The organism is Paraburkholderia sp. BCC1876 (assembly GCF_902833695.1).
Taxonomy (GTDB): Bacteria; Pseudomonadota; Gammaproteobacteria; order Burkholderiales; family Burkholderiaceae; genus Paraburkholderia.
In genome coordinates this window covers 1-175,345 of the sequence record NZ_CADFGI010000015.1, presented here as the reverse complement: position 1 = coordinate 175,345, position 175,345 = coordinate 1, and the positions used below count along the sequence as shown (strand labels likewise).

The window sequence follows — 175,345 nt, the reverse complement described above, 5'->3', positions numbered from 1 at the left end:
TGATGACCATAGCGAGTCGGTACCACCCCTTCCCATCCCGAACAGGACCGTGAAACGACTCCACGCCGATGATAGTGCGGATTGCCCGTGTGAAAGTAGGTAATCGTCAGGCTCCCTAGCAGAAAGCAGAAACCCCACCCTAAAAGGTGGGGTTTCTGTCGTTTACGGCAGGGCTGAATTCACTATAAGTGAGAGCTATGAGTTTGGAACGGTCAAGCAAGCCTTGACAGCGAGCGGTTGTTCCCTCATAATCATCAGTTCTCTGCGGAGGGGTGCCCGAGTGGCTAAAGGGGGCAGACTGTAAATCTGTTGGCTTACGCCTACGTTGGTTCGAATCCAACCTCCTCCACCAGAATGCAAGTTGTAGCGGTTGTTGGGATCCATGAGTTCTTGCGGGTGTAGCTCAATGGTAGAGCAGAAGCCTTCCAAGCTTACGACGAGGGTTCGATTCCCTTCACCCGCTCCAGCAACACAAAAGTAGCGCCCATGTGGCTCAGTGGTAGAGCACTCCCTTGGTAAGGGAGAGGTCGGCAGTTCGATCCTGCCCATGGGCACCAGAAGTCTCGGTGATTGTTTGCGCGCGGCGCAACGTACGGATAAATCCTCTTAGGAGTCGAAAATGGCCAAGGGTAAGTTTGAGCGGACCAAGCCGCACGTGAACGTCGGCACGATCGGTCACGTTGACCACGGCAAGACCACGCTGACGGCAGCGATCACGACGGTTCTGACCAAGAAGTTTGGCGGCGAAGCGAAGGCGTATGACCAGATCGACGCGGCGCCGGAAGAAAAGGCGCGTGGTATCACGATCAACACGGCACACGTCGAGTACGAAACGGCTAATCGCCACTACGCACACGTCGACTGCCCGGGTCACGCTGACTATGTGAAGAACATGATCACGGGCGCCGCGCAGATGGACGGCGCGATCCTGGTGTGCTCGGCTGCAGACGGCCCGATGCCGCAAACGCGTGAGCACATCCTGCTGGCGCGTCAGGTTGGCGTTCCGTACATCATCGTGTTCCTGAACAAGTGCGACATGGTGGACGACGCTGAGTTGCTGGAACTGGTCGAGATGGAAGTTCGCGAACTCCTGTCGAAGTACGACTTCCCGGGCGACGACACGCCGATCATCAAGGGTTCGGCCAAACTGGCGCTGGAAGGCGACACGGGCGAGCTGGGTGAAGTGGCGATCATGAGTCTGGCCGACGCGCTGGACACGTACATCCCGACGCCGGAGCGTGCAATTGACGGCGCGTTCCTGATGCCGGTGGAAGACGTGTTCTCGATCTCGGGTCGCGGCACGGTGGTGACGGGTCGTATCGAGCGTGGTGTCGTGAAGGTCGGCGAAGAAATCGAAATCATCGGTATCAAGCCGACGGTGAAGACGACCTGCACGGGCGTGGAAATGTTCCGCAAGCTGCTCGACCAGGGTCAGGCAGGCGACAACGTTGGTATCCTGCTGCGCGGCACGAAGCGTGAAGACGTGGAGCGTGGCCAGGTTCTGGCGAAGCCGGGTTCGATCAACCCGCACACGCACTTCACGGCTGAAGTGTACGTGCTGAGCAAGGACGAAGGTGGCCGTCACACGCCGTTCTTCAACAACTATCGTCCGCAGTTCTACTTCCGTACGACGGACGTGACGGGCTCGATCGAGTTGCCGAAGGACAAGGAAATGGTCATGCCGGGCGACAACGTGTCGATCACGGTGAAGCTGATCAACCCGATCGCGATGGAAGAAGGTCTGCGCTTTGCAATTCGCGAAGGCGGCCGTACGGTCGGCGCTGGTGTGGTTGCCAAGATCCTCGAGTAACGCCAGATAGTTCTCGTTGATCGGTAGTTTCGGGGTTGGCGAAGTCGTCAGCCCTAAATGGTTTAGGGGTATAGCTCAACTGGCAGAGCGTCGGTCTCCAAAACCGAAGGTTGGGGGTTCGATTCCCTCTGCCCCTGCCAAATCTCGCGTCATATGTGGCGCTTCGTTAAGGTGTTATGGCGAATCCTTCCGTCGAAACTGTAAATACATCCAGCGACAAGCTGATGCTCGTCGCGGGCGTATTGTTGGTCTTGGCCGGGTTCGTGGGGTTCTTCTGGCTCAACGGCCAGGAATGGTACATCCGCGGAGCTGCCTTGGCTGTTGGAGCGATCGCGGGTGTTGTTGTCGGTCTTCTATCCGCGCCTGGCAAGGGTTTCATCGCTTTCGCCAAAGATTCATACAAGGAAGTCCGGAAAGTTGTCTGGCCAACTCGCAAAGAGGCGACCCAAACAACGCTCGTCGTATTCGGCTTCGTGTTCGTCATGGCTATTTTTCTTTGGGTGAGTGATAAATCCATTGAATGGGCGATTTTCTCGGTGATTCTGGGTTGGAAATGATATGAGTGATACTCCGGCATCCCCGAGCGGCAAGCGTTGGTATGTGGTGCACGCCTACTCCGGAATGGAGAAGAGCGTGCAACGTGCGCTTCAAGAGCGTATCGAGCGCGCTGGCATGCAGGACCAGTTCGGTCAGATCCTCGTGCCGACTGAAGAAGTAGTTGAGGTGAAGGGCGGTCACAAGTCTGTGACCGAACGTCGTTTCTTCCCGGGCTATGTGCTTGTGGAAATGGAAATGACTGACGAAACGTGGCACCTTGTGAAAAATACGGCAAAGGTTACGGGTTTCGTTGGTGGTGCGCGCAATCGACCAAGTCCGATTTCTCCTCGAGAAGTCGAAAAGATCATGTCGCAAATGCAGGAAGGTGTGGAAAAGCCGCGCCCGAAGACCCTGTTCGAAGTAGGCGAGATGGTGCGAGTGAAGGACGGTCCGTTCACGGATTTCAACGGCAGTGTCGAAGAAGTGAACTACGAAAAGTCGCGCGTTCGTGTTTCCGTTACAATTTTCGGCCGCGCAACGCCGGTCGAGTTGGAATTCGGCCAAGTCGAAAAGTTGTGATCCAGAATTTTGCGGGGCGAGCCGATCGGTACGCCCCGTATTTCGTGCTTACGGTCCGCGTAATGACCGTTGAGGAGCGCAAGTAGTCAATCTTTTGACGAACGCGCGCTACTACTCACTGAACGTTCGCATGCATAAAAGCAGCGTTCCAACGAGGTTTTCAACATGGCAAAGAAAATCATTGGCTTTATCAAGCTGCAGATTCCTGCAGGTAAAGCCAACCCCTCGCCGCCGGTCGGCCCGGCACTGGGCCAGCGTGGCCTGAACATCATGGAGTTCTGCAAGGCGTTTAACGCGCAGACTCAAGCTATGGAACCGGGTCTGCCGATTCCAGTTGTGATTACCGCGTTCGCGGACAAGAGCTTCACGTTCGTTCTGAAGACGCCGCCGGCTACCGTTCTGATCAAGAAGGCAGCGAAGATCGACAAGGGTTCGAGCAAGCCGCATACCGACAAGGTCGGCACGATCACCCGCGCTCAAGCTGAAGACATCGCCAAGACAAAGATGCCTGATCTGACGGCAGCTGATCTGGACGCAGCGGTCCGCACGATCGCTGGTAGCGCCCGCTCGATGGGCATCACCGTGGAGGGCGTGTAAATGGCTAAGCTTTCGAAGCGTCTGCAAGCATTTGCAGCCAAGGTTGACCGTCAAAAGCTGTACGCAATCGACGAAGCTCTGTCGCTCGTGAAGGAATGCGCAAGCGCGAAGTTCGACGAGTCGATCGACGTCGCAGTGCAACTCGGCATTGACGCGAAAAAGTCGGACCAAGTGGTTCGTGGTTCGGTCGTGCTGCCGGCAGGTACCGGTAAGTCGGTCCGCGTTGCTGTGTTTGCGCAAGGCGAAAAGGCCGAACAAGCACGCGCAGCTGGCGCAGAAATCGTCGGCATGGAAGATCTGGCTGAACAAGTCAAAGCTGGCAAGCTGGACTTCGACATCGTGATCGCTTCGCCGGACACGATGCGCGTTGTCGGTACGCTCGGTCAGATCTTGGGCCCGCGCGGCCTAATGCCGAATCCGAAGGTTGGCACGGTTACGCCGGACGTAGCAACCGCAGTGAAGAACGCCAAGGCTGGTCAGGTGCAATTCCGTGTCGACAAGGCCGGTATCATCCACGCAACGATCGGCCGGGCTTCGTTCGAGCCGACGGCTCTGCGTAGCAACCTGAACGCTCTCGTCGACGCGCTGCAAAAGGCGAAGCCGGCAACGAGCAAGGGTGTATACCTGCGTAAGGTTGCGCTGTCGAGCACGATGGGTGTTGGCGTTCGCGTCGACCAGGCATCGATCGCAGCGCAGTAAGAAATTTCATCGCCTCGATGGAAATCGAGGCGGTTTTATGGGCTTTGGGCGGTTGCGAAATGGCAGTCTGCATTAAGCAACCGGTTGTCAAAGACCGTTGGCGGGCGCGCATCAGGTAGGCGGGTCCTTAATGCAAGCCAACGCAGATGGCGAACCCGAAAAGGTTTTGTAGTGATGAAGCTGGTTGATGCCTGCAGAGATGCAGGCGTCAGGCGGTCGAAATACTCCTGACTGGTCGGACGCCGTTATTGAACGCGGTACACAAGGCGCACGCTGCGTGTATCGAATCTGGAGGTTAACCGTGCCACTTAACAAAGAAAGCAAGCAGGCCGTCGTCGCTGAGGTTGCCGCGCAAGTCGCGAAAGCCCAGACCGTGGTTCTGGCTGAGTATCGTGGAATCGCGGTTGGCGATCTGACCAAGCTGCGCGCGAAAGCGCGTGAGCAACAGGTTTACCTTCGCGTGTTGAAGAACACGCTGGCGCGTCGCGCTGTCGAAGGTACCCCGTTTGCTTCGCTGGCAGAGCAGATGACTGGTCCCCTGATCTACGGCATCTCGGAAGATGCAATTGCAGCTGCTAAGGTCGTCAACGACTTCGGCAAAACCAATGACAAGTTGATCATCAAGGCTGGTTCCTACGAAGGCAAGGTGATGGACAAGGCTGGCGTGCAAGCGCTGGCGAACATCCCGAGCCGCGAAGAACTGCTCTCCAAGCTGTTGTACGTTATGCAAGCACCTGTTTCCGGCTTTGCGCGCGCTTTGGCCGCGCTGGCAGAAAAGAAACAAGGCGAAGAAACCGCTGCGTAACGCACTTCAGTCGAGCGTGATTGATCGCTGGCTGTATCCGAATTCAATTTAGGAGTATTTCAAATGGCAATCGCAAAAGAAGACATCCTCGAGGCAGTAAGCTCGATGTCGGTTCTGGAACTGAACGAACTGGTTAAGGCGTTCGAAGAAAAGTTTGGCGTGTCGGCAGCTGCTGTTGCAGTGGCAGGCCCGGCAGGCGCAGCTGCGGCTGTTGCTGAAGAGCAAACCGAATTCACGGTCAACCTGACGGAAGTCGGCGCGAACAAGGTTTCGGTCATTAAGGCTGTTCGCGAACTGACGGGTCTCGGCCTGAAGGAAGCGAAGGACCTGGTCGACGGTGCACCGAAGCCTGTTAAGGAAGCGGTACCGAAGGCTGCTGCTGAAGAAGCCAAGAAGAAGCTGGAAGAAGCCGGCGCGAAGGCTGAAATCAAGTAAGTTTCAGCGCGTTGTGCGAAGGCTGGCGGTTTTCCACCGCCGGCCTTTTTGTGCTTTGTGGGGGGCGCGTTTTTGCATGGCATTTTCGGCAAGAACGTGACTCCCAGAAGCCAAAGAAAACCGCCTATCGGCAACATTGACCGGCGTTTCTCTTTGTCTTCTGAAGCGACTGCAGAAGGCAAGTTTGGTCGGGTAGCGGGCAACACAGGCATCCGCTGCCGTCAGCCAGCGGTTGGTAGCGGCCAACCACCAAGCTTCTAGGCTCGTTCAAGCCATCGGACGGCCATCGGGTCTCAGTCGGTGAACACTCGGGTTGTCTCATCAAGGTATCCTGCCTCGACAACAATGCCCGCCGTGATTCGGAGATCGTATGCAATATTCCTTCACCGAGAAGAAGCGCATTCGCAAGAGTTTTGCGAAGCGCCCCATCGTTCACCAAGTACCTTTCCTGCTGGCTACCCAGCTTGAATCATTCAGCACGTTTCTGCAAGCAGACACGTCGTCTACGCAACGCAAGCCGGAAGGCCTGCAGGCTGCGTTTACTTCCGTTTTTCCGATTGTTTCGCACAACGGGTTTGCTCGTCTAGAGTTCGTCAGCTACATGCTGTCGCCGCCGGCATTCAACATCAAAGAATGTCAGCAGCGAGGTTTGACTTACTGTTCGGCACTGCGCGCGAAAGTGCGCCTGGTGCTGCTCGACAAGGAATCGCCGAGCAAGCCAGTCGTCAAGGAAGTGAAGGAACAAGAAGTCTACATGGGCGAAATTCCGCTCATGACGCCGACCGGTTCGTTCGTTATCAACGGTACGGAGCGTGTGATTGTTTCGCAGCTCCACCGTTCGCCAGGCGTGTTCTTTGAACACGACAAGGGCAAGACGCACAGCTCGGGCAAGCTCCTGTTCTCGGCACGTATCATTCCTTACCGCGGTTCGTGGCTCGATTTCGAGTTCGACCCGAAGGACGTGCTGTACTTCCGCGTCGACCGTCGTCGCAAGATGCCGGTCACGATTCTGCTGAAGGCAATCGGCCTCACGCCGGAACAGATCCTCGCAAACTTCTTCGTGTTCGACAATTTCACGCTGATGCCGGAAGGCGCGCAGATGGAATTCGTGCCCGAGCGTCTGCGTGGTGAAGTCGCGCGTTTCGACATCACGGACCGTGACGGCAACGTGATCGTCCAGAAGGACAAGCGGATCAACGCGAAGCACATTCGCGATCTGGACAGCGCCAAGACCAAGTTCATCTCGGTGCCGGAAGATTATCTGCTCGGCCGCGTGCTTGCGAAGAACGTTGTCGACGGCGACACCGGTGAAGTCATCGCGAACGCGAACGACGAAATCACCGAAACCGTCCTCGAAAAGCTCCGCGAATCGAAGATCAAAGATATCCAGACGCTCTACACGAACGATCTGGACCAAGGTCCGTACATCTCGTCGACGCTGCGTATCGACGAAACCGCGGACAAGATGGCCGCACGTATCGCGATCTACCGCATGATGCGTCCGGGCGAACCGCCGACCGAAGAAGCGGTCGAGGCGTTGTTCAACCGTCTGTTCTACAGCGAAGACGCTTACGACCTGTCCAAGGTGGGTCGTATGAAGTTCAATCGTCGCGTGGGTCGCGACGAGATCATCGGGCCGATGACGCTGCAAGACGACGACATCCTCGCCACGATCAAGATCCTGGTCGAACTGCGTAACGGCAAGGGCGAAGTGGACGATATCGACCACTTGGGCAATCGTCGTGTCCGTTGCGTCGGCGAACTGGCGGAAAACCAGTTCCGCGCAGGTCTCGTGCGTGTCGAACGTGCTGTGAAGGAACGCCTCGGCCAGGCCGAAAGCGAAAACCTGATGCCGCACGACCTGATCAACTCGAAGCCGATTTCGTCGGCGATTCGCGAGTTCTTCGGTTCGTCGCAGCTGTCGCAGTTCATGGACCAAACGAACCCGCTGTCGGAAATCACCCACAAGCGCCGTGTTTCGGCACTTGGCCCGGGCGGTTTGACGCGTGAACGCGCTGGCTTTGAAGTCCGCGACGTGCACCCGACTCACTACGGTCGCGTGTGCCCGATTGAAACGCCGGAAGGTCCGAACATCGGCCTGATCAACTCGCTCGCTCTGTACGCGCACCTGAACGAATACGGCTTCCTCGAAACGCCGTATCGCAAGGTCGTGGATAGCAAGGTGACGGATCAGATCGACTATCTGTCGGCGATCGAAGAAGGCCGTTACGTGATCGCTCAGGCGAACGCGGCGGTGGCTGCCGACGGCTCCCTGACCGACGAACTGGTGTCGTCGCGTGAAGCGGGCGAAACGCTGATGGTCACGCCGGACCGCATCCAGTACATGGACGTGGCGCCGTCGCAGATCGTGTCGGTGGCAGCATCGCTGATTCCGTTCCTCGAGCACGATGACGCGAACCGCGCATTGATGGGTTCGAACATGCAGCGTCAGGCTGTGCCGTGTCTGCGTCCTGAAAAGGCCGTGGTCGGTACGGGTATCGAACGCACGGTGGCAGTCGACTCGGGTACGACGGTTCAGGCATTCCGCGGCGGTGTGGTCGATTACGTCGACGCAGGCCGTATGGTGATCCGCGTGAACGACGACGAAGCCGTTGCTGGCGATGTCGGCGTGGACATCTACAACCTGATCAAGTACACGCGTTCGAACCAGAACACGAACATCAACCAGCGCCCGATCGTGAAGGTCGGCGATATCGTGTCGCGTGGCGACGTGCTGGCTGACGGCGCATCGACCGATCTCGGCGAACTGGCTCTCGGCCAGAACATGCTGGTCGCGTTCATGCCGTGGAACGGCTACAACTTCGAAGATTCGATCTTGATCTCGGAAAAGGTGGTTGCTGACGACCGCTATACCTCGATCCACATCGAAGAACTGAACGTCGTGGCTCGCGACACGAAGCTCGGACCGGAAGAAATCACGCGCGACATCTCGAACCTGGCTGAAGTGCAACTCGGCCGTCTCGATGAGTCGGGCATCGTCTACATCGGCGCTGAAGTCGAAGCAGGCGACGTGCTGGTCGGTAAGGTCACGCCGAAGGGCGAAACCCAACTGACGCCGGAAGAAAAGCTGCTGCGTGCGATCTTCGGTGAGAAGGCTTCGGACGTGAAGGATACGTCGCTGCGCGTACCGTCGGGCATGAGCGGCACGGTCATCGACGTGCAAGTGTTCACGCGTGAAGGCATTCAGCGCGACAAGCGTGCGCAACAGATCATCGACGATGAACTGAAGCGTTATCGCCTCGACCTGAACGACCAGCTGCGCATCGTGGAAGGCGATGCGTTCCAGCGTCTCGCACGTATGCTCGACGGCAAGGTCGCGAACGGTGGTCCGAAGAAGCTGGCGAAGGGCACGAAGATCGACCAGGCTTACCTGCAAGATCTGGATCACTACCATTGGTTCGACATCCGCCTCGCGGACGAAGAATCGGCGGCACAGCTCGAAGCCATCAAGGACTCGATCGAACAGAAGCGTCACCAGTTCGATCTGGCGTTCGAAGAAAAGCGCAAGAAGCTCACGCAAGGCGACGAACTGCCGCCGGGCGTGCTGAAGATGGTCAAGGTGTATCTGGCAGTCAAGCGCCGTCTGCAACCTGGCGACAAGATGGCCGGCCGTCACGGTAACAAGGGTGTCGTGTCGAAGATCGTGCCGATCGAAGACATGCCGTACATGGCCGACGGCCGTCCGGCTGACGTCGTTCTGAACCCGCTCGGCGTGCCGTCGCGGATGAACGTGGGTCAGGTTCTCGAAGTGCATCTGGGTTGGGCCGCGAAGGGTCTCGGCTGGCGTATCGCCGAAATGCTGCAACGTCAGGCGAAGATCGCTGAACTGCGCGAATTCCTGATCAAGATCTACAACGAGTCGGGCCGCGCTGAAGAGCTGGACAGCTTCACCGACGACGAAATTGTCGAACTGGCAAAGAACCTGCGCGAAGGCGTGCCGTTTGCAACGCCGGTGTTCGACGGTGCGACGGAAGAAGAAATGTCGCGCGCGCTGGATCTGGCATTCCCGGACGACATCGCGAAGAACCTCGGCATGACGCCTTCGAAGAATCAGGTTCGTCTGTACGACGGCCGCACGGGCGAAATGTTCGAACGTACGGTGACGGTCGGCTACATGCACTACCTGAAACTGCACCACTTGGTCGACGACAAGATGCACGCGCGTTCCACGGGCCCGTACTCGCTCGTGACGCAGCAGCCGTTGGGCGGTAAGGCGCAGTTCGGTGGCCAGCGTTTCGGCGAAATGGAAGTGTGGGCGCTCGAAGCGTACGGCGCATCGTACGTGCTGCAAGAAATGCTGACGGTGAAGTCGGATGACGTGACAGGCCGGACCAAGGTGTATGAGAACCTGGTCAAGGGCGATCACGTGATCGATGCAGGCATGCCGGAATCCTTCAATGTGTTGGTGAAGGAAATCCGCTCGCTGGGTATCGACATCGACCTCGACCGCAACTAATCGGACTACGGAGAGAAGGCAATGAAAGCTCTGCTCGATCTATTCAAGCAAGTCCAACAACCCGAAGTTTTTGACGCGATCAAGATCGGTCTGGCGTCGCCAGACAAGATCCGTTCGTGGTCGTTCGGCGAAGTGAAGAAGCCGGAAACCATCAACTACCGGACGTTCAAGCCGGAACGCGATGGTCTGTTCTGCGCGAAGATCTTCGGGCCGATCAAAGACTACGAATGCCTTTGCGGCAAGTACAAGCGCCTGAAGCACCGTGGCGTGATCTGCGAGAAGTGCGGCGTCGAAGTGACGCTGGCGAAGGTGCGTCGTGAACGGATGGGCCACATCGAGTTGGCCTCGCCGGTCGCTCACATCTGGTTCCTGAAGTCGCTGCCGTCGCGTCTGGGCATGGTGCTCGACATGACGCTGCGCGACATCGAACGCGTGCTGTACTTCGAAGCCTATGTGGTGATCGATCCGGGCATGACGCCGCTGAAAGCGCGGCAGATCATGACCGAAGAGGATTACTACAACAAGGTCGAAGAATACGGTGACGAATTCCGTGCCGAGATGGGCGCGGAAGGCGTTCGCGAGCTGCTGCGTGCGATCAACATCGACGAACAGGTCGAGATGCTGCGCACTGAACTCAAGAACACGGGTTCGGAAGCGAAGATCAAGAAGTACGCGAAGCGCCTGAAGGTGCTCGAGGCTTTCCAGCGTTCGGGCATCAAGCCTGACTGGATGGTGCTCGAAGTGCTGCCGGTGCTGCCGCCGGAACTGCGCCCGCTGGTGCCGCTGGACGGCGGCCGTTTCGCGACGTCGGACCTGAACGACCTGTATCGCCGTGTGATTAACCGTAACAACCGGCTGAAGCGTCTGCTCGAACTGAAGGCGCCTGAAATCATCGTCCGCAACGAAAAGCGGATGCTGCAGGAAGCCGTCGATTCGCTGCTCGACAACGGTCGTCGCGGTAAGGCCATGACCGGCGCGAACAAGCGTCCGCTGAAGTCGCTCGCTGACATGATCAAGGGTAAGGGCGGTCGTTTCCGTCAGAACTTGCTCGGTAAGCGCGTTGACTATTCGGGCCGTTCGGTGATCGTGGTCGGCCCGACGCTCAAGCTGCATCAGTGCGGTCTGCCGAAGCTGATGGCGCTCGAACTGTTCAAGCCGTTCATCTTCAACAAGCTCGAAGTGATGGGTGTCGCTACCACCATCAAGGCTGCGAAGAAGGAAGTCGAGAACCAGACGCCGGTGGTGTGGGACATCCTCGAAGAGGTGATCCGCGAACATCCGGTCATGCTGAACCGTGCGCCGACGCTGCACCGTCTTGGCATTCAGGCTTTCGAGCCGGTGCTGATCGAAGGCAAGGCAATCCAGCTGCACCCGCTCGTTTGCGCGGCGTTCAACGCCGACTTCGACGGTGACCAGATGGCTGTTCACGTGCCGCTGTCGCTGGAAGCGCAGATGGAAGCGCGCACGCTGATGCTGGCGTCGAACAACATTCTGTTCCCGGCCAACGGCGATCCGTCGATCGTGCCGTCGCAGGATATCGTGTTGGGCCTGTATTACGCGACCCGCGAGGCAGTGAACGCCAAGGGCGAAGGCCTGACGTTCACCGGCGTCTCGGAAGCGCTGCGTGCGTACGAGAACAAGGAAGTCGAGCTGGCCTCGCGCGTCAACGTGCGGATCACGGAAATGGTCCACAACGAAGACAAGTCGGAAGGTGCGCCGGCGTTCGTGCCGAAGATCTCGCTGTACGCGACGACCGTCGGCCGTTCGATCCTGTCGGAAATTTTGCCGCCGGGCCTGCCGTTCACGGTGCTGAACAAGCCGCTGAAGAAGAAGGAAATCTCGCGTCTCATCAACACCGCATTCCGCAAGTGCGGTCTGCGCGAAACGGTGATTTTCGCCGACCAGTTGATGCAGATGGGTTTCCGTCTGGCAACACGCGCTGGTATCTCGATCTGCGTCGACGACATGCTCGTGCCGCCGCAGAAGGAAACCATCGTCGGCGACGCCGCGAAGAAGGTGAAGGAATACGACCGTCAGTACATGTCGGGTCTCGTCACGTCGCAAGAGCGCTACAACAACGTGGTCGACATCTGGTCGGCAACGTCGGAAGCGGTCGGCAAGGCGATGATGGAACAGCTGTCGACGGAACCGGTGGTCGATCGCGACGGCAACGAAACGCGTCAGGAATCGTTCAACTCCATCTACATGATGGCGGACTCGGGTGCTCGTGGTTCCGCAGTTCAGATTCGTCAGCTGGCCGGTATGCGTGGCCTGATGGCGAAGCCGGACGGCTCGATCATCGAAACGCCGATTACGGCGAACTTCCGTGAAGGCCTGAACGTGTTGCAGTACTTCATCTCGACCCACGGTGCACGTAAGGGTCTGGCTGATACGGCACTGAAGACGGCAAACTCGGGTTACCTGACGCGTCGTCTCGTCGACGTGACGCAGGATCTGGTGGTGGTCGAGGACGATTGCGGTACGTCCAACGGCGTCGCCATGAAGGCGTTGGTCGAAGGTGGTGAAGTCGTCGAAGCGCTGCGTGACCGTATCCTGGGTCGCGTGACGGTGGCTGACGTCGTCAATCCGGAAACGCAGGAAACGCTGTACGAAACGGGCACCTTGCTCGACGAAGATGCGGTCGAAGAAATCGAACGCCTCGGCATCGACGAAGTGCGCGTGCGTACGCCGCTGACTTGCGAAACGCGTTACGGTCTGTGCGCAGCCTGCTACGGCCGCGACCTGGGCCGCGGCTCGTCGGTCAACGTCGGTGAAGCAGTTGGCGTGATCGCTGCTCAGTCGATCGGTGAACCGGGCACGCAGCTCACGATGCGTACGTTCCACATCGGTGGTGCGGCGTCGCGTGCGGCAGTGGCTTCGTCGGTTGAAGCGAAGTCGAACGGTACGGTGCGTTTCACGGCAACGATGCGTTACGTCACCAACGCGAAGGGCGAGCAGATCGTCATCTCGCGTTCGGGCGAAGCGATGATTACCGACGACCACGGTCGCGAGCGCGAACGTCACAAGGTGCCGTACGGCGCGACGCTGTTGCAACTCGACGGCGCGCAGATCAAGGCTGGCACGCAACTGGCGCAGTGGGATCCGCTGACGCGTCCGATCATCACCGAGTGGGGCGGTACGGTGAAGTTCGAAAACGTCGAAGAAGGCGTGACCGTTGCGAAGCAGATCGACGATGTGACGGGTCTGTCCACGCTGGTCGTGATCGACGTGAAGCGTCGTGGCTCGCAAGCTGCGAAGACGGTGCGTCCGCAGGTCAAGCTGCTCGACGCGAACGGCGACGAAGTCAAGATCCCGAACACCGAGCACTCGGTGCAGATCGGCTTCCAGGTCGGCGCTCTGATCACCGTGAAGGACGGTCAGCAAGTGCAGGTCGGTGAAGTGCTCGCACGGATCCCGGTTGAATCGCAGAAAACGCGTGACATTACCGGTGGTCTGCCGCGTGTGGCCGAACTGTTCGAAGCGCGCTCGCCGAAGGACGCCGGCATTCTGGCGGAAGTCACGGGCACGACATCGTTCGGTAAGGACACGAAGGGCAAGCAGCGTCTCGTTATCACGGACCTCGAGGGCAACCAGCACGAGTTCCTGATCGCGAAGGAAAAGCAGGTTCTGGTGCACGATGGTCAAGTCGTCAACAAGGGCGAAATGATTGTCGACGGGCCGGCTGATCCGCACGACATTCTGCGTCTGCAGGGCGTCGAAGCGCTGGCGCGCTACATCGTGGACGAAGTGCAGGACGTGTATCGTTTGCAGGGCGTGAAGATCAATGACAAGCACATTGAAGTGATCGTCCGTCAGATGCTGCGCCGCGTGCAGATCGTCGACAACGGTGACACGCGTTTCATCATGGGCGAACAAGTCGAGCGTTCGGATATGCTCGACGAGAACGACCGGATGGCTGCGGAAGATAAGATCCCGGCAACGTACGAAAACGTCTTGCTCGGTATTACGAAGGCGTCGCTGTCCACCGACTCGTTCATCTCGGCGGCATCGTTCCAGGAAACGACCCGCGTGCTGACCGAAGCGGCGATCATGGGCAAGCGCGACGACCTGCGTGGTCTGAAGGAAAACGTGATCGTCGGCCGTCTGATTCCGGCCGGTACGGGTCTCGCGTTCCACAAGGCGCGCAAGAGCAAGGAACTGTCCGACCGCGAGCGTTTCGATCAGATCGCAGCGGAAGAGTCGTTCGAATTCGGTACGCCGGAAACCCCGGCCGCCGAACAGCAACACTCCGGCGAATAAGTGCGAGCGGCGAAAGCCGCTTTCACTGAACGCTGACAAAGCCGCCCGGTTTCGACCGGGCGGCTTTTTTTTGCGCTTTAATCGGGCACGTCGATCGTGAACGGTCGATTTGACGTGACGCTGTGGATCTTTGGATCAGTCATCACCTGTAAAAGCGTATCGCTTTCCACGTTCATTCCTCGACTGGTTTTCTTACCGGTCTCCGTGCCGCGGCTCGGCATTTCAGACTCCTCCTATGTTGGCTAACGACCACCTTCCCTAGCATGCGGGGCCGTCGTCGCGATGTGGCCGTAAGCAGTCGAATATCGCGTCGACATCACGCTAACCCGCGCGATGCGGACGCTCAGCAGGCGTCGCATCGGCATTGCCTGGTGGTCGAATGAACGTTGTCGAAGTGCGTAGGTTGCCGTTGTCCGATACGGCGTTGTGGGTGGGACTTTATGTTGCCGCGGGTGTCGTGTCGGGGCAGTTCAATGTCCCGACGGCCGCTCTTGCGCCCTATGTCTGGTTGCCGGCCGGCGTAAGTCTCGCGGCCATGCTTTTATCGCGCACGAGCGCAAGCGGTCGTCTTGCCGTTGCATTCGCATTGGTGCAAGCCGTGTTATCGCATTTTGGCGGCCGGGACGTGCCGTCGTCGCTCGTTCTTGGCGCGTTGGCCGGGATCGCTCCGTTGATCGCGTCGGCCGTCGTGCGATGGATGCACGTGCCGCTCCAGGGTCTCGATTTATTGCGTGCCGTGACTGTCGCTGCGGTCGTGAGCGCTGTCCTTCTGGGGGGCGGCGGTGCGTTCTACTTCGCGTTGACGAAGGGCATGCCGTTCATGCTGCCGTTTCGCGAATGGAGCGCAGCGATCTTTGTCGGCGTATGTATCACGATGCCGTTACTCGCGGTATGGGCGCAGTTCCGGCCAAAGCGATCGGCACCGTCCAACTGGCAACGTGAGATGGTCGGCGCCATCGCATTTGCCACGATGGTCGCGTTGACATGGTGGCTCTTCGACGGAGCCGCAACGCCGCGCTTCGAAGCGGCGGCCATCACCTACCCAATTTATTTGCCGATGTTCTGCGTCGTGATCGTCTCGATCGTTGGCGGCGCACGGGGCGGAACGCTCGCCGTATTTGTGCTGACGCTGATCTGCCTCGGCCACACCGCAGGCGGTGAAGGACCGTTCGCGTTGCCGTCCGCGTCGGCTTCTTCGTCTTTGTTGCAGGCGCAACTTTACGTCGGCGTATCGGCGATGCTCGTGTTGATCGTGCACGCGCTGCGCGACGCTGAAACACACGCCTATCTCCAGGCCGAGCGGTGGCGCACCGAACTCGAACTCGCCCTTGCAGGCAGCGTATTGATCGCCTATTCGATCGATCCGCGTACGCAGATTGTTCAATGGCGTGGCGACGTGGAACGGCTGCTTGGTTACCCCACGGAATCACTCTCCAACGTCGAACGCGTTCTTGCTTGCGTCCATCCGCTCGACCGTGATCGCCTGCGTGATCGATGGAGTCCCCATGCATTGGTGACGACGGACGCGCCCGCCCCCATTTCGTTTCGTCTTGCCACACGCATTGCCAACGTCGGCTGGATCGAGTTGGTAGACCTCGGTTCATCGCTTTCCGACGGCAACGGTCGAGTCGCGTTTGTTGCCGGCGTCTGGCAGCGTCATTCGATCGTGGCGAGTTGAGCTATGTCGATTCGCACCGGCGCACTCTTAATCCATGGACTGGGCGGCACACAGTTCGACCTCGGGTCGATGCACAAGCATCTGAAACGCTGCGGCATCGAGACACATTCGCTGACACTGCCGGGCCACGGCACCACGCCCGAGGCATTGATGTCGGTGCGCGCGGAGGAGTGGGTCGATGCGGTCACGAAAAAATACCGTGAACTGGTCGACCGGTACGATAGGTTCCACGTGATGGGCATGTGTATGGGCGCGCTCCTTGCCGCAGCGTTGTGCGCCCGGGAGCGGCACAGTAAAGGCCGGTTGGTCACACTGGCGCCGCCCATCTACATCGACGGCTGGAGCACCCCGTGGTGGCGTGCCGCGCGCTACGTCGCCTACCGTCTGCCGCTGCTGCCCGCACGAATGAAGATTGAAGAGGGCGAGCCGTACGGCATCAAGAACATGCTCGTACGCAATATCGTCAAGGCGAAGTTTGAGCGCGGCGACAACTTCCACTACAAATGGGTGCCCCTCGCATGCATTCGCGAAGTGGACCGTTTGCGTCGCCAGGTCATCCGTGAGGCCGGACAGATTAGCTGTCCGACGCTGGTCGTTCACGCCAGGCAAGACGAGTTGACGAGTCTGAAGTCAGCGGAATTCATTGAGCGCACCGCTCGGGATGCACGCGTTGTCGTGCTCGAAAATAGTTATCACATGATTTGTGTCGATAACGATCGCGAGCAGGTCGCAACCAGCGTGCTCGATTTTCTCGGTGCTCAGGCGCAGACGGCGGCGGGCCCTACGGTGACGGAGCCGTGCTCGCCAGCTGAGATTCAATCGCTTGTTGCGCGTTTCATGAGCGGGATGCGGGAGCAACGGTATGAGGAGGTGTTTCCGCTCTTCACGGCCGACATCCGTTGGGATCAGCGCGGATCGAACCCGTTGGCTCGCCTCTACGCAGACCGTAACGCGCTCATCGATCTCTTTTCGCAATTCGTGACGTTGTCTGGCGACACGTTCTCCGTGACGGGATTCGGCGAGCCGGAGTACGACAACGACGCGGTCCGACTGCGCATCTTCAGCGAAGCCTCTGCCGCTGAAAAGACGCTTGTGACGAGCGGTGTTCTCGAGTTGGGCTTTGGCAATCGCCGGATCCGCATGGTGACTTATGTATCGGATCGTCCCGTTGACGAAGACGCGTTCTGGAGCGCGGCCGCCGTAGCCGACGGTGTAACTGTCGGCACGGTGCGGCACGATGACGACCAGACCGACGCGCGTCTTACTGGGCCGGCTTTGGAGGCAGCATTCGATACGGCCGTCGCAGGTGTGGGCGGCATTAGGCGCCCACTTGCGCCAGCCATCATGTTGCGTTTGCGCGCGCTCTATAAGCAGGCGCGCGTCGGCGATATCAGCGGCGATCGCCCGGCTATGACCGATGTGGTCGGCCGTGCAAAATACGACACATGGGCCGCGTTGCGCGGCACTGCTCGCGAAGTGGCAATGAGCGACTACGTGTCGATCGCGCGAAAACTGGCGGGCGAGTAGTCCTGTGCGGTCACGTGTTTTTTGCGCGGCGTTGCTCGTCGCGGCGAGTGTGACGCAGAGCGTGGTTTTCGCTGACGAAAAGGCGAACCCCATCCCATTTACGACGAATCGAGTCGAGAGCCACCCGCTCGGCGCGCGGCCGCGAATCTGTCTCGCGCTGTCCGGCGGCGGCGCGCGCGGTTATGCGCATATCGGCGTGTTGAAGAAGCTCGAGGCGTTGCATGTGCCGATCGACTGCATCGCGGGGACGAGCATGGGCGCGTTGATCGGCGGTCTTTACGCAAGCGGGATGTCGGCTGCGGCAATCGAAAAGGCGTTGGCCGGCATGGACCTGACCGACGTTGCGTTCGATCGCGAAGCACGCGGGGACCAGCCGCAAGCGGTCCGCAAAGACAACCTCGACTATCCGGTGAGCTTGCCGCTTGGTTTTGGCCGTGACGGGGTTCGGTCGGCAAGTGGGCTGATTCAAGGCAATCGTCTGCTCGCGCTTTTGCAACAGCACACGAGCCGCCTCCCCGGCGACGTCAGTTTCGACGATCTTCCCGTGCCGTTCAGAGCGGTCGCAGCTGACATCGAAACGGGCGACAAAATCGTCCTCCGGAAGGGCTCACTGCCGCAGGCGATCCGGGCCAGCATGGCCGTGCCCGGACTGTTCGCGCCTGTCGTGCTGGAGGCGCGCACGCTTGTGGACGGCGGTATTGCCGATAACTTACCCATCGACGTCGCGAAGCTGATGGGCGCGGATATCGTGATTGCCGTCGATATCGGCACGCCGCTCAAGCGCGCGAACCAGCTGACGTCGATGGCGAGCGTCACGCAGCAGGTTATCGGTGCGTTGATCAGTCAGAACGTGCGGAGCCAAAGGGCCAATCTCGACGCAGCGGACATCCTGCTGCGCCCCGATCTCTCTGGTCTCGCGTTCACGGATTTTGCGGATGCCGGTCGCGGCATTGCCGCCGGCGCTGTTGCGGTCGACTCCTCGCAAGTACGAATCAGCGCGCTTTCGCTGACGCCGCAAGCATGGACCGCCTATCTGGCCGATCGCAACGAGCACGCGTCTCTGCGGGAAGGAACAAAGGTCGACCGCGTGGAAGTCGTGGTGAATGGCCGTGTCCCGGCGAGCCGGGTGCGGCAGGCACTGCGCACGAAACCGGGCGACGTCTACGATCCGCGCACGATCGAACAGGACCTCGCCGCGCTGAACAGCACGAGCGATTTCGAAAGCGTCTCCGATAGTTTGACCGGCACCGATGGTGACCGCGTGCTGCGTGTCACGGCGAACTCGAAAAGCTGGGGGCCTAATTTCCTGCTGTTCGGCCTTGGTTTGCAGAGCAATTTCAGCGGCGACGGTGCATTCGCGCTGCGCGTAGGGCATCGCATGCCGTGGATCACGCAAAGCGGGCTCGAATGGCGCAATGACGCAGTGCTCGGTAGCCGCGATTTGATGCTGAAAACCGAACTGCGGCAGCCGCTTTTTTCCCACGATGGCGTCTATCTGGCACCCTTCGCGTCGATCAAGCGAAATCTGTTGGACGTCTACGATGATGACCAACCCGACGGTGCACCTCCCATGATGAAACTTCGTCAGCAGGAGTTCCGGGTCGGGCTCAATGCTGGCTTGCCGTTGGGAAAACTTGGCGAAATACGAGCGGGTATCGCCCAGGTGCATACGTCCTCCACGTTAATGACTGCCGCACCGACAGTGATGGTCTCGCTCGACGGCGACGATTCGGTGTCTGTGCCGGTGGCGCCGGATTCGTCTTCCGAGACGATCGGCCGTGTCGAATTCGAGATCGATCAGCTCGACGACGTGCTGTTTCCACGTCACGGCTACTACGTCGACGGATACGCGGAAATGGCGCTCGATCAATCGGAAGGTCGCTACAACACGGCCCACCTTCGCGCGCTCTGGGCAGAAAGCTTCGGCCGGCACAGCCTGAACGCCGCGTTCGAGGCCGGCGGCCAATTCGGTAACAAGGACGTGGGCGCGTATACGTTCGACCTCGGTGGCTTCCAGCATCTGGCCGCGTATGCGCAGAATCAGTTCAGCGGCAATTACGTCATGTACGGTCGCCTTACCTATTTTGCGCAATTGAAGCACTTCAACTCGGGTCCAATCCGGGGCACATTTGCCGGCGCCAGTCTGGAAGCGGGCAACGTCTGGAACAGCAGCAGCGCGTTTGCGCGTGGTCCATGGCGAGGCAGCGCCAGTGCGTTTCTCGGCGCGACGACTTCGTTCGGGCCGGTCTATCTGGGCGTTGCAATGGCGCCCGGCGGCGCGCGTAACGTGTATTTCCAGTTGGGTAACCAGTTCTAGGTGGGCAGGTCGCGCGTGCTGACTTTTCGGTCGCACGCGGACAGAAGTGTCGTAACCCGCGCAAGAGAAATACAGGGCGAGGAACGGGCGATTCTTGCGCTGGTGTCTTGTGATTTCCTAAGCCGAACGGCGAACGTGTGCAAACGTTTCGGGCGGCGCGCCAAGGGGTTGGTAAAATCCGCCCACCGGCATCGCGCTGTTCAACCTCTATCTCATGTCCCGTTCGCTCCAGATCCTCAACGAAGTCTTCGGCTATCCCGCGTTCAGGGGGCAGCAGGGCGAAATTGTCGAGCATGTCTCGACCGGCGGTGACTGTCTGGTGCTGATGCCCACTGGCGGCGGCAAGTCGTTGTGTTATCAGATTCCCTCTCTGGTGCGACGTGAAGGCGGATTCGGCGCGGGCATTGTCGTTTCTCCGCTGATCGCGCTGATGCAGGACCAGGTCGCCGCACTTACCGAAGTAGGCGTGCGCGCGGCTTATCTGAATTCGACGCTTTCGAGCGCCGAGGCCATGGCGACCGAGCGCGCGTTGCGCGAAGGCGAGATCGACCTGCTCTACGTGGCGCCCGAGCGGTTGATGACGCCGCGTTTCCAGGAATTGCTCGAGCGCACGCGCATCGGCCTGTTCGCGATCGACGAAGCGCATTGCGTATCGCAGTGGGGGCACGATTTCCGGCCGGAATATATTCAACTGTCGGTACTGCACGAGCGCTTCCCGAATGTGCCGCGCATCGCGCTCACGGCGACCGCGGACGACATTACTCGCGACGAGATCATCCATCGTCTGGCTCTGGACGACGCGCGCATTTTTGTGTCGAGCTTCGATCGGCCGAACATCCGCTACCGCATTGTCGAAAAGGACAACGCGCGCACGCAGTTGCTCGACTTTATCCGCGCCGAGCACTCGAAGCCCGACGGCACCACCGACGCAGGCGTCGTCTATTGCCTGTCGCGTCGCAAGGTGGAAGAAACGGCGGAATGGCTCAAAGAGAAGGGCATGCGCGCGCTGCCGTATCACGCCGGCATGGAGTTCGAAATCCGCCAGAAACATCAGGAGATGTTTCAGCGCGAAGAAGGCATCGTGATGTGCGCGACGATTGCGTTCGGCATGGGCATCGACAAGCCGGACGTGCGCTTCGTCGCGCATCTCGACTTGCCGAAGAGCGTCGAAGGCTATTACCAGGAAACCGGGCGCGCGGGCCGCGACGGCATGCCGGCGAACGCGTGGATGGCTTACGGCCTCGGCGACGTCGTGCAGCAGCGCAAAATGATTGACGAATCCGACGCGGACGACGCCCACAAGCGCGTGCAAACCGGCAAGCTGGACGCGCTGCTCGGCCTGTGTGAGGCCGCGACTTGCCGCCGGGTGCGTTTGCTCGCTTATTTCGGCGAGACGAGCAAGCCGTGCGGCAACTGCGACAACTGCATCGAGCCGCCTGACACGTGGGACGCCACGCGTGAGGCGCGAATGGCGCTGTCCTGCGTATTTCGTGCGCAACGGGCGAGCGGCTTCCATTTCGGCGCCGGGCATCTGATCGACATCCTGCGCGGTAACAGTAGTGAAAAGATCATGCAGCGTGGCCACGAGAAGCTAACCACGTTTGGAATCGGCGCGGCGCTGGGCGAGCCGGAGTGGCGCGCGGTGTTCCGCCAATTGGTCGCGTTCGGCTATCTGACCGTGGACCATGAGGGTTTCGGCTCACTGGTCCTGACTGAAGCCAGCAAGCCGGTGCTCAAAGGCGAGCAGAACGTCACCATGCGCCGCTATGTGAAACCGACGCGTAGCCGCCAGTCGTCCACCCGTACCAGCGAGCGCGCCGACCCGACGATCGGCATGGGGCCGCGCGAACGCGCCCGCTGGGAGCGTCTGCGCGCGTGGCGTACCGAAACGGCGAAGAGCGACGGCGTGCCCGCCTATGTGATTTTTCACGACGCGACGCTCGCAGAGATCGCGCGTAACGGCCCCGATTCCATTGAGGATCTGCGTGGCATTCCGGGCATGGGCGTGCGTAAACTCGACCGTTTCGGCGACGAATTGCTCGAAGTGGTCGCTGCGGACTAAGGTTCGGCCGCCGTCCTCGCCGACCGACAGCGGCGCGGAACATCGCAACCTATTGACTCCCTTAGTATTTTCGGAATATTATGCTAGGTTCCGGTTCTTGGGATGCCTGCGCGCGAAGTCAATTCATGCGCTGACAAGAGGGTCCGGAAGTTCGATGCGCAATCGTTTCTGCTTTGCCCGGAAACAGATGCGTCGATTTTGTTCAATTTCAGGAATAAACAATGCCAACCATCAATCAACTGGTTCGCAAAGGCCGCGCGTCGGAAACGACGAAGAGCAAGAGCCCGGCTTTGCAGGACTGCCCCCAGCGTCGCGGCGTGTGCACCCGTGTGTACACCACGACGCCTAAGAAGCCTAACTCGGCGCTGCGTAAGGTTGCCAAGGTTCGTCTGACGAACGGCTTCGAAGTTATTTCGTACATCGGTGGTGAAGGCCACAACCTGCAGGAACACTCGGTCGTGCTGATTCGCGGCGGCCGTGTCAAGGACTTGCCGGGTGTGCGTTACCACATGGTTCGCGGCTCGCTGGATACCCAGGGCGTCAAGGATCGTAAGCAGGCTCGCTCGAAGTACGGTGCGAAGCGTGCCAAGGCTGGCAAGTAATTAGCCGGTCTGTCGTTTCAGGTCGCCTGCAAAGGCGGTATTAGCGGTGGTGCCGGAATCGCCGGTGCTGTCGAGTAAGTGGTCACCCGACCGGGCTGGTAAGTCGTAAGAGATGAATCGGGTTAGTTGGTGGCCGCGGGGCTCAAGAGCTCCAACTGAAAAGTTAAAGGAAGAAACATGCCGCGTCGTCGCGAAGTCCCCAAGCGGGAAGTGTTGCCGGATCCGAAATTCGGTAACGTTGATGTAGCTAAGTTCATGAACGTGCTGATGCTCTCCGGCAAGAAGTCGGTTGCTGAGCGCATTGTGTACGGCGCTTTCGAACAGATCCAGACCAAGGGTGGCAAGGACCCGCTGGAAGTGTTCACGGTAGCGCTCAACAACGTCAAGCCGGTGGTCGAAGTGAAGAGCCGCCGCGTTGGTGGTGCGAACTATCAGGTTCCGGTCGAAGTGCGCCCGTCGCGTCGTATGGCATTGGCGATGCGTTGGCTGCGTGAAGCCGCGAAGAAGCGCAGCGAGAAGTCGATGGCCCTGCGTCTGGCAGGTGAACTCTCCGAAGCGGCCGAAGGCCGTGGCGGCGCGATGAAGAAGCGCGACGAAGTTCACCGGATGGCAGAAGCCAACAAGGCGTTCTCGCACTTCCGTTTCTAAGCTTCCCGAGTTCGGGTTAGCAGAAAAAGCGGAAAGAAATTCCGGGCGGGTGCGCTTACAAAGCGCCTCGCCCGTTTGTGTTACAGCGCGATGGGTATTTTCTCGCATCGCGTCATCCCAATAGAGGATCAAAGTGGCTCGCAAGACACCTATCGAGCGCTACCGTAACATCGGTATTAGCGCTCACATCGACGCCGGCAAAACGACGACGACCGAGCGCATCCTGTTCTATACCGGCGTGAACCACAAGATTGGTGAAGTTCACGACGGCGCTGCCACCATGGACTGGATGGAGCAGGAGCAGGAACGCGGCATCACGATCACGTCCGCTGCTACCACGGCGTTCTGGAAAGGCATGGCCGGCGACCGCGCTGAGCACCGTATCAACATCATCGACACCCCGGGCCACGTCGACTTCACGATTGAAGTTGAGCGCTCGATGCGCGTGCTCGATGGCGCGTGCATGGTGTACTGCGCTGTGGGTGGTGTGCAGCCCCAGTCTGAAACCGTGTGGCGTCAGGCTAACAAGTACAAGGTTCCCCGTCTCGCGTTCATCAACAAGATGGACCGTACCGGCGCGAACTTCTTCAAGGTTTACGACCAGCTCAAGCTGCGTTTGAAGGCCAACCCGGTTCCGGTCGTAGTGCCTATCGGCGCTGAAGAAACGTTCACCGGCGTGGTTGATCTGCTGAAGATGAAAGCGATCATTTGGGACGAAGCGTCCCAAGGCACGAAGTTCTCGTACGAAGACATCCCGGCAGAACTCGTCGACACGTGCAACGAATGGCGCGAGAAGATGGTCGAGGCTGCCGCTGAGTCGAGCGAAGAGCTGATGAACAAGTACCTCGAAGAAGGCGAATTGACGGAAGCTGAAATCGTCAAGGGCCTGCGTGACCGTACGATCGCTTGCGAAATCCAGCCGATGCTGTGCGGCACCGCGTTCAAGAACAAGGGCGTGCAACGGATGCTGGACGCCGTGCTCGACTTCCTGCCGTCGCCGATCGACATTCCGCCGGTTACGGGTGAGCTCGAAAACGGTGAAAAGGCTGAGCGTCGCGCAGCTGACGACGAGAAGTTCTCGTCGCTCGCATTCAAGATCATGACCGACCCGTTTGTCGGCCAGTTGATCTTCTTCCGTGTCTACTCCGGCACGACGAAGTCGGGCGACACGCTGCTGAACGCGACCAAGGACAAGAAGGAACGTCTCGGTCGTATTCTGCTGATGCACGCAAACCAGCGTGAAGAAATCAAGGAAGTGCACGCAGGCGACATCGCTGCTGCAGTCGGTCTGAAAGATGCAACGACGGGCGACACGCTGTGCGATCCGCTGCATCCGATCGTGCTCGAGCGCATGATTTTCCCGGAGCCGGTGATTTCGCAGGCTGTTGAGCCGAAGACGAAGCCCGACCAGGAAAAGATGGGTCTGGCGTTGAATCGTCTGGCTCAGGAAGATCCGTCGTTCCGCGTTCAAACGGACGAAGAATCGGGTCAAACCATTATTTCGGGCATGGGCGAGCTCCACCTGGAAATTCTGGTCGACCGGATGAAGCGCGAGTTTGGCGTCGAAGCAACGGTTGGCAAGCCGCAAGTGGCTTACCGCGAAACGATCCGCGGTAAGGCGGAAGATGTCGACGGCAAGTTCGTCAAGCAGTCGGGTGGTCGCGGCCAGTACGGTCACGCGGTCATCACGCTCGAGCCGAATGAGCAAGGCAAGGGCTACGAGTTCCTGGACGAGATCAAGGGCGGTGTGATTCCGCGTGAATACATCCCGGCAGTCGACAAGGGTATCCAGGAAACGCTGAAGGCTGGCGTGCTGGCAGGTTTCCCGGTCGTTGACGTGAAGGTTCACTTGACGTTCGGTTCGTACCACGACGTTGACTCGAACGAAAATGCGTTCCGCATGGCCGGTTCGATGGCGTTCAAGGAAGCGATGCGCAAGGCTCAACCGGTCATCCTCGAACCGATGATGGCTGTGGAAGTCGAAACGCCGGAAGATTACATGGGCAACGTGATGGGCGACTTGTCGGGCCGTCGCGGTATTGTTCAGGGCATGGAAGACATGATTGGCGGCGGCAAGATCGTTCGTGCCGAAGTCCCGTTGTCGGAAATGTTCGGCTACTCGACGTCGCTGCGTTCGCTGAGCCAGGGTCGTGCAACGTACACGATGGAATTCAAGCACTACGCTGAAGCACCGCGCAACGTGTCGGAAGCGATCATCAACGCCAAGTCGAAGTAATCGCGCGGCAAAGTCATTCAACGATTAACTTTTTGAAAGAAGAGAAACATGGCTAAAGGTAAATTCGAACGGACCAAGCCGCACGTGAACGTCGGCACGATCGGTCACGTTGACCACGGCAAGACCACGCTGACGGCAGCGATCACGACGGTTCTGACCAAGAAGTTTGGCGGCGAAGCGAAGGCGTATGACCAGATCGACGCGGCGCCGGAAGAAAAGGCGCGTGGTATCACGATCAACACGGCACACGTCGAGTACGAAACGGCTAATCGCCACTACGCACACGTCGACTGCCCGGGTCACGCTGACTATGTGAAGAACATGATCACGGGCGCCGCGCAGATGGACGGCGCGATCCTGGTGTGCTCGGCTGCAGACGGCCCGATGCCGCAAACGCGTGAGCACATCCTGCTGGCGCGTCAGGTTGGCGTTCCGTACATCATCGTGTTCCTGAACAAGTGCGACATGGTGGACGACGCTGAGTTGCTGGAACTGGTCGAGATGGAAGTTCGCGAACTCCTGTCGAAGTACGACTTCCCGGGCGACGACACGCCGATCATCAAGGGTTCGGCCAAACTGGCGCTGGAAGGCGACACGGGCGAGCTGGGTGAAGTGGCGATCATGAGTCTGGCCGACGCGCTGGACACGTACATCCCGACGCCGGAGCGTGCAATTGACGGCGCGTTCCTGATGCCGGTGGAAGACGTGTTCTCGATCTCGGGTCGCGGCACGGTGGTGACGGGTCGTATCGAGCGTGGTGTCGTGAAGGTCGGCGAAGAAATCGAAATCATCGGTATCAAGCCGACGGTGAAGACGACCTGCACGGGCGTGGAAATGTTCCGCAAGCTGCTCGACCAGGGTCAGGCAGGCGACAACGTTGGTATCCTGCTGCGCGGCACGAAGCGTGAAGACGTGGAGCGTGGCCAGGTTCTGGCGAAGCCGGGTTCGATCAACCCGCACACGCACTTCACGGCTGAAGTGTACGTGCTGAGCAAGGACGAAGGTGGCCGTCACACGCCGTTCTTCAACAACTATCGTCCGCAGTTCTACTTCCGTACGACGGACGTGACGGGCTCGATCGAGTTGCCGAAGGACAAGGAAATGGTCATGCCGGGCGACAACGTGTCGATCACGGTGAAGCTGATCAACCCGATCGCGATGGAAGAAGGTCTGCGCTTTGCAATTCGCGAAGGCGGCCGTACGGTCGGCGCTGGTGTGGTTGCCAAGATCCTCGAGTAAAATCGCGGATTGAAGTTGCAGTAAGTGGTGCCCGGAGCCGGGCGCCGGCCCACAGCGGGCGCCCGGCTCTACGTTCTTTTACTATCTGGCGGCGCAATACCGCCTCGCTCTTTCCAAGGAATTGTCATGCAGAACCAGAAAATCCGTATTCGCCTGAAGGCTTTCGACTATCGCCTGATCGATCAATCGGCAGCTGAGATTGTGGACACGGCAAAGCGGACCGGCGCAATCGTTCGCGGTCCGGTGCCCCTGCCGACCCGCATCCAGCGCTTCGACATCCTGCGTTCGCCGCACGTCAACAAGACGTCGCGCGATCAGCTCGAAATCCGTACGCACCAACGCCTGATGGACATCGTTGACCCGACGGACAAGACGGTCGACGCACTGATGAAGCTGGATCTGCCGGCCGGCGTAGACGTCGAAATCAAGCTGCAATAAGGCTTCCAGCGGTTGCCCAGTCCGCAGGGCAACGCTAAGTCATTGATTGCTTGCGGAAAACGAAAGGCCTCGCTATAATAGTGGGCTTTTCGCGCATTTGCGCAAAAAAGTCGGTGTGCTGCAGTATGAATTCATGCCCGAAACGGCGCCGGCATTTTGTAAATTAGCCCCGACCAATCGCAGTCGGGAATGGAGAAAACGATGAGCCTTGGACTCGTAGGTCGCAAGGTTGGCATGACCCGTATCTTCACGGCAGAAGGGGATTCGATTCCCGTTACCGTGCTGGACGTGTCCGACAACCGAGTGACGCAGATCAAGACTGTTGAAACCGACGGCTACACGGCCGTGCAGGTTGCATTCGGTACGCGCCGTGCATCGCGCGTGACGAAGCCGTTGGCCGGTCATCTCGCCAAAGCCGGTGTTCAAGCCGGTGAAATCCTCAAAGAATTCCAGATCGATGCCGCTAAGGCTGCCGAGTTGTCGAACGGCACCGTGGTTGGTCCCGAGCTGTTCGAAGTAGGCCAGAAGGTCGACGTGCAAGGCGTGTCGATCGGTAAGGGCTATGCCGGTACCATCAAGCGTTACAACTTCGCATCCGGCCGTGCATCGCACGGTAACTCGCGCTCGCACAACGTGCCGGGTTCGATCGGTATGGCGCAGGATCCGGGTCGTGTTTTCCCGGGTAAGCGCATGACCGGTCACATGGGTGACGACACGGTAACGGTGCAAAACCTCGAAATCGCTCGTATCGACGCTGACCGCAAGCTGTTGCTGGTCAAGGGCGCCGTTCCGGGTGCGAAGGGTGGCAAGGTATTCGTTACGCCGGCCGTGAAGACGCGTGCCGTGAAAGGAGCGAAATAATGGAACTTAAGCTCCTGAATGCCAATGGTCAGGAAGGTGCAGGCGTTAGCGCGTCGGACGTCGTGTTCGGTCGCGATTACAACGAAGCCCTGATTCACCAGGTCGTGGTTGCGTACCAGGCGAATGCCCGTAGCGGCAACCGCGCGCAGAAAGATCGTGAGCAAGTCAAGCACACGACCAAGAAGCCGTGGCGCCAGAAGGGTACGGGCCGCGCTCGTGCCGGTATGTCGTCGAGCCCGTTGTGGCGCGGCGGTGGCCGTATCTTCCCGAATTCGCCGGAAGAAAACTTTTCGCACAAGGTTAACAAGAAGATGCATCGCGCAGGCCTCTGCTCGATCTTCTCGCAGTTGGCCCGCGAAGGCCGCATCTCGGTGGTCGACGAGCTGACGCTCGAAGCGCCGAAGACGAAGCTGCTGGCCGAAAAATTCAAGGCGATGGGTCTCGATTCCGTGCTGGTGATTACCGACACGGTTGATGAAAACCTGTACCTCGCGTCGCGCAACCTTGCCCACGTGGCGGTTGTCGAGCCGCGTTACGCCGACCCGCTGTCGCTGATCTACTTCAAGAAGATCCTGATCACGAAGGCTGCGGTCGCCCAGATCGAGGAGTTGCTGTCATGAGCGAGATTCGCAAAAACGATCATCGTTTGATGCAGGTCCTGCTCGCGCCGGTGATCTCCGAAAAGGCGACGCTGGTGGCCGACAAGAACGAGCAGGTTGTGTTCGAAGTCGCGCCCGATGCTACGAAGCAGGAAGTGAAAGCTGCCGTCGAGCTGCTGTTCAAGGTGGAAGTCAATTCCGTCAACGTGCTGGTTTCGAAGGGCAAAGCCAAACGCTTTGGTCGCTTCATGGGCAAGCGCAAAGACGTGAAGAAGGCGTACGTCTGCCTGAAGCCCGGCCAGGAAATCAACTTTGAAGCGGAGGCCAAGTAATCATGGCAATCGTTAAAGTTAAGCCGACTTCGCCGGGTCGCCGCGCGATGGTCAAGGTGGTCAACAAGGATCTGCATAAGGGCAAGCCGTTCGCACCGCTGCTCGACGCGCAATCCTCGACCGCCGGCCGTAACAACAACGGCCACATCACCACGCGTCATAAGGGTGGTGGTCACAAGCATCACTATCGTGTCGTCGATTTCCGTCGCAATAAGGACGGTATCGCAGCGAAGGTCGAGCGTCTTGAGTACGATCCGAACCGTAGCGCGAACATCGCGCTGGTTCTGTACGCAGACGGCGAACGGCGCTACATCATTGCTCCGAAGGGTCTCACCGTCGGTCAGCAACTGATGTCCGGTTCCGAAGCGCCGATCCGTGCTGGTAACACGCTGCCGATCCGCAACATTCCGGTCGGTACGACGATCCACTGCATCGAAATGCTGCCGGGCAAGGGCGCGCAAATGGCGCGTTCGGCTGGTACGTCGGCGATGTTGCTGGCTCGTGAAGGCATCTACGCACAGGTCCGCCTGCGCTCCGGTGAAATCCGCCGCGTTCACGTTGAATGCCGCGCGACGATTGGTGAAGTTGGCAACGAAGAGCATAGTCTCCGTCAAATCGGTAAGGCTGGCGCGAACCGCTGGCGCGGTATCCGTCCGACGGTGCGTGGCGTTGCAATGAACCCGGTCGATCACCCGCACGGCGGTGGTGAAGGCAAGACGGCTGCAGGTCGCGATCCGGTGAGCCCGTGGGGCACGCCTGCTAAGGGTTATCGCACCCGCAGCAACAAGCGCACGACGAGCATGATCGTCCAGCGCCGTCACAAGCGTTAAGGAGTAGGCAATGGCACGTTCTGTAAAAAAAGGTCCGTTCTGCGACGCCCATTTGCTGAAGAAAGTTGAGGCGGCAGCAGCTTCGCGGGATAAGAAGCCGATCAAAACCTGGTCGCGTCGCTCGACGATCCTCCCGGATTTCATCGGTCTGACGATCGCCGTCCACAACGGCCGTCAACACGTTCCGGTGTATGTCTCGGAAAACATGGTCGGCCACAAGCTTGGCGAGTTCGCACTGACCCGTACGTTCAAGGGTCATGCAGCCGACAAGAAGGCTAAGAAATAAGGGGCTCATGATGGAAGTGAAAGCAATTCATCGCGGTGCCCGCATCTCGGCGCAGAAAACGCGCCTTGTGGCTGACCAGATCCGCGGTTTGCCGGTCGACAAGGCGCTGAACGTTCTGACGTTCTCGCCGAAGAAGGCTGCGGGAATCGTGAAAAAGGTTGTGCTGTCGGCGATCGCGAATGCGGAGCATAACGAAGGCGCTGATATCGACGAGCTCAAAGTAACGAGCATCATGGTCGACAAGGCTGCATCGCTGAAGCGTTTTACTGCGCGCGCTAAAGGCCGCGGTAACCGCATCGAGAAGCAATCCTGTCACATCACTGTGACGGTCGGGAATTAAGGGGTCATACGATGGGACAGAAAATTCATCCGACTGGCTTCCGTTTGGCCGTCAGCCGCAATTGGGCGTCGCGTTGGTACGCGAACAACAACAATTTCGCGGCGATGTTGCAGGAAGACATCGGTGTTCGTGAATACCTGAAGAAGAAGCTGAAGAACGCTTCTGTTGGTCGCGTCGTTATCGAGCGTCCGGCAAAAAACGCGCGCATCACGATTTATAGCTCGCGTCCGGGTGTCGTCATCGGTAAGAAGGGCGAGGATATCGAACTGCTGAAGTCGGAACTGCAACGCCGTATGGGCGTTCCGGTTCACGTCAACATCGAAGAAATCCGTAAGCCGGAAACCGATGCGCAACTGATCGCCGATTCGATCACGCAACAGCTTGAGCGTCGGATTATGTTCCGCCGCGCAATGAAGCGTGCGATGCAAAACGCAATGCGTCTGGGTGCTCAAGGCATCAAGATCATGAGCGCAGGCCGCCTGAACGGTATCGAAATCGCTCGTACGGAATGGTATCGCGAAGGTCGCGTGCCGCTTCATACGCTGCGCGCTGATATCGACTACGCAACTTCGGAAGCGAAGACGACGTACGGCATCATCGGTGTGAAGGTGTGGGTCTATAAGGGCGATACGCTCGGCCGCAACGATGCACCGGTGGTTGAAGAAGTCGCCGAAGAAAAGCGTCCGCGCCGCAATGCACGTCCGGGTGGCGATCGCCGTCCGCGTCGCGATGGTGAAGGTGGCGGTCCGGCAGGTGCACGCCGTGGCGCTCCTCGTCGTGCTGGCGGTGACGGTAAGACTGGAGAATAACGATGCTGCAACCGAAACGCAGAAAGTATCGCAAAGAACAGAAGGGTCGTAACACCGGTGTCGCCACCCGCGGTAACGCAGTGTCGTTCGGTGAGTTCGGCCTGAAGGCTATCGGTCGCGGTCGCTTGACTGCACGCCAGATTGAAGCGGCACGTCGTGCAATGACGCGTCACATCAAGCGTGGTGGCCGTATCTGGATCCGCATTTTCCCGGACAAGCCGATCTCGCATAAGCCGGCTGAAGTACGGATGGGTAACGGTAAAGGTAACCCTGAGTACTACGTCGCAGAGATTCAACCGGGCAAGATGCTGTACGAAATGGACGGCGTAACCGAAGAGCTGGCACGCGAAGCGTTCCGTCTGGCTGCAGCTAAGCTGCCGCTTAAGACGACGTTTATCGTGCGTCAGCTCGGCGCCTAAGGAGCAAATGATGAAGGCTTCCGAACTTCACCAGAAAGATCAGGCCGCGCTCAACAAGGAGCTGTCGGACCTGTTGAAGGCGCAATTCGGCCTGCGCATGCAACTCGCGACCCAGCAGCTCACGAACACGAGCCAGCTGAAGAAGGTTCGTCGCGACATCGCACGCGTGCGGACCGTCCTGACTGAGAAGGCGAACCAGAAATGAACGATAGCGTAAAAACCTCGCTCAAGCGGACGCTGGTCGGCAAGGTCGTCAGCAACAAGATGGACAAGACGGTCACCGTGCTGGTTGAGCACCGCGTGAAGCACCCGATCTACGGCAAATACGTTGTGCGTTCGAAGAAGTACCACGCGCACGACGATGCGAACACGTACAACGAGGGTGACCTCGTTGAAATCCAGGAAACACGTCCGATTTCGAAGACGAAGGCTTGGGTTGTGGCTCGCTTGGTCGAGGCTGCTCGCGTCATCTGACGCCGCAAAGTTGTAGAAGTAATTGAAATCGCAGTAAGTTTCGCTTGCAAGACCGGGGTTATGTGATATGATCTCGGTCTTCCCTCTTTTATGGGAGCCCCGTCGCGGGCGAAGTTGGTGGGGGAAGCGGTTCGGGCGCCAGTCTGTTCCGTAGGATTCACCGGATTGCGATGGCGGGTTTCGTTTGCCGTCGCTGCTGTTCATACCCAAGCAGCCGATTGGCTGACGGGACCAAGACTGACCGGGTACGCCATGGTGGTGTGGCCGGATTAAGTTGGGAAAGATAAACCATGATCCAGACCGAAACTCGGCTTGAAGTGGCCGACAACACGGGTGCACGTGAAGTCATGTGCATCAAGGTGCTCGGCGGCTCGAAGCGTCGTTATGCCAGCATTGGCGACATCATCAAGGTGACCGTCAAAGAAGCAACGCCGCGCGGGCGCGTGAAGAAAGGCGAGATTTATAACGCCGTGGTGGTTCGCACCGCCAAGGGCGTGCGCCGTCAGGACGGCTCGCTGATCAAGTTTGATGGCAACGCCGCCGTGTTGTTGAATGCCAAGCTCGAACCTATTGGCACCCGTATTTTCGGGCCTGTCACGCGCGAGTTGCGTAGCGAACGATTCATGAAGATCGTTTCGCTGGCACCTGAAGTGCTGTAAGGAGTCGCGATGAACAAGATTCGCAAGGGTGACGAAGTTATCGTCATCACCGGCAAAGATAAAGGCAAGCGCGGCGTCGTGCTGTCCGTTGGCGAAAGCAAAGTTATTGTCGAGGGCATCAATCTCGTCAAGAAACACGTCAAGCCGAACCCGATGAAGGGTACGACGGGCGGTGTGGAAGCCAAGACGATGCCGCTGCAAATTTCGAACGTCGCATTGGTCGACGCGAATGGCAAGGCGTCGCGTGTAGGCATCAAGGTCGAAGGAGACAAGAAAGTCCGTTTCCTTAAAACGACCGGTGCCGAGCTGAGCGCTTGACGCTGCGGAGTAAAAAAATGGCTCGTTTGCAAGAGTTTTACAAAGAAAAGGTTGTGCCCGGCCTCATCGAGAAGTTCGGTTACAAGTCCGTGATGGAAGTGCCGCGTATCACCAAGATCACCCTGAACATGGGCCTTGGCGAAGCGGTTGCTGACAAGAAGATCATCGAAAACGCCGTTGGCGACCTGACGAAGATCGCAGGCCAGAAGCCGGTGATCACGAAGGCACGCAAGGCAATCGCTGGCTTCAAGATCCGTCAAGGCTATCCGATCGGTGCAATGGTGACGTTGCGCGGTCAGGCAATGTACGAATTTCTGGATCGTTTCGTGACGGTTGCGCTCCCCCGCGTGCGCGACTTCCGTGGCGTCTCGGGTCGTGCGTTCGATGGTCGCGGCAATTACAACATCGGTGTGAAAGAGCAGATCATTTTCCCCGAAATCGACTACGACAAGATCGACGCACTGCGTGGGCTGAACATCAGCATCACGACGACTGCGAAGACCGACGACGAAGCAAAGGCTCTGCTCGCCAGCTTCAAGTTCCCGTTCAGAAACTGAGGTTACCGTGGCTAAACTGGCACTGATCGAACGTGAAAAGAAGCGTGCTCGCCTCGCTGCTAAGTACGCTCCCAAGCGTGCGGAGTTGAAGGCGATCATTGGCGATATGAGCAAGTCGGACGAAGAGCATTACGCAGCACGTCTGGAACTGCAACAACTGCCGCGCAACTCTAACCCGACCCGTAAGCGCAATCGTTGCGCAATTACTGGTCGTCCGCGCGGTACGTTCCGTAAATTCGGGCTGGCGCGTAACAAGATTCGCGAAATCGCGTTCCGCGGCGAGATCCCTGGCCTGACCAAGGCGAGCTGGTAATAGGAGAAACGTAAATGAGCATGAGTGATCCTATCGCCGATATGCTGACTCGCATCCGCAATGCGCAGATGGTTGAGAAAGTCTCGGTGACTATGCCCTCGTCGAAAGTCAAGGTTGCGATTGCGCAAGTCCTTAAGGACGAAGGCTATATCGATGATTTCGCAGTGAAGTCCGAAGGTGCGAAATCTGAATTGAACATCGTGTTGAAGTACTACGCTGGCCGTCCGGTGATCGAACGCATTGAGCGCGTCTCGAAGCCTGGTCTGCGTGTGTACCGCGGCCGTAACGACATCCCTGTGGTCATGAATGGCCTCGGCGTGGCAATCGTGTCGACGCCGAAGGGCGTGATGACGGACCGCAAGGCGCGTGCAACGGGCGTTGGCGGCGAAGTCATCTGCTACGTCGCTTAAGGCCGAAAGGAGAGAAACATGTCTCGAGTAGGTAAAAGCCCGATCGCGCTGGAAGGCGCAGAAGTGGCCCTGAGCGACGAACGTATTACCGTCAAGGGCCCGCTGGGTACGATTTCGCAGGCTGCTAACAGCCTCGTGAAGGTGGTGAACGACAACGGCACGCTGAAATTCGAGCCGGCTGACGAAAGCCGCGAAGCGAATGCGATGTCGGGCACGATGCGCGCACTGGTTGCGAACATGGTGAACGGCGTGACGAAGGGTTTCGAGCGCAAGCTGACGCTGGTTGGCGTCGGTTACCGCGCGCAGGCGCAAGGCGACAAGCTGAACCTGTCGCTGGGTTTCTCGCACCCCGTGGTGCACCAGATGCCGGAAGGCGTCAAGGCTGAAACCCCGACGCAAACCGAAATCGTGATCAAGGGGATCAATAAGCAACAAGTTGGCCAAGTCGCTGCAGAAGTGCGCGGCTATCGCCCGCCGGAGCCCTATAAGGGCAAGGGTGTGCGTTACGCCAACGAGGTTGTGATCCTCAAAGAAACGAAGAAGAAGTAAGGGTGCGCAATCATGGATAAGACTCAATCTCGCCTGCGCCGCGCTCGTCAGACGCGTATCAAGATCGCTGAGCTGCAGGTCGCGCGTCTCGCCGTGCATCGCACGAACACGCACATCTATGCGCAAGTGTTCTCGCCGTGTGGCACCAAGGTGCTCGCTAGCGCGTCGACGCTCGAAGCCGAAGTGCGTGCGCAACTCGCTGATCAGACGGGCAAGGGCGGCAACGTCGCTGCTGCCACTCTGATTGGTAAGCGCATCGCAGAAAAGGCTAAGGCTGCCGGCATCGAATCCGTCGCCTTCGACCGTTCGGGTTTCCGTTACCACGGCCGCGTGAAAGCGCTGGCTGATGCGGCGCGCGAAGCCGGACTCAAGTTCTAAGGGAAGAATTCGTCATGGCAAAGATGCAAGCGAAAGTTCAGGCTGACGAACGCGACGACGGCCTTCGTGAAAAAATGATTTCGGTCAACCGCGTGACCAAGGTCGTGAAGGGTGGCCGGATTCTCGGCTTCGCCGCTCTGACCGTGGTTGGCGATGGTGATGGCCGCGTCGGTATGGGCAAGGGCAAGGCGAAGGAAGTGCCGGTCGCTGTTCAGAAGGCGATGGAACAGGCTCGCCGCAACATGTTCAAGGTGCCGTTGAAGAACGGGACCCTGCAACACGAAGTGCACGGTAAGCACGGCGCATCGATGGTCCTCCTGGCTCCGGCCAAGGATGGTACTGGTGTGATCGCCGGCGGTCCGATGCGCGCAGTGTTCGACGTGATGGGCGTGCAGAACGTTGTGGCCAAGAGCCACGGTTCGACGAACCCGTATAACCTCGTTCGTGCAACGCTCGACGGTCTGCGCAAGCAGTCGACGCCGGGTGATATCGCGGCGAAGCGCGGCAAGTCCGTCGAAGATATTCTGGGCTAAGGTGGACACCATGTCTGATAAAACTGTCAAGGTCCAGCTCGTCAAGAGCCTGATCGGCACCCGTGAAACGCATCGTGCAACGGTGCGTGGCTTGGGCCTGCGCCGACTCAACTCGGTTAGCGAGTTGCAGGACACGCCGGCTGTGCGCGGCATGATCAACAAGGTTTCGTACCTCGTTAAGGTCATCAGCTAAGCGGCTGACCAGGACTCAAGGAGTTGATAATGGAATTGAATAACCTGAAGCCGGCTGAAGGCGCGAAGCACGCAAAGCGTCGCGTTGGTCGCGGCATCGGCTCCGGCCTCGGCAAGACCGCTGGCCGTGGTCACAAAGGTCAGAAGTCGCGTTCGGGCGGCTTTCACAAGGTTGGCTTCGAAGGCGGTCAAATGCCGCTGCAACGTCGCCTGCCGAAGCGTGGCTTTACTTCGCTGACGAAGGAATTCGTTGGTGAAGTGCGCCTCTCTGATCTGGAGAAGCTGCCGGTCGACGAAATCGATCTGTTGGCTCTGAAACAAGCCGGCCTGATTGGCGAGATGATCACGAGCGCCAAGATCATCAAAACCGGCGAGTTGAAGCGCAAGGTCGTTGTGAAGGGTCTGGGTGCGACGAAGGGTGCGCGCGCCGCTATCGAAGCAGCCGGCGGCTCGTTCGCCGAGTAACGCGCAAGTCGATTTTGCCGTCACTAGCATTAGCATCGGAGAAGGTACTTGGCTAACAGCCCGAGTCTCGCAAAACCCGGTCGCGGCGCGGCGAAGTTTGGCGATCTGCGTCGGCGAGCAGTGTTTTTGCTGCTGGCGTTGATCGTCTATCGTATCGGCGCGCATATTCCGGTGCCGGGTATTGACCCGGACCAACTGGCAAAGTTGTTCCAAAGCCAGTCGGGCGGCATCCTTGGCATGTTCAACATGTTTTCGGGTGGTGCGCTTTCGCGGTTCACGATTTTTGCGCTGGGGATCATGCCGTACATTTCGGCGTCGATCATCATGCAGCTGCTGGCGATTGTGTCGCCGCAGTTGGAAGCGCTAAAAAAGGAAGGGCAGGCGGGACAGCGGAAGATTACGCAGTACACGCGTATCTTCACAGTTCTGCTGGCGACGTTCCAGGCATTTGGCATTGCCGTCGCACTGGAAAATCAGCCGGGCTTGGTGATCGATCCGGGGATGGTGTTTCGTTTGACGACGGTCGTGACGCTGGTGACTGGCACGATGTTCCTGATGTGGCTGGGTGAGCAGATCACGGAGCGCGGGCTTGGCAACGGTATCTCGATCATCATTTTCGGCGGTATTGCGGCGGGCTTCCCGAACGCGATCGGTGGTCTTTTCGAACTGGTGCGAACCGGCTCGATGAGCATCATCTCGGCGATTATCGTGGTCGCGCTGATTGCTGCAGTGACGTATCTGGTGGTGTTCATTGAACGCGGCCAGCGCAAGATTCTTGTGAACTACGCGAAGCGGCAAGTCGGCAACAAGATTTACGGCGGACAGTCTTCACATCTGCCGCTGAAGTTGAACATGTCGGGCGTGATTCCGCCGATCTTTGCATCGTCGATCATTCTCTTCCCGGCAACCATCCTGAACTGGTTTAGTTCGGGGTCGCGTACCAGCTGGTTCGCAGACACGTTGCATAACGTGGCCGAAGCTCTTAAGCCAGGCCAACCCGTGTACGTGTTGTTGTACGCGTTGGCGATCGTCTTCTTCTGTTTCTTCTACACCGCATTGGTGTTTAACAGCAGAGAAACGGCCGACAACCTGAAGAAGAGTGGCGCTTTCGTCCCTGGCATCCGCCCGGGCGATCAAACGGCGCGATACATCGACCGCATCTTGACGCGTCTGACGCTGGCCGGTGCGATCTATATCGTTTTTGTTTGTCTGCTGCCCGAGTTTCTGGTACTGCGCTGGAACGTGCCGTTTTATTTTGGTGGAACGTCGCTGCTGATCATTGTCGTCGTCACAATGGATTTCATGGCGCAGGTGCAGTCGTACGTTATGTCGCAACAGTATGAATCGCTGCTGAAGAAAGCTAATTTCAAAGGCGGCGGCGTCCCGATGCGTTGAAAGGACTTATGGCCAAAGACGATGTTATCCAGATGCAGGGTGAAGTCATCGAAAACCTGCCTAACGCTACCTTCAGGGTGAAGCTGGAAAACGGCCATGTCGTATTGGGACACATATCCGGCAAGATGCGGATGCACTACATCCGAATCTTGCCGGGCGACAAGGTGACGGTTGAATTGACGCCTTACGATCTGTCGCGTGCGCGGATCGTGTTCCGGGCGAAGTGATTTGAAAAAAGGGTAATATCATGAAAGTGATGGCATCGGTTAAGCGCATTTGCCGCAATTGCAAGATCATCAAGCGCAAAGGCGTTGTGCGCGTGATTTGCAGCTCTGATCCGCGCCACAAACAGCGTCAAGGCTGAACGCCGCGCTTTTTGCTAGCGCTTTTTGTTTGAGGAAAAACAATGGCTCGTATCGCAGGGGTTAACATCCCGAATCACCAGCATACCGAAATCGGCCTGACGGCTATTTACGGTGTCGGCCGCACGCGCTCGCGCGACATTTGCGTCGCTGCTGGTGTGGCATTTTCGAAGAAGGTCAAAGACCTGAACGACGCAGACCTCGAAAAGCTGCGTGAAGAAGTCGGCAAGTTCATCGTTGAAGGCGATCTGCGCCGTGAAACGACGATGAACATCAAGCGCCTGATGGATCTCGGCTGCTACCGTGGCGTGCGGCATCGTAAGGGCTTGCCCCTGCGCGGCCAACGTACGCGTACGAATGCCCGTACGCGCAAGGGTCCGCGTCGTGCAGCGCAATCGCTGAAGAAGTAAGCGGAACTGACAGTTACAGGAAAACGTAATGGCTAAGGCTTCGAACAACTCCGCGGCGCAACGCGTTCGCAAGAAGGTCAAGAAGAACGTCGCCGAGGGCGTGGTTCACGTTCACGCGTCGTTCAACAACACCATCATCACGATCACCGATCGTCAAGGCAATGCACTTGCTTGGGCAACGTCGGGTGGTCAGGGCTTCAAGGGTTCGCGTAAATCGACCCCGTTTGCAGCTCAGGTGGCAGCCGAATCGGCAGGCCGCGTGGCGATGGAATACGGCGTGAAGAACCTCGAAGTGCGGATCAAGGGCCCCGGTCCTGGCCGTGAGTCGGCGGTGCGCGCGTTGCATGGTCTTGGCATCAAGATCACCGCGATCTCCGACGTGACTCCGGTCCCGCACAACGGCTGCCGTCCGCCGAAGCGTCGTCGTATCTAAGACGCCGATTTTACAAGCGCCTGTTGCCGCCCTGCGCGGCGGCAGGCCGCTTGTGCTATTGAATTGACTAAGCCCACCGTTCGACCCAAAGGGTTCGAACTAGCGCAAGTGCGAGCACCTGCGTGATTAATCATAGAAGGAATCAACGTGGCACGTTATATCGGCCCTAAGGCCAAGCTGTCCCGCCGTGAAGGCACTGACCTCTTCCTGAAGAGCGCCCGTCGTTCGCTCGCTGACAAGTGCAAGCTCGACAGCAAGCCCGGCCAGCACGGCCGCACCTCGGGTGCACGCACGTCCGACTACGGTACGCAGTTGCGCGAAAAGCAAAAAGTGAAGCGCATCTACGGCGTTCTTGAGCGTCAATTCCGTCGTTACTTCGCTGAAGCGGACCGCCTGAAGGGCAACACGGGTGAAAACCTGCTGCAGTTGCTCGAATCGCGTCTGGACAACGTCGTGTATCGCATGGGCTTCGGCTCGACGCGTGCTGAAGCGCGTCAGCTGGTCGGCCACAAGGCGATCACGGTGAACGGCGTCGTGTCGAACATCCCGTCGATGCAAGTGAAGGCAGGCGACGTCGTTGCCGTGCGCGAACAGAAGAAGAAGCAAGCGCGTATTCTCGAAGCGCTGTCGCTGGCTGAGCAAGGCGGTCTGCCGAGCTGGGTCGCTGTGGATTCGAAGAAGTTCGAAGGCACGTTCAAGTCGAAGCCGGAACGCAGCGACATCGCTGGCGATATCAACGAAAGCCTGATCGTCGAATTGTATTCGCGGTAATCGGATTAATGGCCGGGGCACCCCGATTGCGTTGCGCAAGGGGGCGTCTCGGCTGTTTATTTTCAGGTTGTTACCGGTCAGCCTTATCGGTGTAACGAGCCGAGGGTATTGAAAAGGAAAACCTATGCAAACCAGTTTGTTGAAGCCCAAGATCATCGCAGTTGAATCGCTTGGCGAGAGCCATGCGAAAGTGGTCATGGAACCGTTTGAACGCGGTTACGGCCACACCTTGGGTAACGCGCTTCGGCGCGTGCTGTTGTCGTCGATGATCGGCTACGCGCCGACCGAAGTGACGATCGCAGGCGTCGTACATGAGTATTCGACGCTCGACGGTGTGCAAGAGGATGTGGTCAACCTGTTGTTGAACCTGAAGGGCGTGGTCTTCAAGCTGCATAACCGTGACGAAGTGACGGTTACGCTGCGCAAGGAAGGCGAAGGCGTTGTCACCGCTGGCGACATCGAACTCGCACACGATTGCGAAGTGATCAACCCGGATCACGTGATTGCGCATCTGTCGAAGGGCGGTAAGCTCGACGTTCAGATCAAAGTCGAAAAGGGCCGCGGCTATGTGCCGGGCAATGTGCGTCGTTATGGCGAAGAGTCGGCCAAGATCATCGGCCGTATCGTGCTGGACGCGTCGTTCTCGCCGGTCCGCCGTGTGAGCTACGCCGTTGAAAGCGCTCGCGTCGAACAGCGTACCGACCTCGACAAGCTCGTGATGAACATCGAGACGAACGGTGTGATCTCGCCGGAAGAAGCGATCCGTCAATCGGCTCGCATTCTGGTTGATCAACTGTCGGTGTTTGCTGCTCTGGAAGGCACCGAAGCAACGGCGGAAGCGCCGTCGCGTGCGCCGCAGATCGATCCGATCCTGCTGCGTCCGGTCGATGATCTCGAACTGACGGTTCGTTCCGCGAACTGCCTGAAGGCTGAGAACATTTACTACATCGGCGATCTGATCCAGCGCACGGAAAACGAACTGCTCAAGACCCCGAATCTGGGTCGCAAGTCGTTGAACGAAATCAAGGAAGTACTGGCGTCGCGTGGTTTGACGCTTGGCATGAAGCTCGAAAACTGGCCGCCGGCAGGTCTGGACAAGTAAGTCGAGAGTCATACCGGGACAGAACCCGCTGCTGCACTGGCAAAGACGCGGATTTTCCTTTAAAATCCGCGTCTTGTCTTTTTTTACTACCGGCCCGTGCACTCACACCTCCTGGTGAATCGAGTGCGATAGAAGAGCTGGACCAAAACTCTGAATCGAAGGAATTAACATGCGTCACCGTCATGGTTTGCGGAAACTGAACCGCACGAGCAGCCACCGTCTGGCAATGCTCCGTAATATGTCCAACTCGCTGATCGCGCACGAAGTCATCAAGACTACGCTGCCGAAGGCAAAAGAACTCCGTAAAGTTGTCGAGCCGCTGATCACGCTCGGCAAGAAGCCGTCGCTGGCAAATCGTCGTCTGGCGTTCAACCGCCTGCGCGATCGTGACTCGGTCACGAAGCTGTTCGAAGTTCTGGGCCCGCGTTACGCTACCCGTCCGGGCGGCTACCTGCGCGTGCTGAAGTTCGGCTTCCGCAATGGCGACAATGCGCCGATGGCACTGGTCGAACTGCTCGACCGTCCGGAAGTTGAAGAAGTCGAAGTGCAAGAAGCTGAGTAAGCTTTTAGCACCAAAGAAAAGCCAGGCATCTAGCCTGGCTTTTTTGTTTTTGGGAGCCGAAAGCGAGCTCGATAAATATCCGCCGCGACAAAACGCCCGAGGTCGTCTGTTTGCCGTGGTCTCGTCTGCGGGAGCATGGGGCTAGGTGATACGATAACGGCACCTGAATCGTGCGTCGCCGGAGTCTGTTGTGAGCCTGAGTGTGACCTTGATTCTGACCACGGTTCCGGATGCGGCCGTCGCTCAGAAACTTGCTACGGATGCGCTGGCCGCGCGGTTATGCGCGTGCGTCACGCAGCTAGGCGCCGTGCAGTCCAGCTATCACTGGCAGGGCACGATCGAGACTGCGCAAGAGATCCAGTTGCTGTTCAAGACCAGCTCCGCACGTGCGTTGGAGCTTGAGCAATACATTCACACGCATCATCCCTACGACACGCCGGAAATCCTCTCGTGGCAAGCGACGGCATCCGCCGCGTACGGCCAGTGGATCACCGCTGAAACCCAACGTCCCCTCCATGTTTAACGGTCTTGACCGACGTGCGCGCGCAGCGCTGCGCACCGTATTTCTGCTGCTCGCCAGCCTCTTACTCGCGCAGTTCGGCACGCTCGCCCGTGCCGCGGACGACTTTCTCGACCCCGCGGTTGCCTTCAAATTCAGCGCGACGGAGAAACCGGGCGAAGTCGACGTGACCTACAAGATCGCGGACGGCTACTACATGTACCGCGAGCGCTTCGCCTTCGCGACCCGCAACGGCACGACCACGATCGGCGAGCCGCAACTGCCCGCTGGTCACGTGAAGTTCGATCAGACCTTCAACAAGAATGTCGAGACGTATCGTAACGAACTGACGATCCGCATCCCGATCAAGCAGGCCAGCGGGCCTTTTGATCTGGCCGTGACGTCGCAAGGCTGCGCCGATGCCGGCATTTGCTATCCGCCGATGGAGCGCGTCTACCACGTCAGCGGCGATGCTTTGCAGGCAGCCGTGAGCACACCGGCTCCTGCCGCCGCGCAGCAATCGCCGGCTGCCGGCGCGCCTTGGTATGAGCGCGCCACGAGCGCCGACTATGCGCAGTCGCTGCTGCAAGGCGGTGGGTTCTTCGCGATCATCGGGCTCTATTTCGTCGCCGGCGCGGTGCTCAGCTTGCTGCCGTGTTCGTATCCGATGATTCCGATCCTGTCTGCGATCATCATCGGAGAAGGCGCGCGGGTGACGCGTGCCCGCGGTTTTGCTTTGTCGCTGGCGTATGTGATCGGTATGGCGCTTGTGTACACCGCGCTGGGCGTCGCCGCCGCGATGGTCGGCCAGAGTCTCGGCGCGTGGTTGCAGAATCCGTGGGTGCTCGGCGCGTTCGGCGTTCTGCTGACGATTTTCGCGCTGACGCTGATCGCGGGCTTCGATATCGCGTTGCCGCAGCGTTGGCAGGACGGTGTGTCGCGCGCATCGACGGGACGTTCCGGCGGCAAGTTCGTCGCGGTCGCTGTGATGGGGGCGTTGTCGGCACTGGTCGTTGGGGCCTGTATGACAGCGCCGCTGTTTGCCGTGCTCGCGTTTATCGCACATACCGGCGACGCCGTGCTTGGCGGCGCTGCACTGTTCTCTATGGGCCTCGGACTCGGCGTGCCGTTGCTGATCCTTGGGCTGGGCGCCGGCACGCTGTTACCGCGTGCGGGCGCGTGGATGGACGGCGTCAAGGTCTTCTTTGGCGTGGTGCTGCTCGCGGCTGCGCTGTGGATCGTCTGGCCGGTGCTCGGCGCGACCGCGACCATGCTGTTGAGCGCGCTCTGGCTGCTGATTGCCGCTGCGTCACTCGGGTTGTTCTCGGCGCCGGGCGTTGAGGTGTCGGTCTGGCGTCGCTTGGGCCGGGGTTTCGGTGCGGCGCTTGCCATCTGGGCCGCGGTGCTGCTGGTCGGTCTGGCGGCCGGATCGTCCGATCCGCTGCGGCCGCTTGCGGTGTTGGCCGCACGCGGCCAGGGGGCGTCTGTCGCTAATGCCGCCAATAAGCCCGGTACGGCGGCGCAGGACGATCTGACGTTTGCGACAGTCCGTTCATCAACGGAGCTTGACCAGGCCGTCAAAACGGCCGCTCAACCCGCCATGCTCGATTTCTATGCGGACTGGTGTGTCAGCTGCAAGGAGATGGAGAAGTTCACCTTCAGCGACCCGCGTGTGCAGGCGAAATTGAAACAGATGAATCTGCTGCGCGCCGACGTTACCGCGAACAATGCGGACGATCAAATGCTGCTCAAGCGTTTCAGCCTGTTCGGACCGCCCGGCATCATTTTCTTCGATCAGGGCGGGAAGGAAGTGCTGCGGGTGGTTGGGTACGAGTCCGCGGATAAGTTCTTGCGTAGTTTGGACCGGGCGAGCGCGCCGGGAGCGTGAGCGGGATTGGTTGAGCTTTATGCGTGCCCGAGCCGTGGCGTAGCCGGCGTGGCGGCGACACGCCCGGGTGCTGAGTTGCCCGCCGCGTAGCCCAATTCGACTCGCGTGTCGTTTCCGTGAATTCTGTCCAGGCGCAGCCGCATCACGCAGAATCTGAGCACGTCAGCACGTCAGCAAAAGAAAGCAACTGCGTCACCCTAAAAAAGGACGAACCGGTGCGACCGACGAAGACGAACAACGCCAAGCGTGACAACCGCTTCGAGAACTCATCCAAAGCCGCCGGGACTCTGATCGTCACCCTTCTGCTGACGCAGGCGCTGTTCACGTCTCACGTTTTCGCCGCAAGCGAATCAACCGAGCCGCAAAGTGCAACTCCATCCGCAACCACTTCCACGTCCGAAGTGATCCAGCGCGACGGCAAGTACTACCTCTACCAGAACGGTAGGTCCCTCAATGCCACCGGCTACGACGATCTGGAAATCGAACAACACGATAATTTCCCCGATCTCGCCGAGGCCCGGCTCGGCTCGCAATACGGATTGCTGGACGCGAAAACGGGCACAGTCGTGCTGCCGTTCGCGTATCAAAGCGTTAAAACCGGCACGCTCGGCACCATCGGCCTGATTCAGGTGGGTAAAGACGATCGAATCAGTTTCGTCCAGAGCGATGGCCGTCCGGCAAAGTCTCCGAGCTACGACGCGATCGGCGATTTCGACGAATCAGGGCAAGCCCTCGCCGAACGTGACGGCAAGTTGTTCATGCTCACGTTTAGCAATGGCCAGTTGCGAGGCGAGGACGCCGCGCCGCGATACCTGCCGAGCATCGTCCTGCCGCCCGGATTACGCGAACACGCCACGAATCCGAATGGCCCGTTGAACGGCACCTACGTGGCGTCGCTCTATCCGGATCTGAAAACGGCGTGGGACGCCTGGCGCAAAGGGCAACTGCTCGAACCCGCGCAGCCGGCGGTGGTGGTGAAGGGCGATATTGCCTACGTGTCATTCGGCATTCTGGTCGGTCCGCAGTTGCCCGCCATGCCCAATACGTTGCGTGCCTGCCAGAGCGAGCATGGCCTGGTGCTGCGTGATACGTCGCAGGCACGGGGATGCGCGTCGACTGCGAAGCCGCTGTTTCGCTTCCAGCGTGAGGCGGACGGCTCGCTGCGGTGTACCAACTGCGACAGCGGTATGCCCGACAAATGGCTGCGTCTGCCGGCGGCGACGCAATCGCTGGTTGGCATCGGGATTGGCATTGCCAAGCCGGTGAGCGACACGGGCGCGCTGGTGCGCGCAGTGATTCCCGGCGCGCCGGCACAACTCGCCGGCGTGAAGGCTGGCGATCGCATCACGAGCATCGACGGCCAGTCCACGGCGGCGATGTCGCTCGAGCAGATCACCGCGTTGATTCGAGGTCAGCCGGCTACCACTGTGAAGCTGGGAATCGAGCGGGAGACCAAACAACTGGAATTGAGTGTCGAGCGCAAAGCGATCGTGGTGGAGGCTGACTAAAACGGGCATCGGGGTTGGGCGAAGAAGCCCGCGCACGACCAACGGCAAGCGCCTCGCTGCAGCGGCACCGTAGCACCCACGGCACCCACGGCGGTCGCCTCTCTCGCCACCCGCAAGAACCCCATAAAAAAAACGGAGACACGACCTTAAAGTCGCGCCTCCGTTCTTTTCACCGCCTTACCTCACGCCCCAAAGCGCAGCGCATCAACTCACTTCTGCGAGCGCAAAATCTTGGCGGCATCCAGCGCGAAATACGTCAGCACGCCGTCGGCGCCAGCGCGCTTGAACGCCAGCAGCGATTCCATCATCGCCTTGTCGTGATCGAGCCAGCCGTTCTGCGCGGCCGCCTTCAGCATCGCGTACTCGCCGCTCACCTGATACACGTACGTCGGAAACTGGAACTCGTCCTTCACGCGACGCACGATATCCAGATACGGCATACCCGGCTTGACCATCACCATGTCCGCGCCTTCGTTGATGTCCGCTTGCACTTCGCGCAGCGCTTCATTCGAATTGGCCGGGTCCATCTGGTAAGTCATCTTGTTGCTCTTGCCCAGGTTCGTGGCGGAACCGACGGCGTCGCGGAACGGGCCGTAAAACGCCGAGGCGAACTTGGCCGCGTAAGCCATGATCCGCGTATGGACATGGTCTTCGCTCTCGAGCATTTCGCGGATGGCGCCGATACGCCCGTCCATCATGTCCGACGGTGCGACGATATCGACGCCCGCTTCAGCCTGCACACGCGCCTGTTCGACGAGGATCTCGACGGTTTCGTCGTTGATCACGTAGCCGTTTTCGTCGAGCACGCCGTCCTGGCCGTGGCTCGTGTACGGATCGAGCGCCACGTCGGTCAACACGCCCAGCTCGGGGAAGCGCTTCTTCAGTTCGCGAACCGCGCGCGGAATCAAACCGGCAGCATTGGTCGCTTCGCGGCCGTCCGGCGTTTTCAGCGTAGGTTCGATCGCCGGAAACAGCGACAGCACGGGCACGCCCAGCTCAACGCATTCTGCGGCGACGGCCATCAGCAGATCGACGGACACGCGCTCGACGCCCGGCATCGACGGTACGGCTTGCCGCACGTTGGTGCCTTCGACGACAAACACGGGGTAGATCAGGTCGTTGGTGGTGAGGATGTTTTCCCGCATCAGGCGACGCGAGAAATCGTCACGGCGCATGCGGCGCGGACGGTAGTGCGGATAAAAGCTCATATCGACTCGAAGATCGTGGATGTGTGGAGTGGGCAAGTAACGCCTGCCTCCGCTCCCGGAAACTTTTCGAGACAATGGTATATCATACCGATCGAGCAAGGCGCCATGCGCTGACCTCCCCGCTTCTCCTCCCTGAGCGGGTGCCTGTCGTTTTTTCGATTAGGCTGTTTGACCCGCCGTTAAAGCGGCGGGTTTTTTTATGGGCGGCCGGAAAAGCCGTCTGGCCTTGCTCCCGGCACCCGTAGAGCTTATTGCGCGGCGTCCGCTTCGCCCGCCGCATTGGGGATAAGCCAGCTTTCAACCAGCTCGTGCGCTTCGTCGATCCCAACGCGTTTGAGCGCCGAGAACAACTGGGCGGTCAACTCGCCCTGATAGCCGGCGGTGCGATATTCAGCCAGGCCTTTCTGCGTCGCGCGCAACGCGTTCACGCTTTCCTGGCGCGTCAATTTGTCGCATTTCGTGAGCAGTGTGTGGATCGGCTTGCCGGTCGGCGCGAACCACTCGATCATGCGGCGGTCCAGATCCGTCAGCGGGCGGCGCGAGTCCATCATCAGGATCATGCCGCGCAATTGCGAGCGCGATTGCAGATAGGTGGACAGCAGCGCTTCCCAGTGCGCCTTGGCCGCGCCCGGCACTTCCGCGTAGCCGTAACCCGGCAGGTCGACCAGATACGCGGTCGGCTCGTCTTCCTTGCCCACTGAGAAATAATTGATGTGCTGCGTGCGGCCCGGCGTCTTACTGGCGAACGCGAGGCGCTTCTGATTGCACAGAATATTGATGGCCGTGGACTTGCCCGCGTTCGAGCGCCCGGCAAAGCAGATCTCGGGTTGCGCGGTGGCCGGCAGATCACGTAAATGATTGACGGTCGTGAAAAAGCGGGATTGGTGGAGCAGGAAGGACATGATCAGGCCGGTATTCGAGACGCCGGGGAACCCGGAGTGGGGACGGGTCAAGCCCGACTGGCGTCTTAGCGATTAGCGAGTTATTGTACAATACGATGGTTTACTGAAAACCTGAGGGGGCCAGCCCGCGTGCCTTGGCGGCTCTTCACGGGTCTGTCGGTCGCTGTCGTAGTTTGCAAAATCTTCAAGAAAACGCTGGGCTGTCCCAGGTTTTCCGCCCCGAAGAAAGTCCCCATGGGGACTCTCTAAAAATCCCACAAGACGAGACAGGGTGTGCGAATGAATCGACTGAGCAAGACTCTGATGGTGCTTCATGTAGCGGCAGGTCTTTCAGGTTTGGCAATTCAGGCACGAGCAGCAGATCCGGCAAAACCGGACATCAATCGGGGGCAGGCAATCGCGGTGCAGGTGTGCGCGTCATGCCATGGGGCAGACGGCAACAGCGCCGGCGGTGCGTATCCAAAGCTGGCGGGCCAGCATCCCGAATATCTCGTCAAGCAGCTCAAAGACTTCAAGACCCAGGCAGGCGCGAAGCAGCCCGCACGCAACAATGCGATCATGGCGGGCATGGCGGCCGCGCTGTCCGATCAGGACATGGTCAACGTCGCCGCCTATTTTTCGACGCAGACGCCTAAGCCCGGCTACGCGCACAACAAAGACACCGTGCCGCTCGGTCAGAAGATTTATCGCGGCGGTATCGCGGACAAGGGTGTGCCGGCGTGCGCGAGTTGCCACGGCCCGACCGGTCAGGGGATTCCGTCGCAGTATCCGCGTCTGTCGGGGCAATGGGCCGAGTACACGGTAACGGAGTTGCTGGCGTTCACGCAGGGTCCGGGCGCACGCAACAACAATGAGGCAATGCATGCCATTGCCACACGGTTGTCGGATAGTGAGATCAAGGCAGTCGCCGATTACATCGCGGGCCTGCATTAAAGGGTTCGCACGCAAATGCAACCGGCCCGCCGAGGCCGGTACAAAACAAGAAAAGGGTGGGGGCGTCGTGCCTACGACAGCCCTTCACCCTTTTTTGCTGTTCAGTCGGAGTATGAATGAGCGTCACCACGTCGGGTTTGCAGTCGAAGTCGGGCAATCGTATTGCGCGCAACGTCATCGAAGTAATGAGTTCGATGCGTTTCGCTATTTCGTTGCTCGTGGTTCTGTCGATCGCCAGCATCATCGGCACCGTTCTCACGCAGGACGATCCGTATCCCAACTACGTCAATCAGTTCGGCCCGTTCTGGGCGGACATCTTCCGCTCGTTGAGCTTGTACACGGTGTACAGCTCGTGGTGGTTCATGCTGATTCTCGGTTTCCTGATGGTGTCGGTGTCGCTGTGCGTGATCCGCAATGCGCCGAAGATGGTCGCCGACGCCAAGAGCTGGAAGGACAAGGTTCGCGAAGGCAGCCTGCGCGCGTTCCATCACAAGGGCGAATTCGCGGTGAACGGCACGCGTGCGCAGACCTCGATGGTGCTCGCCACGCTCTCGGCCAAGCTCGGCTACAAATTCGTCACGCGTGAGTCGGAAGGCGCCACGCTGATCGCCGCGAAGCGCGGGGCGTTGACCAAGTTCGGTTATATCTCGGCTCACGTCGCGATCGTCGTGATCTGCCTCGGCGGTCTGCTCGACAGCAATCTGCCGATCAAGCTGCAAATGTGGATGTTCGACAAGTCGCCGATTCGCGCCAACACGGTGATCAACGACATTCCGCCGGAACACCGCATGTCGCAGTCCAACCCGACGTTTCGCGGCTATGCGTGGGTGCCGGAAGGGCAGCACGTATCCACGGCAATCCTGAATCAGCCGGACGGCTCGCTGATCCAGGACCTGCCGTTCTCGATCGAGCTGAACAAGTTCATCGTCGACTATTACTCGACGGGCATGCCGAAGCTGTTCGCGAGCGACATCGTCGTCGTCGATCACAAGACCGGCGCCCGGGTGCCGGCGCGCGTCGAAGTGAACAAACCATTCACTTACGACGGCGTATCGATCTATCAGTCGAGCTTCCAGGACGGCGGCTCGCAGATGCAGATGACCGCGTACCCAATGAGCGGCGCGAGCGCGAAGACCGCGCCGTTCGGCGGCACGATCGGCGGCAATGCGCCGTTGAGCACGGCTACGCCGCTGGCCGACGGCAAGACGGTGGAGTTCACCGATTTCCGCGCGATCAACGTCGAAAACGTGTCGAACGGCAGCGGCCAGAACGATGCGCGCGGCGTTGCCGCCCATCGCACGTTGAAAGAGGCGTTCGACGAACGGCTCGGCTCCGGCGCCAAGTCGTCCAAGCCGCTCGACCTGCACAATGTCGGCCCGTCGGTGCAGTACAAGGTGCGCGACACAGACGGTCAGGCGCGCGAGTACAACAACTACATGCTGCCGGTGGACGTCTCCGGCGAGCGTATGTTCCTCGCCGGCATGCGCGTGAATCCGGACGATCCGTTCCGCTACCTGCGCATTCCCGCCGACAGCGGCGGCACGGTCAAGGAATGGATGAACCTGCGCGCCACGCTGGAAGATCCGGCCATGCGCGCCGCGGCCGCGCACAGCTTCGCGCTGCGCTCGGTGCCGGGTTCGAACACGGAACTGCAGCAGCACCTCGAAGAAAGCGCGCTGCGCGTGCTGACCCTCTTTGCCGGCGCGGACAACAGCATCAAGCTGCCCAACGGCCAACTGGTCGGCGGCTTCCAGGCGATCGCCGGGTTTATCGACCATTCGGTGCCGAAGGGCGAGCAGGAAAAAGCCGCTGGTCTGCTGCTGCGCATGCTGGAAGGCTCCACCTGGGATCTGTGGCAACTGTCCCGCCATCAGCTCGGCGAGCCCGCAGCGACGGCTAATGCGGACGCGAGCCGTTTCATCCAGAGCTCGATCAACGCGATTTCCGACAGCTTTCTGTATGGTTCGCCGGTCTATTTACAGCTCGACTCATTCAAGCAGGTGCAAGCTTCGGTATTTCAGTTGACGCGCGCGCCGGGCAAAAAAGTCGTGTATCTTGGCAGCCTGCTTCTCGTGTTGGGCATCTTTTCGATGTTCTACGTCCGCGAACGGCGCCTCTGGTTCTGGCTCAAAGACACCGATCGCGGCACGAATGTCGTGATGGCCATGTCGAGCGCACGTAAAACGCTCGACTTCGAGAAAGAGTTCGTCCAGACGCGCGACGCTGTCGGCGCCGCACTGGGCGCCAAACTCACTGAAGCATCCGGCGGCTCCGACAAGCCCGGCCATCCCGGCGCGCCGTCCGCAAGCTCACAAGATTCGACCCGGTAAGATCATGGACTTGACTCAGGTTTCCTCCTCCTCCTCACCCGCACGCCCGAAAAAGGTCAGCGCGGAAGAGTCGTTCAACGCGCTGAATGTCGCGCAATACGACGAGCGGCCGTTCCTGAAACGGCTCGGCGTCGTCGACTGGCTGTTTGCCGTCGCGATGGTCGCGGGCGCCGGGTTTGCGCTGTCGCGCTATCACCCGTTCATGAATTACTACGACAAGCTGGTGCTGGTGTGCGCGGTGCCGGTGTTCATGGTGCTTGGCTGGCGCTGGAAACCGGTGCGTCCGCTGATGGTGGGTATTGCGGCGCTGTCGCTGCTGGCCATTCAGATTTACCACGGCGACCTGAGTCGCGCGGATAGCGCGTTCTTCCTCAAGTACTTCCTGTCGAGCCAGTCCGCGATTCTGTGGATGAGCGCGCTGTTCGTGTTCGCCACCGTGTTCTACTGGATCGGGCTGCTGTCGCGCTCGCCGACCGGCGCCGCGATCGGCTCGAAGATGACGTGGGCCGCGGTGCTGATGGGCTTCGTCGGTCTGATGGTGCGCTGGTACGAGTCGTACCTGATCGGCGCGGACGTCGGCCATATTCCTATCTCGAACCTGTACGAAGTGTTCGTGCTGTTCAGCCTGATCACCGCGCTGTTCTATCTGTACTACGAGCAGCACTACAGCACCCGCGCACTCGGCGCGTTCGTACTGCTGGTGATCGGCGCGGCCGTCGGTTTCCTGATGTGGTACTCGGTCGCGCGCGACGCGCAGCAGATCCAGCCGCTGGTGCCGGCGCTGCAAAGCTGGTGGATGAAGATCCACGTGCCGGCGAACTTCATCGGTTACGGCAGCTTTGCGCTGTCGGCCATGGTCGGCGTCGCGTATCTGTCGAAAGAGCGTGGCGTGCTGGCGGACCGTCTGCCGCCGCTCGAAGTGCTCGATGACCTGATGTACAAGTCGATCGCCGTCGGTTTCGCGTTCTTCACGATCGCGACGATTCTCGGCGCGCTGTGGGCCGCGGAAGCCTGGGGCGGCTACTGGAGCTGGGACCCGAAGGAAACGTGGGCGCTGATCGTCTGGCTGAACTACGCGGCATGGCTGCATATGCGCCTGATGAAGGGCCTGCGCGGCGCGGTTGCCGCATGGTGGGCGCTGACCGGCCTGCTGGTGACGACCTTCGCGTTCCTCGGCGTCAACATGTTCCTGTCGGGCTTGCATAGTTACGGCAAGCTGTAAGATCTGCCGCTCCGAGCCGACTAAAAACCGCCGCGTGCTTCGCACCGGCGGTTTTTTTATGGCTGGCGGAATATTTGCTGCATCCAGGGTGTTCGCTCTGAGAGTACCTACGGAGTGGCAGGACAGATACCCGAACAACCCGGTGGCGGACCGGCAAGGAGTTGCACGATGTGGATCAAGCGAAGCGACAGAATTCAACTTAGCGGCGACGATATCGCGCGTAGCGAAATCACGCCACGGCGCGTATTCGAGAATCGGCGGCGCGTGTTGCAGGCGGCCGGCGCGATGGCGCTCGGCAGTCTGATCGGCGTGAATGGCGAGGCGTTGGCGGCGTACTCATCGCCGGATCCGAAGGCGCAGAAGCTGGCGGCGAAGACCAACGCCAAATTCGTCGCGCTCGACAAGATCACGCCGTTCAAGGACATCACCACGTACAACAACTTCTACGAGTTCGGCACCGATAAAGCCGATCCCGCGCAAAACGCGGGAACGCTGCGGCCGCATCCGTGGAAGGTGAGCGTCGAGGGCGAGATCAAGAATCCGAAGGTGTACGACATCGACGAACTGCTGAAGCTCGCGCCGCTCGAAGAGCGCGTTTACCGGCTGCGCTGCGTCGAAGGCTGGTCGATGGTGATTCCGTGGATCGGCGTGCCGCTTGCCGAGTTGATCAAGCGCGTGCAGCCGACCGGCAATGCGAAGTATGTCCAGTTCATTACGCTGGCCGATCCGTCGCAAATGCCGGGACTGTCGACGCCGGTGCTCGACTGGCCTTACTCCGAAGGTCTGCGCATGGACGAGGCGATGAATCCGCTCACGCTGCTGACCATGGGGCTTTACGGCCAGGTGCTGCCCAATCAGAACGGCGCGCCCGTGCGCATCGTCGTGCCGTGGAAATACGGCTTCAAGAGCGCGAAGTCGCTGGTGAAGATCCGCTTCCTCGACAAGCAGCCGAAGACCAGTTGGAACACGTACGCGACGAACGAATACGGCTTCTATTCGAATGTGAATCCGAATGTCGATCATCCGCGCTGGAGTCAGGCGACGGAGCGGCGCATCGGTGAAGACGGGTTCTTTACGCCCAAGCGCAAGACGCTGATGTTCAACGGCTACGGCGATCAGGTCGCGTCGCTGTACCAGGGCATGGACCTGAAGAAGAATTTTTGAGCGAACGGCTTCGACGATATGGCTTCCGATACGCAACCTGTCACTCAGACCGAACCACGCAAGGCGGCGCGTTCAGCTTCAACGGCGTCAAGGCGTCCCGCGAGCGGCGCGCGCTGGATCGTGCCCGCCAAGATCGCGGTGTTCATCGCCGCGTGGTATCCGCTCGCGCGCATCGTGCTGTTCGGCGTGACCGATCGGCTCGGCGCCAATCCGATCGAGTTCATCACGCGCTCCACGGGTTTATGGACGCTCGTGTTCCTCTGCATCACGCTGGCGGTGACGCCGTTGCGCAAGTTGACCGGTGTGGCCGCGTTCGTGCGTTTTCGCCGCATGCTCGGGCTCTACGCGTTCTTCTACGCGACGCTGCATTTCACCACTTACCTCTGGTTCGACAAGTGGTTCGACGTCGCCGCGATTCTGAAGGACATCGGCAAGCGGCCGTTCATCACCGTAGGCTTCGCGGCGTTCGTGTTGCTGATTGTGCTGGCCGTGACGTCGCCGCGCGCGATGGTGCGCAAGCTCGGGCGACGCTGGCAGATGCTGCATCGTTCGATCTACGCGATCGGCGCGCTCGCGATCCTGCATTTCTGGTGGATGAAGGCGGGCAAACACGATCTGGTTTTGCCGAAGATCTACGGCGCGATCATGGTGGCGCTGCTGGGCTGGCGGTTGATCGTATGGTTGCGCGAGCGGAGAGTGAAGGCGCGATAACCGGCGAGCCTCACGTTCATCAGCAAAGCGCGCCGAAAGAAAAAGGGCGATGCCGTTTCGCGGCATCGCCCTTTTTCATTGCTTGTGACTTATATCGTAACGACGCCGACGTTTACGCCGGCAAGATCGTTTCACCCGCAAACAACTGCTTGACCTCTTCGCGTGCACGGACCAGATGCACCTGTGTACCATCCACCATCACCTCGGCCGCACGCGGACGGGTGTTGTAGTTGGAGCTCATCACGAAGCCGTACGCGCCGGCCGAGCGAATCGCCAGCAGGTCGCCGGGTTCGACCGCGAGCAGGCGCTCACGACCCAGCCAGTCGCCGCTTTCGCACACCGGACCCACCACGTCGTACACATGAGCCGGCACGTCGCGCTTCAGTACCGGGTCGATGGCGTGATAGGCCTCGTACATGGCGGGACGCGCGAGATCGGTCATCGCCGCGTCGACGATGGCGAAGTTCTTTTCCGCGCCCGGCTTCAGAAACTCGACGCGCGTCAGCAGCACGCCCGCATTGCCGACCAGCGAACGGCCCGGCTCGAAATACACTTCGCGATGGCCGTGACCACGCGCTTCGATACGATCCAGCACCGTGCGCACGAACTCGCCGATTTCCGGCGGCGTTTCGTCGTCATACGTAATGCCGAGACCGCCGCCCACGTCGATGTGGCGAATCTTCACGCCGTCCTGCTCGATCTGCTCGACCAGTTCCAGCACCTTATCGACCGCGTCCAGATAAGGCGCGACTTCGGTGATCTGCGAACCGATATGGCAGTCGATACCGACCACCTCGAGATTCGCCATGGCCGCAGCCGCTTGATACGTGGCGCGCGCGTCTTCGAACGCGACACCGAACTTGTTCGACTTCAGCCCGGTGGAAATGTACGGATGCGTTTTCGCGTCGACGTCGGGATTCACGCGCAGCGAAACCGGCGCCTTCTTGCCCATTGCCGCAGCCACCGCATTCAGACGATCAAGCTCGGGAATCGATTCGACGTTGAAGCATTTGACGCCGGCCGCGAGTGCGTCGCGCATTTCGTCCGCATGCTTGCCGACGCCGGAAAACACGGTGTTTTCCGCTTTGCCGCCGGCGGCCAGCACGCGCGCGAGTTCGCCGCCCGACACGATGTCGAAGCCCGCGCCGAGTCGTGCGAACACATTCAGCACCGCAAGATTGCTATTGGCTTTGACGGCCACGTGCACGGTCGCGCGACGGCCGGCGCAAGCGCCCGCATACGCGTTCCATGCAGCGGTGAGTGCGGCGCGCGAATAGACGTACAGCGGCGTGCCGAACTGCTCGGCGAGGGAGACGGCGGATACGCCTTCTGCGTGCAGCACGCCGTCGACGTAGTCAAATGCGGATCGAGTCATGCGAAAGTCTTATTGAACGGGTGTGGCGGCAGAGGCAGGCAGCGGTGCCGCCGTAGCGGAGGCAGCGGAAGCGGGCGGCGTGGCGAGTTCGGTTTCCGGCGCCAGCGAGAGCGGCGAGCCCGACGTGTCCGGCACTTCGCCCATGGCGCTTGGCGTGCCCGGTGTCACTGTGGGGTTGGTAGCGGCCGGCGGTGCTTGCGTGCGATCGGTCGGCTTGGCCGGGAGCGCTGGTACGGTCGGCAAATAGAGCGAACCGCGTTGTCCGCAGCCGGCCAGTGCACAACCTGCGAGAATGGCTAAACCCGCTACAATCGCGCGGCCGGGCGCCCCCGCGCGCATCCGAGATACGACTCGCATGACTGTCCCTGAATAAATAATCGATGGAGTTTAGCATGTCCGATAGTGATTACCTGACCCGCGCGGAAGCCGCGCTAGCCGCCATCGAACGCGCGGTTGACGACATCGCCGCCGACATCGAACTCGAGCGCAGCGGCAACGTGCTGACCCTCGAATTCGAGAATCGCACGAAGATTATCGTCAACCTGCAACCGCCCATGAGCGAGATCTGGATCGCCGCGAAAGCGGGCGGCTTTCACTTCCGTTTTATCGACGGCGAATGGCGCGATACCCGCAACGGCACGGAGTTTTTCTCCGCGTTGTCGGAGTACGCGACGCAACAGGCTGGCGAACCGGTTCACTTCGAAGCGTAAGCGCGCAATCGAGCTGACTGCGTAAACGAAAACCGCCGCGTATCGAACGCGGCGGTTTTTGCATTTCTGGCGGCCTAAAAACCAGCAAGCCGGGAAGAAACGGCCTCAGTGCCCGCGGAACAGATTCATGATGTCCTGCTTTTCCTGTTCTCCGACCTGCTCGGGCGCGGCCGATGCGGCGCTCGCGTCGGCGTCGAGCGCGGCCTGACTGATACCGACCGTCGAGACGAAACCGTTGCCCGGCGTGAAGTCGTCGAAATACAGTTCCGAGCCGATTTCGGTGATGCCTGCCGGCATCGGCATCTTGTACTCCGGCACGCCCTTGAGCGCGCGGCTCATGTACTCGATCCACACCGGCAGCGCCAGGCCGCCGCCGGTTTCCCGGTCGCCGAGACTACGCGGATTGTCGTAGCCGATCCACGCGATCGCCGTGAGCGTGTGCTGATAACCGGCGAACCACGCGTCGCGCGAATCGTTGGTCGTGCCCGTCTTGCCGCCGATATCGGTGCGCTTCAACACATTGGTCTTCGCGCCCGTGCCGCGTTGCGCGACGCTCAGCAGCAGGCTGTTCATCACGTACGCATTGCGCGGTTCGATTGCGTGCGGCGCGCTTTGCGCGGCCACCAGCGGCTGCGCGTGCGCGACCACGATGCCGCGCTGATCGGTGACTTCGGCGATCAGATACGGATTGACGCGATAACCGCCGTTGGCGAATACCGAGAACGCGCCCGCCATTTGCAGCGGCGTGACGAGACCGGCGCCGAGCGCCATCGGCAGATAGGCGGGGTGACGATCCGCGTCGAAGCCGAAACGCGTGATGTACTGCTGCGCGTACTTCGTGCCGATCTGGTTCAGGATCCGGATCGACACCAGGTTCTTCGACTTCTGCAGCGCGGTGCGCATGGTCATCGGGCCGTCGAAACCGCCGCCGTAGTTCTTCGGCTCCCACGCCTGGCCGCCGGTCTCAGCGGCGCTGAAAAAGAGCGGCGCGTCATTGATGATGGTGGCCGGTCCAAGTCCCTTTTCGAGCGACGCCGAATAGATGAACGGCTTGAAGCTCGAACCCGGCTGACGCCATGCCTGGGTCACGTGGTTGAACTTGTTCTTGTTGAAGTCGAAGCCGCCGACCAGCGCGCGAATCGCACCATCTTGCGGGATCACCGAAACGAACGCGCCTTCCACCTGCGGCAATTGCGTGATCGACCAGTTGCCGTCGTCGTTCTTGATCAGACGGATGATCGCGCCGGGCCGCACCCGCTGATTCGGCTGCGCGCGCGGACCGAGCGCGGCTTGCGCGAAGCGCAGGCCGTCGCCCTGAATGGTCGCGATATTGCCGTCGATGAACGCGGCCTGCACCTGTTTCGGATTCGCCGAGGTCACGACCGCGGCAATGATCTCGCCGTTGTCCGGATGTTCGAGCAGCGCGTCGTCGATAGCCTGTTCGCGGTCGTCGGCGTCGGACGGCAGATCGATGAACGCCTCCGGACCGCGATAACCGTGACGCCGTTCGTAGTCCATCAGCCCTTTGCGCAGCGCGCGGTAGGCGACGTCCTGATCGGCCGAATCGATCGTCGTCACCACGTTCAGGCCGCGCGTGTAGGCCTCTTCGCGATACTGCGCATACATCATCTGCCGCACCATTTCCGCGACGTACTCCGCGTGCACGCTGAATTCCTTGCCCGCGCCCTTGACCACGAGCGGCTGTTTGCTCGCTTCGTCGTACTGTTCCTGGGTGATGTAGTGCAGCTCGACCATGCGTTGCAGGATGTACTGCTGACGTATCTTCGCGCGCTTCGGATTGACCACCGGGTTATACGCGGACGGCGCCTTCGGCAGACCCGCGAGCATGGCCGACTCGGCCAGCGTCAGATCCTTCAGATCCTTGCCGAAGTACACCCGCGCCGCGCTCGCGAAACCGTACGCGCGCTGCCCGAGATAGATCTGATTCATGTACACCTCGAGAATCTGATCTTTGGTCAGCTTCGACTCGATCTTGTACGCGAGCAGCATCTCGTAGATCTTGCGCGTGTAGGTTTTCTCGCTCGACAGGAAGAAGTTGCGCGCCACCTGCATGGTGATCGTGCTGGCGCCCTGCGTGGCATGGCCGTTGGTCAGCGCGACGATACCGGCGCGCGCGATACCGGTGAGATCGACGCCGCCGTGATCGTAGAAGCGTGCGTCTTCAATGGCGAGCACCGCTTTTTTCAGGCTATCGGGCACGTCCTGAATATGGACGATGTCGCGCCGTTCTTCGCCGAATTCGCCGATCAGCACGTGGTCCGCCGTGTAGATGCGCAGCGGCACCTTGGGCCGGTAGTCGGTCAGTGCATCGAGTGACGGCAGGTTAGGCGTGGCCACGACCAGCGCATAGCCGAGCACCAGCAGTCCGCACAGAATGCCTGCGACGATCAGACCGACAAAGCCGATGACGAGCTTGAGCCACAACGGGCGTTTGCGCTTCTGGGGCGCGGGCGGCGGGGACGTAGGAGACGTGGATTGCATAGTGGCACCAAAAAACAGTCCCGCGATTATAGCCGCCTCGGTTTTCAGCTTTCGGCCGGCTTACGGGTGTTGCCCGATAAGCCTGCGCGCCACGCGGGATTGACTTCACTGTAGACGCTTTGATGCCGCGTGGGGCGTGCGTCACGCAACGTTAGCCATTCGGCTGAGTGTCGCTCGACGCTGCGCTTGCGCACAATTCTTCCTCGTTACTCGCGTTCGAATGGTTCGCAGCGCGAGTCTGAGGGAGGGCATATGACGGTAAAAAAATCGTGGTTTGAGGTCTTGCAGGCAGGCTCGCTTCGTTTCGCCGCAGGGATCGATGTGGGTTCGCAAAGCGTGCGTCTGGTCGTGATCAGTCATCGCGCGTTGCCGGCTTCGGCACTGAATATCGAGTACGTGTCGACCGTGCCGCTCGCGCCGGGCGCAATGGCGGGCACCGAGATCGCCGACCGGCATGCGGTGGCGCGCGCGTTGCGCGAAGCGTTCGCCGGTCTGCCGCGCGCGTGTGCCGTGCAAGCGTTGCGTTGCGCGATGGCGGTGCCCGCGTCGGCCACGGTCATGACCACGGTGTCGCTCGCGCGGCTTGCCGCGCAAAGCGGCTGCGCGGAAGACGGCGGCCATGAACTGGCCGAACTGGAGCCGGCGGTGATGAACGAGGTCGAGCGGATCGCGGGGCTCGAACGGCATGCGCTGGCGGTCGACTGGTACGTCGACGAACGGCCCGGCGCGAGCCGCTCGGTGACGATTGCCGCGACCGCGCGACAGCATCTCGAGGCGCGTATGGAATGCGCGGCGGCGGCGGGCATTTCGCTGACCGCCATCGACGGCGAGCCGCAAGCGGCCCTGCGCGCCATGCGCTATGCGGCGAGTCACGAACTCGATCCGCACGAGTCGTACATCGCGCTGTGGATCGGTACGGACGGCGTGTACGGATGGCGTTTCGTCGAAGACTGTCTGGTTCGCGAGATGCGTTATCCGGCGCCCGAACACACGGATCTCGCCGATGCGTTACGCGACCTGGGTCATGACGCCGCAGTTCGCTGCGCGTTCCTGAGTGGCGAAGTCGATCTGCTCGACGGGGTGGGCTTTTCGATGGTGGATATCGCCGATGTGTTGAGCTGCCCTGTACTGCCCTTCGACCTGGCGCTGCTCGGCGACCTCGAGCGGCCGCAGACCGACGCGTTGTTGCACGAACCGGAGGGCGCGGTGGCGTTCGGGCTGGCGTTGCGCGGGGTGTTCGAATGATGGGCGGTCTGTTGCTGGGAGCGGGCTCGCATCCGCCGGTGTTTTCGTCTTCTTCTTCTTCTTCTTCTTCGCCTTCGCCTTCTTCTTCGCGCGGTGTGCGCTTCGTGCGGTCGTGGCTCGGTGGTTTCAATCTGCTGCCGTACCGGCAGCGCAATGCCCGGCTTGCGCGTCGGCGTCGGCTGCTTGAATGGACTGCCGCCGCATTCGCCGGCTGCGCCGCCGTGCTGCCGTTGATCGGGTGGCAGGCGTTCGAGCGCATGCAGCTCGATGCGCGGCGGGCGTCGATCGATCAATCGTTCACGCGTCTGAGTGCGCCGCTCGCGGAGAACGCGGCGTTGCTGCGCACGCGGGACGAGCAACGCAAAAACACCGCTCATGCCAGGCGTTTGTCCAACCCGCTCACGCATTTGCGCGATCTGATCGATGCGCTGAGTTCCGAGCCGGGCGAGGGCGTGGTGTTGCAGCAGATGCGTCAGCGTGAACACGAGACGCAAATGCTGGCGACATCGGCTGGACATGCGGCTTCGGCGGCGTGGCTCAAACGCCTGAGCGGCATTCGTGGCGTGAAAGGCGCGGAGGTGAGCGACCTGCATAGCTCGGCGACGCGGGCCACGGGGCGCGCGGGTGCTGGCGCTGACCTTGGTGTTGGCGCTGGCGCTGGCGTGTCTGGCCCGGTCGAGTTCGGTGCGCATTTGCGTTGGGACGATGCGGTGTTGAAGACAGCCGGCAAGACGGCCTTCGCGTCATCCCTTCCTGTTAAGTCCGACCTATCGAGAGGTGTGAAATGAGCACGACATTCGTTGAGTTTGGCGGCGCGGCCAGCGTGCGGCCGTTCCTCACGCATTGGATAAAGCGTGCGCGCTTGCCGTTCTATGCGTGGAGCAGACGTCGCCGCTGGGTGGTTGCTTTGCTGATTGCCGCGATGGTTTTCGCTCTCGGCACGCACGGCTGGATCGTGGCTGATTTCTCTGGAGTCGATGCGAGCCGGTCGGCGCTGGCGGCGAGCGTGCGACGCCTGGCTGACGCGCGGCATTCCCTCGCGCAGTTGCCCGCGCTGCGGCGCGAGGTTGCGGCGCTGGGCGCGGTGCGTTCAAGCGCGTCATGGACCTCGGCGGACGACGTGCGCATCGTCTCCGAACTGGCCGCGCAGAACGACGTCACGTTATTGAGCCTGGAACCTGGCGCCGCCAGTGGTGCGGGCGCCGAAAGCATGCGCCCGCTGCAGTTCACCGCACGCACCGATTTCATCCACCTGATGGCGTTTCTGCGTGGGCTGTCGGATCTGCCGGTGCTGACCGTTCCAGTCGACGTGACGGTGAAACGCGATGCCGCGTCGCTCGTGGTGAACGCGACGCTGAATATGTTCAGCGCGCTGCGGCCGGCGCCGTTGAATACGTCCGCGGACGCGTTCGTCGACGCAAGCCTCGATTCGGACGATGACGAGGACCTCGTGTTCTTCGATCCCTTCTCGCCGCCGCAGATGTTCGCCGCAGGTGGTGTGTCCGATGCTTCGCCGTTACGACTCGTCGGACTGCTGCGCGATCGCACGCGTGGTTTGGCGTTGCTCGATACGGCGGATGGCGCGACTACGGTCGTGGCCGGGCAATTGATCGGCGCCGAGCGCGTCACGAGGCTCGACGCGCTCGGGATCACGCTCGCCAGAGGTGATGAGACGCGCACGCTGTCGCTGACGGAGGCTTCATGATGAGCGCGGAAAAATTGGCGCGAATTGCGCGGTCGTGTTGGGGTATGGGCGTGGCGACGGGAGCGTGCGTTTTGCGCGGGGCTCGCCTGCCTCGTGTATTTCGCGTGTCTCGCGTATCTCACGTATCTCACGTATCTCACGTATCTCACGTATCTCACGTATCTCGCGGCGGTCGAGTGTCCTGCGCACCATCCACTGGCGGGTGGGAAGCAGGCGCGTCTCGCTCACTGCTCGCGTGCAGGCTGCGGCGCGGGCGTCGCGCGTATCTCGGGCTGGTTGTCAGTTCGGCGTTGAGCGTCGGTGCCGCGCGGGCTTCGACGCCGCCGTTGCCGCCGCTGCCCGACTACATGTTGCCGGACGACGCGGTCGCGTTGCCGGACACGTCGCACAACGCACCGCCGTTGCCGCGCGAGGTTGCCGTCGAAGTGCCGAACCCGTTTCGCGATGATTCGGCGGAGACGACGGATGCGTCGAAGGCGGCTGCGTCCGCTGCGACTGGCGGCGTCGACGGCATGGGTGCCACGGACGCAGCCGGCGCTTCCCCACTGCCCACACAACCCTCAATTACAACCCGAGACGCCGCTTCGGCCTCCGCACTTGAAGGCCCACCCACACCGCTACCGCCGCTCCCACGCCTCAGCGACGCCCCGAAAACCGCCGCCGACGCCAATCTTGCGGCCGACGACAAAGCGATCTCGCTGAACTTCCAGCGTGCCGAACTGGGCGCCGTGCTCAACGCGTTCGCGCAGTTCACCGGCCTGAACATCGTCGCGAGCGAAAGAGTGCGTGGCGCCGTCTCGTTGCGGCTCGACAAGGTGCCGTGGCGCACGGCGTTCGACACCTTGCTCGACGTCAACGGCCTCGCGATGGAACGCCACGGCAACGTGATCTGGGTCGCGCCGCAGGCCGATCTGGCCGCGCGTGAGCGGCAACGCTTCGAAGCGCATGCCCGCAGCGCCGATCTCGAACCGCTCGCCAGCCGCACGTTCCAGTTGCACTACGCGCGCGCCGAGGACGTGCGCCGCCTGCTGACCGGCTCCGGTAATCAGCGCGTGCTGTCCAAACGCGGCGCGGCCACCGCCGATCCGCGCACCAACCTGCTGTTCGTGACCGACCTCGAGGCGCGCCTCGCGCAGATCGCGGCGCTGCTCGGCTCCGTCGACCGGCCGACCCGCCAGGTGTTGATCGAAGCGCGGATCGTCGAGGGTGAACATGGGTTCTCGCGCAATCTCGGCGTGCGGCTTTCGATGGCCGCCACGAGCGAAGACGGCTCGGCGCGTGGCCTGACCGGCGGCAAAGACGGCGCGGTTTATGATCTGTCGGCGCGGCCCATCGCCGGTTTCGACGCCGCGACCGCCGGTCTGACGCTGTTCGCGGCCGCCGCGACGCGGCTTCTGAACATCGAACTGAGCGCGCTGGAAGCCGACGGCCGCGGGGAAATCGTCTCCAGCCCGCGGGTCGTCACGGCCGACCGGATGAAGGCGGTGGTCGAGCAGGGCACCGAGCTGCCGTACCAGGCGAAGGTGGGGCAGGGCGTGTCGGGCGTGCAGTTCCGTCGCGCGACGCTCAAACTCGAGGTCGAGCCGCAAATCATGCCCGACGGCCGGGTCGTGCTGGACCTCGACGTCGCCAAAGACAGCGTCGGCGAACAGACCGACGCCGGACCCGCGATCAACACCAAACACGTGCAAACGCGGGTCGAAGTCGAGGATGGTGGTACGGTGTCGATCGGCGGAATTTACGCAACCGACGACCGGGACGATGTGACGCGGGTGCCGCTCCTGGGCAAAATACCGCTTTTGGGGGCGCTTTTCCGCCATCGGGCACATCGCGACCAGCGCAGCGAACTGGCGGTTTTCATCACGCCGCGCGTCGTTCAGATAAATTAGGGGCATGGCGCCGCCGCTCTCCAGCGGCGGCGCGCAGGCTCGACAAGGCAGCCGCTTTGCCAGTAAGCTGCGGCACGACCTATACCGGATTAGCCAGAGGACACCGTTGCAAGCGCGGGACGCACACGCCAATGTATTTTTTGTAGGGCTCATGGGGGCAGGAAAAACCACCGTGGGCCGGGCCATTGCGCGCCGTCTCGATCGCCCGTTCTTCGATTCCGACCACGAAATCGAAGCGCGCACGGGCGCGCGCATTCCGGTGATCTTCGAGCTGGAGGGCGAAGCGGGCTTTCGCGAGCGCGAGGCGAGCGTGATCTCCGAGCTCACCGGGCGCGAAAATATCGTGCTGGCCACCGGTGGCGGCGCGGTGCTGCGGCCGGAAAACCGTGAATCATTGCAAAATCGCGGCGTGGTGATCTACCTGCGAGCCAATCCGCATGACCTCTGGTTGCGCACCCGGCGCGACAAGAATCGCCCGCTTCTGCAAACCGAAGACCCCAAAGCGCGTCTCGAAGCGCTCTACGAAGTGCGCGATCCGTTATATCGGGAATGCGCGCATTTCGTCATCGAAACCGGCCGGCCTTCGGTCAACGGCCTCGTCAACATGGTTCTGATGCAGCTCGAGATGGTCGGCGTCGCCAAACACCCTGCGTCATAATGGACCGTATGATTACCGTCAATGTCGAACTGGGCGAGCGCGCCTACCCCATCCATATCGGTGCCGATCTGATCGGCCAGACCGCATTGTTCGCACCGCATATTGCCGGTAGTTCGGTCACGATCGTCACGAATACCACCGTCGAGCCGCTTTACGGCGACAAGCTGCGCGCCGCACTCGCGCCGCTCGGCAAGCAGGTCTCCACGGTCGTTTTGCCGGATGGCGAAGCGTACAAAAACCTTGACACCCTGAACCTGATTTTCGACGCGCTGCTCGGCTCGCGCGCCGATCGCAAGACCACGCTGATCGCTTTGGGCGGCGGCGTGATCGGCGACATGACGGGTTTTGCCGCGGCCTGCTACATGCGCGGCGTGCCGTTCATTCAGGTGCCGACAACGTTGCTGTCGCAGGTGGATTCGTCGGTGGGCGGCAAGACCGGCATCAATCATCCGCTCGGCAAGAACATGATCGGCGCGTTCTACCAGCCGCAAGCCGTGATCGCCGACATCGGCGCGTTGCGCACGCTGCCGGCGCGCGAACTGGCGGCGGGCGTCGCCGAAGTGATCAAGACCGGCGCGATTGCCGACGCCGGTTTCTTCAGCTGGATCGAAGCGAACGTCGCGGCGCTGAACGCCTGCGAGCCCGCGGCGCTGATCGAGGCGGTCAAACGCTCGTGCGAGATCAAGGCGTCGGTGGTGGCGCAGGACGAGCGTGAAGGCGGACTGCGCGCGATTCTCAATTTCGGTCACACCTTCGGCCACGCGATCGAAGCCGGGCTCGGCTACGGCGAATGGCTGCACGGCGAGGCAGTCGGCTGCGGGATGGTGATGGCGGCGGATCTGTCCGTCCGCATGGGCTATCTCGACGAGACCGCGCGCAAACGCCTGGTCGACGTGATCGTCGCCGCGCATTTGCCGACCCGGGCGCCTGCGCTCGGCGAGTCGCGCTATGTCGAACTCATGCAGGTCGACAAGAAGGCGGAAGCCGGCATGATCAAATTCATTCTGCTGAAGCGTTTCGGTGAGACGCTGATCACCCAGGCGCCCGACGACGAGGTGCAGGCCACGCTGGCTGCCGCGATCTAACGACGGCGGCTAGCCGGGCAAAGTATCACGCACCCGCGTCACGTGGCGCCGTTTATGTTTCGGAGAACCCGGTGACAGACAGGCGCAGCGACGATGTAAAGCACGACCCTGCGGAGCTGGCCGGCACGGCGGCGCTCGGCGTGCTCACCCAGGAATCACTCGAAGCGCACCTCGCGCCGTACGCGGCGCATTCGGCGCAGTCGCGCGGCCGCCGTTATCCGGAAGCCGCGCCCAGCGCCCGCACCGAATTCCAGCGCGACCGCGACCGCATCGTGCACTCCACGGCGTTCCGCCGGCTCGAATACAAGACGCAGGTCTTCGTGAATCACGAGGGCGACCTGTTTCGCACGCGTCTCACGCATAGCCTCGAAGTGGCGCAGATTGCGCGCTCGGTGGCGCGCAATCTGCGAGTCAACGAAGACCTCGTCGAAGCGATTTCGCTGGCTCACGATCTGGGCCACACGCCGTTCGGCCATGCCGGTCAGGACGCGTTGAATGAATGCATGCGCGAGCACGGTGGCTTCGAACACAATCTGCAAAGTCTCGCGGTGGTCGACGATCTGGAGGAGCACTACGGCGCGTTCGACGGCCTGAACCTGTGCTTCGAAACGCGCGAGGGGATTCTCAAACACTGTTCGCGGGAAAACGCGCGACGGCTCGGCGCGCTGGGCGAGCGCTTTCTCGAAGGCCGCCAGCCCTCTATCGAAGCGCAAATCGCCAATGTCGCCGACGAGATTGCGTACAACAACCACGACGTCGACGACGGCCTGCGTTCGGGCCTGATCACGGTCGAGCAACTCGCCGAAGTGGTGTTATGGCAGACGCACTACGAGGCGGCGCGCAGCGATTTTCCGCAGATCGAGGGGCGCCGGCTGATTCACGAGACGGTGCGGCGCATCATCAACACGCTGATCGTCGATCTGATCGATACGACCAGGCTGAATCTGGTCCGCTACGCGCCGACTTCGCTCGACGCGGTGCGTGCCGCGCCCGTGCTGGTCGCGCATAGCGAAGCGATCGCCGCGCAGGCCGCGGTGCTCAAGCGTTTTCTGTTCAAGAACCTGTACCGCCATTACCGCGTGATGCGGATGGCCAACAAGGCGCGGCGCGTCGTGATTGGTCTGTTCAACGCATTCACGGAAGATCCGCGGCTGCTGCCGCCGGGTTACCTCTCCGCTGACGGAGCGCAACAAGCCCGTCTGATCGCGCATTACATCGCGGGGATGACGGATCGGTATGCGCTCAAGGAGTATCAGCGGCTGTTCGTGATCGAAGACAACTGATTGCGACACGGCGCCGGCGTTGACCGGCGCCGCAACCTGCCTGCCGCAAACTACCGTAGGCTAGCGCGTGCTACCGCAAGCGGGACGCGAACAACGCCCCGGCAATCAGCGCAACACCGCCGACGATCGCAATCGTCTGCCACGGGTTTTCATGCACGTAATCGTCGGCGTCGGCGATCGCGACTTCAGCGCGCTCGCGTACGGCTTCGCGCGTGTCGTTCAAACGTGCGCGCGCGGCTTCCAGCTGTTTGCGCAGTTTGCCGCGCAGTGCCACGGCGTCGGCCTGGGTGCCATCGGCCAAAGTGGATTCAAGTTCGGACATCAGCGTGCGCAGTTCGCCCGCGATATCTTCGGCCGCGTGGCGGCCGTGGCGTGCAATACGTTTCGCACGGCGGCTCGTGCTGGTCCAGGATTCGCCGAGGGCGTCTCGCGTATTCGGAAGTGCTGTCATGGTCGCTCCGTCGATGAGGTGAAAGGTCCCACGCCTCGTCACACAGACGCACATCACGTCCACGACGCGGGAAACACCCTGCGGACGCAACTTTGGTGCCAAACCCGTGAGCGCGGCCCGATTGCCGCGCAGCCTCGTTCGCGTCGCCGGACGGCGGCCTCGTCGACGGCTATTCGTCAGCAGATATTGCACGAGCCGGCGCGATTGCGGGTCAAATTTACAAACACTCGCACCGGCCCGGAAATAGGGCGCACGCGGCCAGCGTGCGGCCCCGGAGCACACATGAAACGAAAAACGCCGTCATTGGATCGATGACGGCGTTGTCCAAGCCACGAAAATTCGACTACCCTAACTAAACGCGTCCCTATTTTCGCGAAGCGTTAGAAACGGTAACCGATGTTGACGTAGGAAACGATCGGGTTCAGCTTGATCTTGGTTTGCGACGTGGCCGTCAGCGTGCCGACCGGCGTGTTGGCGGCGGTGGTCAGCTTGGCGGTCGTGCTGAGCGGCAGATACGAGATCGAGACGCCCGCGAACCAGTGCTGGTTGAACGCGTAAGTGAAACCGGCATTAAACACCGGCTCCCACGAACTATCCGTACTGACGCTGGTCGGACCATGCAGAACATTAGCTTCAAACGCGCCGTTGGTGATCTTCTGGTCGGTGAACCAGATGCGACTCACGCCAACGCCGAGATATGGGCGGAACGTAGCGGTCGGTGCGTTGAAGTAGTACTTGAACAGCAGAGTCGGGCTCCACTGTTTTGCCTGGCCCAGCTTGCCGAATTGTTCGAGGCTGCCCGTGCCGTTCAGGTCGAAAGAAGGCGGGATGCCGATCACGAATTCGGTTGCGATGTGATCAGTGACGAAGTAGCCGGCGGTGAAGCCGAGCGTGTCGGCGGAACCCAGCGATGCACCGGTGTTGGGTTCGTTAATGTTGGTGGGGCTGCCGCCAAGACTTGTGATTCTCAACGGGTCGCTGCTCGATTGAGGCGCAAGATGGAACCAGCCTGTTGTGACGAAAAAGCTGCCGGCCGATTGCGCGTGCGCTGCCGTTGACATACAGGCTAGCGCCGCGAGCCCCGTTACGGCCTGTTTTAATTTCATATGTGCTCCTCCAGAAAAGGCCCGCTCATTATGACTACAACGTTTGAAACAAACCATACGCGGCGGTTAGAGCTTTCTCCCTAAGCACCGCGCGGTTTCTGGCTCAGCCGCGCCGCGCCGAACGTAGGGCGCATGCGGCTTTTCGGACCTTCGGGTATGTACCAACGCGACTATCGGATACTCCAGCATGGCACGGCTTGCACGTCTCTATGTCCCTGACCAGCCGCAGCACGTCATCCTCCGCGGACTCGATCAGCAGCCCGCGTTCGTCGACGACCAGGACTACGAGCTTTTCATCGACTGTTTGAAAGCGGCTTCGCGCGACCATCACTTATCGATTCACGCTTATGCGTTGATGCCGGGTGCGGTGCAACTGCTCGTCACACCGACCGAGGAGTCGAGTCTGCCGAAGGCGATGCAGGCGGTAGGGCGCCGCTACGTGGCGCACTTCAACCGGCGCTACGCGCGTCGCGGCACGTTGTGGGAAGGGCGTTACCGCGCCACGGTGATCGAAGGCGAACGTTACTTTCTGCTGGCGAGCCGCGTCGTCGAAATGTGTCCGGTGCGTGCGCAACTGGTGAGCGCGCCGGAAGACTACCGCTGGTCGAGCTACCGTCATCACATCGGCCTGACGCTCGACAGCCTGATTACCGACCACCCGTTGTACTGGTCGCTCGGCAATACGCCGTTCGAACGGCAGCGCGCGTATCGCGATCTGTGCGAGCAGCCGCTCGACGAACGCGAAGCCAGTCAACTTCAGCAGGCCACGCTAAAAGGCTGGGTGTTGGGCAGCGATACCTACCGCGAATGGGCGGCGCGGGCCGCCAATCGGCGCGTGTCGCCGCTGCCGCGCGGCCGGCCGCGCAAGGTGCGCGAGACGCCTCAGCAGCAATAAAAGCGTTTCGCAGCAAAGGGTTGGATCCGAACGGCATCTTCGTATGCCGTTTTCTTTTGCACGGTTTTGATGTGGCACCAATAAAAACACACCGCAATGCACCAACTTGATAATTGGGGATCGATCATCATGTTTTATTTGCTATTCCGTTGATTCGTCGCGTATATTCCGAATTCCGGCGCTTTTTGATACGCGTAGCATTTCAGCGTGTCCCGCTCAAAGCGCCGTCGCGGTTGCGGTTGCGAGCCGCGGCAATAGAAAAATGGTTTAACGGCCTGTCCGGCCCCCTACAGACGGTGTCCCCATGAACGACCACCAGCAACCGACTCATCCGGTTCCCGCCGCGCAAGGTCTGTACGACCCGCAAAACGAGCACGACGCCTGCGGCGTCGGCTTCGTCGCTCATATCAAGGGCAAGAAAAGCCACGAGATCATCGAGCAAGGCCTGAAGATTCTCGAAAACCTCGACCACCGGGGCGCCGTCGGCGCCGATCCGCTGATGGGCGACGGTGCGGGCATCCTGATCCAGATCCCGGACGGCTTCTATCGCGAGGAAATGGCCAAGCAGGGCGTGGTGCTGCCGCCGAACGGCGAGTACGGCGTCGGCATGGTCTTTCTGCCGAAAGAACACGCGTCGCGTCTGGCCTGCGAGCAGGAGCTGGAACGGACGGTGAAGGCCGAAGGCCAGGTCGTGCTGGGCTGGCGCGACGTGCCGGTCGACCACACCATGCCGATTTCGCCGACCGTCAAGGCGAGCGAGCCGCTGATCCGCCAGATCTTCATCGGCCGCGGCAAGGACATCATGGTGACCGACGCGCTGGAGCGGAAGCTGTACGTGATCCGCAAGACCGCGAGCCACCGCATCCAGGCGCTCAAGCTGAAGCACGGCAAGGAATACTTCGTGCCGTCGTGCTCGGCGCGCACGATCGTCTACAAGGGCCTGCTGCTGGCCGGTCAGGTCGGCGTGTACTACCGCGACCTGCAGGACGAGCGCACCGTCTCGGCGCTGGCGCTGGTGCACCAACGCTTCTCGACCAACACGTTCCCGGCGTGGGAACTGGCTCACCCGTACCGGATGATTGCGCACAACGGCGAAATCAACACGGTGAAGGGCAACGTCAACTGGCTGAACGCCCGCACCGGCGCGATCGCGTCGCACGTGCTCGGCGACGACCTGCCGAAGCTATGGCCGCTGATCTATCCGGGCCAATCGGACACCGCCTCGTTCGACAACTGTCTCGAACTGCTGGTGATGGCCGGCTACCCGCTCGTCCACGCGATGATGATGATGATCCCGGAAGCCTGGGAACAGCACACGCTGATGGACGACAACCGCCGCGCGTTCTACGAATACCACGCCGCGATGATGGAGCCGTGGGACGGCCCCGCCGCGATCGCCTTCACCGACGGCCGTCAGATCGGCGCGACGCTCGACCGTAACGGTCTGCGTCCGGCGCGCTACATCGTCACGGACGACGACCTCGTCATCATGGCGTCGGAAGCGGGCACGCTGCTGATCCCCGAGTCGAAGATCGTCAAGAAGTGGCGTCTGCAGCCGGGCAAGATGTTCCTGATCGACATGGAACACGGCCGCATCATCGACGACAAGGAACTGAAGGACAACCTCGCGAACGCCAAGCCGTATAAGAGCTGGATCGACGCCGTGCGGATCAAGCTCGACGAAATCGAGCCGAAGGCCGAAGACGTCGCGACGGAACGCCGCGAAGCCGCTGCGTTGCTGGATCGTCAGCAGGCGTTCGGCTACACGCAGGAAGACCTCAAGTTCCTGATGGCGCCGATGGCGCAAGCCGGCGAAGAAGCGGTCGGTTCGATGGGCAACGACTCGCCGCTGGCGGTCATGTCCAACAAGAACAAGACGCTGTATCACTACTTCAAGCAGCTGTTCGCGCAAGTCACCAACCCGCCGATCGACCCGATCCGCGAAAACATGGTGATGTCGCTGGTGTCGTTCGTCGGTCCGAAGCCGAACCTGCTGGACACGAACAACATCAACCCGCCGATGCGTCTCGAGGTGTCGCAGCCGGTGCTCGACTTCAAAGACATCGCGAAGATCCGCGAGATCGATCAGTACACGGGCGGCAAGTTCAGCTCTTACGAACTGAACATCTGCTATCCGGTGGCGTGGGGCAAGGAAGGCATCGAAGCGCGCCTCGCTTCGCTGTGCGCGGAAGCCGTCGACGCGGTCAAGTCCGGCTACAACATGCTGATCGTGTCGGACCGCAAAACCGACCGCGACAACGTGGCGATTCCGGCGCTGCTGGCCACCGCCGCGATCCACACGCACCTCGTGCAGCACGGTCTGCGCACGAGCGCCGGTCTGGTGGTCGAAACCGGCTCGGCGCGTGAAACGCACCACTTCGCGCTGCTCGCGGGCTACGGCGCGGAAGCCGTTCACCCGTACCTCGCGATGGAAACGCTCGGCCAGCTCGCGGCCGGCCTGAAGGGCGACCTGTCGCCGGAGAAGGCGGTCTACAACTTCACCAAGGCGGTCGGCAAGGGCCTGATGAAGGTCATGTCCAAGATGGGCATTTCGACCTACATGTCGTACACCGGCGCGCAGATTTTCGAAGCGGTCGGCCTGGCGGAAGATCTGGTGCAAAAATACTTCGCGGGCACCTCGTCGAAGGTGGGCGGGATCGGTCTGTTCGACGTCGCGGAAGAAGCGATCCGTCTGCACCGCGACGCATTCGGCGACAACCCGGTTCTCGCGAACATGCTCGACGCGGGCGGCGAGTACGCGTACCGCGTGCGCGGCGAAGAACACATGTGGACGCCGGATGCGATCGCCAAGCTGCAACACTCGGCGCGCAGCAACTCGTATCAGACGTACAAGGAATACGCGCATCTGATCAACGATCAGACCAAGCGTCACATGACGTTCCGCGGCCTGTTCGAATTCAAGTTCGATCCGACCAAGGCCATCCCGCTCGACGAAGTCGAATCGGCGAAGGACATCGTCAAGCGTTTCGCGACCGGCGCCATGTCGCTGGGCTCGATCAGCACAGAAGCACACGCCACGCTGGCGGTCGCGATGAACCGCATCGGCGGCAAGTCGAACACCGGCGAAGGCGGCGAAGATTCGGCGCGCTATCGCAACGAACTGCGCGGCATTCCGATCAAGAACGGCGACACGATGAAGTCCGTGATCGGCGAAGAAGTGATCGTCGACATTCCGCTGAAGGACGGCGATTCGCTGCGCTCGAAGATCAAGCAGGTGGCGTCGGGCCGTTTCGGCGTGACGGCGGAGTACCTGTCGTCGGCCGATCAGATCCAGATCAAGATGGCGCAAGGCGCGAAGCCGGGCGAAGGCGGCCAGTTGCCGGGTCACAAGGTGTCGGAATACATCGGCAAGCTGCGTTACTCGGTGCCGGGCGTCGGCCTGATTTCGCCGCCGCCGCACCATGACATCTACTCGATCGAAGATCTGGCGCAACTGATCCACGATCTGAAGAACGCGAATCCGGTGGCCAGCATCTCGGTGAAGCTGGTGTCGGAGTCGGGCGTCGGTACGGTCGCTGCGGGTGTCGCGAAGGCTAAGGCGGATCACGTCGTGATCGCCGGTACGGACGGCGGCACGGGCGCGTCGCCGCTGTCGTCGCTCAAGCATGCGGGCACGCCGTGGGAACTGGGTCTCGCCGAAACGCAGCAGACTCTGGTGCTGAACCAGTTGCGCGGCCGGATCCGCGTGCAGGCCGACGGTCAGATGAAGACCGGCCGCGACGTCGTGATCGGTGCGCTGCTCGGCGCGGATGAATTCGGCTTCGCGACGGCGCCGCTCGTCGTCGAAGGCTGCATCATGATGCGCAAGTGCCATCTGAACACCTGCCCGGTCGGCGTCGCGACGCAAGATCCGGTGCTGCGTGCGAAGTTCCAGGGCCAGCCGGAACACGTCGTCAACTTCTTCTTCTTCGTTGCGGAAGAAGCGCGCGAAATCATGGCGCAACTGGGCATCCGCAAGTTCGACGACCTGATCGGTCACGCCGAACTGCTCGATACGAAGAAGGGCATCGAGCACTGGAAGGCGAAGGGTCTCGATTTCTCACGCGTGTTCTATCAGCCGCAAGTGTCGGCGGACGTGGCGCGTAAGCATGTCGGCATGCAGGACCACGGTCTGGAGAAGGCGCTCGACCACGTGCTGATCGAGAAGGCGAAAGCCGCGATCGAAAAGGGCGAGCACGTCTCGTTCATCCAGCCGGTGCGCAACGTGAACCGTACGGTCGGCGCGATGCTGTCCGGCACGATCGCGAAGAAGTACGGCCACGACGGCTTGCCCGACGACGCGATTCATATCCAGTTGAAGGGCACGGCAGGTCAGAGCTTCGGCGCGTTCCTCGCGAAGGGCATCACGCTGGATCTGGTCGGCGACGGTAACGACTACGTGGGCAAGGGCCTGTCGGGCGGGCGCATCATCATTCGTCCGACCAACGATTTCCGCGGCAAGTCCGAAGAAAACATCATCTGCGGCAACACGGTGATGTACGGCGCGATCGAAGGCGAAGCCTTCTTCCGCGGCGTGGCCGGCGAGCGTTTCTGCGTGCGTAACTCGGGCGCAACGGCGGTGGTCGAAGGCACGGGCGACCACGGTTGCGAATACATGACGGGCGGCACGGTCGTCGTGCTCGGCGAAACGGGCCGTAACTTTGCGGCCGGCATGTCGGGCGGCATCTCGTATGTGTTGGATCCGGACAACTCGTTCGCGGGCAAGTGCAACAAGTCGATGGTCGCGCTTGAACCGGTCCTGCAAACGGCCGAACAGGAGCGCACGGTCGACAAGGGCCTGTGGCACACCGGCGTGACCGACGAAGCGCTGCTGAAGGGATTGATCGAGCGTCACTTCCAGTTCACGGGCTCGCCGCGTGCGAAAGCGCTGCTCGAAAACTGGGACGCGTCGCGCCGTCAATTCGTGAAGGTGTTCCCGACCGAATACAAGCGCGCGCTGGGCGAAATGGCCGCGAAGAAGGCGAACAAGGAAGTGCTCGCCGCTTAACCCTGCCACATCGCCGCACCGCCGCTTCGCTGGCAAGTTGCCAGCGGGACGTCACCCTTAAGCCGTACCCGCCGCGCGCGGTCACCGTTCAACGGTGCGCCGCGGCGGGTGTAGATCACCCCACCTGATACAGATAGAGAAGAGAACCACATGGGCAAGGCAACCGGTTTTCTCGAGTTCGAACGTCGCCACGAGACGTACGAAGCTCCGCTCACGCGTGTGAAGCACTACAAGGAATTCGTCGCCGCACTGAGCGACGACGAAGCGAAGATTCAAGGCGCGCGTTGCATGGACTGCGGCATTCCGTTCTGCAACAACGGCTGCCCGGTGAACAACATCATCCCGGACTTCAACGACCTGGTGTTTCATCAGGACTGGAAGAACGCGATCGAAGTGCTGCACTCGACGAACAACTTCCCCGAGTTCACGGGCCGCATCTGCCCGGCGCCGTGCGAAGCGGCGTGCACGCTCGGCATCAACGACGACCCGGTCGGCATCAAGTCGATCGAACACGCGATCATCGACAAGGCCTGGGCCGAAGGCTGGGTTGCGCCGCTGCCGCCGAAGCACAAGACCGGAAAGAAGGTCGCCGTGGTCGGTTCCGGCCCCGCCGGTCTCGCCGTCGCGCAGCAACTGGCGCGCGCGGGGCACGATGTGACGGTGTTCGAAAAGAACGACCGGATCGGCGGTCTGCTGCGTTACGGCATTCCCGATTTCAAGCTGGAGAAGTGGCTGATCGATCGCCGCATGCGGCAGATGGAAGCGGAAGGCGTGACGTTCCGTGCCAACGTGTTCATCGGCCGCGCGGATTCGCTGCCGGAGCACATCGGCAACACGGCGAAGGAAACCGTTACGCCGGCGGAACTGAAGGAACAGTTCGACGCGGTGGTGATTGCCGGCGGTTCGGAAACGCCGCGCGATCTGCCGGTGCCCGGCCGCGAGCTGGAAGGCATTCACTACGCGATGGAATTTCTGCCGCAACAGAACAAGGTCAATGCCGGCGACAAGGTCGCGAACCAGTTGCTCGCGAAGGCCAGGCATGTGGTCGTGATCGGCGGCGGCGATACGGGCTCGGACTGCGTGGGTACGTCGAATCGTCACGGCGCGAAGAGCGTTACGCAATTCGAACTGCTGCCGCAGCCGCCGGAAGAAGAGAACAAGCCGCTGGTGTGGCCGTACTGGCCGATCAAGCTGCGCACGTCGTCGTCGCATGACGAAGGCTGCGAGCGCGATTGGGCGGTTGCGACCAAGCGCCTCGAAGGCAAGAACGGCAAGGTCGAGAAGCTGATCGCGGCGCGCGTCGAATGGAAGGACGGCAAGATGCAGGAAGTGCCGAACTCCGAATTCGAAATGAAGGCCGATCTGGTGCTGCTCGCCATGGGCTTCACGCAACCGCTGTCGCCGGTGCTCGAAGCGTTCGGCGTCGACAAGGACGCGCGCGGCAACGTGCGCGCCGCGACCGAAGGCGACAAGGCGTATTACACGTCGGTGGACAAGGTGTTCACGGCGGGCGACATGCGTCGCGGCCAGTCGCTGGTGGTGTGGGCGATCCGCGAAGGCCGTCAGTGCGCGCGTTCGGTGGACGCGTTCCTGATGGGGCATTCGGAACTGCCGCGTTAAACGTCTCCGGCCGGTTTCCGCTGCCGCGCTGCGGTGGAAACCGGCTACTGCTTGCAGGAAGAGGTGGAGACGACAAGGCTGGATTATCGAGCCGTGAAAAAACAAAGCCGGGCACCTGAGAGGGTGACCCGGCTTTTTAGTTGTATGCCGACCGCGCGTTGTTATCCGCGATACCGTGCCAACGTCAGCCCCTCCAGATCGATCTCCGGCTCACGCTGCGTAATCAGATCCGCGACCACACGCCCCGACCCCATCGACATCGCCCAACCCGTCGAGCCGTGCCCGAGATTCAGCCACAGATTGTCCACGCCGCACGCGCCGAGTAGCGGTGCGCCGTCGGGGGTCATCGGCCGGCGGCCTACCCAGAAGTGCGCGGAGGTCGGATTCGCCGCGTGCGGGAACCAGTCCTTGAGCACTTTCATCAGCGTCTGCAGCGCCTGTTCGCGCAACGTGGTCCGGCCGTTGCCGAGTTCCGCCGTGCCGGCCACGCGCAGGTTATTGCCGAAGCGCGTGATCGCCGTTTTCAGCGATTCGTCCATCAGCGCGGCGCGCGGAGCTTTTTCTTCGTCGGTGATGGGCAAGGTCGCCGAATAGCCTTTCACCGGATAGAGCGGCACCTTTACGCCGAGCGGCGCAAGCAACGCCGCGCTGTCGACACCCAGCGCCACCACGACCGCATCGGCCGGCACCGCCTCAATGCCGCGCTCGCTTTCCACACGCACGCCGCGCACCGCACCGCCTTGCACATCGAGCGACTTGATCGTCGTGTCGAAGCGAAACTGCACGCCATTGCGCTCGCACACCGCGCGCAATTCGCGGGTGAAACGGGCGCAGTCGCCGGCCTCGTCGTCGGGCAGATAGAGACCCGAAAGCGGCGCCTCGCGCGCCCAGCGCAAACCCGGTTCGATCTCGACGCATTGCGCCGCGCTCACTTCCCGATGTGCAATGCCCGCATCGCGCAATACCGTCAGCGCCGGCTGCGCAAGCTCCACGTCGTACTCGCTGCGAAACAACTGCAGATAGCCCTGGCTGCGCCCGTATTCGAACGGATGGGCCCGGCGGAATTCGTGCAGACAGTCGCGGCTGTAATAAGCGATTCGCTGCATTCGCTGCTTGTTGACGCGAAAGCGTTCGAGATCGCACTCCCGCAGCCAGCGCGCGATCCAGCGCCACTGCGCCGGGTCGAAGGTCGGCCGGAAGATCAGCGGCGAGGTCGGCTTGAACAGATATTTGAGGATCTTGGTCGGCATGCCGGGCGCGGCCCACGGCGTCACATAGCCCGGCGCGATCACGCCGGCGTTGCCGAAACTGGTGGACAGCGCGACGTCGGGTTCACGCTCGATCAGCGTAACGTCGCAGCCCTGCTGACGCAGGTAAAAAGCGGTGGCGACGCCGATCACGCCGCCGCCCAGAACAATCGTTTTCATGAATGTGTGCAGCGAGGTCAGGCGGCGGGGCTAGCCGCGCCGAGTACTTTGCCCTTGGTTTCCGGCAGACAGAGCGCGGCGACGATCACCAGCAGATAACCGGAACCGGCCACGATGCCCATTGCCTTCACCAGCGTCATGGTTTGCGACAGTGTACCGACGAGTATCGGAAAGAACGAGCCGAGTCCGCGCCCCAGGTTGTAGCAGAAGCCTTGCCCCGATCCGCGTATCGCATTCGGATAAAGCTCCGACAGATACGCCCCCACGCCCGCGAAAATTCCCTGCACGACAATGCCGAGCGGAAAGCCGAGCGCGAGCATCATGCCGTCGGTGATCGGCAGCATGGTGTAGACCATGCCGAGCACGAACGAGCCGATCGCGAACAGCACGAACGACGCGCGCCGGCCGATCTTGTCGCAAAGAATCGCGCCGACGATATATCCGGTGAACGAACCGACGATCAGAACGATCAGATAACCACTGGTGTTGAACACCGAAAGATGGCGCACGGTTTTCAGATAGGTCGGCAGCCAGGTGGTGATCGCGTAATAGCCGCCGAGCATGCCGGTGCACAACACGCTGCCGAGCAAGGTGGTCTTGAGATGCAACGCCGAGAAGATCTGCAGGAAGTGCGACGTATCGAAGCCGTTGTCGCGAGCGCGGCGCGTTTCCAGATAGATCTCCGGGTCGCTCACATTGCGGCGAATGTAGATGATCCACGCCGCGGGCAGCAGGCCGATCCAGAAGCAGGCTCGCCACGCAACCTGCTCGGGCAGCAGCGCGAAGAATGCCCAGTAGATGATCGCCGCGGCCGCCCAGCCGAACGACCAACTGCTTTGCACGGTGCCGACGGCTTTGGCGCGATGCTGTGGCGAGCGGATGGTCTCGGCCATCATGATCGTCACGACCGACCACTCACCGCCGAAGCCGATGCCTTGCAGCGTACGCGTGGTGAGCAGTTGCCAGAATGAATGCGTGAAGCCGGACAGGAAGGTGAACAGCGCGAAGGTGGCAATGGTCCACTGGAGCACGCGGATGCGGCCGTAGCGGTCGGCGAGAATGCCGGCCAGCCATCCGCCTATCGCCGACGAGATCAACGAACTGGTCGCGATCATGCCGGCTTCGCTTTTCGTCATGCCCCATGTCGCGATCAAGGTCGGAATGAGGAACGAGTAGATCATGAAGTCGAAGGCATCGACTGCGTAGCCGCCGAACCCGGCGTAAAGCGTGCGGCGCTCGCGCTGGGTCAATTCGGTGAACCATTGGAGAGAAGGCATGTTTTGTTATGGTCTCCGGGTCTTTTGGCCTGCCGGCGGCTGGAAAAAGGGGTGTTCGTATTCTACGGGGACGAGGCGTCCCGGGGCCAGTTGTGGTCAAAAATGGCGTTTCAGCGTAATAATCGATAAGAGACGCAAGATCGGGGAAATCGCTTCGGATCGAGACTCGCGGCGCATGCGCGGCGCTCGGCCCGCCGCAAGCACGCCGGAACCAACCTCTCGTTTCCTTACCAACTACTACTCTGTAACGCAAAAGTTATTGTCGGCCGGTAAACTGCGCCGGCAGTGCCTATGCTGCGAACAACCCTCTCACGTCCGCGCCAGCCACGCCTAATGCCCGCCACCGCAAAAATCTGCTCGCCACTGCGCCGCTTCGCGAGTACGACTTTGTCGCGAGCGAATGGGACTGGCCCGAGAACGGTGTCCGATGCGGATTGCGCGTCGCGCCGTACCTTTCTCAAGGGCTCGGCTAGCGTGCTGCTGATGTCCGGCTTGAGCGCTTCGCTGCTGTCCGCCTGCGGCGGCGGCAATCTCGACGCCGATCAGCCGCCCACGCCGCGCCTTGCATCGGTCGACAATTTCCGCGACCTTGCGGGCGCTGCCGCCGGCTATCCGACTGTCGACGGCAAACAGATGCGCCGTGGCGCGTTCTATCGCGCGAATGTGCTGACGCTCAGCAGCGCCGACGCCGCCACGATCGACAAACTCGGCATCGCCACGGTCTACGACCTGCGTACGCCGGGCGAGATCGCGCGCACCGCCGACATCCTGCCGGGCGGCGCGATCGTGCAGACGTTCAATGTGCTCGGCACCGGCGACTTCGTCGCTCCCGCTTTCGATTCCGCCGGCGCCGCTACCGCGTTCATGGAAGCGCAGGCGCGTGCTTACGTCACCGGTCCGGCCCAGCGTGCCAGTTTCGGCGCACTGCTGACGCATCTGGCCGACGGCGCCGGCGCGCAGTTATTTCATTCGAGCGCGGGTAAGGATCGCACCGGCTGGGTCGCAGCGCTGCTGCAGAGCATCGCCAATGTGCCGCTCGACGTCATCACGCAGGACTACCTGCTGAGCAACGTGTTTCTGGCGCCGTCGATCCAGACGCAGATCGAGACGCTGCGAGCACAGGACGGCGACGCGATTGCCACCGTCGAAACGCCGTTTCTGAATGTTCAGGAGAGTTATCTGCAGGCGGGCTTCGATCAGGTGCAGGCGAACTACGGCACGATGACGAACTACCTGACGCAAGGCTTGGGACTCGCTCAGTCGACGATCGATATGCTGCACAGCCGGCTCGTAACTTGAACGTTGAGCAGTGAACTGCGAGGCGTGACACGCGCTAAGCGACACGCAAAAAAAAGTCCGCCCCGATAAGCGGGCGGACGGAGAAAGGGCGGCATCGAGGTTGCCGGGGCTGACTATAAGGCCGCTACCCATGCAGCAGACCCTCCAGTAAGGGCGCGTAAGCGCACACGCCAGCTTCCCATCTCCGTCACGTTAAAGCCGCCATCACCGGCAACTCGATCCGCACTTCCAACCCGCCTTGTGCGTGATTGCGCACGTGACAGCGTCCGCCGCGATCGTGCGCGAGCCGCGCCACGATCGCGAGACCGAGGCCGCAGTGACCTTCGCCGCCCCGCGCGGCGTCGAGCCGCACGAAGGGTTTCATCGCGGCGGCAATGCGGTCGTCCGGAATGCCGGGACCATGGTCGCGCACGCTGATGACCCAATGTCCATCGCTGCGCGCGGTGGCGATATCCACCGGCGGCGAGCCGTGTTCGAGCGCGTTATCCACGAGGTTCGTGACCAGTCGGTCGAGCAGTGTGCGCGGCAATTTGAATGCCGGACCCGCGCGCAGATCGAGCGTGAATAACGGCGTTTCGCTGCTGTCGCCGGCGAAAAACTGTTCCCGTAAAAAATCTTCGACTTCGACCGGCGGCCCGGCGTCGGCGGACTGGCCGGCAAATTCGAGGAACTGCTGGACGATGTTGGTCAGCGAGTCCACGTCGCGAATCAGGCCGGCGCGCTCGCTTTCCGCGACCAGCACGCTGGCGCGCAATTTGAGGCGGGTGAGCGGCGCTTTCAGGTCATGCGCGACGCCGGCCAGCATCACGGCCTGGTCGTCGCCGGCTTCGTTCAGACGCCGCATCATGTCGTTAAACGAACCGATCAGATCGCGCAGTTCGCGCGGGCCTTGCACGGTGACGGGCTCAGGCCGGCCACCCGAGCCGAATTCGCGAGCGGCGCCGGCCACCCGCGACAACGGCCGCTGCATCTGCCACACCGCAAGCAGCGACAGGATCAACGCGCCGGCCAGCATCGAAACGGCTTCGATCAGAAAGCGCGGGCGCGGCGGCACGTCGACCGGCACGACCACCCAGTTCGATTTTCCGGGGAACAGCACCCACAGTTGCGGCGGGCGTAAATCGTCGACGGCGATGCGGGTGCCGGGCGGCAGGTTGTCGCGCAGTTGCCGGCTCAAATCGGTCAGCGGATGCCGCGTCGGCTCGCCCAGATGCACGCTCGCCGGCATGTTCCAGGTCGGCACGAGATGCACGCGCATGGCGGGCGCGAGCGCGGCGCCCTTCATCGGCTCGCCGTTGACGGCCTGCAGCACCAGCAGAATGCCGCGCGCGAAGCCGTCGATTTCATGGCGCGGCGGTTGCATGACGATCAGCACGAACCAGCCGGCCTGAATCGCGAACAACACCGCCGTCGAGAGCAACGCCATCCTGCCGAACAGCGTGTTCAGCGGGTTTCTCATGCGGTGGTGGCGGCCTCGTCGGCAAAGGGCGTGCCGTCGGCGTCGGGTACGAATACATAGCCTTTGCCGCGCACCGTTTGCACGTAGCAGGGATTGGACGGATCTTCTTCGATCACGCGGCGCAGACGCCAGATCGGCACGTCGAGACTGCGGTCGCGGAAGGCCAGATTGTCGCGATGCACGAGGTCGTGAATCAGCACGCGCGACAGCACCTTGTACGGATTGTTGACGAAGATCTTCAGCAGCGCGAACTCACTGTCGCGCAGCGCGAGCTTGGTGTCGTCGCGCGACAGCGAACGGGTCGCGAAGTCGAGTTCGAACGGCCCGAACCGGTACGGCTTGCGGGATTCCGGTGCGCTGGTGGTGGACGGCCCGCGACGGCGCAGGACGGTATGGATGCGCGCGAGCAGTTCGCGTGGATCGAACGGCTTGGTCAGGTAGTCGTCCGCGCCGAGCGATAGCCCGACGATGCGGTCGGCCACCGTGCCCCGCGCGGTCACGAAGATCACCGGAATGTCGTCGCCGGCGGCGCGCAACGCGGTGAGCGCACGCAGGCCGTCGGTGTTCGGCATCATGATGTCGAGCACCACGACGGAGGGCCGCTCGCGTTCGAGCCGCCGCTGAAGATGCGTGCCGTCATGCAGCACCGACGCGTCGAAGCCGTTCGATTGCAGAAACTTGCAAAGCAGATCGCGTACGACCGGATCGTCGTCGACGATAAGGACCTGTGGATTCATGGCGAAATTCTAGACTGGCCCGCACAACGCGCGGCCGACTGTTTTCTTACCAATGCTTACGCTCGCCCGCACAACCTCTGTCGGCTGACGCGCAAGGCCCGCTGCCGAAGGTTCATAGCGTATTTCACGCACGCCATATTTGGCAATGCGCGGCATGCAGCTCAAGTCCATTCAATTCGATAAGCATCGCCAAAAATTCCTCCGAAGAAACAATTTGCGCGTAATTGAAACCGCTCGCAACGGCTCGGAAGAACCGCCGGAAAGCGCGCTTTTCTTCGTGCATCGCTCGCGTGTGCGCAGCGCGATGATTCGTCGTGCAGTACGTTGCGCCGCAAGCCGGAAACAGCCTAACGCCTTGGGCCCACGGCACGCGGCGTGAAATCGAAACCTAGCGCCACGCGAGGCTCATCATGACCGTTCATAACAACTTCAGCTCAACCCGCTTTTCTTCGATGGCGCCGACACCGCCAGCGCCGAAACCTGCTGCTCAAACCAACCCCGCCGCGGCGATGCCCACTCAGGAGGCCGCAGCCGAAGCATTGCCTTCGCTGCCCGCCGGACTCGTTGGGCATAACGTCAACACGACCGCCTGACGCACCGAGGCCCGTGTGTCGACCCCGAGAATCATTGACCGTTTCATTCGTGTCGTTGCGTGGTTGACGCTCGGCGCGGCGCTGCTGCCGTTCGGCGGCTGCGCCGTCGCTGCGCTGCCGTGCCGGCTGACCTCAGCCACGCTGAAAATCGTCCCGGTCGTTGGCCATGCCGCGGCCGCCCCGTTCGACATGTGTTCATCCGCGATCGACTGAATCATGACACTCAAACGGATTGCCTGTGCGTTGGCGCTGTTCGGTGGTTTGTTTTCGCTGGCCGCTTATGCGCAACCGGTCGCGCGTGACGCGAATCCGAACGCGTCCGCTTCGGCTCCTGCGCAGAAGGACGCAGCCGCCGATGCGCGCCGGCGCTCGGCCGCGCAGGACGCGCCGTTCGCATTTCGTGGCGTCGCGCTCGGCATGACGCTCGACGAATTTCGCGCGGGGTCGAGCGTGCGGGCGACGCCCGTGGGCAGCGTGCCGGTCTGCGAGACGGATGTGCAGGCGGGCGCGCTCGGCATGCGGTTGAAGTCGCATGAGAGCTTGACGGTGGCGTGCCGCTGGGCGCATCGCGGCAATGACGGTTGGGCGGTGTCGCAAGCCGTGGTGGACGGCGCGCCGGCGCTGGAGCATGTGCTGCGCTTCGCGCGCGTCGACGGACAAAGCGCGCTGCGTCTGTACGAGATTTCTTTTGTGGTCGACGAGATCACCGCCGAAGACTTGCGCGACGCGCTCGCCGACCGTTACGGGCCGCCGCGCTTCGCGACGCGGAACGTGTCGGCCTCGGGCGCGATGCCAACCTATGTCTGGGAAAACGCGGTGAGTTCGATCACCTTGTGCTTTCTGCCGGGCACGCGCAACGGCACGCTCACCTATCTGCTGAAGGGTTCGGATGCGTGGGTGAAGTCGGTCGTGCGGCAGTGGCAGGCGAGCGGCGCCGAGGCGGGTTGATGCGCGACGTCGGCCAGCGGCGCGTTCGCGCCATGACCCGCGGCCCACGCGAATTTTTCTTCGTGCGATCAGGTTGCACGGCGATCCTGGCGTCCCTTCCCAGCCAGCCAATCCATCAAGCCGAACCGTTCAAGGAGCCTGCATGACTACGCTACCTCTCACGCTCGCGCTGGGCGCGGCGTTCTGTCTCGCGGCCTGTTCGGGCGGCCAGCAGCCTTCCATCGTCGATACGCCGATGGCGCCGCCGCTCGCTTCCGCGTCGCTGAACGTGAATACGCAGGGCGCGATCTATCAGGCCGGCACGCCGCTGCTGCTGTACGAAACGCCGCGTGCGCAGCATATCGGCGATGTGCTGACGATTCGTCTGTCGGAGTCGTATAGCGGCAACAATAGTTCGACGGCGGCGGCGAGCCGGTCGAGCAACATTACCGCCACTGCCGCCGATCAGTCGACTAACGCCGCCGCGCGGCTCGCGAGATTGTTCAACATCGGCTCGGCGAGCACGGACTACAAAGGGCAGGGCAGTCTCACCGACGTGAGCGGCATGACCGGTACGCTGGCCGTGACCGTGATCGGCACGATGTCGACCGGCAACCTGGTCGTGTCGGGCGAGAAGATGATTGCGATGAGCGGTAACCGCGACCGCTTGCGCCTGTCGGGGATCGTCAATCCCAAGGACATCGAGGCGGGCAATTATGTCGCGTCGAGCAAGGTCGCCAACGCGCGGATCGAACAGGCGGGTGCGGGGATGGTGTCCGACGCCACAACCATGGGCTGGTTACAGCGCATGTTTTTGAGCGTGCTGACGTTTTGAGAGTTCGAGGGGTTGAGGGTGTGAGGCGTGATGACATCTGCGCCATCTCTCCTCGCTACGCCAACGGCGCCGCGCTCCGCTCAGCCGCACCGATTTCCCCATCCGGCACGAACACGTATCCGCGTCCCCACACCGTCTGCACATAGCGCGGCTCCGACGGATCGACTTCGATCAGCCGCCGCAGTCGCCAGATCGACACATCGAGACTGCGATTGCGATGCGCCTCGCTATTGCCGTGCAGTTTCTCCAGCAACTGCGCGCGCGTCAGCACCGTCATCGAATGTGTGACGAACACTTTGAGCATCGCGAATTCGCTCGAACGTAGCGTGATGCGCTCACCGTCGCGACGCAATTCACGCGCCGGGAAATTCACTTCGAAACGGCCGAACTTGTACGGCGCGCGCTGTTCCGGCGCGCTCGGCGCAATCGTGCCGCGTCGGCGCAGCACCGTGCGAATGCGCGCGACCAGTTCGCTCGGCTCGAAGGGTTTGCCGAGATAGTCGTCGGCGCCGAGTTCGAGGCCGATCACGCGGTCGATCGGATCGGCGCGCGCGGTCAGGAGAATCACGGGAATATCGTCGCCGGCCACGCGCAACGCGCGCAGCGCACTGATGCCGTCGAGCTCCGGCATCATGATGTCGAGCACGATCAGCGCGGGACGCTCGTCCTGCAATTTGCGCTGCAGCGCCAGACCGTGTTCGAGCGTGGCGACCTTGAAGCCGCGCCCCTGCAGATAATCGCTGACGAGCTCACGTACGACGGGGTCGTCGTCGACGACCAGAATGGATTGGTTCATTCAGGCCATCTTAGTGATCGACACGGAGGGCGCCAAGCGCGTAACGCTTTCGAATCCTTTCCCGTGTAAGAGGCAGCAAGCAGCGTGCTGCGGCTAGTTCGCCTGCGAGGTCTGAATGGTCTGCATCGATTGGCGCGCGAAGTCGCTCTGATCGACCACCATCCGATCGATCAGACCATTGAGTTTGGTCGACGCCGACGAAAAGCGGTCGGTGTTGAGCCCGCCAGTCTGATAGCGCGCGGTGACGAGAATGCGGCCGTTCTGGATGAGCGTCAGATCGATGATCGACAGATACTGGATCGATTCGTCGCTGAACGAGCGGCGGCCGTAGTCGATCGCGGCGTTGTAGACGAGCCGCGCCTCGCAACCGGCGGGCGAGGTGCCCGGATTGTAGACGTCCGAACGAATGCCGCGCCGGTCGAGCGCGAGTTGCAGCGCCGGCACGAAATCGCCCACCGACACCGTCTGATTCACTTCGATGCAAACGTTGCGCACATCGGCCGGCCGGCCGTTGACGAAGGTCGGCGACGAGTAGTTTGCTGCGATCGCATAGCCGGCCTGAATCACCGAGCCGGTGGCATCGGCGGCCTGGATCAGCGTCCACGCGCAGCCGTTCAGGCCGACCGCCAGCATCGCGCCGACGGCCAGCCGCGCGCACGGCCGCCGCGTGACGAGCCACGCGGTGCGCGTGGCGCATGAAGCTCGCGTGAAGGTGGCGGCGCGCATGCTCGGCATGAAGGTCATGAGACGGTGCCTTGTGGCGGTCAAAGGAGGCGGCCGTGCAGCGCGCAGCGCGGTGAATCGCGACGGCCGGCGGTGCGCGCGTTCGGGCTCACGTGCAGGTGCAGTTGCAGGTTCACGCTCAGCGCGTGACGCGCAGACGCAATTCGTTCTGCCCTTGCACGCTTGCCGTGATGCTGACGCGTCGCGCGGCGGCGGTCGTCACGATGAAATGCTGACGTGTCGGCGTGTTGAGGTCATGCACGACGTTCGGGAAGCAGGCCGCGACATCGGCGCCGAATTCTTCGAGCGGATCGGTGATCACGCCGTCGGCTTGCCAGTGCGCGCGCCAGTGGCAGTCGTACGCGTGCTGGCTGGCGCGGCAGTCGTCCGCGTCCGACAAGCCAGGCAGCCGCGCGGCCGGTTGCGCCTGCAACTGTTTGAAGTCGCGGGTGTCGACGATGTGTTTGAGCGCGGGGCACACATCCGCGGGTTCGTCGGTCGGGGTGGTTTGCGCGGCGTGCGCGGCACTCGTCAGCAGCAGCGCTGCGCCAACAGCCAGCGCGAGGCGGCGGGTCAAAGGATGGGAGCGGCGATCGAATGACATGAGCGAAGAGTCCGGTAGCGTTGAATGACGTGGCGTGCCGCACGAGGTTTGGCACGCGTAGCTATCGTCGCTGGAGGAGCACGTGTTCAAAGCGCGGAACAGCTTGCCGGCTTCGCAAATGCTTTCGAACTCTTTGCGGGTCTTTCTGGATGTTGCGGCGGTGGGCGTTTTCAGCCCAACGTGAGGCCGCCGTCGACGTGAATCACCTGGCCGGTGATATGCCGTGCTTCGTCGGAAAGCAGGAACGCGATCAGCGCGGCGATATCCGCCGGCTCGGCGACGTGGCCCAGCGGCGTCGCCTGTGCCGCGTGTTGCCACACCGATACGTTATTGGCACTCGGGCCGCGATCTTTACGGGTATAACCCGGCGCCACGCAATTCACGGTCACGCCATGCGGCGCAAGTTCGGCCGCCGCCGTTTTCGCTAGCGACTCGAGCGCCGCTTTCGCTGCCGCCGTCGCGGCGAACGGCGCATCCGCGCGATAGCGGTGCGCGACGAACGAACTGAGCGCGACCACGCGGCCGCGCCTGGACGTTTCCAGCGCGGGCGAAGCGCGTTTGACGAGCGCCGCGAACGCCGCCGGCATGGCGGCCCAGGCGGCGCTGAACGTATCGGGATCGAGCGCGTGCAGCGTTTGCCGCTGAGCGTGGCCCGCATTGGCGACCAGTTGATCGAGTGCGCCGAAGCTGGCCAGCGTTTGATGGATCAGATGTTCCGCCGCGCCACGCTCGGCAAGGTCGGCGCACAGCGTTGCGCATTGCGCGCCGCTCGACTGGCAATCGGCGGCCACTTGCGCGAGGCGTTCGCGCGACGCCTCGTCGGCGCCGCGAGCGTGCAGCATCAGCGCCGTGCGCGGCGCGGCAATGCGCCGGGCCAACGCCGCGCCGATGCCGGAGCCCGCGCCGGTGATCAGCACCACGCGATCGAAGCCGGCGGGACTCGGCACGGTCATGCCGCGACCGCTTCGCCCGAACGTTCGACGTCGAGCGTTTCTTCATGGAACGCCGCCAGCGACTCGCGATGCGCGACGCTGACAATCGCCGCCTTCGGCAGGCGCTCGGTGAACAGACGGTAGAGCCGCGCTTCGTTCTCGGCGTCGAGCGCGCTGGTCGCTTCGTCGAGGAACAGATAGTCCGGCTTGTGCAGCAGCACGCGCGCGCCGGCGAGGCGCTGCTGTTCGCCCGGCGACAGAATGCGGGTCCAATGCCCCGATTCCGCCAGCCGGTCGGCGTACTCGGACAAGTGGCAGGTGATGAGCGCTTCGCGGCATTCGTCGTCGGTATAGGTGTCGGCCGAGGACGGGTAGGTGAGCGCCGCCTTCAGCGTGCCGATCGGCATGTAGCTGACCTGCGGGATGAACATCATGCGGGCGTTGACCGGCGCGTCGATCGAGCCGTCGCCGAACGGCCACAGGCCGGCCAGCGCGCGCATCAGCGTGCTCTTGCCCGAACCGGACGGACCGCGCACCAGCCAGCGCGAGCCCGGCCGGATCGCGATATCGCGAATACGCGACAGCGGATTGCCGTTCGGCAGCGCGAGCTTGAGGCCTTCGGTGGAGAGCTTGTCGGCGTCGACGTAATGCAGGTTGATGCCGCCGTGCTCGGTGGCCGGCGAGACCGATTCCTTAAAGTGCGGCGAGTGCAGAATGCGCTTGAATTCACGCAACCGGTTCACGGTGGCGCGCCATTCGACGAGGCTGCCGTAACTGTTGATGAACCACGAGAACGAATCGCTGACGGTGCCGAACGCGCTGGAGATCTGCATCAGCACGCCGAACGTGAAGGCGCCGGCGAAGTAGCGCGGCGCGGCGACCACCAGCGGAAAGATGATCGCGATCTGTCCGTAGAAGCTGAGCACGAAGGTGAGCCGCTTGGTGTACTTCATCACCTGCCACCAGTTGTCGCGGATGCGCCCAAACAGCGAGTGCGTGCTCGTCTTCTCCGTTTCCATGCCGTTGTAGAAGGCGATCTGTTCGGCGTTTTCACGCAGACGGATCAGGCCGAAACGGAAGTCCGCCTCGACTTTCTGCGCCTGGTAGTTGATCGGCACGAGCGGATGGCCGACCTTCTGGATGATCAGCGAGCCGATCACCGCGTAGAGCGCCGCGGCCCAGACCATGTAGCCGGGAATCTGCACCGGCATGCCGCCGAGCGAGACGGTCAGGGCACCGCCGATCGTCCACAGGATCGTGATGAACGACACCAGCGTGACGACCGTGGAGAGCAGGTCGAGTGTCAGTGACAGCGTGCTGGTGGCGAACGATTGCAGGTCGTCGCTGATCCGCTGGTCGGGGTTGTCGGCGAGGCGGTCGCGTTCGATCCGATAGAAGGCGCTGTCGTGCATCCACTCGTTCAGATAACGCGTGGTCAGCCACTGGCGCCAGCGGAAGCCGAGCATCTGGCGCAGATACCGCCCGTACACCGCGAGGATGATGAAGGCGAACGCGAGTACCGAGAACACCATCAGCAGGTGCGGGAAATCGTGGACGTTCTTGGTCTGCAGCGCGTTGTAGAAGTCGGCGCTCCAGCGGTTCAGGCGCACGTTGATCCATACGACCAGCAGGTTCATCACGATGATCGCGATGAGCAGGCCCCAGGCCGTTTTTCGTTCTTCGGAGACCCAGTAGGGTTTGATCAGGCTCCAGGCGGAGATCTTTTCGTCCGGCGGCAGCGCGGGGCTGGCTGAGGTATTCGGTGTCATGAGCATCCTGAAGAAGTGCTGGCCTGCATGCCCGGGCGTCGTGCTCGACGAACGCTCGTCCGGGCGAGCGTCCGATTCTGGCGCGTGGCCCTTAAGCGAAAATTAATTTGCGCCGCAAGGCTTCGCTGCCATGCTGTGACGGCGCGGGCGGCGGTTTATGGAATGCGTGCCGAGCGCGCCGTGCCGTCGTGACATGGGCTCGTTGCATTGTGCCAGAGCGCCGTGTCGGGCCGCATCGACAACATAAAAGAAGGTGCCGGATCAAACTCCGCGCGAACACGCCGGGCGCTGGTTTGCGGGCGTCGCGGCTTTTATGGTCTAATGGCCTTCGACGAAACAGGGGTGCTTTGCCCACAGGCGCGCATGATTTTCATGCCGTAGCGGCAAGGCTGAGAGAGACCCTTTGCACCCGATCCGGGTAATACCGGCGCGGGAAGTTTCCGGAAGCAGCCAGTCTTCCATTCCCCGCCGGGGTGGCGTACGTCATCAGAACGTGCGTCGTGCCCGGCCGGCCTTACCCGCCGGTTTCGTCCTGGGTACGTGCGTTTTTCTGCCGTACGGAAAGGACTCGATGACCGCCTATTCTTCAGTTATGTGTTTTGCTCTTCGTCACGCCGCTGTCGGCGCGCTGTGCTTTAGCCTGTCTAGCCTGATTGAACATCGTGAAACGGAGCGTGCGCAATGAGCCGTTCCGCGCAACCCGATTTCGCCGTCCTCGGTGGCGGCCTGTGCGGCCGGCTGGTCGCGTGGCGTCTGGCGGGCCAGGGGCTTCGCGTGGCGCTGTACGAGCGTGGCGATGCCGCCGGTTCGCAAGCGGCCGCGTGGGTCGCCGCCGCGATGCTGGCGCCGCTCGCCGAAGCCGCCAGCGCTGAATTGCTGATCACCCGTCTCGGCGCGAGTTCGCTCGATACGTGGCCGCAAGTGCTGGCCGAGTTGCCCGAGCCGGTGTTCTTCCAGCGCAATGGCACGCTGGTGGTCTGGCATCATGCCGATCGCACCGAAGCGCCGCTGTTCGAGCGCAGGGTGCGCTCGAATGCACCGGCTGACTTGCTGGACGGCGGCTTCGTCACGCTGGCCGGCGCGCAGCTCGGCGCCGCCGAGCCCGCGTTGGCCGGACGCTTCAACCAGGGCTGGTTGTTGCCGCGCGAAGGTCAACTGGATAACCGCCAGGTGCTGGCCGCGCTGGCCGCGGGCCTCGCACAACGCGGTGTCGAGACGCACTGGAATACGCCGGTCGACGATCATTCGCTGCCGTCCGCGCGCATCACGATCGACTGCCGCGGGCTCGGCGCGAAGCCGGTGCTGCCCACGTTGCGCGGCATTCGCGGCGAAGTCGCGCGAGTGCACGCGCCCGGTATCAAACTGACGCGTCCGGTGCGCTTGCTGCATCCGCGTTACCCGCTGTATATCGCGCCGAAGCAGGACGATCTCTACGTGATCGGCGCTACCGAAGTCGAAGGTGAGGACATGTCGCCGGTCAGCGTGCGCTCGGCGCTCGAACTGCTGAGCGCGGCGTTTTCCGTTCACCCAGGCTTTGGCGAGGCTCGTATCCTCGAACTGAATTCGCAGTGCCGCCCGACGTTGCCGGACCACCGTCCGGCTTTGCTGTGGGATGGCGCGCAGACACTGCGCGTGAACGGCCTGTACCGGCACGGCTACATGATCGTGCCCGAAGTCGCCGACGAAGCCGTGCGCTTCGCCGCGGCGCTGCTCGACGGCCGGATCGGCGACGCCGATGCGTTCGCCGACTGGCAACGCGACGCGCGCTGGAGCGAACTGTTCCAGCTGGATTCCACGCGGGAGCCGGCATGAGCGTTGCGCGTTTTGTCGTGTCTGGCCTGACGGGCCTGACACGATTTAACGCTACACGCTCTGTTGTTCCCGCCATCGATTGAACCGTATTCGAACACCATGAACATTCATATCAATCAGAAGCCGTTGTCGTTGCCCGAGGGCGCGACGGTCGCCGATGCGCTCGCCGCGTTCGGCGCGCGGCCGCCATTCGCGGTCGCGCTGAACGGCGATTTCGTGGCGCGCACCCAGCATGCGGCGCGCGCGCTGCAGCCGGGCGACAAGCTCGACGTCGTGCAACCCGTGGCCGGCGGTTAGGGCCGCCGCTTACACCGCGAAGCTACCTACCGCTACGCCTCGCCACGACCTGCCGGAGACAAGGACAATGCCCATCACTTCCCCCCAAACCGCCGACGCGCTCACGCTCTACGGCGAGACCTTCGCAAGCCGCGTACTGCTCGGCACCTCACGCTATCCATCGCTGCAATCGCTGTCCGATTCGATCGACGCCGCGCGCCCCGGCATGGTGACCGTCGCGCTGCGCCGGCAGATGAACGAAGGCGGCGCCGAAGCCGGCTTCTTCGATCTGCTCAAGCGCCACGGCGTGCCGCTGTTGCCGAACACGGCCGGTTGCCTGACCGTCGGCGAGGCGGTCACGACCGCGCACATGGCGCGCGAAATTTTCGAAACCGACTGGATCAAGCTCGAACTGATCGGCGACGACTACACGCTGCAGCCCGACCCGGTCGGGCTGATCGAAGCGGCCGCGCAACTCGTCAAAGACGGCTTCAAGGTGCTGCCGTACTGCACCGAAGATCTGGTGATCGGCCGCCGTCTGCTGGACGCCGGCTGTGAAGCGCTGATGCCGTGGGGCGCGCCGATCGGCACCGGCAAGGGCGTGATCAATCCGTACGGCTTGCGGGTGTTGCGCGAGAGGCTGCCGGACGTGCCGCTGATCGTCGACGCGGGCCTCGGCGTGCCGTCGCACGCGGCGCAAGTGATGGAATGGGGTTTCGACGGCGTATTACTGAACACGGCCGTTTCGCAAGCCACGCATCCCGACGCGATGGCGCGGGCCTTCGCGCTGGGCGTCGAGGCAGGGCGCCAGGCTTTTCTGGCGGGGCCGATGGCCGAGCGCGAAAGCGCGCACGCCAGCACGCCGGTGGTCGGCATGCCGTTCTGGCATCAGGACGGGGGCGGCGCATGACGCAGACTTTGGCTTTGTCGGGCCGCGACCTGTTCTGGCCGCCCGCCGATGAACTCACGGAAGCCGCCGAGCGGATTCGCGGCCGCCTCGGCGACTGGCCGCCGACCCACGCGCCGTGGCGCATCTGTCTGACCGCGCCGGACAAGCCGAACGGCGGCGACCTGATCGTGATCGCCGACGCGCAGCAGCACGGCGAGCAGGTGGCGCGCTGGCAGGTGCGGGGCGCCGGTGTGATCGAGGCCGCACAGAACCGGGCCGTGCTGCATCTGGGCGGCGAAACCTACCGTCTGGAAGGCCATCTGTCGGAAGACTGGATCGCCGCGCTGGCCGCGTTTCTGGATTGCGGTTTCGATCCGCACGACGCGCTGGTGCTGGCGCTCGCCTGGCGTGACGGCGACGAAACCCGCGCCGACGACGCCTTTCCGTCCGATCTCGGCCATTTCCCGCGCATCGCCGGTTTGCCGGACGCGCCGGAGCCGGCCTTCCCGCCGTGCCCTGCGCGGCTCGGTCTGTATCCGGTGCTGCCGAGCGGGGAATGGGTCGAGCGGATCGCCGGCTTCGGCGTGAAGACGATCCAGTTGCGCCACAAGTCGGCCGAACCCGCCGACGAACTGAAGCACGAGATCGCGCTGAGCGTGGCGGCCGGTCGTCGGCACGACGCCCAGGTGTTCATCAACGATCACTGGCAAGCCGCGCTCGACGCGGGCGCCTACGGCGTCCACCTCGGCCAGGAAGACGTGCACACCGCCGATCTGGCGGCGCTCGCCGCCGGCGGCATTCGCCTCGGCCTGTCCACGCACGGTTTCTACGAGATTCTGAGGGCGCTGCATTTTCGCCCCAGCTACATCGCGGTAGGCGCGGTGTTCGCGACCACCACCAAGGCCATACCGACTGCGCCGCAGGGACTCAACCGTCTGGCGCGTTATGTGCGCCTGCTCGACGGCGTCGTGCCGCTGGTGGCGATCGGCGGTATCGACCTGCAGGTGCTGCCGGACGTACTGGCTACCGGTGTGGGCGGCGCGGCCGTGGTGCGCGCGGTGACGGAAGCGGCGGATCTCGCCGCCGCCGTTTCTGCACTGCAACACGCGTTTACGCAATAATCGTCACGCTTCGTAAAGGGACAGGGCACCTCACGGCAACTTTTGCATGATGGCCCTATAATTCGGCCTTCCGTGTAAAAGGACTGTCAGTTTCGTGTCTTCCTCCCCCGAGACCTTACTCGAGCTGCGCGACGTCGACTTCGGTTATGGCGACCGGCTCGTTCTGTCGAACCTGAACCTGCGCTTCAAGCGCGGCCAGGTGGTGGCCGTCATGGGCGGCTCGGGTTGCGGCAAGACCACGGTGCTGCGTCTGATCGGCGGTCTGGTGCGCGCGCAACGCGGCCAGATCCTGTTCCAGGACCAGGACGTCGGCCAGCAAACGCGCGACGGTCTGTACGCGCTGCGCCGCAAGATGGGCATGCTGTTCCAGTTCGGCGCGCTGTTCACCGACATGTCCGTGTTCGAAAACGTGGCCTTCGCGCTGCGCGAGCACACCGATCTCCCCGAAGACCTGCTGCGCGACCTCGTGTTGATGAAACTCAACGCGGTCGGCTTGCGCGGTGCGCGCGACCTGCTGCCGTCGGAGATTTCGGGTGGCATGGCGCGGCGGGTGGCGCTGGCGCGTGCCATTGCGCTCGACCCCGAACTGATGATGTACGACGAGCCGTTCGCCGGCCTCGATCCGATTTCGCTCGGCATTACCGCGAACCTGATTCGCGCGCTGAACCAGGCGCTGGGCGCGACTTCGATCCTCGTCACGCACGACGTGCCGGAGTCGTTCGCGATTGCCGACTACGTGTATTTCCTCGCCAACGGCGGCGTGCACGCCGAAGGCACGCCCGAAGAGTTGCGCGCGTCCACCGATCCGACGGTGCGCCAGTTCATCGACGGCGCGCCGGACGGCCCGTTCAAATTCCATTACCCCAGCAAGACGCCGCTCGCGGCGGACTTCGGCATCGGCGGAGGTCAGTCATGATCAGTGCGATCGGCCGCTCGGTGATCGGCGGGCTCGGCACGGCCGGCTACGCCACGCGTTTCTTTATCCGGCTGGTGCTCGAATTCTTCCCGTTGTTGCGTCGTCCGCGTCTTGTCACGAAGCAGATCCACTTCGTAGGTAATTATTCGCTGGTGATCATCGCGGTGTCGGGGCTGTTCGTCGGCTTCGTGCTCGGCTTGCAGGGTTATTACACGCTCAACCGCTACGGCTCCGAACAGGCGCTTGGGCTGCTGGTCGCGCTATCGCTGGTGCGCGAACTCGGGCCGGTGGTCACGGCGCTGCTGTTCGCCGGCCGCGCGGGCACGTCGCTGACGGCCGAGATCGGCCTGATGAAGGCGGGCGAGCAACTCACGGCCATGGAAATGATGGCCGTCGACCCGGTCAAGGTCGTGGTGGCGCCGCGCCTATGGGCCGGCATCATCGCCATGCCGGTGCTCGCGGCGATCTTCAGCGCGGTGGGTATTCTGGGCGGTTATGTGGTGGGTGTGTTGCTGATCGGCGTCGATTCCGGCGCGTTCTGGTCGCAAATGCAAGGCGGCGTCGATGTCTGGCGCGACGTCGGCGCCGGGGTTATCAAGAGCGTGGTGTTCGGCCTCGCGGTGACCTTCGTCGCGCTGTTTCAGGGCTACGAAGCCAAGCCGACGCCGGAAGGCGTATCGCGCGCCACGACCAAGACGGTCGTGTATGCGTCGCTGGCGGTGCTCGGCCTCGACTTTCTGCTGACCGCACTGATGTTCAGCTAAGACTGCGTTCGGGCGTTTCCAGCCGGCGCTGCGTCATGAGGCGCGCGCGGCGGGTAGCGTTGACGGCGCTGCGGATTCACTTTGGGATGACGATGAAAAAGACTGCTCTCGACTTCTGGGTCGGCCTGTTCGTGGTGTTGGGTTTCGTGGCGTTGCTGTTTCTCGCGCTGAAGGCCGGCAACATGAGCTCGTTGTCGTTTCAGGCAACGTACCCGGTCAAGCTCAAGTTCGACAATATTGGCGGACTGAAAGCGCGCGCGCCTGTGAAGAGCGCGGGCGTGACGGTCGGCCGGGTCGCGTCGATCGGCTTCGACAGCAATGCCTACCAGGCTGTCGTCACGATCGATATCGACAAGCAATACCCGTTTCCGAAAGATACGTCGGCGAAGATCCTGACCTCGGGCCTGCTCGGCGAGCAGTACATCGGGCTCGAACCGGGCGGCGACAGCGAAATGCTTAAAGCGGGCGACACGATCTCGATGACGCAATCGGCCATCGTGCTCGAAAACCTCATCGGACAGTTTCTGTATAGCAAGGCCGCGGATTCGGGCGCGTCGAAGCCTGGCGCGTCGCCGGCCGCACCGGCGCCCGCGCCGGCCGCACCGGCGCCCGCGCCGGCGGCTCCGGCAGCGAGCTTGCCTGCGTCCGGCGCCGCCGGCCAATAAGGAGAATAAAAAATGCAGACCTCACATACCGAGGGCGCGCGCGCCTTCCAGATAGGCAAGCTGGCGGTCGCGGCCATGCTGCTCGCCGGCTGCACCACCGTGCAGACGCCGACCAAGGGCGATCCGCTCGAAGGCCTGAACCGCACGATCTTCACCGTCAACGACAAGCTCGACCAGTACGCGTTGAAGCCGGTCGCCAAGGGCTACGTGTTCATCACGCCGCAGCCGGTGCGCGACAGCGTGACGAACTTCTTCTCGAATATCGGCGACGTCTACATCGCGGCGAACAACCTGCTGCAGTTGAAGATCACCGACGGTGTCGAAGACATCATGCGGATCGTGATCAACACGGTGTTCGGCGTAGGCGGCCTGTTCGACGTGGCGACGCTCGCGAAGCTGCCCAAGCACGACAACGACCTCGGCCTGACGCTCGGCCATTACGGCGTGCCGGCGGGTCCGTACCTCGTGCTGCCGCTGTTCGGACCGAGCACGGTGCGCGACGCGGTTGGCTCGATCGGTAATTACTATGTGAACCCGCTCAGCTACATCCATCCGGATGGGTTGAGCTGGGCGCTGTACGGCATCAACGTGGTCAACACGCGCGCGAATCTGCTGAACGCGAGCGACGTGCTGGAAGGCGCCGCGCTCGACAAGTATTCGTTCGTGCGTAACGCGTATCTGCAACGCCGCCAGTACCTGCTGTCGGACGGCAAGCAGTCGGCGTCACTGCCGAATTACGGCGACGAAGCCCCGCTGCCCAAGTACGACGACGTCGACGGTAGCGCGGCGGCAGCCCCGGCGGGCGCGTCAGGCACGCAGGGTGCTGCTGCAAAAGCGGCCACGGGCACGGCGAACAACGCCGCTGCACCTGAAGCCGCCTCGGGCACTTCCGGAACGCCGCCGCTGGACCTGAACGGTGGTCCGGAAACGACGCAGATTCCGGCCGGCCAACTGGTCCCGCCGTCGCGTTTCAACTTCCCGTCATTCAAATTGCGCTGATCGTGCGGCCGTAACAGTTCGACACGACTCTCGCAGTTTGCGCGTGGATTGCCGCTGAACTCGCGTGTTAATGTCGGCTCAAACGGTTGCACTATTTATAAGGCAAGGCTCGATATGAAAAAATTCTTCCTCATTCCGTTGTTCGCTGCGTTGTTCTCGTTCGCCAGCGCCGGTGCATCGGCACAAACCGTGGACACCAATTCGCCAGACGGCATGATCAAGACGATCACGCAGCAAGTGATCGACGCGGTACGCGCCGACAAGTCGATCCAGCAAGGCGACATCTCGCACATCACCAGGCTGGTCAACGAAAAGATCCTGCCGTACACGGATTTCCACCGCACCACGCAACTGGCCATGGGCCGCAACTGGCGCACGGCTACGCCTGAGCAGCAGGCGCAGATCGTCGAGCAGTTCAAGATGCTGCTGATCCGCACGTACTCGGGCGCACTCGCGCAGGTGCGCGACCAGCAGATCCAGTACAAGCCGTTCCGCATGAGCCCGGACGACACCGACACGGTGGTGCGCTCGGTCGTGATGAACAACGGCTCGCCGATCGAACTCGACTACCGTCTGTACAAGACGCCGCAAGGCTGGCGCGTGTATGACATCAACGTGCTCGGCGCATGGCTGATCCAGGCGTATCAGCAGCAGTTCAACGAGCAGATCCAGCAGAAGGGCGTGGACGGGCTGATCCAGTTCCTCACGCAGCGCAACCAGCAACTCGCCGCGGGCAAGCAGTCGTGAGCGAAGTGCTGAGCCCTGTCGCCAACCGCTTCGACTGCGGCGCGACCCTGACTCACGCGAGCGCGAAAGCCGCGCTCGCGGCGGGTTTGCAGCGCATCGCCGCGGGCGCGACCGGTGTGGATTGCGCGCCCCTCGCGCAGTTCGACTCGTCCGCGCTGGCGGTTCTGCTCGCATGGGAACGTGCGGCGCAAGCGCGCGGCACGCCGTTCGAGATCGTCAATCTGCCGGCTGGTCTCGCCAGCCTCGCGCACGCGTACGGCGTCGATACCCTGTTATCGGCGCGACATTGACGCTCCTATAGCGTCGCGGCCAATCCCCCTGGCCGTCATGGGGCTGCTAATTTTTGCCCTATAATCAACCGTTTTTTGGGGCAGATCCGGTGATCTTTACCGGCCCCAATTCCGTCCCCCCAGCACTTTGCGCCCCCATTCAGGCGCCGCGACGCACGCGGCCCACAGTCATGTCAGCCATAGAAATTCGTAACGTCAAGAAGCGCTACAAGGACTTGCAGGCGCTCAAGGGCGTCAGCCTCACGGTGGAAGAAGGCGAGTTCTTCGGACTGCTCGGTCCGAACGGCGCGGGCAAGACGACGCTGATCAGCATCCTTGCCGGTCTCGCGCGTGCCGATGAAGGCAGCATCGCGGTGCGCGGCCATGACGTCGTCAGCGATTTCCGCGACGCGCGCCGTGCGCTCGGCGTGGTGCCGCAGGAACTCGTGTTCGATCCGTTCTTCACGGTCCGCGAATCGTTGCGGATTCAGTCCGGCTACTACGGGCTGCGCAACAACGACGCGTGGATCGACGAGATCATGGCCAATCTCGATCTCACCGAGAAAGCCGACGTCAACATGCGCGCGCTGTCCGGCGGCATGAAGCGCCGTGTGCTGGTCGCGCAGGCGCTGGTTCACCGGCCGCCGGTGATCGTGCTCGACGAACCGACCGCGGGCGTCGACGTCGAATTGCGCCAGACGCTGTGGAAATTCATCTCGCGCCTGAATCGCGAAGGCCACACCATCGTGCTGACCACGCACTATCTGGAAGAAGCCGAATCGCTGTGCGACCGCATCGCGATGCTGCGGCGCGGCGAGGTGGTCGCGCTCGAGCGCACCAGCGCGCTGCTGCAGCGTTTCGCCGGCATGCAGCTGTTCCTGCGTTTCGCGCAAGGCGTGCTGCCGGCCGAACTGCGCTCGCTCGAGGTGGAAAGCGGCGCGGGCAACGGCAATGGCCGTCAGCATCTGCTGCGCCTTGCAAGCTATGACGACGTCGAGCGGATTCTCGCGCAGTGCCGCGCGGCCGGCTGCACGTTCGAAGAAATCGAGGTCCGCAAGGCCGACCTCGAAGATGTGTTCGTTCAGGTAATGAACGGTCCGGAAGTAATCGAGGGGCTGGCATGAGCGGTTTCCGCACGCTGTTTTACAAAGAGCTTCTGCGGTTCTGGAAGGTGTCGTTTCAGACCGTGCTCGCGCCGGTCATCACCGCGCTGCTGTATCTGACCATTTTCGGCCACGCGTTGCGCGGTCACGTCGAGGTCTATCCGGGCGTCGAATACACGAGTTTTCTGATTCCGGGTCTCGTGATGATGAGCGTGTTGCAAAATGCGTTCGCGAACAGTTCGTCGTCGCTGATCCAGTCGAAGATCACCGGCAACCTGGTGTTCGTGCTGCTGCCGCCGCTCTCGCACTACGAGATGTTCGGCGCCTATGTGCTGGCGGCCGTCGCGCGCGGGCTCGCGGTCGGCTTCGGCGTGTTCATCGTGACGATCTGGTTCGTGCCGGTCAGCTTCAGCGCGCCGCTTTACATCATCGGCTTCGCGATTTTTGGCGCGGCGATTCTCGGCACGCTTGGTCTGATCGCCGGCATCTGGGCCGAGAAATTCGACCAGCTGGCGGCGTTCCAGAACTTCCTGATCATGCCGCTCACGTTCCTGTCGGGCGTGTTTTATTCGACGCATACGCTGCCGCCGCTGTGGCGCGAAGTGTCGCGGCTGAATCCCTTTTTCTACATGATCGACGGCTTTCGCTACGGTTTCTTCGGGATGTCGGATATCAATCCGCTCGAAAGCCTCGCGATCGTTGCCGGTTTCTTTGTGGTGCTGGCCGTGATTGCGATGCGCATGCTCGCTTCCGGCTACAAACTGCGCCACTGACAGGAGCTTCTCTCATGTTGCCGACTCCCGAACAGGTCAAGCAATACATCGCGGCTGGGCTCACTTGCCAGCATCTCGAAGTCGAAGGCGACGGCCAGCATTTTTTTGCGACCATCGTTTCGCCGAGCTTCGAAGGCAAGCGTCTGATCCAGCGCCATCAACTCGTGTATGCGGCGCTCGGCGACCGCATGCGCGAAGAAATCCACGCGCTCAGCATGAAGACGCTGACGCCCGCCGAATGGCAGACCGCGTAATCTGGAAATTTAGTGCGAATTACTCAAGAAGGGCGCGACGCCGGCAGCGGCGCGTCGAACACAGTCAAAGCAGCCCCGGCCAAAGTCCAGGGCAATCAGGAAGTGACAGGCATGGATAAACTCGTCATTGAAGGCGGCTACCCGCTGTCGGGTGAAGTCGTCGTCTCGGGTGCGAAGAATGCGGCGTTGCCGATTCTGTGCGCGGCGTTGCTGACCGCTGAGCCGGTGCATCTGGAGAACGTGCCCGACCTGCAGGACGTGAGCACCATGCTCAAGCTGCTCGGCCAGATGGGCGTGCGCATCGAGAGCAGTGACGGGCGTGTAACGCTGGACGCTTCGCAGGTCGACAACCTCGTCGCGCCGTACGAAATGGTCAAGACCATGCGTGCATCGATTCTCGTGCTCGGTCCGCTGGTGGCGCGCTTCGGCCACGCCCGCGTGTCGCTGCCGGGCGGCTGCGCCATTGGCGCGCGTCCGGTGGATCAGCACATCAAGGGTCTGCAGGCCATGGGCGCCGAGATCGCGATCGAGCATGGCTTCATCGAAGCACGCGCAACGCGCCTGAAGGGTGCGCGGATCGTCACCGACATGATCACCGTGACCGGCACTGAGAATCTGCTGATGGCAGCGGTGCTGGCCGACGGCGAAACGGTGATCGAGAACGCGGCGCGCGAGCCGGAAGTGGTCGATCTCACGAACCTGCTGGTCGCGATGGGCGCGAAGATCGACGGCGTCGGCACCGATCGCCTCGTGATTCAGGGCGTCGAGAAGCTTCACGGCGCGAATCACACGGTGATTCCGGACCGGATCGAAGCCGGCACGTTCCTGTGCGCGGTGGCCGCCGCCGGTGGCGACGTCACGTTGCGCAAGGTGCGTCCGCTGATTCTGGAAGCCGTGACCGAAAAACTGCGCGAAGCAGGCGTCACGATCGACGAAGGCGACGACTGGATGCGCGTGCGCATGGACAAGCGTCCGAGCGCGGTCACGTTCCGCACTTCCGAATACCCGGCGTTCCCGACCGACATGCAAGCGCAGTTCATGGCGCTGAACACGATCGCGGACGGCACCTCGCAGGTCGTCGAAACGATCTTCGAGAACCGCTTCATGCACGTGCAGGAACTGAACCGCCTCGGCGCCAGCATCACGATCGACGGTAATACCGCGCTCGTGACCGGCGTCGACAAGCTGTCCGGCGCGAAGGTCATGGCCACCGACCTGCGCGCGTCCGCGAGTCTCGTGATCGCCGCGCTGCGCGCCGAAGGTGAGACGCTGATCGACCGCATCTATCACCTCGACCGCGGTTACGACCGGATGGAAACCAAACTCACCGCCATCGGCGCGAAGGTGCGCCGTATTTCCGGGAGCCAGGCATGAGCTCGATGCCGCAAACGTCGTCGTCGTCGGCGGTGAGCGCACCGCTCACGCTGGCTTTGTCGAAAGGGCGTATCTTCGAAGAGACGCTGCCGCTGCTCGCGGCGGCCGGCATTGAAGTGACCGAAGACCCGGAAACCTCGCGCAAGCTGATTCTGCCGACGACCGACGCGAACCTGCGCGTGATCGTCGTGCGCGCCACCGACGTGCCGACCTACGTTGAATACGGCGCGGCCGACTTCGGCGTAGCGGGCAAAGACGTGTTGCTCGAACACGGCGGCAGCGGCCTGTATCAGCCGGTCGACCTGGATATTGCGCGTTGCCGCATGTCGGTCGCGGTTGCGGCGGGTTTCGATTATGCGAACGCGGTGCGTCAGGGCGCACGCTTGCGCGTGGCGACCAAGTACGTGGAAACCGCCCGTGAACACTTTGCCGCCAAGGGCGTGCACGTCGACCTGATCAAGCTGTACGGTTCGATGGAGCTGGCGCCGCTGGTTGGCCTGGCCGATGCGATTGTCGACCTGGTGAGCTCGGGCAATACCTTGCGCGCCAACAATCTTGTCGAGGTGGAGGAGATCATGCAGATTTCGTCGCGCCTCGTGGTGAACCAGGCCGCGCTGAAGTTGAAGCGCGCCGCGTTGCGGCCGATTCTCGACGCGTTCGAACGCGCGACGAAAGCCGGCTGAGCACCGCCGCTCGTGCCCGATAGTGCCCGTGTGACCACGCCCTGAAGCGCGCCTTACCGAAACGGATACCCGTATGTCTATCAAGATTCGCAAACTCGATTCCACCGCACCCGACTTCCAGAAGTCGTTGCACGCGGTGCTCGCGTTCGAGGCGAGCGAAGACGAAGCAATCGAGCGCTCGGTCGCGCAGATTCTGAACGACGTGAAGGCGCGCGGCGACGCGGCGGTGCTCGAGTACACGCAGCGCTTCGACCGGCTCGAAGCGAAGAGCGTCGGCGCGCTCGAATTGCCGATGTCCGAGCTGGAAGCCGCGCTCGAAAGTCTCGAGCCGAAGCGCCGCGCGGCGCTCGAAGCGGCGGCGGCGCGCGTGCGCGGCTACCACGAGAAGCAGAAGATCGAATGCGGCAGCCATAGCTGGCAGTACACGGAAGCCGACGGCACGGTGCTAGGCCAGAAGGTCACGCCGCTCGATCGCGCGGGGATTTACGTGCCGGGCGGCAAGGCGGCGTATCCGTCGTCGGTGTTGATGAACGCGATTCCGGCGCGGGTGGCCGGCGTGCGCGAAATCGTCATGGTCGTGCCCACGCCGGACGGCGTGAAGAATCCGCTGGTGCTGGCGGCCGCGTTGCTGGGCGGCGTGGACCGCGTGTTCACGATCGGCGGCGCGCAGGCCGTAGGCGCGTTGGCCTACGGTACGGAAACGGTGCCCGCGGTCGACAAGATCTGCGGTCCGGGCAACGCGTATGTCGCGTCGGCCAAACGTCGCGTGTTTGGCACCGTCGGCATCGACATGATCGCCGGGCCGTCGGAAATTCTCGTGCTGTGCGACGGCACCACCGACCCGCGTTGGGTCGCCATGGACCTGTTCTCGCAAGCCGAGCACGACGAACTCGCGCAATCCATTTTGCTGTGTCCAGACGACGCGTTCATCAACCGCGTGCACGACGCGATCAACGAACTCCTGCCGACCATGCCGCGCCGCGACGTGATTCTGGCGTCGCTCGAAGGACGCGGCGCGCTGATCAAGGTGCGCGACATGGCCGAAGCCTGCGCGATCGCCAACGACATCGCGCCGGAGCACCTCGAAATCTCCGCGCTGGAGCCGCATCAGTGGGGCCAACTGATCCGCCATGCCGGCGCGATCTTCCTCGGCCGCTACACGAGCGAAAGTCTCGGCGACTACTGCGCGGGCCCGAATCACGTGCTGCCTACGTCGCGCACCGCACGGTTCTCGTCGCCGCTGGGCGTCTATGATTTCTTCAAGCGTTCGAGCGTGATCGAAGTCAGCGCGGAAGGTGCGCAGACGCTCGGCGAGATCGCCGCCGAACTCGCTTACGGCGAAGGCCTGCAGGCCCATGCCCGCAGCGCCGAATACCGGATGCGGCAAAACAACGACCGCGGCTGAGTCAGGCAGAGCAGGGCAGCGCGCGGCGAAACGGCTGAGCGCAACGAGGAAGCGGGCATTGCATCGAGCGGATGCCCGCGAACTTCGGCGACAGATTTCAACTGTTTTCCCGTTCAATCAAGACAACCCAGACCGGCCTGAGGCAGCCCGCGTGCCGCCGACACCAGGCCGGAGACCTTCCCGCGACCGGTCCACTGTCCACAGATCTATGACGACACCTCAAGACATCATCCGCCGCGACGTGCTCGCCATGACGAGCTATCCGGTCTCGGACGCCACGGGCTTCATCAAGCTCGACGCGATGGAAAACCCGTTCCTGCTGCCGCCTGCTCTGGCCGCGAAGCTGGGCGAACATCTGGCGGCGGTGGCGTTGAACCGTTATCCGGCACCGCGTCCGGAAGCGCTGATCGACAAGATCAAGCGCGTGATGGGCGTGCCGGCCGGTTGCGACGTGTTGCTCGGCAATGGTTCGGACGAGATCATCGCGATGGTGTCGATTGCGTGCGCGCAGCCGGGCGCCAAAGTGCTCGCGCCGATGCCGGGTTTCGTGATGTATCAGATGTCGGCGAAGCTGGCGAATCTGGAGTTCGTCGGCGTGCCGCTGAACGCGGATTTCACGCTCGACGTTGAAGCCATGCTCGCGGCGATCGCCGAGCATCAGCCGGCGATCGTCTATCTGGCGTACCCGAACAACCCGACCGGCACGATGTTCGACGACGCCGACATGGAGCGGATCATCGCCGCGGCGAGCAAGAGCCTCGTGGTGATCGACGAGGCGTATCAGCCGTTCGCGCAGCAAAGCTGGCTACCGCGCGCGGGTTCGTACGACAACGTCGTCGTGATGCGCACGGTGTCCAAGCTCGGTCTGGCCGGCATCCGCCTCGGCTATCTGGTCGGCAAGGCTGCATGGCTGACCGAATTCGACAAGGTGCGGCCGCCGTACAACACCAACGTGCTCACGCAGGCCGCCGCCGATTTCCTGCTCGACCATATCGAAGTGCTCGACGCGCAAGCCGCGCTGCTGCGCGAAGAGCGTACGAACCTCGCGCAGGCCGTAGCGGCACTGCCGGGCGCCGAAGTGTTCCCGAGCGCTGGCAACTTCCTGCTGGTGCGCGTGCCCGACGCGTCGGTTCTGTTCGAAACGCTGCTGACAGCGCGGGTTTTGATCAAAAACGTGAGTAAAATGCATCCATTGCTGGCGAATTGCGTGCGTTTGACCGTCGGTTCCGCGGAAGAAAATGCGCAATTGATCGCCGCACTGAAACTCGTGCTGCACTGAACCGCGCGCCGAATGGCCGCTTCCCCCTCCCACCTACCCATCGCTTTCTAGCTCGATTCGAGGAATTACCATGCGCCTTGCGGAAGTCGTTCGCAACACCAGCGAAACGCAGATCCGTGTGAAGATCAATCTGGACGGCACCGGTCAGCAAAAGCTGGCCACCGGTGTGCCGTTTCTGGACCACATGCTCGACCAGATCGCACGGCATGGATTGTTCGACCTCGACATTGAAGCGCATGGCGACCTGCAGATCGACGACCACCACACGGTGGAAGACGTCGGCATCACGCTCGGCCAGGCCGTCGCCAAGGCGATCGGCGATCGCAAGGGCATCGTTCGCTACGGTCATTCTTACGTGCCGCTCGACGAAGCGCTGTCGCGCGTCGTGATCGATTTTTCCGGCCGTCCGGGCCTCGAATTCCACGTGCCGTTCACGCGCGCACGGATCGGTACGTTCGACGTCGATCTGTCGATCGAGTTTTTCCGCGGCTTCGTGAATCATGCTGGCGTCACGCTGCATATCGACAATCTGCGCGGCTTGAACGCCCATCATCAGATGGAAACGGTGTTCAAGGCGTTCGGACGTGCGTTGCGCATGGCCACCGAAATGGATGCACGCGCGGCGGGGCAGATTCCGTCGACCAAGGGCAGCCTTTAAGCGACTCAACTACCAGGACCGGAAGCAGCGCCGCATGGCGCTTGCGCCCCGTGTGCAATGGACATTCTGAAGTCGTTTATCTCGCTGCTGGCGCTGATCAATCCGGTCGGCGCCATCCCGTTCTTTCTGAGTTTGACGACGCATCAGAGCGACGTCGAGCGGCGTAGGACCATCCGCATTGCGGCGATTTCGGTGTTCTGCGTGATTGCGGTGACCACGCTGCTCGGGCAACAGATCATCGGCTTCTTTGGCATTTCGGTCGGCTCGCTCGAAGTGGGCGGCGGGATCATCATGCTGCTGATGGCGATCAACATGCTGAACGCGCAGATCGGCAACAGCCGGTCGACGCCGGAAGAGCGTCACGAAGCCGAGCAGAAGGACAACATCGCGGTCGTGCCGTTGGCGATCCCGCTGTTGACCGGGCCGGGTGCGATCAGCACCACGATCATTTACGCGGCCGGTTCGGCGCACTGGTACGACCGGCTCAGCCTCATTGCGATCGGCGCGGTATTGGCGACGATCTGCTTTTTTTCGCTGCGTTTGGCCGAACCGATTGCCCGCTGGGTCGGTCGCACAGGTATCAATATCGGCACGCGGCTCATGGGTTTGATGTTATCGGCGCTGGCGGTGGAATTCATCGTCGATGGATTGAAGGCATTGCTGCCTAACTTGAAATGAAAACTTCGATAGCGATTGTGGATTACGGCATGGGCAACCTGCGTTCGGTGGCCCAGGCATTGCGCAAAGCGGCGCCGGAAGCGGACGTGGCGATCGTCGACCAGCCGGACGCGATCCGCGCGGCCGACCGTGTCGTGCTGCCCGGCCAGGGCGCGATGCCCGACTGTATGCGCAGCCTCGGCGAGTCCGGCTTGCAGGAAGCGGTGCTTGAAGCGTCGCGCAGCAAGCCGCTGATGGGCGTGTGTATCGGCGAGCAGATGCTGTTCGACTGGAGCGCCGAGGGCGATACGCGCGGCCTCGGCCTGTTGCCGGGCAAGGTGCTGCGTTTCGACCTGGCCGGCCAGATGCAGGACGACGGCTCGCGCTTCAAGGTCCCGCAAATGGGCTGGAACCGCGTGCGTCAGGCGCAACCGCATCCGCTGTGGGACGGCGTGGCCGACAACGCCTTTTTCTATTTCGTGCATAGCTACTATGTTGTGCCCGACAATGCCGCCCATACAACCGGCGAAACGGTGTACGGTGTGCCCTTTACCTCGGCGGTGGCGCGGGATAACATCTTCGCGACCCAATTCCACCCGGAAAAGAGCGCCGAAGCGGGGCTGCGTGTGTATCGCAACTTCGTGCACTGGAACCCGTGAGCGCCTTTCTTCATCCTGTTGCCGTGCGCCGTTCCGCCACAAGCGGGGCGTGCGCCGCGCGCCACGACCGTAACACCCAGACCCTGCTGCCGAACGGCGCTCGGCTGGAGCGTCGAAAGAGTTGTACTAAACTAGCGAAACGGCGTTCGGGCGGGCTGGCTCTCCAGCCGCTGCCGCCGACCATCAACCCCTTCCCAGACAACACCCGATTGCTATGCTGCTGATTCCCGCCATCGACCTGAAAGATGGTCACTGTGTACGCCTCAAGCAGGGCGATATGGACCAGGCGACAATTTTCTCCGAGGAACCGGCGGCGATGGCCCGACATTGGGTCGACCGCGGCGCCCGGCGTCTGCACCTCGTCGACCTGAATGGCGCGTTCGCCGGCAAGCCGAAGAATGAAGACGCGATCCGCGCGATCATCGAGGAAGTGGGCGGCGCGATTCCCGTGCAACTGGGCGGCGGCATCCGCGACCTGAACACGATCGAACGCTATCTCGACGACGGCTTGTCGTACGTGATCATCGGCACGGCGGCGGTGAAGAATCCGGGCTTTCTGCAGGACGCCTGCACGGCGTTCGGCGGTCATATCATCGTCGGCCTGGACGCGAAAGACGGCAAGGTCGCAACCGACGGCTGGAGCAAGCTGACCGGCCACGAAGTCGCCGATCTCGCGCGCAAGTTTGAGGATTACGGCTGCGAATCGATCATCTACACCGACATCGGCCGCGACGGCATGCTGCAAGGCATCAACATCGAAGCGACGGTGCGCCTTGCGCGCGCGGTGAAGATTCCGGTGATCGCGAGCGGCGGGCTGTCGAACCTCGCGGACATCGAGTCGCTGTGCGAAGTCGAGGACGAAGGCATTGAAGGCGTGATCTGCGGCCGGGCGATCTACTCGGGCGATCTCGACTTCACGGCCGCACAGACGCTCGCGGACCGGCTGCGCGAATCGGACGACGCTTAAGTAAGCTTAAGACGGCTTCGGGACTTCGGGCACGCGCCCTGGTTCACGCTTCGTCGGGCGCGAATTTCGGATGAGTGCCTCGGTCAGGCGTTGCCGGCAGCGGATCGTCGGCGTCTGACGCTGTCGTGGCGGCGCCGTTCACAGCGTGCGCCGTCATGCCGTCCGCATACGACACACCGGCGGCGCGGCTCGCCGCAACCGGCCGCGCCGGCCCTGCGCCGCTCGCCCACGCGAGCGGCCTCATCAGCGGTATTGGCAGAATTGCACGATCATGGCTCTAGCTAAACGCATCATCCCCTGTCTCGACGTCACGGCTGGCCGCGTGGTCAAGGGCGTCAACTTCCTCGAACTGCGCGATGCCGGCGATCCGGTCGAAATCGCCCGCCGCTACGACGATCAGGGCGCCGACGAACTCACCTTCCTCGACATCACCGCGACCTCCGATCAGCGCGATCTGATCCTGCCGATCATCGAAGCGGTCGCCTCGCAAGTGTTCATTCCGCTGACGGTCGGCGGCGGCGTGCGCGCCGTCGAAGACGTGCGGCGTCTGCTGAACGCGGGCGCGGACAAGATCAGCATGAACTCGTCGGCGGTGGCGAATCCGCAACTCGTGAAAGACGCGACGGATAAATACGGCTCGCAATGCATCGTCGTCGCGATCGACGCGAAGCGCGTTTCCGCGGACGGCGAAACGCCGCGCTGGGAAGTCTTCACGCACGGCGGGCGCAAGGCCACGGGCCTCGAAGCGGTCGAATGGGCACGCAAGATCGCCGAACTCGGCGCCGGCGAAATCCTGCTGACCAGCATGGACCGCGACGGCACCAAGAGCGGCTTCGACCTCGCGCTCACGCGCGCAGTGTCGGACGCGGTGCCGATTCCCGTGATCGCGTCGGGCGGCGTGGGCAACCTGCAGCATCTGGCAGACGGCATTAAAGACGGTCACGCGGATGCGGTGCTGGCCGCCAGCATCTTCCACTATGGCGAGCACACGGTCGGCGAGGCCAAGCGCTTCATGGCCGAACAAGGCATTTCGGTGAGGTTGTAACGTGGTGAATCCAACGGCCGTGACCTGGCTCGACAAGGTCAAGTGGGACGCGAACGGCCTCGTGCCGGTGATCGCGCAGGAAGCGTCGACGAACGACGTGCTGATGTTCGCGTGGATGAACCGCGACGCGCTGGCGAAAACCATCGAAACGAATCGCGCGGTGTATTTCTCGCGCTCGCGTCAGCGGCTGTGGTTCAAGGGCGAAGAGTCCGGCCACGTGCAGCACGTGCATGAAGTGCGGCTCGATTGCGACGAAGACGTCGTGCTGCTGAAGGTGGAGCAGGTGTCGGGCATTGCCTGCCACACCGGCCGTCACTCGTGCTTTTTCCAGAAATTCGAAGGCTCGGTGGACGACGGCGACTGGCTTGCCGTCGATCCCGTGCTGAAAGACCCCGAACACATCTACAAATGACGCAATCCACGCCCACCTCTGAATCCGCCTCGTCCACCACCGACACGCTGATGCGCCTCGCGGCGATCATCGACAGCCGCAAGGGCGGCGATCCGGACGTCTCGTACGTGTCGCGCCTGTTCCACAAGGGCGACGACGCGATCCTCAAGAAGATCGGCGAAGAAGCCACCGAAGTCGTGCTGGCGGCCAAAGACACGCGCCACGGCGGCGCGCCGAAGGAACTGGTCGGCGAAGTCGCGGATCTGTGGTTTCACTGCCTCGTGATGCTGTCGCACTTCGAGTTGAGCCCGGCGGACGTGCTCGCCGAACTCGAGCGCCGCGAAGGCCTGTCGGGCATCGAGGAAAAGGCGCTGCGCAAAAGCCGCGAGCGCGAGCAGAACGGCGACTGAGTGCCGCGAGCGTCGCCTCGCCTTGAATTGGCGAGCGACGGCGCTCATATGGCATTGAGTACATCGATCGCATCCACGGGAGGACGCCAGCATGGAACAGTCGCACGAAAGCTACCCGCCGCCGGTCTATCGCAACGCCATCGAGCCGGAACGCGAACGCAGCCTGCGCACGCTCACGCACATTCTGTACGCGCTGTACGCGGTGCATTGGCTCACGGGCGGCGTGTCGATCCTGGTCGCGATCATCATCAATTACATCAAGCGGGCCGACGTGGCGGGCACGCCGTACGAAGCCCACTTCGAATGGCAGATCCGTTCGTTCTGGGCGGCGTTGGTGGGTTATGCGATTGGCGGCGTGCTGCTGTTCGTGCTGGTCGGCATTCCGATCCTCTGGGCCGTCAGCATCTGGATGTTGTACCGTATTATCAAGGGCTGGCTGTATCTGTACGATAACAAGCCGTTCGCGAATCCGCGTAGCTGGGTCTGAGCGTCGTCCGATCATGGGTCGGACCTGAGTTCAGCCGCCCGCCGCGTGGCGTTTCGCGCTCCAGCCCTACTGCGTCAGGAATACGATGAGTCACGACCCGAACTGCCTTTTCTGCAAGATCGCCGCCGGCGAAATTCCGTCGACCAAAGTCCACGAAGACGAAGAGTTCCTGGCCTTCCGCGACATCCGTCCGGCGGCCGAAACGCATGTGCTGGTGATTCCGCGCAAACACATCCCGACCCTGTCGAATTGCACCGAAAACGATGCACCGCTGCTTGGTAGAATGCTTGTCTTGGTGGCGCGTCTGGCCGACCAGTTGGGCGTGGCGTACAGCGGCGGCGAGACGGGTTTTCGCACGGTGATCAACACTGGGCCGGGCGGCGGGCAAGAGGTGTATCACCTGCACGCGCACATTCTTGCGGGGCCGCGTCCGTGGCAACGCATGGGCTGATAGCGTGGCCGCGGTCTTTTACGGCATTGTAATAACGCCGACGCGGTCGGCCGGTCACAATGCCGTTCGCTGGTTGTGGCGGTGCAGCAGTGGTGCCGCCAGTTGAATCGGAACGGCTTGCGGTAACGTATAGATGAAGCGGCAGCGCTTCGAGTCACGCCGTAAGGCGCAAGAGTTTTGCCGCTCACTGGGCGGCGTCGGGGTTAAGGAGAGTAGTCATGGGTTCGTTTAGCATTTGGCATTGGCTCATCGTGTTGCTGATTGTGGCGCTCGTGTTCGGCACGAAGAAGCTGCGCAATATCGGCGGCGATCTGGGTGGCGCGGTGAAGGGCTTCAAGGAAGGCATGAAAGAAGCCGAAACGCCCGCAGGCGAAGCGCAGCAGCGCGAGCTGCCGCGCAACGGCGCCGTGGATGTGGAAGCGAAGGAAAAAGCGCCGCGTTCCGGCGATTACCGCTAAGCCGCGGCTTACCCGCGTTACTGACGGACATTCCACTTCATGCTGGACCTCGGTCTAACCAAGATGGCGCTGATCGGCGTCGTCGCGCTGGTCGTACTCGGGCCTGAGCGCCTGCCACGCGTCGCCCGCACGGCCGGCGCGCTGTTCGGCCGCGCGCAGCGGTATATCAACGACGTCAAGGCTGAAGTCACCCGCGAAATCGAACTCGACGAACTGCGTCGCATGAAAACCGAGTTCGAAGCGGCGGCGAGCAATGTCGAAACGTCCGTTCAGGACAATCTGCGCAAGCACGAAACCGAACTGAACGACGCGTGGAACAGCGGCTCGTCGGTGTCGCCGAGCATTGCCGGCGGCGCGCTCGAAGACGTCGGCACGACGTCGTGGCCCAGCAGTACGCCGCCCGCCGGTCCGAAGCGTAAGAACTGGCGCGTCAAGCAGGGGGCCATGCCCACCTGGTACAAGCGCGCCACCGTGCGCCGTACGCGCGTGCAGTCGGGCGCGGCGCGCGTCGCGCGTCATACGCCGGCCACCATGCGTCGTCAGACGCGGTTCTTCTGATGATCAGAACGACAATCTCTAACCGAGGGCCGGCGTGAGCGACCCCCAGCAAACCCAGGACGAAGGCACTGAAGAGACCTTCATTTCCCACCTCGTTGAATTGCGCGATCGCATCATCCGCGCAGGCCTTGCCGTCATCGTGGTGTTCGTCGGGCTCGTGTATTGGGCGCCGGATATTTTCCGGCTGCTGGCGCGCCCGCTGATGCAGAACTTGCCGAAGGACGGCAAGATGATCGTCACCGACGTGACCGGCTCGTTCTTCGTGCCGATGAAGGTGACCATGCTGGTCGCTTTTGTGATCGCGCTGCCTATCGTGCTGTACCAGATCTGGGCATTCGTCGCACCGGGTCTTTACCAGCACGAGAAGAAACTGGTCGGGCCGCTGGTGGGCAGCAGCTACACGCTGTTCCTGTGCGGCATGGCGTTCGCGTACTTCGTGGTGTTCCCGACCATCTTCCGCGTGATGGCGCACTACAACGCGCCGCTCGGCGCGGAGATGACCACCGACATCGACAATTACCTGAGCTTCGTGCTGACCATGTTCCTCGCGTTCGGCGTGACGTTCGAAGTGCCGATCATCGTGGTGCTGCTGGTCCGCATGAATGTGCTGACCATCAAGAAGCTCCGGGAGATTCGCCCGTATGTGATTGTCGGCGCGTTCATCATTTCCGCCGTGGTAACGCCGCCGGACGTGTTCTCGCAACTGATTCTGGCGATTCCGCTGATCGTGTTGTACGAGGCGGGGATCATCGCGGCGCGGCTGATTGTCGGCAAGCAGGCGGCTGTGACCGACGAGGCAAGTGCACCGGATTGATGTTGATATCGTTTCGCTGGCGAGAGGTTCTGGTTAAAGCGAGGCGGTGGGTCAAAAAGGCCGAGGCCGAGGCAAACAAAAAGGGTAGTCCGTTGCGGACTGCCCTTTTTGCTTTTGGTGCGGTGTTCGTCCAGCCGCCGTCGTTCAACCGCCGTCGTCGTCCTGCTGATCGCCGCCGCCGTTGTCGTTATCTTCAGCCGGCTGCTTGGGCGGCGCGGGGCGCTTGCCGATCGTCACATCCAGATCCATTTCGCGGCTCTTGCGCACGAGGTGCACCTTCGCGGCCGTACCCGGCTTGATCTGCGCGATCACGTTCAACAGACGCGTGGTGTCGGTAATCTCCTGACCGTTCACGCTCACCAGGATGTCGCCCGGCTTGATGCCCGCGCGGTCGGCAGGACCGTTCTTCAACACGCCGGCGACGATCGCCCCCGACTTCTGCTCGAGCCCGAACGACTCGGCGATCTCCGGCGTCACGTCCTGCGGCTCGACGCCAATCCAGCCGCGCGTGACCGAACCGGTCGTGATGATGCTCTCCAGCACGCTGCGCGCCGTCGACACCGGAATCGCGAAGCCGATGCCCAACGAGCCGCCCGAACGCGAATAAATCGCCGTGTTGATGCCGAGCAGATTGCCGTTCACGTCGACCAGTGCGCCGCCCGAGTTACCCGGATTGATTGCCGCGTCGGTCTGAATGAAGTTCTCGAACGTATTGATGCCGAGGTGGCTGCGCCCGAGCGCGCTGACAATGCCCATGGTCACCGTCTGGCCGACGCCGAACGGATTGCCGATCGCCAGCACCACATCGCCCACGCGCGTCTGGTCCATACGGCCAAGCGTGATGGTGGGCAGGTTGGTCATGTTGACCTTCAGCACGGCCAGGTCCGTTTCCGGATCGACGCCGATCACCTTCGCAGTCGTGGTGCGACCATCGGCCAGCGCGATTTCGATCTGATCGGCGCCGTCCACGACGTGCTGGTTCGTTAGAATGTAACCTTCCGAACTCACTATCACACCCGAGCCCAGGTTGGATGCGGGCTCCTGCTGTTGCTTACGGTTGTTCTTGTCGCCGAAAAAGTAGCGGAACAGCGGATCTTTCGCGCGCGGGTCGGGTGGCAGTGAGCCATCCTTGCTGGAGAACACGTTGACGACCGCGGGCATCGCTTTCTGGGCGGCGTCTGCATAAGACGCCTGAGCGGGGCCGCCGCCGATGCCAGGCGCTACTTCCCGGAGGGCGACGATCGGTTCGGCGAGTTGCTTGCCGAATTGCCCTTGACGCTGGAGCCACTGCGGTTTGAGCGTCGCAATGATGAACATCAGCGCCAACAGCACAGTCACCGCTTGGGCAAAGAACAGCCAAAAGCGTCTAAGCATCTGAAGACTAGAGGTTTATATGGATCGGATCGAACTTGAATTGTACTTGAACAATCTCCTTGAAACCGCGCGCTTCAAGGACTATTGCCCCAATGGATTGCAGGTCGAAGGGCGACGTCGCATAAATAAGCTCGCGACCGGTGTGACCGCGTCGGTGGCCTTTCTGGAGGCCGCGCTCGATTGGGGCGCGGACGCCGTGCTGGTCCATCACGGCTACTTCTGGCGCAACGAAGCGCCGCAGATCACGGGCCGCAAACACGCGCGCCTGAAGCTGCTGATCGCCAACGACCTGAGCCTGTTCGCCTACCACCTGCCGCTCGACGACCATCCGCTGTTCGGCAACAACGCGCAGATCGGCGAGAAGATGGGCTGGATTAGCGACGCGCGTTTCGGCGACAACGACCTCGGCTGGCTCGCCACATTTCCGATGCCGATCACGCTCTCGCACCTCACCGCCGAAATCGAGCAGACGCTCGGCCGCACGCCGCTCGTGTTCGGCGACCCGGATCGCGAGTTGCGTCGCGTGGGCTGGTGCACGGGCGCCGCGCAAGGCATGTTCGACGCCGCCATCAACGCGGGCGCCGACGTCTATCTGACCGGCGAAGTCTCGGAGTCGGTCATGCACACGTCGGCGGAGAGCGGCGTGGCGTTTCTCGCGGCCGGCCATCACGCGACCGAGCGTTTCGGCGTGCAGGCCGTGGGCAAACATCTGTCCGAGCAATTCGATATCGAGCACGTGTTTATCGATATCCCTAATCCGGTTTGAATTGCCCGGTAGGAAAACCCAGGTAAAGGCGAGACAAAAGCGGCGAAATGCCGCACCAGGCGTATTAGCGAAGAAAAAGGTACGAATAACGCATAAGACGCTTAAAAGAAGATGCGAAAAAGTTTGCGATTTGTACGGAGAAACCCTGATCTATCAAGGACTTCGCACGGTTTTTGGCAATCGGCCCTTGTAAATGGCGACTCCATTCGCGCAAACTAGCGGCGGTAGAAGACGTGAAGGAAAAATCCAACTCAGAAGTGGGGCGTGTGATGCGAGACAAGGAAGATGAACGCGTCGACGGCGGCCGCCGTACCTGGCTGATTGCGACGACCGTAGCAGGTGGCATAGGAGGCGTTGCCACTGTCGTACCCTTTGTTAGTTCGTTTGCACCATCTGAAAAGGCCAAGGCAGCAGGTGCCCCGGTCGAAGTCGATATCAGTAATCTCAAGCCCGGCGACATGATGACTGTTGCCTGGCGCGGTAAGCCGGTGTGGATCATCAACCGCACCGACAGAATGCTCGCCGATGTCCAGAAAGCCGATAACGAAGTAGCGGATCCCCACACCAAGAATCCTTTTTCGATGCCGTTGCCGGAGTACTGCAACAACGAATTCCGTTCACGCACCGATCACAAGAACCTTTTTGTCGCCGTCGCCGTGTGCACCCATCTGGGCTGCACGCCGACACCGCGCTTCCAGGAGGGCGCGCAGCCCAATCTGCCGGACGACTGGCCGGGCGGCTTTTTGTGCCCTTGCCACGGCTCGACCTACGACATGGCCGGCCGCGTCTTCAAGAACAAACCTGCGCCGCAGAACCTCGACATCCCGCCCTACATGTTCACTACGGCCACCAGCCTCGTGATCGGCAAGGACGAGAAAGGAGAAGCGTAATGGCGATCGAACACGAAGTAGAGACGACCGGGCTGGTCGGCTGGATCGACCGGCGCTTTCCGCTGACCTCCACCTGGAAAAAGCACGTTTCCGAGTACTACGCGCCGAAGAATTTCAACTTCTGGTACTTCTTCGGGTCGCTCGCGCTGCTGGTGCTGGTCAATCAGATCGTCACCGGCATCTTCCTCACCATGAACTACAAGCCCGACGCGACGCTCGCGTTCTCGTCGGTCGAGTACATCATGCGCGAGGTGCCGTGGGGCTGGCTGATCCGCTATATGCACTCGACGGGCGCGTCGATGTTCTTCGTCGTCGTGTATCTGCATATGTTCCGCGGGCTGATGTACGGCTCGTACCGCAAGCCGCGCGAACTGGTGTGGGTGTTCGGCTGCGCGATCTTTCTGTGCCTGATGGCCGAGGCGTTCTTCGGCTACCTGCTGCCGTGGGGACAGATGTCGTTCTGGGGCGCGCAGGTGATCGTGAACCTGTTCTCGGCGATTCCGTTCATCGGCCCCGATCTGTCGCTGTGGATTCGCGGTGACTATGTGGTCTCGGACGTCACGCTGAACCGCTTCTTCGCGTTTCACGTGATCGCGATTCCGCTGGTGCTGATCGGGCTGGTGGTCGCGCATCTGGTGGCGCTGCACGAAGTGGGCTCGAACAACCCGGACGGTATCGAGATCAAGGCGAAGAAGGGACCGGACGGCATTCCGCTCGACGGCATTCCGTTTCACCCGTACTACTCGGTGCACGATTTCATGGGCGTGTCGGTGTTCCTGTTCATTTTCGCGGCGATCATTTTCTTCGCGCCGGAAATGGGCGGGTATTTCCTGGAAGCAAATAACTTCATTCCGGCTAATCCGTTGCAAACGCCGCAGGAAATTGCGCCAGTGTGGTACTTCACCGCGTTCTATGCGATGTTGCGCGCCACCACGGATCAGTTCAAGTATGTGCTGATGGTCGCGATCGCGGCGCTTGGCCTGCTTGCGCTGGTGCGCGCGCACGGCAAGTGGAAGCTCGGCTTGCCGGTGCTCGCGGTGCTGGTGGTGCTGGCCATGGCCTTCACCGAATCGAAGTTCTGGGGCGTGGTGGTGATGGGCGGCGCGGTGATCTCGCTGTTTTTCCTGCCGTGGCTCGACCGCTCGCCGGTCAAGTCGATCCGCTACCGGCCGTTTTTTCACAAGGTGTTCTACGGGATCTTCGTAGTCGTTTTCCTGACGCTGGGCTTCCTCGGTACGAAACCACCGTCGCCGGTTTCCACGCTGATTGCCCAGATCTGCGCGCTGATCTATTTCGCGTTTTTCCTCGGTATGCCGTTCTGGACGCGGCTTGGCACGTTCAAGCAGCCACCCGAACGGGTGCGGTTCAAGCCTCACTAATCGCGAGCCAGGAGAACACGAAATGAAAAAACTGCTTACGAAGTGCGCGCTGATCGGCGCGACACTGCTCGCGGTGCTGGGTACGCCGGTGCACGCGGACGAGAATTTCCCACTCGACCGCGCGCCCGATAACGCGGAGAATTTCGCATCTTTGCAGCACGGCGCGCAATTGTTTGTAAACTACTGCCTGAATTGCCACAGCGCGAACCTGATGCGCTACAACCGGCTGACCGACCTCGGCATCACGCCGGCGGAAATTCAGTCGAACCTGTTGTTCACCACTGACAAGGTCGGCAACACCATGACCGTGGCAATGCGCCCGGACGACGCGAAAGTGTGGTTCGGCGCGGCGCCGCCAGATTTGTCGGTAGAAGCGCGGGCGCGCGGCAAGGACTGGCTGTACACGTATCTGCGCAGTTTTTATCGCGACGATACGCGGCCGACCGGCTGGAACAATCTGGTGTATGAAAACGTGAGCATGCCGCATGTGCTGTGGCAGCTTCAGGGGCAACGTACCGCGAAGTTCGGTGACGAAACCGACGAAAGAACTGGCGAGACGGTACACAAATTTGTCGGCTACCAGCAGGTCACTCCGGGGACGATGTCGCCGGTAGATTATGATTCTGCTGTGGCCGACCTCGTGTCGTACCTGTCATGGATGTCCGAACCGACGCAGAAAACCCGCAAACAGCTTGGCGTGTGGGTACTGATGTTCCTCGGCGTCCTGAGCTTTTTCGCCTGGCGACTGAACGCCGCGTACTGGAAACATATCAAATAATCACGCCGTCACGCGGCGTGGGGCCGGCGCCAGGAAAAACCTGCTGAACGGTTTTTCCGTGCGCTGGCCTTTCAGCTTTTTGAGGAAACGTAAACATGATGGTTCTGTATTCCGGCACAACTAGCCCGTTCTGCCAGCGCTGCCGGCTGGTGTTGTTCGAAAAGGGCATGGACTTCGAAATCCGCGACGTCGACCTGTTTAACAAGCCGGAAGACATCGCCGTGATGAATCCGTATGGTCAAGTGCCGATTCTCGTCGAACGGGACCTGATTCTGTACGAATCGAACATCATCAACGAGTACATCGACGAGCGCTTCCCGCACCCGCAACTGATGCCGGCCGATCCGGTTCAGCGCGCGCGCGCCCGTCTGTTCCTGCTGAACTTCGAAAAGGAACTGTTCGTTCACGTCGGCACGCTCGAAAACGAAAAGGGCAAGGCCGCCGAGAAGAATCACGAAAAGGCTCGCCTCGCGATCCGCGATCGCCTGACGCAGCTCGCACCGATCTTCCTGAAGAACAAGTACATGCTCGGCGAAGAGTTCTCGATGCTCGACGTCGCGATCGCGCCGCTGCTGTGGCGTCTGGACCACTACGGCATCGAACTGTCGAAGAACGCCGCACCGCTGATGAAGTACGCCGAGCGCATTTTCAGCCGCCCGGCTTATATCGAAGCGCTGACGCCGTCGGAAAAGGTGATGCGTCGTTGAGTTTGGCTTTAGGGTGCGGGCGCCGCGCGGTAGTCGTGGCGCGGCCCCGCATCCGGTAAGAGGACTGTTGATGCAAGAGATTTCCACCAAGCCCTATCTGCTGCGCGCGTTGTACGAGTGGTGCACGGATAACGGCTATACGCCGCACATCGCGGTCCGGGTCGACAATCAGACGCGCGTGCCGCGTCAGTTTGTGCGTGACAACGAGATTGTATTGAACATCAGCTTCGAGGCGACCAGCCAGCTGCAGATGGGCAACGAATGGATCGAGTTCAGCGCACGCTTCTCCGGCAAGTCGCACAAGATCGAGGTGCCGATCGCCAATATTCTCGCGATCTACGCGCGCGAAAACGGTCAGGGCATGGCGTTTCCGGTCGAGTCCGCAGGCGGTGAAGCGCAGGATTCGGGTGCGGACGCGGAACTGGCGGACGAAACCGAAGCGCCGGCCGCGCCGCGCGCAGTCGAGACTTCGGCTGCCGACGCAGCCGCCAAAGCCGAGGCCGCAACGGACGGCCCACAGCCGGACGACGATGGTTCAAAAGGTGGCGGAAGGGCTCGCCTCAAGATCGTAAAATGAAGTAGAATCACGGCCTCATGCCGGCTTAGCTCATCAGGTAGAGCGCTTGACTTGTAATCATGAGGTGGCGGGTTCGAGTCCTGCAGCCGGCACCAGAAGTACAAAACGGGGTTTCTGTTTATTCAGAAACCCCGTTTTTTTATTGGCGTTTTCGCAAAGCTTTTGCAAACAGCGTCTGGCGCGGACGCGTAAACGAAACGAGTGGCGGACACGCAATGCATGTCCGCCACTCGAGGGCAATTCAAAAGGCTTGATTTTTTAATTGGCGCTTTGAGGCGGTGGTGCGGCGCCTCAGTGCGCGATCTCTCAGGTCCTAGTGGGTACGGCCTTTCCCACAGGTTGAGAATGACTATAGCTGGGCGATACGGATCTGTCTATTGTTTGGCGGGAAAGCCCTGGTTACCCAAAACGCCTGAGTTAGACAAGTTACTGCACTTGTATAATCAATACGCATAATTTATTACCAAGGTCGCCGTGTCAGATAAGCGTCAACAAATTCTCGATACCGCAACGCTGCTGTTCAGCAAGCATGGCTACCACGCAGTGGGCGTGGACTGGATCATCGCCGAATCCGGGGTGGCGAAAATGACCATGTACCGACATTTCCCGTCCAAAACCGACCTGGTGATCGCCGTCTTGCGGCAACGCCAGGAGCAATGCGCGGTGTCGCTCAAAGCGTTTGTCGAAGAGGCCGATGCACCGCTCGTTCGCCTCGAACGGGTGTTCGACTGGCATGAGGACTGGTTTAGCAGCGAGACCTTCACGGGCTGCATGTTCACGCACGCTGCCGCCGAGTTTGCCGACAAAGGCAGCAGCATCCACGAAATTAGCGTCGAACAGAAAGCGGGTCTCACGCAATTCATCGAGCAATTGCTGGGGGACCTCACGTCGTCCGCGCAGGCCAAAATCCTCGCGCCGGTCATGGTAATGCTGCTCGACGGTGCCACTTTGGCGGTGCAGATTTCCAGTCGAAAAGGTGCGGCAGCCGAGGCCTGGAACGCCGCGCGCGCCTTGTTGGCTGTGCATTCCAAGGCAATGGCCTGATTCCACGACGGGTGAATGAGACCGGGCCGTCCAGCCCGGCGGTGCGGCGCGAAGCGGTCGAAAATCACCATATCTCTTTCACCTTGTCGATTGTGGACTTTTTTGTCCATATCCGGCTCTCCAGCAACGGCGACAAGGCTGTCCACCACGAATAGCGCACCGCTAACCCGGATGACAGAGGTACTATTCGGGCGTCAGTCGGCATCACTATCCAGTACTCCGGCGGGCAACGCCCCCGACGACGCGAGTTTTCACCGCGTCCCTCCCGCAACACCGATCCCACCTCACCATGACCAGCCCCGCATTCATCACCTGGCCCGAAGCCGATGGCCCCCGCACTGCGCGTTGGCGCTCCGAAGCGGCCGTGCCGCCGCCCAAGCGCGTGGTTGTCGCCGACGACCGCACGACCGCCGACTCGGCTTACCGCCTGGCGTGCGAAGGCACGGCGCTGCTGTGGAACGGCGACTTCCAGAACGCCCGTCAATTGCTGCAGGCCGTCACGCGACGTCTGGAGCGCAAACCGCGCAAACAAGGCGAAACGCTGATCGACGTATTCAACCTGCATCGGCAGGCGCAGTCGCAACGCGCGCGCACGCTCGGCATGATCCTGATTCCGCTCGACGCCGCGTACGCCATTCCGCTGCGCCGCGCGCCCGAGGTGCAGCAGGCCTGCGTGGAGACCTACGGACCGGCGACCGATGAGGCCTCGGTCGTATCGTTGCGCGAATTGCTCGGTCTGATCGGCGCGCACGAGTGGCGCAAGAAGGGCGTCGAGATTCCCGCGCTCAGCGAGCGGATTCATCCGCATTACGGTGTGTTCTCGCCGGTGCGTGGCGAGTACGTGGATCTCGTCGCACGCACGCCGCTGCCGTCGTTGAACAAGGCGTTCGATATCGGCACCGGCACCGGCGTGTTGGCCGCGTTGCTCGCCAAGCGTGGCGTGAAGAAAATCGTCGCGACCGATCAGGATCCGCGCGCGCTCGACTGCGCGCGAGAGAATCTCACGCGGCTCGGTTATGACCAGCAGGTCGACGTGGTGAAGGCCGATCTGTTTCCGGAGGGGCGCGCTCCGCTGGTGGTCTGCAATCCGCCGTGGGTGCCGGCGCGGCCGGCATCGCCGCTCGAATATGCCGTCTACGATCCGGACAGCCGTATGTTGCTTGGTTTCCTGAACGGCCTGGCTGCGCATCTGTCGCCGGGCGGCGAGGGCTGGCTGATCCTGTCGGATTTTGCCGAGCATCTCGGGCTGCGTTCGCGCGAATGGTTGCTCGACGCGATCGACAAGGCAGGGCTGACGGTGGTGGGACGCGAGGATATTCGTCCGCGGCATCCGAAATCGACCGATGAGACCGACGCGCTTCACACGGCGCGTGTGGCTGAGTTGACTTCGTTGTGGCGGTTGAAGGCGCGTTAAGCTAAGCGCCAGGTGATGTGCTGAAGCGCCGTGCGTTGGTTAGTCTGACGCGCGGCGTTTTCGTTTGAGTGCTACGCAGCCGGCGTTTGCGGGGCGTCCGATGCGTCCGACCCATTCAGCCCTGCGAGCCCCGCAAGATAAGCAAGCGCGCCGCGCCCCGCCACCAGTCCACTGGCAAAGCACGCCGTCAACAGATAACCGCCGGTCGGCGCTTCCCAGTCAAGCATCTCTCCCGCGCAAAACGCGCCGGGCAGCTGCTCGACCATCAGATGCGCGTCGAGCGTTTCGAAAGGAATACCACCTGCCGTACTGATCGCTTCGGCGATCGGCCGCGCGCGGGTGAGCCGCACGGGCAGCGCCTTGATCGCGTGCGCCAAGCGGTTCGAATCCGCGAATGTCTCCTTCGACAGAATCTCGTGCAGCAGCGCGAGTTTGACCCCGCCAATCCCGATTCGCCCTTGCAGATGGCTCGACATCGAACGTGAGCCGCGCGGTCGTGTGACTTCCGCGATCACTCGCTCCAAAGGCAAGCTTGGCGCCAGATCCAGCGCGATCGTCACGTCGCCGTCAGCGAGAATCCGCTCGCGAATCGCCGACGACAACGCGTAAATCAGGCTCCCTTCAAGGCCCGTTTCGGTCAGAAGTATTTCACCTTGTCGATTGTGGACGGTTTTGTCTATATCGATGAGCGAAATGGCGACTGACTTGACCGGTTGTCCCGCGAAACGCTCGCGCAGATAGGCGCTCCAGTCGGCGTCGAAGCCGCAGTTCGCGGCGCGCAGCGGCGCCACCGGCACGTTGCGGGCGCTCATCAGCGGCACCCAGGCAGCGTCCGATCCGAGGCGCGGCCAGCTTGCGCCGCCGAGCGCGAAGACGACCGCATCGCAGGTTACGAGCTGTTCGCCGTCGGGCGTCGTGAACCGTAGCCTCTGAGTGCCGGATTGGCTCGCGGCGTCAGTTGCAACACCGTCTTCGGTATCCCAACCCACCCACTTATGGCGCATGTGGAAACGCACCCCCGTCTCTCTCAGCCGATGCAGCCAGGCGCGCAGCATCGGCGCGGCTTTCATGTCGGTGGGAAAAACGCGTCCTGAACTGCCGACGAACGTCTCGACGCCCAGCGCCTTCAGCCAGGCCCGCAGCGCCTCGGGACCGAGCGCGTCCAGCAGCGGCGCGATCTGCTGACGGCGCGCGCCATAGCGGCCGAGAAACGGCTCGAGCGCCTCGGAATGCGTGATGTTCATGCCGCCTTTGCCCGCCATCAGGAATTTGCGACCGACCGACGGCATCGCGTCGTAGACGTCGACTTGCACGCCATGGCGGGCGAGCGCCTCGGCGGCCATCAAGCCGGCGGGACCGCCGCCGATCACGGCGACGCGGGCGGAATCAAGGGAAAAGGGCATGCAGTCCTGCGGATGAGCGGAGAGGCGGCGCGTAGCCCGGCAGCGAAAGACGAGGCCAACCCGGCGGCGCGAAGGCCGCTATTTTCACACCGCGGGCAGTGTTGGGCAAACGCACGGGCGGCGTTGAGATCGCTGGATGAACGTCGGGATCAACGCGCCGCGGCGCCGATCGCTCGTGCCGCGTGCTGGTGAATGGCCAGCCTTCGGGGCGAACCGCCCGGACTTGCGCGTTGCGCAACACAAGATGGCCGCGATCCGCGCAGGCGGTGCATTGCCGCCCGCTCGCTCGGATCGCCGTATTTTTATTCTCTAGCCGGGATACGCCTCGTCCACTTTCAACCCCGCCAGCTTGAAAATGACCCGCAGCGTCTGCGGTTTGATATCGCGGCGCGACGCGAGCGTCGTCATCACGAAGTCGAGCACTTTCGCGTACTTGAGCATGATCAGGCAGGTTTCCATGTCCACGCTGCCGTCGCGCATGACTTCAGCCAGGCGCAGCATTTCCGTGGAGATATCGCGGGCCATCTCCAGTTCGAGCTGCTGTTTTTCGGACCAGGCTGGGGTGGCGATCAGCTTCGCCAGCATTTCCTGAAACTTCTGTTCGACGTTTCCGTTGGGTATCGTATCCATTGCTGCCTCTTCTATTATCCGAGCACGCGTCCAGTCGAGATCACGGCGCGCTGCTGGTTACGTAACGTTCGGCCCGTGTTCCGGGACCGTCCTCCCCACATGCATTCGGTTCGCGTGATCGAAGCCACGTCCGGCAGCTTGTTGTTATCGGCGATACGGCCTTGCCTGCTTGGTCGAGACGCCATGACAGCCGGTTTTTGCGTCACGCTGGAAACGCCCTGTGCGGTGTAAATCGAGCAGGAAACGTTCCAGCTTTTTGCCTTTTCTTGCATGATTTGCGCCACCCTTCGGTGAGTAGGCGGCACTTTGGGTAAACTGGCAGCAACTTTTCCCTTTTTCCGTCATCTGTCGCACGTTCGCCGTGCAATCGATGGCGGTTCCCCGTAAGCGGTCCCCCAAGATGTCCAGCAAAACCCACGAAATCCGTCCGAATCAGTCCATCGAGCTGTTGAAGGAGCTCCACATCCTCACGCGCGACGGCAAGATGAATCAGGACAGCCGCCGCAAGCTCAAGCAGGTCTACCACCTGTTCCAGTTCATCGAGCCGTTGCTCAAGGAGCGCAAGGACGATCAGGGGGCGGTGACGCTGGCCGACCACGGCGCCGGCAAGTCATACCTAGGTTTTATTCTGTACGACCTTTTCTTCAAGGAGTTTCAGGATGCCGCGGGTGGGGCTTCGCACATATACGGCATTGAAACGCGCGAGGATCTGGTCACGAAATCCGAGGAACTGGCCGCCCGGCTAGGCTTCACGGGCATGTCGTTCCTGAATCTGTCGGTGGCGGAGTCGATCACGTCGGATCGCTTGCCCGAGCGGATCGACATCGTGACGGCGCTGCATGCGTGCAACACCGCCACCGACGACGCGATCCGCTTCGCGCTGCAGAAGCAGGCGAAGAACATCGTGGTGGTGCCGTGCTGTCAGGCCGAAGTGGCCGGGGTCTTGAAGCAGAACAAGGGTAAGTCGCTGGGGAACGCGCTAACGGAAATCTGGCGGCATCCGCTGCATACGCGGGAGTTCGGCAGCCAGATCACGAACGTGCTGCGCTGTTTGCAGCTCGAAGCGCATGGCTATCAGGTCAGCGTGACCGAGCTGGTCGGCTGGGAGCATTCGATGAAAAACGAACTCATCGTCGCTCAGTTCAAGGATCTGCCGAGACGCCGTCCGGCCGAGCGGCTCAATGAGGTGATGGAAACGCTGGGGATCGAGGAACTGAAAGAGCGGTTTTTCGTTTCCGCCTGATTCCGCCGCGGTTTGCTGGTGAACCGCTGCGTCGATTAACGCTTCAGGAGCGCGTTCCAGCCGGCCAGGCCGATTCGCCGGAGCGTTTCCTGGTTGCGTTCGTAGATCGCTTCCGCGTCGGGAAAAGCCTGAACCGCCCGCTCGATGCTGTCTTCACGCAGTAGGTGAAAGATCGGATACGGCGCCCGGTTCGTATAGTTCTCGATCTCGTCGGGCTCGCTGCCTTCGAACTGATAAAACGGATGAAAGCTGGCGATCTGGATCACACCTTCTAGGCGGAGTTGCTTGATCATCCGTTCGGCGAAAAACAGGCAGTCGTTGTAGTCGAGAAAGTCGCCGAGCGCGCTGGGAACGATCAGTAGCGTGGTATCCACGGCGTTCGGATCGGCGTCGACCAGGCTTTGAAGCTCGGTTTCCAGATCGGCTAAAACCGCTTCCATGTCCGTAGCGTCGCTAACGGCGTAGCGAATCTGGCCTTTCACATGCACCGCCTTTGCAAACGGACAGAGATTCAGTCCGATCACCGCCTCGGTCAACCAACGGCGGGTTGCGGCGATGACAGCATCGTGGGATTCGGCGGGCAGCGGCATGGCAAATAAAAGCGACACGAAAGCGCCATTCTAACGGGACCGATCGGCACGGATGCCGATCCACCTCAACCCGCGGACGCCGCGCCGCAAGCCGCCGCAATCAACTGCGCCGCCGCCTTCGGGGCGGCCAGAATCGGCCCGCATCCCGGCCCATAAGTCTGGCTGGCCGCGTACACACCTTCGATCATCAGCCCGAGCACATTGGCCAGCGCCACCGGATCATCCGCGCCGGCTTCGGTCGCGAGGCCGGTGAGCCGCGCCATCAGCCGCGCCTTGTTGTCATACACGAACTGCCGCGCCGGGTGCGCGACGTCCGGAAACTCCACCGACACGTTGACGAACGGACAGCCGCGATAGTCGTCGACGGATGCGCGCACCGCGAGGTCGTCGAAATATTGCTGCAACTGTCTGGCCGGCTCGCCAGGATGTTTGGCGAAACTTCTCTCCACGTAGCCGAAGAACTGCTCGTCCTTGCGCTCCAGATAAGCCATCACCAGATCGTCCTTCGACGAAAACTGGCGATACAAACTCATCTTGTTGACGCCCGCCCGCTCGACCACCGCGTCCACGCCGACCGTGCGCACGCCTTCGCGATAGAACAGTTCGTCCGCGGCGCGCAGCAGATGCTGCTGCGCCTGCGGCCCCGCCGTCTGCGCACTGCGTGCGCGCCGTGTGCCGGCCGCTTTGGGTGTTTCGCTATCGGACATGGATGAACACCTCGATGTATTGACGTCTTGACATGTTACCGAGCAGTAACTAGTATCGCAACACTCATTGTGACAGATCAGTCACAAGTCCTTTACCGAAGTCGTAACAATGCGAGCGATGCGGCCCGTCGGGCCGGCATCGATGGGAGAACCGATGAATTGGGCAGCGAGACTGATTGGCGGGCGTTTCCACTACGGCTGGTTGACGGTCGCGGTGGTGTTCCTGGTGTTGCTGGCGGCGGCCGGCACGCGCGCCACGCCGAGCGTGATGATGCTGCCGCTCGAGCATCAATTCGGCTGGAGCCGCGCGACGATCTCGCTCGCGATCTCGGTGAATATTGCGTTGTACGGGCTGATGGGCCCGTTCGCGGCGGCCGCGATGCAGCGTTTCGGCGTGCGTCCCACGCTGCTGGTCGCGCTCGGCACGATGGCGGCGGGCGTGGCGCTGTCGTCGCTGATGACGCATCCGTGGCAAATGGTGTTGATCTGGGGCGTGATGGTCGGCGGCTCGACGGGCGTGGCGGCGTTGTCGTTGTCGGCGACGGTGGTGACGCGCTGGTTCACCACCCGCCGCGGCCTGGTGATGGGCATTCTCACGGCCAGTTCGGCCACCGGCCAACTGGTGTTCCTGCCCATGCTCGCGGCCATCGCCGAGCATCACGGCTGGCGTAACGTCGTGTGGGTCGTGGCGATCGCGGCGGCGATCGTGATTCCACTGGTCGCGTTTCTGCTGCCCGAACGTCCGGCCGACATGAAGCTTCGACCGTACGGCGAAGCGCACGACGCGCCGGTCGACGTCGTCGGCAGCAAGCAGAATCCGCTCGCCATCGCGTTCGGCACGCTCGCCATGGCGAGCAAGCGGCGCGATTTCTGGCTGCTGTTTTTCAGCTTCTTTATTTGCGGCGCGAGCACCAACGGCTATGTCGGCACGCACCTGATCGCCATGTGCGGCGACTACGGCATGACGGAAGTGCAGGGCGCGTCGCTGCTCGCCGCGATGGGTATCTTCGATCTGTTCGGCACGACCTTGTCGGGCTGGCTGTCGGACCGCTTCAATAGCCGGGTGCTGCTGTTCTGGTATTACGGTCTGCGCGGTTTGTCGCTGATCTATCTGCCGCACGCATTCGGTATCGACTTCTTCGGCCTGCCACTGTTCGCCCTGTTCTACGGGCTCGACTGGATCGCGACCGTGCCGCCGACCGTGCGTCTCGCCACGGACGTTTTCGGCAAGGAATCGGCGCCGGTGGTGTTCGGCTGGATCGTGGCCGGCCATCAACTCGGCGCGGCCTTCGCGGCGCTGGGCGCGGGCATGCTGCGCGCGAGCCTCGGGACTTACACGGTGGCGTCGATGATTTCGGGCGGGCTGTGTCTCGTGGCCGCGCTGATCGTGCTGCGCATCAACCGGCCGGCCAAGGTGCCGGAACCGCAAGTGGCGTGAGTGCCTGGCGCTCATCGCAGCGGCCCCACGGGGCCGTTTTTGCATTGCAGCCTGCGTGAAAACTAACTGCGTACAGGTTGGAGCACGCGTGCCGAAGCCCGGTTATGCTATGTGGCCCCGGGCAGTTGCCCGTCGATCATGAATTTCGACCGAGAGAAGCGCATGGCCAACAAACCCGCCCCTACCGAAGTTGCCATCCACGAGCTGATTGCAGGCCGCTGGAGCCCGCGCGCGTATTCGAGCGAGCCGGTGAGCCGCGACCATCTGCACGCCGTGCTGGAGGCGGCTCGCTGGGCCCCTTCGTCGTATAACGCGCAGCCTTGGCGTTTTGTCGTCTTCGATCGCAGCGTCGACGAAGTCTCGTTCAAGAAGGCCTTTGCCACGCTGGTGCCGTTCAACCAGGGCTGGAATGCGCCGGCGCCGGTGCTGATCGCGGTGACCACGCACACGCTCACCAACAAGGGTGAAGTGAATCGCTGCGCGCCGTACGACGCGGGTGCGGCCGCCATGGCGCTGGTGTTGCAGGCGCATGCGCTCGGCCTCGCCGCGCATCAGATGAGCGGCTTCGATCCGGCCGCGTTCCGTACGGCATTCGAATTGCCGAGCGACGTCGACGTGATCTCGATCATTTCGCTCGGTCATTACGGCGAAGTCGACAAGCTCGACCCGGTGTTGCGCGAACGCGAGAAGTCGGTGCGTCAGCGCTTGCCTTTGGCGGACATCGCCTATGGTGGCGCGTGGAAGAAGGCGTTCTGAGCGGTAGTACGCTTGGGTGTCACATCTTCCGTAGAACGTAGAAGACAGAAAGCAGTTAAAAACGCGCGGCGCCGACCGCGCGTTTTTCATTCCGCGCCGTTCCGATCGTCCTATTGGTCAACCACGCTCGAAAGCGGCGCGGCAACGCTCTCGAGCGATTTGCGCTCGGCGTCCACGCCCCAGATCGCGGCAATCACCGCAGCCGCAAGCATCAACCCCGAGCCGACCAGGTAGCCCGAGAACACTTCGCTACGTTGATGCGTATCGATCAGGCGGCCAAAGAACGCCGGCCCCGCGATGCCGCCGAGTGCCGTGCCGAAGGCGTAAAACACGGCGATGGCCAGCGCCCGGATTTCCAGCGGAAACGATTCGCTGACCGTCAGATAAGCCGAGCTCGCCGCCGCCGACGCGAAGAAGAAAATCACCATCCACGCGATCGTCTGCGTGACGACCGTGAGCAGGTGCTGCTCGAACAGATAGCCGCTGATCGTCAGCAGGATCGCGGACAGGCCGTAAGTGGCGGCAATCATCTTGCGCCGTCCGATCACGTCGAACAGCCGGCCCAGCAGCAGCGGCCCGAGGAAATTGCCGAGCGCGAAGGGCAGCAGATACCAGCCGATGTGGTCGCCCGGCACCTGATAGAAATCCGTGAGCACCAGCGCGTAGGTGAAGAAGATCGCGTTGTAGAAGAATGCCTGCGCGGTCATCAAGGAGAGGCCCACCAGCGCGCGCCGTCGGTGGACGTTGAAGAGGGTATGGAACACCTCGCGCAGCGGCGTGTGGTCCCGCGCTCGCAGCTTCAGGCGCGTCAGATCGTGATCGGCGAGCTCATGCCCCTCGCGGCGAAAGCGCGCTTCGATTCCTTCGACGATCGAGCGCGCGTCGGGCTCGTCGCCGTGTGTCAGCAGCCAGCGCGGACTTTCGGGCACCCAGATGCGCATCGGCAAAATGGCCAGCGCCAGCACTGCGCCGATAAAGAAGCACGCGCGCCAGCCCCAGTCCGCCGGCAGCAGATGCGGATCGAGCAGCACCAGCGAGCCGGCCGCGCCGAGCCCCGCGCCCACCCAGAACGTGCCGTTGATGCCGAGATCGGTCCAGCCGCGCACGCGGGCCGGCGTGAATTCCTGGATCGTCGAATTGATCGCCGTATATTCGCCGCCAATCCCGGCGCCGGTGAGAAAGCGAAACAGCAGAAAACTGGCCAGATTCCACGACAGCGCGGTCGCGGCCGTGGCCGCCAGATACAGCGCCAACGTGATGAAAAACAACTTGCGACGGCCGAGCCGGTCGGTCAGCCAGCCGAAGCCAAGCGCGCCGAGCACCGCGCCGGCGATATAGGCGCTACCGGCCAATCCCACATCGGCGTTGGAAAAGCGCAACGACGGACTCGACTTCAACGCACTCGCCACCGCGCCCGCCAGCGTGACCTCCAATCCGTCGAGCAGCCACGTCACGCCTAGCGCGACGACGATCAGCGAATGGAAACGTCCCCACGGCAAGCGGTCGAGCCGCGACGGCAAATCCGTCTCGACGACGGCGGCGGTTTTTTCGTGGACAGCGGCGGTAGGCGGCGCGCTCATTGCTCGAAGTCTCCTGAAGTCCGAAAATTGGCGGCGTATCCTGTCGAATTCAGCAAGTTTCGTTCCGTCGGGCGGGCTTTACGCGTGAATGCGAGCGGTCCACAAGCGTCAGTTGATGCTGGTCGGGCTTTCGTGTTACAAAGCCGCTCCCCTTTCTGTCCGCGCCAGCCGTGAGCGGCGATTCCTGCCATGAACTATTGCGCGATTGACTTCGGTACTTCCAACTCGGCCGTGGCCGTTCCTGACGGCGGCGTGCTCAGGCTCGCGCCGGTCGAGGGCGCTTATACGACGCTGCCCACCTCGGTGTTTTTCAACACCGATGAAAACACCCGCGAGTTCGGGCGGGCGGCGCTGGCCGCCTACATTGACGGTTTCGACGGCCGGCTGATGCGTTCGATGAAAAGCATTCTCGGCTCGCCGCTCGCCGAGAATTCGACCGATCTCGGCGACGGCTCCGCGATCAAGTACACGGACGTCATCGCGATTTTCGTCGACCATCTGAAGCGTTCGGCCGAAAAGACCACTGGCGCGCCGATCAGTCGCGCCGTGCTGGGCCGTCCGGTGTTTTTCGTCGACGACGATCCGCGCGCCGATCAGATGGCGCAGCAGCAGCTCGAAGCGGCCGCGCGTTCGGTCGGTTTGCGGGAGATCCACTTCCAGTATGAGCCGATTGCGGCCGCGTTCGACTACGAGTCGCATCTGACGGAAGAGGGGCTTGTGCTGGTGGCCGACATTGGCGGCGGTACGTCGGACTTTTCGCTCGTGCGCGTGGGTCCGCAGCGCATGACCCGCGTGGAGCGCAAGGACGACGTGCTGGCGCACCACGGCGTGCACGTCGCGGGTACGGATTTCGACCGCCGCGTCGAACTGGTGACGATTCTGCGCGAGCTCGGCTATCAGGCGCTCGATCCGGAAGGCCGCGAGATCCCGAGCCGGGTCTATTTCGATCTGGCGACCTGGCATCTGATCAACACCGTCTACGCACCGAAGCGCGTCAGCGAACTCTCGCTGATGCGGCACCTGTTCACCGAAGTCAAGCATCACGACCGTCTGATGCGCGTGGTGGAACAACGCTTCGGCCACGCGCTGGCGGCGCACGCGGAAGAAGCGAAGATCGGCGTGGCGGCGGGCGGTGAGACTGTGATCGATCTGGACGAAGTGGAAGACGACCTGCGCCTCGCCTTCGACGAAGCGCAGCTGATCAAAGCCGGCCAGGACGAAACGCAGCGCATCGTGCAGGCGGCGCGCGACACGGTGCAGGCCGCCGGCGTCGCAACGCGCGACGTCGACGCGATTTACTTCACCGGCGGTTCGACGGGTTTGGCGTTTCTATCGGGCGCATTGGCGGCGGCATTTCCCGACGCTAAACCGGTATTCGGCGATCGTCTCGCCAGTGTCGCGACAGGTCTCGGTATTCACGCGCGACGTCTCTTCGGATAACCCAACTAATCAATCGCATACCGCGAAGATAATCATCGTGAGTAGTTGCAACAGATATAAAAAAACCCCGCCGAGGCGGGGTTTTTTGCGTCCAGAAGGAAGCGTGAAGCTTACGCCGGCTTGATGTCGGCAGCTTGCTTGCCCTTCGGGCCCGTCTTCACTTCAAACGTAACCTTTTGGTTTTCTTGCAGCGTCTTGAAGCCTTCCGTGCGGATTTCCGAGAAATGCGCGAACAGATCTTCGCCACCGCCGTCCGGCGTGATGAAGCCAAAGCCCTTTGCGTCATTGAACCACTTGACGGTACCGGTTTCCATATTACTTGTTCCTAAAGATGGTGAATAAGGCCGAAGCCCAGAAAGTGCATGAAAATCAAGGAAGGGGGTAATGGGACCAACCGGAGTACCGTTGATGGGCGAACTACGAAAGACCAATTCACTCGCCGCTTGAATTCCTGCCCGAACGTTATACGGCCATTTTGAGAGAAGGTCAACACTCGCCGGGCAACTTTCCACAAATTCGGGCAACGGGCGTAAAAATTGCTTACAAAGCTTGCGCTTCGTCTGATTTTTTTCCAGGGAGAACCCTTAGTTAGGCTGCGGCGCGTGGGTGCAACCGTTAAACTACGCGCCGCGCGTCGGTTGCACCTGATTAGAATGGACCGTCGCCGCATCGACATGCGTATCACCCCGTCCCGCTCGAAGCGACGTCACGTGGTGCCGGTATGGTTCGGATGCAAATTTGCATAGGTCCGAAGTCAGTGCTAAAGCACTCACTCCGGCCGACACAGGAGAAGACGTGAAAAGTTCTATACAACGGAACATCGGCCCTGTCGCGCTGCTGCTGACCGGCTTGGGTTCGATCATCGGATCGGGCTGGCTGTTCGGCGCGTGGAAGGCTGCAAAAATTGCTGGCCCCGCTGCCATTTGTGCATGGGTGATCGGCGCGGTCGTGATTCTCGCGATCGCGTTGACTTACGCCGAACTCGGCGCGATGTTCCCCGAGTCCGGCGGCATGGTGCGTTACGCGCGCTACTCGCATGGCGCGCTGGTCGGTTTCATCAGCGCGTGGGCCAACTGGATCGCCATTGTCTCGGTGATTCCCATCGAGGCGGAAGCCTCCATTCAATATATGAGTACCTGGCCGTATCCATGGGCGCATGCGCTATTCGTGGATGGGTCATTAACTCACAACGGGCTATTCCTGTCCGCCGCGCTCGTGATCATTTACTTCATGCTGAACTATTGGGGCGTGAAACTCTTTGCGCGCGCCAATTCGGCGATCACGGTCTTCAAGTTCCTGATTCCCGGCGCGACGATTCTCGGTTTGATGTTCACGGGCTTCCATCGTGAAAACTTCGGTGAAGCGAGCAGCTTTGCGCCGTACGGCTGGTCGGCGGTGCTGACCGCAGTGTCGACGAGCGGTATCGTGTTCGCGTTCAACGGTTTCCAGAGCCCGATCAACCTCGCGGGTGAAGCGCGCAATCCTGCCAAGAGCGTGCCGTTCGCGGTGATCGGTTCGATCCTGCTGGCGCTGGTGATCTACGTGCTGCTGCAGATCGCGTACATCGGCGCGGTGAACCCGGCCGATGTGATGAAGGGCTGGAGCCACTTCAACTTCGCGTCGCCGTTCGCGGAACTGGCGATCGCGCTGAACCTGAACTGGCTGGCAATCCTGCTGTACGTCGACGCGTTCGTCAGCCCGAGCGGCACCGGCACGACCTACATGGCGACCACCAGCCGCATGATCTACGCAATGGAACGCAATAACACGATGCCGAAGATGTTCGGCAACGTGCATCCGTTCTACGGCGTGCCGCGTCAGGCAATGTGGTTCAACCTGCTGGTCTCGTTCATCTTCATGTTCTTCTTCCGTGGCTGGAGCTCGTTGGCGGCGGTGATTTCGGTCGCGACCGTGATCTCGTATCTGACCGGCCCGATCAGCCTGATGGCGTTGCGCCGTGCGGCGACGGATCTGGAGCGTCCGCTTCATATCCCGGGCATGAAGGTGATCGCGCCGTTCGCGTTCGTTTGCGCGTCGCTGATCCTGTACTGGGCAAAGTGGCCGCTGACCGGCGAAATCATTCTGCTGATGGTCGTCGCGCTGCCGGTGTACTTCTACTTCCAGGCGAAATCGGGCTTCGGCGGTTGGGGCCGTGACCTGAAGGCGGCATGGTGGCTGGTGGCCTACCTGCCGGTGATGGCGATCCTGTCGCTGATCGGCAGCAAGGAGTTCGGCGGTCGCGGCGTCTTGCCTTACGGCTGGGACATGCTGGTCGTCATCGCGTTCTCGCTGGTGTTCTACTACTGGGGCGTGCACAGCGGCTACCGTTCGGAATATCTGGACGAGCGCGACGAGCATGACGAAGTGCTCGAAGGCATTGGCGCGCATTAAGTTGCGGCGTTTAGCCTGAAGGATGTTTGCCGGACGGTTGTTGGCTAGGTCCGGTCCGGTACGCAAAAAAAGCCCGCCTGAGGTCACTCAGGCGGGCTTTTTGTTTGGACGCGCGCTTTGGTGTTTCGCTGCTGCGGCTACGCGATCAGGCGTTGCCGAACACGTAATTCGTCATCGCAAGCGAACGCTGGTAGGTCCCGAGCGATTGAATCGCCAGCGAATAATCGTCGTCGGCCGCGCCCAGTGCCGCGAAGACGGGCAGCAGATGCTCGTCGGTGGGATGCATCAGCACCGCGTGCGGCGCCTGGCGGCGATAGTCGAGCAGCGCGTCGATGTCGTGCGCGGCCAGTCTGTCCTCGAACCAGTCGGTGAATTCGGCGACGCGCGGGTCGGCATCTTCCCGACGCGCGGAGAAATCCGCCGCGCGCAGGTTGTGCGTGATCTGGCCGGAGCCAATCACCATCACGCCATCGTCCTTCAGCGAGCGCAGCGCGCGGCCGACGCGGAAGTGATGCGCCGCGTCCTGATGCGGCTGAATCGACAACTGCGCGACGGGCACGTCGGCGTCAGGGAACATCAGCAGCATCGGCACCCAGGCGCCGTGATCGAGCCCGTGCGGCTGGGCGTCGGCAAGCACGCCATGTTCGCCGAGCAGCACGGCGGCGCGCCGCGCCACCTCGGGTGCGCCCGGCGCCGGGTACTGGATTTCGTATAACTGACGCGGAAAGCCGTAGAAATCGTGGATGGTTTCCGGCGCGGTGGACGTGCTCGCCACCGGCTGTGCCGTGCCCCAGTGGGCCGACAGCATCAGCACGGCTTGCGGACGCGGCAACTGCGCGCTCAGCACGCCGAATTCGGCGGACGGCAGGGAAGGGTCGATCGGCAGCGTGGGCGCGCCGTGGGAAAGGAAAAGCGAAGGCAAGCGGTTCATGTCAGCAGCGCAGCCGGGAGGGCGGGGCGTAAAGGTTGTGTTGCTATCAATATAGGTTCGCACCACGGTTTGATAAACGGGTGAAAACGGAATTGATTGTGTCGCTGGTGTTGTTAATGAGGGGCGTTTGACGTCAGTCCTACGCGTCCCGCAAACCCTGCCACACAGGCGACATAGCCGGCCCCAGCGCGAACAGATCGAGCACGCGCGCGACGGTGTGATCGACCATTTCGTCGATCGACGCCGGCTGGTTGTAGAACGCCGGCAGCGGCGGGAAGATCACGCCGCCCATTTCCGTGACCGCCGTCATATTGCGCAGATGCGCGAGATTGAACGGCGTTTCGCGCACCAGCAGCACGAGCCGGCGGCGTTCCTTCAGGGTGACGTCGGCGGCGCGGGTGATCAGGTTGTCGGAAAAGCCGTGCGCGACGCTCGCGAGCGTCTTCATCGAACAAGGCGCGACGACCATGCCGTCGGTCGCGAACGAGCCGGACGCGATACTTGCGCCCACGTCGCGCACCGAATGAACGACATCCGCGAGCGGATGTACGTCTTCTTTGCTCAACTGGAGTTCGTGCTGGATATTGAGCCAGCCCGCGCTCGAAATCAGCAGATGGCTCTCGACGCCGCCCAGCCGGCGCAACGTTTCGAGCAACCGGATGCCGTAGATGGCGCCGGTTGCGCCGGTGATCGCGACGATCAGCCGGCGGGGCGCCGCAGCGCGTGTTTCCATGGCTCGCGGCGCCTTAGTTGAACTCGTGAAGTTCGTGAGTGAACGGTCGAACCGAGGCCGCTCAGGCCGCGGCGAACAGTTGTTGCAGTTCGCCCGATTCGTACATTTCCATCATGATGTCCGAGCCGCCGACGAATTCGCCCTTCACGTAGAGCTGCGGAATGGTCGGCCAGTTCGAGAACTGCTTGATGCCCTGGCGGACTTCGTCGTCTTCGAGCACGTTGACGGTTTTGATTTCCGCGACGCCACACGCCTTCAGGATCTGGATGGCGCGGCCGGAAAAACCGCACATCGGGAACTGGGCCGTGCCCTTCATGAAGAGGACGACGCCGTTTTCGTCGACGATTTGCTTGATGCGTTGTTGCGTATCCATGACTGACCTTGCGGTTCCGTGATGTGTAGGGAATAGGCTGAAATGATAGCGGATTTCGGTATAGCCGGCCGAGCACCGCTTCGACCTTGGGATGACTTCAGTGTGAATCGTAATCCGAGGGCGAGTTTGACGTCGGCTTCAGCCGGGCAACTGCCCGCCGCTGATTCGTTCGATACCCGCCAGATCCCGCTCCGAGCGCACCTGCGCGAACCCTTGCGCCGTCAGCAGCGTGCGGACGGCTTCTGCCTGATCGTAGCCGTGTTCGATCCACAAGACGCCGTGGGCGGCGAGGCGCGCGGGCGCGCCGGCGACGATCACGCGGATCGCGCTGAGGCCGTCGGCTTCGTCGGTGAGCGCGCCGCGCGGCTCGAAACGCAGATCGCCTTCTGCCAGATGCGGATCGCCGCTCGCGATATACGGCGGATTGCTGACGATCACGTCGAAACGTTGTGCTGCGTCGAGCGCCGTGTACCAGTTGCTTTGGCTTAAAACCATGGCGCCGCCGGGACGTTTTGCATCCAGTAGACGGGTGGCGTTGCGTGTTGCCACCGCGAGCGCTTCGGCGGAACGATCGAGCGCGTGAACTTGCGCGTCCGGCCGCGTCGACGCAATCGCGACCGCAATTGCGCCGGTGCCGCTGCCGAGATCGAGCACGCGCGGCCGCGACAGACCTTCCATTGCCGCCAGGGCGGTCTCGACCAGCAATTCGGTTTCAGGCCGCGGAATCAGCACGTGCGGCGTGACTTCGAAATCGAGGCCGAAAAATTCCCGTACGCCGACCAGTTGCGCGACCGGCTCACCGGCCATCCGCCGCGCTTCCAATCCGCGATAACGCTCCACTGCGGCACTCTCGAGCGTTTCATCGCTGCGCGTAATCAACTGCGTATGACGCCAGCCGAGCACGTGCGTGAGCAGAATCCGCGCTTCGAGCGGTGGCAGCGGCGACGCGCGCAACAAAGCGGCGGGCGTGACAGGCGTGGCGTTCATCGTCGGCGCTTTAGTCCGAATCGCCCAGCGAAGCCAGCAACTCGGCCTGATGTTCGCTGACGAGCGCCGCGATCAACTCGTCGAGATCGCCATCCATCAGCGCGTCAAGGCGATACAGCGTCAGGTTGATCCGGTGATCGGTCATGCGCCCTTGCGGGAAGTTATACGTGCGAATCCGCTCCGAGCGGTCGCCCGAGCCGATCAGGCTCTTGCGTGTGGCGGCTTCTTTCGCGTGCTGTTCTTGCGACTGCTTGTCCTTGATACGCGCGGCCAGCACCTTCAGCGCGCGATCCTTGTTCTTGTGCTGCGAACGGTCGTCCTGACATTCGACGACGATGCCGGTCGGCAAGTGCGTAACGCGCACGGCCGAATCGGTCTTGTTGATGTGCTGTCCGCCCGCGCCCGACGCGCGGAACGTATCGATCCGCAGATCGGCCGGATTGATTTCGACTTCGCCGATTTCATCCGCTTCCGGCATGACCGCGACCGTACACGCCGACGTGTGGATGCGCCCTTGCGTTTCGGTGGCCGGCACGCGCTGCACGCGGTGACCGCCCGACTCGAACTTGAGCTTCGAATACGCGGCTTCGCCGGCGATCCGCACGATCACTTCCTTGTAGCCGCCCAGATCCGATTCGCTGGCCGACATCATCTCGACCTGCCAGCGGTTGCGCTCGGCATAGCGCAGATACATACGGAGCAGATCGCCCGCGAACAGCGCGGATTCGTCGCCGCCGGTGCCCGCGCGGATTTCGACGTAGATATTGCGGTCGTCGTTCGGATCTTTCGGCAGCAGCATTTTTTGCAGCTCCGCGCCGAGTTTTTCCATCCGCTCGCGCGCCGCGCGGATTTCTTCTTCGGCGAAGTCGCGCATCGAAGCGTCCGTCAGCAGTTCCTGCGCGGTCTCCGCGTCGTTCATGGCCTGACGCCACAGCGCGAAATGCTCGACCAGCGGCCCCAGCTCCGCGTGCTCGCGTGTGAGCTTGCGATATTGATCGAGATTCGAGGTGATGTCCTCGCGGCTCAACAGGTCATTCAGTTCGGCCAGCCGGGTAGTGAGCTGGTCGAGCTTGCGTTGCATGCTCGTTTTCATCGGACGGGGTTCGGAGCGGGCTCCGGAAAAGACGGCGACTAGGGAAATGGGCTGATGCCCTGGTCAGAAGCACGTCGCGGGCCACCGTGGGTGGCGCGGACCGCGCGGCGGAGGCTGCGCCGCTAACGCTCCGTGGAACCGGAGTGTTTGTAGAAACCGCTCATCAGCTCGATGAGCGTGTCACGGTTTTCGCTGCTCGCGCGATTGAGCGCGTGCGTGGGCCCGTGGATCAGCTTGTTGGTGAGCGCCTGCGACAGCGCTTCGAGCACGGCGGCCGGATCGTCGCCGCGCGCGAGCATTTTTTGCGCACGCTCGACTTCGGCACGGCGCAGCACGTCGGCCTGCGTGTGCATATGGCGGATCACCGGCACGATGCTGCGCGCGTCGAGCCACTGCATGAAGTTCTGCACACGCGTTTCGATGATGGCTTCGGCTTGCGCGACCGCGGCCTGACGCGACGCATTGCCTTCGCGGACGATCGCGCCGAGGTCGTCGACGGTGTACAGGAACACGTCTTCAAGCTTGCCGACTTCGGGTTCGATGTCGCGCGGGACCGCCAGATCGACCATGAAAATCGGCCGGTGACGACGCGCTTTCACCGCCCGCTCAACCGCGCCCAGACCGATGATCGGCAAAGTGGACGCCGTGCAGGACACGATGATGTCGAACTCGTGCATGCGGGTGGGCAGTTCCGACAGCGGAATAGCGCGGCCGTTAAAGCGTTCGGCGAGCCGCGTGCCGCGTTCGGCCGTACGGTTCGCGACCACCAGTTCACGCGGCTGCTGCGCGGCGAAGTGCGTGGCGCACAGCTCGATCATTTCGCCCGCGCCGATAAACAGCACGCGCTGGTTCGAGACCTTGTCGAAAATGCGTTGCGCGAGTCGCACAGCGGCCGCGGCCATTGAAACCGACTGCGCGCCGATCTCGGTGGTGCTGCGCACTTCCTTCGCGACGGCGAAGGTGCGCTGGAATAACTGGTTCAGATACGTGCCGAGCGCGCCGGCTTCGGACGCGGTGCGCACTGCGTCCTTCATTTGTCCGACGATTTGCGTCTCGCCCAGCACCATCGAATCGAGACCCGACGCGACGCGGAACGCGTGGCGCACGGCCTCCGACTGCGGCAACGCATAGACGTGCGGCGCGAGTTCGTCGATGGGCAGGTTGTGGTATTTCGACAGCCATTGGATCGCGGCTTCGCGCGCGGCCTGGTCGTCGGTAACGCAATAAAGCTCGGTGCGATTACAGGTGGACAGAATCGCTGCTTCCGGCGCCGTGCGGGCCGTACGGCCGAGCCAGGCGCTCTTGAAGGTGTCCAGTGCAGGCTTGATCTGATCGAGCGGAAACGCCACGCGTTCGCGCAAGGCGACAGGCGCAGTGTGGTGATTGATTCCGATCGTTAGAAGCTGCATTTGGGGGAGCTATGGTTTAGCCCAATATTATAGCGTTTCCAAGATTCTTACATTGGACGCGTGTCAACCCACTTCTACAGCGGCCTCTACGGCAGTCTCCAGCGGGATTGCGTCGAGCTGGTAGCCATACCCGTAAAGCGGCGTCAGACAATAGCCGAGCTCCGGGCGCAACTGCAATTTACTGCGTACGCGCGATGCATGTGTGTCGACCGTCCGTGACTTCAGGTCGCGGCGGCGCGACCAGACGGTTTCGAGAATATGTGCCCGCGACACCGGGCGAGACAGATTGTTGAACAGCAGCAGCGCAAAGCGGAATTCTTTCGGCGTCAGCGTGACTGTTAGATTACGAAATGTGACGGCTAGCGCGGCGGTGTCGAACGCGTAACCGCCGATCACGTCGCGCCGCCGGTTGAGCGGCCGCCGCAGTCCGGCGCGACGCAGTACGGCGTCGACCCGCGCAAGCATTTCGGGGCCGCGAACCGGTTTGCTGAGGCAGTCGTCGGCGCCGGCGTGCAGCGCCGCGACGATCTGGCTTTCGCGCGGCGCGGACATCAGCACGATCACCGGCAGGCCAGGCAGGACAGCGCGGGCGCGCGGAATCACGTCTTCGGCGGAGTGGTCGCCGGCCCAGCTTTCGGTGATGAGGAGATCGAAAAAGTCGTCCGCGGCGCGCTGCAGGAACGGGGCGCTCGCGGTGAAGTGATAGCAGACGTGGCCGCCGGCAAAAATTAGCCGGCCAACCAGTTTGGCGTGCGGCAGATCCGGCTCGATTAGGGCGATTCGCATGGCGCGCTTTCAGCGTGGCAATGACCGAGAACCAGGCATATCCGTAAGGCTTACAGCTTGCCTAACATCACACCGACCCCTAAACTCAACCGCTATGCGGAAAGCGCCGTGCTGAACTTCTATAGTTAATGAGACAAAAATGTTAGCTGTCCTGGTCCCTTGCGCCCATGAGACAAATCTGAAATCGCGCGGGGTCGGCTGCTAATGGGGTGGCCCGGTGTCGTCGTCCTGGGATTGGCGATCGGCCTCGCGGGCTGGTGGCTGCATCCGTTGCGCCGCTCAAGCCGCGCTCGTTGGTGGATGGCGCTGCTGGCCGGGGTGGTAGGCGCCGCAGTCGCGCTCATGGCCGGCAATGTGACCGGTCTCTTTCATGATGGCGACACGCTCGAATGGCCGGTTTGCACCGCCGTTGCGTTGATCGCCGTTGCCGTGACGGTCGGCTCGCTTTCCCGTCGATGAATATTTGCAGGTGACTCTGATGAACGCCCGACTTCCCGAAACATCCTCTATTCCCGAACGGCTCGCCACGTTGCGTGACGCAATGGCGCGCGAAGGCGTTGCCGCTTATCTCGTGCCGTCCGCAGATCCGCATCTCTCCGAATATCTACCGGGGCGCTGGCAGGGCCGGCAATGGCTATCGGGTTTCACCGGTTCGGCGGGCACCCTGATCGTCACGGCGGATTTTGCCGGTGTCTGGACCGATAGTCGCTATTGGGAGCAGGCCAATGCACAACTGGCCGGCACGACCGTTCAGTTGATGAAGATGACCGGCGGCCAGCAGACCGCGCCGCATTTCGAATGGCTCGCGCAGAACGTCACGAGCGGCGGCACGGTCGGAGTGGACGGCGCGGTGCTCGGCGTGGCCGCAGCGCGCTCACTGACTCTGGCGCTCGGCGCGCGTGGCGTGAAGCTGCGCACCGACGTCGACCTGTTCGACACGATCTGGCCGCAGCGTCCGTCGCTGCCGGCCGCCGCCGTGTTCGAACATGCCGCGCCGCATGCCGGTGTCGCTCGTGCTGACAAGCTCGCGCAGATTCGCCGTGCGATGGCGGAGAAGGGCGCGCAGTGGCACTTTATTTCCACGCTCGACGACCTCGCATGGCTGCTGAATCTGCGCGGCGCCGACGTCAGCTACAACCCGGTGTTCGTCGCGCATGCGCTGATCGGCGTGGACCGCGCGTCGCTGTTCGTGTCGGACGGCAAGGTGCCGCAAGCGCTGGCCGACGCGTTGGCGCGCGACGGCATCAGCGTCGAGCCCTATGCGAAGGCGGCCGAAGCGCTGGCAGCGCTGCCAGCCGCCAGCGTGCTGTTGATCGACCCGCGCCGGATTACCTACGGTTCGCTGCAGTCGGTGCCGTCCTCGGTCAAGGTGGTCGAGGCGGTCAACCCGTCCACGTTCTTCAAGTCACGCAAAACAGAAGCTGAAGCCGAGCACGTGCGCGAGACGATGGAGCAGGACGGCGCGGCACTCGCGGAATTCTTCGCGTGGTTGGAAAGCGCGCTGGAGCGCGGTGAGTCCCTCACCGAAATGACCATCGACGAACGTCTGACGGCAGCGCGCGCGCGTCGTCCGGGGTTCGTGTCGCTGAGCTTTGCGACGATCGCGGGCTTCAACGGCAACGGCGCGATGCCGCACTATCGCGCGACCGAGTCTTCGCATGCGGTGATCGAAGGCAACGGGCTGTTGCTGATCGATTCGGGCGCGCAGTATCTGAGCGGCACGACGGACATCACCCGCGTCGTGCCGATCGGCACGCTCAGCGAGGCGCAACGGCGCGATTTCACGATCGTGCTGAAAGGCACGATGGCGTTGTCGCGCGCGCAATTCCCGCGCGGTATTCGTTCGCCGATGCTCGACGCGATCGCCCGTGCGCCGATCTGGGAAGCCGGCGCCGATTACGGCCACGGCACCGGCCATGGCGTGGGCTACTTCCTGAACGTGCACGAAGGCCCGCAAGTGATTTCGCACTACGCGCCGGCTGAACCGTGGACCGCGATGGAAGAGGGCATGATCACCTCGGTCGAGCCGGGCATTTACCGGCCGGGCAAGTGGGGCGTGCGGATCGAAAACCTCGTGCTGAACGTGCCGGCGGAAAAAACCGAGTTCGGCGATTTCCTCAAGTTCGAAACCTTGACGCTGTGCCCGATCGACACGCGCTGCCTCGACCTGTCGCTGCTGCGCGACGACGAACGCGCGTGGCTCAACGCTTATCACGAGACGGTGCGCACGCGTCTGTCGCCGCATGTTTCCGGCGACGCCCTGGCGTGGCTCGACCTGCGCACGCAACCCATCTAAGCGCCGCAGCGAATCGGCGTTCGTACGGAGAAAAAGTGCATGGCGATCAAGGCAGTGGTGTTCGATTTCGGCGGCGTGTTGATCGACTGGAGTCCCGAGTATCTGTATCGCAACCTGATTCCGGACGAAACCGAGCGCCGCTGGTTTCTGACGCATGTCTGTTCGATGGAATGGGTGATTCGACAGGACGGCGGCCAGCCGATCGCTGAGGCCACGGACGAACTGATCGCGAAGTTTCCCGATCATGAGGCGCTGATCCGCGCGTTTTACGAGCGCTGGCATGAGATGGTGGCCGGCGTGCTGGAACAGGGCGTGGCGCTGATGGAAAAGCTCGAAGCTGCCGAGGTGCCATTGTTCGGGCTGACCAACTGGTCGGCGGAGACCTTCCCGTACGCGTGGGAGCATTACCCCGTGCTGCGGCGGTTTCGCGACGTCGTCGTGTCGGGGCGGGTGGGACTCGCGAAACCCGATCCGGCGATCTTCGCAGCCATGCTCGAGCGGATTCATGCGCAGATGCCGGGCATCGAGCCCGGCGAGCTGGTTTTCATCGACGACAATCAGAAGAACGCCGACGCCGCGACGGCGCTCGGCTGGCATGGCGTGCATCACACCAGCGCTGAAGAGACAGAAGCGAGATTGCGCGAACTGGGTTTGCCGGTTTGAGCGTGGTTTCTTTTTAAAGCGGAGTGGGCGTGTTGGTTTCGAGGTAAGCCCAAGTCAGCCCAGCTAAGCCCAAGTAAGCCGTCTCGCCTCCGCTCTACACCGCTCGCTGTTACTGCCCCAGCAGACTCTTCAGCGCATTCCCCAAGCCTTTCACCGTTTCCCCGGCACCTTTCGCCACGCCCTCGACGCTCACCCCCAGCGTCTTCGCAAAGTCCGCGCCGATCCGCTTGACGATGCCTTCCCGCACCGAGAACTTCGGATCGCGCAAATTTCCGTCCAATACGAAATGCAGGGTGATGTCGCCGTTGTGCGATTTGAGCGCGGCAATGGCGGCCTTGGTCGGAATCGACATGAAGGTGTCGAGCGGATCGCCGCTGTCGGCGAGTTGCAGGTTGTGGACCGTCACTGTGCCCGGCGCATGCAACTGATAGTTGCGCACGGTCGAGTCGACTGTCAGATCGACCGTGCCGCCCGTGACCTGTGCTTTCGCGCCGGCCTTTTTCAGCAGGTACGGATCGAGCATGGTGACATCGACGCCGCGTAGCATGCTGGTGGTTTGCGAATCCTTGCTGGCGATCTTGATCCAGCCGTTGAACGACACCGTGCCGGTATGCGCCGGCCCTTTAATCGAACCGGTGAGGTTCAAGTTGGTCGGCTCGGTGAGCGCGGGTAGATGCAAATGATCGACGGTTGCGTTGGCGTTGCTGACCGTCACTTTGAAGGCCGGCGGGCCGACCGTCATGTCGTAGAAGTGGAAGTTGCCCTGTTCGAAACTGATGTGATCGACCAACTTCTCGCGCGGTGTCGCAGGCGCTGCCGCACCGCTGGCCTGATTGTCCGCCTGGTTCACCGATTGCCGCAAATTCGGCAGCAGATCGATCGTGCCGTCTTTCGCGCGCAGCACAGCGATGTCGAAACCGCGCACGACCACGCTGCGCAAATGCATGCGCCGCGCGATCAGATCGCGAATGTCCGGTGTGAGCGTGATTTCGTCCGCTCGGAGCGGGTCGCCAGCGGGCCAGCCGGGCGGTGCCTTGAGAACGACGTTGGTGAGATGAACCGAGGTGAGGCCGACGTCGATACTGTCGGCGCTACCTGAAGGGCCGAGCGCCGCAATCACTCGCGCCTTCACTTCGCGCTGCGCGAATTGCAACGCGCCGATCGCGACGACGATCAGCACCAGCAGCACACCGCCCACGGCAACGATCCAGCGCTTGCCCTTCGACATCGCCATGCTAATTGCCTCCTCGTCACCGCGCGGCGCGGTGTGGCTATGGCCGGCTTTTGAGCGCGTTGGCCTCGCGCTGATCGTGGCACGCAATGCGTGTGCCTTGCGGCCTCGTATTCGACAAAACAACAAGATCAACCGGGCGGTCCATCTGCTCGACGAACCGCCCGCCAACCCAACGCCTTAGCGTGCGATCGGCTTGTAACGCAGACGCCTCGGTCGAGCGGCTTCTTCGCCGAGACGCGCGCGCTTGTCCGCTTCGTATTCCTGGTAGTTACCGTCGAAGAACGTGATTTGCGAATCGCCTTCGAACGCGAGGATGTGCGTCGCGATCCGGTCGAGGAACCAGCGATCGTGCGAGATCACCATCACCGAGCCCGCGAACTCGAGCAACGCGTCTTCCAGCGCGCGCAGCGTTTCGACGTCCAGATCGTTCGACGGCTCGTCCAGCAGCAGCACGTTGCCGCCCGCGATCAGCGTCTTGGCCAGATGCAGACGACCGCGCTCACCGCCCGACAGGTTGCCGACCAGCTTCTGCTGGTCGCCGCCCTTGAAGTTGAAGCGGCCGATATACGCACGCGACGGCGTTTCGTACTTGCCCACCGTCAGCACGTCCGCACCGCCGGCGATTTCGTCGAACACGGTCTTCGAGCCGTCCAGCGCGTCGCGGCTCTGGTCCACGTACGCCAGCTTGACGGTCGGGCCTTGCACGATCTCGCCCGAATCCGGCTGTTCGCGGCCGGTCAGCATGCGGAACAACGTCGACTTACCGGCGCCGTTCGGGCCGATGATGCCGACAATCGCGCCCGCCGGAATCTTGAAGCTGACGTTATCGAGCAGCAGACGATCGCCGTACGACTTGCTGACACCCTTGAACTCGATCACTTCATTGCCGAGGCGATCGCCGACCGGGATGAAGATTTCCGAGGTTTCATTGCGCTTCTGGTAGTCCTGGCTGTTCAGTTCCTCGAAGCGGGCGATACGCGCCTTCGACTTGGCCTGACGGCCCTTCGGGTTCTGACGGACCCACTCCAGTTCCTTCTTGATCGCCTTCTGACGCGCCGATTCCGACGACTCTTCCTGCTTCAGGCGCTCTTCCTTCTGGTCGAGCCAGCTGCTGTAGTTGCCCTTCCACGGAATGCCGTGGCCGCGGTCGAGTTCGAGAATCCACTCGGCGGCGTTATCCAGGAAGTAGCGGTCGTGGGTGACGGCGACGACGGTGCCCGGGAAGCGGGTCAGGAACTGTTCGAGCCAGTCGACCGATTCCGCATCCAGGTGGTTGGTCGGTTCGTCGAGCAGCAGCATGTCCGGCTTTTCGAGCAGCAGCTTGCACAGCGCGACGCGGCGCTTTTCACCGCCCGACAGATGCTCGATTTTGGCGTCCCACGCCGGCAGGCGCAGCGCGTCGGCGGCGATTTCGATCTGCTGTTCGGCGTTGCCGTCCGAGGTAGCGAGGATCGCTTCGTACTTGGCCTGTTCGGCGGCGAGCGCGTCGAAGTCGGCGTCTTCTTCCGCGTAGGCCGCGTAGATTTCGTCGAGCTTCTTCTGCGCGTTGAACACGTCGCCGAGGCCTTCCTCGACGGCTTCACGCACCGTCTTGTTCGGGTCCAGTTGCGGTTCCTGCGGCAGATAGCCGATGTTCAGGTTCGGCATGGGCGTGGCTTCGCCCTCGATGTCCTTATCCACACCGGCCATGATGCGGATCAGCGTCGACTTGCCCGAGCCGTTCAGGCCGAGCAGGCCGATCTTCGCACCGGGGAAAAACGACAGCGAGATGTCCTTCAGGATTTGACGCTTGGGCGGCACGATCTTGCCGACCCGGTTCATGGTAAAGACGTATTGGGCCATTTGTTCGCAATTGACGTTGACGACGCCGGCCGCGGTGGGGCGGGCGGTCGTGGGGTGGATGGGTAATCGGTGTTGTGGCCGGGCAGAGCGCCCGGCACCGGCCGGCGCGGCATCGAGCGCGATGTCAACGCGCGACGCCCCGCGCACGGGCGGGTTCTTCAGGTGGCATTGTACTTCGGCGGATGGGCGGGACGGCAGGGGCTGTCCGTTAGGCTAGGGGCGCTTCGGACGCTCAGAGCCAGTCGGCCACGCCGCCGTGCCGCGAACAGGTACCGCTGCGATGCCGGCTGAAACTGTAAGTGCCGTCGCGGCAACGTGCGCTCGCGCCTTCGGGCGCCTTGCCGGACAGTGAGCGAGCCGGCGCGTGGACGGTGTTGCCGTCGCGATTCGTGTAGGTGTTGTGGTTGCTGAGGTTCGCTTCGTCCGGCGTTGTGCCGGGCGGCACATACGCGAACGCGGACGACATACTGAGCAGCAGCGCCGTGGCGACGGCCGCGCCACGGCGAAGGATCTGATTGAAGGCGGTGCCTTGCATGGTCTCTCAAGTCGTTGTTATGCCGGTCGCGCCTGAGTGCGCGACCGTGCTTGCGGCAAACCGAAGCTCGCTCAGTTCGCGCGCCGTCCCGTCGCCGGATCGAAGAAGTGCAGGTGCTGCGCGGGTAGCGCCACTTGCAGCGCTTCGCCCGCCCCGGGCCGATGCGTATGCGGCAAGCGCACCGTCACGTCGTGCTTGCCCCAACGGCCGTGCGCGAGATTGTCCGCGCCGAGCAGTTCGCAGGAGTCGACCGTGAGCGTGGCGTGCGCGGCATTCGCGGCGCCCGGCGTCATGTGCTCCGGCCGGATGCCCAGCGTCCATTCACGTCCCGCCGCGACTTCGCGGCCGATCGACGGCACGTCCGTCAGCGGCAGCTTCGGGCCGTTGCCGGCCACTTCGAAACTCGAACCGTCGTCCGAGATCCGGCCGTCCAGCAGATTCATCCCCGGCGAACCGATAAAGCTCGCGACGAACACCGTGGCCGGCCGCTCGTAGACTTCGGTCGGCGCGCCGATCTGCTCGGCGTGGCCCTTGTTCATCACGATCACGCGTTGCGCCAGCGTCATCGCTTCGATCTGATCGTGCGTCACGTACAGGCTGGTGGTGGCGAGGCGCGCATGCAGACGCTGGATTTCGAGCCGCATCTGCACGCGCAAACGGGCGTCGAGATTCGACAACGGTTCGTCGAACAGAAACACGGCAGGTTCGCGCACGATCGCGCGGCCCATCGCCACCCGTTGACGCTGGCCGCCCGACAGTTCGCGCGGCTTGCGTTGCAGCAAGGGTTCAAGTTCGAGAATCTGCGCGGCGGCCTGCACGCGCTTCGCGATCTGCGCCCGCTCGACGCCCGCGATCTTCAGCGCGTAGCCCATGTTTTCGGCCACGCTCATATGCGGGTACAGCGCGTAGTTCTGGAACACCATCGCGATGTTGCGGTCTTTCGGCTCCAACTTGTTGACGACCTTGCCGGCGATCGAAATGCTGCCCTCGGAGATGCCTTCCAGTCCCGCGACCATCCGCAGCAAGGTGGATTTGCCGCAGCCGGACGGGCCGACCATCACGACGAATTCGCCGTCGGCGACGTCGACGTCGATGCCGTGCAGCACGAACTGTTTGCCGTCGTAGGTTTTTTTAACGCCTTGCAGAGTCAGTGCAGCCATGCCGTTTTAACCTTTCGTTGCTTGCCGCGCAGCGCGCGGCGTTGTCTCGGTGTTGTGCTGGTGTTGCCGATCGCCATGCCGGCAGTCGTGCGGCTCACTTCTCCGTATCCACGAGCCCACGCACGAACCAGCGCTGCATCGTCAGCACGACCGCGAGCGGCGGCAGGATCGCGAGCAGCGTCGCGGTCATCACGAGATGCCATTCGGTCGCGGTGTCGCCGGACGCGATCATGCTCTTGATGCCGACCACCGCAGTAGTCAGCGATTGCTGGCTGGAGATCAGGATCGGCCACAGATACTGATTCCAGCCGTAAATGAAGGTGATCACGAAGAGCGCCGCCATGTTCGTCTTCGACAGCGGCAATACCACGTCCCAGAAGAAACGCATGGCGCCCGCACCGTCGATGCGCGCCGCTTCCATCAACTCGTCCGGCAGCGTCATGAAGAACTGGCGGAACAGGAACGTCGCGGTGGCCGACGCGATCAGCGGCAGCGTCAAGCCGCTATACGTGTTGCCCAGATGCATGGACGTGACGACCTGCACGGTCGGGAAGATCCGCACTTCGACCGGCAGCATCAGCGTGATGAAGATCAGCCAGAACGCGAGATTGCGGAACGGAAAGCGGAAGAACACGATCGCGTACGCGGAGATCATTGACACGGAGATCTTGCCGATCGCAATTGCCAGCGCCATCACGAGGCTGTTCAGCAGCATGCGGCCGAACGGCGCAGCGGCGTTGCCGCTGCCCTGCGACCAGACGGTCGCGATGTTCTCGAACAGATGGGTGCTCGGCACCAGCGAGAGCGGCACGCTGAACACTTCGTGTTCGCTCATGGTCGCCGCGCAGAACGCGACGTACACCGGAAACACCACCAGCACGACGCCCACAAGCAGCACCGCATGGCAGAAGAGGTCGAAACCGCGGCGGTTCTCGATCATGAGTATTGAACCTTGCGTTCGATAAAGCGGAATTGCACGACCGTCAGCGCGACGACGATCACCATCAGGATCACCGATTGCGCGCCGGAACTGCCGATGTCGAGTCCCTGGAAGCCTTCGGCGAAGATCTTGTAGATCAGCGTGCGGGTGGCTTGCGCGGGGCCGCCGCCAGTGGCCGCGTCGATCACCGGGAAGGTGTCGAAGAACGCATAGGTGATGTTGATCACCAGCAGGAAGAAGCTGGTCGGCGACAGCAGCGGCAACGCAATGCCGAAGAAGCGTCGCACCGGACCGGCGCCGTCGATCGCCGCCGCTTCGATCAGCGAACGCGGAATCGCCTGCAAGCCGGCGTAGAAGAACAGGAAGTTATAGCTGACCTGCTGCCAGACGGAGGCCAGCACGACCAGGAACATCGCCTGGCCCGCGTTCAACGCGTGATTCCAGACAATGCCGTATTTAGCGAGCGCGTAAGTGACGAGGCCGATGCTCGGATTGAACAGGAACGACCACAGCACGGCGGCGATCGCGGGCGCGACCGCATACGGCCAGATCAGCAGTGTTCGGTAGACCTTCGCGCCGCGCACCACGCGATCCGCGCAGACCGCCAGCAGCAGCGAGATCACCAGCCCCGACACGGTGACGAGTGCGCAAAAAATCAGCGTCGTATAGAACGACGACAGATAGAGCGGATCGGCGAATAGTTGCTTGAAGTTCGCGAGCCCGACGAATTCGCTCGACGTGCCGAACGCGTCCTGACTCTGCGTGGACTGCCACAGCGCCTCGCCGGCCGGCCACAAAAAGAACAGCAGCGTGATCGCGAGTTGCGGTGCGACGAGCAGGTAGGGCAGCAGGCTGGTGCCGAAGCTGGAGCGCTTTTCCATCGAATCTTCCCAAGGTTCCGCAGTGACTGCGAGTTCCGGCGCGGTCGTACCGGAACCCGGCTCGCGCGCGCTACGTAGCGCGCGCGAACCCGTTGCTCACTTAGTTGCCGGCTTTCTCGAAGCGGCGCAGCAGGTCATCGCCACGCGAGACGGACGAGTCGAGCGCCTGTTGCGGCGTCTTCTTGTCCGCCCAGACCTGTTCGAGTTCTTCGTCGATCACGGTGCGGATCTGCGGCATGTTGCCCAGGCGCAGGCCCTTCGTGTACGGCAGCGGCGGCTTGTTGAGCATCTGCTTGATCGCGGTGTCGCTGCCCGGGTTCTTCTCGTAGAAGCCTTGTTGCTGCGTCAACTGATACGCGGCGGTGGTCACCGGCAGGTAGCCGGTATCCTGGTGCCACTTCGCGGCAACCGGCGCCGACGACAGGTACGCGAGGAACTTCGCCACGCCCTTGTACGTTGCCGGATCCTTGCCCGACAACACCCACAGGCTCGCTCCGCCGATGATCGCATTCTGCGGCGCGCCCTTCACGCTCGCGTCGTACGGCATCATGCCGGTGCCGAAATTGAACTTCGCGTACTTTTTGATGGTGGCGAGCGACCCCGACGAATTCGTGATGATCCCGCAGTCGCCGCTATAGAACTTCGACACCGGTTCGTCCTTGCGGCCGACATAGGTGAAGGTGCCTTCCTTCTGCATGTTCTGCAGGAACTGGATGTGCGCGACCTGCAGCGGCTTGTTGAATTCGAGCTGCGCATCCGCGCCGTCGAAGCCGTTGTTCTTCGACGCGAACGGCACGCCGTGCCACGCGCTGTAGTTCTCGAGCTGAATCCAGCTCTGCCAGCCCGACGAGTAACCGCACGCCATGCCCGACGCTTTCAGCTTCTGCGCGTCGGTTTGCAGTTCGGCCCAGGTTTTCGGCGGCTGGTTCGGATCGAGGCCGGCTTTCTTGAAGGCGTCCTTGTTGTAGTACAGCACCGGCGTCGAGCTGTTGAACGGCATCGAGATCAGCTCGCCGGTCTTCGCGTCGCTGTAATAGCTGGCGATGGTCGGCACGAAGGCCTTCACGTCGAGCGGCACGCCGGCCTGCTTGAACACGTCCGAGACCGGGATCACGGCCTTCTTGGCCTGCATCATCGTGGCGGTGCCGACTTCGTAGACCTGCAGGATCGCGGGCGCGTTGCCGGCGCGATACGCGGCGATACCGGCGGCGAGCGTCTGGTCGTAGGAGCCTTTGAACACCGGCACGATCTTGTAGTCGCTTTGCGACGCGTTGAAGGCGTTGGCGATATCGTTCAGACGTTCGCCCAACGCGGCTTCCATGCCGTGCCAGAACTGGATTTCAGTCGCGGCCTGGGCCGCCTGGCTGACGCCGACGCTCAACACGGCGGCTACGGAAAGCGTACGGAACAGCGGCTTGAAACTCATCGATGTGTCTCCTGTCGACCCGAGTTGGCGCTCTAGCGCTTACTCGGGTCCCATGCAAGATCCTTGCGGATCGGATCGGGCGCGATTGCGAATCGCGCGATTCTAGTTGTGTTCGATGACAGTCCGGCGTCGATGGCCGGGCGGCGTGGCGCGCTTTGGGCGGGCGCCGACAGCGGCAATTTAACATCGGCTGTCACGAAACGGAAACATGGGCGTCTGGATAACGTTTTGCGTGAGGTCAACGTGAAGGCACGCTCGCTGGACCTGGCGGCCGATGGGTTGGCATGATGGATGGAGAAACGGGAGCGTGCTTTACGCGATGGGCGGCACGCATGCGTCATGTGACTTTTAATCAGGATTCCAGATGCTTGATTGGGTGCGGCGGGTGGTGGGTGGTTCGATACTGGGTCTCGTATTGGCGGGTTGCTCGTTTGCGCCGGGGACTTCTGGGAGCGGCGCGAAGCCCTTTACGACGCTGCCAAAAATCATCGCGCACCGAGGCGGCACCGGCGACGCGCCGGAAAATACGCTGGAGGCGATCCGTCTGTCGGTCGAGCATCGCGCCGACGTGATGTGGCTGTCGGTGCAGTTGAGCAAAGAGGGGGTGCCGGTTCTGTATCGGCCGGCGGATCTGTCGGCGCTGACGGACGCGAAGGGCCCGGTGTCGGCTTACACCGTGGCTGAACTCGCGCGCGTGAACGCCGGGTGGAGCTTCCGTCAGGGCGACGCGTATCCGTATCGCGATCGTCCTGTCGGCATTCCGACGCTGCGTGAAGCGCTGCGCGCCGTGCCGCGAACCATGCCGGTGATCCTCGACATGAAGGCATTGCCTGCCGGCGCGCAGACGCAAGCGGTGGCACATGTGCTCGATGAGGAGCAGGCGTGGTCGCGAGTGTCGATCTACTCGACCGAAGCGGATTATCAACAGACTTTCGCGGCGTATCCGCGCGCAAAACTATTCGAATCGCGCGATGCCACGCGTGGACGCCTGGTGCGCGTACTGTTGAATCAAGGCTGCGTAGACGCGCCGGCCGAACATGCCATGAGCGCGTTCGAACTGCATCGCGCATTGACGGTGGTGGAGAAGTTCACGCTGGGAGAGGGGCGGTCGGACGTGCAGGCTACGTTGTGGACGCCGGCAACCGTCGCGTGTTCCCGGCAAAAGGCCGACGTGCAAATCGTCGCGATTGCGGTGAACAGCGCGGATGATTATCGGACGGCCGCGTGTCTCGGGATCGATGCAGTGCTGGCGGATTCGCCTTCGAAAATGGTGCCGCTCAAGGAAGGGGCCGTGCTGCCGCTGCGGTGCGAACGGGCGGTCGCGGCGGGCGGGCAGTAGGCACCCGGGCTCATAGTCAGAGCTCGGAATACTTCGTCGCCGTCCCTTTAGATTTCTCTACCGGATAACGCTCTTCATTCAACGCCACTTTCTCCATGGCGGCGTCGACCAGATCGAAGCCCGCCGTGTGAGCGACCAGCATCAGGTAAATGAACACGTCCGCGCATTCATGCTCCAGATGCTTTTTGCGCTTAGGATCGAGCAACAACGCATCCACTTCGGAATCGGTCTTCCACTGGATCGTTTCCAGCAACTCGCCGGCTTCGATGCTGGTCGACACGATCAGGTTGCGTAGCGTGTGAAACTGCTTCCAGTCGCGGGCCTCGCGGAACGCAAGCACCCGTTCGAGCAGATCGCTGGTGGTCATGGTTGGACTCTCCGTTGCTGAAAAAGAAAAAGCCCGTTATTAACGGGCTTTGATGGGCTTGCGCGGGCTTTAGCGGGGTGGTGAGATCGCGATGGATCTGCCTGCCGTGCCGAACCTTAAACGTTGAACAGGAAGTTCATCACGTCGCCATCATGCACGACGTATTCCTTGCCTTCAGCACGCATCTTGCCGGCTTCTTTCGCGCCTTGCTCACCCTTATAGCTGATGAAGTCATTGAACGCGATGGTCTGCGCACGAATGAAGCCGCGCTCGAAGTCCGTATGGATCGCGCCCGCTGCCTGCGGTGCGGTGTCGCCGATATGAATCGTCCAGGCGCGCACTTCTTTCACGCCGGCCGTGAAATACGTTTGCAGACCCAGCAGCTTGAACGCCGCGCGGGCCACGCGGTTCAGGCCCGGTTCTTCCATGCCCATGTCGGCGAGGAACACGGTCATGTCGGCTTCGTCGAGATCGGCGATTTCCGCTTCGATCGCCGCGCACACTGCCACGACCGGCGCGTTTTCCGCTGCCGCGAACTTCGTGACCGCGTCCAGATGCGGGTTGTTCTCGAAACCGTCGTCCTTCACGTTCGCCACGTACATGGTCGGCTTCGCGGTGATCAGGCAGAACGGTTTGATGGTGGCTTTTTCTTCGTCCGAGAGATCGAGCGCGCGGACCGGCTTGGCCTGGTCGAGCTGCGCGCGGACCTTTTCGAGCACCGCGGCGTTCTTGATCGCTTCCTTGTCGTTACCCGACTTGGCCGCCTTCGAATAGCGCGACAGCGCTTTTTCGACGGTGGCGAGGTCGGCCAGCGCCAGTTCGGTGTTGATCACTTCGATGTCCGACAGCGGGTCGACCTTGTTCGCGACGTGAATCACGTTGTCGTCTTCGAAGCAGCGCACCACGTGCGTGATCGCGTCGGTTTCGCGGATGTTCGCGAGAAACTGGTTGCCGAGGCCTTCGCCCTTGCTTGCACCGGCCACCAGACCGGCGATGTCGACGAATTCCACCACCGCCGGCAGGATGCGCTCCGGCTTGACGATTTCAGCGAGCGCCTTCAAACGCGCGTCCGGCACTTCGACAATGCCGACGTTCGGTTCGATCGTGCAGAACGGGTAGTTTTCGGCGGCGATGCCCGCCTTGGTCAGTGCGTTGAACAGGGTGGACTTGCCGACGTTAGGCAGGCCGACGATGCCGCATTTGAGGCTCATGGAAATCCTTCAGTGATTCAGTAAGTTGCGTGATGCGCTCGACGCTGGGTGCAGGACTCGAAAAGCCTTCGCGTTTGGCGTGGCGGCGGACCGCAGCGGAGCGGGACAAGACACCGGGTCGGGCAGGGCCTCGACGGTCCCGGGCGAGTCTCGTCACGGAAAGCGCAATTGTAACCCGTTCGGATCGGCTTCCTAAGAGGGGCGGGGCAAACCAGGCGCGCCGGGAAACGCCGGGAACTGCACGGAAACAGCCGCCAACCCGTGGAAACCCCGCGAAGTCCATTCGTCGGAACATTGTAAGATGACCGTCCGGGGCCGCTAGAGCCCTTTCCGAGAGAGCATGATGAAAATAACAACAGGGCTGAGATGGGGCGCGGGCATTGCGCTGGCGGCGGGTGTCGTCGTGTGGCTGTTGCCTAATTATGATGAGGCGCAGGCCGCAACCGACCGTCAAACGGTCAACTGCATGACGAGCGCGCTCACCCTCGACGATAAGCGCCGTATCGCCGGGTTTGCCGACACCAACGACTTCGACTCGCTGTGGCGCGTCTATGACCGGGTGTTCCCGGACTGCATGGTGCGCGGCGACCAGCGTGACCATAAGCGCGAGCTGGTGTCGAACGCGTGGCGGGTGCTGTCGTCCGACCGCGACTTCATGCTGTTGCGTGAATCCCATGCGGCACACGCCGCGCAAGGGCATTAGCGCATTAATCGGCGGAGACCTTGTTCCGGGCCAATATGCCGCGCGCCTCGATCCGTCCCCCGCAACCCCCGCGGCTATAATGCGCGCATGAACGCACACCACCAGACCTTTGATGTCGCCGTGATCGGCGGCGGGCTCGTCGGCAAGACCGCGGCATTGGCGCTGACGCAAGGCGGACTGCGCGTGGCGCTGCTCGCGCAGCCCTGCGCGGCGCTGCCGGCCGGCGCCGTATTCGACTCGCGCGTCTACGCGTTGTCGTCGAGTTCGCAGGCGCTGCTCGAGCGTTTGCGGGTCTGGCAGGCGCTCGATCTGGCCCGCCTCGGGCCGGTCTACGACATGCGCGTTTATGGCGACGCGCACGCCGAACTGCATTTCTCCGCATTCCAGGCGTCGGTGCCGCAACTGGCGTGGATCGTCGAGTCGTCGGTGATCGAACGCGCACTGGATGCGGCGCTGCGTTTCCAGCCGAATCTCACCTGGATCGACACGCGTGCGCAGGCGCTGGACTTTACTGTCGACGGCGCCAGCGTCGGCCTCGCCAACGGCAATGTGCTCGAAGCCGATCTGGTGGTCGGTGCGGACGGCGCGCATTCGTGGGTGCGCGCGCAGATCAACTCGAAGATGGACCGCCGCGACTACAGGCAGACCGGCGTCGTCGCGAACTTCAAGGCCGAAAAGCCGCACAGCGAAACCGCTTACCAATGGTTCAAGGACGGCGAGATCGTCGCGCTGCTGCCCATGCCGGACGGCCATGTGTCGCTGGTCTGGTCGGCGCGCACCGAACACGCTGAAAAGCTGGTCGCGCTCGATCCGGCGCAACTCGCTGCCGAAGTGGAACGCGTGACGGGCGGCCAGTTCGGCGCGCTCGAATGCGTGACGCCCGCGCAAGGCTTCCCGCTCGCGCTGCAAACGGTCGACCGGCTGGTCGCGCCGCGCGTCGCGCTGGTCGGCGACGCCGCGCATCTGATTCATCCGCTGGCGGGCCAAGGCATGAACCTCGGCTTGCGCGACGTCGCGGCGCTCGCCGATACCGTCGCCGGCAAGGAATCGTTCCGCGACCTCGGCGACATGGTGCTGTTGCGCCGCTACGAACGCGCTCGCCGCGAAGACATTCGCGCGCTGATGATCGCCACCGACGGCCTGCAAAAACTCTTTTCCGCGCCCGGCCCGTTCGCCAAGGTGCTGCGTAATACCGGCATGGCGTTCGTCGGCGCGCAACCGTTTATCAAGCGCTGGCTGGTGTCGGCCGCGCTGGGTTAAAGCATCCCACCCGGCACGCCGCGGCTGGCGAGACGGGTATCATGAACGGATGGGCGCCGTTCCGGTCAGACCGGAACCGTCGCAAAACGCGTACACCGCGCGAATGAACCAGGAATTCAGCATGAAAAAGACCTTCCGCGTGGCGGCCGCCGCGCTTGCCATCGCCGCGATCACGCTGGGCTGCTCCGCCCAGGCCGATCAGACCACCGACAAACTCAAAGCCACGCTGCAAACGCGTCTGGCCGACGTGACGATCAAGAGCGTGACGAAGTCGCCGATCGCCGGCATCTACGAGATCAACCTCGGCACGCAGATCGTCTATAGCGACGCGAACGGCGACTACCTGTTGCTCGGCGACATGGTCGACGCGAAGACCCGCAAGAATCTGACGGAAGCGCGTCTGTCGGAAACCAACCGCATCGATTTCGCGAGCCTGCCGTTCGCGAACGCGGTGAAGGTCGTGAAGGGCAACGGCTCGCGCAAGATCGCGGTGTTCTCCGATCCGAACTGCCCGTACTGCAAGCAGCTCGAAACCACGCTCAAATCAATCGATAACGTGACCGTGTACACGTTCCTGTACCCGGTGCTGTCGCCGGATTCGACCGCCAAGTCGAAGTCCATCTGGTGCTCGACGGATCGCGCCAAGGCCTGGGAATCGTGGATGCAGGACCATCAGGCGCCCACCGCCGCCGGCACCTGCGACACCGCCGCGATCGACAAGAACCTCGCGCTCGGCCACGCCATGAACGTGGACGGTACGCCGACCGTGTTCCTCGCCGACGGCCGCCGTCTGCCCGGCGCCGTGCCGGCCGACCGGCTCGACAAGGAAATGTCCGCGGTGCATTGAGTCGCACACAGTTCGGACCATATAGAGAAGCAAGGAGGCGCAGTGCGCCTCCTTTCACATTCAGCCCCAACATCCCCGCCTCACACTCTCCTAATCGCCGCCGATGAAGCCGATACGCTACACCATCGTTCCCAAGCAACCCGCCGCCCATCTGTTCGAAGTCACCGTGACCGTCGCCGATCCCGATCCGGCCGGCCAGCGTTTCATGCTGCCGGTGTGGATTCCGGGCAGCTACATGGTGCGCGAGTTCGCGCGCAACATCGTCACGCTGCGCGCCGTCAACGACGCCGGCCGCAAGGTTCGCGTCGAGAAGACCGACAAGCACACGTGGCAGGCCGCGCCGGTCAAAGGCGCGTTGACGCTGCGCTACGAGGTGTATGCCTGGGATCTGTCGGTGCGCGCCGCGCATCTGGACGACACGACGGGTTTCTTCAACGGCACCAGCGTGTTTTTGTCGCCGCTCGGTCATGAAGAAGCGCAATGCGTGGTCGACATCCAGAAGCCGGACGGCGCCGCGTATCGCAACTGGCGCGTCGCCACGGCGTTGCCGGAGGCGCGTGGCACGAAGCGCTACGGCTTCGGCGAATATCGCGCGCAGAACTACGACGAGCTGATCGATCACCCGGTCACGCTGGGTGAATTCGCGCTGGCGACGTTCGACGCGCATGGCGTGCCGCACGACATCGTGATCGCCGGCCGCGTGATCGGGCTGGACATGGCGCGACTGTCCGCCGACCTGAAGCGCATCTGCGAAGCGCAGATCGCGTTGTTCGAGCCGAAGTCGAACAAAGCGCCGATGGATCGCTACGTGTTCATGACCCAGGCCGTCACCGACGGTTACGGCGGCCTGGAGCATCGCGCTTCGACCGCGCTGATCTGCAATCGTGGCGATCTGCCGGTGCAAGGACGCGACGCGCTCAGCGAAGGCTACCGAACTTACCTCGGCTTGTGCAGCCACGAGTATTTCCACACCTGGAACGTGAAGCGCATCAAGCCGGCGGTGTTCGCGCCGTACGACCTGAACGTGGAAAACACCACGTCGTTGCTGTGGCTGTTCGAGGGCTTCACCTCGTACTACGACGACCTGATCCTCGTGCGCAGCGGGCTGATTTCGCCGGACGACTATTTCGGCCTGCTCGGCAAGGTGGTGGGCGGTGTGCTGCGCGGCAGCGGCCGCCTGAAGCAGACCGTCGCCGAAAGCTCGTTCGACGCGTGGGTCAAGTACTACCGTCAGGACGAGAACGCGCCGAACGCGATCGTCAGCTATTACACCAAGGGCTCGCTGGTCGCGCTCGCGTTCGATCTGACGATCCGCGCGCAGACCAACAACCGCAAATCGCTCGACGACGTGATGCGTCTGCTGTGGCAACGTTTCGGCCGCGATTTTTACCGCGGCAAGCCGGTCGGCGTGGAAGAAAGCGAGGTCGAAGCGCTGTTCGCGGAAGCGACCGGCGCGCAACTCGGCGAGCTGTTCGCCGAGGCCGTGCATGGCACGCGCGATTTGCCGCTCGAAACGCTGCTCGCGCCGTTCGGCGTCACGCTTGCGCCTGAATTCGACAAGAATGCCCGGCCGTCGCTTGGCGCGCGCTTGCGCGGCGGCGCGGATTGCACGTTGGCGGCGGTGCATGAAGGCAGCGCCGCGCAGAAAGCGGGGCTCTCGGCCGGCGACATGCTGATCGCGCTCGACGGCCTGCGCGTGACCGGCTCGAATCTTGACGGCCTGCTGGCACGCTATCAGCCGGGCGCGAAAGTCGAGGTCCACGCGTTCCGCCGCGACGAACTGCGCACCACGCAAGTCAAGCTGGACGGGCCTGAGCCGGCACGCTACAAGCTCGCGGTCAGCGACAAAGGGACCGCCGCGCGCAAGGCCCGCGAGCGCTGGCTTGCAAGCTGATCGTAATCGCCGACGTTATTAATCGACGGTCGAGGGCGGCGGATTGTTCTACCAGTGCAACAATCCGTCGCTGCCGGATGGCTTTTTCTCGGGGCGGTAAAAAAACACAATGACTCCACTCGCGCAAAACTGCGCGCCCCTACTGGAGTCACCGACATGACCACGATCCTGCAAATCAACTCGGCAGCCCGTTCGCAAGGCGCGAACTCGACGCTTCTCGTCAACGAACTGACCGCCAAGCTGCAACAATCGAATCCGGGCGCGCAAGTCGTCGTCCGTAATCTGCAAGCTGAGCCGCTGCCGCACCTGGACGACGCCGTCCTCGGCGCGTTCTTCACGCCGGCTGACCAACGCACCGCCGAGCAGGCCGAAATCGCCGCACGCAGCGAAGCGCTGATCGCCGAACTGCAAGCCGCCGACATCGTCGTGATCGGCGCACCGATGTACAACTTCGGTATCTCGTCGCAGCTCAAGACGTACTTCGACTTCATCGCACGCGCCGGCATCACGTTCCAGTACACGGCGAACGGTCCGGAAGGTCTCGTGAAGGGCAAGAAGGTCCACGTCGTGTCGGCACGCGGCGGCAAGTATCTGGGCACGCCGAACGACAGCCAGACGCCGTATCTGAAGGCTTTCCTGGGTTTCCTCGGCATGACCGACGTGAACTTCATCTACGCCGAAGGCCTGAACATGGGCCCGGACGCAGCGACCGCCGCGCTGGTTTCGGCGCGCGAAGCGATTGCCGCTGCGTAAGAAGGTCGATGGAAGGATTGACGCGCTGGTTTGAACCGGCGCGCAGCGCAGTGTAGTGCGCGATGTAGCTATGCAATGAAAAACGCCACGGGTTTGAAACCCGTGGCGTTTTTGTTTTTTCCGGTTCGCGCGCCGATGCGCTTATGCACTAACTCGCCGATGCGCGCCTGGACGTATTGCCGTTACGCCAACATCTGCGCTTCGTCCGGCAAGCGCCAGTCGATCGTTGCACGGCCGTGCTGCGCGAGATACTCATTCGCCTTCGCAAAATGCCCGCAGCCGAGAAAGCCGCGATGCGCCGACAGCGGCGACGGATGCGGCGCTTCCAGCACATAGTGCGATTTGCCGCCGAGCAGCGCGCGCTTCGCTTGCGCGTGCGCGCCCCACAGCATGAACACCAGGCCGTCATGACGCATGGCGAGTTCATGGATCAGCGTGTCCGTACACTTTTCCCAGCCGCGTTTCGCGTGGCTCGCCGCGGCGTCGCGTTCGACCGTCAGCACCGTGTTCAGCAGCAGCACGCCCTGTTTGGCCCACGTGTCGAGACAGCCATGACGCGGCGTGTCGTGACCAAGGCTCGCGGCAATTTCCTTGAAGATGTTGCGTAGCGACGGCGGCGTGCGCACGTTCGGCGCCACCGAAAATGCCAGCCCATGCGCTTGCGGCGTGCCGCGGTCTTCGCCGTGATACGGGTCCTGGCCGAGGATCACGACTTTCACTTCGTCGGGACTGGTCAGGCGCAGCGCACGGAATACGTCGGCGGGATACACGGTCTTGCCGGCCGCGCGTTCACCGTCGACGAAACGGCACAGCGGCGCGTAAGCGTCGCTTTCGATGAACGGCTTGAGATGTGTGCGCCATGCCGGGGGCAGGGCGGCGAATTGGGCTTCGAGGGCCGGCGGCGCGCCAGCCGATGAAGGCGAAACCGGGTTGGTCGGTGCGTCGGCGGGTGAGGGCGCGGCGTCGCCGAAAAGCGAAGCCTGCGACGAATCGGAGCGGGTACGGGAAGCGGAGGTCATGGCGGGGAAGTGTCGCAGCAAATGCGGTGTTGCTCAAGGTGCGGCGGTGAAGCGCGGACGGCGCGCGCCAGGTGCTGAGGTGTGCGCGACGTCGCGCGTTCATCAAGCCGTATGTCGGTGCGTGCCGCGTTGCTGCGCTTGCCGCCGTTCAGCCCGCCCGCAGTTGATACCCGCGCTGTGCTTTGCTGACGTTATCCGGCGCAAGCCCTGCGATCGCTTTGCCAAGTTCCGCCGCCAGCGCATGCAAAGCGGCTTCGTCGCCGGATTTCAGTTCGAGTTCGACTTCGGAAATCGGCGCGCGGCGCGTTTCACCATTCACTTCGGTGATCACGTCGCCTTGATCGATCGCGGCTTCGACCGTCGCACCGTTCAGCTCGACATTCCACAGCGTGCGCGTGAAGTCCGTGCGGAACAGTTCGACCAGCTCCGGCGCGGCCTGGCGCAAAGCTTCAGCCGCGCTCGGCTCATCGCACTCGCGCAGCAAGGCGTCGATTTCGAGCTTTTCGCCCGCCACCGGCATTTCCCACTCGTGCCGGCTGTGCAAACCGTCCTTCGCTTCGCCCACCGTCTTGAAGGTTTGCAGCCAGCCGTCCGGCGTGTGACGCAAACGCAGCGCGCTTTTCGACTTCGCCAACGTCAGCGCCAACGTATCGAAGTAAATATTCGCCAGCCTGACATCGCGCCCTTCTGCGTCTGTCCGCGCGACAAACCACTGCGTCGCCGCCTGCACCTGGTCAGCCGGCAGCGCCAGCTTGATTTCGCGTTCCATGCTCATGATCTGCCTTACTCCGTGTGCCGCCGTGCCGCGTGTCGACTGTGGCGCTCAGAAAAACATCCGCGCCAGTTCGACGCCCGGCTCTTCCGCGCGCATGAACGCCTCGCCGACGAGGAACGTATGCACGTCCATCGCGCGTAGCCGTTCGACGTCGACGCGCGACAGAATGCCCGACTCCGTGACGACGATCCGGTCGTCCGGAACCGCTTCGAGCATGCCGATGGTCGTCTCGATCGACGTTTCGAATGTGCGCAGATTGCGGTTGTTGATACCGATCAGCGGCGTTTTCAGCGTGAGCGCTTCCATCAGCTCACGGCTGTCGTGTACTTCGACCAGCACGGCCAGATTCAGCGAATGCGCGAGCGCTTCGAGGTCTTGCATCTGCGGGGTTTCGAGCGCGGCGGCGATCAGCAGGATCGCGTCGGCGCCCATCGCGCGGGCTTCGACGATCTGATACGGATCGACGATGAAGTCTTTGCGCAACACCGGCAGTTTGCAGGCCGCGCGCGCTTCTTCCAGATACGCGACGCTGCCCTTGAAGAACTGCACGTCGGTCAGCACCGACAGGCACGCCGCGCCGTGCTGTTCATACGAACGCGCGATCTCGGCGGGCACGAAGTGTTCGCGCAGCACGCCTTTCGACGGGCTCGCCTTCTTCACTTCGGCGATCACCGCGGCGAGGCCCGCCGTGTGCTTCGCGCGCAACGCGCCGACGAAGTCGCGAATATCGCGCGACGCCGCTTCGAGGCGCAGTTCTTCAAGCGACGCGCTTTGCTGCGCCGCGCGGACTTCTTCGCGTTTGATCGCGATGATCTGGTCGAGAATGTCGCTCATCTGTGTCTCGCTACGTGATTAGTGCTTGAATTGCTGGGTGAAGCGGATCAGATCGTCGACCTTCGCACGAGCCTTGCCGCTCGCGATCGCTTCGCGCGCCAGTTGAATGCCGTCCGCGATCGACGCCGCCACGTTTGCCGCATACAGCGCCGTACCCGCGTTCAGCGTAACGATTTCGCGCGCGACGCCCGGTGTGTTGTCGAGCGCTTCGAGCAGCATCGCTTTCGATTCGGTCGCGTCGGCCACTTTCAGCGAGCGGTTCGACACCATCTGCAGGCCGAAGTCTTCCGGATGAATCTCGTACTCGTGGACCTGGCCGTCGCGCAACTCGCCGACCTGCGTCGCCGCGCCGAGCGAGACCTCGTCCATGCCGTCCATGCCGTACACCACCAGCACATGCTTCGCGCCGAGGCGTTGCATCACGCGCACCTGAATCCCGACCAGGTCGCCGTGAAACACGCCCATCAACTGATTCGGTGCGCCGGCCGGATTGGTCAGCGGCCCGAGAATGTTGAACAGCGTGCGCACGCCGAGTTCACGGCGCACCGGCGCGATGTTCTTCATGGCCGGATGATGGTTCGGCGCGAACATGAAGCCCATGCCGGTTTCCGCGATCGACGCCGCCACCTGTTCCGGCTGCAGATCGATATTCACGCCGAGCGCTTCGAGCACGTCCGCGCTGCCCGACTTGCTCGACACGCCGCGGCCGCCGTGCTTCGCGACTTTCGCGCCGGCCGCGGCCGTGACGAACATGGTGGCCGTGGAAATATTGAAGGTTTGCGAGCCGTCGCCGCCGGTCCCGACGATATCGACGAAGTTCGAGTTGTCCGGCACGTCGACGTGCCGGGCAAATTCACGCATCACCGTGGCGGCCGCGGTGATTTCGCCGATGGTCTCTTTTTTGACGCGCAAGCCGGTAATGATCGCTGCCGACATCACCGGCGACAGTTCGCCGCGCATGATGAGGCGCATCAGATGCAGCATTTCGTCGTGGAAAATCTCGCGGTGCTCGATGGTCCGTTGCAGCGCTTCCTGGGGCGTAATCGACATGATTTCGTCTCTCTTCATCAGGCGCGTTGAGTGGACGCGAGTTTCGACTGCTTCACGAAGTTCTCGAGCAGCGCGTGGCCGTGTTCGGACAGGATCGATTCCGGGTGGAATTGCACGCCTTCCACCGCCAGTTCCTTGTGACGCACGCCCATGATTTCACCGTCTTCGGTCCATGCCGACACTTCGAGACAATCGGGCAGCGATTCGCGTTCGATCGCGAGCGAGTGGTAGCGGGTCACCACGAAGTGCTTCGGCAGGTCGGCGAACACGCCTTTGCAATCGGTTTCGATCGTGCTGACCTTGCCGTGCATGATGGTCTGCGCGCGCACCACGCGGCCGCCGAACGCTTCGCCGATGGCCTGATGGCCGAGGCAGACGCCGAGAATCGGCGTTTTGCCGGCGAATTCGCGCAGCACGTCGAGCGTGATGCCGGCGTGTTGCGGATTGCTCGGGCCGGGCGACAGGCAGATGCGCTCGGGGTTGAGCTTCGCGATCTCGTCCAGCGTGATTTCGTCGTTGCGGTAGGTGCGTACGTCTTCGCCGAGTTCGCCGAAGTACTGCACCAGGTTGTAGGTGAACGAGTCGTAGTTGTCGATCATTAGCAGCATGGTGTGTCTCCGGTCAGAAGTCGCTATCGAGGCCGTCTTGAACCTGTTCGGCGGCGCGCAACACGGCGCGTGCCTTGTTCTCGGTCTCTTGCCATTCGGATTCGGGCACCGAATCGGCGACGACACCCGCTGCCGCCTGCACATACAGATTGCCGTTCGCGATCACGCCGGTGCGGATCGTGATGGCGAGATCCATTTCGCCGGTGAAGGACAGGTAGCCGACCGCTCCGCCGTACAAGCCGCGTTTGACGGGCTCCAGTTCGTCGATCAGTTCCATCGCGCGAACCTTCGGCGCGCCCGACAACGTGCCGGCCGGGAAGGTGGCGCGCAACACGTCGAAATTGGTGGTGCCGGGTTTCAGCTTGCCTTCGACCGAACTCACGATGTGCTGCACGTGCGAGTACTTTTCGATCACCATCTTGTCGGTCACGACCACCGAGCCGATCTGCGCGATGCGGCCCACGTCGTTACGCGCGAGGTCGATCAGCATGACGTGCTCGGCGACTTCCTTCGGGTCGTTCAACAGTTCTGTGGCGAGTTCCGCGTCGCGTTCCGGCGTATTGCCGCGCGGACGCGTGCCGGCGAGCGGCCGGATCGTGACGATCCGGTCTTCGCCGCGCTTTTCCTGGCGCACCAGAATTTCCGGCGATGCACCCACGACGTGGAAGTCGCCGAAGTTGTAGTAATACATATACGGCGACGGATTCAGCGAGCGCAGCGCGCGGTACAACGAGAGCGGATTGTCGCGGAACGGCTTGGTCAGGCGTTGGCCGACCTGCACTTGCATCAGTTCGCCGGCCGCGATGTATTCCTTCGCCTTGCGCACGGCGGCGAGGTAATCGTCTTTGGCGAATTCGCGGTAAGTCTCGGTGCGCACGCTGGCCGACGTGACCGGCGGCTGCACGGTCGTGCGCAAACGCTGACGCAACTCACGCAGACGCTGCTTGGCCTTCGCATAAGCCTCAGGCTGCGTCGGATCGGCGTAGACCACCAGATAGAGCTTGCCGGCGAGGTTGTCGATCACCGCGACTTCTTCGGTCAGCAGCAGTTGGATATCGGGCAGATTCAGATCGTCAGGCGGCGCGGTGTGCGCGAGCTTCTTCTCGATGTAACGCACCGCGTCATAGCCGAAATAACCGGCCAGACCGCCCGCGAAACGCGGCAGCCCAGGGCGCTGCGCCACTTTGAAACGGCCCTGGAATTGCTGGATGAATTCGAGCGGATCGCCTTCGTGCGTTTCGACGACCTTTCCGTCGCGCACGACTTCGGAGATGCCGTTGCGGGTACGCAGCAGCGTGCGCGCCGGCAAGCCGATGAACGAATAGCGGCCGAAGCGTTCACCACCCACCACCGATTCGAGCAGAAACGAATTGGCGCCGTTGCGCTCGCTCTGCGCGAGCTTCAGGTAGAGCGACAGCGGCGTTTCGAGGTCGGCGAGCGCTTCGGCGATCAGCGGAATGCGATTGAAACCCTCGTTGGCGAGGGACTGGAATTCGAGTTCGGTCATGTTCCGATCCTGTACGGTGATCCGGCGGCAGCATGCGTCGGACAAAGCGGGGCGTTGCGCGGCCGGTCAGGGCGTTCGTTCGACAGTTTCGACACGATGATGATACCGACCGGCGCGAGTTTCCCATCGACGCGTGCAAGCAGTGTCAGCGCACGACGGTACTTTGTGGGTACACGCAGGCCGATTCAACCGATGCAGCGAAACAGGACGATGGAAAAAACGCGTGAGCGCAGCGAAGCAAAAAACGGTTGCCGAAGACGAGCTTCAGCGTACCTCAGGCGAGGTTAGCGCGACCAGCGACGCCAGGGCCAGGCTCCCCGGTCGATGCTAATCAGACTCCGTTTTTTGTTCAGAAACATGAGAATGGTGGACTTTTCAGGTCGTTGAATGGTGCGCTGCGATCGCCTTGGCGGCGTCGAGCAGCGAGGCAACTATACCATCGGATTTTATTTCTTGTATAGCGCGACCATGGTTGTAGCCATAGGGCACGGTCAGCGTCGCCATGCCCGCTGCACGGCCGGCCAGCGCGTCGTTTTCCGAATCGCCGATCGCCACCGTGGCTTGCGGCTCGACGCCTAACTGCGCCGCAGCGGTCAGCATGGGCAGCGGGTCCGGTTTCTTTTTCGCGAGGCTGTCGCCGCCGAGCACAACGCTGAAATATTGCGCAAGCCCGTATTGCTGCAACAACTCGACCGCGAAGCGGTGCGGCTTGTTGGTCACGCAGGCGAGCTTGATGCCGGCCTCGCGCATGGCGCTCAGGCCGGCTTCCACGTCGGGATAGAGCCGCGTGTGCGTGCCGTTGATTTTTGCGTACTCTTCCTGATAGATCGCGAGCGCTTCGTCGAAACGGTCTTGCGCATGCTCCGCTTCGAAACGCGGCGCCAGCACGCTGCGGATCAGATGCTCCGAACCCTTGCCGACATAGCCGACCACTTCTTCACGCGAGGTTTCCGTCGCGTCGAGTTGCGCGAGCATGCCGTTCAGGCCGGCGGTGAAATCGTCGGCGGTATCGATCATCGTGCCGTCGAGGTCGATGATCGCGGCTTGCAGGCGCGGACCGGTGAAGGTCGGCGCGGGAAACGATGCGTGAAGCGGAGCGGTCATAGGGCGTGCAGTTTTTAGTGCTGGATGTTGGCGAGCGCCGCGCGCATCTTTTCGATCACGACCTTGTGATCGGGCTGGCCGAAGATTGCCGAGCCGGCCACGAACGTGTCCGCGCCGGCCGCCGCGATTTCGGCGATGTTGTCGACCTTCACGCCGCCGTCCACTTCCAGATGAATCTCGCGGCCGGTGCGCTCCTTGTACGCGTTGATACGCGCGCGCGCTTCGCGCAGCTTGTTGAGCGCTTCAGGAATGAACGACTGACCGCCGAAGCCCGGATTCACCGACATGATCAGCACGAGGTCGACTTTGTCCATGACGTGATCGAGGTGGTTCAGCGACGTAGCCGGGTTGAACACCAGCCCGGCCTTGCAGCCGTGGTCGCGAATCAGCGACAGCGTGCGGTCGATATGGTCCGAGCCTTCAGGATGAAAGCTGATCAGATTCGCGCCGGCCTTGGCGAAATCCGGCACGATCCGGTCGACCGGACGCACCATCAGATGCACGTCGATCGGCACGTCCACGTGCGGGCGGATCGCCTCGCACACGAGCGGCCCGATGGTCAGGTTCGGCACGTAATGGTTGTCCATCACGTCGAAGTGAATCCAGTCGGCGCCGGCGGCGACGACGTTGCGCACTTCCTCACCCAGACGGGCGAAGTCGGCGGACAGAATGCTGGGGGCAATGCGGAATTGCGTCATGGCGGGGAAGGATGCAAGCGGGAAAGCATCATTTTACCGTTTTGTGCGCTCGGAAACCGGCTCGTGGACGGCGCGCGTCACTTTCGCGATGCGCTCCGCGAAGCTGACAAAACGTCTGAATGGCCCTTGGCCAGAGGGATTTGTCCGGTTGCGGGCCTGCCGCGCATCAAGCAGAATGCCAATCCATAAGCACCGCATCGCCAGTGCGCCCGCAAACCATTGGCATACGGGCTTTCCCGCGATTTTTCACAGCCCGTTTCACCAGATTGGAATCAGGATGAGCCAGTACGAATTCAGCGTCTCGGCGCAGGTGCAGTTTCTGCCCGAAGAGTCGGACCCGGAGCGCCGCCAGTATGCGTTCGCATACACGCTGACCATCCGCAACACGGGCCAGGTGCCGGCGCAATTGATTGCGCGGCATTGGGTGATTACCGACAGCGACAATAACGAGCAGGAAGTGAAGGGGCTCGGCGTGGTCGGCCACCAGCCGCTCCTCAAACCGGGCGAGCACTTCGAATATACGAGTTGGGCCGTGATCGGCACGCCGGTCGGCACCATGCGTGGCGAATATTTTTGCGTGGCGGAAGACGGCGAGCGCTTCGAAGCGCCGGTGCCGGAATTCATCCTGCGCATGCCGCGTACTTTGCATTGAACCGAGGCCGCTGACGGCGGTCTCTTAAACACTCCAACGCGCTTGGGCTTTTGCTCCGGGCTTACGCAGCAGGCAGGCTTACTGCGGATTCTGTTTTTTATGCTGTTCGGTCGAGTGGGCGCGCGTTATTTTCTTCTTACCGGACGATGTCCACACCACGATAAAAACCAGCAGGAAAAGCGCGAGGAGCGACTCCAGCGCGAAGATGAGCATTGGGTATTCGTCGAACAGATCAGACATGGCGGTTTCCATCAAGAACGAACATTGTATGCGGTTTGTCCGCACGGCCGGAGCATGGCTCGGCGCGCTTTCGGTTGCGGTGATGCTGGCGTCCTGCGGAGGCGGCGGCGCGGTCCGGCCTTCGGTGTCGCCGCCCACGGGCGCTGCGATCATACCCGGACAGATCGCCTCGACGCGGCTCACGGCGGTTGCGTGGCAACAGGTGCCGGGCTGGCAGGACGACTCGCTGATCGGCGCGACCGCCGCGCTGCGGCAAAACTGCGTGAGACTGGCGCGTCAGCCGAACTGGGCGCGCGCATGTGCCGCGGCCTCACAAATCGACGATCTCGACGTCACCGGCGCACGGGCTTTTTTCGAGGCCTATTTCACGCCGTTCCAGCTAGCGAATAACGACGGCACGCTCGACGGTCTCGTCACCGGTTACTACGAGCCTTTGCTGCGCGGTTCGCGTACGCGTCACGGCGTGTATCAAACCGCGCTGTATCGCTGGCCGTCCGGCTATCGCGCGGGCGCGCCGCTGCCGGTGCGTGCGCAGCTCGAACGCGCGGGTGTGCTCAGCGGCAATGAACTGGTCTGGGTCGACGATCCGATCGAAGCGTTCTTCCTGCAGGTTCAAGGTTCCGGCCGGATCGTGATGGAAGACGGCAGCGTGATGCGACTCGGTTTCGGCGGCACGAATAATCAGCCGTACAAGTCGATTGGGCGCTGGCTGCTGGATCGCGGCGAACTCACGCCGGCACAGGCGACCATGCAAGGGATCAAGGCGTGGGCGCGCGCGAATCCGACCCGGGTCGATGCGCTGCTGGATACGAACCCGCGCTTCGTGTTCTTCCGCGAAATGCCTTCCGGCGAAAGCGTGCCGGGCGGTGGGGCGGATGGTCCGATCGGCGCGCTCGGTGTGCCGCTCACGCCGGAGCGTTCGATCGCGGTCGACCCGTCCTCGATTCCGCTCGGCACGCCGGTGTTTTTGCAGACCACGCGGCCATTGACGAACTCGCCGATGAATCGCCTCGTCTTCGCACAGGACACCGGTTCCGCGATCAAGGGCGGCGTACGCGCGGATTACTTCTGGGGGCTCGGCGATGACGCCGGTGACCTGGCCGGGAAGATGAAGCAGGGTGGCCGGATGTGGCTGTTGTTGCCGAATTCGTGAGGGTGGGGTTGGGGCTTTTGCGCTTGAGCTTGAAGGCTTAGGCCTGACGCTGGGCCTCGGCTGTCGCTGAGCTTCGGCTACCGGTGAAGCGGCGGATTTCGTTTCGAAAACCGCCGTCTTCAACCGCCGCCTTTAGTCAGCCGTTGGTCAGAAGCAACCCTTCCTCAAAGCCCCGACTTGCGTTTGTCCACCACGCGCCGTGCTTTACCCACCGAACGTTCAATCCCGTTCACAGCCAGCACATTCACCACGGCACTCACGCCGATCAATGCCTTGATGTCGTAAGTCAGCGCCTGCTTTGCCGTAGACAACGCAGCGATATCCGGCGCGGTCTCCGGACACGGTTCGACATTCAGCGTCAATACGTCGAGCGGCCCTTCCTTGGTCAGCACGATCTGGTAATGCGGCGCGAGGGCATGTTGCTTGAGCAGCAGTTCTTCGATCTGCGTCGGAAAAACGTTTACGCCGCGCACGATCATCATGTCGTCCGAACGCCCCGTGATTTTCTCCATGCGACGCATGGTGCGAGCCGTGCCCGGCAGGAGCCGCGTCAGATCGCGTGTCCGGTAGCGGACGATCGGCAGCGCTTCCTTGGTTAGCGACGTGAACACCAGTTCGCCGAGTTCGCCGTCCGGCAGCACTTCGCCGGTTTCGGGATCGATGATCTCGGGATAGAAATAATCTTCCCAGATGGTCGGGCCGTCTTTCGTTTCCACGCATTCCGATGCCACGCCCGGTCCCATCACTTCGGACAGACCGTAAATGTCGACCGCGTCGATGCCCATGCGTTTTTCAATGGCCTGGCGCATGTCATTGGTCCACGGCTCCGCGCCGAAGATGCCGAGGCGCAGCGAGCAGGCGGCCGGGTCGATGCCCTGACGCTCGAGTTCGTCCGCGATCGAGAGCATGTAGCTCGGCGTCACCATGATGATGTCCGGCTTGAAATCCTGAATCAGCTGGACCTGTTTTTCGGTCTGACCGCCGCCGAACGGAATCACGGTGAGCCCCGCGCGTTCCGCGCCGTAGTGAGCGCCGAGGCCGCCGGTAAAGAGACCATAGCCGTAGCTCACGTGAACCTTGTCGCCACGCCGCGCGCCGGCCGCGCGGATGGAACGTGCGACGAGATTCGCCCACGTGTCGATGTCGCGTGCGGTATAGCCCACCACGGTCGGCTTGCCGGTCGTGCCGGACGACGCGTGAATCCGCGAAATCTGGTCCTGCGGCACGGCGAACATGCCGAAGGGGTAGCTGTCGCGCAGATCCTTCTTGGTGGTGAAGGGAAAGCGCGCCAGATCCGCGAGGGTTTTTACTTCGCTCGGATGCACACCGGCTTCGTCGAACTTGCGGCGATAGACCGGCGAATTTTCATAGGCGTGGTTCAACGACCATTTGAGCCGTTCAAGTTGAAGCGCGGCGAGTTCGTCGCGGCTGGCGGTCTCGATGGGATCGAGCGGAAGGGCGGTGGTCATCGAATGTCTCCTTGCTGCCTCAATGCTTGAGTCTGATGGTCGGTGCGCTTGCACGCAAAAACTGGGGCGGCCTGCTGTTTATACGTGTCGTGTCCGCTAGTTCGTCGACTAGTCGCCACGCTGTGCTTCGGAACTTGCCGCCGGATTGCTTTGGTTGCCACTCACGATCCCGCGAGTGGTGTGTCGCGACCTTTCCGTGCGTCCTTCTTTCAATCGCTCACGGGTATCAGGTTGCCTTTAATCTGCGCCGATTTGCCGCGAAACATCGCGACGGTTTCGTCAGCGCGATTCATGACCCGAATGTCGTAGATGCCGGTGCGTCCGCTCAGCGTCTGTTCAACGGCTTCCGCCGTCAGCACGTCGCCGCCATGCACCGGACGCAGAAACTCGATCGAGCAGCCGGCTGCGACCGTGTTGATGTTGTATGTATTGCAGGCGAACGCGAACGTGGAATCGGCCAGCGTGAAAATCAGGCCGCCGTGACAAATCTGATGACCGTTCAGAAAGTCTTCGCGCACAGCCATACGCAAACGCGCGTAGCCGGGGCGGACTTCCAGTATTTCGAGGCCGAGCGCCTTGCTGCAGGCGTCGTTTTCGTACATGGCGGCTGCGGTTGCGCGGGCGAGTTCGTCTGGCGTCATCTGGCTGGGTTGGCTGGGTTGGCTGGGTTGGCTGGGTTGTGCGGACATCTCAACGGCCCTCGAAACGTGGTGCACGCTTTTCGACGAAAGCCTGAACGCCTTCCGCGTAATCGTGGGAAGCGCCGAGCTCACGCTGCAGATCGCGTTCGAGGTCGAGTTGCTGATCCAGGCTTTGCGTCGCGCCTGCCCGCATGGCCTGTTTGATCGCCGCGATCGCGCGCGTGGGTTGCTGCGCGAGCTGGCTCGCGAGTTTGGCGGCGGTGCCGGCGAGTTCCGCGTCGTCGACCGCTTGCCAGATCAAGCCCCAGTTCTCGGCTTTTTCCGCGCCGAGTTTGTCGCCGGTAATGGCAAGCCCCATGGCGCGCGCCATGCCGATGCGTTGCGGCAGGAACCAGGTGCCACCGGAATCAGGCACGAGGCCAATCTTCACGAACGCCTGGATGAAGCTCGCGGAGCGGGCGGCGAGCACGATGTCGCAGGCCAGCGCGAGGTTTGCGCCGGCGCCGGCGGCCGTGCCGTTCACTGCCGCGATCACCGGGATTCGCAGCGCTTGCAGACGGCGAATCAGCGGGTTGAAATACGTGTCGATCAGCTCGCCCAGATCGGTCATTGCGCCTGGCGTGAAGTCGAGATCGGCAAGATCCTGGCCGGCGCAGAAGCCACGGCCTGCACCAGTGAGCACGAGGGCGCGGGCAGTGGACGCTTCCACCTCGTCGAGCGCGGCGCTCAATTCCTGATGCATTGCGCGCGTGAAGCTGTTCAGCTTGTCCGGGCGGTTCAGCGTAATGGTCGCTACACGGCTCGATGCATCTATATCCAGGCGAATCGCTTCATACGACATTGGGTGTCTCCTCAAAGTCTCTTTGATCGATGGATGCTTCGGCGTTTGTGTCAGAGCCGCTCGATGACCAACGCGATGCCTTGGCCTACACCGATACACATCGTGCAAAGCGCAAAGCGGCCGTTGATCCGTTCTAACTGGTACAGCGCCGTCGTGATCAGACGCGCGCCCGATGCGCCAAGCGGGTGGCCGAGCGCAATGGCGCCGCCGTTCGGATTGACGCGCGGGTCGTCGTCGCGCAAACCGAGCGTGCGCAGCACGGCCAGGCCTTGCGACGCGAAAGCTTCGTTCAACTCGATCACGTCGAATTGCTCGAGCGTCATACCGAGTTGCTTCAACAGTTTCTGGGTGGCCGGCGCCGGGCCGATACCCATGATGCGCGGCTCGACGCCCGCCGTTGCCATGCCTACCACGCGAGCGCGGCGACGCAGGCCGTACTGATCGGCGGCCTCTTGATTCGCAAGCAGCAGCGCGCAGGCGCCGTCGTTCACACCGGATGCATTGCCGGCCGTCACGCTGCCGTCAGGACGAACCACGCCTTTGAGCTTGCCCAGACTTTCGAGCGAGGTTGCGCGCGGATGCTCGTCGAGCATGACGCGCACCGGGTCGCCTTTCTTCTGCGCGATGTCGACGCCCACGATTTCCTGGGCCAGCGTGCCGTCTTCCTGCGCGCGAGCCGCCTTCTGCTGGCTCGCTAGCGCAAACATGTCCTGATCCGCGCGGCTGATACCGAATTCGACCGCGACGTTTTCCGCTGTTTCCGGCATCGAGTCGACGCCGTATTGACGTTTCATCAGCGGGTTGATGAAGCGCCAGCCAATGGTTGTGTCGTAAATGTCGGCTTGCCGTGCGAAGGCGCTAGCGGCCTTACCCATGACGAACGGCGCTCGCGTCATGCTTTCTACGCCGCCGGCAATCATCAAACGCGCTTCGCCTGCCTTGATTGCGCGTGCTGCGGTGCCGACCGCATCCATGCCCGAGCCGCACAAGCGGTTGATGGTCGCGCCGGGCGCATCCGTCGGCAAACCCGCCAGCAGCGCGGACATGCGCGCGACGTTGCGGTTGTCTTCGCCGGCCTGGTTGGCACAACCATAGATCACGTCGTCGAGCGCGCGCCAGTCGACGCCCGGATTGCGCTCGATCAGCGCCTTGATCGGCACCGCGCCGAGGTCGTCGGCGCGAACGTCCTTGAGGGCGCCGCCGTAGCGGCCGATCGGGGTGCGAATCGCATCGCAAATGAAGGCGTCGTTCATATGAGCTCCTGCAGGGGCGGACCGGCGCGAAATGCCGATCCGATGTCTCATGTTAGTTGGGAGGCACGGCTCGGTCCATTCGGCCAAAAGGCATAGGACGAAAGCCGTGCTTTTGTCTTATGACGTTCAGCCAGCTACCGCCGGCGCCGCTTTCGGTTCAACATGAACGCGGCTTTGAATGATGCGGAAGCGGTTCGCGACGAAGGCTGCATCGGCCAGCGCTGCGTTGGCCGCCGGGTTGGCGCCCGTGCCATGGAAGTCGGAGAACGCCGCCGACTGATTGACGAATACGCCGCCGGTCAGATTGATCGACAGCGCTACGCCGCCGCGGACGGATGCTTCGTGCGCTTCGTCGAGCACGGCTTCGTCGGTGCTGTAGACCGACAGCGTCAGTGCACCGTGCTCGGCGGCGATCGAGCCGGCGAGATCGAGCGACTGGGCAGTCGAGTCCGTCGCGATCACGAACGAGATCGGGCCGAACCATTCCTTGGTGAACTGGGCGTAGTCGGTTGCGGCGTCCAGTTGCAGCACGAGCGGCGTGCGCACGCGGGCGCCGGCAAACGCCGGGTGTTCGAGCGACTGGCTTTCGACCAGTACACGGCCGAGCTTGGCTGCTTCGCCAATGCGCTGGGTCACGCCGTCGTTCTGGATCGCGCCGAGCAGTTCGACGGCGCGGGCCGGATCGGCAACCAGTTTTTGGACTGCGCCGGCAATGGCTTGCGCGACTTCGTCGAAACCGAGCGTGCCGTCGGCGGTGCGAATCCCGCCGCGCGGCACGTAAATGTTCTGCGGCGCCGTGCACATCTGGCCCGAGTAGAGCGCGAGCGAGAAGGCGATGTTGCGGGCAACGGCTTTGATGTCGTCCACCGAGTCGATCACGATCTGGTTGACGCCGGCTTTCTCGGTGTAGACCTGTGCCTGATGCGCATTGCGCTCGAGCCACGTGCCGTTTTGCGTGCTACCCGTGAAGTCGATCAGCTTGATCTCCGGGCGCAGTGCGAGGTCCTGCACGAGTGCGCCGTCGTTCGGCTCGGTTGCGAGCAGCGTGACGACGTTCGGGTCGAAACCGGCTTCACGCAAAACGTCGCGGGCAATCCGCACGGTCACTGCCAGCGGCAGAATTGCGCCCGGATGCGGTTTGACGATGACTGTGTTGCCGGTGGCCAGATCGGCGAAGAGGCCCGGGTAGCCGTTCCACGTTGGGAACGTGCAGCAGCCGAGTACCAGGCCGGTACCGCGCGGCGCGACGGTATAGCGCTTGTGCATGGCGAGCGGCGGGTTCTTGCCTTGCGGTTTTTCCCAGTGGGCGTCGGCCGGAATGCGGCGCAACTGGTCCCATGCGTACACCACCGCTTCGAGCGCGCGGTCCTGTGCGTGGGGGCCGCCCGCCTGAAAGGCCATCATGAACGCCTGACCGGTCGTGTGCATCACGCTGTAGCCGATTTCGAAGCTGGCGCGATTCACTCGCGCGAGGATTTCCAGGCACACGCCGATCCACGCTTGCGGGCCCGCTGCGCGCCAGTCACGTTGCGCGACTGCCGCTGCTGCGATCAGCGCCTCAGGATCGGCCTTCGGGTAGCGGACGCCGAGCGGAAAACCGAACGGCGAGACTTCGGCGCCGACGGTGTCTCCCGTCGACGGCTGGTCGAGTTCGAAGGTCGCGTCGAGGTGTGTTTTGAATGCGGCTTCACCGTCCGCGTTCGCTGTTTCCCCGTACACTTTCGGACTGGGCATCTCGACGAACGGGCTCCAGTAGCCGCGCGTTTCGACCGCGGTGAGCGCCTTTTGCAGCGTGTCTTCGTGCTTGGTGAATAGCGGATGTGTCATGGCAGAGGGGCGTGACTGTACGTTGGGAAAAGCCTGTCGAATAATTGACCGACCGGTTGGTTGGTCAATGTTAGCATTATTAACATGGCGGCGCGAAGCGTTTTCGCGTGTGATTAATCATTAGGAGGCGGCATGGCTTACGAGAACATTCTGGTTGAGACACGAGGACGGGTCGGTTTGGTCACGCTGAATCGCCCGAAGGCGTTGAACGCCTTGAACGACGCGTTGATGGACGAACTGGGCGCCGCGCTGCGCGAGTTCGATGCCGACGACGCGATCGGCGCGATCGTGATTACGGGTAGCGAGAAGGCGTTCGCGGCAGGTGCAGACATCGGCATGATGGCCACCTATTCCTATATGGATGTCTACAAGGGTGACTACATCACCCGCAATTGGGAGACGGTTCGGTCGATCCGTAAGCCGATCATTGCTGCGGTGGCGGGCTTTGCGCTTGGCGGCGGCTGCGAATTGGCGATGATGTGCGACATCATCTTCGCCGCCGATACCGCGAAGTTCGGTCAGCCGGAAATCAAACTCGGCGTGATGCCGGGCGCCGGTGGTACGCAGCGACTGCCTCGCGCCGTCTCCAAAGCAAAAGCAATGGACCTGTGTTTGACCGCGCGTTTCATGGATGCCGCCGAAGCCGAGCGTGCCGGACTGGTTTCGCGCGTGATTCCTGCGGCCTCGCTGATCGACGAGGCGATTGCGGCTGCTGCCACCATTTCCGAATTCCCGCTTCCCGCTGTGATGATGGTGAAGGAGTCCGTCAATCGCGCGTACGAAACGACGCTTGCCGAGGGTGTTCATTTCGAGCGTCGTCTGTTCCACTCGCTGTTCGCCACGGAAGACCAGAAAGAGGGGATGGCCGCGTTTGTGGAGAAGCGCAAGCCGGTTTTCAAGCATCGTTAATACTGTTGTCAAAATAACGCTTGCAAGGCCCTGCGCGGGTCGCTAGAATCTCGCTCTTTCGTGCTTCGGACACCGAGGCACGGGAGGCGGGAGAGCCAGCAATGGCAAGGGTTTCAGCGAAGTGAGCGGGTTGAGAAAGTTATAAAAACCTGTTGACGACGTAGCGGAAGTTCTTCATAATCTCGTTTCTCTGCTGCAGATGCAGCGACGCAGAACGAAGCGGTGCCGGGTGGTTGTGAGGTTGGCGACACGCGGTGCTGGTTTGGTGGTGAATGCGTAATCGATCTTTAAAAATTAACAGCCGATAAGTGTGGGCGCTTGATGCGAGACGCGAGGTGGATCTTTCGGGATCTGCCGCAAAGCGAAAGTATCAAGTCTCACACAGTAATGAAAGGAAGGTTTGACTGTCGAAAGACGATCGAACAATTCGTCAGTACGTTGAGTGAGCGACCGGTTCTTAACGGAACCGAAAAACAGTAACAGGTTTGAACTGAAGAGTTTGATCCTGGCTCAGATTGAACGCTGGCGGCA

179 protein-coding genes, 5 tRNA genes, 1 rRNA gene and 1 riboswitch are annotated in these 175,345 nt (G+C 62.1%); of the genes, 131 read left to right on the top strand and 54 right to left on the bottom strand.

Annotated elements, in window-relative coordinates:
• From rrf to HWY05_RS34865, 54 genes are all read left to right on the top strand, one after another.
• Positions 1 to 112, top strand: a 5S ribosomal RNA gene (rrf, locus tag HWY05_RS35130); the annotation flags it as partial.
• A gap of 154 nt (positions 113 to 266) precedes the next feature.
• Positions 267 to 352, top strand: a tRNA-Tyr gene (locus HWY05_RS35125).
• Positions 353 to 392: 40 nt separating this feature from the next.
• Positions 393 to 466 (top strand) — tRNA-Gly (locus tag HWY05_RS35120).
• 16 nt (positions 467 to 482) lie between these two features.
• A tRNA-Thr gene (locus HWY05_RS35115) sits at positions 483 to 557 on the top strand.
• A gap of 62 nt (positions 558 to 619) precedes the next feature.
• Positions 620 to 1,810 (top strand): elongation factor Tu, encoded by a 1,191-nt coding sequence (gene tuf, locus HWY05_RS35110; RefSeq protein ID WP_035554720.1) that lies wholly within the window; start codon positions 620 to 622, stop codon positions 1,808 to 1,810.
• 64 nt (positions 1,811 to 1,874) lie between these two features.
• Positions 1,875 to 1,950 (top strand) — tRNA-Trp (locus tag HWY05_RS35105).
• Between the two features lie 36 nt (positions 1,951 to 1,986).
• The gene (secE, locus tag HWY05_RS35100; protein ID WP_035554723.1) at positions 1,987 to 2,367 is read left to right on the top strand and encodes a preprotein translocase subunit SecE; all 381 of its coding nucleotides are present in this window, start codon (positions 1,987 to 1,989) and stop codon (positions 2,365 to 2,367) included.
• Position 2,368: 1 nt separating this feature from the next.
• Entirely contained in the window at positions 2,369 to 2,926 is a 558-nt protein-coding gene (gene nusG / locus HWY05_RS35095) for a transcription termination/antitermination protein NusG (RefSeq protein ID WP_007180147.1), read from the top strand.
• 165 nt (positions 2,927 to 3,091) lie between these two features.
• Positions 3,092 to 3,523, top strand: a complete 432-nt coding sequence (gene rplK, locus HWY05_RS35090; RefSeq protein ID WP_035554725.1) for a 50S ribosomal protein L11 — start codon at positions 3,092 to 3,094, stop codon at positions 3,521 to 3,523.
• The gene (gene rplA / locus HWY05_RS35085; RefSeq protein ID WP_035554727.1) at positions 3,524 to 4,222 is read left to right on the top strand and encodes a 50S ribosomal protein L1; all 699 of its coding nucleotides are present in this window, start codon (positions 3,524 to 3,526) and stop codon (positions 4,220 to 4,222) included.
• Between the two features lie 301 nt (positions 4,223 to 4,523).
• Positions 4,524 to 5,027: a 50S ribosomal protein L10 gene (gene rplJ / locus HWY05_RS35080; protein ID WP_035554729.1), complete on the top strand. Its 504-nt coding sequence runs from the start codon at positions 4,524 to 4,526 to the stop codon at positions 5,025 to 5,027.
• Positions 5,028 to 5,090: 63 nt separating this feature from the next.
• Positions 5,091 to 5,462 (top strand): 50S ribosomal protein L7/L12, encoded by a 372-nt coding sequence (gene rplL, locus HWY05_RS35075; RefSeq protein ID WP_035554731.1) that lies wholly within the window; start codon positions 5,091 to 5,093, stop codon positions 5,460 to 5,462.
• Between the two features lie 370 nt (positions 5,463 to 5,832).
• Positions 5,833 to 9,939 carry a DNA-directed RNA polymerase subunit beta gene (rpoB, locus tag HWY05_RS35070; protein ID WP_035554732.1) on the top strand — a complete coding sequence of 1,369 codons (4,107 nt, stop codon included), beginning with the start codon at positions 5,833 to 5,835 and terminating at the stop codon, positions 9,937 to 9,939.
• 21 nt (positions 9,940 to 9,960) lie between these two features.
• The gene (rpoC, locus tag HWY05_RS35065; protein WP_035554735.1) at positions 9,961 to 14,199 is read left to right on the top strand and encodes a DNA-directed RNA polymerase subunit beta'; all 4,239 of its coding nucleotides are present in this window, start codon (positions 9,961 to 9,963) and stop codon (positions 14,197 to 14,199) included.
• Between the two features lie 379 nt (positions 14,200 to 14,578).
• Positions 14,579 to 15,877 (top strand): MASE1 domain-containing protein, encoded by a 1,299-nt coding sequence (locus tag HWY05_RS35060; protein WP_176061182.1) that lies wholly within the window; start codon positions 14,579 to 14,581, stop codon positions 15,875 to 15,877.
• Positions 15,878 to 15,880: 3 nt separating this feature from the next.
• On the top strand, positions 15,881 to 17,404 hold the full coding sequence (locus tag HWY05_RS35055; RefSeq protein ID WP_176061181.1) for an acyl-CoA-binding protein: 1,524 nt from the start codon (positions 15,881 to 15,883) through the stop codon (positions 17,402 to 17,404).
• A gap of 4 nt (positions 17,405 to 17,408) precedes the next feature.
• Positions 17,409 to 19,721, top strand: coding sequence for a patatin-like phospholipase family protein (locus tag HWY05_RS35050; protein WP_035554739.1), 2,313 nt, complete (start codon positions 17,409 to 17,411; stop codon positions 19,719 to 19,721).
• 214 nt (positions 19,722 to 19,935) lie between these two features.
• A complete protein-coding gene (gene recQ / locus HWY05_RS35045; protein WP_035554741.1) occupies positions 19,936 to 21,783 on the top strand; it encodes a DNA helicase RecQ in 1,848 nt (615 codons plus the stop codon).
• Between the two features lie 221 nt (positions 21,784 to 22,004).
• Positions 22,005 to 22,385: a 30S ribosomal protein S12 gene (rpsL, locus tag HWY05_RS35040; RefSeq protein ID WP_006998493.1), complete on the top strand. Its 381-nt coding sequence runs from the start codon at positions 22,005 to 22,007 to the stop codon at positions 22,383 to 22,385.
• A 177-nt stretch (positions 22,386 to 22,562) separates the two neighbouring features.
• The gene (gene rpsG, locus HWY05_RS35035) at positions 22,563 to 23,033 is read left to right on the top strand and encodes a 30S ribosomal protein S7 (protein WP_006053291.1); all 471 of its coding nucleotides are present in this window, start codon (positions 22,563 to 22,565) and stop codon (positions 23,031 to 23,033) included.
• 133 nt (positions 23,034 to 23,166) lie between these two features.
• A complete protein-coding gene (gene fusA / locus HWY05_RS35030; protein ID WP_035554744.1) occupies positions 23,167 to 25,269 on the top strand; it encodes an elongation factor G in 2,103 nt (700 codons plus the stop codon).
• 48 nt (positions 25,270 to 25,317) lie between these two features.
• A complete protein-coding gene (gene tuf / locus HWY05_RS35025) occupies positions 25,318 to 26,508 on the top strand; it encodes an elongation factor Tu (RefSeq protein ID WP_035554720.1) in 1,191 nt (396 codons plus the stop codon).
• Between the two features lie 126 nt (positions 26,509 to 26,634).
• Positions 26,635 to 26,946, top strand: a complete 312-nt coding sequence (gene rpsJ / locus HWY05_RS35020; protein ID WP_006998489.1) for a 30S ribosomal protein S10 — start codon at positions 26,635 to 26,637, stop codon at positions 26,944 to 26,946.
• Between the two features lie 201 nt (positions 26,947 to 27,147).
• Positions 27,148 to 27,807, top strand: coding sequence for a 50S ribosomal protein L3 (rplC, locus tag HWY05_RS35015; RefSeq protein WP_074301417.1), 660 nt, complete (start codon positions 27,148 to 27,150; stop codon positions 27,805 to 27,807).
• Positions 27,807 to 28,427 (top strand): 50S ribosomal protein L4, encoded by a 621-nt coding sequence (rplD, locus tag HWY05_RS35010; protein WP_007180136.1) that lies wholly within the window; start codon positions 27,807 to 27,809, stop codon positions 28,425 to 28,427. Before rplC ends, rplD begins: the two co-directional genes overlap by 1 nt.
• A complete protein-coding gene (gene rplW, locus HWY05_RS35005) occupies positions 28,424 to 28,738 on the top strand; it encodes a 50S ribosomal protein L23 (protein ID WP_007180135.1) in 315 nt (104 codons plus the stop codon). The genes rplD and rplW overlap by 4 nt, the downstream gene beginning before the upstream one ends.
• A gap of 2 nt (positions 28,739 to 28,740) precedes the next feature.
• Entirely contained in the window at positions 28,741 to 29,568 is an 828-nt protein-coding gene (rplB, locus tag HWY05_RS35000) for a 50S ribosomal protein L2 (RefSeq protein WP_035554746.1), read from the top strand.
• A gap of 10 nt (positions 29,569 to 29,578) precedes the next feature.
• Entirely contained in the window at positions 29,579 to 29,854 is a 276-nt protein-coding gene (gene rpsS / locus HWY05_RS34995) for a 30S ribosomal protein S19 (RefSeq protein WP_035554748.1), read from the top strand.
• Between the two features lie 7 nt (positions 29,855 to 29,861).
• The gene (gene rplV, locus HWY05_RS34990; RefSeq protein WP_197070230.1) at positions 29,862 to 30,194 is read left to right on the top strand and encodes a 50S ribosomal protein L22; all 333 of its coding nucleotides are present in this window, start codon (positions 29,862 to 29,864) and stop codon (positions 30,192 to 30,194) included.
• Between the two features lie 11 nt (positions 30,195 to 30,205).
• Entirely contained in the window at positions 30,206 to 31,003 is a 798-nt protein-coding gene (gene rpsC / locus HWY05_RS34985; RefSeq protein ID WP_035554750.1) for a 30S ribosomal protein S3, read from the top strand.
• 2 nt (positions 31,004 to 31,005) lie between these two features.
• Complete coding sequence (rplP, locus tag HWY05_RS34980) at positions 31,006 to 31,422, top strand: 50S ribosomal protein L16 (protein ID WP_013340739.1); 417 nt, start codon at positions 31,006 to 31,008, stop codon at positions 31,420 to 31,422.
• A 10-nt stretch (positions 31,423 to 31,432) separates the two neighbouring features.
• Positions 31,433 to 31,627: a 50S ribosomal protein L29 gene (gene rpmC / locus HWY05_RS34975; protein WP_007180130.1), complete on the top strand. Its 195-nt coding sequence runs from the start codon at positions 31,433 to 31,435 to the stop codon at positions 31,625 to 31,627.
• Complete coding sequence (rpsQ, locus tag HWY05_RS34970) at positions 31,624 to 31,896, top strand: 30S ribosomal protein S17 (protein ID WP_007180129.1); 273 nt, start codon at positions 31,624 to 31,626, stop codon at positions 31,894 to 31,896. The genes rpmC and rpsQ overlap by 4 nt, the downstream gene beginning before the upstream one ends.
• Positions 31,897 to 32,186: 290 nt before the next feature.
• On the top strand, positions 32,187 to 32,555 hold the full coding sequence (gene rplN / locus HWY05_RS34965) for a 50S ribosomal protein L14 (protein ID WP_006052212.1): 369 nt from the start codon (positions 32,187 to 32,189) through the stop codon (positions 32,553 to 32,555).
• A gap of 9 nt (positions 32,556 to 32,564) precedes the next feature.
• Positions 32,565 to 32,873 carry a 50S ribosomal protein L24 gene (rplX, locus tag HWY05_RS34960; protein WP_035554751.1) on the top strand — a complete coding sequence of 103 codons (309 nt, stop codon included), beginning with the start codon at positions 32,565 to 32,567 and terminating at the stop codon, positions 32,871 to 32,873.
• Between the two features lie 17 nt (positions 32,874 to 32,890).
• Positions 32,891 to 33,430 carry a 50S ribosomal protein L5 gene (gene rplE, locus HWY05_RS34955; RefSeq protein WP_006052214.1) on the top strand — a complete coding sequence of 180 codons (540 nt, stop codon included), beginning with the start codon at positions 32,891 to 32,893 and terminating at the stop codon, positions 33,428 to 33,430.
• 7 nt (positions 33,431 to 33,437) lie between these two features.
• Positions 33,438 to 33,743 carry a 30S ribosomal protein S14 gene (gene rpsN / locus HWY05_RS34950; protein WP_006052215.1) on the top strand — a complete coding sequence of 102 codons (306 nt, stop codon included), beginning with the start codon at positions 33,438 to 33,440 and terminating at the stop codon, positions 33,741 to 33,743.
• A gap of 14 nt (positions 33,744 to 33,757) precedes the next feature.
• A complete protein-coding gene (rpsH, locus tag HWY05_RS34945; protein ID WP_006052216.1) occupies positions 33,758 to 34,153 on the top strand; it encodes a 30S ribosomal protein S8 in 396 nt (131 codons plus the stop codon).
• An 18-nt stretch (positions 34,154 to 34,171) separates the two neighbouring features.
• Positions 34,172 to 34,702: a 50S ribosomal protein L6 gene (gene rplF / locus HWY05_RS34940; protein WP_035554753.1), complete on the top strand. Its 531-nt coding sequence runs from the start codon at positions 34,172 to 34,174 to the stop codon at positions 34,700 to 34,702.
• Positions 34,703 to 34,714: 12 nt separating this feature from the next.
• Positions 34,715 to 35,080 (top strand): 50S ribosomal protein L18, encoded by a 366-nt coding sequence (rplR, locus tag HWY05_RS34935; protein ID WP_006052218.1) that lies wholly within the window; start codon positions 34,715 to 34,717, stop codon positions 35,078 to 35,080.
• 14 nt (positions 35,081 to 35,094) lie between these two features.
• Positions 35,095 to 35,613: a 30S ribosomal protein S5 gene (gene rpsE, locus HWY05_RS34930; protein ID WP_006052219.1), complete on the top strand. Its 519-nt coding sequence runs from the start codon at positions 35,095 to 35,097 to the stop codon at positions 35,611 to 35,613.
• 10 nt (positions 35,614 to 35,623) lie between these two features.
• A complete protein-coding gene (gene rpmD, locus HWY05_RS34925; protein WP_007180126.1) occupies positions 35,624 to 35,806 on the top strand; it encodes a 50S ribosomal protein L30 in 183 nt (60 codons plus the stop codon).
• A gap of 29 nt (positions 35,807 to 35,835) precedes the next feature.
• Positions 35,836 to 36,270, top strand: coding sequence for a 50S ribosomal protein L15 (gene rplO / locus HWY05_RS34920; RefSeq protein ID WP_035554754.1), 435 nt, complete (start codon positions 35,836 to 35,838; stop codon positions 36,268 to 36,270).
• A gap of 48 nt (positions 36,271 to 36,318) precedes the next feature.
• Complete coding sequence (secY, locus tag HWY05_RS34915; protein ID WP_035554756.1) at positions 36,319 to 37,665, top strand: preprotein translocase subunit SecY; 1,347 nt, start codon at positions 36,319 to 36,321, stop codon at positions 37,663 to 37,665.
• A gap of 8 nt (positions 37,666 to 37,673) precedes the next feature.
• On the top strand, positions 37,674 to 37,892 hold the full coding sequence (infA, locus tag HWY05_RS34910; RefSeq protein ID WP_004521905.1) for a translation initiation factor IF-1: 219 nt from the start codon (positions 37,674 to 37,676) through the stop codon (positions 37,890 to 37,892).
• Between the two features lie 20 nt (positions 37,893 to 37,912).
• Positions 37,913 to 38,029, top strand: a complete 117-nt coding sequence (gene rpmJ, locus HWY05_RS34905) for a 50S ribosomal protein L36 (RefSeq protein WP_004199844.1) — start codon at positions 37,913 to 37,915, stop codon at positions 38,027 to 38,029.
• 42 nt (positions 38,030 to 38,071) lie between these two features.
• Positions 38,072 to 38,437, top strand: a complete 366-nt coding sequence (gene rpsM, locus HWY05_RS34900; protein WP_012434566.1) for a 30S ribosomal protein S13 — start codon at positions 38,072 to 38,074, stop codon at positions 38,435 to 38,437.
• A 28-nt stretch (positions 38,438 to 38,465) separates the two neighbouring features.
• Positions 38,466 to 38,870 (top strand): 30S ribosomal protein S11, encoded by a 405-nt coding sequence (gene rpsK / locus HWY05_RS34895; protein ID WP_006052224.1) that lies wholly within the window; start codon positions 38,466 to 38,468, stop codon positions 38,868 to 38,870.
• Positions 38,871 to 39,017: 147 nt separating this feature from the next.
• Positions 39,018 to 39,641, top strand: coding sequence for a 30S ribosomal protein S4 (gene rpsD / locus HWY05_RS34890; protein WP_035554759.1), 624 nt, complete (start codon positions 39,018 to 39,020; stop codon positions 39,639 to 39,641).
• Positions 39,642 to 39,765: 124 nt separating this feature from the next.
• Entirely contained in the window at positions 39,766 to 40,743 is a 978-nt protein-coding gene (rpoA, locus tag HWY05_RS34885; protein WP_006052226.1) for a DNA-directed RNA polymerase subunit alpha, read from the top strand.
• A gap of 169 nt (positions 40,744 to 40,912) precedes the next feature.
• Positions 40,913 to 41,305: a 50S ribosomal protein L17 gene (gene rplQ / locus HWY05_RS34880; RefSeq protein WP_035554761.1), complete on the top strand. Its 393-nt coding sequence runs from the start codon at positions 40,913 to 40,915 to the stop codon at positions 41,303 to 41,305.
• Between the two features lie 196 nt (positions 41,306 to 41,501).
• Positions 41,502 to 41,828: a divalent-cation tolerance protein CutA gene (gene cutA, locus HWY05_RS34875; protein WP_176061188.1), complete on the top strand. Its 327-nt coding sequence runs from the start codon at positions 41,502 to 41,504 to the stop codon at positions 41,826 to 41,828.
• The gene (gene dsbD / locus HWY05_RS34870) at positions 41,821 to 43,692 is read left to right on the top strand and encodes a protein-disulfide reductase DsbD (RefSeq protein ID WP_035554765.1); all 1,872 of its coding nucleotides are present in this window, start codon (positions 41,821 to 41,823) and stop codon (positions 43,690 to 43,692) included. Before cutA ends, dsbD begins: the two co-directional genes overlap by 8 nt.
• Before the next feature lie 215 nt (positions 43,693 to 43,907).
• Entirely contained in the window at positions 43,908 to 45,200 is a 1,293-nt protein-coding gene (locus HWY05_RS34865) for a PDZ domain-containing protein (protein ID WP_176061180.1), read from the top strand.
• A gap of 209 nt (positions 45,201 to 45,409) precedes the next feature.
• Here the strand turns inward: HWY05_RS34865 and hemB are convergent, their stop codons facing one another.
• Together hemB and yihA are read right to left on the bottom strand one after the other, a co-directional pair.
• A complete protein-coding gene (gene hemB, locus HWY05_RS34860) occupies positions 45,410 to 46,408 on the bottom strand; it encodes a porphobilinogen synthase (protein ID WP_035554768.1) in 999 nt (332 codons plus the stop codon).
• Positions 46,409 to 46,656: 248 nt separating this feature from the next.
• Positions 46,657 to 47,310, bottom strand: a complete 654-nt coding sequence (gene yihA, locus HWY05_RS34855) for a ribosome biogenesis GTP-binding protein YihA/YsxC (protein ID WP_035554769.1) — start codon at positions 47,308 to 47,310, stop codon at positions 46,657 to 46,659.
• A gap of 279 nt (positions 47,311 to 47,589) precedes the next feature.
• Between yihA and HWY05_RS34850 the strand changes: the two genes are divergently transcribed.
• The 5 genes from HWY05_RS34850 (at position 47,590) to msrQ (ending at position 53,670) form a co-directional block, all read left to right on the top strand.
• Positions 47,590 to 48,243 (top strand): c-type cytochrome, encoded by a 654-nt coding sequence (locus HWY05_RS34850; protein ID WP_035554772.1) that lies wholly within the window; start codon positions 47,590 to 47,592, stop codon positions 48,241 to 48,243.
• A 116-nt stretch (positions 48,244 to 48,359) separates the two neighbouring features.
• Positions 48,360 to 50,573 carry a cytochrome c biogenesis protein ResB gene (locus HWY05_RS34845; RefSeq protein ID WP_176061179.1) on the top strand — a complete coding sequence of 738 codons (2,214 nt, stop codon included), beginning with the start codon at positions 48,360 to 48,362 and terminating at the stop codon, positions 50,571 to 50,573.
• A gap of 4 nt (positions 50,574 to 50,577) precedes the next feature.
• Positions 50,578 to 51,795, top strand: coding sequence for a c-type cytochrome biogenesis protein CcsB (gene ccsB / locus HWY05_RS34840; protein WP_035554777.1), 1,218 nt, complete (start codon positions 50,578 to 50,580; stop codon positions 51,793 to 51,795).
• Between the two features lie 168 nt (positions 51,796 to 51,963).
• Positions 51,964 to 52,959 (top strand): protein-methionine-sulfoxide reductase catalytic subunit MsrP, encoded by a 996-nt coding sequence (gene msrP / locus HWY05_RS34835; protein WP_035554779.1) that lies wholly within the window; start codon positions 51,964 to 51,966, stop codon positions 52,957 to 52,959.
• A gap of 18 nt (positions 52,960 to 52,977) precedes the next feature.
• A complete protein-coding gene (gene msrQ / locus HWY05_RS34830; protein ID WP_035554781.1) occupies positions 52,978 to 53,670 on the top strand; it encodes a protein-methionine-sulfoxide reductase heme-binding subunit MsrQ in 693 nt (230 codons plus the stop codon).
• Positions 53,671 to 53,782: 112 nt separating this feature from the next.
• On the opposite strand, the gene lysA is transcribed toward msrQ, so the two are convergent.
• On the bottom strand, positions 53,783 to 55,045 hold the full coding sequence (lysA, locus tag HWY05_RS34825; RefSeq protein WP_035554783.1) for a diaminopimelate decarboxylase: 1,263 nt from the start codon (positions 55,043 to 55,045) through the stop codon (positions 53,783 to 53,785).
• Between the two features lie 9 nt (positions 55,046 to 55,054).
• A complete protein-coding gene (locus HWY05_RS34820; RefSeq protein ID WP_176061178.1) occupies positions 55,055 to 55,402 on the bottom strand; it encodes a lipoprotein in 348 nt (115 codons plus the stop codon).
• A 35-nt stretch (positions 55,403 to 55,437) separates the two neighbouring features.
• Here HWY05_RS34820 and cyaY point away from each other — a divergent pair, with 35 nt between their 5' ends.
• Positions 55,438 to 55,755: an iron donor protein CyaY gene (gene cyaY / locus HWY05_RS34815; RefSeq protein WP_035554787.1), complete on the top strand. Its 318-nt coding sequence runs from the start codon at positions 55,438 to 55,440 to the stop codon at positions 55,753 to 55,755.
• 105 nt (positions 55,756 to 55,860) lie between these two features.
• On the opposite strand, the gene HWY05_RS34810 is transcribed toward cyaY, so the two are convergent.
• Entirely contained in the window at positions 55,861 to 58,257 is a 2,397-nt protein-coding gene (locus HWY05_RS34810; protein WP_035554789.1) for a penicillin-binding protein 1A, read from the bottom strand.
• Between the two features lie 252 nt (positions 58,258 to 58,509).
• Here HWY05_RS34810 and pilM point away from each other — a divergent pair, with 252 nt between their 5' ends.
• The 7 genes from pilM to HWY05_RS34775 all read left to right on the top strand — a co-directional run bounded on the left by pilM (position 58,510) and on the right by HWY05_RS34775 (position 66,122).
• Positions 58,510 to 59,502 carry a pilus assembly protein PilM gene (gene pilM / locus HWY05_RS34805; protein WP_035554791.1) on the top strand — a complete coding sequence of 331 codons (993 nt, stop codon included), beginning with the start codon at positions 58,510 to 58,512 and terminating at the stop codon, positions 59,500 to 59,502.
• A complete protein-coding gene (locus HWY05_RS34800; RefSeq protein ID WP_244146776.1) occupies positions 59,499 to 60,290 on the top strand; it encodes a fimbrial assembly protein in 792 nt (263 codons plus the stop codon). The genes pilM and HWY05_RS34800 overlap by 4 nt, the downstream gene beginning before the upstream one ends.
• Positions 60,287 to 61,207 carry a hypothetical protein gene (locus HWY05_RS34795; RefSeq protein WP_176061177.1) on the top strand — a complete coding sequence of 307 codons (921 nt, stop codon included), beginning with the start codon at positions 60,287 to 60,289 and terminating at the stop codon, positions 61,205 to 61,207. The genes HWY05_RS34800 and HWY05_RS34795 overlap by 4 nt, the downstream gene beginning before the upstream one ends.
• A gap of 347 nt (positions 61,208 to 61,554) precedes the next feature.
• Positions 61,555 to 63,096: a type IV pilus secretin PilQ gene (gene pilQ / locus HWY05_RS34790; RefSeq protein WP_244146778.1), complete on the top strand. Its 1,542-nt coding sequence runs from the start codon at positions 61,555 to 61,557 to the stop codon at positions 63,094 to 63,096.
• A 106-nt stretch (positions 63,097 to 63,202) separates the two neighbouring features.
• The gene (locus tag HWY05_RS34785) at positions 63,203 to 63,754 is read left to right on the top strand and encodes a shikimate kinase (RefSeq protein WP_035554795.1); all 552 of its coding nucleotides are present in this window, start codon (positions 63,203 to 63,205) and stop codon (positions 63,752 to 63,754) included.
• The gene (aroB, locus tag HWY05_RS34780) at positions 63,754 to 64,839 is read left to right on the top strand and encodes a 3-dehydroquinate synthase (RefSeq protein ID WP_035554797.1); all 1,086 of its coding nucleotides are present in this window, start codon (positions 63,754 to 63,756) and stop codon (positions 64,837 to 64,839) included. Before HWY05_RS34785 ends, aroB begins: the two co-directional genes overlap by 1 nt.
• 116 nt (positions 64,840 to 64,955) lie before the next feature.
• On the top strand, positions 64,956 to 66,122 hold the full coding sequence (locus tag HWY05_RS34775; RefSeq protein WP_244146777.1) for a deoxyguanosinetriphosphate triphosphohydrolase: 1,167 nt from the start codon (positions 64,956 to 64,958) through the stop codon (positions 66,120 to 66,122).
• 70 nt (positions 66,123 to 66,192) lie between these two features.
• Here HWY05_RS34775 and HWY05_RS34770 read toward each other — a convergent pair whose 3' ends face one another.
• Positions 66,193 to 66,573, bottom strand: coding sequence for a DUF883 family protein (locus HWY05_RS34770; protein ID WP_035554801.1), 381 nt, complete (start codon positions 66,571 to 66,573; stop codon positions 66,193 to 66,195).
• Between the two features lie 380 nt (positions 66,574 to 66,953).
• Positions 66,954 to 67,679 (bottom strand): OmpW family outer membrane protein, encoded by a 726-nt coding sequence (locus HWY05_RS34765; RefSeq protein ID WP_035554803.1) that lies wholly within the window; start codon positions 67,677 to 67,679, stop codon positions 66,954 to 66,956.
• 187 nt (positions 67,680 to 67,866) lie between these two features.
• On the opposite strand from HWY05_RS34765, the gene HWY05_RS34760 reads away from it, so the two are divergent.
• The 3 genes from HWY05_RS34760 to HWY05_RS34750 all read left to right on the top strand — a co-directional run bounded on the left by HWY05_RS34760 (position 67,867) and on the right by HWY05_RS34750 (position 75,202).
• Positions 67,867 to 68,574: a transposase gene (locus HWY05_RS34760; RefSeq protein ID WP_035554805.1), complete on the top strand. Its 708-nt coding sequence runs from the start codon at positions 67,867 to 67,869 to the stop codon at positions 68,572 to 68,574.
• Between the two features lie 304 nt (positions 68,575 to 68,878).
• Complete coding sequence (locus HWY05_RS34755; protein WP_176061175.1) at positions 68,879 to 73,582, top strand: glutamate synthase-related protein; 4,704 nt, start codon at positions 68,879 to 68,881, stop codon at positions 73,580 to 73,582.
• Positions 73,583 to 73,732: 150 nt separating this feature from the next.
• The gene (locus HWY05_RS34750) at positions 73,733 to 75,202 is read left to right on the top strand and encodes a glutamate synthase subunit beta (protein ID WP_176061174.1); all 1,470 of its coding nucleotides are present in this window, start codon (positions 73,733 to 73,735) and stop codon (positions 75,200 to 75,202) included.
• 161 nt (positions 75,203 to 75,363) lie between these two features.
• Here HWY05_RS34750 and HWY05_RS34745 read toward each other — a convergent pair whose 3' ends face one another.
• Both HWY05_RS34745 and HWY05_RS34740 read right to left on the bottom strand, forming a co-directional pair.
• Complete coding sequence (locus tag HWY05_RS34745) at positions 75,364 to 76,629, bottom strand: D-amino acid dehydrogenase (RefSeq protein ID WP_176061173.1); 1,266 nt, start codon at positions 76,627 to 76,629, stop codon at positions 75,364 to 75,366.
• A 17-nt stretch (positions 76,630 to 76,646) separates the two neighbouring features.
• Positions 76,647 to 77,906, bottom strand: a complete 1,260-nt coding sequence (locus HWY05_RS34740) for an MFS transporter (RefSeq protein ID WP_176061172.1) — start codon at positions 77,904 to 77,906, stop codon at positions 76,647 to 76,649.
• A 333-nt stretch (positions 77,907 to 78,239) separates the two neighbouring features.
• On the opposite strand from HWY05_RS34740, the gene HWY05_RS34735 reads away from it, so the two are divergent.
• Positions 78,240 to 79,205, top strand: coding sequence for a tyrosine-protein phosphatase (locus HWY05_RS34735; protein ID WP_176061171.1), 966 nt, complete (start codon positions 78,240 to 78,242; stop codon positions 79,203 to 79,205).
• A gap of 187 nt (positions 79,206 to 79,392) precedes the next feature.
• Here the strand turns inward: HWY05_RS34735 and HWY05_RS34730 are convergent, their stop codons facing one another.
• Positions 79,393 to 80,664, bottom strand: coding sequence for an ATP-binding protein (locus HWY05_RS34730; protein WP_035554817.1), 1,272 nt, complete (start codon positions 80,662 to 80,664; stop codon positions 79,393 to 79,395).
• Positions 80,661 to 81,401, bottom strand: a complete 741-nt coding sequence (locus tag HWY05_RS34725) for a response regulator (protein WP_176061170.1) — start codon at positions 81,399 to 81,401, stop codon at positions 80,661 to 80,663. The genes HWY05_RS34730 and HWY05_RS34725 overlap by 4 nt, the downstream gene beginning before the upstream one ends.
• 410 nt (positions 81,402 to 81,811) lie before the next feature.
• On the opposite strand from HWY05_RS34725, the gene HWY05_RS34720 reads away from it, so the two are divergent.
• The 4 genes from HWY05_RS34720 to HWY05_RS34705 all read left to right on the top strand — a co-directional run bounded on the left by HWY05_RS34720 (position 81,812) and on the right by HWY05_RS34705 (position 83,756).
• Complete coding sequence (locus tag HWY05_RS34720) at positions 81,812 to 81,994, top strand: hypothetical protein (RefSeq protein ID WP_081936026.1); 183 nt, start codon at positions 81,812 to 81,814, stop codon at positions 81,992 to 81,994.
• A gap of 45 nt (positions 81,995 to 82,039) precedes the next feature.
• Positions 82,040 to 82,207: a DUF6726 family protein gene (locus HWY05_RS34715; RefSeq protein WP_308701515.1), complete on the top strand. Its 168-nt coding sequence runs from the start codon at positions 82,040 to 82,042 to the stop codon at positions 82,205 to 82,207.
• A gap of 3 nt (positions 82,208 to 82,210) precedes the next feature.
• Complete coding sequence (locus tag HWY05_RS34710) at positions 82,211 to 82,942, top strand: hypothetical protein (RefSeq protein WP_176061169.1); 732 nt, start codon at positions 82,211 to 82,213, stop codon at positions 82,940 to 82,942.
• Between the two features lie 142 nt (positions 82,943 to 83,084).
• Positions 83,085 to 83,756: a flagellar basal body L-ring protein FlgH gene (locus tag HWY05_RS34705; RefSeq protein ID WP_035554824.1), complete on the top strand. Its 672-nt coding sequence runs from the start codon at positions 83,085 to 83,087 to the stop codon at positions 83,754 to 83,756.
• Positions 83,757 to 83,811: 55 nt separating this feature from the next.
• On the opposite strand, the gene HWY05_RS34700 is transcribed toward HWY05_RS34705, so the two are convergent.
• The 5 genes from HWY05_RS34700 to HWY05_RS34680 all read right to left on the bottom strand — a co-directional run bounded on the left by HWY05_RS34700 (position 83,812) and on the right by HWY05_RS34680 (position 88,580).
• Entirely contained in the window at positions 83,812 to 84,552 is a 741-nt protein-coding gene (locus HWY05_RS34700; protein ID WP_035554826.1) for a response regulator, read from the bottom strand.
• 93 nt (positions 84,553 to 84,645) lie between these two features.
• Entirely contained in the window at positions 84,646 to 85,296 is a 651-nt protein-coding gene (locus HWY05_RS34695) for a hypothetical protein (RefSeq protein ID WP_035554828.1), read from the bottom strand.
• Positions 85,297 to 85,414: 118 nt separating this feature from the next.
• A complete protein-coding gene (locus HWY05_RS34690; protein WP_176061168.1) occupies positions 85,415 to 85,879 on the bottom strand; it encodes a hypothetical protein in 465 nt (154 codons plus the stop codon).
• Positions 85,880 to 86,049: 170 nt separating this feature from the next.
• Positions 86,050 to 86,832, bottom strand: coding sequence for an SDR family oxidoreductase (locus HWY05_RS34685; RefSeq protein WP_176061167.1), 783 nt, complete (start codon positions 86,830 to 86,832; stop codon positions 86,050 to 86,052).
• The gene (locus HWY05_RS34680) at positions 86,829 to 88,580 is read right to left on the bottom strand and encodes an ABC transporter ATP-binding protein/permease (protein WP_035554834.1); all 1,752 of its coding nucleotides are present in this window, start codon (positions 88,578 to 88,580) and stop codon (positions 86,829 to 86,831) included. The genes HWY05_RS34685 and HWY05_RS34680 overlap by 4 nt, the downstream gene beginning before the upstream one ends.
• Positions 88,581 to 88,908: 328 nt before the next feature.
• Positions 88,909 to 89,033: riboswitch (TPP riboswitch) on the top strand.
• 228 nt (positions 89,034 to 89,261) lie between these two features.
• On the opposite strand from HWY05_RS34680, the gene HWY05_RS34675 reads away from it, so the two are divergent.
• From HWY05_RS34675 to hisA, 21 genes are all read left to right on the top strand, one after another.
• The gene (locus HWY05_RS34675; RefSeq protein WP_035554836.1) at positions 89,262 to 90,392 is read left to right on the top strand and encodes an FAD-dependent oxidoreductase; all 1,131 of its coding nucleotides are present in this window, start codon (positions 89,262 to 89,264) and stop codon (positions 90,390 to 90,392) included.
• A gap of 99 nt (positions 90,393 to 90,491) precedes the next feature.
• A complete protein-coding gene (gene thiS / locus HWY05_RS34670) occupies positions 90,492 to 90,689 on the top strand; it encodes a sulfur carrier protein ThiS (protein WP_176061166.1) in 198 nt (65 codons plus the stop codon).
• 73 nt (positions 90,690 to 90,762) lie between these two features.
• Positions 90,763 to 91,578 (top strand): thiazole synthase, encoded by an 816-nt coding sequence (locus HWY05_RS34665; RefSeq protein ID WP_081936355.1) that lies wholly within the window; start codon positions 90,763 to 90,765, stop codon positions 91,576 to 91,578.
• Complete coding sequence (gene thiE, locus HWY05_RS34660) at positions 91,575 to 92,678, top strand: thiamine phosphate synthase (protein WP_176061165.1); 1,104 nt, start codon at positions 91,575 to 91,577, stop codon at positions 92,676 to 92,678. The genes HWY05_RS34665 and thiE overlap by 4 nt, the downstream gene beginning before the upstream one ends.
• A 94-nt stretch (positions 92,679 to 92,772) precedes the next feature.
• Entirely contained in the window at positions 92,773 to 93,594 is an 822-nt protein-coding gene (locus HWY05_RS34655; protein ID WP_035554842.1) for an ABC transporter ATP-binding protein, read from the top strand.
• Positions 93,591 to 94,358: a lipid asymmetry maintenance ABC transporter permease subunit MlaE gene (gene mlaE, locus HWY05_RS34650; RefSeq protein ID WP_035554845.1), complete on the top strand. Its 768-nt coding sequence runs from the start codon at positions 93,591 to 93,593 to the stop codon at positions 94,356 to 94,358. Before HWY05_RS34655 ends, mlaE begins: the two co-directional genes overlap by 4 nt.
• 92 nt (positions 94,359 to 94,450) lie before the next feature.
• Entirely contained in the window at positions 94,451 to 95,023 is a 573-nt protein-coding gene (gene mlaD, locus HWY05_RS34645; protein WP_176061164.1) for an outer membrane lipid asymmetry maintenance protein MlaD, read from the top strand.
• A gap of 12 nt (positions 95,024 to 95,035) precedes the next feature.
• A complete protein-coding gene (locus HWY05_RS34640) occupies positions 95,036 to 96,022 on the top strand; it encodes a VacJ family lipoprotein (RefSeq protein ID WP_035554847.1) in 987 nt (328 codons plus the stop codon).
• A 114-nt stretch (positions 96,023 to 96,136) separates the two neighbouring features.
• The gene (locus tag HWY05_RS34635; RefSeq protein ID WP_035554849.1) at positions 96,137 to 96,769 is read left to right on the top strand and encodes an ABC transporter substrate-binding protein; all 633 of its coding nucleotides are present in this window, start codon (positions 96,137 to 96,139) and stop codon (positions 96,767 to 96,769) included.
• Entirely contained in the window at positions 96,766 to 97,059 is a 294-nt protein-coding gene (locus tag HWY05_RS34630) for an STAS domain-containing protein (RefSeq protein WP_176061163.1), read from the top strand. Before HWY05_RS34635 ends, HWY05_RS34630 begins: the two co-directional genes overlap by 4 nt.
• A gap of 170 nt (positions 97,060 to 97,229) precedes the next feature.
• On the top strand, positions 97,230 to 98,162 hold the full coding sequence (locus HWY05_RS34625; protein WP_176061162.1) for an ABC transporter ATP-binding protein: 933 nt from the start codon (positions 97,230 to 97,232) through the stop codon (positions 98,160 to 98,162).
• The gene (locus HWY05_RS34620) at positions 98,159 to 98,914 is read left to right on the top strand and encodes an ABC transporter permease (RefSeq protein WP_035554858.1); all 756 of its coding nucleotides are present in this window, start codon (positions 98,159 to 98,161) and stop codon (positions 98,912 to 98,914) included. Before HWY05_RS34625 ends, HWY05_RS34620 begins: the two co-directional genes overlap by 4 nt.
• A 14-nt stretch (positions 98,915 to 98,928) precedes the next feature.
• Positions 98,929 to 99,168 (top strand): BolA family protein, encoded by a 240-nt coding sequence (locus HWY05_RS34615; RefSeq protein WP_035554861.1) that lies wholly within the window; start codon positions 98,929 to 98,931, stop codon positions 99,166 to 99,168.
• Between the two features lie 111 nt (positions 99,169 to 99,279).
• Positions 99,280 to 100,542: a UDP-N-acetylglucosamine 1-carboxyvinyltransferase gene (murA, locus tag HWY05_RS34610; protein ID WP_035554863.1), complete on the top strand. Its 1,263-nt coding sequence runs from the start codon at positions 99,280 to 99,282 to the stop codon at positions 100,540 to 100,542.
• Positions 100,539 to 101,225, top strand: coding sequence for an ATP phosphoribosyltransferase (gene hisG / locus HWY05_RS34605; protein ID WP_035554867.1), 687 nt, complete (start codon positions 100,539 to 100,541; stop codon positions 101,223 to 101,225). The genes murA and hisG overlap by 4 nt, the downstream gene beginning before the upstream one ends.
• Before the next feature lie 73 nt (positions 101,226 to 101,298).
• The gene (hisD, locus tag HWY05_RS34600) at positions 101,299 to 102,630 is read left to right on the top strand and encodes a histidinol dehydrogenase (protein WP_035554870.1); all 1,332 of its coding nucleotides are present in this window, start codon (positions 101,299 to 101,301) and stop codon (positions 102,628 to 102,630) included.
• 208 nt (positions 102,631 to 102,838) lie between these two features.
• Positions 102,839 to 103,909: a histidinol-phosphate transaminase gene (hisC, locus tag HWY05_RS34595; protein WP_176061161.1), complete on the top strand. Its 1,071-nt coding sequence runs from the start codon at positions 102,839 to 102,841 to the stop codon at positions 103,907 to 103,909.
• A gap of 70 nt (positions 103,910 to 103,979) precedes the next feature.
• A complete protein-coding gene (hisB, locus tag HWY05_RS34590) occupies positions 103,980 to 104,567 on the top strand; it encodes an imidazoleglycerol-phosphate dehydratase HisB (protein WP_035554877.1) in 588 nt (195 codons plus the stop codon).
• Positions 104,568 to 104,624: 57 nt separating this feature from the next.
• Entirely contained in the window at positions 104,625 to 105,245 is a 621-nt protein-coding gene (locus tag HWY05_RS34585; RefSeq protein ID WP_035554879.1) for a MarC family protein, read from the top strand.
• On the top strand, positions 105,242 to 105,883 hold the full coding sequence (gene hisH, locus HWY05_RS34580) for an imidazole glycerol phosphate synthase subunit HisH (protein ID WP_035554882.1): 642 nt from the start codon (positions 105,242 to 105,244) through the stop codon (positions 105,881 to 105,883). The genes HWY05_RS34585 and hisH overlap by 4 nt, the downstream gene beginning before the upstream one ends.
• Before the next feature lie 214 nt (positions 105,884 to 106,097).
• On the top strand, positions 106,098 to 106,850 hold the full coding sequence (gene hisA, locus HWY05_RS34575; RefSeq protein WP_035554885.1) for a 1-(5-phosphoribosyl)-5-[(5-phosphoribosylamino)methylideneamino]imidazole-4-carboxamide isomerase: 753 nt from the start codon (positions 106,098 to 106,100) through the stop codon (positions 106,848 to 106,850).
• Positions 106,851 to 106,893: 43 nt separating this feature from the next.
• Here hisA and HWY05_RS34570 read toward each other — a convergent pair whose 3' ends face one another.
• Complete coding sequence (locus HWY05_RS34570; RefSeq protein WP_176061160.1) at positions 106,894 to 107,094, bottom strand: hypothetical protein; 201 nt, start codon at positions 107,092 to 107,094, stop codon at positions 106,894 to 106,896.
• A gap of 27 nt (positions 107,095 to 107,121) precedes the next feature.
• Between HWY05_RS34570 and hisF the strand changes: the two genes are divergently transcribed.
• The 8 genes from hisF (at position 107,122) to tatC (ending at position 111,464) form a co-directional block, all read left to right on the top strand.
• A complete protein-coding gene (gene hisF, locus HWY05_RS34565) occupies positions 107,122 to 107,895 on the top strand; it encodes an imidazole glycerol phosphate synthase subunit HisF (protein ID WP_035554890.1) in 774 nt (257 codons plus the stop codon).
• 1 nt (position 107,896) lies between these two features.
• Positions 107,897 to 108,307 (top strand): phosphoribosyl-AMP cyclohydrolase, encoded by a 411-nt coding sequence (gene hisI, locus HWY05_RS34560; RefSeq protein ID WP_176061159.1) that lies wholly within the window; start codon positions 107,897 to 107,899, stop codon positions 108,305 to 108,307.
• Complete coding sequence (locus HWY05_RS34555) at positions 108,304 to 108,696, top strand: phosphoribosyl-ATP diphosphatase (RefSeq protein ID WP_176061158.1); 393 nt, start codon at positions 108,304 to 108,306, stop codon at positions 108,694 to 108,696. The genes hisI and HWY05_RS34555 overlap by 4 nt, the downstream gene beginning before the upstream one ends.
• A gap of 91 nt (positions 108,697 to 108,787) precedes the next feature.
• Complete coding sequence (locus tag HWY05_RS34550; protein WP_035554891.1) at positions 108,788 to 109,183, top strand: membrane protein; 396 nt, start codon at positions 108,788 to 108,790, stop codon at positions 109,181 to 109,183.
• An 85-nt stretch (positions 109,184 to 109,268) separates the two neighbouring features.
• Positions 109,269 to 109,634, top strand: coding sequence for a histidine triad nucleotide-binding protein (locus HWY05_RS34545; protein ID WP_035554894.1), 366 nt, complete (start codon positions 109,269 to 109,271; stop codon positions 109,632 to 109,634).
• Between the two features lie 218 nt (positions 109,635 to 109,852).
• Positions 109,853 to 110,092, top strand: a complete 240-nt coding sequence (gene tatA, locus HWY05_RS34540) for a Sec-independent protein translocase subunit TatA (protein ID WP_035554898.1) — start codon at positions 109,853 to 109,855, stop codon at positions 110,090 to 110,092.
• A 39-nt stretch (positions 110,093 to 110,131) separates the two neighbouring features.
• Positions 110,132 to 110,650, top strand: coding sequence for a Sec-independent protein translocase protein TatB (tatB, locus tag HWY05_RS34535; protein WP_176061157.1), 519 nt, complete (start codon positions 110,132 to 110,134; stop codon positions 110,648 to 110,650).
• A 34-nt stretch (positions 110,651 to 110,684) separates the two neighbouring features.
• Entirely contained in the window at positions 110,685 to 111,464 is a 780-nt protein-coding gene (gene tatC / locus HWY05_RS34530; RefSeq protein ID WP_176061156.1) for a twin-arginine translocase subunit TatC, read from the top strand.
• Positions 111,465 to 111,608: 144 nt separating this feature from the next.
• On the opposite strand, the gene HWY05_RS34525 is transcribed toward tatC, so the two are convergent.
• A complete protein-coding gene (locus HWY05_RS34525) occupies positions 111,609 to 112,838 on the bottom strand; it encodes a Do family serine endopeptidase (RefSeq protein WP_035554907.1) in 1,230 nt (409 codons plus the stop codon).
• A 19-nt stretch (positions 112,839 to 112,857) separates the two neighbouring features.
• Here HWY05_RS34525 and HWY05_RS34520 point away from each other — a divergent pair, with 19 nt between their 5' ends.
• The 9 genes from HWY05_RS34520 to HWY05_RS34480 all read left to right on the top strand — a co-directional run bounded on the left by HWY05_RS34520 (position 112,858) and on the right by HWY05_RS34480 (position 120,393).
• Complete coding sequence (locus tag HWY05_RS34520; protein WP_035554910.1) at positions 112,858 to 113,604, top strand: Nif3-like dinuclear metal center hexameric protein; 747 nt, start codon at positions 112,858 to 112,860, stop codon at positions 113,602 to 113,604.
• A 269-nt stretch (positions 113,605 to 113,873) separates the two neighbouring features.
• The gene (petA, locus tag HWY05_RS34515; protein ID WP_035554914.1) at positions 113,874 to 114,494 is read left to right on the top strand and encodes a ubiquinol-cytochrome c reductase iron-sulfur subunit; all 621 of its coding nucleotides are present in this window, start codon (positions 113,874 to 113,876) and stop codon (positions 114,492 to 114,494) included.
• Positions 114,494 to 115,873, top strand: coding sequence for a cytochrome bc complex cytochrome b subunit (locus HWY05_RS34510; RefSeq protein WP_035554917.1), 1,380 nt, complete (start codon positions 114,494 to 114,496; stop codon positions 115,871 to 115,873). Before petA ends, HWY05_RS34510 begins: the two co-directional genes overlap by 1 nt.
• Positions 115,874 to 115,895: 22 nt before the next feature.
• Positions 115,896 to 116,651: a cytochrome c1 gene (locus tag HWY05_RS34505; RefSeq protein ID WP_035554920.1), complete on the top strand. Its 756-nt coding sequence runs from the start codon at positions 115,896 to 115,898 to the stop codon at positions 116,649 to 116,651.
• Between the two features lie 95 nt (positions 116,652 to 116,746).
• Entirely contained in the window at positions 116,747 to 117,358 is a 612-nt protein-coding gene (locus HWY05_RS34500; protein WP_035554923.1) for a glutathione S-transferase N-terminal domain-containing protein, read from the top strand.
• A 70-nt stretch (positions 117,359 to 117,428) separates the two neighbouring features.
• On the top strand, positions 117,429 to 117,935 hold the full coding sequence (locus tag HWY05_RS34495) for a ClpXP protease specificity-enhancing factor (RefSeq protein WP_035554926.1): 507 nt from the start codon (positions 117,429 to 117,431) through the stop codon (positions 117,933 to 117,935).
• A gap of 19 nt (positions 117,936 to 117,954) precedes the next feature.
• Positions 117,955 to 118,030, top strand: a tRNA-Thr gene (locus tag HWY05_RS34490).
• A gap of 379 nt (positions 118,031 to 118,409) precedes the next feature.
• The gene (locus HWY05_RS34485; RefSeq protein ID WP_035554929.1) at positions 118,410 to 118,979 is read left to right on the top strand and encodes a TetR/AcrR family transcriptional regulator; all 570 of its coding nucleotides are present in this window, start codon (positions 118,410 to 118,412) and stop codon (positions 118,977 to 118,979) included.
• Between the two features lie 289 nt (positions 118,980 to 119,268).
• Positions 119,269 to 120,393: a class I SAM-dependent methyltransferase gene (locus HWY05_RS34480; RefSeq protein WP_176061155.1), complete on the top strand. Its 1,125-nt coding sequence runs from the start codon at positions 119,269 to 119,271 to the stop codon at positions 120,391 to 120,393.
• A 71-nt stretch (positions 120,394 to 120,464) separates the two neighbouring features.
• Here the strand turns inward: HWY05_RS34480 and HWY05_RS34475 are convergent, their stop codons facing one another.
• Positions 120,465 to 121,796, bottom strand: a complete 1,332-nt coding sequence (locus HWY05_RS34475) for a TIGR03862 family flavoprotein (RefSeq protein WP_176061154.1) — start codon at positions 121,794 to 121,796, stop codon at positions 120,465 to 120,467.
• 309 nt (positions 121,797 to 122,105) lie between these two features.
• Positions 122,106 to 122,426, bottom strand: coding sequence for a hypothetical protein (locus HWY05_RS34470; RefSeq protein ID WP_035554939.1), 321 nt, complete (start codon positions 122,424 to 122,426; stop codon positions 122,106 to 122,108).
• Between the two features lie 400 nt (positions 122,427 to 122,826).
• On the opposite strand from HWY05_RS34470, the gene HWY05_RS34465 reads away from it, so the two are divergent.
• Positions 122,827 to 123,669 carry an SAM-dependent methyltransferase gene (locus HWY05_RS34465; protein WP_176061153.1) on the top strand — a complete coding sequence of 281 codons (843 nt, stop codon included), beginning with the start codon at positions 122,827 to 122,829 and terminating at the stop codon, positions 123,667 to 123,669.
• Positions 123,670 to 123,704: 35 nt separating this feature from the next.
• Here HWY05_RS34465 and HWY05_RS34460 read toward each other — a convergent pair whose 3' ends face one another.
• Both HWY05_RS34460 and HWY05_RS34455 read right to left on the bottom strand, forming a co-directional pair.
• Positions 123,705 to 124,259 carry a DUF1415 domain-containing protein gene (locus tag HWY05_RS34460; RefSeq protein WP_176061185.1) on the bottom strand — a complete coding sequence of 185 codons (555 nt, stop codon included), beginning with the start codon at positions 124,257 to 124,259 and terminating at the stop codon, positions 123,705 to 123,707.
• A 65-nt stretch (positions 124,260 to 124,324) separates the two neighbouring features.
• Positions 124,325 to 124,966 (bottom strand): TetR/AcrR family transcriptional regulator, encoded by a 642-nt coding sequence (locus HWY05_RS34455; RefSeq protein WP_035554948.1) that lies wholly within the window; start codon positions 124,964 to 124,966, stop codon positions 124,325 to 124,327.
• A gap of 154 nt (positions 124,967 to 125,120) precedes the next feature.
• Here HWY05_RS34455 and HWY05_RS34450 point away from each other — a divergent pair, with 154 nt between their 5' ends.
• Both HWY05_RS34450 and HWY05_RS34445 read left to right on the top strand, forming a co-directional pair.
• Positions 125,121 to 126,404, top strand: coding sequence for an MFS transporter (locus HWY05_RS34450; RefSeq protein ID WP_035554951.1), 1,284 nt, complete (start codon positions 125,121 to 125,123; stop codon positions 126,402 to 126,404).
• A 162-nt stretch (positions 126,405 to 126,566) separates the two neighbouring features.
• Positions 126,567 to 127,160, top strand: coding sequence for a nitroreductase family protein (locus HWY05_RS34445; protein ID WP_176061152.1), 594 nt, complete (start codon positions 126,567 to 126,569; stop codon positions 127,158 to 127,160).
• Positions 127,161 to 127,270: 110 nt separating this feature from the next.
• Here the strand turns inward: HWY05_RS34445 and HWY05_RS34440 are convergent, their stop codons facing one another.
• Positions 127,271 to 128,740, bottom strand: coding sequence for an MFS transporter (locus HWY05_RS34440; protein WP_176061151.1), 1,470 nt, complete (start codon positions 128,738 to 128,740; stop codon positions 127,271 to 127,273).
• A gap of 189 nt (positions 128,741 to 128,929) precedes the next feature.
• Between HWY05_RS34440 and HWY05_RS34435 the strand changes: the two genes are divergently transcribed.
• Complete coding sequence (locus tag HWY05_RS34435) at positions 128,930 to 130,180, top strand: Hsp70 family protein (RefSeq protein ID WP_035554960.1); 1,251 nt, start codon at positions 128,930 to 128,932, stop codon at positions 130,178 to 130,180.
• Positions 130,181 to 130,290: 110 nt separating this feature from the next.
• On the opposite strand, the gene HWY05_RS34430 is transcribed toward HWY05_RS34435, so the two are convergent.
• Positions 130,291 to 130,494, bottom strand: coding sequence for a cold-shock protein (locus HWY05_RS34430; RefSeq protein WP_035554962.1), 204 nt, complete (start codon positions 130,492 to 130,494; stop codon positions 130,291 to 130,293).
• A gap of 481 nt (positions 130,495 to 130,975) precedes the next feature.
• Between HWY05_RS34430 and HWY05_RS34425 the strand changes: the two genes are divergently transcribed.
• The gene (locus tag HWY05_RS34425) at positions 130,976 to 132,571 is read left to right on the top strand and encodes an APC family permease (protein WP_035554964.1); all 1,596 of its coding nucleotides are present in this window, start codon (positions 130,976 to 130,978) and stop codon (positions 132,569 to 132,571) included.
• A 145-nt stretch (positions 132,572 to 132,716) separates the two neighbouring features.
• Here HWY05_RS34425 and HWY05_RS34420 read toward each other — a convergent pair whose 3' ends face one another.
• The 7 genes from HWY05_RS34420 to HWY05_RS34390 all read right to left on the bottom strand — a co-directional run bounded on the left by HWY05_RS34420 (position 132,717) and on the right by HWY05_RS34390 (position 138,883).
• Entirely contained in the window at positions 132,717 to 133,502 is a 786-nt protein-coding gene (locus HWY05_RS34420) for a class III extradiol ring-cleavage dioxygenase (protein WP_035554965.1), read from the bottom strand.
• Positions 133,503 to 133,641: 139 nt separating this feature from the next.
• The gene (locus HWY05_RS34415) at positions 133,642 to 134,235 is read right to left on the bottom strand and encodes a UbiX family flavin prenyltransferase (RefSeq protein ID WP_176061150.1); all 594 of its coding nucleotides are present in this window, start codon (positions 134,233 to 134,235) and stop codon (positions 133,642 to 133,644) included.
• A gap of 61 nt (positions 134,236 to 134,296) precedes the next feature.
• A complete protein-coding gene (gene grxD, locus HWY05_RS34410; protein ID WP_035554969.1) occupies positions 134,297 to 134,608 on the bottom strand; it encodes a Grx4 family monothiol glutaredoxin in 312 nt (103 codons plus the stop codon).
• Positions 134,609 to 134,746: 138 nt separating this feature from the next.
• Complete coding sequence (prmC, locus tag HWY05_RS34405; protein WP_176061149.1) at positions 134,747 to 135,595, bottom strand: peptide chain release factor N(5)-glutamine methyltransferase; 849 nt, start codon at positions 135,593 to 135,595, stop codon at positions 134,747 to 134,749.
• A gap of 10 nt (positions 135,596 to 135,605) precedes the next feature.
• Positions 135,606 to 136,688 (bottom strand): peptide chain release factor 1, encoded by a 1,083-nt coding sequence (gene prfA, locus HWY05_RS34400; protein ID WP_035554974.1) that lies wholly within the window; start codon positions 136,686 to 136,688, stop codon positions 135,606 to 135,608.
• 122 nt (positions 136,689 to 136,810) lie between these two features.
• Positions 136,811 to 138,097 (bottom strand): glutamyl-tRNA reductase, encoded by a 1,287-nt coding sequence (gene hemA, locus HWY05_RS34395; RefSeq protein ID WP_035554976.1) that lies wholly within the window; start codon positions 138,095 to 138,097, stop codon positions 136,811 to 136,813.
• A gap of 63 nt (positions 138,098 to 138,160) precedes the next feature.
• Positions 138,161 to 138,883, bottom strand: a complete 723-nt coding sequence (locus tag HWY05_RS34390) for a response regulator transcription factor (protein WP_176061148.1) — start codon at positions 138,881 to 138,883, stop codon at positions 138,161 to 138,163.
• A 204-nt stretch (positions 138,884 to 139,087) separates the two neighbouring features.
• Here HWY05_RS34390 and HWY05_RS34385 point away from each other — a divergent pair, with 204 nt between their 5' ends.
• From HWY05_RS34385 to HWY05_RS34375, 3 genes are read left to right on the top strand one after another with little or no spacing between them, the layout of a single operon-like run.
• Positions 139,088 to 139,342, top strand: a complete 255-nt coding sequence (locus HWY05_RS34385) for a hypothetical protein (RefSeq protein ID WP_035554981.1) — start codon at positions 139,088 to 139,090, stop codon at positions 139,340 to 139,342.
• Between the two features lie 19 nt (positions 139,343 to 139,361).
• The gene (locus HWY05_RS34380; protein WP_176061147.1) at positions 139,362 to 141,179 is read left to right on the top strand and encodes an aminopeptidase P family protein; all 1,818 of its coding nucleotides are present in this window, start codon (positions 139,362 to 139,364) and stop codon (positions 141,177 to 141,179) included.
• Positions 141,180 to 141,218: 39 nt separating this feature from the next.
• The gene (locus HWY05_RS34375; protein WP_176061146.1) at positions 141,219 to 141,842 is read left to right on the top strand and encodes an HAD family phosphatase; all 624 of its coding nucleotides are present in this window, start codon (positions 141,219 to 141,221) and stop codon (positions 141,840 to 141,842) included.
• Between the two features lie 109 nt (positions 141,843 to 141,951).
• Here HWY05_RS34375 and HWY05_RS34370 read toward each other — a convergent pair whose 3' ends face one another.
• Positions 141,952 to 143,076, bottom strand: coding sequence for a DUF748 domain-containing protein (locus HWY05_RS34370; protein WP_176061145.1), 1,125 nt, complete (start codon positions 143,074 to 143,076; stop codon positions 141,952 to 141,954).
• Between HWY05_RS34370 and HWY05_RS34365 the strand changes: the two genes are divergently transcribed.
• Positions 143,057 to 143,257 (top strand): hypothetical protein, encoded by a 201-nt coding sequence (locus HWY05_RS34365; RefSeq protein ID WP_176061144.1) that lies wholly within the window; start codon positions 143,057 to 143,059, stop codon positions 143,255 to 143,257. The genes HWY05_RS34370 and HWY05_RS34365 overlap by 20 nt on opposite strands.
• Here HWY05_RS34365 and ettA read toward each other — a convergent pair.
• The 6 genes from ettA to ugpB form a co-directional block, all read right to left on the bottom strand.
• Positions 143,254 to 144,918: an energy-dependent translational throttle protein EttA gene (gene ettA, locus HWY05_RS34360; protein ID WP_035554993.1), complete on the bottom strand. Its 1,665-nt coding sequence runs from the start codon at positions 144,916 to 144,918 to the stop codon at positions 143,254 to 143,256. The genes HWY05_RS34365 and ettA overlap by 4 nt on opposite strands.
• Before the next feature lie 232 nt (positions 144,919 to 145,150).
• On the bottom strand, positions 145,151 to 145,453 hold the full coding sequence (locus HWY05_RS34355; RefSeq protein ID WP_176061143.1) for a DUF3761 domain-containing protein: 303 nt from the start codon (positions 145,451 to 145,453) through the stop codon (positions 145,151 to 145,153).
• A gap of 71 nt (positions 145,454 to 145,524) precedes the next feature.
• Positions 145,525 to 146,613: a sn-glycerol-3-phosphate import ATP-binding protein UgpC gene (locus tag HWY05_RS34350; protein WP_035554999.1), complete on the bottom strand. Its 1,089-nt coding sequence runs from the start codon at positions 146,611 to 146,613 to the stop codon at positions 145,525 to 145,527.
• Positions 146,614 to 146,707: 94 nt separating this feature from the next.
• Positions 146,708 to 147,553, bottom strand: a complete 846-nt coding sequence (ugpE, locus tag HWY05_RS34345) for a sn-glycerol-3-phosphate ABC transporter permease UgpE (RefSeq protein ID WP_035555002.1) — start codon at positions 147,551 to 147,553, stop codon at positions 146,708 to 146,710.
• Complete coding sequence (ugpA, locus tag HWY05_RS34340) at positions 147,550 to 148,434, bottom strand: sn-glycerol-3-phosphate ABC transporter permease UgpA (RefSeq protein WP_035555005.1); 885 nt, start codon at positions 148,432 to 148,434, stop codon at positions 147,550 to 147,552. The genes ugpE and ugpA overlap by 4 nt, the downstream gene beginning before the upstream one ends.
• A gap of 100 nt (positions 148,435 to 148,534) precedes the next feature.
• On the bottom strand, positions 148,535 to 149,860 hold the full coding sequence (gene ugpB, locus HWY05_RS34335) for a sn-glycerol-3-phosphate ABC transporter substrate-binding protein UgpB (protein WP_035555007.1): 1,326 nt from the start codon (positions 149,858 to 149,860) through the stop codon (positions 148,535 to 148,537).
• A gap of 364 nt (positions 149,861 to 150,224) precedes the next feature.
• Here ugpB and HWY05_RS34330 point away from each other — a divergent pair, with 364 nt between their 5' ends.
• The gene (locus tag HWY05_RS34330) at positions 150,225 to 151,199 is read left to right on the top strand and encodes a glycerophosphodiester phosphodiesterase family protein (RefSeq protein ID WP_176061142.1); all 975 of its coding nucleotides are present in this window, start codon (positions 150,225 to 150,227) and stop codon (positions 151,197 to 151,199) included.
• A gap of 16 nt (positions 151,200 to 151,215) precedes the next feature.
• On the opposite strand, the gene HWY05_RS34325 is transcribed toward HWY05_RS34330, so the two are convergent.
• Together HWY05_RS34325 and ychF are read right to left on the bottom strand one after the other, a co-directional pair.
• Positions 151,216 to 151,566, bottom strand: coding sequence for a nucleotide pyrophosphohydrolase (locus tag HWY05_RS34325; protein WP_176061141.1), 351 nt, complete (start codon positions 151,564 to 151,566; stop codon positions 151,216 to 151,218).
• A gap of 116 nt (positions 151,567 to 151,682) precedes the next feature.
• Complete coding sequence (ychF, locus tag HWY05_RS34320; protein WP_035555020.1) at positions 151,683 to 152,777, bottom strand: redox-regulated ATPase YchF; 1,095 nt, start codon at positions 152,775 to 152,777, stop codon at positions 151,683 to 151,685.
• Between the two features lie 340 nt (positions 152,778 to 153,117).
• Between ychF and HWY05_RS34315 the strand changes: the two genes are divergently transcribed.
• The 5 genes from HWY05_RS34315 to HWY05_RS34295 all read left to right on the top strand — a co-directional run bounded on the left by HWY05_RS34315 (position 153,118) and on the right by HWY05_RS34295 (position 158,234).
• Positions 153,118 to 153,480 (top strand): hypothetical protein, encoded by a 363-nt coding sequence (locus HWY05_RS34315; protein ID WP_244146775.1) that lies wholly within the window; start codon positions 153,118 to 153,120, stop codon positions 153,478 to 153,480.
• A gap of 87 nt (positions 153,481 to 153,567) precedes the next feature.
• The gene (locus HWY05_RS34310) at positions 153,568 to 154,740 is read left to right on the top strand and encodes a UbiH/UbiF family hydroxylase (protein WP_035555023.1); all 1,173 of its coding nucleotides are present in this window, start codon (positions 153,568 to 153,570) and stop codon (positions 154,738 to 154,740) included.
• A 121-nt stretch (positions 154,741 to 154,861) separates the two neighbouring features.
• Positions 154,862 to 155,587 carry a DsbC family protein gene (locus HWY05_RS34305; RefSeq protein WP_035562643.1) on the top strand — a complete coding sequence of 242 codons (726 nt, stop codon included), beginning with the start codon at positions 154,862 to 154,864 and terminating at the stop codon, positions 155,585 to 155,587.
• A 103-nt stretch (positions 155,588 to 155,690) separates the two neighbouring features.
• Positions 155,691 to 157,481, top strand: coding sequence for a PDZ domain-containing protein (locus HWY05_RS34300; protein WP_176061140.1), 1,791 nt, complete (start codon positions 155,691 to 155,693; stop codon positions 157,479 to 157,481).
• Between the two features lie 156 nt (positions 157,482 to 157,637).
• Complete coding sequence (locus HWY05_RS34295) at positions 157,638 to 158,234, top strand: NAD(P)H-dependent oxidoreductase (RefSeq protein WP_035555030.1); 597 nt, start codon at positions 157,638 to 157,640, stop codon at positions 158,232 to 158,234.
• Between the two features lie 182 nt (positions 158,235 to 158,416).
• On the opposite strand, the gene HWY05_RS34290 is transcribed toward HWY05_RS34295, so the two are convergent.
• From HWY05_RS34290 to rpe, 8 genes are all read right to left on the bottom strand, one after another.
• A complete protein-coding gene (locus HWY05_RS34290) occupies positions 158,417 to 159,253 on the bottom strand; it encodes a uracil-DNA glycosylase (protein WP_035555033.1) in 837 nt (278 codons plus the stop codon).
• Positions 159,254 to 159,401: 148 nt separating this feature from the next.
• On the bottom strand, positions 159,402 to 160,028 hold the full coding sequence (locus HWY05_RS34285) for a CYTH domain-containing protein (protein WP_176061139.1): 627 nt from the start codon (positions 160,026 to 160,028) through the stop codon (positions 159,402 to 159,404).
• A gap of 48 nt (positions 160,029 to 160,076) precedes the next feature.
• A complete protein-coding gene (gene trpC, locus HWY05_RS34280) occupies positions 160,077 to 160,862 on the bottom strand; it encodes an indole-3-glycerol phosphate synthase TrpC (RefSeq protein WP_176061138.1) in 786 nt (261 codons plus the stop codon).
• An 18-nt stretch (positions 160,863 to 160,880) separates the two neighbouring features.
• Entirely contained in the window at positions 160,881 to 161,912 is a 1,032-nt protein-coding gene (gene trpD / locus HWY05_RS34275; protein WP_035562646.1) for an anthranilate phosphoribosyltransferase, read from the bottom strand.
• A 17-nt stretch (positions 161,913 to 161,929) separates the two neighbouring features.
• Positions 161,930 to 162,520: an aminodeoxychorismate/anthranilate synthase component II gene (locus HWY05_RS34270; RefSeq protein WP_035555042.1), complete on the bottom strand. Its 591-nt coding sequence runs from the start codon at positions 162,518 to 162,520 to the stop codon at positions 161,930 to 161,932.
• 13 nt (positions 162,521 to 162,533) lie between these two features.
• On the bottom strand, positions 162,534 to 164,027 hold the full coding sequence (gene trpE, locus HWY05_RS34265; protein ID WP_035555045.1) for an anthranilate synthase component I: 1,494 nt from the start codon (positions 164,025 to 164,027) through the stop codon (positions 162,534 to 162,536).
• Positions 164,028 to 164,402: 375 nt separating this feature from the next.
• Complete coding sequence (locus HWY05_RS34260) at positions 164,403 to 165,131, bottom strand: phosphoglycolate phosphatase (protein WP_035555047.1); 729 nt, start codon at positions 165,129 to 165,131, stop codon at positions 164,403 to 164,405.
• A 14-nt stretch (positions 165,132 to 165,145) separates the two neighbouring features.
• Positions 165,146 to 165,829: a ribulose-phosphate 3-epimerase gene (gene rpe / locus HWY05_RS34255; RefSeq protein WP_035555050.1), complete on the bottom strand. Its 684-nt coding sequence runs from the start codon at positions 165,827 to 165,829 to the stop codon at positions 165,146 to 165,148.
• A gap of 277 nt (positions 165,830 to 166,106) precedes the next feature.
• Here rpe and apaG point away from each other — a divergent pair, with 277 nt between their 5' ends.
• On the top strand, positions 166,107 to 166,481 hold the full coding sequence (apaG, locus tag HWY05_RS34250; protein WP_035555052.1) for a Co2+/Mg2+ efflux protein ApaG: 375 nt from the start codon (positions 166,107 to 166,109) through the stop codon (positions 166,479 to 166,481).
• Between the two features lie 78 nt (positions 166,482 to 166,559).
• Here the strand turns inward: apaG and HWY05_RS34245 are convergent, their stop codons facing one another.
• Positions 166,560 to 166,721: a hypothetical protein gene (locus HWY05_RS34245; protein ID WP_035555055.1), complete on the bottom strand. Its 162-nt coding sequence runs from the start codon at positions 166,719 to 166,721 to the stop codon at positions 166,560 to 166,562.
• Between the two features lie 28 nt (positions 166,722 to 166,749).
• On the opposite strand from HWY05_RS34245, the gene HWY05_RS34240 reads away from it, so the two are divergent.
• Positions 166,750 to 167,874, top strand: coding sequence for an MltA domain-containing protein (locus tag HWY05_RS34240; RefSeq protein WP_244146774.1), 1,125 nt, complete (start codon positions 166,750 to 166,752; stop codon positions 167,872 to 167,874).
• 164 nt (positions 167,875 to 168,038) lie between these two features.
• Here HWY05_RS34240 and paaK read toward each other — a convergent pair whose 3' ends face one another.
• From paaK to paaN, 5 genes are all read right to left on the bottom strand, one after another.
• Positions 168,039 to 169,343 (bottom strand): phenylacetate--CoA ligase PaaK, encoded by a 1,305-nt coding sequence (gene paaK, locus HWY05_RS34235; RefSeq protein ID WP_035555061.1) that lies wholly within the window; start codon positions 169,341 to 169,343, stop codon positions 168,039 to 168,041.
• Positions 169,344 to 169,552: 209 nt separating this feature from the next.
• The gene (gene paaI / locus HWY05_RS34230; protein WP_176061137.1) at positions 169,553 to 170,032 is read right to left on the bottom strand and encodes a hydroxyphenylacetyl-CoA thioesterase PaaI; all 480 of its coding nucleotides are present in this window, start codon (positions 170,030 to 170,032) and stop codon (positions 169,553 to 169,555) included.
• Between the two features lies 1 nt (position 170,033).
• Positions 170,034 to 170,825: a 2-(1,2-epoxy-1,2-dihydrophenyl)acetyl-CoA isomerase PaaG gene (paaG, locus tag HWY05_RS34225; RefSeq protein WP_035555068.1), complete on the bottom strand. Its 792-nt coding sequence runs from the start codon at positions 170,823 to 170,825 to the stop codon at positions 170,034 to 170,036.
• A gap of 50 nt (positions 170,826 to 170,875) precedes the next feature.
• Complete coding sequence (gene pcaF / locus HWY05_RS34220; RefSeq protein ID WP_176061136.1) at positions 170,876 to 172,078, bottom strand: 3-oxoadipyl-CoA thiolase; 1,203 nt, start codon at positions 172,076 to 172,078, stop codon at positions 170,876 to 170,878.
• A 126-nt stretch (positions 172,079 to 172,204) separates the two neighbouring features.
• Positions 172,205 to 173,905, bottom strand: a complete 1,701-nt coding sequence (gene paaN / locus HWY05_RS34215; protein WP_176061135.1) for a phenylacetic acid degradation protein PaaN — start codon at positions 173,903 to 173,905, stop codon at positions 172,205 to 172,207.
• Positions 173,906 to 174,037: 132 nt separating this feature from the next.
• Between paaN and HWY05_RS34210 the strand changes: the two genes are divergently transcribed.
• On the top strand, positions 174,038 to 174,814 hold the full coding sequence (locus HWY05_RS34210) for an enoyl-CoA hydratase (RefSeq protein WP_176061134.1): 777 nt from the start codon (positions 174,038 to 174,040) through the stop codon (positions 174,812 to 174,814).
• Positions 174,815 to 175,345 lie beyond the last annotated feature (531 nt).

Coding starts and splice junctions, on each gene's coding strand:
- trpC (WP_176061138.1), bottom strand. CDS start 160,862: ATGAGCGACATTCTCGACCAGATCATCGCGATCAAACGCGAAGAAGTC.
- rpsE (WP_006052219.1), top strand. CDS start 35,095: ATGGCAAAGATGCAAGCGAAAGTTCAGGCTGACGAACGCGACGACGGC.
- HWY05_RS34765 (WP_035554803.1), bottom strand. CDS start 67,679: ATGAAATTAAAACAGGCCGTAACGGGGCTCGCGGCGCTAGCCTGTATG.
- paaN (WP_176061135.1), bottom strand. CDS start 173,905: ATGACACATCCGCTATTCACCAAGCACGAAGACACGCTGCAAAAGGCG.
- rpmJ (WP_004199844.1), top strand. CDS start 37,913: ATGAAAGTGATGGCATCGGTTAAGCGCATTTGCCGCAATTGCAAGATC.
- hisA (WP_035554885.1), top strand. CDS start 106,098: ATGCTGCTGATTCCCGCCATCGACCTGAAAGATGGTCACTGTGTACGC.
- HWY05_RS34615 (WP_035554861.1), top strand. CDS start 98,929: ATGTTGCCGACTCCCGAACAGGTCAAGCAATACATCGCGGCTGGGCTC.
- HWY05_RS34355 (WP_176061143.1), bottom strand. CDS start 145,453: ATGCAAGGCACCGCCTTCAATCAGATCCTTCGCCGTGGCGCGGCCGTC.
- msrP (WP_035554779.1), top strand. CDS start 51,964: ATGTGGATCAAGCGAAGCGACAGAATTCAACTTAGCGGCGACGATATC.
- rplP (WP_013340739.1), top strand. CDS start 31,006: ATGCTGCAACCGAAACGCAGAAAGTATCGCAAAGAACAGAAGGGTCGT.
- HWY05_RS34620 (WP_035554858.1), top strand. CDS start 98,159: ATGAGCGGTTTCCGCACGCTGTTTTACAAAGAGCTTCTGCGGTTCTGG.
- rpsH (WP_006052216.1), top strand. CDS start 33,758: ATGAGCATGAGTGATCCTATCGCCGATATGCTGACTCGCATCCGCAAT.
- HWY05_RS34310 (WP_035555023.1), top strand. CDS start 153,568: ATGAACGCACACCACCAGACCTTTGATGTCGCCGTGATCGGCGGCGGG.
- ychF (WP_035555020.1), bottom strand. CDS start 152,777: ATGAGCCTCAAATGCGGCATCGTCGGCCTGCCTAACGTCGGCAAGTCC.
- ugpB (WP_035555007.1), bottom strand. CDS start 149,860: ATGAGTTTCAAGCCGCTGTTCCGTACGCTTTCCGTAGCCGCCGTGTTG.
- HWY05_RS34330 (WP_176061142.1), top strand. CDS start 150,225: ATGCTTGATTGGGTGCGGCGGGTGGTGGGTGGTTCGATACTGGGTCTC.
- tuf (WP_035554720.1), top strand. CDS start 25,318: ATGGCTAAAGGTAAATTCGAACGGACCAAGCCGCACGTGAACGTCGGC.
- HWY05_RS34520 (WP_035554910.1), top strand. CDS start 112,858: ATGGATCGGATCGAACTTGAATTGTACTTGAACAATCTCCTTGAAACC.
- rplK (WP_035554725.1), top strand. CDS start 3,092: ATGGCAAAGAAAATCATTGGCTTTATCAAGCTGCAGATTCCTGCAGGT.
- pilQ (WP_244146778.1), top strand. CDS start 61,555: ATGTTGCCGGACGACGCGGTCGCGTTGCCGGACACGTCGCACAACGCA.
- rpsQ (WP_007180129.1), top strand. CDS start 31,624: ATGAACGATAGCGTAAAAACCTCGCTCAAGCGGACGCTGGTCGGCAAG.
- HWY05_RS34820 (WP_176061178.1), bottom strand. CDS start 55,402: ATGCGAGTCGTATCTCGGATGCGCGCGGGGGCGCCCGGCCGCGCGATT.
- HWY05_RS34495 (WP_035554926.1), top strand. CDS start 117,429: ATGCAAGAGATTTCCACCAAGCCCTATCTGCTGCGCGCGTTGTACGAG.
- HWY05_RS34390 (WP_176061148.1), bottom strand. CDS start 138,883: ATGCGAATCGCCCTAATCGAGCCGGATCTGCCGCACGCCAAACTGGTT.
- HWY05_RS34640 (WP_035554847.1), top strand. CDS start 95,036: ATGCAGACCTCACATACCGAGGGCGCGCGCGCCTTCCAGATAGGCAAG.
- HWY05_RS34240 (WP_244146774.1), top strand. CDS start 166,750: ATGCGGTTTGTCCGCACGGCCGGAGCATGGCTCGGCGCGCTTTCGGTT.
- rpsC (WP_035554750.1), top strand. CDS start 30,206: ATGGGACAGAAAATTCATCCGACTGGCTTCCGTTTGGCCGTCAGCCGC.
- thiS (WP_176061166.1), top strand. CDS start 90,492: ATGAACATTCATATCAATCAGAAGCCGTTGTCGTTGCCCGAGGGCGCG.
- rplO (WP_035554754.1), top strand. CDS start 35,836: ATGGAATTGAATAACCTGAAGCCGGCTGAAGGCGCGAAGCACGCAAAG.
- aroB (WP_035554797.1), top strand. CDS start 63,754: ATGGACCGTATGATTACCGTCAATGTCGAACTGGGCGAGCGCGCCTAC.
- HWY05_RS34720 (WP_081936026.1), top strand. CDS start 81,812: ATGACCGTTCATAACAACTTCAGCTCAACCCGCTTTTCTTCGATGGCG.
- cyaY (WP_035554787.1), top strand. CDS start 55,438: ATGTCCGATAGTGATTACCTGACCCGCGCGGAAGCCGCGCTAGCCGCC.
- rplE (WP_006052214.1), top strand. CDS start 32,891: ATGGCTCGTTTGCAAGAGTTTTACAAAGAAAAGGTTGTGCCCGGCCTC.
- secE (WP_035554723.1), top strand. CDS start 1,987: ATGGCGAATCCTTCCGTCGAAACTGTAAATACATCCAGCGACAAGCTG.
- HWY05_RS34525 (WP_035554907.1), bottom strand. CDS start 112,838: ATGCTTAGACGCTTTTGGCTGTTCTTTGCCCAAGCGGTGACTGTGCTG.
- HWY05_RS35055 (WP_176061181.1), top strand. CDS start 15,881: ATGTCGATTCGCACCGGCGCACTCTTAATCCATGGACTGGGCGGCACA.
- HWY05_RS34695 (WP_035554828.1), bottom strand. CDS start 85,296: ATGACCTTCATGCCGAGCATGCGCGCCGCCACCTTCACGCGAGCTTCA.
- rpsM (WP_012434566.1), top strand. CDS start 38,072: ATGGCTCGTATCGCAGGGGTTAACATCCCGAATCACCAGCATACCGAA.
- rpsG (WP_006053291.1), top strand. CDS start 22,563: ATGCCGCGTCGTCGCGAAGTCCCCAAGCGGGAAGTGTTGCCGGATCCG.
- ugpA (WP_035555005.1), bottom strand. CDS start 148,434: ATGGAAAAGCGCTCCAGCTTCGGCACCAGCCTGCTGCCCTACCTGCTC.
- hisC (WP_176061161.1), top strand. CDS start 102,839: ATGACGACACCTCAAGACATCATCCGCCGCGACGTGCTCGCCATGACG.
- pcaF (WP_176061136.1), bottom strand. CDS start 172,078: ATGAACGACGCCTTCATTTGCGATGCGATTCGCACCCCGATCGGCCGC.
- HWY05_RS34350 (WP_035554999.1), bottom strand. CDS start 146,613: ATGGCTGCACTGACTCTGCAAGGCGTTAAAAAAACCTACGACGGCAAA.
- HWY05_RS34740 (WP_176061172.1), bottom strand. CDS start 77,906: ATGCCTTCTCTCCAATGGTTCACCGAATTGACCCAGCGCGAGCGCCGC.
- ettA (WP_035554993.1), bottom strand. CDS start 144,918: ATGGCCCAATACGTCTTTACCATGAACCGGGTCGGCAAGATCGTGCCG.
- nusG (WP_007180147.1), top strand. CDS start 2,369: ATGAGTGATACTCCGGCATCCCCGAGCGGCAAGCGTTGGTATGTGGTG.
- HWY05_RS34625 (WP_176061162.1), top strand. CDS start 97,230: ATGTCAGCCATAGAAATTCGTAACGTCAAGAAGCGCTACAAGGACTTG.
- HWY05_RS34415 (WP_176061150.1), bottom strand. CDS start 134,235: ATGGAAACACGCGCTGCGGCGCCCCGCCGGCTGATCGTCGCGATCACC.
- recQ (WP_035554741.1), top strand. CDS start 19,936: ATGTCCCGTTCGCTCCAGATCCTCAACGAAGTCTTCGGCTATCCCGCG.
- HWY05_RS34730 (WP_035554817.1), bottom strand. CDS start 80,664: ATGAGAAACCCGCTGAACACGCTGTTCGGCAGGATGGCGTTGCTCTCG.
- trpE (WP_035555045.1), bottom strand. CDS start 164,027: ATGACCGAACTCGAATTCCAGTCCCTCGCCAACGAGGGTTTCAATCGC.
- HWY05_RS34760 (WP_035554805.1), top strand. CDS start 67,867: ATGGCACGGCTTGCACGTCTCTATGTCCCTGACCAGCCGCAGCACGTC.
- HWY05_RS34305 (WP_035562643.1), top strand. CDS start 154,862: ATGAAAAAGACCTTCCGCGTGGCGGCCGCCGCGCTTGCCATCGCCGCG.
- msrQ (WP_035554781.1), top strand. CDS start 52,978: ATGGCTTCCGATACGCAACCTGTCACTCAGACCGAACCACGCAAGGCG.
- HWY05_RS34455 (WP_035554948.1), bottom strand. CDS start 124,966: ATGTCCGATAGCGAAACACCCAAAGCGGCCGGCACACGGCGCGCACGC.
- HWY05_RS34555 (WP_176061158.1), top strand. CDS start 108,304: ATGACGCAATCCACGCCCACCTCTGAATCCGCCTCGTCCACCACCGAC.
- HWY05_RS34260 (WP_035555047.1), bottom strand. CDS start 165,131: ATGACCGCTCCGCTTCACGCATCGTTTCCCGCGCCGACCTTCACCGGT.
- HWY05_RS34510 (WP_035554917.1), top strand. CDS start 114,494: ATGGCGATCGAACACGAAGTAGAGACGACCGGGCTGGTCGGCTGGATC.
- HWY05_RS34725 (WP_176061170.1), bottom strand. CDS start 81,401: ATGAATCCACAGGTCCTTATCGTCGACGACGATCCGGTCGTACGCGAT.
- dsbD (WP_035554765.1), top strand. CDS start 41,821: ATGTTTAACGGTCTTGACCGACGTGCGCGCGCAGCGCTGCGCACCGTA.
- rplC (WP_074301417.1), top strand. CDS start 27,148: ATGAGCCTTGGACTCGTAGGTCGCAAGGTTGGCATGACCCGTATCTTC.
- rplX (WP_035554751.1), top strand. CDS start 32,565: ATGAACAAGATTCGCAAGGGTGACGAAGTTATCGTCATCACCGGCAAA.
- prfA (WP_035554974.1), bottom strand. CDS start 136,688: ATGAAAACGAGCATGCAACGCAAGCTCGACCAGCTCACTACCCGGCTG.
- HWY05_RS34430 (WP_035554962.1), bottom strand. CDS start 130,494: ATGGAAACCGGTACCGTCAAGTGGTTCAATGACGCAAAGGGCTTTGGC.
- rplA (WP_035554727.1), top strand. CDS start 3,524: ATGGCTAAGCTTTCGAAGCGTCTGCAAGCATTTGCAGCCAAGGTTGAC.
- HWY05_RS34470 (WP_035554939.1), bottom strand. CDS start 122,426: ATGGATACGATACCCAACGGAAACGTCGAACAGAAGTTTCAGGAAATG.
- HWY05_RS34770 (WP_035554801.1), bottom strand. CDS start 66,573: ATGACAGCACTTCCGAATACGCGAGACGCCCTCGGCGAATCCTGGACC.
- HWY05_RS35060 (WP_176061182.1), top strand. CDS start 14,579: ATGAACGTTGTCGAAGTGCGTAGGTTGCCGTTGTCCGATACGGCGTTG.
- HWY05_RS34705 (WP_035554824.1), top strand. CDS start 83,085: ATGACTACGCTACCTCTCACGCTCGCGCTGGGCGCGGCGTTCTGTCTC.
- rplV (WP_197070230.1), top strand. CDS start 29,862: ATGATGGAAGTGAAAGCAATTCATCGCGGTGCCCGCATCTCGGCGCAG.
- HWY05_RS34795 (WP_176061177.1), top strand. CDS start 60,287: ATGAGCACGACATTCGTTGAGTTTGGCGGCGCGGCCAGCGTGCGGCCG.
- ugpE (WP_035555002.1), bottom strand. CDS start 147,553: ATGATCGAGAACCGCCGCGGTTTCGACCTCTTCTGCCATGCGGTGCTG.
- HWY05_RS34735 (WP_176061171.1), top strand. CDS start 78,240: ATGCCCGCCACCGCAAAAATCTGCTCGCCACTGCGCCGCTTCGCGAGT.
- HWY05_RS34480 (WP_176061155.1), top strand. CDS start 119,269: ATGACCAGCCCCGCATTCATCACCTGGCCCGAAGCCGATGGCCCCCGC.
- HWY05_RS34585 (WP_035554879.1), top strand. CDS start 104,625: ATGGACATTCTGAAGTCGTTTATCTCGCTGCTGGCGCTGATCAATCCG.
- rpoC (WP_035554735.1), top strand. CDS start 9,961: ATGAAAGCTCTGCTCGATCTATTCAAGCAAGTCCAACAACCCGAAGTT.
- trpD (WP_035562646.1), bottom strand. CDS start 161,912: ATGTCGATTACGCCCCAGGAAGCGCTGCAACGGACCATCGAGCACCGC.
- HWY05_RS34810 (WP_035554789.1), bottom strand. CDS start 58,257: ATGCAATCCACGTCTCCTACGTCCCCGCCGCCCGCGCCCCAGAAGCGC.
- rplB (WP_035554746.1), top strand. CDS start 28,741: ATGGCAATCGTTAAAGTTAAGCCGACTTCGCCGGGTCGCCGCGCGATG.
- HWY05_RS34690 (WP_176061168.1), bottom strand. CDS start 85,879: ATGTCATTCGATCGCCGCTCCCATCCTTTGACCCGCCGCCTCGCGCTG.
- rpoB (WP_035554732.1), top strand. CDS start 5,833: ATGCAATATTCCTTCACCGAGAAGAAGCGCATTCGCAAGAGTTTTGCG.
- ccsB (WP_035554777.1), top strand. CDS start 50,578: ATGGACTTGACTCAGGTTTCCTCCTCCTCCTCACCCGCACGCCCGAAA.
- paaI (WP_176061137.1), bottom strand. CDS start 170,032: ATGTCCGCACAACCCAGCCAACCCAGCCAACCCAGCCAACCCAGCCAG.
- mlaE (WP_035554845.1), top strand. CDS start 93,591: ATGATCAGTGCGATCGGCCGCTCGGTGATCGGCGGGCTCGGCACGGCC.
- HWY05_RS34745 (WP_176061173.1), bottom strand. CDS start 76,629: ATGAAAACGATTGTTCTGGGCGGCGGCGTGATCGGCGTCGCCACCGCT.
- rplW (WP_007180135.1), top strand. CDS start 28,424: ATGAGCGAGATTCGCAAAAACGATCATCGTTTGATGCAGGTCCTGCTC.
- hemB (WP_035554768.1), bottom strand. CDS start 46,408: ATGAGCTTTTATCCGCACTACCGTCCGCGCCGCATGCGCCGTGACGAT.
- rplF (WP_035554753.1), top strand. CDS start 34,172: ATGTCTCGAGTAGGTAAAAGCCCGATCGCGCTGGAAGGCGCAGAAGTG.
- rpmD (WP_007180126.1), top strand. CDS start 35,624: ATGTCTGATAAAACTGTCAAGGTCCAGCTCGTCAAGAGCCTGATCGGC.
- mlaD (WP_176061164.1), top strand. CDS start 94,451: ATGAAAAAGACTGCTCTCGACTTCTGGGTCGGCCTGTTCGTGGTGTTG.
- rpoA (WP_006052226.1), top strand. CDS start 39,766: ATGCAAACCAGTTTGTTGAAGCCCAAGATCATCGCAGTTGAATCGCTT.
- rplL (WP_035554731.1), top strand. CDS start 5,091: ATGGCAATCGCAAAAGAAGACATCCTCGAGGCAGTAAGCTCGATGTCG.
- HWY05_RS34325 (WP_176061141.1), bottom strand. CDS start 151,566: ATGACCACCAGCGATCTGCTCGAACGGGTGCTTGCGTTCCGCGAGGCC.
- HWY05_RS34435 (WP_035554960.1), top strand. CDS start 128,930: ATGAACTATTGCGCGATTGACTTCGGTACTTCCAACTCGGCCGTGGCC.
- HWY05_RS34500 (WP_035554923.1), top strand. CDS start 116,747: ATGATGGTTCTGTATTCCGGCACAACTAGCCCGTTCTGCCAGCGCTGC.
- HWY05_RS34685 (WP_176061167.1), bottom strand. CDS start 86,832: ATGACCGTGCCGAGTCCCGCCGGCTTCGATCGCGTGGTGCTGATCACC.
- HWY05_RS34675 (WP_035554836.1), top strand. CDS start 89,262: ATGAGCCGTTCCGCGCAACCCGATTTCGCCGTCCTCGGTGGCGGCCTG.
- hisG (WP_035554867.1), top strand. CDS start 100,539: ATGAGCTCGATGCCGCAAACGTCGTCGTCGTCGGCGGTGAGCGCACCG.
- thiE (WP_176061165.1), top strand. CDS start 91,575: ATGACGCAGACTTTGGCTTTGTCGGGCCGCGACCTGTTCTGGCCGCCC.
- grxD (WP_035554969.1), bottom strand. CDS start 134,608: ATGGATACGCAACAACGCATCAAGCAAATCGTCGACGAAAACGGCGTC.
- HWY05_RS34680 (WP_035554834.1), bottom strand. CDS start 88,580: ATGACACCGAATACCTCAGCCAGCCCCGCGCTGCCGCCGGACGAAAAG.
- HWY05_RS34295 (WP_035555030.1), top strand. CDS start 157,638: ATGACCACGATCCTGCAAATCAACTCGGCAGCCCGTTCGCAAGGCGCG.
- HWY05_RS34385 (WP_035554981.1), top strand. CDS start 139,088: ATGGGGTGGCCCGGTGTCGTCGTCCTGGGATTGGCGATCGGCCTCGCG.
- rpe (WP_035555050.1), bottom strand. CDS start 165,829: ATGACGCAATTCCGCATTGCCCCCAGCATTCTGTCCGCCGACTTCGCC.
- HWY05_RS34850 (WP_035554772.1), top strand. CDS start 47,590: ATGAATCGACTGAGCAAGACTCTGATGGTGCTTCATGTAGCGGCAGGT.
- HWY05_RS34570 (WP_176061160.1), bottom strand. CDS start 107,094: ATGAGGCCGCTCGCGTGGGCGAGCGGCGCAGGGCCGGCGCGGCCGGTT.
- rpsS (WP_035554748.1), top strand. CDS start 29,579: ATGGCACGTTCTGTAAAAAAAGGTCCGTTCTGCGACGCCCATTTGCTG.
- HWY05_RS34445 (WP_176061152.1), top strand. CDS start 126,567: ATGGCCAACAAACCCGCCCCTACCGAAGTTGCCATCCACGAGCTGATT.
- HWY05_RS34440 (WP_176061151.1), bottom strand. CDS start 128,740: ATGAGCGCGCCGCCTACCGCCGCTGTCCACGAAAAAACCGCCGCCGTC.
- prmC (WP_176061149.1), bottom strand. CDS start 135,595: ATGAACGCCACGCCTGTCACGCCCGCCGCTTTGTTGCGCGCGTCGCCG.
- HWY05_RS34450 (WP_035554951.1), top strand. CDS start 125,121: ATGAATTGGGCAGCGAGACTGATTGGCGGGCGTTTCCACTACGGCTGG.
- infA (WP_004521905.1), top strand. CDS start 37,674: ATGGCCAAAGACGATGTTATCCAGATGCAGGGTGAAGTCATCGAAAAC.
- hisB (WP_035554877.1), top strand. CDS start 103,980: ATGCGCCTTGCGGAAGTCGTTCGCAACACCAGCGAAACGCAGATCCGT.
- HWY05_RS34210 (WP_176061134.1), top strand. CDS start 174,038: ATGGCTTACGAGAACATTCTGGTTGAGACACGAGGACGGGTCGGTTTG.
- rplR (WP_006052218.1), top strand. CDS start 34,715: ATGGATAAGACTCAATCTCGCCTGCGCCGCGCTCGTCAGACGCGTATC.
- HWY05_RS34270 (WP_035555042.1), bottom strand. CDS start 162,520: ATGCTGCTAATGATCGACAACTACGACTCGTTCACCTACAACCTGGTG.
- HWY05_RS34545 (WP_035554894.1), top strand. CDS start 109,269: ATGAGTCACGACCCGAACTGCCTTTTCTGCAAGATCGCCGCCGGCGAA.
- HWY05_RS34300 (WP_176061140.1), top strand. CDS start 155,691: ATGAAGCCGATACGCTACACCATCGTTCCCAAGCAACCCGCCGCCCAT.
- HWY05_RS34710 (WP_176061169.1), top strand. CDS start 82,211: ATGACACTCAAACGGATTGCCTGTGCGTTGGCGCTGTTCGGTGGTTTG.
- HWY05_RS34635 (WP_035554849.1), top strand. CDS start 96,137: ATGAAAAAATTCTTCCTCATTCCGTTGTTCGCTGCGTTGTTCTCGTTC.
- HWY05_RS34475 (WP_176061154.1), bottom strand. CDS start 121,796: ATGCCCTTTTCCCTTGATTCCGCCCGCGTCGCCGTGATCGGCGGCGGT.
- HWY05_RS34460 (WP_176061185.1), bottom strand. CDS start 124,259: ATGCCGCTGCCCGCCGAATCCCACGATGCTGTCATCGCCGCAACCCGC.
- hemA (WP_035554976.1), bottom strand. CDS start 138,097: ATGCAGCTTCTAACGATCGGAATCAATCACCACACTGCGCCTGTCGCC.
- HWY05_RS34550 (WP_035554891.1), top strand. CDS start 108,788: ATGGAACAGTCGCACGAAAGCTACCCGCCGCCGGTCTATCGCAACGCC.
- apaG (WP_035555052.1), top strand. CDS start 166,107: ATGAGCCAGTACGAATTCAGCGTCTCGGCGCAGGTGCAGTTTCTGCCC.
- HWY05_RS34505 (WP_035554920.1), top strand. CDS start 115,896: ATGAAAAAACTGCTTACGAAGTGCGCGCTGATCGGCGCGACACTGCTC.
- HWY05_RS34285 (WP_176061139.1), bottom strand. CDS start 160,028: ATGAGCATGGAACGCGAAATCAAGCTGGCGCTGCCGGCTGACCAGGTG.
- HWY05_RS34370 (WP_176061145.1), bottom strand. CDS start 143,076: ATGGCGATGTCGAAGGGCAAGCGCTGGATCGTTGCCGTGGGCGGTGTG.
- HWY05_RS34465 (WP_176061153.1), top strand. CDS start 122,827: ATGTCCAGCAAAACCCACGAAATCCGTCCGAATCAGTCCATCGAGCTG.
- HWY05_RS34700 (WP_035554826.1), bottom strand. CDS start 84,552: ATGAACCAATCCATTCTGGTCGTCGACGACGACCCCGTCGTACGTGAG.
- lysA (WP_035554783.1), bottom strand. CDS start 55,045: ATGACTCGATCCGCATTTGACTACGTCGACGGCGTGCTGCACGCAGAA.
- HWY05_RS34750 (WP_176061174.1), top strand. CDS start 73,733: ATGGGCAAGGCAACCGGTTTTCTCGAGTTCGAACGTCGCCACGAGACG.
- HWY05_RS34755 (WP_176061175.1), top strand. CDS start 68,879: ATGAACGACCACCAGCAACCGACTCATCCGGTTCCCGCCGCGCAAGGT.
- yihA (WP_035554769.1), bottom strand. CDS start 47,310: ATGTCCTTCCTGCTCCACCAATCCCGCTTTTTCACGACCGTCAATCAT.
- HWY05_RS34245 (WP_035555055.1), bottom strand. CDS start 166,721: ATGTCTGATCTGTTCGACGAATACCCAATGCTCATCTTCGCGCTGGAG.
- HWY05_RS34375 (WP_176061146.1), top strand. CDS start 141,219: ATGGCGATCAAGGCAGTGGTGTTCGATTTCGGCGGCGTGTTGATCGAC.
- HWY05_RS34290 (WP_035555033.1), bottom strand. CDS start 159,253: ATGACCTCCGCTTCCCGTACCCGCTCCGATTCGTCGCAGGCTTCGCTT.
- rpsL (WP_006998493.1), top strand. CDS start 22,005: ATGCCAACCATCAATCAACTGGTTCGCAAAGGCCGCGCGTCGGAAACG.
- murA (WP_035554863.1), top strand. CDS start 99,280: ATGGATAAACTCGTCATTGAAGGCGGCTACCCGCTGTCGGGTGAAGTC.
- rplN (WP_006052212.1), top strand. CDS start 32,187: ATGATCCAGACCGAAACTCGGCTTGAAGTGGCCGACAACACGGGTGCA.
- HWY05_RS34380 (WP_176061147.1), top strand. CDS start 139,362: ATGAACGCCCGACTTCCCGAAACATCCTCTATTCCCGAACGGCTCGCC.
- paaG (WP_035555068.1), bottom strand. CDS start 170,825: ATGTCGTATGAAGCGATTCGCCTGGATATAGATGCATCGAGCCGTGTA.
- rplQ (WP_035554761.1), top strand. CDS start 40,913: ATGCGTCACCGTCATGGTTTGCGGAAACTGAACCGCACGAGCAGCCAC.
- tatB (WP_176061157.1), top strand. CDS start 110,132: ATGCTGGACCTCGGTCTAACCAAGATGGCGCTGATCGGCGTCGTCGCG.
- HWY05_RS34800 (WP_244146776.1), top strand. CDS start 59,499: ATGATGGGCGGTCTGTTGCTGGGAGCGGGCTCGCATCCGCCGGTGTTT.
- rplD (WP_007180136.1), top strand. CDS start 27,807: ATGGAACTTAAGCTCCTGAATGCCAATGGTCAGGAAGGTGCAGGCGTT.
- pilM (WP_035554791.1), top strand. CDS start 58,510: ATGACGGTAAAAAAATCGTGGTTTGAGGTCTTGCAGGCAGGCTCGCTT.
- tatA (WP_035554898.1), top strand. CDS start 109,853: ATGGGTTCGTTTAGCATTTGGCATTGGCTCATCGTGTTGCTGATTGTG.
- paaK (WP_035555061.1), bottom strand. CDS start 169,343: ATGACCACCGCCCTTCCGCTCGATCCCATCGAGACCGCCAGCCGCGAC.
- rpmC (WP_007180130.1), top strand. CDS start 31,433: ATGAAGGCTTCCGAACTTCACCAGAAAGATCAGGCCGCGCTCAACAAG.
- hisH (WP_035554882.1), top strand. CDS start 105,242: ATGAAAACTTCGATAGCGATTGTGGATTACGGCATGGGCAACCTGCGT.
- rpsK (WP_006052224.1), top strand. CDS start 38,466: ATGGCTAAGGCTTCGAACAACTCCGCGGCGCAACGCGTTCGCAAGAAG.
- hisD (WP_035554870.1), top strand. CDS start 101,299: ATGTCTATCAAGATTCGCAAACTCGATTCCACCGCACCCGACTTCCAG.
- tuf (WP_035554720.1), top strand. CDS start 620: ATGGCCAAGGGTAAGTTTGAGCGGACCAAGCCGCACGTGAACGTCGGC.
- HWY05_RS34315 (WP_244146775.1), top strand. CDS start 153,118: ATGATGAAAATAACAACAGGGCTGAGATGGGGCGCGGGCATTGCGCTG.
- HWY05_RS34420 (WP_035554965.1), bottom strand. CDS start 133,502: ATGAACCGCTTGCCTTCGCTTTTCCTTTCCCACGGCGCGCCCACGCTG.
- HWY05_RS34845 (WP_176061179.1), top strand. CDS start 48,360: ATGAGCGTCACCACGTCGGGTTTGCAGTCGAAGTCGGGCAATCGTATT.
- hisF (WP_035554890.1), top strand. CDS start 107,122: ATGGCTCTAGCTAAACGCATCATCCCCTGTCTCGACGTCACGGCTGGC.
- rpsJ (WP_006998489.1), top strand. CDS start 26,635: ATGCAGAACCAGAAAATCCGTATTCGCCTGAAGGCTTTCGACTATCGC.
- petA (WP_035554914.1), top strand. CDS start 113,874: ATGCGAGACAAGGAAGATGAACGCGTCGACGGCGGCCGCCGTACCTGG.